This window comes from Ignicoccus islandicus DSM 13165, from assembly GCF_001481685.1.
Lineage (GTDB): Archaea > Thermoproteota > Thermoprotei_A > Sulfolobales > Ignicoccaceae > Ignicoccus > Ignicoccus islandicus.
The window spans coordinates 803079-1033764 of the sequence record NZ_CP006867.1; the positions used below are offsets into that span (position 1 = coordinate 803079).

The 230686-nt window shown below is 47.1% G+C and carries 245 protein-coding genes, 8 tRNA genes, 1 other RNA gene, 2 pseudogenes and 5 CRISPR repeat arrays (2 of these 261 only partly in view); of the genes and pseudogenes, 121 read left to right on the plus strand and 135 right to left on the minus strand.

The features are described from left to right. The 7 genes from EYM_RS04490 to EYM_RS04520 form a co-directional block, all read right to left on the minus strand. Positions 1 to 535, minus strand: partial view of a hypothetical protein gene (locus EYM_RS04490; protein WP_075049868.1) — the 5' portion only. The gene continues 644 nt to the left of window position 1, outside the view; 535 of the gene's 1179 nt are visible here — the first part of the coding sequence; the start codon lies at positions 533 to 535; its stop codon lies beyond the left edge, outside the window. Positions 536 to 846: 311 nt separating this feature from the next. Then, positions 847 to 2838: a 3-hydroxyacyl-CoA dehydrogenase/enoyl-CoA hydratase family protein gene (locus EYM_RS04495; protein WP_075049869.1), complete on the minus strand. Its 1992-nt coding sequence runs from the start codon at positions 2836 to 2838 to the stop codon at positions 847 to 849. Positions 2839 to 2882: 44 nt separating this feature from the next. Then, positions 2883 to 3692 (minus strand): AEC family transporter, encoded by an 810-nt coding sequence (locus EYM_RS04500; RefSeq protein ID WP_075049870.1) that lies wholly within the window; start codon positions 3690 to 3692, stop codon positions 2883 to 2885. Between the two features lie 65 nt (positions 3693 to 3757). Next, complete coding sequence (locus tag EYM_RS04505; RefSeq protein ID WP_075049871.1) at positions 3758 to 4390, minus strand: phosphate signaling complex PhoU family protein; 633 nt, start codon at positions 4388 to 4390, stop codon at positions 3758 to 3760. Between the two features lie 47 nt (positions 4391 to 4437). Beyond that, positions 4438 to 5535 carry a peptide chain release factor aRF-1 gene (gene prf1, locus EYM_RS04510; protein WP_075049872.1) on the minus strand — a complete coding sequence of 366 codons (1098 nt, stop codon included), beginning with the start codon at positions 5533 to 5535 and terminating at the stop codon, positions 4438 to 4440. A gap of 644 nt (positions 5536 to 6179) precedes the next feature. Next, positions 6180 to 6999: direct repeats of the CRISPR family, unit length 26 nt; unit sequence GTAGAGATCCAATAGGGAATAGAAAG. A gap of 156 nt (positions 7000 to 7155) precedes the next feature. Beyond that, on the minus strand, positions 7156 to 7752 hold the full coding sequence (gene psmB, locus EYM_RS04515) for an archaeal proteasome endopeptidase complex subunit beta (protein WP_075049873.1): 597 nt from the start codon (positions 7750 to 7752) through the stop codon (positions 7156 to 7158). Next, the gene (locus EYM_RS04520) at positions 7749 to 8222 is read right to left on the minus strand and encodes a hydrogenase maturation nickel metallochaperone HypA/HybF (protein WP_075049874.1); all 474 of its coding nucleotides are present in this window, start codon (positions 8220 to 8222) and stop codon (positions 7749 to 7751) included. The genes psmB and EYM_RS04520 overlap by 4 nt, the downstream gene beginning before the upstream one ends. 18 nt (positions 8223 to 8240) lie before the next feature. Here EYM_RS04520 and EYM_RS04525 point away from each other — a divergent pair, with 18 nt between their 5' ends. Together EYM_RS04525 and EYM_RS04530 are read left to right on the plus strand one after the other, a co-directional pair. After that, positions 8241 to 8789, plus strand: a complete 549-nt coding sequence (locus EYM_RS04525) for a PNPOx family protein (protein ID WP_157058765.1) — start codon at positions 8241 to 8243, stop codon at positions 8787 to 8789. A 44-nt stretch (positions 8790 to 8833) separates the two neighbouring features. Next, a complete protein-coding gene (locus EYM_RS04530) occupies positions 8834 to 9931 on the plus strand; it encodes an MFS transporter (RefSeq protein ID WP_075049876.1) in 1098 nt (365 codons plus the stop codon). Positions 9932 to 9933: 2 nt separating this feature from the next. On the opposite strand, the gene ilvC is transcribed toward EYM_RS04530, so the two are convergent. Then, positions 9934 to 10926, minus strand: coding sequence for a ketol-acid reductoisomerase (gene ilvC / locus EYM_RS04535; RefSeq protein ID WP_075049877.1), 993 nt, complete (start codon positions 10924 to 10926; stop codon positions 9934 to 9936). A 121-nt stretch (positions 10927 to 11047) separates the two neighbouring features. Between ilvC and thsB the strand changes: the two genes are divergently transcribed. From thsB to EYM_RS04560, 5 genes are all read left to right on the plus strand, one after another. Then, the gene (gene thsB, locus EYM_RS04540) at positions 11048 to 12667 is read left to right on the plus strand and encodes a thermosome subunit beta (RefSeq protein WP_075049878.1); all 1620 of its coding nucleotides are present in this window, start codon (positions 11048 to 11050) and stop codon (positions 12665 to 12667) included. Between the two features lie 378 nt (positions 12668 to 13045). Then, positions 13046 to 14161, plus strand: a complete 1116-nt coding sequence (locus EYM_RS04545; RefSeq protein ID WP_075049879.1) for an NAD(P)/FAD-dependent oxidoreductase — start codon at positions 13046 to 13048, stop codon at positions 14159 to 14161. 44 nt (positions 14162 to 14205) lie between these two features. After that, positions 14206 to 14847: a hypothetical protein gene (locus EYM_RS04550; protein WP_075049880.1), complete on the plus strand. Its 642-nt coding sequence runs from the start codon at positions 14206 to 14208 to the stop codon at positions 14845 to 14847. A gap of 66 nt (positions 14848 to 14913) precedes the next feature. Next, entirely contained in the window at positions 14914 to 16809 is a 1896-nt protein-coding gene (gene gatE, locus EYM_RS04555) for a Glu-tRNA(Gln) amidotransferase subunit GatE (protein ID WP_075049881.1), read from the plus strand. After that, positions 16806 to 16994: a hypothetical protein gene (locus EYM_RS04560; protein WP_075049882.1), complete on the plus strand. Its 189-nt coding sequence runs from the start codon at positions 16806 to 16808 to the stop codon at positions 16992 to 16994. The genes gatE and EYM_RS04560 overlap by 4 nt, the downstream gene beginning before the upstream one ends. On the opposite strand, the gene carB is transcribed toward EYM_RS04560, so the two are convergent. The 3 genes from carB to EYM_RS04575 all read right to left on the minus strand — a co-directional run bounded on the left by carB (position 16963) and on the right by EYM_RS04575 (position 21454). Continuing rightward, on the minus strand, positions 16963 to 20115 hold the full coding sequence (gene carB / locus EYM_RS04565) for a carbamoyl-phosphate synthase (glutamine-hydrolyzing) large subunit (protein WP_083495049.1): 3153 nt from the start codon (positions 20113 to 20115) through the stop codon (positions 16963 to 16965). The two genes, EYM_RS04560 and carB, sit on opposite strands and share 32 nt — an antisense overlap. Beyond that, on the minus strand, positions 20112 to 21236 hold the full coding sequence (carA, locus tag EYM_RS04570) for a glutamine-hydrolyzing carbamoyl-phosphate synthase small subunit (RefSeq protein ID WP_075050623.1): 1125 nt from the start codon (positions 21234 to 21236) through the stop codon (positions 20112 to 20114). Before carA ends, carB begins: the two co-directional genes overlap by 4 nt. 144 nt (positions 21237 to 21380) lie before the next feature. Then, positions 21381 to 21454 (minus strand) — tRNA-Ile (locus EYM_RS04575). A gap of 35 nt (positions 21455 to 21489) precedes the next feature. Between EYM_RS04575 and EYM_RS04580 the strand changes: the two genes are divergently transcribed. Together EYM_RS04580 and EYM_RS04585 are read left to right on the plus strand one after the other, a co-directional pair. After that, entirely contained in the window at positions 21490 to 21999 is a 510-nt protein-coding gene (locus EYM_RS04580) for a hypothetical protein (RefSeq protein WP_157058766.1), read from the plus strand. Next, entirely contained in the window at positions 21971 to 22780 is an 810-nt protein-coding gene (locus EYM_RS04585) for a DUF1464 family protein (protein WP_075049884.1), read from the plus strand. Before EYM_RS04580 ends, EYM_RS04585 begins: the two co-directional genes overlap by 29 nt. Here the strand turns inward: EYM_RS04585 and argF are convergent. The 4 genes from argF to EYM_RS04605 all read right to left on the minus strand — a co-directional run bounded on the left by argF (position 22761) and on the right by EYM_RS04605 (position 28971). Further along, positions 22761 to 23696 (minus strand): ornithine carbamoyltransferase, encoded by a 936-nt coding sequence (argF, locus tag EYM_RS04590; protein WP_075049885.1) that lies wholly within the window; start codon positions 23694 to 23696, stop codon positions 22761 to 22763. The two genes, EYM_RS04585 and argF, sit on opposite strands and share 20 nt — an antisense overlap. A gap of 57 nt (positions 23697 to 23753) precedes the next feature. Next, positions 23754 to 26219 carry a phosphoenolpyruvate synthase gene (gene ppsA, locus EYM_RS04595; RefSeq protein ID WP_075049886.1) on the minus strand — a complete coding sequence of 822 codons (2466 nt, stop codon included), beginning with the start codon at positions 26217 to 26219 and terminating at the stop codon, positions 23754 to 23756. A gap of 75 nt (positions 26220 to 26294) precedes the next feature. Next, positions 26295 to 27428 (minus strand): MFS transporter, encoded by a 1134-nt coding sequence (locus EYM_RS04600; protein WP_075049887.1) that lies wholly within the window; start codon positions 27426 to 27428, stop codon positions 26295 to 26297. 112 nt (positions 27429 to 27540) lie between these two features. Then, positions 27541 to 28971 carry a class I adenylate-forming enzyme family protein gene (locus EYM_RS04605; RefSeq protein ID WP_083495051.1) on the minus strand — a complete coding sequence of 477 codons (1431 nt, stop codon included), beginning with the start codon at positions 28969 to 28971 and terminating at the stop codon, positions 27541 to 27543. A gap of 309 nt (positions 28972 to 29280) precedes the next feature. On the opposite strand from EYM_RS04605, the gene EYM_RS04610 reads away from it, so the two are divergent. Together EYM_RS04610 and EYM_RS04615 are read left to right on the plus strand one after the other, a co-directional pair. Beyond that, a complete protein-coding gene (locus tag EYM_RS04610) occupies positions 29281 to 30534 on the plus strand; it encodes a DNA methyltransferase (protein ID WP_217221068.1) in 1254 nt (417 codons plus the stop codon). Positions 30535 to 30560: 26 nt separating this feature from the next. Next, the gene (locus tag EYM_RS04615; RefSeq protein ID WP_075049890.1) at positions 30561 to 31901 is read left to right on the plus strand and encodes a hypothetical protein; all 1341 of its coding nucleotides are present in this window, start codon (positions 30561 to 30563) and stop codon (positions 31899 to 31901) included. 1408 nt (positions 31902 to 33309) lie between these two features. Here EYM_RS04615 and EYM_RS04620 read toward each other — a convergent pair. Continuing rightward, positions 33310 to 33546 carry a hypothetical protein gene (locus EYM_RS04620; protein ID WP_157058767.1) on the minus strand — a complete coding sequence of 79 codons (237 nt, stop codon included), beginning with the start codon at positions 33544 to 33546 and terminating at the stop codon, positions 33310 to 33312. Positions 33547 to 34089: 543 nt separating this feature from the next. After that, positions 34090 to 34166 (minus strand) — tRNA-Thr (locus tag EYM_RS04625). Between the two features lie 158 nt (positions 34167 to 34324). On the opposite strand from EYM_RS04625, the gene EYM_RS04630 reads away from it, so the two are divergent. The 7 genes from EYM_RS04630 (at position 34325) to EYM_RS04660 (ending at position 40879) form a co-directional block, all read left to right on the plus strand. After that, positions 34325 to 35434, plus strand: coding sequence for an MFS transporter (locus EYM_RS04630; protein WP_075049892.1), 1110 nt, complete (start codon positions 34325 to 34327; stop codon positions 35432 to 35434). 17 nt (positions 35435 to 35451) lie between these two features. Next, positions 35452 to 37419, plus strand: a complete 1968-nt coding sequence (locus EYM_RS04635; protein ID WP_075049893.1) for a V-type ATPase 116kDa subunit family protein — start codon at positions 35452 to 35454, stop codon at positions 37417 to 37419. Between the two features lie 89 nt (positions 37420 to 37508). Beyond that, the gene (locus EYM_RS04640) at positions 37509 to 38642 is read left to right on the plus strand and encodes a 2-oxoacid:acceptor oxidoreductase subunit alpha (protein WP_236943404.1); all 1134 of its coding nucleotides are present in this window, start codon (positions 37509 to 37511) and stop codon (positions 38640 to 38642) included. After that, the gene (locus tag EYM_RS04645) at positions 38639 to 39499 is read left to right on the plus strand and encodes a thiamine pyrophosphate-dependent enzyme (RefSeq protein WP_075049894.1); all 861 of its coding nucleotides are present in this window, start codon (positions 38639 to 38641) and stop codon (positions 39497 to 39499) included. The genes EYM_RS04640 and EYM_RS04645 overlap by 4 nt, the downstream gene beginning before the upstream one ends. After that, positions 39496 to 40026, plus strand: coding sequence for a 2-oxoacid:acceptor oxidoreductase family protein (locus EYM_RS04650; protein ID WP_075049895.1), 531 nt, complete (start codon positions 39496 to 39498; stop codon positions 40024 to 40026). The genes EYM_RS04645 and EYM_RS04650 overlap by 4 nt, the downstream gene beginning before the upstream one ends. Continuing rightward, positions 40027 to 40275, plus strand: coding sequence for a 4Fe-4S binding protein (locus EYM_RS04655; RefSeq protein ID WP_075049896.1), 249 nt, complete (start codon positions 40027 to 40029; stop codon positions 40273 to 40275). 43 nt (positions 40276 to 40318) lie between these two features. Further along, on the plus strand, positions 40319 to 40879 hold the full coding sequence (locus tag EYM_RS04660) for a hypothetical protein (RefSeq protein WP_075049897.1): 561 nt from the start codon (positions 40319 to 40321) through the stop codon (positions 40877 to 40879). On the opposite strand, the gene EYM_RS04665 is transcribed toward EYM_RS04660, so the two are convergent. Then, positions 40864 to 41448 (minus strand): restriction endonuclease, encoded by a 585-nt coding sequence (locus EYM_RS04665; RefSeq protein ID WP_075049898.1) that lies wholly within the window; start codon positions 41446 to 41448, stop codon positions 40864 to 40866. The two genes, EYM_RS04660 and EYM_RS04665, sit on opposite strands and share 16 nt — an antisense overlap. A 146-nt stretch (positions 41449 to 41594) precedes the next feature. Between EYM_RS04665 and EYM_RS04670 the strand changes: the two genes are divergently transcribed. Genes EYM_RS04670 through EYM_RS04680 form a run of 3 tightly spaced genes read left to right on the plus strand, consistent with a single transcriptional unit; the run spans position 41595 to position 45065 of the window. After that, positions 41595 to 42767 carry an ABC transporter permease gene (locus EYM_RS04670; RefSeq protein WP_083495054.1) on the plus strand — a complete coding sequence of 391 codons (1173 nt, stop codon included), beginning with the start codon at positions 41595 to 41597 and terminating at the stop codon, positions 42765 to 42767. Next, on the plus strand, positions 42764 to 44107 hold the full coding sequence (locus tag EYM_RS04675; RefSeq protein WP_075049899.1) for an ABC transporter permease: 1344 nt from the start codon (positions 42764 to 42766) through the stop codon (positions 44105 to 44107). Before EYM_RS04670 ends, EYM_RS04675 begins: the two co-directional genes overlap by 4 nt. 16 nt (positions 44108 to 44123) lie before the next feature. Beyond that, positions 44124 to 45065, plus strand: a complete 942-nt coding sequence (locus tag EYM_RS04680) for an ABC transporter ATP-binding protein (protein WP_075049900.1) — start codon at positions 44124 to 44126, stop codon at positions 45063 to 45065. Positions 45066 to 45099: 34 nt separating this feature from the next. Here the strand turns inward: EYM_RS04680 and EYM_RS04685 are convergent, their stop codons facing one another. The 4 genes from EYM_RS04685 to EYM_RS04700 are packed head-to-tail and all read right to left on the minus strand — an operon-like array spanning position 45100 to position 48712. Then, positions 45100 to 45831 (minus strand): TatD family hydrolase, encoded by a 732-nt coding sequence (locus tag EYM_RS04685; protein ID WP_075049901.1) that lies wholly within the window; start codon positions 45829 to 45831, stop codon positions 45100 to 45102. A 46-nt stretch (positions 45832 to 45877) separates the two neighbouring features. After that, positions 45878 to 46921 (minus strand): pelota family protein, encoded by a 1044-nt coding sequence (locus EYM_RS04690; protein ID WP_075049902.1) that lies wholly within the window; start codon positions 46919 to 46921, stop codon positions 45878 to 45880. 38 nt (positions 46922 to 46959) lie between these two features. Beyond that, positions 46960 to 48312, minus strand: coding sequence for a TldD/PmbA family protein (locus tag EYM_RS04695; RefSeq protein WP_075049903.1), 1353 nt, complete (start codon positions 48310 to 48312; stop codon positions 46960 to 46962). Further along, entirely contained in the window at positions 48275 to 48712 is a 438-nt protein-coding gene (locus tag EYM_RS04700; RefSeq protein ID WP_075049904.1) for a hypothetical protein, read from the minus strand. Before EYM_RS04700 ends, EYM_RS04695 begins: the two co-directional genes overlap by 38 nt. Positions 48713 to 48815: 103 nt before the next feature. Between EYM_RS04700 and EYM_RS04705 the strand changes: the two genes are divergently transcribed. Both EYM_RS04705 and EYM_RS04710 read left to right on the plus strand, forming a co-directional pair. Further along, positions 48816 to 49163 (plus strand): thioredoxin domain-containing protein, encoded by a 348-nt coding sequence (locus EYM_RS04705; RefSeq protein WP_075049905.1) that lies wholly within the window; start codon positions 48816 to 48818, stop codon positions 49161 to 49163. A 25-nt stretch (positions 49164 to 49188) separates the two neighbouring features. Beyond that, the gene (locus EYM_RS04710; protein WP_075049906.1) at positions 49189 to 50139 is read left to right on the plus strand and encodes a DsbA family protein; all 951 of its coding nucleotides are present in this window, start codon (positions 49189 to 49191) and stop codon (positions 50137 to 50139) included. Here EYM_RS04710 and EYM_RS04715 read toward each other — a convergent pair. The 6 genes from EYM_RS04715 to ccsA all read right to left on the minus strand — a co-directional run bounded on the left by EYM_RS04715 (position 50128) and on the right by ccsA (position 59517). Next, positions 50128 to 51714, minus strand: coding sequence for a CTP synthase (locus tag EYM_RS04715; protein WP_075049907.1), 1587 nt, complete (start codon positions 51712 to 51714; stop codon positions 50128 to 50130). The genes EYM_RS04710 and EYM_RS04715 overlap by 12 nt on opposite strands. A gap of 191 nt (positions 51715 to 51905) precedes the next feature. Then, positions 51906 to 52619: an isopentenyl phosphate kinase gene (locus tag EYM_RS04720; RefSeq protein WP_075049908.1), complete on the minus strand. Its 714-nt coding sequence runs from the start codon at positions 52617 to 52619 to the stop codon at positions 51906 to 51908. A gap of 234 nt (positions 52620 to 52853) precedes the next feature. Further along, a complete protein-coding gene (locus tag EYM_RS04725) occupies positions 52854 to 53792 on the minus strand; it encodes a beta-ribofuranosylaminobenzene 5'-phosphate synthase family protein (protein ID WP_168050212.1) in 939 nt (312 codons plus the stop codon). A gap of 41 nt (positions 53793 to 53833) precedes the next feature. Then, positions 53834 to 54757, minus strand: a complete 924-nt coding sequence (locus EYM_RS04730; protein ID WP_075049909.1) for a substrate-binding domain-containing protein — start codon at positions 54755 to 54757, stop codon at positions 53834 to 53836. Positions 54758 to 54786: 29 nt separating this feature from the next. Next, positions 54787 to 56487, minus strand: coding sequence for a threonyl-tRNA synthetase editing domain-containing protein (locus EYM_RS04735; protein WP_075049910.1), 1701 nt, complete (start codon positions 56485 to 56487; stop codon positions 54787 to 54789). Between the two features lie 48 nt (positions 56488 to 56535). Next, complete coding sequence (ccsA, locus tag EYM_RS04740) at positions 56536 to 59517, minus strand: cytochrome c biogenesis protein CcsA (protein ID WP_075049911.1); 2982 nt, start codon at positions 59515 to 59517, stop codon at positions 56536 to 56538. A gap of 180 nt (positions 59518 to 59697) precedes the next feature. On the opposite strand from ccsA, the gene EYM_RS04745 reads away from it, so the two are divergent. The 5 genes from EYM_RS04745 (at position 59698) to EYM_RS04765 (ending at position 62532) form a co-directional block, all read left to right on the plus strand. Continuing rightward, complete coding sequence (locus EYM_RS04745; protein WP_236943405.1) at positions 59698 to 60423, plus strand: 5-formyltetrahydrofolate cyclo-ligase; 726 nt, start codon at positions 59698 to 59700, stop codon at positions 60421 to 60423. 27 nt (positions 60424 to 60450) lie between these two features. Continuing rightward, positions 60451 to 61059 (plus strand): ZPR1 zinc finger domain-containing protein, encoded by a 609-nt coding sequence (locus tag EYM_RS04750; protein WP_083495061.1) that lies wholly within the window; start codon positions 60451 to 60453, stop codon positions 61057 to 61059. After that, a complete protein-coding gene (locus EYM_RS04755; RefSeq protein WP_075049913.1) occupies positions 61056 to 61286 on the plus strand; it encodes a FeoA family protein in 231 nt (76 codons plus the stop codon). Before EYM_RS04750 ends, EYM_RS04755 begins: the two co-directional genes overlap by 4 nt. A 17-nt stretch (positions 61287 to 61303) precedes the next feature. Beyond that, entirely contained in the window at positions 61304 to 61588 is a 285-nt protein-coding gene (locus EYM_RS04760) for a hypothetical protein (protein WP_075049914.1), read from the plus strand. Between the two features lie 74 nt (positions 61589 to 61662). Continuing rightward, positions 61663 to 62532 (plus strand): phospholipase C/P1 nuclease family protein, encoded by an 870-nt coding sequence (locus tag EYM_RS04765; RefSeq protein ID WP_075049915.1) that lies wholly within the window; start codon positions 61663 to 61665, stop codon positions 62530 to 62532. Between the two features lie 166 nt (positions 62533 to 62698). Here EYM_RS04765 and EYM_RS04770 read toward each other — a convergent pair whose 3' ends face one another. Then, complete coding sequence (locus EYM_RS04770; RefSeq protein ID WP_157058768.1) at positions 62699 to 63304, minus strand: hypothetical protein; 606 nt, start codon at positions 63302 to 63304, stop codon at positions 62699 to 62701. Between the two features lie 129 nt (positions 63305 to 63433). Here EYM_RS04770 and EYM_RS04775 point away from each other — a divergent pair, with 129 nt between their 5' ends. Both EYM_RS04775 and EYM_RS04780 read left to right on the plus strand, forming a co-directional pair. Further along, the gene (locus EYM_RS04775; RefSeq protein WP_075049917.1) at positions 63434 to 64675 is read left to right on the plus strand and encodes an NADP-dependent isocitrate dehydrogenase; all 1242 of its coding nucleotides are present in this window, start codon (positions 63434 to 63436) and stop codon (positions 64673 to 64675) included. Next, entirely contained in the window at positions 64672 to 64965 is a 294-nt protein-coding gene (locus EYM_RS04780; RefSeq protein WP_075049918.1) for a hypothetical protein, read from the plus strand. The genes EYM_RS04775 and EYM_RS04780 overlap by 4 nt, the downstream gene beginning before the upstream one ends. On the opposite strand, the gene EYM_RS04785 is transcribed toward EYM_RS04780, so the two are convergent. The 9 genes from EYM_RS04785 to EYM_RS04825 all read right to left on the minus strand — a co-directional run bounded on the left by EYM_RS04785 (position 64937) and on the right by EYM_RS04825 (position 72482). Beyond that, a complete protein-coding gene (locus EYM_RS04785) occupies positions 64937 to 65590 on the minus strand; it encodes an ERCC4 domain-containing protein (RefSeq protein ID WP_075049919.1) in 654 nt (217 codons plus the stop codon). The genes EYM_RS04780 and EYM_RS04785 overlap by 29 nt on opposite strands. After that, complete coding sequence (locus EYM_RS04790) at positions 65583 to 66533, minus strand: DHH family phosphoesterase (RefSeq protein WP_217221069.1); 951 nt, start codon at positions 66531 to 66533, stop codon at positions 65583 to 65585. The genes EYM_RS04785 and EYM_RS04790 overlap by 8 nt, the downstream gene beginning before the upstream one ends. Then, a complete protein-coding gene (locus EYM_RS04795; RefSeq protein WP_075049921.1) occupies positions 66481 to 66765 on the minus strand; it encodes a hypothetical protein in 285 nt (94 codons plus the stop codon). Before EYM_RS04795 ends, EYM_RS04790 begins: the two co-directional genes overlap by 53 nt. Further along, complete coding sequence (locus EYM_RS04800) at positions 66752 to 67114, minus strand: prefoldin subunit beta (RefSeq protein ID WP_075049922.1); 363 nt, start codon at positions 67112 to 67114, stop codon at positions 66752 to 66754. The genes EYM_RS04795 and EYM_RS04800 overlap by 14 nt, the downstream gene beginning before the upstream one ends. Next, positions 67111 to 67347: a KEOPS complex subunit Pcc1 gene (locus EYM_RS04805; protein ID WP_075049923.1), complete on the minus strand. Its 237-nt coding sequence runs from the start codon at positions 67345 to 67347 to the stop codon at positions 67111 to 67113. Before EYM_RS04805 ends, EYM_RS04800 begins: the two co-directional genes overlap by 4 nt. After that, complete coding sequence (locus EYM_RS04810; RefSeq protein WP_075049924.1) at positions 67316 to 67870, minus strand: Brix domain-containing protein; 555 nt, start codon at positions 67868 to 67870, stop codon at positions 67316 to 67318. Before EYM_RS04810 ends, EYM_RS04805 begins: the two co-directional genes overlap by 32 nt. 561 nt (positions 67871 to 68431) lie before the next feature. Then, positions 68432 to 69310: direct repeats of the CRISPR family, unit length 26 nt; unit sequence GTAGAGATCCAAGAGGGAGTGGAAAG. 274 nt (positions 69311 to 69584) lie between these two features. Continuing rightward, a complete protein-coding gene (hjc, locus tag EYM_RS04815; protein ID WP_075049925.1) occupies positions 69585 to 70043 on the minus strand; it encodes a Holliday junction resolvase Hjc in 459 nt (152 codons plus the stop codon). 57 nt (positions 70044 to 70100) lie between these two features. Then, on the minus strand, positions 70101 to 70769 hold the full coding sequence (locus tag EYM_RS04820; RefSeq protein WP_157058769.1) for an MBL fold metallo-hydrolase: 669 nt from the start codon (positions 70767 to 70769) through the stop codon (positions 70101 to 70103). A 42-nt stretch (positions 70770 to 70811) separates the two neighbouring features. After that, complete coding sequence (locus EYM_RS04825) at positions 70812 to 72482, minus strand: HD domain-containing protein (protein ID WP_075049926.1); 1671 nt, start codon at positions 72480 to 72482, stop codon at positions 70812 to 70814. Positions 72483 to 72577: 95 nt separating this feature from the next. Between EYM_RS04825 and EYM_RS04830 the strand changes: the two genes are divergently transcribed. Then, complete coding sequence (locus EYM_RS04830; protein WP_075049927.1) at positions 72578 to 73528, plus strand: MBL fold metallo-hydrolase; 951 nt, start codon at positions 72578 to 72580, stop codon at positions 73526 to 73528. On the opposite strand, the gene EYM_RS04835 is transcribed toward EYM_RS04830, so the two are convergent. From EYM_RS04835 to EYM_RS04855, 5 genes are read right to left on the minus strand one after another with little or no spacing between them, the layout of a single operon-like run. After that, positions 73510 to 74367, minus strand: coding sequence for a hypothetical protein (locus EYM_RS04835; protein WP_075049928.1), 858 nt, complete (start codon positions 74365 to 74367; stop codon positions 73510 to 73512). The genes EYM_RS04830 and EYM_RS04835 overlap by 19 nt on opposite strands. A 42-nt stretch (positions 74368 to 74409) precedes the next feature. Then, positions 74410 to 75003, minus strand: coding sequence for an adenine nucleotide alpha hydrolase family protein (locus EYM_RS04840; protein ID WP_075049929.1), 594 nt, complete (start codon positions 75001 to 75003; stop codon positions 74410 to 74412). Positions 75004 to 75014: 11 nt separating this feature from the next. After that, the gene (locus EYM_RS04845) at positions 75015 to 75458 is read right to left on the minus strand and encodes a universal stress protein (RefSeq protein ID WP_075049930.1); all 444 of its coding nucleotides are present in this window, start codon (positions 75456 to 75458) and stop codon (positions 75015 to 75017) included. A 2-nt stretch (positions 75459 to 75460) separates the two neighbouring features. Beyond that, positions 75461 to 75661 carry a hypothetical protein gene (locus EYM_RS04850; protein WP_075049931.1) on the minus strand — a complete coding sequence of 67 codons (201 nt, stop codon included), beginning with the start codon at positions 75659 to 75661 and terminating at the stop codon, positions 75461 to 75463. A gap of 1 nt (position 75662) precedes the next feature. Beyond that, on the minus strand, positions 75663 to 76175 hold the full coding sequence (locus tag EYM_RS04855; protein WP_075049932.1) for a PIN domain-containing protein: 513 nt from the start codon (positions 76173 to 76175) through the stop codon (positions 75663 to 75665). 48 nt (positions 76176 to 76223) lie between these two features. On the opposite strand from EYM_RS04855, the gene EYM_RS04860 reads away from it, so the two are divergent. After that, complete coding sequence (locus tag EYM_RS04860) at positions 76224 to 76838, plus strand: hypothetical protein (RefSeq protein WP_157058770.1); 615 nt, start codon at positions 76224 to 76226, stop codon at positions 76836 to 76838. On the opposite strand, the gene EYM_RS04865 is transcribed toward EYM_RS04860, so the two are convergent. The 3 genes from EYM_RS04865 to EYM_RS04875 all read right to left on the minus strand — a co-directional run bounded on the left by EYM_RS04865 (position 76786) and on the right by EYM_RS04875 (position 79175). Then, the gene (locus tag EYM_RS04865) at positions 76786 to 77502 is read right to left on the minus strand and encodes a radical SAM protein (RefSeq protein WP_075049934.1); all 717 of its coding nucleotides are present in this window, start codon (positions 77500 to 77502) and stop codon (positions 76786 to 76788) included. The genes EYM_RS04860 and EYM_RS04865 overlap by 53 nt on opposite strands. Positions 77503 to 77509: 7 nt before the next feature. After that, positions 77510 to 77887 (minus strand): hypothetical protein, encoded by a 378-nt coding sequence (locus EYM_RS04870; protein ID WP_075049935.1) that lies wholly within the window; start codon positions 77885 to 77887, stop codon positions 77510 to 77512. 61 nt (positions 77888 to 77948) lie between these two features. After that, entirely contained in the window at positions 77949 to 79175 is a 1227-nt protein-coding gene (locus EYM_RS04875; RefSeq protein WP_075049936.1) for an MFS transporter, read from the minus strand. 33 nt (positions 79176 to 79208) lie between these two features. Between EYM_RS04875 and cas4 (EYM_RS04880) the strand changes: the two genes are divergently transcribed. Then, on the plus strand, positions 79209 to 79799 hold the full coding sequence (gene cas4 / locus EYM_RS04880; RefSeq protein ID WP_075049937.1) for a CRISPR-associated protein Cas4: 591 nt from the start codon (positions 79209 to 79211) through the stop codon (positions 79797 to 79799). Here the strand turns inward: cas4 (EYM_RS04880) and EYM_RS04885 are convergent. Continuing rightward, a complete protein-coding gene (locus EYM_RS04885) occupies positions 79786 to 80178 on the minus strand; it encodes a hypothetical protein (RefSeq protein WP_075049938.1) in 393 nt (130 codons plus the stop codon). The genes cas4 (EYM_RS04880) and EYM_RS04885 overlap by 14 nt on opposite strands. Positions 80179 to 80439: 261 nt before the next feature. Between EYM_RS04885 and EYM_RS04890 the strand changes: the two genes are divergently transcribed. Continuing rightward, on the plus strand, positions 80440 to 80721 hold the full coding sequence (locus tag EYM_RS04890; protein ID WP_075049939.1) for a hypothetical protein: 282 nt from the start codon (positions 80440 to 80442) through the stop codon (positions 80719 to 80721). An 82-nt stretch (positions 80722 to 80803) separates the two neighbouring features. Continuing rightward, complete coding sequence (locus EYM_RS04895) at positions 80804 to 81319, plus strand: helix-turn-helix transcriptional regulator (protein WP_075049940.1); 516 nt, start codon at positions 80804 to 80806, stop codon at positions 81317 to 81319. On the opposite strand, the gene EYM_RS04900 is transcribed toward EYM_RS04895, so the two are convergent. After that, complete coding sequence (locus tag EYM_RS04900) at positions 81258 to 81947, minus strand: Rpo12/RPC10 RNA polymerase subunit family protein (protein WP_075049941.1); 690 nt, start codon at positions 81945 to 81947, stop codon at positions 81258 to 81260. The genes EYM_RS04895 and EYM_RS04900 overlap by 62 nt on opposite strands. A 51-nt stretch (positions 81948 to 81998) precedes the next feature. Between EYM_RS04900 and rrp4 the strand changes: the two genes are divergently transcribed. The 4 genes from rrp4 (at position 81999) to EYM_RS04920 (ending at position 84680) form a co-directional block, all read left to right on the plus strand. Then, positions 81999 to 82712, plus strand: coding sequence for an exosome complex RNA-binding protein Rrp4 (gene rrp4, locus EYM_RS04905; RefSeq protein WP_075049942.1), 714 nt, complete (start codon positions 81999 to 82001; stop codon positions 82710 to 82712). Beyond that, complete coding sequence (gene rrp41, locus EYM_RS04910) at positions 82709 to 83437, plus strand: exosome complex exonuclease Rrp41 (protein WP_075049943.1); 729 nt, start codon at positions 82709 to 82711, stop codon at positions 83435 to 83437. The genes rrp4 and rrp41 overlap by 4 nt, the downstream gene beginning before the upstream one ends. Then, the gene (gene rrp42 / locus EYM_RS04915) at positions 83437 to 84276 is read left to right on the plus strand and encodes an exosome complex protein Rrp42 (RefSeq protein ID WP_075049944.1); all 840 of its coding nucleotides are present in this window, start codon (positions 83437 to 83439) and stop codon (positions 84274 to 84276) included. The genes rrp41 and rrp42 overlap by 1 nt, the downstream gene beginning before the upstream one ends. A gap of 128 nt (positions 84277 to 84404) precedes the next feature. Continuing rightward, entirely contained in the window at positions 84405 to 84680 is a 276-nt protein-coding gene (locus tag EYM_RS04920; protein WP_075049945.1) for a hypothetical protein, read from the plus strand. A 2-nt stretch (positions 84681 to 84682) separates the two neighbouring features. On the opposite strand, the gene EYM_RS04925 is transcribed toward EYM_RS04920, so the two are convergent. From EYM_RS04925 to EYM_RS04940, 4 genes are read right to left on the minus strand one after another with little or no spacing between them, the layout of a single operon-like run. Beyond that, complete coding sequence (locus EYM_RS04925; RefSeq protein ID WP_075049946.1) at positions 84683 to 85456, minus strand: Rossmann-like domain-containing protein; 774 nt, start codon at positions 85454 to 85456, stop codon at positions 84683 to 84685. A gap of 43 nt (positions 85457 to 85499) precedes the next feature. After that, complete coding sequence (locus tag EYM_RS04930; RefSeq protein ID WP_075049947.1) at positions 85500 to 85826, minus strand: hypothetical protein; 327 nt, start codon at positions 85824 to 85826, stop codon at positions 85500 to 85502. A 4-nt stretch (positions 85827 to 85830) separates the two neighbouring features. After that, entirely contained in the window at positions 85831 to 87111 is a 1281-nt protein-coding gene (locus tag EYM_RS04935; protein ID WP_075049948.1) for a transglutaminase-like domain-containing protein, read from the minus strand. A gap of 46 nt (positions 87112 to 87157) precedes the next feature. Beyond that, the gene (locus EYM_RS04940; protein WP_075049949.1) at positions 87158 to 87484 is read right to left on the minus strand and encodes a hypothetical protein; all 327 of its coding nucleotides are present in this window, start codon (positions 87482 to 87484) and stop codon (positions 87158 to 87160) included. 84 nt (positions 87485 to 87568) lie between these two features. On the opposite strand from EYM_RS04940, the gene EYM_RS04945 reads away from it, so the two are divergent. Further along, positions 87569 to 87874: a V-type ATP synthase subunit F gene (locus tag EYM_RS04945; protein WP_157058771.1), complete on the plus strand. Its 306-nt coding sequence runs from the start codon at positions 87569 to 87571 to the stop codon at positions 87872 to 87874. A 41-nt stretch (positions 87875 to 87915) separates the two neighbouring features. Continuing rightward, positions 87916 to 88551, plus strand: coding sequence for a V-type ATP synthase subunit E (locus tag EYM_RS04950; protein WP_075049951.1), 636 nt, complete (start codon positions 87916 to 87918; stop codon positions 88549 to 88551). Here the strand turns inward: EYM_RS04950 and EYM_RS07825 are convergent. The 7 genes and pseudogenes from EYM_RS07825 to EYM_RS04985 all read right to left on the minus strand — a co-directional run bounded on the left by EYM_RS07825 (position 88548) and on the right by EYM_RS04985 (position 95729). After that, on the minus strand, positions 88548 to 89357 hold the full coding sequence (locus tag EYM_RS07825) for a class I SAM-dependent methyltransferase (RefSeq protein WP_075049952.1): 810 nt from the start codon (positions 89355 to 89357) through the stop codon (positions 88548 to 88550). The genes EYM_RS04950 and EYM_RS07825 overlap by 4 nt on opposite strands. After that, positions 89354 to 89896: pseudogene (gene folE, locus EYM_RS04960) on the minus strand (GTP cyclohydrolase I); the annotation flags it as partial. The pseudogene folE and the gene EYM_RS07825, both read right to left, overlap by 4 nt. 66 nt (positions 89897 to 89962) lie before the next feature. Next, the gene (locus EYM_RS04965; RefSeq protein ID WP_075049954.1) at positions 89963 to 91117 is read right to left on the minus strand and encodes a phosphoadenosine phosphosulfate reductase family protein; all 1155 of its coding nucleotides are present in this window, start codon (positions 91115 to 91117) and stop codon (positions 89963 to 89965) included. 37 nt (positions 91118 to 91154) lie between these two features. Further along, positions 91155 to 92840, minus strand: coding sequence for an FAD-dependent oxidoreductase (locus tag EYM_RS04970; RefSeq protein WP_075049955.1), 1686 nt, complete (start codon positions 92838 to 92840; stop codon positions 91155 to 91157). A 36-nt stretch (positions 92841 to 92876) separates the two neighbouring features. Further along, positions 92877 to 93473: a hypothetical protein gene (locus EYM_RS04975; RefSeq protein ID WP_075049956.1), complete on the minus strand. Its 597-nt coding sequence runs from the start codon at positions 93471 to 93473 to the stop codon at positions 92877 to 92879. A 72-nt stretch (positions 93474 to 93545) separates the two neighbouring features. Then, positions 93546 to 94466: an AAA family ATPase gene (locus EYM_RS04980; protein ID WP_075049957.1), complete on the minus strand. Its 921-nt coding sequence runs from the start codon at positions 94464 to 94466 to the stop codon at positions 93546 to 93548. A 147-nt stretch (positions 94467 to 94613) separates the two neighbouring features. Further along, positions 94614 to 95729 carry a tetratricopeptide repeat protein gene (locus EYM_RS04985; protein ID WP_075049958.1) on the minus strand — a complete coding sequence of 372 codons (1116 nt, stop codon included), beginning with the start codon at positions 95727 to 95729 and terminating at the stop codon, positions 94614 to 94616. A 97-nt stretch (positions 95730 to 95826) separates the two neighbouring features. Next, a CRISPR array of direct repeats spans positions 95827 to 96781; the repeat unit is 26 nt; unit sequence CTTTCTATTCCCTATTGGGACTCTAC. Between the two features lie 746 nt (positions 96782 to 97527). On the opposite strand from EYM_RS04985, the gene cas4a reads away from it, so the two are divergent. Genes cas4a through cas4 (EYM_RS05005) form a run of 4 tightly spaced genes read left to right on the plus strand, consistent with a single transcriptional unit; the run spans position 97528 to position 99845 of the window. Next, positions 97528 to 98190 (plus strand): type I-A CRISPR-associated protein Cas4/Csa1, encoded by a 663-nt coding sequence (gene cas4a, locus EYM_RS04990; protein ID WP_083495153.1) that lies wholly within the window; start codon positions 97528 to 97530, stop codon positions 98188 to 98190. Beyond that, positions 98187 to 99095 carry a CRISPR-associated endonuclease Cas1 gene (gene cas1 / locus EYM_RS04995; protein WP_075049960.1) on the plus strand — a complete coding sequence of 303 codons (909 nt, stop codon included), beginning with the start codon at positions 98187 to 98189 and terminating at the stop codon, positions 99093 to 99095. Before cas4a ends, cas1 begins: the two co-directional genes overlap by 4 nt. Next, a complete protein-coding gene (gene cas2 / locus EYM_RS05000; protein ID WP_075050630.1) occupies positions 99095 to 99343 on the plus strand; it encodes a CRISPR-associated endonuclease Cas2 in 249 nt (82 codons plus the stop codon). The genes cas1 and cas2 overlap by 1 nt, the downstream gene beginning before the upstream one ends. Beyond that, positions 99324 to 99845, plus strand: coding sequence for a CRISPR-associated protein Cas4 (gene cas4 / locus EYM_RS05005; protein ID WP_075049961.1), 522 nt, complete (start codon positions 99324 to 99326; stop codon positions 99843 to 99845). The genes cas2 and cas4 (EYM_RS05005) overlap by 20 nt, the downstream gene beginning before the upstream one ends. Here the strand turns inward: cas4 (EYM_RS05005) and EYM_RS05010 are convergent. Continuing rightward, entirely contained in the window at positions 99819 to 100400 is a 582-nt protein-coding gene (locus EYM_RS05010) for a hypothetical protein (protein WP_075049962.1), read from the minus strand. The two genes, cas4 (EYM_RS05005) and EYM_RS05010, sit on opposite strands and share 27 nt — an antisense overlap. Before the next feature lie 127 nt (positions 100401 to 100527). On the opposite strand from EYM_RS05010, the gene EYM_RS05015 reads away from it, so the two are divergent. Next, entirely contained in the window at positions 100528 to 100845 is a 318-nt protein-coding gene (locus EYM_RS05015) for a 50S ribosomal protein L21e (RefSeq protein WP_075049963.1), read from the plus strand. Here EYM_RS05015 and EYM_RS05020 read toward each other — a convergent pair. The 5 genes from EYM_RS05020 to EYM_RS05040 all read right to left on the minus strand — a co-directional run bounded on the left by EYM_RS05020 (position 100817) and on the right by EYM_RS05040 (position 104410). After that, positions 100817 to 101890, minus strand: coding sequence for an NAD(P)/FAD-dependent oxidoreductase (locus EYM_RS05020; protein WP_075049964.1), 1074 nt, complete (start codon positions 101888 to 101890; stop codon positions 100817 to 100819). The genes EYM_RS05015 and EYM_RS05020 overlap by 29 nt on opposite strands. A gap of 32 nt (positions 101891 to 101922) precedes the next feature. Beyond that, positions 101923 to 102306 carry a hypothetical protein gene (locus EYM_RS05025; protein WP_157058772.1) on the minus strand — a complete coding sequence of 128 codons (384 nt, stop codon included), beginning with the start codon at positions 102304 to 102306 and terminating at the stop codon, positions 101923 to 101925. Continuing rightward, positions 102270 to 103292: an RNA ligase gene (locus EYM_RS05030; RefSeq protein WP_075049966.1), complete on the minus strand. Its 1023-nt coding sequence runs from the start codon at positions 103290 to 103292 to the stop codon at positions 102270 to 102272. Before EYM_RS05030 ends, EYM_RS05025 begins: the two co-directional genes overlap by 37 nt. Before the next feature lie 75 nt (positions 103293 to 103367). Beyond that, positions 103368 to 103817 (minus strand): hypothetical protein, encoded by a 450-nt coding sequence (locus tag EYM_RS05035; RefSeq protein WP_075049967.1) that lies wholly within the window; start codon positions 103815 to 103817, stop codon positions 103368 to 103370. Between the two features lie 5 nt (positions 103818 to 103822). Beyond that, a complete protein-coding gene (locus EYM_RS05040) occupies positions 103823 to 104410 on the minus strand; it encodes a hypothetical protein (protein WP_075049968.1) in 588 nt (195 codons plus the stop codon). Between the two features lie 122 nt (positions 104411 to 104532). Here EYM_RS05040 and EYM_RS05045 point away from each other — a divergent pair, with 122 nt between their 5' ends. Continuing rightward, the gene (locus EYM_RS05045) at positions 104533 to 108360 is read left to right on the plus strand and encodes a hypothetical protein (protein ID WP_075049969.1); all 3828 of its coding nucleotides are present in this window, start codon (positions 104533 to 104535) and stop codon (positions 108358 to 108360) included. Between the two features lie 6 nt (positions 108361 to 108366). On the opposite strand, the gene EYM_RS05050 is transcribed toward EYM_RS05045, so the two are convergent. Next, positions 108367 to 109182, minus strand: coding sequence for a polyprenyl synthetase family protein (locus EYM_RS05050; protein ID WP_075049970.1), 816 nt, complete (start codon positions 109180 to 109182; stop codon positions 108367 to 108369). A gap of 111 nt (positions 109183 to 109293) precedes the next feature. On the opposite strand from EYM_RS05050, the gene EYM_RS05055 reads away from it, so the two are divergent. From EYM_RS05055 to EYM_RS05065, 3 genes are read left to right on the plus strand one after another with little or no spacing between them, the layout of a single operon-like run. After that, positions 109294 to 110418 carry a hypothetical protein gene (locus tag EYM_RS05055; RefSeq protein WP_075049971.1) on the plus strand — a complete coding sequence of 375 codons (1125 nt, stop codon included), beginning with the start codon at positions 109294 to 109296 and terminating at the stop codon, positions 110416 to 110418. Positions 110419 to 110452: 34 nt separating this feature from the next. Next, complete coding sequence (locus tag EYM_RS05060; RefSeq protein ID WP_075049972.1) at positions 110453 to 110908, plus strand: Lrp/AsnC family transcriptional regulator; 456 nt, start codon at positions 110453 to 110455, stop codon at positions 110906 to 110908. A 24-nt stretch (positions 110909 to 110932) separates the two neighbouring features. Next, complete coding sequence (locus EYM_RS05065) at positions 110933 to 112024, plus strand: LVIVD repeat-containing protein (protein WP_075049973.1); 1092 nt, start codon at positions 110933 to 110935, stop codon at positions 112022 to 112024. Between the two features lie 70 nt (positions 112025 to 112094). Here EYM_RS05065 and pyrE read toward each other — a convergent pair whose 3' ends face one another. Beyond that, positions 112095 to 112793, minus strand: a complete 699-nt coding sequence (gene pyrE, locus EYM_RS05070; protein WP_157058773.1) for an orotate phosphoribosyltransferase — start codon at positions 112791 to 112793, stop codon at positions 112095 to 112097. Between the two features lie 25 nt (positions 112794 to 112818). Here pyrE and EYM_RS05075 point away from each other — a divergent pair, with 25 nt between their 5' ends. Together EYM_RS05075 and EYM_RS05080 are read left to right on the plus strand one after the other, a co-directional pair. Further along, entirely contained in the window at positions 112819 to 114825 is a 2007-nt protein-coding gene (locus tag EYM_RS05075) for a DUF460 domain-containing protein (protein WP_168050216.1), read from the plus strand. Positions 114826 to 114873: 48 nt separating this feature from the next. Next, positions 114874 to 115707 (plus strand): NAD+ synthase, encoded by an 834-nt coding sequence (locus EYM_RS05080; protein WP_075049975.1) that lies wholly within the window; start codon positions 114874 to 114876, stop codon positions 115705 to 115707. Between the two features lie 5 nt (positions 115708 to 115712). Here the strand turns inward: EYM_RS05080 and EYM_RS05085 are convergent. Both EYM_RS05085 and purD read right to left on the minus strand, forming a co-directional pair. Next, positions 115713 to 115800 (minus strand) — tRNA-Ser (locus EYM_RS05085). 38 nt (positions 115801 to 115838) lie between these two features. Beyond that, positions 115839 to 117233, minus strand: a complete 1395-nt coding sequence (purD, locus tag EYM_RS05090) for a phosphoribosylamine--glycine ligase (protein ID WP_075049976.1) — start codon at positions 117231 to 117233, stop codon at positions 115839 to 115841. Between the two features lie 63 nt (positions 117234 to 117296). Between purD and EYM_RS05095 the strand changes: the two genes are divergently transcribed. Beyond that, complete coding sequence (locus EYM_RS05095) at positions 117297 to 117836, plus strand: hypothetical protein (RefSeq protein ID WP_075049977.1); 540 nt, start codon at positions 117297 to 117299, stop codon at positions 117834 to 117836. Here EYM_RS05095 and EYM_RS05100 read toward each other — a convergent pair. Next, positions 117826 to 118560: an ABC transporter ATP-binding protein gene (locus tag EYM_RS05100; RefSeq protein ID WP_075049978.1), complete on the minus strand. Its 735-nt coding sequence runs from the start codon at positions 118558 to 118560 to the stop codon at positions 117826 to 117828. The genes EYM_RS05095 and EYM_RS05100 overlap by 11 nt on opposite strands. Then, positions 118553 to 120337 (minus strand): molybdenum cofactor synthesis domain-containing protein, encoded by a 1785-nt coding sequence (locus EYM_RS05105; protein ID WP_157058774.1) that lies wholly within the window; start codon positions 120335 to 120337, stop codon positions 118553 to 118555. Before EYM_RS05105 ends, EYM_RS05100 begins: the two co-directional genes overlap by 8 nt. A gap of 83 nt (positions 120338 to 120420) precedes the next feature. On the opposite strand from EYM_RS05105, the gene EYM_RS05110 reads away from it, so the two are divergent. The 3 genes from EYM_RS05110 to EYM_RS05120 are packed head-to-tail and all read left to right on the plus strand — an operon-like array spanning position 120421 to position 123696. Continuing rightward, positions 120421 to 120696: a hypothetical protein gene (locus EYM_RS05110; protein WP_075049980.1), complete on the plus strand. Its 276-nt coding sequence runs from the start codon at positions 120421 to 120423 to the stop codon at positions 120694 to 120696. Positions 120697 to 120743: 47 nt separating this feature from the next. Continuing rightward, positions 120744 to 121853 carry a DUF2059 domain-containing protein gene (locus EYM_RS05115; protein ID WP_075049981.1) on the plus strand — a complete coding sequence of 370 codons (1110 nt, stop codon included), beginning with the start codon at positions 120744 to 120746 and terminating at the stop codon, positions 121851 to 121853. 34 nt (positions 121854 to 121887) lie between these two features. Then, the gene (locus tag EYM_RS05120) at positions 121888 to 123696 is read left to right on the plus strand and encodes a metallophosphoesterase family protein (RefSeq protein WP_075049982.1); all 1809 of its coding nucleotides are present in this window, start codon (positions 121888 to 121890) and stop codon (positions 123694 to 123696) included. A 250-nt stretch (positions 123697 to 123946) separates the two neighbouring features. Here the strand turns inward: EYM_RS05120 and EYM_RS05125 are convergent, their stop codons facing one another. Further along, the gene (locus EYM_RS05125; RefSeq protein WP_157058775.1) at positions 123947 to 125647 is read right to left on the minus strand and encodes a S8 family peptidase; all 1701 of its coding nucleotides are present in this window, start codon (positions 125645 to 125647) and stop codon (positions 123947 to 123949) included. Positions 125648 to 125852: 205 nt separating this feature from the next. Here EYM_RS05125 and EYM_RS05130 point away from each other — a divergent pair, with 205 nt between their 5' ends. The 5 genes from EYM_RS05130 (at position 125853) to rnhB (ending at position 130618) form a co-directional block, all read left to right on the plus strand. Then, positions 125853 to 127229: an ABC transporter substrate-binding protein gene (locus tag EYM_RS05130; RefSeq protein WP_236943406.1), complete on the plus strand. Its 1377-nt coding sequence runs from the start codon at positions 125853 to 125855 to the stop codon at positions 127227 to 127229. A gap of 6 nt (positions 127230 to 127235) precedes the next feature. Further along, entirely contained in the window at positions 127236 to 128993 is a 1758-nt protein-coding gene (locus EYM_RS05135; protein ID WP_075049984.1) for an ABC transporter permease, read from the plus strand. Positions 128994 to 129032: 39 nt separating this feature from the next. Continuing rightward, positions 129033 to 129108, plus strand: a tRNA-Ala gene (locus EYM_RS05140). Between the two features lie 43 nt (positions 129109 to 129151). Then, positions 129152 to 129802: a metallophosphoesterase family protein gene (locus EYM_RS05145; protein ID WP_075049985.1), complete on the plus strand. Its 651-nt coding sequence runs from the start codon at positions 129152 to 129154 to the stop codon at positions 129800 to 129802. Between the two features lie 183 nt (positions 129803 to 129985). Beyond that, positions 129986 to 130618 carry a ribonuclease HII gene (gene rnhB / locus EYM_RS05150; RefSeq protein WP_075050633.1) on the plus strand — a complete coding sequence of 211 codons (633 nt, stop codon included), beginning with the start codon at positions 129986 to 129988 and terminating at the stop codon, positions 130616 to 130618. Here the strand turns inward: rnhB and hisS are convergent. From hisS to EYM_RS05170, 4 genes are read right to left on the minus strand one after another with little or no spacing between them, the layout of a single operon-like run. After that, a complete protein-coding gene (gene hisS / locus EYM_RS05155; protein WP_075049986.1) occupies positions 130564 to 131841 on the minus strand; it encodes a histidine--tRNA ligase in 1278 nt (425 codons plus the stop codon). The two genes, rnhB and hisS, sit on opposite strands and share 55 nt — an antisense overlap. Before the next feature lie 2 nt (positions 131842 to 131843). Next, the gene (locus EYM_RS05160) at positions 131844 to 132275 is read right to left on the minus strand and encodes a hypothetical protein (RefSeq protein ID WP_075049987.1); all 432 of its coding nucleotides are present in this window, start codon (positions 132273 to 132275) and stop codon (positions 131844 to 131846) included. Between the two features lie 7 nt (positions 132276 to 132282). Continuing rightward, entirely contained in the window at positions 132283 to 132609 is a 327-nt protein-coding gene (locus EYM_RS05165) for a hypothetical protein (protein WP_157058776.1), read from the minus strand. Between the two features lie 31 nt (positions 132610 to 132640). Further along, the gene (locus tag EYM_RS05170) at positions 132641 to 132931 is read right to left on the minus strand and encodes a hypothetical protein (RefSeq protein WP_075049989.1); all 291 of its coding nucleotides are present in this window, start codon (positions 132929 to 132931) and stop codon (positions 132641 to 132643) included. Positions 132932 to 133161: 230 nt separating this feature from the next. Here EYM_RS05170 and EYM_RS05175 point away from each other — a divergent pair, with 230 nt between their 5' ends. Beyond that, positions 133162 to 133800, plus strand: coding sequence for a protein-L-isoaspartate(D-aspartate) O-methyltransferase (locus EYM_RS05175; protein WP_075049990.1), 639 nt, complete (start codon positions 133162 to 133164; stop codon positions 133798 to 133800). Here EYM_RS05175 and EYM_RS05180 read toward each other — a convergent pair. Genes EYM_RS05180 through EYM_RS05190 form a run of 3 tightly spaced genes read right to left on the minus strand, consistent with a single transcriptional unit; the run spans position 133763 to position 135948 of the window. Further along, positions 133763 to 135115, minus strand: a complete 1353-nt coding sequence (locus tag EYM_RS05180; protein ID WP_157058777.1) for an amidase family protein — start codon at positions 135113 to 135115, stop codon at positions 133763 to 133765. The two genes, EYM_RS05175 and EYM_RS05180, sit on opposite strands and share 38 nt — an antisense overlap. Beyond that, positions 135112 to 135504, minus strand: coding sequence for a fluoride efflux transporter CrcB (gene crcB, locus EYM_RS05185; RefSeq protein WP_075049991.1), 393 nt, complete (start codon positions 135502 to 135504; stop codon positions 135112 to 135114). Before crcB ends, EYM_RS05180 begins: the two co-directional genes overlap by 4 nt. Positions 135505 to 135510: 6 nt before the next feature. Then, a complete protein-coding gene (locus EYM_RS05190; RefSeq protein WP_075049992.1) occupies positions 135511 to 135948 on the minus strand; it encodes a gamma-glutamylcyclotransferase family protein in 438 nt (145 codons plus the stop codon). A 587-nt stretch (positions 135949 to 136535) separates the two neighbouring features. Further along, a CRISPR array of direct repeats spans positions 136536 to 137821; the repeat unit is 26 nt; unit sequence GTAGAGATCCAATAGGGAATAGAAAG. A 269-nt stretch (positions 137822 to 138090) separates the two neighbouring features. Here EYM_RS05190 and EYM_RS05195 point away from each other — a divergent pair. From EYM_RS05195 to EYM_RS05210, 4 genes are all read left to right on the plus strand, one after another. Continuing rightward, positions 138091 to 138186, plus strand: coding sequence for an antitoxin family protein (locus tag EYM_RS05195; protein ID WP_075049993.1), 96 nt, complete (start codon positions 138091 to 138093; stop codon positions 138184 to 138186). Between the two features lie 645 nt (positions 138187 to 138831). Next, the gene (locus EYM_RS05200; protein WP_174500660.1) at positions 138832 to 139119 is read left to right on the plus strand and encodes a UPF0175 family protein; all 288 of its coding nucleotides are present in this window, start codon (positions 138832 to 138834) and stop codon (positions 139117 to 139119) included. Then, positions 139088 to 139609, plus strand: a complete 522-nt coding sequence (locus tag EYM_RS05205; protein ID WP_075049995.1) for a PIN domain-containing protein — start codon at positions 139088 to 139090, stop codon at positions 139607 to 139609. The genes EYM_RS05200 and EYM_RS05205 overlap by 32 nt, the downstream gene beginning before the upstream one ends. Before the next feature lie 466 nt (positions 139610 to 140075). Continuing rightward, positions 140076 to 140393 carry a hypothetical protein gene (locus tag EYM_RS05210; RefSeq protein ID WP_075049996.1) on the plus strand — a complete coding sequence of 106 codons (318 nt, stop codon included), beginning with the start codon at positions 140076 to 140078 and terminating at the stop codon, positions 140391 to 140393. Positions 140394 to 140469: 76 nt separating this feature from the next. Here EYM_RS05210 and EYM_RS05215 read toward each other — a convergent pair. Then, positions 140470 to 140546: transfer RNA gene (locus EYM_RS05215), tRNA-Arg, on the minus strand. A 100-nt stretch (positions 140547 to 140646) separates the two neighbouring features. On the opposite strand from EYM_RS05215, the gene EYM_RS05220 reads away from it, so the two are divergent. Both EYM_RS05220 and EYM_RS05225 read left to right on the plus strand, forming a co-directional pair. Further along, positions 140647 to 141849 (plus strand): NAD(P)/FAD-dependent oxidoreductase, encoded by a 1203-nt coding sequence (locus tag EYM_RS05220; protein WP_075049997.1) that lies wholly within the window; start codon positions 140647 to 140649, stop codon positions 141847 to 141849. 10 nt (positions 141850 to 141859) lie between these two features. Continuing rightward, positions 141860 to 142315: a helical membrane plugin domain-containing protein gene (locus EYM_RS05225; RefSeq protein WP_075049998.1), complete on the plus strand. Its 456-nt coding sequence runs from the start codon at positions 141860 to 141862 to the stop codon at positions 142313 to 142315. On the opposite strand, the gene EYM_RS05230 is transcribed toward EYM_RS05225, so the two are convergent. The 6 genes and pseudogenes from EYM_RS05230 to EYM_RS05255 all read right to left on the minus strand — a co-directional run bounded on the left by EYM_RS05230 (position 142304) and on the right by EYM_RS05255 (position 146085). Next, positions 142304 to 143095, minus strand: coding sequence for an A24 family peptidase C-terminal domain-containing protein (locus EYM_RS05230; RefSeq protein WP_075049999.1), 792 nt, complete (start codon positions 143093 to 143095; stop codon positions 142304 to 142306). The two genes, EYM_RS05225 and EYM_RS05230, sit on opposite strands and share 12 nt — an antisense overlap. A 39-nt stretch (positions 143096 to 143134) precedes the next feature. Further along, complete coding sequence (locus EYM_RS05235; RefSeq protein WP_075050000.1) at positions 143135 to 143959, minus strand: S-methyl-5'-thioadenosine phosphorylase; 825 nt, start codon at positions 143957 to 143959, stop codon at positions 143135 to 143137. Positions 143960 to 144032: 73 nt separating this feature from the next. Beyond that, complete coding sequence (locus EYM_RS05240) at positions 144033 to 144458, minus strand: hypothetical protein (protein WP_075050001.1); 426 nt, start codon at positions 144456 to 144458, stop codon at positions 144033 to 144035. Positions 144459 to 144614: 156 nt separating this feature from the next. Continuing rightward, positions 144615 to 144961 (minus strand): annotated as a pseudogene (locus EYM_RS07960) (PaREP1 family protein). A 476-nt stretch (positions 144962 to 145437) separates the two neighbouring features. Further along, positions 145438 to 145514 (minus strand) — tRNA-Val (locus EYM_RS05250). Positions 145515 to 145551: 37 nt separating this feature from the next. Further along, on the minus strand, positions 145552 to 146085 hold the full coding sequence (locus tag EYM_RS05255; protein ID WP_075050002.1) for a hypothetical protein: 534 nt from the start codon (positions 146083 to 146085) through the stop codon (positions 145552 to 145554). A gap of 26 nt (positions 146086 to 146111) precedes the next feature. Here EYM_RS05255 and EYM_RS05260 point away from each other — a divergent pair, with 26 nt between their 5' ends. Further along, a complete protein-coding gene (locus EYM_RS05260; RefSeq protein WP_075050003.1) occupies positions 146112 to 146753 on the plus strand; it encodes a hypothetical protein in 642 nt (213 codons plus the stop codon). Here EYM_RS05260 and EYM_RS05265 read toward each other — a convergent pair. Genes EYM_RS05265 through EYM_RS05275 form a run of 3 tightly spaced genes read right to left on the minus strand, consistent with a single transcriptional unit; the run spans position 146732 to position 149110 of the window. After that, positions 146732 to 147610 carry a hypothetical protein gene (locus EYM_RS05265; RefSeq protein WP_075050004.1) on the minus strand — a complete coding sequence of 293 codons (879 nt, stop codon included), beginning with the start codon at positions 147608 to 147610 and terminating at the stop codon, positions 146732 to 146734. The two genes, EYM_RS05260 and EYM_RS05265, sit on opposite strands and share 22 nt — an antisense overlap. Further along, positions 147579 to 148172 (minus strand): class II aldolase/adducin family protein, encoded by a 594-nt coding sequence (locus EYM_RS05270; RefSeq protein WP_075050005.1) that lies wholly within the window; start codon positions 148170 to 148172, stop codon positions 147579 to 147581. The genes EYM_RS05265 and EYM_RS05270 overlap by 32 nt, the downstream gene beginning before the upstream one ends. Next, a complete protein-coding gene (locus tag EYM_RS05275; RefSeq protein WP_075050006.1) occupies positions 148169 to 149110 on the minus strand; it encodes a D-2-hydroxyacid dehydrogenase in 942 nt (313 codons plus the stop codon). The genes EYM_RS05270 and EYM_RS05275 overlap by 4 nt, the downstream gene beginning before the upstream one ends. A 103-nt stretch (positions 149111 to 149213) precedes the next feature. On the opposite strand from EYM_RS05275, the gene cas6 reads away from it, so the two are divergent. Beyond that, positions 149214 to 150011, plus strand: coding sequence for a CRISPR system precrRNA processing endoribonuclease RAMP protein Cas6 (gene cas6 / locus EYM_RS05280; protein ID WP_075050007.1), 798 nt, complete (start codon positions 149214 to 149216; stop codon positions 150009 to 150011). Between the two features lie 6 nt (positions 150012 to 150017). On the opposite strand, the gene hisB is transcribed toward cas6, so the two are convergent. The 5 genes from hisB to EYM_RS05305 all read right to left on the minus strand — a co-directional run bounded on the left by hisB (position 150018) and on the right by EYM_RS05305 (position 153812). After that, positions 150018 to 150572 (minus strand): hypothetical protein, encoded by a 555-nt coding sequence (hisB, locus tag EYM_RS05285; protein WP_075050008.1) that lies wholly within the window; start codon positions 150570 to 150572, stop codon positions 150018 to 150020. Positions 150573 to 150640: 68 nt separating this feature from the next. Then, positions 150641 to 151909 carry an anthranilate synthase component I family protein gene (locus EYM_RS05290; RefSeq protein WP_075050009.1) on the minus strand — a complete coding sequence of 423 codons (1269 nt, stop codon included), beginning with the start codon at positions 151907 to 151909 and terminating at the stop codon, positions 150641 to 150643. 46 nt (positions 151910 to 151955) lie between these two features. Beyond that, positions 151956 to 152246: a hypothetical protein gene (locus EYM_RS05295; RefSeq protein ID WP_083495075.1), complete on the minus strand. Its 291-nt coding sequence runs from the start codon at positions 152244 to 152246 to the stop codon at positions 151956 to 151958. 12 nt (positions 152247 to 152258) lie between these two features. Next, positions 152259 to 153362, minus strand: a complete 1104-nt coding sequence (locus EYM_RS05300) for a DUF1512 domain-containing protein (protein WP_075050010.1) — start codon at positions 153360 to 153362, stop codon at positions 152259 to 152261. Positions 153363 to 153416: 54 nt separating this feature from the next. Then, positions 153417 to 153812, minus strand: coding sequence for a Trm112 family protein (locus tag EYM_RS05305; protein ID WP_075050011.1), 396 nt, complete (start codon positions 153810 to 153812; stop codon positions 153417 to 153419). Positions 153813 to 153855: 43 nt separating this feature from the next. Between EYM_RS05305 and EYM_RS05310 the strand changes: the two genes are divergently transcribed. Continuing rightward, a complete protein-coding gene (locus EYM_RS05310; RefSeq protein WP_075050012.1) occupies positions 153856 to 154893 on the plus strand; it encodes a methylenetetrahydrofolate reductase C-terminal domain-containing protein in 1038 nt (345 codons plus the stop codon). Here EYM_RS05310 and EYM_RS05315 read toward each other — a convergent pair. Continuing rightward, complete coding sequence (locus tag EYM_RS05315; protein WP_075050013.1) at positions 154876 to 156087, minus strand: glycosyltransferase family 2 protein; 1212 nt, start codon at positions 156085 to 156087, stop codon at positions 154876 to 154878. The two genes, EYM_RS05310 and EYM_RS05315, sit on opposite strands and share 18 nt — an antisense overlap. Positions 156088 to 156176: 89 nt before the next feature. On the opposite strand from EYM_RS05315, the gene EYM_RS05320 reads away from it, so the two are divergent. After that, positions 156177 to 156428, plus strand: a complete 252-nt coding sequence (locus EYM_RS05320; RefSeq protein ID WP_075050014.1) for a hypothetical protein — start codon at positions 156177 to 156179, stop codon at positions 156426 to 156428. Here the strand turns inward: EYM_RS05320 and EYM_RS05325 are convergent. From EYM_RS05325 to EYM_RS05340, 4 genes are all read right to left on the minus strand, one after another. Continuing rightward, positions 156358 to 157965, minus strand: a complete 1608-nt coding sequence (locus EYM_RS05325) for a molybdopterin-binding protein (protein WP_075050015.1) — start codon at positions 157963 to 157965, stop codon at positions 156358 to 156360. The genes EYM_RS05320 and EYM_RS05325 overlap by 71 nt on opposite strands. Positions 157966 to 157970: 5 nt before the next feature. Continuing rightward, positions 157971 to 158771 (minus strand): sulfide-dependent adenosine diphosphate thiazole synthase, encoded by an 801-nt coding sequence (locus EYM_RS05330; RefSeq protein ID WP_075050016.1) that lies wholly within the window; start codon positions 158769 to 158771, stop codon positions 157971 to 157973. 270 nt (positions 158772 to 159041) lie between these two features. Continuing rightward, positions 159042 to 159749: a fibrillarin-like rRNA/tRNA 2'-O-methyltransferase gene (locus EYM_RS05335; RefSeq protein ID WP_075050017.1), complete on the minus strand. Its 708-nt coding sequence runs from the start codon at positions 159747 to 159749 to the stop codon at positions 159042 to 159044. Positions 159750 to 159821: 72 nt separating this feature from the next. Continuing rightward, complete coding sequence (locus EYM_RS05340; RefSeq protein ID WP_075050018.1) at positions 159822 to 161075, minus strand: hypothetical protein; 1254 nt, start codon at positions 161073 to 161075, stop codon at positions 159822 to 159824. A 106-nt stretch (positions 161076 to 161181) separates the two neighbouring features. On the opposite strand from EYM_RS05340, the gene EYM_RS05345 reads away from it, so the two are divergent. Then, entirely contained in the window at positions 161182 to 161889 is a 708-nt protein-coding gene (locus EYM_RS05345) for a hypothetical protein (protein ID WP_075050019.1), read from the plus strand. Between the two features lie 55 nt (positions 161890 to 161944). Beyond that, positions 161945 to 162721 carry a GTPase gene (locus EYM_RS05350; RefSeq protein WP_075050020.1) on the plus strand — a complete coding sequence of 259 codons (777 nt, stop codon included), beginning with the start codon at positions 161945 to 161947 and terminating at the stop codon, positions 162719 to 162721. Positions 162722 to 162914: 193 nt separating this feature from the next. Here the strand turns inward: EYM_RS05350 and EYM_RS05355 are convergent, their stop codons facing one another. The 5 genes from EYM_RS05355 to lysS all read right to left on the minus strand — a co-directional run bounded on the left by EYM_RS05355 (position 162915) and on the right by lysS (position 168042). Continuing rightward, complete coding sequence (locus EYM_RS05355) at positions 162915 to 163880, minus strand: cytochrome b/b6 domain-containing protein (RefSeq protein ID WP_075050021.1); 966 nt, start codon at positions 163878 to 163880, stop codon at positions 162915 to 162917. A gap of 23 nt (positions 163881 to 163903) precedes the next feature. After that, positions 163904 to 165073, minus strand: a complete 1170-nt coding sequence (locus EYM_RS05360; RefSeq protein ID WP_075050022.1) for a C-GCAxxG-C-C family protein — start codon at positions 165071 to 165073, stop codon at positions 163904 to 163906. A 121-nt stretch (positions 165074 to 165194) separates the two neighbouring features. After that, entirely contained in the window at positions 165195 to 166151 is a 957-nt protein-coding gene (locus EYM_RS05365) for a deoxyhypusine synthase (protein WP_075050023.1), read from the minus strand. A 109-nt stretch (positions 166152 to 166260) separates the two neighbouring features. Then, positions 166261 to 166581, minus strand: a complete 321-nt coding sequence (rpl12p, locus tag EYM_RS05370; protein ID WP_075049421.1) for a 50S ribosomal protein P1 — start codon at positions 166579 to 166581, stop codon at positions 166261 to 166263. A 51-nt stretch (positions 166582 to 166632) separates the two neighbouring features. Continuing rightward, positions 166633 to 168042, minus strand: coding sequence for a homocitrate synthase (lysS, locus tag EYM_RS05375; protein WP_075050636.1), 1410 nt, complete (start codon positions 168040 to 168042; stop codon positions 166633 to 166635). A 171-nt stretch (positions 168043 to 168213) separates the two neighbouring features. Here lysS and EYM_RS05380 point away from each other — a divergent pair, with 171 nt between their 5' ends. From EYM_RS05380 to EYM_RS05390, 3 genes are all read left to right on the plus strand, one after another. Continuing rightward, complete coding sequence (locus tag EYM_RS05380) at positions 168214 to 168909, plus strand: hypothetical protein (RefSeq protein WP_075050024.1); 696 nt, start codon at positions 168214 to 168216, stop codon at positions 168907 to 168909. Positions 168910 to 168960: 51 nt separating this feature from the next. Then, the gene (locus tag EYM_RS05385; protein ID WP_075050025.1) at positions 168961 to 171414 is read left to right on the plus strand and encodes a hypothetical protein; all 2454 of its coding nucleotides are present in this window, start codon (positions 168961 to 168963) and stop codon (positions 171412 to 171414) included. 66 nt (positions 171415 to 171480) lie between these two features. Beyond that, a complete protein-coding gene (locus tag EYM_RS05390) occupies positions 171481 to 172194 on the plus strand; it encodes an HAD-IIA family hydrolase (RefSeq protein WP_168050218.1) in 714 nt (237 codons plus the stop codon). A 69-nt stretch (positions 172195 to 172263) separates the two neighbouring features. Here the strand turns inward: EYM_RS05390 and thiC are convergent, their stop codons facing one another. The 3 genes from thiC to EYM_RS05405 all read right to left on the minus strand — a co-directional run bounded on the left by thiC (position 172264) and on the right by EYM_RS05405 (position 174582). Further along, positions 172264 to 173595 (minus strand): phosphomethylpyrimidine synthase ThiC, encoded by a 1332-nt coding sequence (thiC, locus tag EYM_RS05395; protein ID WP_075050026.1) that lies wholly within the window; start codon positions 173593 to 173595, stop codon positions 172264 to 172266. A gap of 102 nt (positions 173596 to 173697) precedes the next feature. Further along, positions 173698 to 174216: a hypothetical protein gene (locus EYM_RS05400; RefSeq protein WP_075050027.1), complete on the minus strand. Its 519-nt coding sequence runs from the start codon at positions 174214 to 174216 to the stop codon at positions 173698 to 173700. Between the two features lie 75 nt (positions 174217 to 174291). Next, positions 174292 to 174582, minus strand: coding sequence for a hypothetical protein (locus EYM_RS05405; RefSeq protein WP_075050028.1), 291 nt, complete (start codon positions 174580 to 174582; stop codon positions 174292 to 174294). Between the two features lie 76 nt (positions 174583 to 174658). On the opposite strand from EYM_RS05405, the gene EYM_RS05410 reads away from it, so the two are divergent. Beyond that, a complete protein-coding gene (locus EYM_RS05410; RefSeq protein ID WP_075050029.1) occupies positions 174659 to 178825 on the plus strand; it encodes a hypothetical protein in 4167 nt (1388 codons plus the stop codon). On the opposite strand, the gene EYM_RS05415 is transcribed toward EYM_RS05410, so the two are convergent. The 4 genes from EYM_RS05415 to EYM_RS05430 are packed head-to-tail and all read right to left on the minus strand — an operon-like array spanning position 178808 to position 180457. Continuing rightward, positions 178808 to 179320, minus strand: coding sequence for a GTP-dependent dephospho-CoA kinase family protein (locus EYM_RS05415; protein ID WP_168050220.1), 513 nt, complete (start codon positions 179318 to 179320; stop codon positions 178808 to 178810). The two genes, EYM_RS05410 and EYM_RS05415, sit on opposite strands and share 18 nt — an antisense overlap. Next, entirely contained in the window at positions 179317 to 179526 is a 210-nt protein-coding gene (gene spt4 / locus EYM_RS05420) for a transcription elongation factor subunit Spt4 (protein WP_083495078.1), read from the minus strand. Before spt4 ends, EYM_RS05415 begins: the two co-directional genes overlap by 4 nt. Beyond that, on the minus strand, positions 179523 to 180056 hold the full coding sequence (locus EYM_RS05425) for a DNA-directed RNA polymerase (RefSeq protein ID WP_075050030.1): 534 nt from the start codon (positions 180054 to 180056) through the stop codon (positions 179523 to 179525). Before EYM_RS05425 ends, spt4 begins: the two co-directional genes overlap by 4 nt. 44 nt (positions 180057 to 180100) lie before the next feature. Continuing rightward, positions 180101 to 180457: a hypothetical protein gene (locus EYM_RS05430; RefSeq protein WP_075050031.1), complete on the minus strand. Its 357-nt coding sequence runs from the start codon at positions 180455 to 180457 to the stop codon at positions 180101 to 180103. Between the two features lie 82 nt (positions 180458 to 180539). Between EYM_RS05430 and EYM_RS05435 the strand changes: the two genes are divergently transcribed. The 4 genes from EYM_RS05435 to EYM_RS05450 all read left to right on the plus strand — a co-directional run bounded on the left by EYM_RS05435 (position 180540) and on the right by EYM_RS05450 (position 183194). Further along, the gene (locus EYM_RS05435) at positions 180540 to 181415 is read left to right on the plus strand and encodes a WD40 repeat domain-containing protein (protein ID WP_075050032.1); all 876 of its coding nucleotides are present in this window, start codon (positions 180540 to 180542) and stop codon (positions 181413 to 181415) included. A 36-nt stretch (positions 181416 to 181451) separates the two neighbouring features. After that, positions 181452 to 181778 carry a hypothetical protein gene (locus EYM_RS05440; RefSeq protein WP_075050033.1) on the plus strand — a complete coding sequence of 109 codons (327 nt, stop codon included), beginning with the start codon at positions 181452 to 181454 and terminating at the stop codon, positions 181776 to 181778. Between the two features lie 143 nt (positions 181779 to 181921). Next, positions 181922 to 182323 carry a hypothetical protein gene (locus EYM_RS05445; RefSeq protein WP_075050034.1) on the plus strand — a complete coding sequence of 134 codons (402 nt, stop codon included), beginning with the start codon at positions 181922 to 181924 and terminating at the stop codon, positions 182321 to 182323. Positions 182324 to 182684: 361 nt separating this feature from the next. Continuing rightward, positions 182685 to 183194, plus strand: coding sequence for a molybdopterin-guanine dinucleotide biosynthesis protein B (locus EYM_RS05450; protein ID WP_075050035.1), 510 nt, complete (start codon positions 182685 to 182687; stop codon positions 183192 to 183194). Here the strand turns inward: EYM_RS05450 and EYM_RS05455 are convergent. After that, positions 183189 to 183584 (minus strand): metal-dependent hydrolase, encoded by a 396-nt coding sequence (locus EYM_RS05455; RefSeq protein ID WP_075050036.1) that lies wholly within the window; start codon positions 183582 to 183584, stop codon positions 183189 to 183191. The two genes, EYM_RS05450 and EYM_RS05455, sit on opposite strands and share 6 nt — an antisense overlap. 86 nt (positions 183585 to 183670) lie before the next feature. On the opposite strand from EYM_RS05455, the gene EYM_RS05460 reads away from it, so the two are divergent. Further along, entirely contained in the window at positions 183671 to 184588 is a 918-nt protein-coding gene (locus EYM_RS05460) for a class I SAM-dependent methyltransferase (protein ID WP_075050037.1), read from the plus strand. A 49-nt stretch (positions 184589 to 184637) separates the two neighbouring features. Beyond that, a complete protein-coding gene (locus EYM_RS05465; RefSeq protein ID WP_075050038.1) occupies positions 184638 to 185189 on the plus strand; it encodes a cysteine hydrolase family protein in 552 nt (183 codons plus the stop codon). Here the strand turns inward: EYM_RS05465 and EYM_RS05470 are convergent. Continuing rightward, positions 185167 to 185718, minus strand: coding sequence for a hypothetical protein (locus EYM_RS05470; protein ID WP_075050039.1), 552 nt, complete (start codon positions 185716 to 185718; stop codon positions 185167 to 185169). The genes EYM_RS05465 and EYM_RS05470 overlap by 23 nt on opposite strands. A 69-nt stretch (positions 185719 to 185787) precedes the next feature. Between EYM_RS05470 and EYM_RS05475 the strand changes: the two genes are divergently transcribed. Beyond that, positions 185788 to 186558, plus strand: coding sequence for a mechanosensitive ion channel family protein (locus EYM_RS05475; protein ID WP_075050040.1), 771 nt, complete (start codon positions 185788 to 185790; stop codon positions 186556 to 186558). On the opposite strand, the gene EYM_RS05480 is transcribed toward EYM_RS05475, so the two are convergent. From EYM_RS05480 to EYM_RS05510, 7 genes are all read right to left on the minus strand, one after another. Further along, positions 186539 to 187228 carry a DUF432 domain-containing protein gene (locus EYM_RS05480; protein ID WP_075050041.1) on the minus strand — a complete coding sequence of 230 codons (690 nt, stop codon included), beginning with the start codon at positions 187226 to 187228 and terminating at the stop codon, positions 186539 to 186541. The two genes, EYM_RS05475 and EYM_RS05480, sit on opposite strands and share 20 nt — an antisense overlap. Continuing rightward, positions 187225 to 188394 (minus strand): amidohydrolase family protein, encoded by a 1170-nt coding sequence (locus tag EYM_RS05485; RefSeq protein WP_075050042.1) that lies wholly within the window; start codon positions 188392 to 188394, stop codon positions 187225 to 187227. The genes EYM_RS05480 and EYM_RS05485 overlap by 4 nt, the downstream gene beginning before the upstream one ends. Further along, positions 188391 to 189254 (minus strand): alcohol dehydrogenase catalytic domain-containing protein, encoded by an 864-nt coding sequence (locus EYM_RS05490; protein ID WP_075050043.1) that lies wholly within the window; start codon positions 189252 to 189254, stop codon positions 188391 to 188393. Before EYM_RS05490 ends, EYM_RS05485 begins: the two co-directional genes overlap by 4 nt. Then, complete coding sequence (locus EYM_RS05495) at positions 189251 to 189775, minus strand: 3-isopropylmalate dehydratase small subunit (RefSeq protein WP_075050044.1); 525 nt, start codon at positions 189773 to 189775, stop codon at positions 189251 to 189253. The genes EYM_RS05490 and EYM_RS05495 overlap by 4 nt, the downstream gene beginning before the upstream one ends. Before the next feature lie 51 nt (positions 189776 to 189826). Beyond that, on the minus strand, positions 189827 to 190129 hold the full coding sequence (locus tag EYM_RS05500) for a hypothetical protein (protein WP_075050045.1): 303 nt from the start codon (positions 190127 to 190129) through the stop codon (positions 189827 to 189829). A gap of 11 nt (positions 190130 to 190140) precedes the next feature. Further along, on the minus strand, positions 190141 to 190857 hold the full coding sequence (locus tag EYM_RS05505) for a proteasome assembly chaperone family protein (RefSeq protein WP_075050046.1): 717 nt from the start codon (positions 190855 to 190857) through the stop codon (positions 190141 to 190143). Between the two features lie 72 nt (positions 190858 to 190929). Further along, positions 190930 to 191304 (minus strand): hypothetical protein, encoded by a 375-nt coding sequence (locus tag EYM_RS05510; RefSeq protein ID WP_075050047.1) that lies wholly within the window; start codon positions 191302 to 191304, stop codon positions 190930 to 190932. A gap of 96 nt (positions 191305 to 191400) precedes the next feature. Between EYM_RS05510 and EYM_RS05515 the strand changes: the two genes are divergently transcribed. Beyond that, complete coding sequence (locus EYM_RS05515; protein WP_075050048.1) at positions 191401 to 191664, plus strand: TIGR00304 family membrane protein; 264 nt, start codon at positions 191401 to 191403, stop codon at positions 191662 to 191664. Here the strand turns inward: EYM_RS05515 and EYM_RS05520 are convergent. After that, on the minus strand, positions 191629 to 192732 hold the full coding sequence (locus EYM_RS05520; protein ID WP_075050049.1) for a pyridoxal phosphate-dependent aminotransferase: 1104 nt from the start codon (positions 192730 to 192732) through the stop codon (positions 191629 to 191631). The two genes, EYM_RS05515 and EYM_RS05520, sit on opposite strands and share 36 nt — an antisense overlap. Before the next feature lie 204 nt (positions 192733 to 192936). Here EYM_RS05520 and EYM_RS05525 point away from each other — a divergent pair, with 204 nt between their 5' ends. The 5 genes from EYM_RS05525 (at position 192937) to EYM_RS05545 (ending at position 196350) form a co-directional block, all read left to right on the plus strand. Further along, on the plus strand, positions 192937 to 193365 hold the full coding sequence (locus tag EYM_RS05525) for a hypothetical protein (RefSeq protein WP_075050050.1): 429 nt from the start codon (positions 192937 to 192939) through the stop codon (positions 193363 to 193365). Positions 193366 to 193425: 60 nt separating this feature from the next. After that, a tRNA-Gln gene (locus tag EYM_RS05530) sits at positions 193426 to 193501 on the plus strand. A gap of 332 nt (positions 193502 to 193833) precedes the next feature. Then, positions 193834 to 195489, plus strand: a complete 1656-nt coding sequence (locus EYM_RS05535; RefSeq protein WP_075050051.1) for a multiheme c-type cytochrome — start codon at positions 193834 to 193836, stop codon at positions 195487 to 195489. A gap of 73 nt (positions 195490 to 195562) precedes the next feature. Further along, the gene (locus EYM_RS05540; RefSeq protein ID WP_075050052.1) at positions 195563 to 195985 is read left to right on the plus strand and encodes a hypothetical protein; all 423 of its coding nucleotides are present in this window, start codon (positions 195563 to 195565) and stop codon (positions 195983 to 195985) included. A 65-nt stretch (positions 195986 to 196050) separates the two neighbouring features. Further along, the gene (locus tag EYM_RS05545; RefSeq protein WP_075050053.1) at positions 196051 to 196350 is read left to right on the plus strand and encodes a DUF424 domain-containing protein; all 300 of its coding nucleotides are present in this window, start codon (positions 196051 to 196053) and stop codon (positions 196348 to 196350) included. A gap of 5 nt (positions 196351 to 196355) precedes the next feature. Here EYM_RS05545 and rnpB read toward each other — a convergent pair. Further along, an RNA gene (rnpB, locus tag EYM_RS05550) (RNase P RNA component) lies at positions 196356 to 196672 on the minus strand. 61 nt (positions 196673 to 196733) lie between these two features. Beyond that, positions 196734 to 197072, minus strand: coding sequence for a hypothetical protein (locus tag EYM_RS05555; RefSeq protein ID WP_157058781.1), 339 nt, complete (start codon positions 197070 to 197072; stop codon positions 196734 to 196736). 62 nt (positions 197073 to 197134) lie between these two features. Between EYM_RS05555 and EYM_RS05560 the strand changes: the two genes are divergently transcribed. Beyond that, positions 197135 to 197698, plus strand: a complete 564-nt coding sequence (locus EYM_RS05560) for a YkgJ family cysteine cluster protein (protein WP_075050055.1) — start codon at positions 197135 to 197137, stop codon at positions 197696 to 197698. On the opposite strand, the gene EYM_RS05565 is transcribed toward EYM_RS05560, so the two are convergent. Continuing rightward, positions 197695 to 198273, minus strand: coding sequence for a metallophosphoesterase family protein (locus tag EYM_RS05565; RefSeq protein WP_075050056.1), 579 nt, complete (start codon positions 198271 to 198273; stop codon positions 197695 to 197697). The two genes, EYM_RS05560 and EYM_RS05565, sit on opposite strands and share 4 nt — an antisense overlap. 49 nt (positions 198274 to 198322) lie before the next feature. Here EYM_RS05565 and EYM_RS05570 point away from each other — a divergent pair, with 49 nt between their 5' ends. Then, positions 198323 to 199543, plus strand: a complete 1221-nt coding sequence (locus EYM_RS05570; RefSeq protein ID WP_075050057.1) for a TIGR04053 family radical SAM/SPASM domain-containing protein — start codon at positions 198323 to 198325, stop codon at positions 199541 to 199543. Here the strand turns inward: EYM_RS05570 and EYM_RS05575 are convergent. Continuing rightward, positions 199530 to 200801, minus strand: a complete 1272-nt coding sequence (locus tag EYM_RS05575) for an ArsB/NhaD family transporter (protein ID WP_075050058.1) — start codon at positions 200799 to 200801, stop codon at positions 199530 to 199532. The genes EYM_RS05570 and EYM_RS05575 overlap by 14 nt on opposite strands. Before the next feature lie 154 nt (positions 200802 to 200955). Between EYM_RS05575 and EYM_RS05580 the strand changes: the two genes are divergently transcribed. After that, a complete protein-coding gene (locus tag EYM_RS05580; protein ID WP_075050059.1) occupies positions 200956 to 201261 on the plus strand; it encodes a hypothetical protein in 306 nt (101 codons plus the stop codon). Here the strand turns inward: EYM_RS05580 and aroC are convergent. Continuing rightward, positions 201242 to 202417, minus strand: coding sequence for a chorismate synthase (aroC, locus tag EYM_RS05585; RefSeq protein ID WP_075050060.1), 1176 nt, complete (start codon positions 202415 to 202417; stop codon positions 201242 to 201244). The genes EYM_RS05580 and aroC overlap by 20 nt on opposite strands. Positions 202418 to 202705: 288 nt before the next feature. Here aroC and EYM_RS05590 point away from each other — a divergent pair, with 288 nt between their 5' ends. Then, positions 202706 to 204046, plus strand: coding sequence for a hypothetical protein (locus EYM_RS05590; RefSeq protein ID WP_075050061.1), 1341 nt, complete (start codon positions 202706 to 202708; stop codon positions 204044 to 204046). Further along, positions 204043 to 204633, plus strand: a complete 591-nt coding sequence (locus EYM_RS05595) for a hypothetical protein (protein WP_075050062.1) — start codon at positions 204043 to 204045, stop codon at positions 204631 to 204633. Before EYM_RS05590 ends, EYM_RS05595 begins: the two co-directional genes overlap by 4 nt. Before the next feature lie 56 nt (positions 204634 to 204689). Here the strand turns inward: EYM_RS05595 and EYM_RS05600 are convergent, their stop codons facing one another. The 4 genes from EYM_RS05600 to EYM_RS05615 all read right to left on the minus strand — a co-directional run bounded on the left by EYM_RS05600 (position 204690) and on the right by EYM_RS05615 (position 208334). Then, positions 204690 to 205748, minus strand: a complete 1059-nt coding sequence (locus tag EYM_RS05600) for an NMD3-related protein (protein ID WP_075050063.1) — start codon at positions 205746 to 205748, stop codon at positions 204690 to 204692. 41 nt (positions 205749 to 205789) lie between these two features. Then, positions 205790 to 206611, minus strand: a complete 822-nt coding sequence (locus tag EYM_RS05605; RefSeq protein ID WP_075050064.1) for a putative CRISPR-associated protein — start codon at positions 206609 to 206611, stop codon at positions 205790 to 205792. 82 nt (positions 206612 to 206693) lie between these two features. Beyond that, on the minus strand, positions 206694 to 208031 hold the full coding sequence (locus tag EYM_RS05610) for a digeranylgeranylglycerophospholipid reductase (protein ID WP_168050222.1): 1338 nt from the start codon (positions 208029 to 208031) through the stop codon (positions 206694 to 206696). Between the two features lie 90 nt (positions 208032 to 208121). Next, complete coding sequence (locus EYM_RS05615; RefSeq protein ID WP_075050066.1) at positions 208122 to 208334, minus strand: hypothetical protein; 213 nt, start codon at positions 208332 to 208334, stop codon at positions 208122 to 208124. A gap of 68 nt (positions 208335 to 208402) precedes the next feature. Between EYM_RS05615 and EYM_RS05620 the strand changes: the two genes are divergently transcribed. The 6 genes from EYM_RS05620 (at position 208403) to EYM_RS05645 (ending at position 211592) form a co-directional block, all read left to right on the plus strand. Continuing rightward, positions 208403 to 208480, plus strand: a tRNA-Asp gene (locus tag EYM_RS05620). A gap of 103 nt (positions 208481 to 208583) precedes the next feature. Further along, positions 208584 to 209147, plus strand: coding sequence for a hypothetical protein (locus EYM_RS05625; protein ID WP_157058782.1), 564 nt, complete (start codon positions 208584 to 208586; stop codon positions 209145 to 209147). A gap of 23 nt (positions 209148 to 209170) precedes the next feature. Then, positions 209171 to 209821 carry a 3,4-dihydroxy-2-butanone-4-phosphate synthase gene (locus EYM_RS05630; protein WP_075050068.1) on the plus strand — a complete coding sequence of 217 codons (651 nt, stop codon included), beginning with the start codon at positions 209171 to 209173 and terminating at the stop codon, positions 209819 to 209821. Between the two features lie 51 nt (positions 209822 to 209872). Continuing rightward, positions 209873 to 210385 carry a hypothetical protein gene (locus EYM_RS05635; RefSeq protein ID WP_075050069.1) on the plus strand — a complete coding sequence of 171 codons (513 nt, stop codon included), beginning with the start codon at positions 209873 to 209875 and terminating at the stop codon, positions 210383 to 210385. Between the two features lie 100 nt (positions 210386 to 210485). Further along, positions 210486 to 210896 carry an AbrB/MazE/SpoVT family DNA-binding domain-containing protein gene (locus EYM_RS05640; RefSeq protein ID WP_075050070.1) on the plus strand — a complete coding sequence of 137 codons (411 nt, stop codon included), beginning with the start codon at positions 210486 to 210488 and terminating at the stop codon, positions 210894 to 210896. Positions 210897 to 210908: 12 nt separating this feature from the next. Further along, entirely contained in the window at positions 210909 to 211592 is a 684-nt protein-coding gene (locus EYM_RS05645; protein ID WP_075050071.1) for a DUF357 domain-containing protein, read from the plus strand. Between the two features lie 95 nt (positions 211593 to 211687). Here EYM_RS05645 and EYM_RS05650 read toward each other — a convergent pair whose 3' ends face one another. Beyond that, on the minus strand, positions 211688 to 212101 hold the full coding sequence (locus EYM_RS05650) for a hypothetical protein (RefSeq protein WP_075050072.1): 414 nt from the start codon (positions 212099 to 212101) through the stop codon (positions 211688 to 211690). Positions 212102 to 212221: 120 nt separating this feature from the next. Between EYM_RS05650 and EYM_RS05655 the strand changes: the two genes are divergently transcribed. Further along, a complete protein-coding gene (locus tag EYM_RS05655; RefSeq protein WP_075050073.1) occupies positions 212222 to 214846 on the plus strand; it encodes an MMPL family transporter in 2625 nt (874 codons plus the stop codon). Then, positions 214843 to 215850 carry a methyltransferase gene (locus EYM_RS05660; protein ID WP_075050074.1) on the plus strand — a complete coding sequence of 336 codons (1008 nt, stop codon included), beginning with the start codon at positions 214843 to 214845 and terminating at the stop codon, positions 215848 to 215850. The genes EYM_RS05655 and EYM_RS05660 overlap by 4 nt, the downstream gene beginning before the upstream one ends. On the opposite strand, the gene psmA is transcribed toward EYM_RS05660, so the two are convergent. Then, positions 215831 to 216544 (minus strand): archaeal proteasome endopeptidase complex subunit alpha, encoded by a 714-nt coding sequence (gene psmA / locus EYM_RS05665; RefSeq protein ID WP_075050640.1) that lies wholly within the window; start codon positions 216542 to 216544, stop codon positions 215831 to 215833. The two genes, EYM_RS05660 and psmA, sit on opposite strands and share 20 nt — an antisense overlap. A gap of 104 nt (positions 216545 to 216648) precedes the next feature. Here psmA and EYM_RS05670 point away from each other — a divergent pair, with 104 nt between their 5' ends. From EYM_RS05670 to rfbB, 3 genes are read left to right on the plus strand one after another with little or no spacing between them, the layout of a single operon-like run. After that, positions 216649 to 217185, plus strand: a complete 537-nt coding sequence (locus tag EYM_RS05670) for a phosphatase PAP2 family protein (protein ID WP_157058783.1) — start codon at positions 216649 to 216651, stop codon at positions 217183 to 217185. Continuing rightward, positions 217163 to 217780, plus strand: a complete 618-nt coding sequence (locus EYM_RS05675) for an L-threonylcarbamoyladenylate synthase (protein WP_075050076.1) — start codon at positions 217163 to 217165, stop codon at positions 217778 to 217780. Before EYM_RS05670 ends, EYM_RS05675 begins: the two co-directional genes overlap by 23 nt. Positions 217781 to 217829: 49 nt before the next feature. After that, positions 217830 to 218792 carry a dTDP-glucose 4,6-dehydratase gene (gene rfbB / locus EYM_RS05680; protein ID WP_075050077.1) on the plus strand — a complete coding sequence of 321 codons (963 nt, stop codon included), beginning with the start codon at positions 217830 to 217832 and terminating at the stop codon, positions 218790 to 218792. On the opposite strand, the gene EYM_RS05685 is transcribed toward rfbB, so the two are convergent. Both EYM_RS05685 and EYM_RS05690 read right to left on the minus strand, forming a co-directional pair. Further along, positions 218772 to 219245, minus strand: coding sequence for a hypothetical protein (locus EYM_RS05685; RefSeq protein WP_075050078.1), 474 nt, complete (start codon positions 219243 to 219245; stop codon positions 218772 to 218774). The two genes, rfbB and EYM_RS05685, sit on opposite strands and share 21 nt — an antisense overlap. Then, positions 219242 to 220051 carry a menaquinone biosynthesis family protein gene (locus EYM_RS05690; protein ID WP_236943452.1) on the minus strand — a complete coding sequence of 270 codons (810 nt, stop codon included), beginning with the start codon at positions 220049 to 220051 and terminating at the stop codon, positions 219242 to 219244. The genes EYM_RS05685 and EYM_RS05690 overlap by 4 nt, the downstream gene beginning before the upstream one ends. 84 nt (positions 220052 to 220135) lie before the next feature. Between EYM_RS05690 and EYM_RS05695 the strand changes: the two genes are divergently transcribed. The 14 genes from EYM_RS05695 (at position 220136) to amrB (ending at position 230341) form a co-directional block, all read left to right on the plus strand. Next, the gene (locus tag EYM_RS05695) at positions 220136 to 221470 is read left to right on the plus strand and encodes a signal recognition particle protein Srp54 (protein ID WP_075050080.1); all 1335 of its coding nucleotides are present in this window, start codon (positions 220136 to 220138) and stop codon (positions 221468 to 221470) included. Positions 221471 to 222132: 662 nt separating this feature from the next. Continuing rightward, positions 222133 to 222354, plus strand: a complete 222-nt coding sequence (locus EYM_RS05700) for an antitoxin family protein (protein ID WP_075050081.1) — start codon at positions 222133 to 222135, stop codon at positions 222352 to 222354. Next, positions 222344 to 222790, plus strand: coding sequence for a type II toxin-antitoxin system VapC family toxin (locus EYM_RS05705; RefSeq protein ID WP_168050233.1), 447 nt, complete (start codon positions 222344 to 222346; stop codon positions 222788 to 222790). The genes EYM_RS05700 and EYM_RS05705 overlap by 11 nt, the downstream gene beginning before the upstream one ends. Before the next feature lie 357 nt (positions 222791 to 223147). Then, on the plus strand, positions 223148 to 223351 hold the full coding sequence (locus EYM_RS05710; protein ID WP_075050083.1) for an antitoxin family protein: 204 nt from the start codon (positions 223148 to 223150) through the stop codon (positions 223349 to 223351). Next, the gene (locus EYM_RS05715) at positions 223333 to 223566 is read left to right on the plus strand and encodes a hypothetical protein (RefSeq protein ID WP_075050084.1); all 234 of its coding nucleotides are present in this window, start codon (positions 223333 to 223335) and stop codon (positions 223564 to 223566) included. The genes EYM_RS05710 and EYM_RS05715 overlap by 19 nt, the downstream gene beginning before the upstream one ends. Before the next feature lie 25 nt (positions 223567 to 223591). After that, on the plus strand, positions 223592 to 223810 hold the full coding sequence (locus tag EYM_RS07995) for a PIN domain-containing protein (protein WP_420806576.1): 219 nt from the start codon (positions 223592 to 223594) through the stop codon (positions 223808 to 223810). A 302-nt stretch (positions 223811 to 224112) separates the two neighbouring features. Beyond that, positions 224113 to 224313, plus strand: coding sequence for an antitoxin family protein (locus tag EYM_RS05725; RefSeq protein ID WP_075050085.1), 201 nt, complete (start codon positions 224113 to 224115; stop codon positions 224311 to 224313). Beyond that, entirely contained in the window at positions 224310 to 224762 is a 453-nt protein-coding gene (locus EYM_RS05730) for a PIN domain-containing protein (protein ID WP_075050086.1), read from the plus strand. The genes EYM_RS05725 and EYM_RS05730 overlap by 4 nt, the downstream gene beginning before the upstream one ends. A 937-nt stretch (positions 224763 to 225699) precedes the next feature. Continuing rightward, entirely contained in the window at positions 225700 to 225912 is a 213-nt protein-coding gene (locus EYM_RS05735; protein ID WP_075050087.1) for an antitoxin family protein, read from the plus strand. After that, positions 225909 to 226358, plus strand: coding sequence for a PIN domain-containing protein (locus EYM_RS05740; RefSeq protein WP_157058784.1), 450 nt, complete (start codon positions 225909 to 225911; stop codon positions 226356 to 226358). Before EYM_RS05735 ends, EYM_RS05740 begins: the two co-directional genes overlap by 4 nt. Before the next feature lie 383 nt (positions 226359 to 226741). Beyond that, positions 226742 to 227353: direct repeats of the CRISPR family, unit length 26 nt; unit sequence CTTTCTATTCCCTATTGGGACTCTAC. Between the two features lie 537 nt (positions 227354 to 227890). Next, positions 227891 to 228451, plus strand: a complete 561-nt coding sequence (locus EYM_RS05750) for a hypothetical protein (RefSeq protein ID WP_075050088.1) — start codon at positions 227891 to 227893, stop codon at positions 228449 to 228451. Between the two features lie 397 nt (positions 228452 to 228848). Next, the gene (locus tag EYM_RS05755; RefSeq protein ID WP_075050089.1) at positions 228849 to 229160 is read left to right on the plus strand and encodes a hypothetical protein; all 312 of its coding nucleotides are present in this window, start codon (positions 228849 to 228851) and stop codon (positions 229158 to 229160) included. Between the two features lie 4 nt (positions 229161 to 229164). Then, entirely contained in the window at positions 229165 to 229386 is a 222-nt protein-coding gene (locus EYM_RS05760) for a helix-turn-helix transcriptional regulator (RefSeq protein ID WP_075050090.1), read from the plus strand. A gap of 157 nt (positions 229387 to 229543) precedes the next feature. Next, positions 229544 to 230341, plus strand: a complete 798-nt coding sequence (gene amrB / locus EYM_RS05765; RefSeq protein WP_420806577.1) for an AmmeMemoRadiSam system protein B — start codon at positions 229544 to 229546, stop codon at positions 230339 to 230341. Here the strand turns inward: amrB and EYM_RS05770 are convergent. Then, a protein-coding gene (locus EYM_RS05770; protein ID WP_075050092.1) for a DUF885 domain-containing protein crosses the window boundary here: on the minus strand, positions 230319 to 230686 show its 3' end. It continues 1093 nt past the right edge of the window; 368 of the gene's 1461 nt are visible here — the last part of the coding sequence; its start codon lies off the right edge, out of view; it ends in the stop codon at positions 230319 to 230321. The two genes, amrB and EYM_RS05770, sit on opposite strands and share 23 nt — an antisense overlap.

The following is a 230686-nucleotide window of genomic DNA, read 5'->3' on the forward strand; positions in this document are numbered from 1 at the left end:
TTAAGTAGAAAACGACCTTGTTCTCAGCTATCCCTTCTAGGCGGAAAACCTCTATAGGGGAAGGTATCTCGGTTGCATATATCTGATTGAGCGTGTTGGTGAAGTGAATCTCAGAGACCTCGTCTAACTCAACTAACGCTTGCGTAAAGTAGTTTTCGGGAGAGCCTTCAATCGTTTCTTTGATAAGGTCAAGGTGAGGTACTTTTTCTATTACTTCGGTTATTATTTTACTCACGTTTTTGAATAGCTTTTTTAACTTCTTGATCTCGCGTCTATTGCCCTTCCTCCGGGGACCGAGGTCCTCAAGGTACGGGCTATCGCTCTCAATTTCGCTACTCCCCATTATATCGCCTAGAATGGTAGTATCTAGATTGTCTAGAACGAACTTAATTTCGGGGTCATTATTTAGACTGGAATGAAAGTAGTTTACGAGTGCTATATTTACATGAGAAATTGTGATGGGGATGAAGTGAAGTGGTTTAGTTTCTTGACGAGGACTAGTAACGACCTCTCTGTCCCGATCATAAACGTACAACTCAAATCAACCAACCTATCAGTATTACCTAATGTCTATTTCATTATAGCGTTAGGATGCTAAATGTTTGGAAAGATAGTCTTTTCAATGCGCTCTTCTCTACCTATACCTCGGTCATTTCTATTGTGATATAATATTAAAGTTAAACGTCATTTCCTACTGAGGGCATTCAACTCCGAGTTCTCCATTCATATAACAATTCACAGAAATAGAGAAAAAGGTGCAAGAAAAGTTAGAATTTCTAACACATCATAATTAACTTGCATCAGTTATTACTCGGTAATCAAGACCGATTAAGGAGAGAAACGAAATCACTCGCCCTTGAAGTTCGGCTTCCGCTTCTCCAAGAAGGCCGTTATTCCCTCCCTAGCGTCTTGTGTCGAGAGGACCCTAGCGAACGCCTCCGCTTCCAGCTTCAAACCTTCTTTCAAGGGAACTTCCAGCGACGCTCTAACTGCTTCCTTAGCAGCGGCTAGCGCTATTGGGGGTTTAGAGGCTAGCTTGCTGGCAACGAGCCTTATTTCCGCATCGGCTACCCTTTTAGGTACTACCCAGTTAACTAAACCCCATTCCTTAGCAGTCCTAGCGTCTATCATGTCTCCTAGTAGTATCATTTCCATAGCCCTTCCCAGTCCTACGTACCTAGGCAACCTCTGGGTGCCGCCACCGCCGGGGATTATTCCCACGTTTATCTCCGGTTGGCCTAGCAACGCGTCTTCCGTTGCCAACCTCAAGTCGGCCATCATCGCTACCTCGAGACCTCCGCCTAACGCGTAACCTCTTATGAAAGCAATTACCGGTTTAGAGCAGTTCTCAACGCTTTCTCCTAATTGGATGAAGGGCCCAGCGACCTCAATTGGAGCTCTCTTAGGCTCCACCTTGCTCATGTAAGTTAAATCGAATCCAGCGCTAAACACGTCTTCTCCAGTAAGTATAACTACCTTAACCTTCTCGTCGTTGCAAGCTTCCTCCATTGCCTCCTTCGCTTTTAAGAGTAATTGAGGCGTTAACGCGTTTCTCTGTTTGGGTCTATTAAAGACTATCCATAAAGTTTCCCCTTCCCTTCTTACCTTTATCTCGCCTCTGTCCTCTTCCTTTAGTTCATATTTATAGAATCCTTCCCCGCTCTTCACTCCTAACTTGTTCTCCTTAACCATTCTAACTAAGAGGTTATTGGGTTTGTAATCGTCTGCAAGAGACGTTTTCTCTTGAAGAGATTGAAGGACGTTATCTAATCCTAGGAAGTCGCCTAGCTTCAATATTCCCATAGGTAGATTTAGACCGAGAACGGTGGCCTGATCCACGTCCTCTACGCCAGCTACCTCGTTCTCAACTAACCATACGCCCTCGTTAATCGCGCTATCTATCAGGTAGACGTAATCTACGCCCTCTGCGGCTGAAGCTGGAATTGAAGGCTTCTTGTACTTGCCGGGAGCGGGATACTTATAGAATCCTTCCCCGCTCTTCACTCCTAACTTGTTCTCCTTAACCATCTGCTCGAACTTAGGGCATATTGTTAAGTTCATACCCCTTTCCTTCATTGCTTTCATTAAGTGATAGAGTACGTCTAACCCAACGTAATCCGCTAATTCGAAGGCTCCCATAGGGAAGTTCAGCTTATACCTAAAGGCCGCGTCTACTTGCTCCATAGTATAGAGGCCCCTCTCGACGGCCCAACAGCCTTCGTTTAGGAAGCGGGCCATTACTCTGTTAACTATGAAACCGGGTACGTCCTTCTTAACTACTATTGGTACCTTCCCCATTTTCTTGGCTAGCTCCACTATTACGTTCACGGTCTCGTCGCTCGTTTTCTCGCCTTTTATCACTTCTACGAGTTTCAGTATTACTGGAGGGTTGAAGAAGTGCATTCCAGCTACCTTCTCCGGTCTCTGGGTGGCCTTAGCTATCTCCGTAATTGGAATAGAAGAAGTGTTCGATGTTAATATTGCGTGCTTAGGGGCGTATTTATCTATGGTTCTAAAGATTGATTGCTTTAATTCGAGTATCTCGGGCACGGCCTCTATCATGAAATCGATGTCCTTAGCCGCCTTAGCGTAGCTCTCCTCGTCTTCCGGGTTAGCTACCATAGTTTCGATTCTACTCAATACTACCTCTGGGCTCTCCTTCAATTTGCCCTTAGCTTGGAGCTTTTCCAAGCTCTCCCTTATTCTACTGAGGGCCCTCTCTAGGAATTCCTCCTTTATATCTATCAACCTTACGTTAAAGCCGCTCATTGCAGCTACTTGAGCTATACCGTGACCCATTACGCCCGCTCCAACTACCAATATCCTCTTGACTTCCATTGGATCGTACCCGTTTTCCAGAGATGTATAGGGAGTATATATCACTATTTATGAAAGAGGACGGAAAGTATTGCGAAGGGGAATATCCATAGCACGGTCAAAGTAATTACTGCTTGAGTAGTTAACGTGACGTCGTAACCATATACCATCGCTAGAGCTATGTTCATAAAGGCGGGAGGCATTGAGGACTCTATTAGAAGCGTCAAGTCCTTGCTCATCAAGAAAATCGGTAAGGTTAGGAGCGGTAAAGCCACGTGTTTCAGAAGCCCTATTAGCATTACGTCTTTGCTCAATCTCACTACTTCGCGATTGAAGTTCAAGCCCAGGAGCAAAAGCCCCAGTTTAGAGAGCTCTGCTCCAATCCTCTTCGTCCACTCTATTGATTCCAGCGATATATTGGAGGTAGATAATAGAAGGCCTAAGAGGAACGTTACAGTAAACGGTTGTATCCTAGCCTTGCCTTCTTTACAAGATATTATAGCTGCTAACGTGTAGTGAATGAAAGTAGTTACCATTGCGTAAACTAACGCGCTATCAACGGAACCTCCTAACGCTAAAGTAGCGGGTATTCCGAGAAATATCGTGTTGCCGAAAGCGGAAGTAATTGCGAAAGCCCCCCTCTTTGGGCAGTCGTCCCTGAAGAGGACAATTGGTATGAAAGCTACTAAAAGGGCAAGGCTAGGAGCCAGCACTGAGTGAAGTTGAGCCTTCAGCTCAACTCCGGCCCAAAACCCTAGGATCGGTGCATCTATATAAACTAGAAAGATGGATAAGTGTTTTGAATACTTCCTAAATCTAGTAGCTCCTAGGGGAAATCCTAGAGCTATTAATGCTAGCGACCAAACGTCTACCACTACTTTCCGACCGATGATGTGAGTTTCAAGGGCTGATAAATGATGTGCCCGCGCAGGGCTGAAGGTCACTCTGGCATTTTCCCCTCTACTACGAATATTGTTAAGGCCGCTATGTGGGAGGCGTGATCGGCCAATCTCTCTAAGAACTTTATCGAAAGCGCTTCCACTACAGCGCAAGGAACGCTCTGCTCGTTCTTCATTATATCAATTAAGTTCGAGTGGTACTTCTCGTCGACGTCATCGTCCTTACTTATAACCTTGAAAGCCAATATTGTGTTCAATTCCTTAAAGGACCTCAAAGCATCGTTTATCATGGACTCTACGAGAGGCCTCAATTCATCGAACCTCTTGGTCTCACATTCTATTCCCATTTTCTCAGCTCGACTGAAGGCGGCTAACGCATCGTAAGCGTACCTGCCGAGTCTCAGCAGATCGTATCCGAGTTCCATGTAAGCCTTAACCTTCCTCAGGTCTGAAGCTATTGGTTGGAATCGAGCAATGGTTTCTAAGGCTAGTTCGTCGATTTCGTCGTTGAGTCTCCTAAGCTCTTGCACGTATTCTTTAACCTTAGTCCTCTTCTCTTCCTTCTCTTTCTCCTTTATGGCTTGAAGCGATAGTTCCACAGTTTTCTTCGTTAATTCCATTGCTTCGTTTACGCACTCATCGAGCCTTTTAAGAGCGATTTCTATTAACCTCAACTTCGAGCCCGTGAGGATATTCTTCCCTCAAGTAAATTAAAGTGGACTCACTTGAACCTCTTTATCCCCGCTATACCGAACGTCTTCTTAAACCATTCCGCTTCGGGAACTCCCTCTGGTATTGGGATAACCTTCGTCCCGTACATCTCAGCCTCTTCCTTTATCTTCTCAAGCTCGGGGTGATCTTCGGGAATCAAGATAGACTTGAGCGCGCCCATTCTAAGCGCTTCCATGACCTCTTCCTTACCGTAAACGGCGTAACCAGTGTCCTTCGCTAAGTGTCTCTTGAACTCTTCCATAGCGTTCAACGCTTCGGCGTACTTCTGGCCTTGGATTTCGTTGTACCCCCTTTGAACGAGTTCGTAGAAACCGTGCTCGTCAACGTCTGCTACGTCGTAAAGGCCTAGCACTTTCTGCTTTATCCTGTAGTCTAAGCCGCCCGCCTCTAAGAAATCTTGTTTAGAGAAAGCCGGACCTCCGATCAAGACTCCTTTAAGTCTACCTTGCTCTAAGTAAGGTAGAAGAACTTCGCTTGCCACCTCGCCCGCGTGTTTATAGAAGGCTTCCGCGGCTTGCTCTATTAATCTATCGAATCTTCTCTGGGACTGACCACCTCTGTGGTGCTTACTAGGTATGAACCCCGTCGCCTCCCTTAAAATCTCAATGTTAGAACCCTTTAGCAAACCAACTAACATCTTACCTCTCTCGACCAATATTAAACCGTAAACTTCCGGTTCCTCGACCATATCCTTTAGGAATTCCGTATGGAAACTCTTGTCAGTTCTGTAGAAGAACACTGGTACCTTATCTGGAGGCGAGAAGGCGTAGCATTCCAGTTTCTCGGTGTCCGGATTAACGCCGCAGAATATAACTAGGCCATTAGGTGGTACCTTATCGAACCTTTTTAGCCTATCCATCGCTGCGGTGAGCGCTGCCTTAACGGCTTCTCTAGTCTTCTTCAATTTAACGTTGTCCGCAACGCTCATCTCCTTTCTGAGAAGCTCCATTACGTCACCTACGGGTCTCCCGGGCGGTATGTATAGCGAGAGTAGCGTGGTTGCCGGCGCGCTCCATTTCTCCAATTCCTTCAACAATTCCTTCAACTGCTTTCGCGAGATCTGCCATTCGGACGTCGCTTCACTCATTTCTTCATCACCACCTCTATCTCTCGGGTTTGCCTTATCAAAAATGGGGCAAGAACTTAAAAATTATACATCATTGAGAATGTTCAATAACATCCATTGTATATTTAGTATTTCACTTCCGATGTACTATTCAATAAGGATCTAAATTATACTTTAGCTATTCACCATCCCATGGTGAATCCCCATCTCCACCTCTTGTCCAAATTAAATTTTCCATTCATTCATAATCAATTTACTCACTTCCTCAACCTTAACCATTTGAATTCAGAAACAATGGTCCTTTTAAGCACCTTCAGTTTCTACCGGACTTCCTAATGCTCAATTCCATTTCAACTTAATCATTCAACATCGTATTTGCAAAAGCAAACAAGATTTACCAATCCAGAGCTCAAGTCATCAGTACACGGTCCTTTCAAGATCGATCTTTACAATGAGAAGTTGCATTGAGGGGTTAATAAGCGATCATGGGAACTTCGATGATCATGGGGATTTCTACTCAAGCCTTCCTTATACAAGCATATGCATGCATATATTGGACAACAAAATGGGTTGATATTCGAAGAGGAAAGGTATGGTTGTGGAAAGATAGATGAAGGGAAAGGGTTAAAAGGTAAGAAAGAAGTTGCTTAAATAGGAGGGCAACGGTAGAGATCCAATAGGGAATAGAAAGAGTATTTTTATTAGTTTCCTAGCTTTGGCTGTCCTTATTAGCGTAGAGATCCAATAGGGAATAGAAAGATTCTCTTCCCTAGGTCGCTTGGTCTCTTGGTGGTCGTTTCGAGTAGAGATCCAATAGGGAATAGAAAGTAGAAAAGAGACCGAAAGAGATCATCCGGCCTCCAGATTTTTGTAGAGATCCAATAGGGAATAGAAAGCAACGATTTCAAAGACTGTGAACTCGATATCGATAAGAGGTAGAGATCCAATAGGGAATAGAAAGTGAACTTTCCACAAATAAGAGAGCGTTAAGCTTAAAAGTAGAGATCCAATAGGGAATAGAAAGTCCCCATTGGGGGAGGAGTACTCGGCGTAGATCGTGTACCCGTAGAGATCCAATAGGGAATAGAAAGACAAATGTCCCAGTCTATTAAAAAATCTTTCTCCTCCCCATTGTAGAGATCCAATAGGGAATAGAAAGAGAACTATATTGAGAGCTAGGGGGATTGAAAATGGTAGGCAGTAGAGATCCAATAGGGAATAGAAAGCTTACCGAGCAGATCTTGTACTATGCTGTATACTCCGTAGAGATCCAATAGGGAATAGAAAGTTGCAGTCAATTGTGCAAAGGTTTTGATACTGTTCGTCAGGTAGAGATCCAATAGGGAATAGAAAGTCTTCACCGTCGAACTGCTCCCCGAGGTACTCGAGTACCTGTAGAGATCCAATAGGGAATAGAAATTCCTTAGCGTATTATTTTCATTATGGCGAACAGGATGAAGTATAGTCCCAAGATGGAATAGAAAGGTGGAAAGATATAGTATAGTTCGTATCGTCCTTTGATGGTAGAAATCTGCGAGAAATAAAATAGTATAAGGATAAGTGAAACGCGTTCTCCTCGGTAATTACTAATATTATGAGAAAAGTCTGTGAACTTTGATCCTTCAGATCGAAAATCTGAACTTAGAAGGTTACAGTTTCCATAATGGGTTCTTCTCCTTTCTTGATGATCAATACGTCGACTCCGTCTCCCGATAAGCTATCTCTTGAAGAGGCAACCCGTATTGAGTCTATAGCTAAGTTCTTGGCGTCTTGAACGCTCATGTCCTCTCTGTATTCGCGCTCTAGGAGGGCTATCGCTAAAGGCGCACCGCTACCTGCAGCCGCGTACTTCTCTTCTACTACCGAACCCACTGGATCTAATACGAAAATATGTGGGCCGGACGAATCTATTCCTCCAAAGACGGTTTCCGTGAGTAGTGGGAACATCTTATAAGAATACAAGAGTACTCCCAGAAACCTCGCTGCTGATCGAACCTTCATTTCCTTCCTTACGTTTAATTCGTATCTCTTGACCTCTAACTCTACAATTCTGCTTATCGTTTGCATGTCCGCGTACAGCCCCGCGCAAGCCATGCCCATCCTATTCCCTATCTTGAATACTTTTTTCATAGATTTACTCATGACGAAACCTCCGTAACTCATCCTCTTTTCTGCCGCCAGCACGACGGCGTCGCTTAACTTAATGCCAACCGCGGTAGCGCCTACGTATCCGCTCACTTCGCATCTCCGCGGTAATTCGTAGGGGTGGATCCTTTTAGGTTAGCCTTTTCCTCTCCGGCGTTCTCAATCTCAATCGAAACGATCTGAAACTCCTCTCCCTTCACGATTTCGACGTCAGACGATCCGCATCTAGGGCACTTCAAAATTTCGCTTATCAAGTGTGGATATAGGTGAAGGATCGGTAGGTTGACTTCCAAGTCTGGATATACGTCCCTGAAACTCCACTGGGCCCCGCAATTCCTACACTTGAACTCGGATTTCACCAACTCTACCTCTAGCTGGGCTCCCTCCAAAGGGGTTCCTATGCTATATATTTCCATTGCGTTCTTCAAGGCTTCTATGTCAATTAGGCTCAGTTCGCCTATTCTCATCTTAATTTTCTTTACCCTTACGTTTTCCAAATTCTTATTCTTTAGGAAATCCAGTACGGAGCTTATGATCATCTGAGCGTAACTACCTTCGTGCATAACATGTTATCCCTACCATTGGACGCGGCGAGAGTTATTGAGCTTCTTCATAATACGTATAACGAAGTAATCGCCGTAACGCCTACCGGCTACTCTTGTTTAGGAGTATATCCTCGAGAGGGGGCCTCGCTGGAATTCAGGGCGTTCAAAGGCAAGTTTCAGGAAAGCTTGAGGAACGTAAACGAAATAAACGTATTTTCGTCGTTTAAGCCAATCGATTACGTGGAGGCCGCGCTAACTAAGGACTTGGAGCTAATTGAAACGCCTTTAGGGCTCGGTCCTAAGCACTGGTACTTAGCTATCAAGTGCGAAGTTAGCGAACTAGGAGGCTCGGATCCAGTTATATATGAATGCGTACCTAGAGAAGCCTTCTATAGACCGGCGCCTCCGCCCAGTCGTTCCTTCTTCTACGTTCTCGAAGCAGCCGTTTACGCTTCGAGGTGGTTCCTAAAACCCGAATACGTGGACAAAGCCGTTGAATTGCTCCTAGAAGGCTACAGGCTCGGTGACGAGTTAGACAGAGCAGCAGTTGGAAAGGTTCTAAGGTACCTTATGGAAAGAGTGTAGTCTATAATCATTAGTCGCGCTCAGATAAGAGGGGTCTCGGTATATTGGATAATAAGTTTCTGACACTCATCGTAATTGCGTTCTTAGGTACAACTATTTCAAGGACCTTGAGAATGGGTACAGCGTTCTTGACGATATCGGAAGGTTTCAGCTTCCTTTCTTTGCTCGCCGCCACGTTTGCAATAGGCAGGATACTGTCCTCGTACCTAAGCGGAATAAGTACCGAGAAGTACGGCTCTAAGGTCGCTTCTCTTGGGATAAGCGTGATTGCACTAACCGGATTGGGATACGCCGTCCTCCCAGCGGTGACGTATTTACCGCTACGAATACTGCACGGCTTGGCCTCTGGTATAGCGTGGCCCTCCCTGCAAACGCTAGTAATGAGCAGCGTTGGTGAGGAAAAGAGAGGTAGAGCCTCCTCGCTATACTTCATTGCTACCAATTCAGCGTGGATATTGGCGTTTCTAATTGGTAGCATTATAGATAGGAACGCCATGGTAGTTTCGTCAGCCTTATTGATTCTAATAGCTCTAGTAATGTTAAAGTTAGACGTGCGAGTGGGAGTTAAAGCGAAAAAAGGCAAAGGCAAAGGGAAGAAGAGGTTCGTACCTCCTAATGAGGCAATAGCGTTAGGCGGACTCGCAGTAGGCTTCATGACTCTATTAGTGAACACGGAAGTCGCGATCGCCGTTCTAGGCTTAGAATTCGAAAAGACCGTCATCGGGATCGTTCTGGCGGTAGCGGCTCTCATAGGAGCGGTCGTTAGCTATTTAGTTAATAGGAAGTTAATAGACTACTTGGAAACGCACTTATCCTTGCTACTACCCTCTGTTGCGACCCCCGTTGCCTCAACTTTGATTTACGTTTCCCCCATGACCTCGTCCGTAGGCGTCCTAGTTACGAAGGCGGCTGTCTCGTGGTGGAGATCAACCCTCTTAGGCCTTTCCAGAGCTCAAGAAACGGGGAAGAGGGTCGGGCTTTTCAACTCAAGTGCCGACGCGGGCAGAATCATAGGAGCGTTCATAGCTTCCCAAGGAGCAGCGATGCTACCCATACTCTCAGCGCTTTCGTTCGTTCTAGGACTAGCCTCGTGGACGCTCTCTTTGAAAAGTAGGGGAGAAGTTAGCGAAGATAAAAAGTAGTTTCACTCTTCCTCTAATCCCATCATTTTCCTAAGTTCCCTTCCGACCTTCTCGGCAGGGTGTTCCTTAACTTTCTCCATGAGCTCCGTTAATTTCTTGGATCCGCTCTTGTATTCCTCGACCCATTCCTTCGCGAATTCGCCATTGAGAACCCTTTCTGAAGCCTTCTTCATGTTCTCCTTGACGTGTTCGTCTATTACCCTAGGACCTACAGTTAAGCCTCCGTACTTGGCGGTGTCGCTAACCCTCTTTAGCATTCCGTAGAAGCCGTACTGCCATATTAAGTCCATTATCAATTTCGCTTCGTTTATTGCCTCGAAGTAAGCTATTTCCGGTTGGTAACCGAGTTCTACCAAGTTCTCGAAGCCCTTTAGCAAGAGCTCCATTAAACCGCCTACCAGTACGGTTTGCTCTCCTATGAGATCGGTCTCGGTCTCCTCCTTAAACGTGGTCTTTATCACTCCGGCTCTGGTGCAGCCTATGGCTTTCGCAATTGCTAGTACCAAATCCCAAGCCTTTCCAGTAGCGTCTTGGTGAACCGCCACTAGAGCTGGAACGCCCCTTCCTTGTAAGTAAGCTTCCCTCACTTTGGGACCTGGGCTCTTGGGAGCCACCATTACAACGTCTACGTTCTTAGGAGGTTTAATTAGGCCGTAGTGGATGTTGAAACCGTGAGCGAATACTAAAGCGTTCCCCTCTTCCAAGTTGGGTTCAATGTATTTCTCGTATACTTCGGGTTGAGCCATGTCGGGAATTAGCATTACTATTACGTCCGCCTTCTTAGCTGCCTCTGGAATGGGAAGTGGTTCGAAGCCGTCTGCCTTCGCTTGATCCCAGCTCTTCCCGTTGGGTCTCAGACCTACTATTACGTCCACGCCGCTGTCTCTCATATTTAGTGCCCAAGCCCTACCTTGAGATCCGTAACCTATCACAGCGACTTTCCTTCCCTTTAGAGGCTCTAAGCTAACGTCTTCGTCTTTCCATATTTGGGCCATCGCGTGCACCTCGCGTTGGGTTTTAGGACAGAAGGAAATTTATTTATAGTTGATCTTTAGCGAACCTTAGAGAAAACTTATATAGAACCGGTGAATACCACATCCATGGTGGGTGAACGCGATGGCGGCGAGACCTATCGAGAGCATGGGTGTCCCGGTAGTAATACTAAAGGAAGGTTCCAGCAGAACTTACGGTAGGGAAGCTCTAAGGAGCAACATGATGGCTGCTAGAGCCGTTGCAGAGGTGTTGAGGACCACCTTTGGACCTAAGGGCATGGACAAGATGCTGGTAGACAGCTTGGGCGACATCACCATAACCAATGACGGTGCAACCATCCTGGACAAGATGGACCTACAGCACCCCGCAGCTAAGCTACTAGTCCAAATCTCCAAGGGTCAAGACGAGGAGGTAGGCGACGGTACCAAGAGGGCCGTCATCTTCGCTGGAGAACTCCTAAAGCAGGCTGAGGACCTCCTAAACAAGGACGTCCATCCGACCATAATTATTCAAGGTTACAAGAAGGCCCTAGAGAGGGCGCTCGAGAAAATAAACGAGGTCGCAGAGGCTATTGATCCAACTGATAAGGAGAAGTTGAAGAGGATAGCCCTTACCAGCCTGGCTAGCAAGGGCGTACAAGAGGCCCGCGAATACTTCGCCGAAATAGCAGTAGAGGCAGTGGATACTATCAAGGAGAAGAGAGGCGACAAGTGGTACGTTGACTTAGATTACGTACAAATAGTAAAGAAGCACGGAGGCAGCCTGAAGGACACTAAGTTAGTGAAGGGCGTAATCCTCGACAAGGAAGTAGTACACCCCGGTATGCCCAAGAGAGTAGAGAACGCGAAGATAGCCGTACTCGACACGCCGTTAGAAATCGAGAAGCCTGAACTAGACGCAGAGATAAGGATAACTAGCCCAGAGCAGCTCAAGCTCCTATTAGAAGAGAAGGAAGAGATACTGAGGAAGAAGGTCGAGAAGCTCAAAGAGGTCGGCGCTAACGTAGTGATAACTCAGAAGGGTATCGACGAAGTTGCTCAGTACTACCTCGCGAAGAACGGCATCCTAGCCGTAAGGAGGGTAAAGAGGAGCGACCTAGAGAAGGTAGCGAGAGCCACCGGAGCGAGGATAATCAGCAACATCGAAGACCTAACTCCCGAAGACCTAGGTGAGGCCCAGTTAGTCGAAGAGAGGAAGGTAGGAGACGACAAGATGGTATTCATCGAAGGCGCCAAGAACCCAAGAGCAGTATCCATACTCGTGAGGGGAGGCTTCGAGAGGATAGTCGATGAAGCTGAGAGGAGCCTAAGAGACGCCCTAAGCGCTGTCGCCGACGCTGTGAAGGCAGGAAAGATAGTAGGCGCGGGCGGAGCCCCTGAAGTGGAACTGGCGCTAGACTTGAGAGAGTTCGCCAGGAAGGTTGGAGGCAAGGAGCAGCTAGCCGTTGAGGCCTTCGCCAGAGCTCTCGAAGGAGTGGTTATGGCGCTCGTCGAGAACGCCGGTCTCGACCCAGTAGAGAAGCTAATGCAACTAAGAGCCAAGCACAGCAACGGTTGCAAGCACTGCGGCGTCGACGTATACACTGGCGAGATCGTAGACATGGTCGAGAAAGGTAACTTCGAGGCAGTAGCAGTTCCAGCTAACGCCATCAAGAGCGGAACTGAGGCGGCAACTCTGATACTCAGGATCGACGACATCGTCGTAGCTGGAAAGAAGGAAGAAGAAAAGGAGAAGAAGCCCTAACTTTAAAGCCTAAACGTTTTCTTTAGATCGGACTAAATCTAACGTTTCGTTCTTTTGATTCTCCTCTGTTCCATCCTTATCGAAGTTCGCGTTTCAGTTTAATGGAGTTCCCCATCCGTTCTAGAACTGTTTTTAGAGTTTTAGTGCAACGTTTAACGCTTTAGTTTATTGAACAACGGTAATAGACAATAGTCTGAGTTCACCCTTATGAGATTTGCGTGCAATCTAGGTCCAAGTATCTGCGATAGCGTAACGAATTCTAATTCCAATTAGCGTAGACGCGATCAAATCTAACTCGGTTTTAAAAATTCCTATAAGAAGAAAAACGTCCTAACATAATTGCCCAGACCGAGCATTTAGTAAACGGTGAAAATTTCGATGAAGGAAAAGATCTTGATACTAGGCGGTGGCGTTGCCGGCCTTACTTTCGCCAAGGAACTCGCTGCTAGGGGAATCGAAAGTACTGTAATAAGCCTTCACGACTATTACATCAGCGGTCCCTCCAGGCCTCTAGTGCTTAGCGGCGAACAACAAGTGGACAGGATAACTAGGGGATACAACTTCCTTCCCAAGGAAGTGAAGGTCAAGTACGGAAGAGTTGTTAGGGTCGATTTGGATAATAACAAGGTAGTTCTAGCACACGGAACCTCTGAAAAGGAAGTGGAATACGAATACCTAGCTATAGCATTAGGCACCCGCTACGCTTACGATGCTATCAAGATTGAAGACCACGTCTTCAACGTGTACGACTTAGGTAAGCTGTTCGACTTGAAGAACTTGATATGGAACGCTACTGAAGGCACCATCGTAGTTAACGCTCCTAAGATGCCTTACCGCTGTGCGCCCGCGCCCGGCGAGACGGTAATGACTATCGATATGGTACTGAGGCACAGAGGCGTTAGGGACAAGTTTAAGCTGATATTCGTTGACGCTAACGAGAAGCCTCAGCCAGCGGTAATAGCTGACGTATGGCTAAGCTTGTTCGAGAAGGCACAGATCGAAGTTCACCTAGGAAAGGAGATTACCGAAGTTACTAAGGAAGGCGTAGTGCTAAGCGATGGAACTGAAATTAAGGCCGACTACAAGGTAATACTACCGCCTAACAAACCAGCGCTCTTCGAGAATTGGCTAGAAGTAAGAGGTCCGAAGGACCTAAGGTTGAAGGACTACGACAACGTCTTTGCTATAGGTGAGGTAGCCAAGTTACCCTTCCCCAAGAACGCTGAAGTCACTATGATAAGCGCTAGGAACGCCGCCATAAAGCTCATGGAGATGCTCGGAGTAGGCGGTGGGAATTACATTGACTACAAGTTCTCAGGATGGGCCTACGCCGGTAACTTGAGCGGTGAGTTGAAGACTCTGAGCGTACAGTTCAGCTTGGACTTCAGCTCTGGAAAGCCTGTAGGTAGCAAGGACCCAGAGCCTAAGTACGAATACACCCAAAGGAAGGACGCATGGGAACAAGGATTACTGAAGCAATTATTCGGGTACTAATTTTTTGATCTCCCTTATTTCTTCGCTTTCGGTGTTGTAAATTTATGAAAGAGATATTGTACGACACTTACCAACAGAAGCCCGTTGTTAGGAACGCCAAGTCACGTCCTCACCTCGTCTATCGGGAATGCGAGAGCGGTTTGGAATTGAAAGTGGTTGTACGGGACGAGGACGTAGAAAAAGTATTAGATGCGTTAAAGGGGAACTTGCCTGACGAGGTCCTCAACGCCCTTGGGATAGAGGCCACCGGAGAGGACTTGGAGGAGCTGTGTTCCGAGTTGATGAGCTTGGGCTACTCATGTATTCTGGAGAGCTTTGAGGAGAACGGGGAGTATTGCGAGAGATTAGAGGTCGACTTAATTCCTCAACAAGATTACGTTTTAGTGGAAGTAAGCGGCAAGAAAGTCAAGACGAAACCGTACGAGGATGTGATAGGGTTCGTGGAACTCGAGGTTCGTAGAGGAGCGGTAGTATCTCTGCGAGCCGCGGTAGAAGAGAAGGCGGTGAAGGAGGTAGTGCAATCTCGAGATCCAATGAGGAAGATCTTAGAACTCTATGGATTAGACGTGGATCTTAAGAACTTCGACGTAATTTCTCTTCTATCTTTAATCGAATCGAAATACGACTACTACTCTATAGATATAGAAAGGGATGGGGACGACTACAGGGTATATATAATACTTTAGCGAATCAGTGGGCGTGAAACTCATTTTTAAGATGAGAGTCGGTTCCATTCCGGGGAACTTCGCAAGTTGAATTATAAGGATCTGGGTCTTAAAGTAGGTCTCGAATTACACCAACAATTGAAGACCGAGAGGAAACTGTTCTGCCACTGCAAACCGGAACTCGTTGAAGAAGACGAGGAAGATGTGTTCGAGAGGAGACTGAGACCCGTTAGGAGCGAATTGGGCGAAGTGGACATAGCGGCCCTTTTCGAGTGGAGGAAGGGAAGAACCTACGTCTACCACGCTCCCCGCTCTGCTTCTTGTTTAGTTGAAGCTGACGAGGAACCACCTCACGACGTGGACACTGATAGCATTGTAATTGCCCTAGCCATGGCTAGGGCCTTCGGCTCACACGTCGTAGACGAAGTACACGTTATGAGGAAGATGGTTATCGACGGATCCAATACCTCGGGCTTCCAGAGGACTATGCTAGTCGCCTTGGGCGGTAAGGTTAAGATAGGAGAGAAGGAGATAGGTATACAGACCATATGCGTAGAGGAGGACGCAGCTAGGAAAATAAAGGAGGAAGGAAGGTTCATACACTACAAATTGGATAGGCTTGGGATACCTCTAATAGAAATAGCTACAGCACCGGACATTGAGACCCCGCAAGAAGCTAAGACTGTAGCTTTGAGAATAGGCCAAATGTTGAGGCTCACTGGGAGAGTGAAGAGGGGCCTTGGAACTATAAGGCAAGACTTGAACGTTTCGATAAAGGGAGGAGCCAAGACTGAAATTAAGGGCGTTCAGAAACTCGAAATAATAGATAAAGTAATTGAGTACGAAGTGATGCGTCAATTGAGACTGCTTGAAATAAGGGATGAATTAATTAAGAGAGGTGTAACGAAGGAGGAAGTATTGTCTCAAAAGGAAAAGGACGTAACGCATATTGCGATGAGATCTCAAAGCAAGCTGGTTAGAAAGGCGTTAGATGGGGGAGCGGGAGCTTGGGCAATAAGGTTACCTAAGTTCGCTGGACTCCTAGGGAAGGAAGTTCAGCCCAACAGGAGGTTCGGAACAGAATTAGCTGATTACGCTAAGTTCTGGGCAGGCGTTGGCGGTATCATACACAGCGACGAGTTGCCGAAGTACGGGATAACTATTGAAGAAGTGAAAGCGATCAAGGAGGAGCTCGGCTGTTCCGAAGAGGACGCTTTCGTAATTGTCTTAGCGACCTCCGATCAAGCTAGACTGGCTCTAGAGGCCGTGAAGGAAAGAGCCGCTAAGGCAATAGAAGGCGTTCCCGAAGAGACGCGCGCAGCTAATCCAGATGGTACCACCCGATTCCTAAGACCTAGACCCGGTGCAGCTAGGATGTATCCCGAGACCGACGTACCTCCCGTAACGATAACAGAGGAAATGTTAGCGAAAGCCGAGAAGCTAAAGCCTAAGAATCCAGTGGAACTTTTGATGGAGCTCACCTCAAAGTACGGCCTATCCAAGGACATGGCCGAAAAGGCAATCTCTAGCGTTAGGTTCGATCTAACGTATAGGCTCATAAAGAAGTACCACGGCAAGCTCCCCTCTTCAATTATTGTGAGGACGGTCGTTGATACATTGAAGGAGCTAGAGAGGGAGGGAATAGAAACAGATAAAATAAGAGATGAGCAGATAGAGGAGGTATTGGATGAGGTCAGTAAAGGTACCATAGCTAAGGAAGTGATACCGGACGTCCTCAGGGAAGTGAGCAAGGGTAAGAGCGTTAAGGATGCTATAAAGGACTTAGGTCTTACGGAGAAGGTAGACGTGGAAGGAATAGTCAGGGAAGTCGTCCAGAGCTTGAGAGAGGAAATAATGAAGAGAGGTCCCGATAGGAGCTTCGGTCTCGTCATGGGTCGCGTAATGGAGAAAGTAAGAGGCAAGGTCGATGGTAAAGTAGTCGCTCAAGCGGTTAGGAAGGCATTGGAGGAACTCGGGAAATGAGCGCTGACCCATTGAGGGTCACTGTGGCCGCTATCCTAATGCTTATTGCAATAGGTATATTGTTTCAAACGGCTACATTCGTCTCATCTATTATAGGCCTTAAGGGCGTGGCTAAGTGGATATTGATTTTGGTTGACGTCCTAACTTGCCTCGTTATGGCCTTCTGGGTTCTGAACGTTTACTAAAGAGGGTTTCCGAGTACTCCAAGACCTCAACGCTCTCTATATCCCTCACGGTCTTCATTGCTTTAGCTATCTCCATGCCGAGCGATGAATTGAGAATTAATGGAACGTTTAGGTCTACGGCGGATCTCCTAATTTCGTAATCTAAGTTCTTATTAGAACCACTTGTTACTACGAGACCGATTTCATTGCTTTGCATTAATCTGAGTATCTCGCTTTTGCTTAGGGCAGTGAACCCCTCTAAAGGCGCTCTATCGTAGGTTATTACTTCATAGCCCAATTCATCGAAGATCTTGGCGGCTTGTATCGCGTGTTCGAGGTCCCTCTTGAAGTAATTCTCTAAAGTATAGACTAATACTTTGGAGTTGGGCTTCGGTAGCTTATTTGGAGTGGCTGAGAGCCACGAAAGCAGCAACGCCTTCTCATAGGTTTGATGGAAAGCGGCCACTTCACCCGTGCTCCTCATTTCAGGTCCTAGTTCCGGGTACGCACCCTTTATCTGGGTCCAACTGAACTGGGGCGACTTAACGCCCCACGCTCGAGCAGACGGCTCGATTACGCCTTCGGAACTCTCTATTCCCAGCGCGCCCCTCAACACTGCTCTAGCAGAATATTCCATTAAGTTAATTCCCCTGGCCTTGCTCGTAAAGGGCATGCTCCTGCTAGCTCTAAGGTTAAGTTCAATTACGTAAGGCTTGTTGTTATATATCAGGAACTGAAGGTTATAGGGTCCGATTATTTCAAGTTCGTTCACTAACGTGTATGCTATTTCCTTCATCTTAGATACTACGTCTAGGTTCAATAGAGGAGGTGTGACCATAGTGGAATCTCCGGAATGAACGCCAGCTGGTTCTATGTGACTCAAAGGTATTGCTATGGTGTTCTTAGAGTCACCGACTCCATCCAGTTCCGCCTCTATGGAATCTGCGAGGAACTTGGAAACCACTACTGGATATTCGGGAGAGACCTTACTAGATAGTTTCAGGAAATCCTCTAGTTGTTCCCAATTCCACACTACTTTCATGGCGTAGCCACTTATCACGTAACTTGGCCTCAAGATCACCGGAAAGCCTACTTCTTCCACGAACCTCTTCACTTCCTCAATGCTGCTCGCGCTAATCCATGGCGGTTGAGGAATGCCCAGCTTGTCCAAGAGCTCGCTGAACTTGTTCCTGTCCTCGGCAATGTCTACGCTAGTTCCGCTGGTTCCCAGTAACGGTATTCCTAAGTCTTGTAGCTTTTTGTAAAGTTTGTTAGTGAGTTGGCCGCCGGCGAAGGCGGCGACCCCCCACGGCCTTTCCTTCTTCACTATCTTGTAAACGCTCTCTACAGATATTTCGTCGAAGTACAATTTTTCGTTTTCGTCCCAATCGGTCGAGACCGTCTCGGGATTGTAGTTCACTACAATTACCTCTTCGGAACCCATCTCCTTTAAGCTCTTAGCCAAGTTTACTACAGCCCAGTCGAATTCCACTGAAACTCCTATCCTGAACACGCCAGCGCCGAGCACTACTGTCTTCAGCCTCTTATTCTCGAAACTCACATCGTCTTCCATGCCATCGTACGTTAAATATAGGTAATTCGTTATCGCAGGCCACTCAGCGGCTAAGGTGTCTATCCTCTTAACCCATGGTAAGGCACCGTTCCTTACGTCTACTCCTAATTTATTATCAGAGAAACCTAGTTTCTTCAAGCGCTCGTAGTTCCGCTCTTTCTCTTCAGCCCTAACTACTTCCTCGATCCAGTATAGGAAGTACTTATCTACTCCATAGGCCTCGTGAATTTCGTCTAAGGTTGCCCCTTCCTTTAGAGCCTTTACAGCGTAGAAAGGCCAGTAGGGCTCCCTCCTTCTGAGCTTCTCAAGGGCTTCCTCTTTACTGAGCTTCTCTATTTCTTCGCTTAAATCGGTCAATCCATCGCTTCCTATGTCTAACATTCTCAATGCCTTCTGGAAAGCTTCAGCGACGTTTCTTCCAACTGCCATTACTTCACCTATGCTCTTCATTTCGCTATCGAGCGTCTTGATAGCGCCATCGAACTTCTCTAAGTCCCATCTCGGTACCTTTAGTACCACGTAGTCTAGGCTAGGTTCGAAACACGCGCACGTGACTCCGGTTACTTTGTTTAATATTTCCCAGAGCTCGTATCCCAACGCTAACTTCGCTGCTATGTAGGCGAGCGGGTAACCAGTTGCCTTACTAGCTAGGGCACTGCTTCTACTCATCCTAGGGTTAGTTTCTATTACGTAATGAACCTCGCTCCTAGGATCGAGCGCTAATTGAACGTTACCCTCCCCTACGAGCTCTACGGCCTCAGCCACTCGAAAGGAAGTATCTCTCAGTAACTGATATTCTCTATTAGTTAGGGTTTGACAAGGCGCTATTACTATCGAATCGCCCGTATGGACGCCCATGGGATCCAAGTTCTCCAAGCAAGCTATTGCGGCCACGTTGCCTTTGCTATCTCTTACAACCTCGTATTCGATCTCCTTCCAATGATGGAGATATTTCTCTATTAATACTCTGCCTACCTCGCTCTGAGCTAGGGCCCTCTTCACCCATTTCCTTAGTTCCCCTTCATTCCATGCGATGAAACTGCCCTTTCCACCTAAGGTGAACGCTATTCTTACTATAACTGGGTAACCTATTTCCTTAGCAGCTTCAATAGCTTCCTCAACTGAAGAAACGCCCTTACTAGGAGGCATTGGAATGCCCTTGCTATTCATGAGTTCTTTAAAGAGGGTCTTGTCCGTCGCATTTACTATGCCCCTAATCGGGGTACCCAGTACCTTTATCCCGTACTTTTGGAACACGCCTTTCTTCCATAACCTGACTCCGAGCGTTAAGGCAGTCTGCCCACCGAATCCTATCATTACCCCATCTGGTCTCTCCTTTTCGATTACTTTCTCTAAGAACTCCTCAGTTAATGGGTAGAAGTATATCCTGTCTGCCAGTTTGTAAGTCGTTTGAACCGTTGCCACGTTTGGGTTAACTAGAACTGATTGGATGCCCTCTTCCTTTAGAGCCTTAAGCGCTTGACTGCCACTGTAATCGAACTCAGCGGCCTCACCTATTTTTATTGCTCCCGAACCTATGACGAGTACCTTCTTTAAGTCCACCTTCACTCCACCATCCCTACGTTTTTCGCGAACAAATCGAAGATCCATCTCGTATCATGAGGCCCCGGGGAAGACTCGGGGTGGAACTGAACGCTCAGTATCTTGCGATCCTTGCTCCTAACCCCCTCTAACGTACCGTCGTCGGGGTTGAAGAACCAAGGTTCGAGCTTGGTCCTGTTTAAAGTTTTGGGATCAACGGCGAACCCGTGATTCTCGCTTACAATGAAACACTTCTCGCCGTCCTTAACAGGCTTGTTAACTCCTCTGTGTCCGTACTTCATTTTGTAAATCTTCGATCCGAAGTACATGTTCAGTAACTGGTGACCTAGGCAAATTGCTAGTATTGGGAGTCCGTACTCTATTACGGCCTCGATCTTCTTCTCGAATCCGTATTTCTCGTAGATCAGCGTAGGATTCCCCGGTCCGTTTCCGAAGACCACCCCGCTCGCTTGGCCGAGGAACTTATCCAAGTCCTCGTTACATGGGACCCTAGTTACCGTTAGACCCCTCTCGACCAACTCCCTAATTATGCCGTACTTTATTCCGCAATCGATTACGATGACGTTCTTCCTTCCGTTCCCGTAGACGAGCTCTTTCTTAGGAACGACGCTCTCTACGAAGTCCCTCTGATCGTATCTAGGTACTTGCGCGAGCCTCTCCTTCGCTGCTTCCCTCTCTGTATCTGTTGTTATAGCTCCCATCATTACGCCGTTCTCTCTGAGCTTCTTAACTACCATTCTGGTATCGATTCCCCAAATCCCCACTTTTCCTTCCCTTTCGAACCACTTCTCCAAGCTTTCTACCGAGGCCCAGTGATTTGGCTTAGTTAACCACGATATAACGAAACCCTCTACCTTAATTCCATCGGACTCGTAATGAAGGGGTAAACCGGAGGGTTCGTGGATTATTTTAGGTGAAGGCACGCCGTAGTTACCTACCATCGGGTGGGTGAAAACTAATATTTGTCCCTTGTAGGAAGGGTCCGTTAGCGATTCAGGGTAGCCGTTCATTGTTGTAGTGAAGACTACCTCGCCAAAGGAAGTCTGGGGCTTTCCGAATAGACAGCCTTCCAGTTCGGTGCCATCCTCCAATATTAGGTAACCTTTCTCATATTCTTCGCAGTCCACTAAAACCCACGTAAAGGATCCTTGAACAGTATTTATAATTTTTTGGAGAGTCTTTAATTTCCTTAGACGAAACAAGATGGGGTTCCCTAGTCTAAGTAGATTGAGAATGGGGAGACGAGAAGAGGTTGTTGAGAGGCGTTGTAATGGGCCCGGGGGGATTCGAACCCCCGACCACCCGGTTATCAGCCGGGCGCTCTGCCGGGCTGAGCTACGGGCCCTCCGATGAACACTCGCATAAGCGAGTTTTTAAATTTTGAATAGCTACTTTTATACAGCGATGACGTTCGCAGGGTTGGCTGATTTAGTGATGAAGAAGAGCCGATCCGAGCACTCCCTTAAGGTTATCTTAGAGAAATCGCGAAGCAAGAGCGGTAAGCACGCGTTCGTTAGACTCGCTGCAAGAGTTAACTTAGACACCAATGAGGTAATTGAAGTAATTCAACCCACTGGCTCGTCTCCGCCTAAAACTTACTCCGAGGGCATTTCGAAAGAGGTAAATTTGAAGTATGGGAACAAGGAGGCCCTAGTGATCGTGAGCATGGTAAAGGTGCCTCACCCGAACCCAAAGAGGCGCGTTAAGGGTACAGTGGAAGTTTACTCGAATGGCGAATTGGTCTATAAGGCCAAGTACGTGAAAGGTATATTAAGAGGATCGGCGGGAGACCCGAAGTACTTCCCGGCAGTAAAGGTCGTTTTTGAGAAATTGCAGATACCCGTGAAGAGGGAAAACCCTAATGCGCACGTCCCTGGTAGGGGGAATTGACGTCGGTACTAGGAGAATAAGAGCTGTAGCCTTCGATTGCAGCACTAGGAAAGTCTTAGCGCGCGAGGCTAAGGGGAAGGAAGAAGTACTCGAACTAATCCGTTTCTTGAAGGGTATAGGTGTTGAAAAGTTATGCGTTGCGGGGGGCCTTCAGTGGAGGGAGCTAAACGGCATTGAAATTTATAGAGATCCAGTTTCCCTTCTAGGATCGGAAAGAGATATTGGGACTCACGGGTTCAGGAAGCTCATATCAAGTTCTATTTTCAAAGAAGTAGTTATACTGCCTTCCGGAGGGGCTAGCGGCGAAGTACCGATATGGAACCTCTTCAACGCCGTTGATAGCGGCACTCCGGATAAGGTGGCTAAATGTAACTACTTGATTAACTCAGAGGGCCTCAGTGACTTTACTTTGATAGATGACGGTTGCTTCACCTCGATATTGAAGGTAAACGATAAAGCAATCACCTTCGTTCTCGGCTCCACTAGGGGGGTCCCCGGGCGATGCACTCCCGGATGCATCGATTCGGAGATATTCATTGCCTTTAAGTGGCCTCAAAGGAAGAAGGACTTACTTGAATGCGGAGCTCCCCGAGAAGTGGTGGAAGGTTGGATAAGGTTCTTGAAACCAGTTCTGGGTGATACGATAATATATTCTAGCGAGCTAGACGAGTGGTCGGCCGCTATAGGTAGTGCCCTTTGGTGCTGCGGGACGAAACCTAAGAACTTCTTCAGTGATACGCCGAGATACTTCTGTGATACTCTCAAGGCACTAATGCGCTGAGCACGGCCCTCTGAGCGTGCAACTTGTTTTCCGCTTGATCCCATACTATACTAACATCGCTTTCAATTACTTCCTCCGTAACCTCCTCTCCCCTAACTGCAGGCAAGCAGTGCATGAAGAGGAAATCCTTACCGATGCATTTGGTTAGCTCCTTGTTAACTTGATACGGCGCTAAGTCCCTCTTCCTTTTATCGGCTTCGCTTTCGAATCCCATGCTAACCCAAACGTCCGTATATATGACGTCCGCTCCAGCCACGCCCTTGCAAGGATCGTAAACTATTTCCATGCTCCCTCCGCTCCTCCTGGCCCTTTCCATCGCCTCAAACAATACCTCATCCAATGGCTCGTATCCAGGTGCTGTAACGACCCTTACGTTCGCGCCTAAACTGGTGAGCGCCAAGATCAAGCTGTGGGCCACGTTATCTCTTCCGTCACCAATAAAGACCACCCTGACTCCTTCCACCTTACCCAGCTTCTCGTAGATAGTCATGGCATCAGCTAAGGCTTGAGTAGGGTGGAACTTATCGCTTAGAGCGTTCACGACTACTCCATCGAAATATTTGGAAAGTTCGATTAGGGTTTCGTGCTTTAGGACCCTGGCAGCTATTGCGTCTACATACTGAGATAGAGCTCTAGCGGTGTCCTTAACGGGTTCACCCCTACCTAAATGGCTGTTCTCTTTTGAGATAAATATGGGATGCATACCCAATTGCTTGGCAGCTACTTCGAAAGCGACTCTAGTCCTCGTGCTAGGCTTTTCGAAGATTAACGCTAGGTATCTATTCTCTAAGTATCCCCAGTACCTCTTGCCTAAGAGGTATTCCTCTTTCATTGATAGAGATAAACTTAGAAGGTACCTAATTTCCCATGGTTCGAAGTCCATTAGAGAAAGTAAGTTCCTTCCCTTTAGCTTCATATTTCCTTTCCAAGGTAAGTATAGATTGTAAAAACTTAATGCGTTTCTATGGAAACGTCATTCCTTACCTAACTTCTCTTCGAGCTTGGCTAACCTCTGGAGCATTACCTTCCTTTCAACGCTAGCTACCATGTACCTAGTTCTGATTACTGCGTCTGGGTTTACGCTTATGCTATCTATTCCAGCCTTTACTAGGAACTCCACTAGTTCAGGATATACGCTAGGTCCTTGACCGCATATGCTGACGGTCCTTCCGTACTTATGAGCCGTCTTTATCAAGGTTTCGATTGCTTTGAGCACTGCCGGGTCTCTCTCATCGAAGTAACCCATTCTAGCCAATAGGTCGCTGTCCCTGTCAGCGCCTAGCACTAGCTGAGTTAGGTCGTTGCTACCTATACTGAAGCCGTCAACGAGCTTCGAGAACTCGTCCGCTAGCAACACCACGCTGGGAACTTCAGCCATTATCCATACCTTGAAGTCCCTGTTCCTTTGAAGTCCCTCGCTTTCCATTATCTTTAGGACCTTCTCTACTTCCCACGTGGTCCTTACGAAGGGTAACATTACCCATACGTTCTTGAGTCCGAATTCTTCCCTTACCTTCTTTATGGCCCTAAGCTCTAGTCTGAAGGCCGGTTCGTACGTAGGACTTATGTACCTCGATACGCCTCTCCAGCCTAACATCGGGTTCCTCTCTTCGGGCTCGAACTCCTCGCCGCCCTTGAGTCCTCTGTACTCGTTGCTCTTGAAGTCGCTAAACCTCACTACTACTGGTCTCGGATATATTGCGGAGGCGACTTTAGCTATCCCGTCCGCAAGTTTGTTGATGAAGTACGTCTCCTTACCCTCCTTTATTAGGTAAAGCGGGTGATAGCCTATCCAGTCAGTAATAATGAATTCTATTCTCATTAGCCCAATTCCGTCAAACGGTAGGTCCTTATACCTATCTATGGCGTTAGGCTCGCCCAAGTTCATGTAGATCTTCGTACCGGTTGCTGGGAAGAGGTATCTGAGCTCTTCGGAAGGTATTCCTATACCAGTGCCACCGGTAACTTCTTCTTTCTTCTCCTCTCCTATTCTCACTTTACCCTTGTAAACTACGCCTCTGTATCCGTCAACTGTAACCGTCATACCGCTCTTGATTTTCTTGGTGGCCTCTTTGGTACCGACTACGGCAGGAATTCCTAGTTCCCTAGACACTATTGCAGCGTGGGAGGTCATACCTCCTTCATCCGTAACTATTGCAGCGGCCTTTCTCATTAGAGGGACCCAATCCGGATCGGTCATCTTAGTTACTAGAACGTCCCCCTCATTGAACTTGTCGGCGTCCTTCTTAGGGTCACTTAAAACCTTCGCAACGCCTATTCCAATGCCGGGCGAAGCGGGGAGACCTCTAACTAATACCTCGGCCTCCACGTGCTCCACCTCTTCCTCTTCCGAAGGCCTTACCTTTACCTCTTCCCTAGCGCTCCAGACAGTCTCTGGTCTCGCTTGAAGTAAGAACACGTTCTTGGGGAATTCCATGTCAGCGTCGAGAGCCCATTCGATGTCCATGGGCCTCTTGTAGTGATCCTCTACTTTGATGCCCATTTGCGCCAATGCGAAGATTTCCCTATCTTCCAAAGAGGGCTTCTCAGCGAGCTCCGGAGGCAAGGGTTCCTCATAGGTACCTCCTTTTTCCCAATCGAACCTAATTGCTATTTCCTTCTTGGAAATATGCTTCTCTATAATTGCTTCCTTTAGGACGTTCTCGTCCACTTGAGTGGGGTCCACGTCTAGGTATTTCCTTACTACTTCCTTATTTACAACGAAGGTATCCGGCGTAACCTTACCGCCAACTACGGCCTCGCCTAGGCCCCAAGCGCTTTCTATTACTATCTTGCTTCTATCACCGTTCCTCACGTCTAGGGTGAACATTACACCAGCGCTCCTAGCGTTCACCATCTTTTGGACTACAGTGGCCATAGCAACGTTCTCGTGAGGTATCCCTTTGCTTATCCTGTAGGCTATCGCTCTTGCATTAAATAGAGAAGCCCAACACTTCTTAACGTGTTCCACAACCGAGTCTTCACCAACAACGTTGAGGTAAGTGTCTTGTTGTCCAGCAAATGACGCGTCGGGCAGGTCTTCAGCGGTTGCGGAAGATCTCACCGCTACCCTCAAGTTATTTACGTCCACTCCCACCTTCGCTGCGAGTTCTCTGTAGGCGTTCCTTATCGCTTCCTCTATGTCTTTGGGCATGGGCGTTTCCAATATCAATTTCTTTATCTCTTCCGCCTTTGCCTCTAGTTCCTTAACGTTACTGGCGTCTATGTCCTTCAACATATCGTTTATCTTGTCCAGTAATCCAGTTTCCTTAATGAACCTCCTATAAGCAGTAGAAGAGACTACGAAACCTGGAGGAACTGGTATACCCGCCCTAACTAGCTCACCTAGGTTCGCTCCCTTTCCTCCAGCTAGGTTGATGTCTTCCTTCCCTATTTCTTCGAACCACAATATTACCTTGTTCAACTTATCTTGAGACATAAGGAGGCCCCAAGGGGCGTATCTGTAAGTTGAGCTATAAGGTTTATGCATGCCAATACAACATATACCATATGTTCAGCTATTCCTCAAATGTACCATACTCTTCCACAGTGAGTATGATGAGAGCACGTTCATAAGGGCAGAGAAAGCGAACACCCAACCTCCTCCAAGACCTATTCCCTCGAGGTAAGTATATAGGAATGACCCTACTAGGGGCCCTATCGCGTTGCCTAGACCGAACATCGTTTGCCTGAAACCGAAGTGCTTCACGGAGGCCCCCATTTCGCCTTGAGCTGCTTTGGATATCGATACCGAAGTTGAAGCGCCTAACCTACTGAGCATCAACAAGAGCACCAGTGCAACGTAATCCCTAGTGAAGCCTATCAGGGAGGTGCTTATTGCTTGTATGAACTTAAGTTGAGAACTGAGGAGGAGCTTCTTCTCAATGCTTAAGAAGTCGGTCTTCCTGGCTATTAGGTATGAGACGAATAGAACCGTGTAACCCGGAATTGCCATTGCAATTGAATACATTTTGGGAGATGCCGTAACGTATTGGATAATGTAAGTAGGTAAGACGGAAACCCTCATTCCGAGGGCTATACCGCTGAAGAGGGCACTTAGGTAGAGGTATTTCATGGCGCTCGAAGTCGAACCCCTACCTTTATAGACGTTTAAATTGACGAGCAGAGGTAAGCTAGCAAGCGCTATCAGAGCTGAAACGCCGAATGGGATCCTAACGCTAGCTGGATGCGTTGGTAATATTAGGAACCCTCCCATTAAGTTTCCGGTAGAGAACCCCAAGTTCGAAAACAAGTTCAGTAAAGCTAAGTTCGAGGACTTCCTATCACTTTTCGCTATACTGTACTCTATGTGGGGCCAGATGAGCCCTAGCGAGGAACCTTGGAGTATCCTAAAGATTAGTAACTGGGGAACGCTCGTTGAGAACGCCATGCCAATTAGCGATATCAATAACGTTAGAGACGCTATAGATGGCCTCGAGAGGTGCGAAAGGGAAGAAGCAACCGTTCTACTAAGCATGAATGCAGTCGATAGAGCCCCTAAGTCAATAGCGACCAATTGCGCGGGCAACGTTTTGGAAGGGGCTAGGATTCCCTTTAGGTATAACAACATGTAGGGCAAACTAACTGAGACGACGGACGAGCTTAGCGATAGCGCGAACGCTAATGCTATTCCCTTCCATTGGTTCATCAGTCATCAATTGCGCTGGTATACCTCACAGTTAATTAGATGCGATAGTGCGATTAGAGCGAGGTTTTGAAAAGAAGGTCTTCGATAATCTAGTTATTGAGTAAAAGAGGAGTTAGGTGAAGACCACTTTCCTAACTTTCTTGTATGCAGCTACTTTGCTGTTTACGAAGTTCATTATCTCTTCTTCGCTCACCTTACCTTTGCATTCTTCCTTTAGTTTGACCTTCGCAACCGGTATTTGGCCGACGTCGCCGGCCGGTTCTCCCTCTACCGTGACTTCCTCTACACACGGGTGTTTCTGGAGTATTAACTCTAGATCCCTAGGGAATATGGGATAACCTTTGTATTTCAACATCCTCTTTCTAACTCCTTTGAAGTAATAGAATCCTTCCGAGTCTCTCGAGAGTATATCTCCGGTCCTCAACCACTTCTTTCCATCTACCACAACGAAGGCCTTCTCGTTCTCTTGAGGATCGGGATAACCCTTCATTACTTGCGGTCCTCTCACTAATAACTCTCCTTGATCCTCAACTTTCTGCAACGTATCCGGATCTACTAGCAACGCCTCTACGCCGGGCAAGGGGAACCCCAAGCTCCCAATCTTGTGCTTCTGCGGAGTGGTGGCGAATATCTGAGGAGCTTCGGTCATTCCATATACTTGAAGGAGAGGCTTCCCAGTAAGCTCCTCCCACTTCTGCTGGTCTTGGGGCGGTAGGTAAGCGCCGCCGCTCATTGACCACTTAAGGCTCCTACCAAGCTCCTTCACGAAACCTTCGTCTTCCTTCATCAACGTTTGGAATACCAAAGGTACAGCTACTACGTACGTGGACGGGAACTTCCTCGATAACTCCTTTATCTTGTCAATGTTAAATCTCTTTAATAGAATTGCTGTTCCGCCGCTCACGAGCGCGGTCATTAAGGCTGCGTCCAAACCCAGTACGTGGGTCAATGGAATAGTAACTAGGCTCACGTCGCTCCCTTCAATCCCCTCAGCTTGAACTAAGGGCATTATCGCGCCAGTGAACGACCTATGGGTGTGTATTACTTGCATGGTCCTTCCAGCTATTCCAGCATAATAGAATATTCTCGCATCGTCCTCGTAATTCACTTCTACTTCGTGTGAACCGGAAGCGTTCTTGAGGTCCTCTTCGTTCACCACTGGGTAATTACTAAGCGTGGCTCCTTCTCTTTCTATAACTTCCTTATCGGCAATTACTACCTTCGGTTTCGAGTCCTCGAGTTGCATCTCCAGGTCTTCCTTCTGCGTTAAAGCGTCTACTATGACTACTCTAGCCCCAGCGTAGAGGCTACCCAGCAAAGCGGTTACGAATTCGGGTCGGTTAAACATTATTAGGAAGGTAGTATCTCCCTTGTTCACTCCGTTTTCCTTCAATAAGGACGCAACCGCCTTACTTTTGTCTATTAGCTCCTTATACGTCATTTGAGTACCATCTTCGTACACCAGCGCTACTTTTTCTGGTTCGGCGTTGGCAGCTTTTTCTATTAATTTATGAACAGGTAATCCGGGGTCCTTGTATTCCATGGCTCTTCGAGCATTCTGAGACATATGCGATATATATCTTCGTATAGCGTCGCGTTCGTATTGCCTTTCCTCTCGCACGAAAAGAGGAATGCCTCGAGGATATCAAATGGTGAGCACTTTGATATCAAGTCTGTTAAGGAATGGTAGTAGCGGTTTGGAGCGCCGCCGGGATTCGAACCCGGGACCTCCGCCTTACCAGGGCGAAGTCATAGCTAATAGGATCCTTACCTTTTACTTGCTAGGTTGTTTGTTGACGCAATCTGATTATTTTACTAAAGCTGTTATATTTTGGTAACGAAGGTGTTCACAGTGGCACTTGAAGTGTCGTTTAGACAGTTGGTGAAAAGCGTCCCGTCTACCACATATGCCACACACGGTCTTTACATGCATCCTGCTAAATTCATCCCACACGTCGTTAGATTCGCGCTAGAGAAATATTCCAAAGAGGGCGATACTGTTTTCGATCCCTTCGCCGGACACGGGACGGTTGGTATTGAAGCGAAGATTCTGAACAGAAACGCAGTTCTCTGGGATCTAAACCCTATGTCTAGGGTTTTAGCTCTAGCATCAATGTATGACGGCGAGCTTAGGAAGAGCGATTTCATCTTAAAGGACGATTCTGGTTGCGAATTTGTTCCTAGTTGGAGCAACATTGATTATTGGTATCCTGAGGAATTCTTAAACTATTTGAGTAAACTGTGGGGCTTTTGGCACTATAATATATACGAAAGATACAAAGATAGGAACCTTGAGGCTAAGGCCTTCGTTCTGTCTATACCTCTCTTCAAAATTACGAGGTACTTCAGTTGGGCTGATGAAAAAATCGCTAAAACATATCGATCAAAGTATGCTAAAAGGAAAGTTGAAAGCTTATTGAAAGGAAATTGGAAAGCCGTGCTCTGGAATATGTACTGGAAAAACGTTAATGTGGTAATTAGGAAAGTATCCGAGTTCAAAAGGTATCGCCCGCATAAGATCGATGTGGTAATTAAGACCAGTTGGAAGAATAACGACAAACTTGCAATATTTGATAGTATTGTAAACAAGGTGGATAGGCACATTGACTTACTAATAACTTCACCACCTTATCTGCAAGCACAAGAGTACATTAGGAGTTTTAAGCTCGAACTCGCCTGGCTCGGATACAATGATAGGGATCTCAGAGAGTTATCGTCCAGGGAAATACCGTATAACAATCCTCCAGAGACAAATATCCGAAGCAACACTTACTGGAGCGTGAGAGAAATAATAGAGGGTTATAATAATAAGAAGTTATTGAAACTCTACGACGCATACTTCAAGTCCATCTTGGGCTTCTTTGAGAGAAACCAGGACGTGGTCGATACTATGGCAATATTCGTTGGGCCGGTAAAGGTTAGGACTTTGCGCGTTCCAATTGATGAGATAATCCGGGAGCATATGGAGGCTCACGGATGGAGACATGTAGCCACATATATTGATACAATAAAGTCGAGAAGGTTGTTTGAATCCAGAATTAACCCCGCTACTGGTATACTGGACGAGAGGACGCCTACCGAGCATTTATTGGTTATTACCAAATAAAGGAAGGTATGAAGAGGGTTAGTATAATGTCTAGGCCATTGCTGTTGCTTTATATAACTCCCCAAAACTTGTTCAAGACGAACAAGATATTAGAGATGCAATGGTCTGCAACTAAAACACTAACTCCATGTATAATGAAAATATTATATGAAGGAGACATTGATAAACGCCTTCATATATTCGATGAAATATTTACTGGACTCAAGAATCTAGAAGACATAGATGAGAATGATGTGTTAGGTAGAGTATCTATTTCTTGGTATTATATCACAAAGCTCCTTCATCAGTCAATAGGACCTAGACTCGGGAAATTTACAGAGAAGATAATCCAACATTGGATCAATACTAATGGTATCTTTGAGGTATTAGGCACTGACGTCCCTTTGGGATCAATTCTTCGTGAATACTTCAAAGTAAGATATAATTCTCGGAAAAAGATTGATTTTGTAATTCGTAGGAGATCTAATATGAGCTATAAGAAGGAATGGAACTTCATAGAATTAAGAACTAGTGAGCATACTGGGGGGAGAACAGCTCAGTTATCCTTATTGGATAAGTTCAATGATCTACTACGCCTTTTAGAGATAGATGGGTACTATACCAAGATAATCAATGTTGCCGAGTCGATCTATATGGATATTGCAATATTATTTTCGGAGCAACATGAACTTTTAAATAATTATAACTTTAGTAAGGGACGCCTAAGTTCTCTGATAAGTTACATTGTACAAGAGGATCAAATTTTGGGAAAAGTTGAAAAGCTTCTTAACAAAGGATTCGAGCTATTTGACAAATATTGTAAGGAACATGTAGATCGCGAATCCTTACAAACGGTACTTAATAAGGAGAGAGGATTCTGCTTAAAAGACGGCAAGATCAGTATCATTTTTAGAATACTGTTTGGAGACGAGTTTTTTAGATATTATACTGGCAAAACCATAAATCAACTTCTTAGTGAGGATCGGAATATAGCTGACGATCTTTGGTTCTATTTTGGCATTGTTCTAAACGAGTTAAAAGTCGCCAAAGTGTTTGGTAGAACAAATGTAAGGCTTATTTACGATATAATAAAAGAAAATGATATGGCTAAATCATTTAAAGACATTTATAATATTTGTACGGGCAAGCATAGTTCTCAATGTTCATTAGAGAAATATGTTCGTGAGGTAAATGATATTGTGCAACAGCTTGCGATTGGCCTATTGAATCACCTAGAACAAAAGAATCTTCCTCTAAGATTACTTGAGACGAACGATCATGTGAAAAATTGGATATATTTGAAAAGATTAGTCTATGCATCTCTCTCGTTGTATTTAACAAGGGATTTAGTGGGCGATACACACTTCAAACAATGTAAATGGAGTTAATACATGACTAATAAAAATAGGGATTCTATGATTATAAAGATTTCTATTTTAGTAGACATAAATTTAGTAGGGGTAGAAAGTTGGGTCTTTGTATTGAGATGAAGAGGTAAGTGTGTCCATTCATCTGGTGTTTAGACGCTATAATATATAAGAATACATAAGACACTCACACTACCAAGATAGTTAGTTTGTTTAGTACCATTGAGAATGTTTTTGCTGACTTCTATCCAAGCTTGTACTTGTATTATCTTGGAGAAGATACAAGACCTTTAGAATACGAGTTACATCCTAGTACTAAGCTTCTTGTTAGGAGAATTCTTGAGACTTATAGAATAACTCAAGTTAAGTGGGAAAATATTACTGGAGTACATTGGTTTTGGAGTTTGAATACTCTCCGCTTGGGGAGCCGATTGTGTCAGTAAGCATATTCGTATACAATGGTCCATTTGAAGGTGCTGATATAGAGGTTAACGTCCTACTATGGATTTATGATAATCAAGTTATCGAATCTCTCGAATCATCTTTAGTATCATTTTGGGTTATCCAACTTTAGATATGCTTTTGAGAAAAGTGGAGAGATATAAATAGATCTAAGATAAGGGTTTCTTGATTGAAAAGCCATTAGCAATTATCCAGAAGCTTTATCCGATATTTTGCGACTAGCCAAGATGGCTTGACTCCCTAATAAACAAAAATACTTTCTTATATTAGATACGATTAGTAGCCCGAAACCTCTGATAGGCGAATTTCACAGTTATACGATCATTATAGTCCTTATAGGAAAGATATTTTGGTGAACATGATTGTTGGAGAAAAAGGATATGAGGTTTATCTTCGGCCAAAGGGATAAAAGAAGTTGCGGAGATAATTATGGGAAATAGTGTTATATTGAAACCTTTAAAGGGTGATAATACATTGGAGGATGCATTTAACTCGATGGTTGAGGACATATTGTGGCCTTATGTAATGAAAGCTTTAAAGAATACTCGTACTCTGATAAGAGCTACTACAGAGCACTTCTTTGTCGAGTAGATGAATAAATTGGTCTCATCTAGGAAATAGATATACAAGTTTGGAACCATGCATTTTACTTCAACCTTCATCTTGCCTAAGTCGTTAACAAGCTGACACCAAGGATCACCTTTGAGTTTTCTATGTTTTTATTCCTCTTTTCCTCTTACACTTCTTTGCTTTCGATTTTGAGATTACAATAAAAATAGGCATATATCTTTCAATGTACCTCATAGAACTTTATCGCAAAAATCATTTAGTTGTAGCAATGATGCCGAGAGGTTTGATGGTCTTATTTCTACTACGATCCACTAATAGGACTTCCGGTGTCAGACACGATCAAGATAATTTATGTCATTACCCCCTTTCATATCGGAGCCTAGCGCCAGCGTAGAGGCTACCGAGTAAGGCGGTTACGAACTCGGGTCTGCTGAACAATTATTAGAAACGTGGTGTCCCCTTTATTTACCCATTTCTCTCTAAGTAACAAGACCGCTGCCTTACTCTTCTCAATTAGCTCCTTATACGTCATCTGAGTACCGTCTTCGTACACCAGCGCTACTTTTTCTGGTTGGGCGTTGGCAGCTTTTTCTATTAATTTATGAACAGGTAATCCGGGGTCCTTGTATTCCATGGCTCTTCGAGCATTCTGAGACATATGCGATATATATTTTCACGTAGCTCAGCTCCCCATTACCTTACCCCACTCGATTCCAAGGACTCAAAGGTTCCCAAACCGCTTTGCTTTCAAAACACTGAAAGTTCGAAGGCGTCCTCGGAAGAAACACTCGAATCTAGCTTAAAGGGTCTTTGAGCCTCGCGAATACCGTCGGTCAGGAAACCTTTTTATTAGGACGTGATGATGGAGGGCTTAATTAGACCGTCTTGGATGTTAAGAACCGTTAACGGAACGACTCGAGGGTGAATGGTAACCGAGGTCATTACTAAAGAGGTAGGGTGGCAGGAGAATCAGAAGAGAGAGCATATTTCATTAATTAACACGTTGGGGTCCCATTATCTCCCGCTGCCTTCGTGAGTAGCTTTGAGGTCTTACGTGTATCTTTGAGTTTTCGGCTTCCCTTGACCTCGAAATTTGAACTTCTAGCGAAGTAATTCGCTACCCTTGCCGAGCTTATTTTCGGATAGATAAAGCCGGAGGTGGGGGAGCTTGTTTAGGTGGAGCCGCCGCCGGGATTCGAACCCGGGACCTCCGCCTTACCAGGGCGGCGCTCCACCAGGCTGAGCTACGGCGGCGCGCTCAAGGAATTCGACCCCACGTCCATTTAAAAACGTTTTGATTGCGTGTGAAGTAGGTGATGAGGAACCGTGTTTCAGCCGAACGGTGAAGAAGTCGGTCGTGCACCGAGCTTTCAAAATAACCTCTCCAGGTTGTGTGACGGGACGTAAAGACCATGAGGAAAGGTTTGTTGGTAGTAACCTTCTTAGGCGTAGTAGCCGGCATGACCCTCAGAACTGCCAGTGCCTTCAAAGAGGTTCAAAGCGGTTGGACCTTCATGGCGAGCTTAGCGATAGGATTTTCCGTAGGTAGAGCATTAGTTTCTTTCGTATCTAGTAAGGCCGCTAATAAGTATGGAAGTAAAGTAACCGCGTTGGGATTCCTCGCCCTAGCTTTCATTGGCCTAGCCTATGCCTTAGGTCCGGTCGAACTCTATCCATTACTTAGGGTACTTCACGGATTCTCCTCGGGCATAACTTGGCCGTCTATGCAATCCGTAGTTATGGGTACAGCTAGTAAAGAGGAGCGCGCCAAGGTTTCCTCGCTGTACTTCTTCATTGGTACTATAGGTATGAGCTTCGCCTATCTAATAGGAGGTGTCCTTAGTAGGGAATCGCTCCTAGTCTTTCCGTTAATACTTATAGGTCTATCAATATATCTATTTAGGGAATCTATAAAAATAGAATTATCTAAGATCAAATCGGAAAAAGGCCTATTCAACCCACCTTCTTCGACGCTTTTCCTTATGGCAATGGCAACGGGTATGCTCAACTTGTTGGTCAATAGCGAAGTAACCATCTCCCTACTTTACTTAATGTTCGGCAAGATCATGGCTGGAATCTTCTTGTCGTTGGCTTCCGCCATAGGTAGCGTTGTAAGTTACTTCCTAGGACGTAAGATGTTGGATCTCAAGCAATCCCCAGCTTCAATTGTAGTACCGGCCACTGCATCAATAGCTTCTTCCCAACCTCTATTAATAGTCCATGACCCATACGCGAAAGTTGCGTCGATAGCCCTTACTCAAGGAACGATAACTTGGTGGAGGGGCTTACTCGTGGCAGCCGCGAGGAGCGGTGACGTCGGCGCTAGGATAGGCCTAGTTAACATGGGAAGGGACTTGGGCAACGTAATTGCTGGCTTAATAGTAAGCGCGATCGGTCAGCCAGGCTTCGCGTTCGCTCTAGGCGTTAGCTACGTAGTTACGACCCTTTCAATGGTTCCCCTACTTTCCTTAAAACGGTCCAACAATTCTCGATCAAGTTATATAAATCTGCAAGATGCATGAGATCTGGAGAGTGTACCATGGGACTAAAGGCAGCGCTTTTTCCAGACAGAATGTATAAAGTGCGAGCAATGGTCATTAAAGAGAAAGCTGACAAGCTAGTTGAACTGCTAGGCGAACTCCAAAGCTTCGAACCCGCCGAACCCAAGGTACCTTTCGGCAGACCCATTGAATGGGCGCGCCACGATTTGCTCGTAATCTTGGACCATTTGAACAAGTTCGAGCAATACCTAGAGTACTTCGAACTCAGCATCTTCCCCGAACCCGAGCAAGTATACAAGTTCAAGAGCTGGAAGGAGGCTTCCGAGGAAGCTATTAGAAAGGCTAAGGAAGTGGAAAAGGAGTTCGAAGAGAGATTAAGTAAGATTAAAGAAATAGAAGGCAAGATCTTCGAACTCAGCGCGCTCCTAAGCAAGCCCCAGTTGGTACCGGGCGAGGCCGTGAAGAAGTTAAAGGAAATAGTAGGCGATATGGTAGTTGAGAGACTCCCCGCGGAATTACAGACGGACTTAGTGGTCCTAGACGCTACTGCCAAGGAACTCTTGAAATTAACAGAGGAATTCGTGAGGAAGCTCGCTCTCAAGCTAATGAAGGTGCTCGAAGAGGAGAAGAGAGGGATTTTCGAAGAAGCCAGGCTTTGGGCTTTGGACAACGAAGGCAAGATCGCCGATACCTACGCTCTGTTGAAAACCGTTGAATCCTCATTAAAGGTGCTATCTAAAGCTAGAGAAACGGAGTACGTTATCTATATAGAGGGATACGTTCCCGAAAGTAAAGTAGCTAGGACCTTGAGGAGAATCGAGGAGCTAATAGGCGAGGGAGGCTTCGCATTAGTACACCAAGTCGACCTAGACGAAGAAACCCCTCCGACTTACGTCAACATCGAGAACGATAAAGTTGAAACTGCACTAAAGGTAGGTAACATATACGGTGCCCCCCATCCCAATGAGTTCGTACCAGCTGTAATAATGGCCTTTACTTTGCCGTTCATTTACATGTTCATGTTCCCGGACTGGGGTCACGCGTTAGTTTTGTACCTCTTCGGCTGGGGCCTGATTAATAGGAGAGAATGGGCTCTAGCGGTCTTTAAGCCCTTCGGCTTGAGGAGATTTACCGAAGGCACTGATTTCCTAGGTAAACTAATGATCATACTCGGAAGCGCGTCTATAATTACTGGTTGGCTTGCCGGCGAGTTCTTCGGGCCTCTAATAGGAGAGAGCCCCATAGATCCAGCTATATGGCTCTGGAAGGGATTAGGTCTACACTCCCCACCGCTCACTTTCGAGATACACTACTTGGGCGACACCGTACTCAAGTACGTACTGCTGAGCATAACTATTGGTTACTTCCATCTACTAATAGGTCACCTAATAGGAATAATCAACGAACTTAGGTTCGGTAGAAAGTGGAAGGCGTACCATTACGTACTACCGTTCATGATAATGTACTTGGCAGCTGGAGCCCCCTTCGTTGCTGGCTTCTTCGCCAGCGGACTCGGTAGCGACATCGAGCAAATGATGTACTTAAGCGGTAAGTTCTTCAGCGAATGGATGTTTGACATGAAGGCAGGGACCATAGGGCCTCTGCTAGTAGTCTTCATCCTTGCTCTACTATGGAGAGGATACGGTATTCACTTAGAGCTCGTTCACGAGCACGGAAAGAGCGAAGCGTCGATACTCGGTATGGAGCTGTTCGATAACTTCCTGCTAGTAATCAGTAACACAGTGTCTTACCTCAGGATTATGGCGCTCGCACTGGCGCACTGGGGTCTAGTCTTCGCCTTCCAAGTAATCGGTGAGATAGGAGGTCCAGTGCTCCTAGCAATACTATACGTGCTCGCTAACATACTAGTAATAATGTTAGAAGGCCTGATAAGCTTCATCCACGACATAAGGCTTCACTTCTACGAATGGTTCACTAAGTTCTATAATGACAGAGGGAGGATGTTCGAACCAGTTAAACAAGTAGCTAGAGTAAGAATAGAGTAATTTTTTTCCACACATTTAACTATACTGCTTTATGTAACAAATACAAATATATACTCGATATTCTCCCTCATTTCGCTGGGTTTAGTAGGTTGGTAATCAAGCCTGGGAAATACTTCGAAAGCGGTGCTTGGGCGGCCGCAATGGGCGCCTTAGTAGCGGGCGCCAACTTCTTTGCTTACTATCCAATAGAACCGGCGACTGACATTGCGGAGGAAATGGTCAAGCTCGGACCAAGGAACGGTATGGTTATCTTTGAAGCGGAGGACGAAATTTCGGCCTTAGGTGCTGCGATAGGCGCTTCTTGGGCTGGAGCGAAGGCTTTCACCTCAACCAGCGGACCCGGTTTCAGTTTGATGCAAGAGCACATTTCCTATGCTGCAATGACCGAGACTCCAGTTGTTCTAATTAATGGAATGAGAGAGGGCCCTAGCACTGGTCAAGCGACTAAAGCTGCACAGCAAGACGTCATGCAGGCTAAGTGGGGAGGACACGGAGACTACGAGGTAATCGTTTACGCTCCTTACAACGTCCAAGAGATGTTCGATTTCACGATAAAGGCCTTCAACCAAGCGGAAAGGTGGAGAGTACCTGCAATGGTAATGGCGGACAAGATGACAGTTCTCCTTATGGAAGAAATTACCATACCGAGGGAGGTCGAAATAGTTAATAGAAAGAGGCCTAAGGTCCCTCCGGAACAGTTCGAACCCTTTAGACCGGAAGAGGACCTCGTCCCGCCAATGCCCGTCTTTGGCGAAGGCTATAGAGTTCACGTAACTGGCGTCACCCATAACGAAAAGGGCCTTCCAGTAAGCGACGATCCTTGGGTTCACCACGAACTAGTTAAGAGGCTCTGCGATAAGATAAGGAAGAACAGGGATCAGATAGTTGAATACGAACTAGTAGGTTCGAACGTACCCGAAGTACTCATAGTAGCCTATGGATTCCCCGCTAGGGCCGCTAAGGAAGCGGTGAACATCCTCCTAGATAGAGGAATACCTGCTGCCCTATTCAGACCTAAGACGCTATGGCCGTTCCCAGACAAGGAGTTAAAGTCGGTAGCCAGCAAGGCGAGGAAGGTAATAGTTGTAGAATGGAACTACGGGCAAATGTTAAACGAAGTTTTGAAGGTTGTACCTGAAGAGAAGGTAAGTTTCGTTTATAGGATTGGTGAAATACCCATACCTCCTCAAGATATCCTTCGCGAAGGAGGTGTTTACATATGAGCCTTGAAGAAGCTAGGAGGAAGTTAACTCAAATGCCCCAAATGGAGCTCGCCAGGGCAGAGGCCTTACCTCACACCCTCTGTCCCGGGTGTGGAATAGGGACTATATTGAACACGTTCATTAGAGCCATGGACGAACTAGCGAAAGAGGGTAAACTAGATCCAAACAAGCTAGTCGTAGTATCCGGAATAGGGTGCTCTGGCAGAATAAGTGGCTTCATTAAGGCGGATTCAATGCACACCACCCATGGAAGGCCAATTGCTTTCGCAACCGGTATCAAGCTACAGAACCCCGAACTCAACGTATGGGTATTCGGAGGCGACGCTGATCTATTCCAAATAGGACTCAATCATACCTTACAAGCTGCTAGGAGGAACATTGACTTGAAGGTAGTAATGGTTAACAACTTCAACATAGCTATGACTGGAGGCGTGCCTACAGTAACTACTCCCCCCAAGGCTAGAACGAAGTACAGTCCCAGGGGATGGTTCGAGAGATCCTTCAACGTACCAAAGTTAATGGCGGCAGCGGGAGCGACTTACATTGCTAGATGGACTACTGCCCACGTCTTTCAGCTCAAGAACGCCTTCAAGAAAATGGCTCTTAGGAAGGGCTTTAGCTTCCTAGAAGTGGTCTCACAGTGCCCTGTATTGTTCGGAAGATATAATGAGTTCAGAGATCCTTGGACTATGTTAGAGTACTTCATGAAGAATAGCAAGATAGTTAAAGGCGAAGAGTTCCTAGAGGAAGCATCGATAGAGCTAGGTAAGCCGATTTTAGTAGGTGAGTTCTTGGAGAGGGAGGCTCCCGAGTACACTGAGTTACTATATGCGGGTGAGGGGGTGGTAAGGAAATGACGGTAGTTGATGTTAGAATTACTGGAATAGGCGGTCAAGGTATATTAACAATGGCGAAAATACTAGGATCTGCCCTAGTTAGAGAAGGAAAGTACGCTACCTTAATACAGAACTTCGACACTTTCATTTCCGGCGGCGAAAGCACGGCCGACATGAGAATCAGCGACTATCCCATAGAATATCCAGTCTTCGAGAAGGCCGACATAACTGTATTCATGGCCAAGAAGACCTACCCCAGATACATTAGGAAGGTCAAGGACGGTGGAATAGTAGTATTGAACTCAGACGTTATCGACGAGGAACCCATAGGGAACTTCCAAGTAGTAAAAGTCCCAGCGTCTAGCATTGCTAGGCGTCTCGGAAACGTCAGGGCCTCAAACATGGTTATGTTGGGGGCATTGGTCTCGAAGCTATCTCTCGTTAATCCCGAAATAGTAAAAGAATTAATTAAAGAGAAGTTCGGTCAGAAAGCTGAGCTTAATTTAAAGGCCTTTGAAGAAGGAATGAAAATAGGGAGGATGATATAAATGGTGAAGTGGAGGATTGAAATCATAGAGGATTTCTGCAAAGGTTGCGAAATATGCGTCAACATATGTCCCGTGACCAACCTATACAAGAGCGGCAAAGTGGACAAACCAGTACTGCGAATGAGCGATAGGTTCGGATATCAAGGATACCCAGTAGTAGAAGTCGTGGACCCTACGAAGTGCACTGGATGCCACCTTTGCGATTACTCGTGTCCAGACCTAGCTATTCACGTAATAAAAGAAGAGTAAAACCTTATTTGTTTTCACTTTCCCCTCACCAGGGAGTTTGGAGATGGATGTTTGGAAGGCATTAGAAAATGCCAACGCATCCGTTCAAAGGAAAATAAATAGGTTAGAGAGAGCGAGGGACAACGTTCCGCTCGAAGGCGCCAGAGGTATAGCTGTTGCCAACATCTTAACTAATATGATTTCAATTCTCGAAGAAGTTAACAAGTTGATCGCGTGTTTCCAGAACTTGAAGGACACTTCCGTTGTTAAGGGCAATAAAGTTAAACTAGTAAACAACACTTACTGGAAGTTCTATACTGATGGCGATAAATTGATTGTAACTAGACACGACCCCTCAATAACCGTAGTGATAGGCGACGAGAACGTTAGGATTTCTCTCAAAAGCAAAGACGAGAAGGGCGCGAGCGCAGTTTTCAGCGACGGTAGCTTCTCGATTAGGAAAGATAAGTTGACTATCGAAGGCAACTATACTAATTACGAATACCTACTAGAGAAGGACTATTACATTAACTACGCCTTGAGACCGATAAGTAAGGCAATTAAGAGGAGAGTGCCGCACGTACTAACTCAGTTGAAGATGTTAGGAATTCAATGTCCAAGCTGAACGTAATCGTAATCGTAAATTACTTCGTCCATCTTTTGAACGAAATCCCTTATGTATCTTATAGGAACTATAATGGAATCGGAAATCAATGGTCGCCCCTTCAATGTAACCACTATCGGTATCCCTATCTTCCCGTACTTCCTCAAGTAATCCGAAGCCTCAATTACCTTCAGCCTGTGCTCCCTGGCAACTTTCTTTATCGCTTGAATAGAGCCCTTGTTCCATGCCTTACATTCAATAACGAATACCTTCCTCCCATCGTACGCTATTACGTCAAATTCCATTAATCTCTCTAAGGTTCTAAATCGAACAGAGTGTCGAGTTTGGAAACCGGCCTCACTAAATATCTTCATAACGTACCTCTCGAAGGAGCGCCAACTTAAGTACCTAGCTACCTCGCCTTCGCTCAAGTAACCCCATATAACCGCCCATAGAGCTAGGTCCTCCTTCGAATCTACACAGACCTCGTTTCCTTTAGTGTAAATGAATTCGGAGAGAAGGAGTTCCGGGCGTTTCGCTTTCACGCAACCGTTCTTCAGTAGATTTACTATAAGGTCCCTTACATCCACTGCGCTCCACCGAAGTTCCCTTCCCCAGTTCCTTCAAGATCTTTACTAGACTCGCCTAGAGACAGCAATCTTCGTAAGAGATCTTAATCTTACCGAATCAGTATTAACCAAAGTCAAGCACAGTACTGCGGGCGTGGGCAAGAGTAATGACGATTGAGGATCGAGTAAGGAACATTATTAGTTACGCGCTCTTCGGGGCAACTCTGATCCTTTCAACATACAATTTATACTATTCATTACCTCTATGGGTTCTATTAGTAATTTACGGTTTCAAAACTAATAGGAGCTTGACTACCTTTCTTCTAACTAGAGTAATAGATGCCCTAATAGTCCTTCTAGCGGTCCTCGTGATTACAGTAGCAATGTTCAGTGGAACAATCGCCGAAATAAAGAAGGAAATGATAATTGATAACATAAAGAGAAGTGTAATGTCGAACCCGCAACTCGTCCAGAAATTAGGGGAGCACGTAAAGGAATACATCCAAGAGACTGCTGAGAAGATAATAAAGGCTCAAGGACTGGATAGGCCGTGGTACGAGAACCTCCCGGCCTACCTTTCCGGCGTAGTGACCCTCGATTTGAAGAGTCAGATACTCACCTCCAATAGCGGTTCCAGGGTAGTTAGGGACATAATTATGGAGAGGTTGCCGAAAACAGTCTTACTCTTCACAACTTCAACAATAGTAACGATCGTAATAGGCATAGTGGTTGGCATGATTGCAGCCAAGAAGAGGGGAAGCTTGCTAGATAAGCTCGTAACGGTGTTTGCCATGATTACCGCGAGCTTCCCGATGTGGTGGGTTGGTATGATAATGATCCAAGTGTTCGCTTACGCCTTAAACGTCTTTCCTTCGGGAGGAATGCACACCATACCGCCGCCTAGCGGAATAGATTACTACTTAGACCTCCTATGGCACATGGCCCTTCCCCTCATGACTATAGTGCTCGTCTCGTTCGGCGGTTGGGCATACGTTACTAGGAACATACTCTTGGGAACCTTAAAAGAGGACTTCGTGCTAGCAGCTAAGGCACGTGGATTGTTAGAAAGAACGGTACTGATTAGGCACGTTTTGAGACCCTCCCTACCACCGATTGTAACTATAATGGCCCTCAGCTTACTAGCCTCCCTTACTGGCGCGATAATCACTGAAATAGTCTTCAATTGGCCCGGAATGGGAATGCTATTCTGGGAGGCAATAGAAACCCTTGACGTTCCCGTAATACTCGGGTTAACCTACGTTTCTACATTGCTTTTCGTCGTAACGATGTTGATCTTGGACATCGTTTACGCTATACTCGATCCTAGGGTAAGGAGGTGAGTGGTACTTTGATTCGAGAAGTTCTGTCCCAACGAGCTGGTCTGCTTGGAGTAGTGCTCCTCTTGATCTTGGTTACCGCGTCAGTAATTACACCCACTATTTACGGAGAGTACTACTCTTTATGGAAGGACACGGACTATTGGGCGATATATCCCAAGGCAGTCCCCCCATCGTGGATCAACTACTTCTCTTCACAGAAATTACCCGAAACGGAGGTAATAGGACCTAGTAACGTAACTTCGAGTAAGGTATACGGGGTAGCGAAGAAGGTAACTTTAGTATTCTCAATTGACTATCATTACGACGTTCCCCCGCAAGACCTCCTCCTAAAGCTCAATTCGAGCTACCAATCACCTCCCGCTGTAGTCTTGATCGTTAAAAGGCCCGATGGCACTGCTATTAAATTACTTCAAACTTCCGCGTCCCAGCTCCAAGAGATAATCTCTATAAATACACTCGATCTCGTCAAGAACAGCTTGTACTCGTGGCTCCTCGAGAAAGGCGCTAACGTTACGTCTCCTAGCGCAATAATTCCTTCTGAGGTCATATTCAAGGAACTGGATGGAAATAGGGTCCTGAAAGGTAAGTATGAATTCGTCATTGAAGCAATTGGAATCGGGAACTTTACTTTAGATTGCGAAATGATACTTGAAGGCAAGGTTTACGGTCTACTTGGAACCGATGTGTTCGGCAGGGACCTTTTCATTTACTTAGCGCTGGGACTGCCATATGGAATGCTAGTAGGCATCCTTTCCAGCTTAATAGCGTCTCTAATAGGAACAATTTACGGACTCGTAAGCGGATACTTCGGTGGAATTACTGACAAGGTTATGCAAAGAGTACTGGAAACTTGGTACTCCATACCCGCGTTACCGCTACTTATAATGGCTGCAATAGTGTTCAAACCTTCGATATGGTTAATCATAGTATTCATTTCGATATTCGCGTGGATGGGAGTAGCTAAGGTAATTAGATCAATGACTCTCCAAGTGAAGAACAGCACCTTCGTAATTGCTGCCAGAGCATCTGGTGCTACTAATAAATGGATAATGTTCAAGCACATACTACCCCAACTACTCCCCTACACCATGGCTCAAGTCGCGCTAGGAGTTCCGGGAGCTATAATAACTGAGCTCTCTCTAGACTTCCTAGGCTTAGGTGACCCTAACGTACCTACTTGGGGTTGGATTCTCCATGATGCGAACGTTTACGGAGCGGCCGTTAATGGATACTGGTGGTGGATCGCGCCCCCAGGTCTAATGGCGGCCATACTCGGCCTAACTTTCGCCCTCATAGGATATGCCATGGACGTGGTACTCAATCCCAGGTTAAGGGAGTGATTGGAGGTGAGAGAGCGTGATAGAGGTAAACGATCTCAAAGTATACTATTATAGCTATAGAGGGGTCGTTAAGGCAGTAGACGGGGTGTCCTTCCAATTAAGAGAAGGAAGGAGCTTAGGCATTGCGGGAGAAAGCGGCTGTGGGAAATCCACCACTGCCATGGCATTAATGAGGCTAATAGAGCCCCCTGGCAAGATAGTTAACGGTAGCATTAAGATAGACGACGCGGACATACTGCAATTAGACGAGAAGACTCTTAGGAAGGAAATCAGGTGGAAGAAAATAAGTATGGTATTCCAGGGAGCCATGAACTCCTTAACGCCAGTATATACTGTCTTCCAACACTTCGTCGAAACTGCCAAAGCACACGGCTATCAAGCCGGAAAGGAGGAGTTACGCGAAAAAGCAATAGAACTTCTCAAGAAGGTCGGTCTAAAAGAGGACGTTCTATATAGGTATCCTCACGAACTTTCGGGAGGACAGAAGCAAAGGGTAGTAATTGCATTAGCGTTACTTCTGAACCCTAAGTACTTGATTGCAGACGAACCTACTACTGCATTGGACGTAGTGGTTCAAGCCCAAATACTAAACGAACTGAAGAAGCTTCAAGAGAGCGGTATAAGCGTCATACTGATCACGCACGACCTCGGAGTCCTAAGCGAACTCAGTGACGACGTAATGGTGATGTACGCTGGTAAAGTAGTTGAGTACGGTCCCATAGAAAAGGTCCTAGGTAACCCGTTACACCCCTATACTAAACTTCTATTAGACGCAACTCCCAAGCTCCGCGGAGGGGAACTGAAATGGATACCGGGAAGTCCTCCAAACTTGATCGATCCCCCTCGAGGATGTAGGTTCGGACCGAGGTGTCCGTACCGCTTCGATAAGTGCGATACAGAGCCCGAGCTGATAGAAGTCGAACACAACCACTGGGTGGCGTGCCACCTTTACCGATGAGGTTCTGGTCCGGGTCCCGATTCGTGAGGAAAGTCTATGGCCCCCCTATCCGAGGGTATTTCCCCAACCATCTAACTAGATTAAGGAATACCGCGTTCTTCACGTCCTCCTCACTTACGCCCTTATCGGAAGATATTATTCCGATTAGTTTCCTCACCCGACTCGGTCTCAAAACCACTCCCCTGTAATTGTAGGGTCCGTCGCTCTCAGTCAAGATTGCTTTCAAAGGCGTAGCTTGAAGGACCTTCAAGTGCTTTCTCTGAATATCAATAGCGGCGTTTATTCCTATGAAGTATCCTTGACCAACTATTTCCTCTAGCAAGTCTAAGGGGCCGTTGTACCAATGAAAGTAAGCCCTCTTAATATCGTACTTAATTAAGAGATCGAATACTTCCCTCCATGCGTCTAGGGCGTGCAAATTGAGCGGTACGTCGTATTCCCTCGACATTCTCAAGAACGCTTCGAAGAACCTCCTCGCTTTTTCCTTGTTTCGCACGTACCTGTTATCTAACCCCACTTCCCCTAAGCAATCAGCATTTTCGATTAGGGACTCTATTTCAATTAGGTCCTTCTCCGAAGCCTCTTCTACGCTCCACGGATGGACCCCTATGCACTTAATAGCATTCATTTCCAAGGTCTTCTTCGAAGATTCCAGATCATCGGATACAGCCACTATGACGTCTACTTCATTAGACATAGATGGGTCCTCGTGTAAGTGGACGTGAGCGTCTACCAGCGGCGCCCCAGCTCCCTTCCAGTTCAACATTTAGCTCAAGCCCCGATTAACTCGGAAGGGAGGTATTTTCACTCGATTAGAAGGCTTCGAACCTCAGCAAACCAACCACGTCTCCGAACGCCCTCAACCTCTCGCCAGCCTCAGTATCTCTGGGAACTATTATCACTTCAGCTCTCGTCTTCTCCGCGTTTTCTATGGTTTGGATCGCTTTCTCTCTTATCTCGTCGTTCTCATGATGAAGTAATCGATCGGATATGACTAGCTTCTCGATAGCACCCATTACGGAGGCGTTGAGGCAATCCTCTAGGCCGTAGCATACGTCCCTCCTATCCTTCGCTATTCTTTTGATCGCTTCTTCAATTACTTCGAGCGCCTTAACGCTTTCCAAGTCCTTTATTACATCGCCTAACGACCCCTTCTTAATAGCCTCTAGAACTCCTACCCTATCGCCGCTCGAAACGGTATCTACCTTTACGTTTAGACCCATTGCCCTTAACTCGTCTGCAACCCTTTCCTTAAAGAAGCCTGGACCAACAACGACTACGTTCTGAATACCTCTCTTGTTTAGCTCTTCCAGTACCTTCTTGGCTAGTTCCTTTACGTTTGCCTTTACTATAGCTTCTCTGTTCTCGTCTAGCTTACCGGGTATCTGCATAGAACCCTCTAGGACCCATTCGATGCCTTGCCCCCTCACTATTGCTAGCGCGTAGTCGTCCGTATCAACGCTTAAGACAGCTACCTTCGGTTTCTTCATTGACGCTGCTTTCACTTTCCTTACGATGTCTTCGGACCCGTTTTCCCTTATTATTGTAAGTTCCTTTCCAGGATAAGCCCTTATTGCGTGTGAAGAACCCTTCAATCCGAACCTATCTGGTCCCTCTACTACAGTCCCCCTAATTCTCAATACTTGGGCGAACGGTTGGAATTCTATATCGCTTACCTTAATGGTGAGGGTCATCGGAATTTTCTCTTTAGAACCACCTTTAGCTATGCTTCTAACAGTCTTCGCTCTGACGAGGTCGCCTTTCCTTAAGATGGTGTATAACGTCCAGAGGTCCTCCTCGTCCTCCACCCTCAGTTTCACTTCTCCTTTACTCGGATTGACCTCCAGTAGTTTCAATTTCCACCCAACCGAGTTAACGTTCAACAAGGTTTAAATCAAATAGGAGATAAGTTTAGCGTAGTTAGGGTCGGCCCACCTCCCACGCTCACTGGGACCCCTTGACCCCATTTACCGCAAGTGCCTGGCCTCAGATCCATTTCCTTCCCAACGGCCTTAACCTCTTTTAGCATCACTAGAACGTTCCCGGCTATGCCCATCGGCTTCAGGGGATACTTCTCTTCACCGTTCTCTACGTACCACGCCTCTTGGCTCATGAAGAAGAACGTACCGTCGTTCTCGGCGTTACCTCCCGAGGTATCGTATATTACGACTCCCCTTCTCAGCTCTCTCATCAGCTCGTCCTTACTCCAATCTCCCGGCTTTACGTAGGTTACTCTCATCCTAGGAATTACTCTATGAAGTGGACTCTCGTGCCTGCCGTTGCCGGTGAGCGGTAAGTTCAGTTCGGCTGCATACGCTCTATCGGTTAAGAAACCGTTCACTACCCCGTTCTTAACTATTTCCACGTCCACGGGTTTCACGCCTTCGTCGTCGTAGAATATCGATCCCCATTCGATACCGCTTCCGGGCGAATCAATTACAGTAACGTACTCCGGCGCTATTTTCTCACCTTTCTTGAGCGGCGAACCGGCTTTGACGTGATCGGCCTCTGACATGTGGCCCAGCGCCTCGTGAACCATAACTCCTATTGCCGGAGGTAGGAGGAGCACCTCCCATCTTCCCGGCTCTATTCCCTTGCCCCGAAGTTGATTCTCCGCTTTTCGGACGGCCTTCTTGACTACGGAGACGGGGTCCGTCACGTATCCCTCTCTCGAACCTTCGCTCCAGTAACCGCTTCCCCTCTGCCCCCCTTCTTCCAAAGTTACCATTGAAGAGTGAATTGAGTAACTTAATCTCTGAATTATTTCGCTCCCTTCGCTAGAGGAATAGAGTTTGTAACCGTATACTTCTCGGTATGCAGCAATAACGGAGCCCTTGGCCAGTTTAACCATCTCCTTGACGTCCCTTACTTTCCTTTCAAGCTCCACGTCCCAAGGAGGAACCTTGAGTTTTTGCGATACTCTATCCACGATCGGCTTAGTTTCTGCAAGCGGTCTTTCACCTAGAACTTTGTAAGACTTAATGGCTACCTCTAAGGAATCCAACGCCTTCCTTGGATCGTTAGTGTAAGCTAGACCGCTTCCGTTAACCCTAATTCCTAGGGTCCATTTAGAGTTCTTATTTAGGGTTAATTCTTCTCTAGAAGAGCTTATAGTGAGGGAAACCAGAGAGGTTACGAAAACTTCCGTCTTTACCCCTCTCTTCCACCCCTCTTCTATGACCTTTCTCGCTACTTCTAACGTTTCCCCTTCACTGGGCAGGGTTGTAGGTAAGTTCCAACTCACCATCTTTCTTCACCACTACCACTGTCCCCTCTACTTCCTTGTAGTTACATTTCCTGCAATACCATTCGTACGTCACGCGGAACCCTTCCCTCATGCCTTCCGTGATCAATCTCAACTCAAGGGGAGCTTTCTTACACCTCTTACACAGCCTGCTCCCCCATTCAATGACCAAACCCACGTCCGAATCCACAACGACGTTCCCGCTCTTACCTTCGAACTCCTTCTCCTTATGTAATTCAATTATGAGAAAACCTCTGGGCTTCAGTGAGTATTCCTTCGAAACGTCTTGATCCTCCAATCTTACCCTTATCTTCGCTGGGGTCTCATTGGGGTTAGTTATTATTATGTAATACTCACTGCCATCGAAGTACCCCAGTACCTTCTTCGACGTCCACGAGGTCAACTCTATCTTCCTCGAAGCCCAATGGAAAGTTCTTCATTTAAACCTATCACCTATGCGAAAGCTCTTCAGATCCCTTTGCGAAACCCTCCTCCGGAGCTGGAAATTGATAGTAAAGAGCGAGAAGGAGTACGAAGAGCTCAAATCGAAAGGAGTTACTGCTTTCGTTTTCACGGTGGACTGGATAGAAGAAAGCAAGAGGTTGTACGAGAAGCTCGTTCAAGGCTTAACCCACATAAATTGTAAGGTCGTAGAAGTAGACGTGAGTTTAACTCCATCGATAATGGAGAAGGAAAACGTTGTCCATATTCCAACGGTTATAGTATACATTGATGGAAAGGAAGTAATACGCCAAGAAGGCAGCACGGGCAACGCCTTCGTTGACATGGATCACTTGAGGAGGGCCCTCAAAGAGTCAATGAAGAAGAGAGGCATACCTTTAAGGGAGACGTGACGGAATAGCGGGGTGCGAAAAAGCCTTGAAGAAGGCGTTACTGGTTTCCATCTCTTTGTTCTTTTTAAGTTATGCTGCTTGCTTAAACGTTACCCATAATGCCGTCATACTCGTTGACGATAACGTTCTCAAGATCTACCCTAAGTTGCAAGCTGGTCAAGTTCTGAAGAACGACGTCTTGGTTGAAAGAGTTGAAAAATACCTACCGGGATACGAAGGCTGGCTACCCTCGGCGCTCGTTAAAGTAAGTGAAGATAAGATCCCCTTGTGTAAGATGAACAACTTTAAGGTGTACCGAAATTGCACTGGTGTGCCTTACTGCTTAGTTCCAATAAACCAAGTGCCGATATTCGTTTACCACGGTAACTTTACTGAGAAGTTGAACGAGGTATTCTCCGGAGAAATAAGAGGTATGGGTAACCCTAACTCCAGGTTATGGGTAATAGAGCTCCTCGATCCCTTCTGTCCTTACTGCGCTCTGTTCTATACTCAAGGAGGAGGTAAGTACCTAGAGGAACTAGTTAAGTCCAATAAGGTATATTTCGTTGTAGTAATGGTTGCCTTCCATAATAACGCCAAGGGCTACGTACAGAGCTTGGAGCTCGCTTACGTGCAACAAGGTTACGCTAACTCAAACCAAACTGATAGGTTCTTCGAGTTGGAAAAGGAGATCGTGTCCAACTTAAGGGACCTAGTTGAAGGAAAACTCGAGTTAGTAAACGTTTTAGACGTAATGAAGGGCCCTATGAGTTTAACTAAGGAGTCTCAAAGGAAACTCAACGAAGTACTTCAAGAACTGGAGAGATGGAATAGAGAGCAACTCACCAAAGCGAGCCAAATATTTCCAGCAATAGCTACTCCGGCGACGATATTCCTTGACAAGGACACGGGCAAGGCAGTAGCTATAATGGGAGCCCAGAGCAAGGAGGGAATAATCAACGTGCTGAAGGCCTTGGGATTGCCCTTACCTCAGTAATTTTTCCAGATAGTAATAGTATATGGGTGAAGGTTCTAAGGGTCTACTCTTGTATTCGGGATGGTACTGAACTCCTATGAAGAGCTGGTTCTCTAGCTCTATTCCCTCAGGTATAACCATGTTTTCGTCCCAAGCGGAGACCTTCAAGCCAACTGCCTCAAGCTTGTCTATGTACTCGGGGTTCAAGTCGTACCTATGCCTATGTCTTTCGTAAACCTCATCCCTTCCATATGCTTCCCATAACTTAGTACCCTTTACTAGCTTGACCTTCCTCGCTCCTAGCCTAAGCGTTCCTCCGAGGTACTTTAGATACCTTTGATCCTCAAGGAGCTTAACTACTAAGTGAGGCGCATCGGGATCTATTTCTTCGCTATGAGCCCCTTCCAAGCCAGCTAAGTTTCGAGCCACTTCCACGGCCATCATTTGCATTCCGAAACATATTCCCAGAACTCCCTTACCTCGTTCCCTCAATTCCTTTATCATTGCTATTTTCCCTTCAGCTCCCCTTGCCCCGAAGCCTGGTAACACAATGCCCCCGACGACCTCTTCAGCTATTTCGCTGGCGTTCAACTTGCCTTTCTCTACTTTTTCCGAATCGACCCATACTAACTTCGGTCTAATGCCTATGTAGGCTGAAGCGTGATTCAAGGCCTCTATTATACTGATGTAACTATCCTTAAGCTTAACGTACTTGCCTATCATAGCAATGGGAGGTCCTTCCTCGGCGTTCCTAAGTTTTGAGACGAACTCTTCCCATTTGCTTAGATCGGGGTTCTTGTAGGGTAACTCTAATATTTTGGTTAAGTACTTGTCGTATCCTTGCTCCTTAAGTATTAAGGGCACTTCGTAAATCAAGCCCACGTCGTGGTCGGAGAACACGGCTTCGCGCGGAACGTTGGAGTAGAGCGCTATCTTGTTCGCCGCTTCAGGCTCAAGGGGCTTCTCTGATCTGGCTATTATTACGTGAGGCTGTATACCTATCCTCCTGAGTTCTTGAACCGAGTGCTGTAACGGTTTGGTTTTCTGCTCTCCCGTAGTCTTTAGGACCGGAACTAGCGCAACGTGGACGAACGCTACCTTGCCGTAATTCTCTATCCACATCTCCCTCGCTGCTTCTAGGAAAGGCAAGCTCTCGATGTCTCCAACGGTACCTCCTATCTCTATTACTGCAATATCGTAGTCTCTACTGACCTCCCTTATTCTGTTCTTTATCTCGTTAGTTACGTGGGGAATAATTTGAACGGTTTGGCCTAAGTACTCCCCTCTCCTTTCCTTCTCAATAACTGATAGGTATATCTTACCCGTAGTTACGTTGTTGTTCTTGCTTAGGTTTTGATTTAAGAAGCGCTCGTAGTGACCGAGGTCTAAGTCCGTTTCGCCCCCATCCTCTGTAACGAACACCTCTCCGTGGGCGAACGGATTCATCGTGCTTGCGTCTACATTAACGTAAGGATCTATCTTAATTGCAGTAACGCTGTAGCCCATACTCTTAAATAGGAGCGCCGTAGAGGCCGTAACGATTCCTTTGCCTAGGCTAGAGAGAACCCCTCCGGTTACGAACACATAGTTCGTCAACGTTACTCACCTTCCTACGATAGCTTACTTATATGTGATTTAAAGAAGGCTCTTCGCTGATTGCAATGGAGAGGGGTTATGGAAGACGGTAAGTGGTTAGCGAGTTTACTCATGTGGATATACTATCTCTCTATGTGGATAATAGTCATTTACTTAATCTATAGGGTCTACGTTTGGGCCACACAAGTCATTTAGCAAGGACATACCAACGTTCCGACGTCTTCGCCGTACAGAGCTTTTTCAACGTTCTCGGGAACTAATCCATTAAATATCCTCGCACAGATCGTTGGCGGTAATTTGTTTATTTCCTCTAATTTCTTCTTCATACCTCCAGTTACGTCAATGGAATCGCTCTCCTTCGCCGAAACTTCGCAAGCCTTAACGTACTTCAGAGGCTTGCCTTGGGGCCACTCGTCGTATACCCCGTCTACGTCAGTGGCGAAGAGTAGGTAGTCAGCCCTGAGTTCCCGCGCTAGAGCTACAGCTATTTCGTCTCCCGAGAGGACCCTTCCGGGATACACTACGTTTCCTTGGAGTATCGGTATCCATCCGAGGCGGAGGGAGTCTAATATGGGTCTCACGAAGGGCCCCGAAGAACACCATATGGAACTCGAGGAGTGAACGACGAAGTTTTCACCGAGCTCTCTTGCTACCCTTAAGCTCATCTCCAACATTAAGTTAACCACGTCCCAACCTTCCCTCCTTAAGTCGCTCCCTTTCTCAAGTATTTCCTTGACTTTAGGGTGCCCGAAGCTACCTCCTCCGTGAATTACTACCAAGGAATTGCCCTTGCGAACGAATTCTCTCAAAATCGGTCCTAGCTTCCTTAAGTAGTCCGCCCTGAGGGAGTAAGGTTCGTTTTTATTCGAGATAACGCTTCCTCCTATTTTAAGTACAACTAGCAAGGGAATTCCTTACCTAGAGTTACGAGCGATTCTCGACTATAAATTGCAACGATTACTCCTCTTATTTATTCCGCATAACTGGAGTGCCTTCTAGATTGATCGCAGTTTCGACGTTCTACTATTAGCGCGTTGAAACGAAGGAGAACGCCAATGACGAGTTGAGGTCAAATCAAAGCGTATAATCTAAGAGCAAGAACGTTACTGTAAGGTGGGCGTTATTATTCTAGACCAGATCTAAGCTTCGCTTAAGCTCTTCACTGACGCTCCGGAGTTATCGAATGGAGTTACGAGAAGGTTGAAACCATTAAGTTCGATTTCAGATACTTTCTTCCTCACGTTCTCTCTCCTAGTAACTGAGTATATTGCTTGACCCATGCTGCTCAGTCCGCAGTTTCCGAAGACTCTCCTCATTTCGGTACAAGCTTCTTTAACCTCACTCGGCTGCAGTTCCCATTCTATTCTCTTGAACCCAACTTCTTGTATTGAGTTGATGCCTTTGGAGAACCTCTCCAAGTTCCTTTCCACAACGCCACCCATAATCAACATATATGCAATTCTGATTGCCTTCGAACTTTCTTCCTCACGTATAGGCGTCCTCTCTTCAAATTCAGTCACTTCCCTTACCTCATCGTAAATCCCCTTCCGCTTATCGGGATAAGCTATCACTGCTATCCATTCCTCTGGAAGTTCCAAGCGAAGGTACGGTGGAGGCGAAGCTCTCGATGCTCCAGAAGGCGAAGGTTTCTCTTTTACCTCTATTGAATGACCGAAGTCGGCAACGAACCCACCTTCCTCGAAGACGGCCACCCCTATGCCGCTGGTCCCGCCTCTACCCGTTAGTATAGCCAATTCCCTCGAGGAACAATTAATTCCATTTAATGAGCAGAGGGCTTTAGCGGAACTTAAGAGCAGTTGAGTAGTGGAACCGAAGCCCATGTGAGCCGGGGGAGTAGATCGTATCTCTAGTTCGCCCTTTAGGTTCAGTCCCTTCAACCTTTCGTAAACTTCGTTGGCCCTGGGACCAATAACTTTGAAGTCCTCAGAGGGTCTCCCAACGACGACCGTTCGGGGTAGTTTGATGGCGAACCCTATTCCCCCATCTAGATACCCTAGGTTCCCAGTTAGGTCCAACAAGGAAACGTGTATTCGAGAAGGCGATGAGATCGCAATCAAATTAGTGAAACCCTTTAGATGGGGGTACCGAAAAGCTATTTTCACTTAGTCTTGAACTGCGCAGGCGGAACGAATATCATTTGATCTAGGAACCTTTGTCCGTTCGATTGAAATACCTTCTTACCTTCGCTACTTAGAACGAACGAGAAGAACTCCAGGGCCTTATCCGGGTGGGGCGCACAGATAGGTATCGTCACGCCGTAAACTATAGCTTTCGCTTCAACCACTTTCTCTTTCGGAGTTGAAGCCATTAGGACTACCTTTACTCTCTTATAGTTTTCGTTATCTTTCGCCAAATTACAGCAATCTGGGAGCGGGAAGTACTTCAACCCGTGCTGAACGGCCACGCTCTCGTATTCGAAAGCGACGTCTATGACTCCGACTTTTAATAGAGAAATGAGGTCGACGCTCTTGTCCCTTATAACGAAGTTGCCGGAGCTCCTTATCGAAGGATATACGTATATTGTAACGTCCCCGTTGCTTTTCTTAATTGAAACTCCGCTCAAACCACTTATTAAATCGAGAGCTCTTTGGTCAACGAATGATGCCAAGGCTAGAGCCATTAAGCTCCTATATCCTGCGGGATCCAAGTTCGGGTTGGAAATACCTATCTTAAGCTTACTTAATGCCCCTATCCAGTCCTTCTTAAGCGCCTCCCCCACCGAGTCCTTGGTGTACGCAATTACCATTCTATTTGTCGCGAATCCTACTACCCATTGATAGGGCATGAACTTAGGAACGATGCTGTAATCAGCAACGAACAATAAGTCTGGACACCTATGAAGATCTACTATTTTCCTAACGGCCTCTACGGATCCACTGAACTCGAAGAGTACTTTCTCTCCTGTTAGTTTCTGGTAAATTAACGCCGTTTCCCTTAGCGGAACGGAGAGGGACCCAGCTGAGTAAACGGTTAGCGCGTAAGCAGCGCATAAAGTTAATAAGAGGGTCGCGATCCACTTCACGATTTTCCCCTTCCGAGCTAAGAGAGAGATCATTTATTGCTAACGTCGGAAGGCAAGGCGATCTTCGCTCTTCGGGAGTAGTAGAGCGGGAGCGTCTGAGGCAATTGGCCGTATTCGCCCAATTCCTCCTTAATTACTTCAATCAATTCCTTAACGCTCATGTCTATTCTATTGTTGTCGATTCGCCTCAACACAACTACGGTATTGGTTTCCTTCTCCCTCTTCCCCACTAATACTAGATACGGTATCCACTCCTTTCCCGCGTCCCGGATCTTCGTTCCCATGCTAACGTTCCTATCGTCTATATCGACCCTTATTCCGGCCCTCTTTAGCTCGTCAACGACGGATAGAACGTAGGGCAATACCGACCTCTCTTCCGGTATTACCCTCACTTGAATGGGGGTTAGCCACATAGGTAACATGGGAGGCTTCCCCTCTTTGTAATCCTTAGCCGCCTTGTCCAGGATCATGTAGATGTATCTTTCAATTGATCCCAAGGGTGAAGCCTTAACGACGTACTTGTCGCCTTCTATAATTAGCTTTAAGCTACCGATCTCGACGGGCTTTCCGCAATTGGAAACGAGGAGGTACTCGACGTCTATTAAGGCGTTCGAGTCCTCTATTATTCTAACTATTCCATCCTTGTTATCCCTACCCACCATGTTCTTTATTAAATCGAACCATTCGTCTTTTACGTCATTCCTCAAGTTATACATAACAACGTACTTCTGACCTATCTTCTCGGCTTCATTATGCGTTAAGTCATGCATCATTAGTAAGAACTTCTCCGCGTTAAGTCTATCGTTAAAGAAGGCCGATATTACTGGTAAATGGAAAGAGTTCACCCTCTTACAAGGTTCGCAGTTACCGGATTTCCTATAAATAGTTAGTATCTCGAAGATCGCTATATCTGATTCGTCTACGCTAATCGCTTGCTCTTCGTCCGAACTCCTCAAGCAGAAGCCTTCACATACTATTGGACTGAACTCGCATTCCTCTTCTACGTCCGTGTCTTTCATAAAGTAAATTGGTATTAGTTCGTTAACGTTCAAGGCTAAAGTGCTTGCATATATTAGGACCGCATTGAACATGAAGTACGCTAAGGGTAAGTAGGCGGGAAAGCACTTATCGCCTATCTTCTTAACTACAAATCCGAACTTAGAGCAATACTTGCAAGCCAGATCTTCTTCGCACTTCCAGTCGCCTTTTTCAATAGATTCCCATACGATCCTTATTTCTTCGTTTAATTCATTAGCTTTAGGTTTGGTGAGCTCTCCATTGATCGTTATTACGTAGGAATCCAATACCTTTGGCTTGTACTCGGGCGGCGAGTACCTCTTGGAAAGCTCGGCTAGCGGATGACCCTTGCACTTAATTTGAAAGCTCTTGTACCATCCAAAGGGCGCCCTGTGGACCTTAACGCCTTTCTCTTTCAACATTTCTTCGAGCTTAAGTAGGACCTTAATGGCTTCCCCGGGCTTTGCGAGGGTCGAGGATAAGTGCGCGTAAGGATATAATACTACTTCATTTACCTTTAGCCTATTCAACTGTTCTACTATGTCCTTAACGACGTCATCTAATACCTTCGAGTCGTTAGGTTCAACTGTAGCGAACACTACTAGCGCGTTAGAAGTAGAGTAGCTCTTCTGACTAACGTTCTCAGCGCTCTTTATGGCCTTCTTCTTAGCTTCGTAGGAGAAATCATCTACGTGAAGCATGAGAATTTTCAATTAATTGCCCCTATTATTGAATTAAAAATGTTTTAAATAGATTATTTATTAATGTTTGGCCTTAGCGATAACTACCTCCCTCTTCTCGCTTACTTGCGTCTTAGATACAAGCCTTTGAGAATAGTAATAGTATATTGCTCCTAATAGCGCTCCTAAACTCATTAGGCCAGGTCCGCTCCACACGAATATCATTCCCGGTATTACCTTTGCTTGCACGTAGAGTCCTTGAGTAGATATCAGGCTCTTGTAATTCTTCGCCATATTGTATAACTCTACGGTCGCGACTTCCAAGAAGGTAGCCAACTGGTCCCTGGGAACTTGGTTTACGAAGTTTACGTTATAGCCGGCAGCGAAGAGCGCAGTTAAAGCCAGTTTCTGTCCCTCATCGTAGTTCTTTGAGTTGAGTAACTTGTTGAGGTACCATAATAGCATGTCGTGATACGATATGCCGGTTATTGCGTGAGACGACTTGACGGGCGGGTTAAGTACTACGTAAAGATCGCTTAGGCCGTAGCTAGGGTGAACCACCTTCGGAACCAGGCCGTGAATTCCTTGTATTTCTCCGTACGCCTCGTACCTTATCTTTTCATTGAATTCGTAGGTAGTGTTGTCTGGATTTAGCACCTTGAACTTTAGAGTCAGGTCAGCGGTTTCTGGTACGAACTTGGGTGCGTTAACGTAACCTGCGCAGTCGGGGTTCAAGCACTTCGTTCCGGGCGGAGGCGTTATCACCTTCAACACGTTCTTGGGATCCGATAGGAACTCTCCCATTTCAGTACCCATTAAGCTTTGAACGGTAGGGTCGCTGAGGGCATGTAGGTACGCGGTAATTGAGATCGGTAGGGAACCGGTCGAGGGATAAGTTCCGTTGCCCAGCGCTACCTCTCCATCGAACATGACGAACGCTTGAGGTATTACTGTCAGAGTTTCGTTCGCAATGGGCGCGGAAGCCGGATATATGGTAAAGTTGGAGAACGTGATTGCAATCTTTTCTTCCTCAAGCTCTATCGAGTAAGGTCTATCTAACCTAACTAACAACGCTTGGTGAGGCGTGAGCGGCATCGGCTTATTGATTACGAGGCCTTCCGCTAAGGTGGTAAACGCGTAGCCGAAGGTTCCGTCCCTCTTTTGCCATACGTAGAGCGCTATGGTTAGGTTCTGAGCGCTTAGCTTCAGCGGGCGCTTCAGATTGAGTTCGATAGCATTGGAGGTTACGTTGAATACCCTTATTTCCGCCGATTCGAAGGACGCGTTGTTTCTCGTTCCTAATTTGTAAACTTGCATTGCCTCATTGCTTACCATTGGGTTGGCGTGGAACATCTTGTTTACCACGTACCTATACAAGTCGTTCGTTTGGAGTAGTTGCTCCCCCTTCTTCACCTCTTGGAGAAATTCTGATAGGTCGTTGGCTATTGTCTTTATCGCTAACCACGCGTAGAAGTAAACGCTCGACTTCTGGACGTATCTATCGAATATATCAACGAACGATTTGCTTAGGTTATAGTCGTAGGATTCCAATACCAACTTCATGTTATTCGGTAGCGCCTCCGCCTTGTTCGGTGGGAGATCGAAATGGTAGAAGTAGTCGTTATTGAAGGCGTAGGTGCCCGACATTAGAACTCCTAAGGCCGTTAGTGCCATTCCCAAGTGAATTAGTCCTATTTCCACGTCCCTAATTTTCTTATATTTCGTAAAGATGTAGTAGAGGGAACTAGCTATAGCGATAGCCGCTAAGGGAATGCCGAACGCCATCATTGCATTGGTGGTAACGGGCGATAGGTGAGCCAACGTTATGGAGCCCCTTAGGGCAGCTAACCCGGTAGAGGTACCCAAGAGCAACGCGCTTGCTATAACTAAGAGAACCGGTTTCCAGCCTAACTCGCTCAAGGTAACCATAGGGAGGGAGATCAATAGCAGCGCGAGTACCGGGTAAAGCACGGGGTGGAAGTACTCTATTCCAGCGCTCATTTGCGGGATGGACGCTTCCTTACCCATTGCTACCATTATTGAAGGTACGAACAGGGTTCCGTAGACGAAGAAGGCGGCTATTAGAAGACCTAATGACGCTAGGCCCATTCCAATTACGAAGGGAGTTTTCTTCGCGATCGCTGATCTAATTTGGGTCAAGTACTTGTCCCAATCGGAAAGCCTCTTAATGAACCACATTAGGTAGGCTATAGACAAGACTAAGAGCGAGACGCTGCCTAGGTTAGCTCCAGCGAAGCTGTGCAATGGGCTGAGACCCGTTCTAGTTACGAACATTGCTAGGAAGACTGAGGAAGGTATTAGGGGAGCGTACGCTTCGGCGAACGCTGGTAATATTGGGGCCACGTGAGGTAGTACTGTAGCAGCGAGCCACACTACGAGCTCGCTCGTTTCTACGGGATCCCACGCCCAGTAGCCTCCCCAACCGAAGGTCTCATAGCTCCAGAACGCACCTAGAGCTATTCCTAGGGTCAGTAGCGCCCATCCAACGTTGAAGGATACTTTAGCTCTCTTTATACCCAAGGCGAGAGCTATGGCTGATATTGCCAATATACCGTAACCGCTGAACGTGGATACTGGGTGAGGATACAACCAAGGACTCTTTAATAGAGGATTCAGACCGGCACCGGTTATTGGATTGCCCGGTATTAGCGTGAACGCATCGTTCATGTAGGCAGCGAAGAGTCCGACCAAGACCACTGGTATAGATAGCAAGTAGAACTTCGCGTCGTCGCTTCTAATGAAGTATAAGGTGAGTCCAGCAATGAAGGCGAAGAGGAATAAGCTCCCGCCTCCTCCCGACCACGATGTAGCCAGCCTCATCCATAGGGGCATACCGACGCTGGAGTTCCAATAGACCTCGTGGAGGCTGAAGTCCAGCGTAAGGAAGGGTATTAGGTACAGTAGCCACGAAACGGTTAGCGCTATTGTTGAGTACTTCAAGTATTTCGCTAGTTCGTTTTTCTTTCCATTAAACGCGTAGTAGGCCGTCAGTATATAGAGCGCGGCAGCGATAAGAGGAGGAAATCCCGTCCAATGTAGCATTTCCTTCAGAACACCTAAGCCACTCAACATAGCATTTACTATAAAATCTCATGCGAACAATCGAATTAGGTTTAAGTATTACACTAATTATTCCCTGAACCTCAAGCTTATAGGTATCTAAGAATCACGCAAAGCGGATATTCGTACCTTTTCATATATGCCTCTCCGGGTTACACTAACTTGAACAAAGAGCAAATTAGGAGAATGGTTTGGGAGAAGATAAAACCCTATGCGCTACCGCCCTTTCCAGTAGAGGGAAGGATACCTAACTTCAAAGGAGCAAAGGAGGCCGCTGAGAGGCTGACTTCCATTCCGGAATGGAGAAACGCTTCGTTAGTGAAATCCAATCCAGACAGTCCTCAGAGATGGGTTCGCTTGGCTGCGCTTAGGGAAGGAAAGCTCCTCCTGATGGCAACGCCTCGCCTAAGGGAGGGGTTTCTCTTATTGGACCCGAATTCCGTTCCGCCTTCGAAATACTCCGAAGCTTCTACTATACGGGGAGCGTTCAAGTGGGGAAGGAAGCTTAGAACGGTAGACGAGCTATTGAACTCCGTAAGCAAGGTGGACTTCGTTATTGAGGGTTCAGTAGCGATCGATCTAGATGGTAGGAGGATAGGGAAGGGAGCTGGGTACGGCGACTTGGAGTTCGGTATATTAACCGAGCTAGGCCTTATGGACGTAAAAGTACCAATAGCTACTACCGTTCACGACGTCCAAGTTCTCGAGGGACCCTTACCGCAAGACCCTTGGGACGTCCCATTGAGCTTCGCTTTCACGCCTACCAAGTCGCTTAAGTTCGAACCGTTGAACAGGCCTAAGGGGATATTATGGCAATACTTAAGTGAAGAGAAAGTGCGTGAGATTCCAATCCTTCGCGAGCTCAAGCGCTCTATTCAAAAGCAATAGTATAAACCGTGAAATGGTGGTTAAAAATTGGAAGAACTGAAGAAAGAGAACTACAAGCTCTTAAGAGAGGAAGTAATTAAGTGTCCCGTTTGCGGAGAAGAGAAGATGAAGGTTAGCATATATAGTTACGATATGCCAATGATAGGTCCAGTAATAATAGTTACGGGTAAATGCGCTAGCTGTGGATATAAGTTCGTTGACATTAAGACGTTGGAAAGGAAAGGCAACCAGAGGATAGAATTTAAAGTAGAGAACGAAAAAGACTTGAACACGTTGGTACTCAGGTCCTCGACCGCTACCTTGGAAATACCGGAACTTCAAGCGGAAATTTCGCCGGGACCTATTTCCCAAGGCTTCCTAACGACTGTTGAGGGGGTTCTACATAGGTTCAAAGACATTATAGAATTCCTCTGTAAAGACGCGACAGATGAGAAAGAGAAGAAGGAGTGCGAGGAGAGGTTGAAACGCTTAGGTGAGATGTTAGAAGGTAAGAGGGAGTTTACAATAATAATTAAAGATCCCGAAGGGTACAGCAAGATAGCGAGCGAAAAGGCAAAAGAGGAGATAAAGAGGGACGATGACGGAATAGCTCCCTTAGAGAGCGGTGATCGGACGGCACGAGGTGGAGTCCAATGAGGAGCACGCTAGATGCTGTTCCAGAAGGTAAGACCGTTAGGGTCGTTGAAATCTACGCGGGCCCGGGAGCGACCGTTAGGTTGAGGGAGCTCGGAATAAAGGAGGGTAGCTTAGTGAAGGTCGTAAAGAACAGTGGAATAGGTCCAATAGTTATAGAAACTAGCGAGGGGCGGTTCGCTCTAGGAAGGGGTATGGCGAGTAGAGTTATTGTAGAGGAAGCGTTCTAATAAGCGAGGTGACGCGGTTGATCAGAATAAAGCTCGTGGGGGCCTCCCTCTCTATAATCTCATTAGTTGCCATTGCTTTAACTACATACTCCCTCTTCGCTCCCCTAGACGTTTCAATTCAGATAATCAAAATTACCAATTGGTTAGTAGTTGTGGCTCTTTCAATTATCTTAGGTTGGATTGGAGTAATAATGCTCAGGGCGGAGGAGCCGAAAAGCGCGGAAGAGCTCAGGGAGGAACTGAGAAAGGAAATAGAAGAGATGAAGAAAGACATTGAAAGGGCCATGAAGGAACAAGCTTAGTTCGTTCCATCGAACGCTTTCGTTTCATACTTACCATAAAACGTTACGCTTCCGATCGAATTCTTGGAAGAGTGATGAAGTGGAGCGATCACAGGAGAGTCACTGAGTACGTGCTTCAAGCAATACCGCTCAGCTTCGGAGAAAAGGAAAAGATCGTTGAGTCGAACGTAATGACCGATAAATATCCGGATTTCGTAGATGGAAGAAGGGTAGCGCACCACTCGGAAGAAGGTTTAAAGGTAGGGTTAGCGTACCTAAAGGAAGCTAAGAACAAATATGACAGAAAAGAAAGTTACGAAATAGAACTGGGTAGGGCTTTACATTATCTGCAAGATTACTGCGTAGAGAATGATATAAAGGAACTCGAATTCCACGACCTAAAGGTAAGAAGTAAGGCCCACGATAGCATGGAAGAGTTCGTAAAAAGGATTCGAGACGAAACGGTTCGAAAGTACGCCTTTTCAGCAGCAGTCGAAACCAAGGACAAGAACCCTACTCTAGAGGAACTATATAGGATCGCATTAGCAAAAGGAATGAAAAGGGATCCCAGCAAGGTATTGAAGTGTGCCGTATGTCTGAGCGCTCTTGCTCTAAGGTACTTAACTTCTAGTCCTAAACAGGAACCTGAGAGCTCGGACGGGAGTAGTTCTAAAGGGAACGGGAGTAGAGGAAGGGAACGCGGAGTAATGTTCAAATTATTGTATTATACGGCCAAGCTCGTTCTGTTCGGCGTAAAGTTGGCCATTGTATTACCACTAATCGCTATCTTTACAATATTCCTAATAGGCTTGATACCATTATGTTTCATCCCCATTCTAGATCTCATCGTTATACCCCTTTGCGAGGTCTTCGGAGGGGCAATCATAGGGGGATTAAAGTGGACGTTCGGTATTAAAAGCTCGCAAGAAGTAAAGGTAGAGAACTTAGGGGTATGTAAAGACTAGGAGCGAGGAAGGTCGTAAACGAGTCCCAGCTGAAGGTAATAGTGACAACATGGGCATACATATATAATTGGCGAAATGCTAACTATAATTGGAGCGACACGGCAATCGACAATAACCCGGGTGAGGTTCCCCCGATGATCCGGGTGAGGATGAGATGCCGTAAGGACTACCTCTCTTCACATCTCCTCAATACTTTCTTAAGCTCAACCGCTCTCCGATTCCCCGAGTAAAGCTCATCCAATCTCCTGACGAAGTTCGCTACGTGATCTGCTATAGATAGGAGTCTCCGATAGTTCGGATCCCTAATTCCTCCTTCTCGATGAATTCTTTCAATGCAAGTGACTTGTTGAAAGCGTTCTTCAATAAATTCGTAAGCGTGATCGTCAACCAGTAGCACTTTGCTTCTCTCTAGGAGGTTCTTGCATCTATTTACTAGTCGGTCGAGGTCGGTATCATAGTCGACAACGTAAAATTGTACACCGCGCTTCTTCATTTCCTCTAACGTCCTCGGCAACTTCTTCAACGCGGTCAATCTCTCCTTCTTCGCTTTCTCTCTCGAATGTCCAAGGTTTTCGAGCTTCTTCAAATCGTTACTGTAAACTGCAACCATTCCGTAAACCGTCCGTAGAACGCTTTTCCCCTTGGACTTCCTTTTAAGGACCTTTGGATCTGATTTGGTATAATCTATAGCTACCACCAAATCCAAGCATCCGTCCTCGGGAACCAAGGTCAAGTGCCTCTGGATACATTCTACGATTGTAAGTAAAAGCATTTACACAATAGTCCATTAAACCTCATTTCCAATGATGCGCTACTCCAGTTCCGCGGTATCTCGTATCGATAGGAGCGAAGAAAGCCTACATTAACTATAGCTCAAAATCGAAGGAGGAGGACTGAGAACGTGTTCCAGAAGATCAAGCCACCGGAAGGAGGGGAGTTCATAAAAGTCGAGGGAGGCAAGCTAGTAGTACCGCCTAACCCGATCGTACCTTACATAGAGGGAGACGGAATAGGCCCCGAAGTGGTCAACGCCGCTCGGAAGATGGTAGACGCTGCGGTTGAAACCAGCTACAAGGGCGAGAGGAAGATAGTATGGTGGAAGGTCTACGCTGGAATAGAAGCTGAGCCCATTTACGGCACCTTGCTACCCGAGGACACCCTTAACGCCATAAAGACGGCTAGAGTCGCCCTCAAAGGTCCCATGACCACCCCAATAGGTTCCGGTTGGAGGAGCGTCAACGTAGCTCTGAGACAGTTACTCGACTTGTACGCTAACATAAGGCCAGTCAAGTACATCAAGGGCATACCGGCTCCTCACAAATACGCCGACAAGGTAGACATTATAATATTCAGGGAGAACACTGAAGACGTTTACGCTGGAATAGAGTGGAAGTACGATAGCCCGGAGGCCGCGAAGATAAGGGAATTCTTGAAGAAGGAATTCAACATACAATTAAGGGAAGACAGTGGAATAGGACTCAAACCGATATCTAGATTCGCTACTCGGAGAATAATGAGGGCCGCCTTGAACTGGGCCATAGAATACAACCGGAAGAGGGTTACCGTTATGCATAAAGGCAACATAATGAAGTACACCGAAGGATACTTCAAGATATGGGCGTTCGAGCTGGCGAAGGAGGAGTTCGGAGATAAGGTAGTGTTTGAAGAGGAGCTACAAGGAGGAGAGGTACCCGAAGGGAAAATATTGGTGAACGATAGGATAGCCGACAACATGTTCAACCAAATAATAACCAGGCCTTGGGACTACGACGTAATAGTCACGCCCAACCTCAACGGCGATTACCTAAGCGACGCGGCAGCTGCTCTCGTAGGCGGCCTCGGAATAGCCCCTGGCGCTAACGTAGGCGACAACATAGGTATGTTCGAACCTATCCACGGTTCGGCTCCTAAGTACGCTGGTAAGAACGTAGCTAATCCAACCGCTACTGCTCTAAGCGCTGCAATAATGCTAGACTACATAGGTTGGCACGAAGCGGCAGATCTATTAAGAAAGGGTATAGAAGAAACCATTGCTAGCCACAAGGTAACTCAAGACATCGCTAGGCATTTAGGAATAGAACCACTCAGCACTACTGAATTCACCGAGGAAGTAATAAAGAACATAAAGAGGCTGGGAACTTGAAAGAGCTTCACTTGGCCTTCCTAATTTACGCTACCCAAATGGCTCCTAAAACCCAACTTGACGAGGTCCTGGCAGAGACCTTGGGCGTATTGATGGAAAACGAGGAGGATTTCGTTCACGCAGTTAAGTTGACTAAAATACTCGCATTGGATTTGCAAATACTCGCGAAAGCGGCAGTAAAGGCCTTCGGCGAAAAGGCTTTAGAGTTCAAGGAAGTAATTGAGAAGGAGTTCAAGCAAGGAGAGCAATGGGAAAGATACGTTAAGAGGTTTTCCTCCAAGGCGAGGTGAGTATTTTCACTATTTCCTTTGCCTTGCTCTCGCTTATTCCCTCAACCCTAGCCAGCTCGACCTCGCTCGCGTTGTAAACAGCTCTTACGCTTCCGAACCTAGATAAGAGCCTTTCCGCCAGGGCCGGTCCTATTCCGGGAAGACATTGGACCAAGAACCTCTGCCAGTCCTCTAGCTTATTGAGCGGAGGTTTACCTTGGACCTTAACTGGCACTCTCCTCTTGTTACCCTCTTGCTCTCTACGTGTGAGGAAAGCTATTACCCTAGCTGCGTCCTCTACGGTCGGAGCGTAGAGCACCCCTATTTGAAAATCGTATTGAAGAGAAGCTATTGCTGAGGGAACGCCGTGACCCGCCTTAGAGAACTTGAGCGCCCTCCAATCACCTTCTATTAGAAAGAATGGTCTTTCGAACGCCTCCTTCAACCTCTTAGCTTGGTCAAACAACCTTCCGTCCTTCAAGCTATTAATTAAGTCCCTAACGGTCTTCCTTTCTATTGCTACCTTCTCAGATATCACGTAATCGGCAACGGGCAGCTGCTCCCACGTTATTACTATTCCATTTTTCAAAAGCAACTTGGGGAGCTCACTATTCTTTTCCCTTATGTCGACGTAGATTCTAAGCAAGGGTCCTCGCAATCCGCCTACTAGTCCTACCTAATAGTTTATTGATGAGTTCCTCTAAGCCAATTACCTTCGGTATTACGGCTCCGGCCGCGCCCTTATGACCGCCTCCCCTCCCACCTAATTCCTCAGCGATGGAAGAGAGGAGCTCCGAGACGTCGAAGCCCTTCTTCAATATCCTCGGAGAGCACCTAGCGTATATCCTGTACTCGTCCTTCTCCTCCCTAATCACGTATACGACGTCCAGGCCCAGCTGAACTAAGGTCCTCGCCGCGTCCCCCTCGTTAGCCCCTACGTAAGTAGCGCCTATCACGTAATCCTTAACCTTCCTATGAACCAACCTCTCGCAAGCCTTAATCCTACTAATCCTTTTCGAAAGGTCCAGCTCCTCTTGGCTCTCTAGCAACTTAAACGCCGTTTCCAAGGACCCGGCTTGGGAGAGCCACTCCATTACGCTAAACGTTGAGCTCTTAGCTAACTTGAAGGCCTTGCTATCGTAAATTATTCCAGCCATTAACGCTTCGGCAACGTTCCTAGGTAGGTTAATTCCCTTGAGTTTGAGCACCTTCGCTATTACCTCCGATGTGGATGAGGCATCGGGATCTACTAGGAAGGGCTCTATGTCCCCGGTTACGTGGTGATCTATCCTATACGCTTCCTTCCCTTCTAGGATTACGTTCGGTAATTGCGAGAGGGAGGCAGTATCTAAGATAACTAGGACCTCTTCGCGCGGGACCTCCTCCTTGAATTCCAGTCCAACGTGTTCCGCTAATCTCTTTCCCAGAGAGGAGAGTCCCCCGGGGGCATAGAACTCTGGGTCCCCTATTAACGAAAACGGGGAAGCTGCGCCTACTGCATCTGGATCGGCGTGCCTGTGAACCACTACCGCGTACCTACTCCCCTTTAGTCTCTCCAGCAGTTTCACTCCTTTGCAGTAGTCTATCAAGCTCTCTTTCACCTTCGTCCAAGGCCTCTTCGACCAATCGATCGTAGTCTATTCTCAGTTTGGCTCCGCTAACGCCTAGATCCATTTCCACGTTCTTGCCTTCTTCGCCTATCTCAATTGAAATGGTGAGGTCCAAGTCTTCTATTCTCGTTTTACCCTCTTTTTCTATTCTCTCTTCCACCTTTTGGGAGGCCTTCAGCAAGGCCTCTACTAACTTCTCAACCTCCTCCAATTGCACCTGCACCCATTACTTTATTCAATTCCTCCTTAAGCCTTTGAATTTCCTTCCTTATCATCTCCTCTTGCTTCTTGAGGCTTGCCAACTTTATTTCGAGCAACTCTATCTTATTTTCAACGTCCTTTATTGCCTCTTGTTTGGTTGTCTTGACTAAGACGTGGCCTATGTTCCTAAATATTTCCGCGTCGTCCGGAAGCTTCTCAAGTTCTGATTTGACCCTCTTCAGCTCGTTGAGCTCAGCTTGGTAGAGGGTTAACTGCTGTACTACGTTCTCGTATAGCGCTTGTTGTTGTTGAAGTTGCGCTAGTAAGTTCTGGGCCTTGGGAGGTAAGTTCACGCTCATGGCCTATCCTCCACGGCCTTAAGGGCTTCGGAGGCACTATATATCCAGTACATAAACGAGTTAGCAGCAGCCCTAAGAGCGCTCACGTCCTTGGCCTTGATTACTATTCTCTTATCATTTGCCTCTAACTGAACTCTCGAACTTGTGGGGGGATGGGTTACCTCTGGCAGCAAGGCGGTGAACACTGCTTCGTCGCACACTTCAATCTCTACTTCGCCTATCCACTCTCGCAATCCTAATCACCGGACCGACTTTCAGGTTAGAACCGGAAGGCCGGAATATAACTTCGAACCCCCTTTCGTCCCTCTCAACGCTCGCTACTAAGTCCTCATCGCCTTCGCATTCGCCTAGGCCTAAGAGGTCCCTTAGGTTTCCTATGATTTCCTTCGTCTCTTCGTCTATAGCGTTTTCATCTATGCAAACTTTCTTAACATTGTAAACCCTCCTACCCGTTTCCGAGCTCAGGCTCAAACCCCTCAGAACTATTGTTCCTAATGGAACTAGTTCTACTCCATCTACCGAGTAGACCTCTATTGAGTGGGGGTTCCCGTTTTTCTCTTTTACGATAATTACCCTCTCCGCTCCTAAGTCAGATGCTATAGAGCCGAGGAGCTCTAGCGCCGCTTTCCCTCTGCTCACTCTTTCCGAGTTCGGCAAGACGCTAGCCAGATCCTTCAAGAAAGTGCGCGTCCTCTGAGAGGGTTTGTGTGAGGTCGTTAGCAAGTACCTAACTCGTTGCTCCAATTCGCGTCCCATTTCGCATCCCTTCAGTACGGTAATTAACAGCAATGAGGAGATCTTTCTATAAAAATAGATATCTGTTTTATGATTTATTCACCATCCCATGGTGAATACCCATCTCCACCCCTTGTCCAAATTCACATTTCCATTTACTCACAATCAATTCCATCATTTCCTCAACCTTAATCATTTACGAAAAGAAACAATGGTCTCCTTAAGCACCTTCAGTTTCTACCGGACTTCCCAATTGTTAATTCCATTTTAACCCAATCAATTATCATTGTATTTGCAAAAACAAACAAGATTTACCACTCTTGAGCTCAGACCATCAGTACAAGGCCCTTTCAAGATCGATCTTTACAATGAGAAGGAGCTTAGATGGGTTAATAAGCGATCATGGGAACTTTAATGATCATGGGGATTTCTACTCAAGCCTACCTTATATAAGCATATGCATGTATATATTGGACAACTACTTGAATTCAAGTTCTGAGAGGAAAGGTATGGTTGAGGAAAGGCAGATGAAGGGAAAGGGTTAAAAGATGGAGAATTAGTTGTTTAAATAGGAGGGCAACGGTAGAGATCCAAGAGGGAGTGGAAAGCTAATCTTATTAGAGACGCGATTTCTTCGAATTCCCCGTAGAGATCCAAGAGGGAGTGGAAAGAAGATTTATGCGAATTCATAGCCTAATTCTTTTAAGAAGTAGAGATCCAAGAGGGAGTGGAAAGCAACCTCGATTTATTTTTTACGTTTTCTACGTTCTTTTATGTAGAGATCCAAGAGGGAGTGGAAAGTTCTCTTTCTTCTTTTCCTTTAGCTCTTCAATTAGCAGTAGAGATCCAAGAGGGAGTGGAAAGCTTCTTCATTTCTTCCTCCTTTTCTTTCAAGCCACGTAGCAGTAGAGATCCAAGAGGGAGTGGAAAGCAAACTCTCCCCGAATTCTTGCGCTTCGGTTGGGGTTCCCATGTAGAGATCCAAGAGGGAGTGGAAAGATATGATAGCATATTACTCCATCTTCTTAGCTTCAAGAAGATAAGTAGAGATCCAAGAGGGAGTGGAAAGTCCGAGGAAATAGGCTCGAGCCTTTTTATGTTTTGTCTGTAGAGATCCAAGAGGGAGTGGAAAGTGTTATAAAACTCATTAGACCTCTCTATTTCGAGGATGTAATGTAGAGATCCAAGAGGGAGTGGAAAGCCCTCTCTAGGTCCCTCCTCCCTCTGAAGGGATCGATTATCCTGTAGAGATCCAAGAGGGAGTGGAAAGCCGGTGTCAAGACGCGTGACGACTATGTTCATAACGTGTAGAGATCCAAGAGGGAGTGGAAAGTCTTCTTTCTCGTTCCGTGCGAACCCTCTAAGTACAGTAGAGATCCAAGATGGAGTGGAAAGAATCAGTAACACTTATAATACTACGTCTGGTAGTATTGTAGTAGAGACCCAATAGGGAATAGAAAGTAGTCTCATTCCACTTCCCGGACTTGGGAAGCATTCCGTTACTGTAGAATCCCAATAGGGAATAGAAAGTTATCGTATTCGATCCTTATAGTTAGCTTAACTTCATCCGGGTAGAGTCCAAATAGGGAATAGAAAGATAATATGTTATAACTATAAAGTATTCTCTTAAGAGGCCTCTAGCAAAAGTCTCGAGGCGAAATTGAAGCGGAAATGAATAGAAGGTATGGGCCTCGAATGCGTAGGAACTGTGAGGGGTCGGGGCCGGTCCACTTCTTCACCCATCTAGGCTCAAGAGGCGCCGCTCCTCATCCCCAGTAACGAAGTTCGTTAAAGGTACCGTTCTAGCCGCTTCCGATAGCCTATCGAACTCGTCCAGCGTGAGGCCTCCTTGGGGTACTAACTTGAAGCTCCTTTGGGCCCTCTCGAGGTCTTCGGCCCTAAAGAACCTCCACCCCCTCCCATCGAGTACTTTCACAGCTATCCAAGGTTCTGCCCCGCCCCTAATTTTCCATACCATTAACGTTTCGACTTGCTTTGGAGGCAAATATATCGTTCTCTCTTCACTGGAAGTCTTTACCTCTATAGCCGCTGCGTATCCCTTCTTCAAGGCGACCAAGTCGGGATACGGGTACCTCTTCACCTTGGCCCCGCTCGCGGGAGCCCTAATCACGACCCATCCACGTTTATAGAGAAGTTGAGCTAGTTGCCTTTCGTAATTGGTGCGGGACCTCAACTCTTCCTCCGAAAAGAGGTATAGTAGAGAGGTAATATCGGTTAAATAAGGAGGAAGCTACCACGCTTCCCTTTCGGGAACGATTACCTCTATTCCCAAGGGCTCGACGAGTTCCTTGAACTTCAGCGCGTCCTTAACGCTCCCGACTATAGTTCCCCAATGCATTGGCACAGCGAGCTTCACGCCTTTCATGGACTTAACCGCCTCAGCTGCCTCTTCGGGGGTCATCACGTATGTCCCTGATACAGGAAGCAGCGCTACTTCCGCCTCCAAGCCTCTCATTTCCGGTACGAAATCGGTGTCTCCCGCGTGGTATAGGCGGAACCCCACGTCTATCACGTAACCCACTCTACCGTCTTCCTTTGGATGGAAGACAACTCCCGGAGCGCGGAACTTGTTCACGTTGTAAGCCGGTACGGTTTCGAAGGGTATTGGCTCGTTATACCTCTCGCCGGGCTTAACGAAAATCTTTTCGTTATCGAACGACCTTAGGCAGTCCCTAGCGATTTCGGGAGCTATTACGATAGTTCTGTCATCAATTACTTTCCTTATGTCGCTGGGAGAACAGTGATCGAAGTGTTCGTGCGTAATGAAAAGTACACTTGCCTTATCGTTGCTCTTAACAGATATCTTATAGGGATCTATGGCTATTACGTCGTTCGCTGTTACTATCTTGAACCCGTCGTGGCCGAGCCAACTAAGTTTAACGCCTTTCCAAGATATCAAAGGGGCCGTCCCGAGTAGAAGGGCGCTTCATGAGATATTAGGTTAAGCGCTCGGTAGCGATTCGAGCTTCACAGCTAGCCGAGCGGCCGTTCCGGAAGCCCCATCCAAGTACTTCTCCACTTCAAGCTCCTTTCCAAAGCCCTTTTCGTAAGCTTCGCTTAGGCCCTTTAAGAGGTCCGAAACGTCCCCCTTCTTCAAGTACCACCTCTTGAACTCCAGTTCTCCCCGTGCCTCTGGGAAGACTAGGATTAGTTTGGTGAAGTTCTTTCCCATGAGCTCTTTGGCTACCACCGATGCAGGGCATTCCTCTAGTAGGCAAACTTCCGTAGGCTTGGACCTCTTGGCGACCAATACGCCTCCAGTGTAGCCCTTGTACCTACTGAAGTACAAGATGACCGCGGAGTGGTAATACTGGCTCAAGAGGGTTAGGAAGGCTTCGCGTCCTTCCTTATCGTCTTCGCTGTAGTACTTGTTCACCAGTTTCTGGGAGAGTTCGTCCGAAGCCAGTAAGTAGGTCCACCTTCTCCTCGATAGTATCGACTTCGCGAGGAGGTACAAGGTAACGAGGTCGTCATCCAGTTTGATCCTTCCATTCCGTACCCTTTTCTCTATTTCGGATGGAATCTTCCTCAGCATTTGGTAGAAGGTCGAATCAGTAACCAAGTTCATTATTTCAGTTAACTTGGCCCCCTGCTCTTTCCCTAAGTCATTGCTCGGGGAAGCGCCCTTGTGGTAGGCCATCCTAATTACTTCTATTTCGTACAGAAGATCCCTCCAGTCCTCCCTCTTTAATATCAAGTTGAGTATCCTTACGGCCATTGCGCTGTAGAGCATTGAAATTGTATGTAAGTAAACGTCCTTATACATGAAAACCCTTCCGAGGAGCATGGATTCTATAACGCTTATTCCCTTATCTAAAATGCCGACCTTGAGGAGGTCCTTGTTCTCCTTGTCTGGTACGAGAACGATCACCTTATACAATCTATTTAAATCGTAGGATCCCAAGGACACTCCAGCTGAGTACGCGTCGCGGAGAACGAAATCGCCCCTGTCTACGTCTATCTCGGAACTGATGAGCTGAGCTATTATTAACTTGGCGTTGTTCCGGGGGTTCAAGTTGCTGAGCAGGTTCATTCTGGCTCCGCTGAAGTAAGCGGCTTGGAGCACTTCCTTTACAGTTTCTAAATCGACCCTTCTCCCTTTGTACCTCACTTCGCTACCGCTCTGAATCAACTCCTCGACTATAGCTATGCCCCGTAATTCGTGGTCTGTAAAGAGAGGTATTGCGCCGGCTTCCTTTAGGTACGTTAGGTCGCTCTTGGTGACCTTTTCGGATACGTGGGAGAGCAGCATGTGACCTATGTCGTGGAGGAGCGCGGCCACTACTGCCTCCGGAAGGAGGTTCTCCAGTTCCTTCATTACCTCCTCGTAAGCGGGCTTCAAGTGCTTCGTCAAATGGATCAGTTCCTTGGTGTTTTCAATAACGTGCGTTATCATGTTCTTCATTACTGCAGCTGCTCCCAGCGAGTGCTCGAACCTAGTGTGGGTAGCGCTAGGGTAAACGAGGTAAGCTAATCCCAGTTGCTTCACGTCCCTCAGTCTCTGAAAGAGCTCCGTGTCTATCAGAGTTTCGAATAAGTCCTTTGGGAGTTCCACGAACCCGTGGATAGGGTCCCTAACGGCTCTCAGTTCGACTCCTTTCTCGTCCCCCAAAACTGCTTTACCGATACCAATTGATGAGACGAGTAGATATTAGGTTAAAGGTTTAAGTCCTCCGCTCGGTAGAGTGAGGCTCGCGTGACGCGGCCTTGATACCCGTAACCCCGCAAGATCACGAGAAGGTGAACTTAGGTGAGAGCGAGGTACTGAAACTGAGGGCGGATCCCGAAGGAGTTCAAGAGAACTACATATTCGCTTACTTGATAGTTGGAAGGGAAGGGAGGGTACTAATAGAAACGGGACCTAGGAAGGCCCTCCCTACGCTCAAGGAATCCTTGCGCGAGAAGGGCTTCAAGTTAAGCGAGTTGGACGCTGTGTTCGTTACCCACATCCACTTGGATCACGCGGGGGCGCTAGGGGAAGTTGTGAGGGAATGCAACTGTAAGGCCTACGTTCACCCTAGGGGGCTACCGCACCTAGTAGACCCGAGCAGGCTCAACGAAGCGGCTAAGAACACCTTAGGCGACTTCGTGTTCAACGCTTACGGGGAAGCCTTCCCTCTGGACCCGGATAAGGGAGTGGCGACTGAAGACGGGAGGACGTACGAAATCAAGGACCTCAAGATAGAAGTAGTGTTCACGCCTGGTCACGCGCCCCACCATCAAGTGGTAATTCACGAGGGCGTGCTCTTCCCCGGTGACTTATTAGGTGAAGTGACCGTCTGGACCGGGGCATACACCCCTACTACCCCTCATAGAACCATTCCGCCCATGATAATTGATTCCATATGGAAGATATCCGATAGGCAGTTCGTAGCGGCCGCTTACACTCATAGGGGAATTGTGATGGGCGAAGATGAAGTGAGGAACCAAATGATGGGCGAAGTGGAGCAAATAAGGACGTGGTTGAACACTATTTTCGTTCGAAGGAGTAAGTGTAGGGAGGACATTGAGTGCTACAAGAAGTACTTGATCGAGGCCGATCCGCTCTTCAAGAAGTTGGTGGAAGAGGGGGAGTTGGAAAAGAGTAAGTTGCTGCAGAACTCCATTAGGATGAGCATAGAGGGTTTAATGAAGTACGTTCAAGCAGTTTTCACGTAATCAAACATACCTATCCTCAACCTCACTTTCACAGCACCCTTCCAGTTCAGTCTGTCCTTTATAATCTTTGCTATTTCCTCTGCAATTTTGTAGCCGCTAAACAGTCCTACCTTGCTGTCCGGGGACCTCTCCGCTACTATTAAAGCGTTGATCATATTTTCAGCTACATTAATTGTAATTAAATTGTCCTTCATAACCAGTCCAGAGGACGTTAAGACGGTTTTTATCAAGTTATCTATCACGGTATCTACTACAACGTAGAGGGTCTGGCCTTCTAAGCTGACCACCGCGACCAGCGGTTCTATGAAACCTATCTCTTGCATCTTCTCAATTAGGTTCATGTAAAGTATTTTAGAGACACCAACGACGCTCACGCTTAGCTTCTCAACTTTACCCATTCTCACCTTTAACGTCCATAAGTTCAGGTCTGGATCCCTTTCGTAAGTAACGTCCAGTATTCTGAAGGGCAACTTCTTGCTTTCGTCTCCTAGTTCCCATTTAACGAATTCCACTAACTGCTTGAGCTTCCTCTCAGTTATGGATTCCTCAATTATTTCCTCAGCCAGTTGCCCTTCGCTCGAAGCTCCCTCTTCCTTTACCTCCTCGCGCACCTCCTCTATGGTAGGTTGAGGAGCTGATTTAGCTATCTTAAACATCAATGGAAGAGGGATAAACACCAAGAAGAGCTGATCGTCAGGAATGCTGTCTAAAGTGTGTTCGTCCACAACGACTACTATTGGGTCGTCCGTTTCCAAGGAGACCACCTTGGCAACCTTGTATAATCTGACGAAGTCCTTCAACTCGTGTCCTCTTAATATTATGAAGCCCGTTTTTGCCATTGTTCATCACCTTTAACGATGGGTCCGCACGCTCGTGTTACTTCATCCCATGGAGGTTATCTCTCGCGCCTTCTTCATCCCTAGATACACTGAATAGCTTAAATTCTCATAAACTATTTCGTCAAGCAAAACTTCGACTTCCCTTTTCATTTGAGTAACGACCCTAGGGGGCTTCCAAGGACACTTAAACGAGCTAACCTTCCTTGCGAGAACAGATAAATCGTCGCTCAAGTGTTCCTCTTCATCCTCTTTATCGGATCCTCCGAGGGGTCTGTAAAGGGTAACTCCCTTCGATAGGTAGCTGGCGTTCCTAAGCGTTTGGGACGCCACTTGACCTATGCTATCCCCTATTACAATTTCCTCGTCTATCTGTGCAGCCCTTAAAATCATTGCTCTCTTACATGCTAGGCAGAGATAGGAAGAGAGGCGGGCCTTAGATAAGGCCTCCAATACCTTCCTTAAGTAAGGCCTGTGATCGAAGAGGTGTACCTCAAACGAAGGATTCAGTCTGAAGAGTTCCATTAAGGCCAGCTTGGAGGCCCTAGGATCTACTATGAAATGGGCAACCTTGTTTACGTTTAATAACTTGGACAGAACGAAACTATCTATACCGCCAGAAAAGAGTAAAATCGTCATTTAGGGTACCGTTAGAGTTTAGATGCCGCCGCTACTTGAGGTTTGACCACCAATATGTTCTTCTTACACGTGATAACTAGTTTCGTCGAAACGCTTCCAAGTAGGTAGCCCGAGACGTTACCTAAGCCCCTGCTTCCAACTACCACGAGATCGACGTTCTCTTCTTCAGCCATTTTGGTTATTTCATCCACGGGGGAACCCTCTCTAACTACGAACTTCCCTTTGATGCCTTCCTTTTCGAAGGTCTCATTTACCAATTTCTCTAGTTTTATGGCTCTGTCCTTAAGCGGTCCCAGTATTACGTCCTTATGCGGTATATCCGGAATGGACCTCGTGTCTATAACGTGTATTACTATTACTTCCGAGCCGTACTTCTTAGCTAGGTCTATGGCCGTTTCGAATGCCTTTTGGCTTACTTCAGAACTATCGTGACCTACTAGTATCTTCTTGAACAACTTCACCCACCTAGCAACAACATTCTGACTACCTTCTTGCTCCTTTCGGTTAATTTAATTAGAGGGAGGATAACCTCCTTCGCTATCTCTACTTGTTCTTCGTATTCCTCTTTCTTTGCCTTTAGCGTGTTCTTGGTTACGAATTCCTTTAACTTTTCGTCTAGTAGGAAGCCGAGAGATTCCTCTTCCCTTACCTTGGTCATGTTACAACACCTCCTCTTTAATTATTTGGGAGAGCCTCTTAGGTGTAACTATTTGGATTTCCCTTAGACCCCTGTTAACGTTCACCCTATTGACGGCGCTCTCAACGCTCTTGCTCGCCATCCTCCTGCTGTCCCAAGAGACCACGTAGTCGGCCTCTGCCAACGTTGCAGACGCTAATACGAGTAAGTTAGCGAAGTACTTCTCAGATAGAACTCTCTCGTCCAAGTAAACGTTAGCTAGCTCTAACACCTTTTCGTGATTGTCTTCAACGACCTTCACCCTGTATTTCCACATGGTATCTAGGACGTGCCTTAACCTGAACCAACCCATGTCGCCTAGGTACAGCAATTGCTCCAGTTCCAGTAGTATGGGCGTTCCTACTATTACCGTCCAGTCGGCTTGCTCTAAGAGCTTTAGGAACTCGACAGTTTCGTCGTGTAACTTATCTTCCAAGGCGGCAGCTGCTAGTAGAACGTTTCCGTCGAGATAGACCTTCTTCTCGATTTTAGCCAAACGCCTCCACCACACGTGGTTTCAATTGAGGGATATATTAGAGTGGGCATGTCCCTTAGAGTGTCCTTAATATTCGCCTTCGCCAAAGGCGTTCCGGGTACTACATTGATACACATAGAGCTCCTCGAAGACGGCAGCGGGTTAACGAAAAGCGACTTGAAAGGAACGGTCTTCCCGAAGAGGAAGACGGACGAAGGCTACGTGCTCCATCCAATAGAAATAGCGTACTTATTGTTTACTGGAAAGGGCATTGCATTTTATAAAGAGAAGGAACTGAGCTTCATTGATTACATTGGTTGGGTACTAAGGAAGTTAGAGGGTTGTAATTGCCCACTAGAGAGGACGTTCTGGTCCATGTTTACTGTATATTATGACTTGAGGAAGAGAAATAGGAAGGTGCTAGTTGAGGTTAGGAGGGATGGGACCTTAATTGAAGTCAGGAGAGACAAGTGGTGGACTGAATACTTAGTATTGGAGGAAGGGATCGTTATAACGGTGAACGATTTGCTAGAGTGGGTAGAGGAGGTCAGGGCGAACGATCTAAGGGGCGTTGTAGCTGTAGTAGATAGGAACGGTAGCGTAACTTACTACGAGGCTTCGAAGGTATACCTCAAGGGACCCGATAGACCTTCGGTAATAGATTTGCTTTCCTCAATCTCTTAGCTACACTAGGGTAAAGCGTCAAGACTTCGGGTTCGACTTCGACCAAAGCCGGGTGTATTTCAGCTAACCTCTCGATGAACTCTTTGGGATCACCGTAACCGAGAACAACGGCCGCCCTTAGTCTAGGAGGTTCGAGACCATATCTAACTAACGACTCGAAGGCCCTAACTACGTAATCGAAGGCCTCTTCCCTAGCCCCCGTTACCTTGGAAAACGTCTTCGGGTCTGGTGCTTTCACCGATATCCTCACGAGGAGGTTGTCGAAGGACGCTAGGCGTTTGGCCAAGTCTTCATCGTATCCTATTAGTATACCATTAGTTTCTAGCACGAACAAGTATTTCCTTGTTACGAGACGTATTACCTCTATTAAGTGTTCTTTACAAAGGGTTGGTTCCCCTCCAGTCAGCCTAACTATATAGTAGCCTCGAGATTTCGCTATTCGATCTAGTTTCTCAGCCACTTCTTCAGGACTGTAGAACTCACCTATATCAGTTCTAACGCTGCCCTTGCTCCAACAGAAGACGCATCTGAGGTTGCATCCCACCACGTCAGCAGCAGCGCTCCCGCCGTAGAAGCGACCGCCCCTAAATCGGTAATACTTCCTCTTTTCTCCTTTGCAAACTTCCTTTTCGACTGCCTCAGTTAACTGGATGGGATCGAACATCGCTTCATCAATCCTGACTGACGAAAAGGGAGGCGGGCCTCTCCCTAATCTCTATTTTCAAGAACCTCCTCACGTTCACGTCGTTACTTTCCATTGCCTTTATAACTCCGTCTTCCAGTTTCCTTATCTTGTCGGCGCTCAGCTCGCCCGCTATATCTATGTCCGTCAGTATTACTCCTCTGGGCGTTCTAAAGCTCCTCACGGAAACTAACTGATTATCAGTAATTTCGCTTATAGCAGCCATTACGTCTCTCCAGAACCCCGAAGGGAACCACCTACCGAACAACCTTATTCTAGTTACTTTGGTGATGCCGTATCGTTGTTCGCCTTGGAGTTGACCTTCCTCAGGAACGCTCCTACCTTGATACGTTGGAGTAGCCGCCAACGTCGTTATCCCTTCATTGATATCGCCGAACTTGGGGTATATATACTTGGCAACTTCGCTCTCATTGCCTTACGTCGCTCTTGACCTCCTCCACGTTTACTCTACTCAGAGCAGCGATACCGCTCAAGCCAACTAGACCAGCTAGAACGAACGTGTATCCTCCATCGAGCCCTTGCGCTTCTAGGAACCTGTATATGAAGGCGCCTAACGAGGGACCTATTATCATTCCTAGGTTAAAGAATGCTTGTTGCATTCCGAAGACCTTCGCGGTAATTTCCTTGGGTATAACGTCGCTTAACAAGCTCCTTAGAAGGGGTAATAGAACGTTGGAAAAGACGTTTATTATTGATAGTACGATAAAGGCTATTGGGAAAGACTTAGAGAACGGGAGCAGCATGAAGCTCACTTTGTGAAGCGTACCGCTAATTATTAAGAGCTCGAACTTCTTCTCTATATCAAGTGCGTTGATCTTTTTCATGAACGGCATCGTAACAATTATTGAGACTAAACCGGACCCGGCCAGTAACGCAGAGAGCATGGCGGGGATCGAGGTCACGTATTGCATAATGTAAACAATCGAGACGCTCATTAACATTCCTGCCGCGACTCCGTTTATGAATCCATTGAAAAAGAAGACGTAAACTGCGTTTAGAACCTTAGATTTGAGCTCCTTTATCTTCATGTTACTCTTGTTCCTCAGCTCAGGAATAGAGTAAACGGTAGCCAATCCCAATAGGGCGCCGATAGGCAATAGGAGGAAAGGTATTCTGATACCCAATTCCAAGGGTACGTGAGCTGAAAGCTGTAATATCGAACCCCCTAAAGCGGGGCCTATTACGAATCCTATGTTCATCGCCATTACATATAACATTAAAGCCTTCGTTTTCTCTGAAGGTACTGACAAAACTATAATCGATTCTGCAACGGGCCATACCAAGGCGGAAGCGAAGCCTTGGAGGGCCCTCGCAATTAATACTTCCATGAAGTCCTTGGAGATAAGAAGCTCGAGGCCAGTCAAGAAATAGAGAATTAAGCCTATAAGTATGGAGCGCTTGTACCCTATTCTCTCTGCTATATAACCGGAGGCGAAGGCCACGCCTACTCTAGTTATCATGAAGGCCGAGGTAAGTACGCCTACCTCTACCGCGACCTTCTGCGCAGGTAATAGTTCCTCTAATAGTGAAGGTAGCGATCCCTTGAAATATAGGAGTAAGTAAGGTATCGCGACGTTCGTCGCAGCGAAGGTGGCGCTTATTATGAACGAAAGCGCAACCAGTCTCGTCCACACTTTAATGACCCGAGGGCTTAGAGGGTGGTCGGATTGAAGAAGGGTGCAGTAAGGGGAAACGCTCTTAGGGTAAGGCCATCTGACCTGAGAACTATGGCTTTCTGCCCACGGCTCTTGTTCTTCGAAGTTCACGTGCCCCGGGAAAGGGGGATTGCGGAGCTATTGAGGCTCTACGCCGGCAAAGTGTGGCACTTCCTAATAGAGCTCTTCTCAGAAGGTGAGGACGAGGTTGCAGCGGAAGGGGCCTTCGGTGGGGCCCTTTTGAAGGGAAGGGCTGACTTAGTTAGGGACGATGCAATAGTAGAGATCAAGAGCGGGAGGGGACCTAGGGAAGGCGTGTGGTACGGAGACTTCCTCCAAGCCTCGGCTTACGCGTTCGTCTTGGGTAAAAGGAAGATAGTTATCAAGTATAGAGATAAGGAGGTCGAGATGGCTTTGAAAGAAAACCATGAAATTGAATTGGTTGAAGCAATCAAGTTGTTGAAAATGATAATTGAAGGGTACTTACCTCCCCCTAAAAGGAATAGTTGGTGCTCCAAATGTCCATATAGAGAATTCTGTGACGCCCTGGGCGAGGAAGGCGACGATTGGTTCCCTAAATTGCCTTGGGTTAAGACTTCATGAGGTTCGACCACTTCTGGTAGAACTCCCTTATTCTCTTCCTCGTCTCTTCCTTTAATTGGGGCGGACCGCTCAATCGTAGGGAGCTACCGGCGACGTTTAAGTGTACGTCGTAGAGCACGTAGAGCCAATCTACCATTGTTAGACCATATATCACCAACATGTTAGCCCTGTCATCGTAAGCCACCATTGCCGCTACGGTACCGCTCTTCCTAGCTAACTTCTTGAACACGTCCAAGTCCTCTATTAAAGCCGAGGCGGCAGTTCCGTGATGAGGTATGTCTAGGTGATCAGTAACTACAATGGTAACTCCTTCGGAACGCAGCTCCTCCAAAGCCTTATCGAATTCATCCAATGCCCTTATTGCTTTCGATCTTAACATTCTCTTACTCACCCGCATTTAAACGCTACGTAACTGATTCAAAGTCTTTGGGTTAATTTTCCTAACTTCGGAGCGGGATCAGTGAGAGGAAGACTACGTCATTCAGAACTTCCGCGAAGGGCGTGTTCATCATTTCCTCGGCTCCCGTGGACTCCTCATTCGAAAATCGGGCCCCATAGGGTTCCTCATCGCATGCGTAAGATCACAGCATAATGTTATTTAAATACTTTTCAGTAAGATCTAGCTACATGGTGAAGAGGTATGAAGAGAATTAGGATAAGGTTTACTAAAGCTAAGTGGCCCGCTAAGGCCCTAGCTCAAGTCCTAAGCGCAATCGCGGAAGAGTATCCTGACAACGAGGTATTGCTAGTTAAGGCCGGTCAAAACGTTCCAATATTAGACATAAACATATACGTGGAGGAGGAAGACGAAGAAAAGCTCAAGGAGCTAGAAAAGAAGATATTGAGTATCCTTGCTGAGAACGACATTAGCCACGTGGTTTACAAGGGAGTTAAAGTGTTTGATGTAGAAAGCAATTCCTAGCTTCCTGTACTGAAAGTATCGAGAATCACTCGCAGTACTTAAATACGATAAGAGCCTTATGATAGACTTGGGACACGGGGAAATGGCCGGTTCGAGTAACCAAATAACGTTGAGTGAGAACGAAAAGAAGGCTTTGAAGCTAATAATTGAGGCTGGCGAAGAAGGCCTCCTCCAGCAAGACCTGTGGAAGATGCTGGGCATCGATAGTAGGGACGGATCTAGAATAGCGCTGAGGTTAGCTAAGAAGAAGCTAATCTATAGGGAGCTAGTAACCATAAAGGGTAGGAAGACCTATCGTCTAACGGCTTTAGTCGATAAGATACCAGAGGAAGAGGAGGAAAAGAAAGAGGAAAAGAGCGAAACCAAGTACGTTAGAAGGCCTCCGAGGCCCGTTAGGTTAAACGTAAAAGTTAGCATGAAGCTCGTTTCCACTGTTCCATGCGCTACGTGTCCTAACCTACAGAGGTGTGCAAAGGGACAGTTTTACGATCCAACTAAGTGTAAGAAGCTCAACCAATGGCTACAGAGATTAGCTGTTAAATTACAACAAAAGAAGTCTGCCAAGCAAGAATCTCGTGCAGTCGAGGCGACGGCTTAGGTAACTCAGCAACTTTGTATTTAATTCTGTAACCACATTTCCTACACTGAGGTCCATCCCAAGCAATAAGTCTCCCCATTTCCCTTATTGCGTTAGGCGTCTTGCATCTCGGACACCTGGTATCCTCCCTCAACGGTTGATCGTGATTATATACGTAATAGTATCCCTGCCTCTCGTAGAGCTCCTCGTATATTTCGTACTTGAACGTATGTATTGGAACTTCCTTAGGAACCCTTTCAGCTTCTTGGAAGGAGTTCACTGCAACTTCAAGCCATTCCCTCTTTGGGACGTCTTTTAACGGAGATGCTAGGAAGAGGTTTGCTTCCTCAGGGAGATTTAATGGTTCAACGTACCTTACGCTTACGTAATAACCTTCTTCGATGAGCTTCTCGGCTGCTTCTGTTGGAAGGGGGCCGTCGAAGACGATGTGCCTAACTTTGTAACTATCGGCCTTATGCATTATTTCTTCTAAGTAGTATTCCTTTCCATAAGTACCTTGCAACTCCGGAACTGTTGCGGGAGGGTTCCATTGAAGGACTACGTGCAAGGCTATTGAACCGGGTAGGTAGTGATATATATACAGTCTCTCTACGTACGTTAGTTCGCCTAACGCTATCCTTAACTTCATGGAGATCCCAGTTTAAAACTCTTCGAATACACTTATGAGCAGGGAAGCTCAGTGAGCGACGAGCAGCGTCTAGTAGTACCTGGCGAGCTAATAGCGAAGAAGACCGAGAAGCTGAAGATAAATCCTAGAAGCTACATGTATATACACATAGTAGGCGATAAGATATACGCGGCCGTTCCAGCTGTGGTTATATTAAGAGAGGACGAGCTGAACGTTATACCCCTAGAGAGCACGTACGTGCCCAAACAGGGCGATTTAGTAATAGGCCTCGTTCGAACGTACATGATATCCCACTGGGAACTGGACATAAACTCCCCCTATCCGGGGATATTGCACGCTAGCAACGTCCTCGGAAGGCCCTTCATACCGGGTAAAGATGAGCTAAAGGACTACTTAGATATTGGAGATTACGTATTAGCGAAGGTGGAGAGCTTCAATAGACTCAAGGACCCCGTTCTAACCGTTAGAGGAGACAAGAAGCTAGGCAGAATAACTCGCGGTAAGATAATAGAAATAGAGCCATCGAGGATTCCTAAGGTAGTTGGGAGAAAGGGGAGCATGTTAAACATCATAAAGGGCGATACCGGTTGCGAAGTGGAAGTCGCTGCCAATGGGAGGATTTGGGTAAGTTGTCCGAACGAGGAGTTAGAGGACATAGTGACGTTAGCCATTAAGCTAATAGAAAAAGAAGCCTTCACTGCTAAGCTCGCAGAGAAGGTTAGAGTTCTAATCGCTGACGAAAAGCATGAGAGGGGATTAATTTGAGCGGTGGAAAGGCACCGTTTCCCTTATTCAAAGACGGTAAGAGGCATGACGGAAGGGGTCCGCTAGACCTAAGACCGATTGAAATGAAAGTAGGAATTCTCCACAACGCCAACGGCTCGGCTTGGGTCAAGTTCGGAGGAACTGAAGTAATTGCAGCAGCTTACGGACCGAGGGAACCGCCCAAGTTCATGAGCTTGCCCGATAGGGCCTTGCTAAGGTGTAGATACCACATGGCGCCCTTCAGTACAGACGAAAGAAAGAGTCCAGCTCCTTCAAGGAGGGAAGTGGAGCTCTCGAAGGTAATTAGAGAGGCGCTCGAACCAATAGTCTTGACCCAGCTCTTCCCTAGAACCGTAATAGACGTGTTCGTAGAGGTAATTCGAGCAGATGGCGGTACCAGAACTGCTGCAATTACGGCAGCTTCCCTAGCTTTGGCAGACGCCGGAATACCCATGAAGGACCTAGTTGCGGGCGTCGCAGTAGGCAAGGTCGATGGTCACTTGGTATTGGACATTGATCAAATAGAAGACAACTACGGTGAGGCGGACATGCCGGTGGCTGGCGCTGTCAGCTTGAACAAGGTCGTGTTACTCCAACTAAACGGAAAGTTATCACCGAAGGAGTTCGATGAAGCGATGAAAATGGCTTGGATTGGGATTAAGAAAATTTATGAAATGGAGAAGAACGCGTTAAAGGAAAGCATTAAGAAGGAGGTGGTGTTCTAATGTCAATAACCCCCTTTAACGTGCCTATAATACCAAGGCTTAAGAGGGAAACTTTTCTTTCCTTATTAAAGAAAGGCGTTAGGTTGGATAAGAGGAGGTTAAATCAGTTCAGGCCTATCACTATAGAGTACGGAGTAGCCACTAAGGCCCACGGGAGCGCGTTAGTAAGTATAGGCAATACCAAGGTACTAGTAGGCGTTAAGATCGAACCGGGTAGACCCTTCCCAGACTTACCGGAGGAAGGGGTATTGAACGTAAACGCCGAGCTCGTGCCCTTGGCATCGCCGGAGTTCGAACCAGGACCTCCAGACGAGAACGCTATAGAATTAGCTAGGGTAGTGGATAGAGCCCTAAGGGAAACCCCCGTCCTAGACACCTCCCAGCTAGTTCTAATACCAGGAGAAAAGGTTTGGGTAGTATGGGTCGACATATACGTCCTCGATCACGATGGTAACCTCTTCGATGCGGCTATGTTAGCTTCCATGGCAGCGTTGTTGAACGCGAAGATACCTGAGCACGAGGTTAAGGAGGACGGAACCGTCGAAATAACCGGTCCACCCACCTATCCATTACCAATAATCAACAAGGTAGTTAGCGTTACCTTAGGCGTAATAGACGACTCCTTTATAGTAGACCCTAACTTAGAAGAGGAAAACATAATTGATGGAAAGGTGTTCTTTGCGTTCGATGAGGCCGGTAACGTAGTTGGAATACAAAAGAGCGGTCCAGCGTGGATAGATTTCAAGAAGGTTCAAGTTGGCTTTAACATAGCTAGGAGTCTCTACCAACACCCTCTGAAAATACTACTATCTAGCTTAGAAGGTCCCAAGACGCAATAAAAAATGTTTTTGAAGGGAGCGTTGCTTCAAAACGGACTTCTAGTGAGCGCAGCTCGAGCGTTTATCCCTATCTAGAAATACTATACATATAAGGGATAAGTGCGTAGCTCTATTGAGGAATGAGTTAAGTGAGGAAATTCAGTATAGTTTTCTCCCTCATACTCCTATCAGCTTCGGTCTTCGCGGCTGACATGAATAAGCCTGAATACGTAACTGACGTCCAGCTAGCCAAGTTCTTCGCAGCTTATTCCCTTATAGGAGGAGTACTCACTTCGGTGTCGCTTCTAGTTGCTGGCCAACCTCTAATTGGAATAGGATTTCTAATTGGGAGCTTAATTGCTGCGGCAATAACCTACTTCCTAGCGCTGTTCTTACTGAAGTTGGTAAAATCAATTGAGATTTAAATTTAGACTTTAACGAACCATTTTTTGACTAAACCGCTTTCGATTAACCTCTTGTAACCGTACCCCAACTTCAACATCGTTAGAACCTTCCCCCTATTTTCCGGAGGCACGTAAGTGCCAGCAACGTGAGTTGCACCGAGCAAGCTTGCGAAGTACGGATGAACGGTGGCAGTCGGTCCTATCAACAGCTTCGCTCTCGACTTCACTTTCTCGAAAACTATTGATAGCCTGGGATCCAGCAAGGAGGAACCGGTCGCTATTATCGCGTCCGCATCGTCTTCCAAGAAGACGTAGTTCCCTGGGTAACTTTCAATGCCGCTTCTCTTAGCTTCGCAACGGTAGACGTGATTGTCCTCGTACAGTACTACTTGAGCGCCCTCCTTCTTAAGCTCCTCTATTACGTTCTTCATGTATCCTATTGCTATAACCTTCATGCCTCTTTGAAGGCCGATCATTTCAGATACCTTCGGCGATGGCGTTTCAACCTCTCCACCTTCTTCTATCCACTTTTGAGTAAGCGCTGAGAGAGCGGACAGCGCTAGGGAAGTTTCTGCTATCCCCTTCCACGCAAGCTTAAAGAGATCTCTTACCATCAACCCCTCTAGTTCTATTATCTCTGGAGGTTCTGTATCGGGGCAATAAGCGAAGCCTATGGAGTCCATTACCTTGGCGTAACTCATCCTCTTAGAGATCCCTAGGTCCTCTATTCGAGAAGTGGAGTACTTGCTCAGAGCGCTCTTCAGCGTTGCTATTAGCGCATTCGATAACAAGTTCATATTATCTCCTAACGATACGCTAGTTCAGCTAATGAAATAAAGGTTAGGGATGTTCGCGCTCACCTTTCAATAGCTTGTAGGCCCTGGAGGCCTCTACAGCAGCTGCGCCCCAGACCCCGAACTTGAGGTACTCCTTCGCGTTCCTTAACAAGAACCTACCAACCAAACCCCTCAAGCCTCTCTTTTCCATCGAATCTACCTCCCTAACCATGGCTTCAACTAAGGTCGCCTCCCTTCCCCCGTAGTATACTTTCCAAGTTAGGAACTCCAGGTCCGGGTAGACTTCGGTAGTTATTTGAAAGGTGGTCAAGACTATTATAACAGCAGTGAGTACTAGTAGGAAAGCTATCGCCAGTTGGAGGAAGTACATGGGATCACCTCCTCAAACACCACTTCAGAGCCTTCCAAATTCCCTTCCTAATCCACTTACCTTCCCTCAAGTACTTCAGCTGCGCTTCCTTCAGTTCTTCTATTCCAGTAATCTCAGCTACCTCTCTCAGAGTTAACCCTCTCTTGCCTATCTTCCTCTCAACGCATTTCCTAAACGCAACTGGCCATCTGAATATCCAGTCCGCAATGAAGTCCCTAAGGGTCATGTAAGTAACCGCTAGCCCTCCAGCCGCTATCAGTACGTTCGTGAAAGCTCCACTCAAGTTCCAATTGACCTCTCCTGGACCCTTACTACCTAGAGGCGTTCTCACTTGAGTTCCTTGAGATGGAGGTTGAACGCCCCCAGTAGGGGCAATGACTTGAGGGGAACCGAGCTCGATCGCTTGAGGGGGCGAAGGGTCCCATGGTACCCATCCGTACCCAGGTACCCACACTTCAACCCAGAGGTGAGTGGGAGTCACGAACGTCCTAACGTTACCGTTGATGTAGCTAACTGCGTATCCGTAAACCACCCTAGCCTTTATTCCCATGTCGTTCAAAAGTACCGCTGCCGCCGAGGCGAAGTGAACGCACATCCCCACTTTGGACTGAAATAGGAACCAGTCTACCGGGTCTCCTCCCGGGGCACCGGAATAGTATAGAGAGTACTGATAGTCTCCTCGCAACCAGTTCGTTAAGTAGTTCAATAAGGCCCTTAAAGGTCTGTACCTAAACTTCTCTAAGAGCTCGTTAGCTAAATTGATCACCCTGGGAGTGGACCATTGCGCTTTCTCTCCTAAAATAGAGTTAACCGTTACTGAGAGGGCTGGAAATTCCTCATAGGGATAAGGGTCCGAGTAGACCACTTTCACTTTCAATCTCATTGCGGAAGTGGTCACCGTATCTCCGGAAAGCCTTCCGTTAACTACGGAAGGAGCCCAACCGGGCGCGGGTTGAGGGACGGGAAACGCCGGGTAAAGGAACACGGAGAACGGCGTAATGGCTACGGTGAACTCTTCGCCTCCTTGCCTTAGGGCATCGAAAGAACCTCCCGTCCTGACCCACTTTCCGTCCTGATATTTGTCGAAGGAGGCGACGCGGAGGTACTTCGCGTGCGGTGGCGATACTACCGCGAGCACAGTTGAGTGGGACCTAGCGTCCCACGAGAACGGTATCTCCAATACGTTTCCGCTAGCTATCGCACCGGAGCTTACCGGTTTCACGAAAGCCGTTCCCAAGTACGCCAGCGTCATTGAAACCAACAGAGCTACCACTAGCTTTATCAATGCCTAAGGCCCTCTCCGACCTCCCTCTATGAAGCGTTACAAAAGCTTAAGGCACTTCACTGGAGAAGTCGAACGGCTTCTTAGATCTCTTAAAGAGCTTATAGTACTCGCCGTCCTTTTCGACGTGGTAGCCCTTCACTTCCGCGACTTCCTCGTCTACTTCTCCCTTCAACGTTATGTCTACCTCGAACCTGCCGTCCAATACCCTCCACCTTATTACGTGTTCTCCCTTGCTAGCAACTATACTGAAGCCTATCTTTTCCTCGCCTACCAAGTTCCTGACTACTGCCTTCCTCAAAGAGGTTTGGTAGTCCTTAGATTCGAGCATTCTCTTCACTTTTAAGGCCTCTCTTTCCATCTCCTCTTCCTTCAAAGGCCCCTCCCCTAGTTAGCGCTTTCTAGAGCGGAAGGAATTATATTTTGAATATCGCTTAGTCCTTAGGGTAGTTGAGTTTTGATGGAAGGGAAAGTTTACGTCATAACTGACGAGACCACGTGTGCCCTCTTCAGGCTCATGGGGGCGGCCGTGGTCAAGAGCAACGATCCAGACGAAACTTTGAGGAAGCTTAAGGAGCTCTTGGGAAGGGAGGACGCAGCCGTAGTGCTAGTTTCCTACGACGTTGCCTACGGAAAGGAAGACGAAATTAGGGAAATAGCCTCTAAGGTCCCGAGACCAGTAATATCTCTTATTCCGGGCAGGAAGTTCAAGCCACCGAAGCTGGATCCCAACGAGGTATTAATGAAGGCGTTAGGTTTCGGATGAGTTTAAACCCCATGCAATAGATAGATTGTGGGTGAGGAAAGATGGCAGAGAAGCTCAAGTTCATTGGGAGCGTTGAAAACGTAACCGAAAAAGTAAGGGCGGACGCTTACAGCAAAATAGACGCCACAGTTGATGCTGCGCTCAAGGAGGCAAAGGAGCTTCTATCTAAGAAGCTAGATGAGGTATACGCCCCGTTAGAGGTCGAAATAGAGGGTCTATTAAATAGAGCCAGCCAGAGGCTCGAAGCTGAGAAAGCCTCCTTGGAAATGGAATTGAGGAAGAGGATAGAGGAGCTCAAGAAGCAGTACCTAAACGAAGTTATAGAGAAGGCGTGGGAGGTCGTTCTGAAGGAGGCGCGAGAAGGTAGCGAGAGATACGTGAAGACCTTAGAGAGGGCTCTGATTAACATGTCGAAGGAGGCCGGGGACGACGAAGTGGAGGTATACGCCTTGAAGAAGGACTTGGAGACCGTTAAGAGAATTATCGAAGAGAAGGGGTTGACCAACCTGAGCGTTGGTAAGAGCGCAGAGGAGGCCGGCCTAAGGATGAGCGGTGGAGTGATAGGCAAGTCCAAGAAGGGTTCGATATGGTACAACTACTCCTTAGAGAGGCTCTTCTCGGAGGTCGTGGAGGAACTTAAGCCCAAGGTTATAGAAATAATCTCCGAAGGTATCTAAGTTTTTATCGCAATTACTCCTAGGGCCTCCTTGTACCTCCTGACCTTAAAGCCGACCTCGGTCAACCTCTTCGCCACTCCCCTAGCTAAGTCTACCCCTCTACTTCTACCGAAGTTACCGGTGTAATGGAAGAGTACGCCGCCTTCCTTCATGACCCTATAGAGTTGCGCGTAGAACTTCCGCGAATACAGTTCGCCAGCCATGGTTATCACTGGCGGGTCGTGAATTACCCTATCGAAGCTTTCGTCCTCGAACTCATTAATTAATTCGAACGCGTCTCCTTTCAGTACCGTTGCTCCTTCCAATTCCTTGGACCAAGGGTTCCATTGAGCCAACTCAATAACTTCCTCGTTCAACTCAATAGTCACCACTTCCGCGCCCCTTAGTAGGGAGGCTATGGCGGTATACCCCAGCCCCATACACGTGTCCAAGACCTTCATTCCAGGCCTTATTTTCAATGGGGCGACTTTGAGGAGAGTATCTCTCCAAGGATCAACGTTCTTCACTTGGTGCATGTGGATCCCATCTATCTCTAATGTTGGGTGACCGGGTTTCTCTAAAGGCTTGAGCTTGAAGTAATGCGTGGTTCTAATTTCGAGTGGAACGAGGCCTTCTTCAGTTACAGCGTAGAGCTTGCCCTCCTTTAGGTCGCTTAGCCGAAACCTCGTTCCGTTAACTTCTACGTTCTCGCCCCTTACCTCAACGCTGACCTTAGTCCCGTTCTCGTCTATGCTCCCGCTACCCAGACTTTCTATCCATTCCTTGCTTACTACGGGATATCCCTTCCATCTAAAGCGAACTTTCAACCCATCGCTAGCCTCCACGCCCTCTGAAGGAGTAGTTGATCCTTCTCTAAAGTTCCCCTAACGGCCTCAGTAACCATTTCTACGTCAGGATCTTCCACCCCCCTCGTGGCCACGCAGCTGTGTTTAGCTTTCACTAAGACGTAAACGCCCCTAGCTCCGGCCTCCATTATTTTATCCGCTACCTTAGCTGTAAACCTCTCTTGGAGCATTGGTCTCTTCGCGAGCCATTTCACCATCCTAGGTATCTTGCTTAGACCTATCACCTTGTCCCTTTGGGGGTGGTAAACAACAGTTACTTTACCTATTATTGGTAGTAGGTGATGTTCACACAGAGAACTAAACGAAATGTCCTTGACAACTATTAAGTCGTTATCGCCGAGCTCGTATTCCGAGTCGAACACCTTCAATTCCGGCTCGGGTTCCTTCAATCCCCTCAAGAACTCCTCGAAAGCCCTAGCGTACCTTTCGGGAGTTTCCCTTAAGCCGGGGCGCTCAACGTCTTCACCGTATTTCCTCAAGACTTCCCTTATGGCCCTCTCAAGTTCCTCCGTCTTCCTTCACCGCGTTGCATGAGTCAGAAGAGATTTAAAGGGGAAGCGAAGGGGCTAGTCAACGCCTAGATCCCTAGCCTTCGCGAAGCCTTCGGACGCCCTCTCGTATACCTTCTCCATGAATGACTTCAGTAGCCGCGTCCCGCTTTCAGGATCCATTACTTTGGGAACTGGGATCTCCTCGACCCATAAGCTCTTGTACATTCGGTTCACATTCTCTGAGGATAGTTCGTCCCCCTCCAAGCCTTTCTTCATCTTGTATAACTTTTTCCCTAATATCGGACTAAACCTCCAATAATGTCCCTCTAGGAACTCTTCCCACGTTATTCCGTAGTCGTGCTTCTTGAAAGAAGCCCTCATTGCTTCTTCTATTAAGCCCGGGTCCTTCACCAACTTCCAGTCTTCTTCCGTGAATTCGTGCAGGGCCCTATATGGACAGAAGGCACACGCCACTCTAGGTAGTCCCATTAAGTAATCCGGATGTACGGCGTTTGCGTCCCTAACTGCTTTGACTACATCTATTAGAGTTAGGGCATAGATGGGCCTCACCCTAATTCCATCGAATAGCTTGCCTCCCTTCAATCTCTTGAACCTCTTCAAGGACTCGGTCATCCTTTCCCCGTCTGCTCTGGCCCAGTCCTTGTGTTCCTTCAATACCTTCTTTATTGGCCTCACCTTCATTGTAGTGCACCATCTATTTCCTCGGAAGGGCATCCCTTGCTTGAGCATGTGTCTCATTACTTCCTCTTCGGGGGCTAGGATCTCCAGCTTAGCACCTAACTTATTACTGACCCTCTCTACGAAGTCAATGTTCCTTTCAGGTTCTAGGAAGGTCACGTGGGAGTATAATAAGAGAACGTCCGCACCAGCATCTATTAACGCCTTCGCCGCAGCGATGCTGTCCTTACCCCCAGAGAAGTTCAAGACCACCTTCAATCCTTGGGGTATCTGTTTGCCCAGCCAGTCTACGTATTCCTCCCAGTTCCACGCTATAGAAACGTAAGGCCAAGGGATGTCCTCGAAGAAGCGCGGGAAGTTCAGCTTCTCGCCGTTCGCTTCTAAGACGGGCCACTTAATCAAATCGGTAACGTCAACAGCCCTTTCGTTAGTTATCCATAGGTAGTATTTCCCGTTTAAGAACGTGAAGTCCGTTGAGGAGTTCAACCAGCCCAGTATTCGCCCCTTATCTATGTAAGGATACCTTTCCACTATTCCTCCTTCGATAGTTTCAAAAGCGGAAAGTAAATTAGTACTTGCGTTCCTCTGGGGGCCACCTAGTTATCACTACCGGTTCCTTTTCCATTACCCATTCGCCTCTCCAACTCATTACAGTGTGGTAGAGCCATTCGGAGTCGTTCCTCTTCGGATAGTCCGTCCTAAAGTGGGCGCCCCTGCTTTCCCTTCTCCATAATGCAGCAGTAGCTACTGCGTAGGCGTTGAAGACCATGTTTATGGTTTCGTGCACTGCTACCAGTTCGTAAGCTCCCGGTCCCTTCTCGCCCTTTACGTACTTGGAAAGCCTCAGTAGCTCAGCAATTTCCTTCAAAGCTTCCTTCAACCCTTCCTCGTTCCTCTCTATTCCTACCTTCTCCCACATTACCTCACCGAGCCTCTTCCTTATCTCACCGAAGGGGAGCCCGCTCTCAATTGTGGTTGGTGCCCACAACCTCGCCTCGGCTTCCCTCAATGCCTCCTTCGGGGGTTCGGGATAGCTCCTACTCAGAGCGTAAGACGCAGCTGCCATCCCGGCCCTCCTACCGAAAACTAGGGTCTCCAGGAGCGAGTTGGATCCCAACCTATTAGCTCCGTGAACGCTAACGCAAGCGGCTTCCCCTGCTGCGAACAGACCCTTAACGTTAGTAGCCCCATCTAGGTCAGTTTTCACACCGCCCATCGTGTAGTGGGCGGCGGGCCTAACTGGAATTGGCTCCTTAACGGGATCTACCTTGGCGAACTTTATGGAGACTTCCCTTACTAGGGGCAACCTCTCCTTTATCTTCTCTTCACCTAAATGGGTTAAGTCCAGCAGCACGTAACCGCCTTCGAACCCCCTACCTTCCCTTATCTCGTTTACTATTGCCCTAGCCACTAAGTCCCTCGGAGCTAGCTCCATCCTGTCGGGGGCGTATCTCTTCATGAAACGTTCGCCTTCCTTGTTTATCAAGTATCCCCCTTCGCCCCTCGCTGCCTCTGTAATTAGAATGTTAGTTGGATAAAGGGCGGTTGGATGGAACTGTATGAACTCCATGTCGGCCAGTTTCGCTCCAGCCCTAGCGGCTATCGCGTAACCATCGCCCGAATTGAGGTAGCTGTTCGTTGAGAACTTGTACATGAGTCCCCCTCCGCCAGTAGCGAGCACCACGCTCTTACTCTTTATAAAGATATCTTCGCCGCTTTTCACGTCGAAGCCGTAAACCCCGTAAACCCTTTCCCCATCGCTAACGACGTCGGTGACGTAGAACTCGTAGAGCATTTCCACTCCTTCCGCCAATGCTCTCTCGAAAGCGGTGTGGAGCAAACACATACCGGTTTTGTCCGCAGCGAACCTCGTTCTCGGGTAAGTGTGGCCACCGAAAGGCCTCCTCGCTATCTTCCCATCCGGGTCCCTGGAAAACAAGCACCCCCATTTCTCCATCTCAATTATGGCCCTTTCAGCGTCCTTCGTCATTAGTTCCACGGCGTCTTGATCTGCCAACCAATCCGAGCCCTTTACGGTATCGTAGGCGTGTTGGAGAGGCGAATCGTTCGGATCCGAAGCTCCTTCTATATATGCAGCGATCCCTCCCTCTGCGGCTGAGGAATGGCTTCGGAGGGGGTGGGATTTAGCAACTAATAGAACTGAGGCTCCGAGCCTCTTGGCCTCGATCGCCGCTCTCAGCCCGGCTAGCCCACCCCCAACAACGAGAACGTCAAAAGGACCTATCTGTTCCAAGACGCATTCTCCGAAAGATAGTTGCTTGAGGACTTATCACGCTTTCGCGGAGTTCGCTAGGAGCTTCCTTAAGGCGTCCAAGGCGTCCTCACAGAGCTTAGTTGCCAAGTACTTGATTGCTTTCTCTATTGCTTCCTTCCTAACGTTAATACCTTTGCCTTCCAAGCATCTAATGACTTCCCCTATTTCCGAGTCTACTCTGAGGCTCTCCGGTTTGCTCTTAAATGAAAAAGCGCTTTCTCGTTCGAGTCTCTTGTAGTACTCGCACACATTATATATTAGCCAGAATCGGGGCGCCCAGCTCCTTGGCCTAAAGCACTCGTTCTTATATTTAGATACAAGTTCGTTTAAGTCGAAGTCGCAAGAAACGCCCCTTTCTTTCGCCAGTTCAGCTACAGCTTCCGAAATCGCGTAATCTATGCATTCCCCTAAAGCGCTCCTCAATCCTACTCTCTTCGGTAGACCGGACTCTAGTTCCTTCAAGTCGGACGAGTCCAAGAATCCCTTTTTCAATACCAGCTTCCTAAGTAGATTTAGAATCAGTAGTACGCTGTTATCGGATATTCTGGCGCTGATCGTCACCGTCTTCTTGGACGCCCTTTCGTTCGGAAGTAGACGCTCTCTCCTGGACATCAATATACCTCAAGTTCTTTCTTAGGAAGAGATGTGATTAAGCTCTTGCGTCTGGATTTGTATATGGTTCGATTACGCGGGACCTATGTAATTACAAGTAGGCCCCTTCTCTTCACTTAAGAATCTATCCACTAGCGTGTAGAGGAATCGAGCGCTCTTGGAAGCGCCCTTGTAGGGGCTGACCGAAACGCTCAGAACGTTCCTTAGCCTACCTATACCCGCATCGTAAAACGTTGCGTCGAAGGGAATCACCACCAAGTTTTCAGCCCTTACCTTTTCACACACTGGTTTAAACACGCTCCTAGCCCAAGTGATTGAGTCTTTCGTAGGCTTCACCATGTTTACAACCAAGGCCCCTATCCTCATTCCCTCGAGCTTAGGGAATATCAACTTAGAGGACAAGAGTTCGGCGCTCCATGGGGAGGAGTCGACCACGATAACCAAGTTTCCCGAAGTAACTCTCAACATATTTATTGATAGCGTTAGTTGACCGAGAGCGACCCAAGTGATCGCGGGGTAGTCGTTAATCACGTAGTCATACCTCGTTCTCAAGAACTTTATTAGCTCTCTGCATCTCCTTATGTACTCCTCAGGTTTCTCATACATTAAGCTGAAATATTCGTCAACTGTTCCATTGTCAATGTCCTCGTAGCTTAGGGCGGGAAATACGTCTACCTTAGAACTGGGTGAGATGTTTACGCTGTATAACGCTAGGTTCCTTAAGGCTCTATCGAAATCCTTCGAACTAACTACTTTCACGAGAGTGTGCCCGGAAGGAGGTAACCTCTGATACGCCCTTTGCGTCATTCTAGGGTTAACTACGTCCCAATCTATCAGAACGACCCTTTTCTCGGTTATAAAGGATATGAGACTACCCATTTCTATGGCCATGGTGGTCCTTCCAGCACCCCCCTTTGTGGACCCGAAGCCGATAACGTGAGGGTCGCCGATCGGCTCCTCCAACCACGTCTTTTTCTTGAATATCGGTAGCACTGCTGTAACCCCTTATTCTTTTGGGCCTATGAATAGTGCGTCCGAATAGAGATAAAACTCTCATCTTTTACTATCTAGTCACCTCCTTAGAATATTTTACAGTGTCAAAAACCTTAGCTGGATCATTTGAAAAGCCACGCCTTTCACCTAAGCTCGTTTTATAACTGATAGAATCAAGGAGATGGACATCAAGGTTACTCCGAGTAGAAGTAACGCTTTCACCGGTTTCTCGTTTTTAGTACCGGCTAAGAGATGAAATCCGCTTAGAACAATTATGACTGAGCTGATTAAGAAAGCATTCGAAATCAATACGGTTGCAATGTCTAGAGAATTAGCTATTGTGAAAATGTTGGCTAGAACTACGCTGATCAATGTGGCGAACAATCCCAGTAATTCAGCTTGCTTGATCCTTTCCGATTCCATCTGCTCTTTCAATTCCTCACGGAACTCGTCGACCTTCCTCTCAATTTCGTGAATGTACTTCCTCAGGTTCTCCTCAAACTCTATCTTAGTTAAGAGGCGTACGTAGTCATTGATTCTAAGGACGTAGTCTGACTTCCTAGGATCCTCTAGGTCTATTGCGCGTAACAACATCCGCTTAGCTCTTTTAAAATCTCCTTGGAGAGCCAAGAACCTTCCGTAGGTCGCGTAGAACTTCGGGTAATTATAGATGAGTATCTTATGGAGGGCTTCGCGCGCTTCCTCGATGTAGTTCTCGTCCAACTTCTCCCCTTTCTCAAGTAATATTACTACGGTTTCCGCGAAGTTATGGAGTATTCCGGCGTGGTTCGGAACCCTCTTTGCTAGTAGATAGCTTATCCGGAGGGCTTCCCGAAGTTCGTTCTCATCATCGGAAGCTTTTAGCGTCATTACTTTCAAGTGCTGGAAAAACGGGTGCTCTGAGAACTCGCCTTCAAACTCTTTCGTTATTTTCGATAAATAACTTATGTTCTTAAGTCTCCGATGATAGATATGTAGTAACGTAAGCAGTTTCAGACGCGAATCAGGACTTAGAACCTCCTTAGCTTCGGGAGAACGGAGTATTTTCTCGATTGTCGACACAAACTCCGGATTGCTTTCGAGGTAGTACTCTACTATTTTCGTGAGAATCAATTCGGTTTCCCTAACAAGGAGGTCTCCGAGGCTTTCCAGAAACTCGTTTAACCTTTTAAGAACGTCTAGTTTCGACCCTTCATTGGAATTGAATTCGTTCAATAGGTCTCGCAACTTCGTTATGAACGACGATTCGTCAATTCTCATCATAGGACTATGCCCCTCCATTGTCGCTCACAAGCTCGTCCGCTTTCCATGGGCACTCCTTCCTCTTATTCTTAACTAATTAAAGAAGTTAGTACTAAATCTTCCTATTCCATCTTGGGACTCTACCTCTTGGCCCCTAATAGAGCATACAATTCTCCTGGAGTCCTCTTTCTATTCCCTATTGGGACTCTACCATTAATGGGAAGAAAGACCGCTTGCTCGATTGAGGAATGGACTTTCTATTCCCTATTGGGACTCTACTTGTAAGGTACCACTATTGTTCCTGTTGCCAAGACCCACTCTTTCTATTCCCTATTGGGACTCTACAGAGAAAGAAAATGGGGGAGAGTAAATGGACTAAAGTAGCCTTTCTATTCCCTATTGGGACTCTACTGGTCACGGCAACGGTATAGCCCTCGTAAGCGGAGGCGAGCTTTCTATTCCCTATTGGGACTCTACAAATGGATCGAGAATGATCCAGAAAGGTTCGAGAACTTCTACTCTTTCTATTCCCTATTGGGACTCTACGGGCGTCATAGTCACCACTCCTTCCAGCAATGGGTGAAACTTTCTATTCCCTATTGGGACTCTACCGGGTTCGAATCCCGCCCCCGGCGCCACTCAGGTGATTATAACTTTCTATTCCCTATTGGGACTCTACGCGGGATGGAGTTAAGAGAAAAAATCAAATGGTTTGCATCCTTTCTATTCCCTATTGGGACTCTACTTTGATGCACTTGTTGAAAGGTTTGCAGAACGAGATCTTCAACTTTCTATTCCCTATTGGGACTCTACTAAGCTAAACGCACCGGTACGTTTATGAACGCTCTCTTCAAGCTTTCTATTCCCTATTGGGACTCTACGGAAGATAGGAACTGCCAAACCGAGCTTCGTTGATTCTTCTTTCTATTCCCTATTGGGACTCTACTCGATGCTGAGCATTTAGTCAATTTCGTTGAAAATCTTTCTATTCCCTATTGGGACTCTACTTGATTGATCGAGAATTAATGTAAGAGCGCGATATTGGGGCTTTCTATTCCCTATTGGGACTCTACCGTTGCCCTCCTATTTAAACAACCTCTTTCTTACCTTTTAACCCTTTCCCCTTCATCTGCCTTTCCACATTCATACCTTTCCACTTCGAATATCAACCCATTTGGTTGTCCAATATATGCATGTATGTGCTTGTATAAGGTAAGCTGGAGTAGAAATCCCCATAATCATCGAAGTTCCCATGATCGCTTATTAACCCCTCTAAGCTCCTTCTCATTGTAAAGATCGATCTTGAAAGGACCTTGTACTGATGGTCTGAGCTCAAGAGTGGTAAATTGCCTTTGTTTTTGCAAATACGATGTTGAATGATTGGGTTTAAATTGAATTGAGCATTAGGAAGTCTGGTAGAAACTGAAGGTGCTTAAAGAGACCATTAATTCTTTTCGTAAATGATTAAGGTTGAAGGAATGAGGGAATTAATTGTAAGTAAATGGAAAAACGAATTTGGACAGGAGGCGGAGATGAAGATTCACCATGGGATGGTGAATAGAGTTTTCACCATCCAATGGTGAAATCGTTTGTTCAATCATTTGCATCATTTAGTGTATCGATTTTCCAATTCAGATTAATTAGAATAATCATTTACTAAAACTTGATAATTAAGTATATATCTTAAAGATCCTTATTGAACCTATTCTATTCTCATCTCTATTAATTAGTACGATCTAGAGTAATACCCTATGGTGATGCTTCTCTCGTGCTTCCGCGCTCCGTGTGGGACGAGTTACGGGCCTCCGCCGGAGAGGCGATGGTGACTGTTAGAGGCTGGGATTGGTCGCTCTTGCAAAATAGGGCGCCCGTTAAACCTACAGTTAGCGAAGTTACTTCGCCGTGTCCAACTAAGAGAGATAGTTACCTTAGGAGAGTATTGGGAGCGAGGCCATCGTCACCCTTACTGGAGAAAGGAAAGATGGTTCACGAGGCATTTATGTCTCCATTTAGAGGCGAGGAAAGGGAGTTCAAGGAGGAACTCCTCAAGAAGGTTCACGAAGAAGCGAAGCTCAGGAAGGCCATAGCGGACGAAGAGGGAATACCTTACAAGGTCGAATCGAAATTACCAGGATCCGTAATAGGACTCTCAACTATAGTTAAACCTGACTTCCTAGTAGGCTTCATGCCGGTCGAACTAGTGTACGGATGGAATGGTAACGTAGAGAGGAAGAAGTTGGCTTTGGCAGCTTATGCATTAGTGATAGAGGCTTGGACTGGACTCCCAATCGATGCTGGCGTTGTAATCAACGTTAACGATCAAGGGATCAAGTACGTACTCGTTAGGATAGGTGACTACTACAGAAGGAAGTTCTTAGAAGAGAGGGACTACTTAGCATCGATACTTTCAAGGAAAGAAGATCCCGGAAGGGCCGAGAGCTGTCCCAATTACTGCCCCTTTGCAGAGGTGTGTAAGCAATGAACTTGTTGGTGTTATCCGAACCTGGGAAAGTTGTAAGGAAGGACGGAGGCATAGCCTTCGTAGGATTGGACGGGAAAGTAGAATACCTTGGAAACAACTACGACGTTATAGTGATCGCGAGCTCTAAGATATCCGTTACCTCGGCCGCCATGCGAATTATAGGCAAATGGAACGTAGACTTAATGGTTTTAGATTGGAACGGCGAACCAGTGCTTAGGTCTTCGTCTCCCATACCCAATAAGAGCGCTATGACGAGGCTCAAGCAATACGAAGTTATATTAAAAGGGAACGGCTTGAAATACGCTAAACCGATAATAAAGAGGAAGATAGTTGAACAAGGCAGGACCCTCAGATACGTAGCTAAGAGTAAGAGGTCCAAGTGGTTGATCGATGAGAGTTACATCCTAGAGAAGTACGTTACTGACGTGGATAAGGCTAGGGATGCTGAAGAGCTAAGGTCCCTTGAAGCTCTAGCTGCGAGGCTCTATTGGAGCCTGTTGGCTCAAGTAATAGAAGGATTCGAGGGGAGGGATCACGAAGGTAGGGATGCAATTAACGCGTCCCTGAACTACCTCTACGGGATTCTATATTCGAAGTGCTTCAAAGCCTTAACTATAACCGGTCTAGATCCATACGCCGGCTTATTTCACGCAATAAAGAGCGGTAACAAGTCTTTGGTATACGACTTCAGCGAACAGTTCAAACCAGTCTATGATAAGAGGCTGTTCGGTAAGCTGCGGGAACTCAAACCGAAGTTCGAGGGAGGCACGCTAGCGTATGAGACTAGGAAGAAGATAGGCGAGATCGTCAATGAGTACATGGACAACGAGATACTCACGGAGGCGTGGAACTTGGTAACCTCCATCAGGAACGCCCAACCCTACGTACCGGGGTGGAGAGCTTGATGGTTCTAGTGGCGTACGATATAAGGAACGATTCCTTTAGAACTAAGGCCATGAAGAGGTTACTGGCCATGGGCTTTCAAAGGCTTCAGAAGAGCGTCTACTTCAAGAAGGGAGGAAGAGGCGATGCTCTAGACGCGTTTAGAGCGATAAAGAAATACGTAAAGGATGAAACCGACAAGATCTTCGTAGTAACGTTATCTGATAAGGAATTTAGGGAGGCGCTCGTGCTTGAAGGCGTGGTTGGTTAAGGCTTACCTATTGTGTCCAGCCTTCGCTTACTTCAAGTTCCACTACCCCGAAGCGCCAACCCCTTCTATGGAGGAGGGATCCGAGATAGATCTAGCAGAGATAGTGGAGAGGAACCTGAGAACCGAGTGCCCCGTAAAGTACGAAGTTCCTCTAAATGCGAACGGTCGAAAGGGTATAGTTGATGCTCTCATAGAATGTAGCGATTCCATTGAGGTAGTTGAAGTGAAGCTTAAGCAACAACCGGGCAACTCCCACTTCGCCCAAGCGCTTTTCTATTGCATATTAGCTGAGGAAACGTTAGGAAAGAAATGCGAGAAGGTCTTTCTATGTTATCCGGAGAAGTGTTACGAAAGGAAGGTTACCGAAGCCTCGAAGGAGTACTTAATGCAAATTATCAGTACAATGGAAAAGGACTTGGAAACGCTGCCTAGAGTTAAGAGCAAGGCTTACTGTAAGTATTGCAAGTACTCTAGGTTATGTCCTTGGTCTCCAAGGAACTGATGAGGCTTTATATTGTCCTTTCTTCACCTTGATAAGTAGACCTTGGTCTACGAGCTTATTTAGAACCTTCCACGAAGTTTTCCTACCTAGCCCGTATTCCTCTAAATCTTGAGGACTCACGGAACCCTTAGTTAAAGCCAAGGCTAGCGCTATTGCCTCCTCCCTCTTCAATGGTTGAATGGGAAACTTTATATCCATGCACTTACCCAAGGCCTCGTTAAGCACCTTCACGTAGCATGGTATTGACGAAACAAAGCACGCAAGTATTAACATTAAGCTCAAGCTCCTCATACCGGAACCGAAACATATCACGTCGTTTTCAGACAATTTCAATATTACCTCAAATATTCCATTGTAATCGCAAGGGTTTAACCTTACGATTTCGAACGAAATGTTCTTCTCCTTGAGGTACTCTTCGAAGCTCTTGAGAGCCTCTTCTGACCTAGGGTTAGGCGTATCGGGAACGTAAATTACTACCTCTCCAACGTTATCGAGCTGCGAAACGCAAGAGACCGGGAAAGTTATATCGAAGCCGAGAACGACGTGAACCCTCAATAAGGGCACCTTTCAAATATAGAGCGGGTAGCGATCGTCCATAAGCTCTTCGCGCCCCTATTCGGCTGCAATTAAAGCGAAGCGTAGATTTAAACTTCCCCAATAAATCGCCTTGGGGTGAGTTGAAGTGGTAAAGGCCCCAAGGGGTTGGAGGCATAGGACTCGACACGTATTTAAGAAGAGGATAAGGGAGAAAGGCGGCGTACCTCCCCTCAGCTTACTAATGATTGAGTACAAGGAGGGCGATAAAGTAGTAATAAAGGCGAATCCAGCGATATGGGCCGGTATGCCTCATAGGAGGTTCCACGGAAAAGTTGGAGAGGTCGTAGGAAAGAGGGGCAGGTCCTACATCGTAAAGGTAAGGGATGGAAACGTATACAAGACCTTGATCGTGAGGCCCGAACACCTAAGGCCCTTTAAACAGGGACAGGAGGCTTCATCTTAGCTGCTTTAGCCATTCGCAGCATCCATTTCTCTAATATTTCCTTCGCTATCGGGGCCAGCCTGCCCGGTATAACTACCTTGTTGAGAACGCTTATCCCATCGGTCGGACCGAGAGTAATGAAGCAGAACGGCCTTTCGGAAGTTAGGAAGGGTACGTAAGGATCCCTCTTCTTACCAATGGCGTGAAGCACTGCATACCAACCTTGCCTCATGGCTTCCTCCGCCATCTTGAGAGCCTTGGAATTAGCTGCATCGCCGGCAACGTAGGTCCTCTTGCAACCCTTGGCGCGTTGGAACTCATCTACGACGAAGAAGTCCCTCTTCGCCCTTTCGGCGCAGTTTACCTTTACTTTCGGTCCCTTCACTCCGGCAGCCCAGATAACCAAGTCAGCTTCTATTTCGTTCCCGGAAGATGTAATTACCTTTCCGTTCTTAACCTCCGACACCAACGAGTTCAAGTGAACCTCTATTCCATATTTCCGAAGTTTATTCATTATTACCGGTTTTATTTTCTCACAAGGTAGAGTTGGGGAAATCACGGGCGCTGCTTCAATGGCCTTCAACCGATAGGAGGCCTTACCGCTCGCGTTCATCCAACGGAGTTCCCCTAGCGTCTCCAAGCCAACTAGGCCCGTCCCGACTACGGCAATGGTAGCGTCGTTCCCCAACTCGTCTAACTTCCTCTTAACTTCAACTGCGTGATTAATTCTATATAAAGGATATACGCCCTCCACTGGAACCCAAGGTTCGGAACCTGGAGCAAGCACTGCGAAATCCCCCTCGTACTCCCTTCCATTCTCTGTGACAACTTTCACTCCGTTCTCGGTTTCCTCGACCTCTGTTACCAAGTCCTCTACGAACTCCCACCTGAAGTTGGGCTCAACCGTTAGATCCTCCGCTCTCTTTCTACCGCTGAGTATCTTTGTTAATGAGGGTAGGTACTCGAACTTCCTTGGACCTATTTGGATTACTTCCAAACCGTTGACTTCGGCTGCCCTAGAAGCAGAAAGCGCTCCGAAACCGTTGCCTACAACTATAACCCTCAATTCAAATTACCAGTCACGGCTCAGTTCGAAGGTTATTTCCATTTAACGCTTACTAGGATTCCCCTCTTAGCCTTCAGTCGAGCGCCTATCCTCACTACAGCCTTCCCTACGCAGAAGGCATCGTCTCCTTCAGGCACCTCAATTAAGCAACCTTTCTTGAGGGCCGGGCAATAACACAACTCGTTCCCAATTAGGACCTGATTAACGTACGCGAACACTCTGCCTTTAAGTACCTCTTCAGCTTCCCTTGGGGTCAGGTTAGTGGTACATATAGACAGTCCCTTAAGCAACTTAACGCACCATACCGTTTGATCGAAGTACATTAGAACGTCCATGACCTCCTCGCTGGCCCGGAACTCCTTTCCGGGTTTCGAAGTAACTATTGCAATAGATCTCGGCAACCTCCCCTTAAGCAAATTACCACCGCCTCTTCTATTGCTCGAGTTGGATCTATTTGTAGCCACTCCTTAACGACCTCGTCTTCGAACGCCCCTCTTAGAACTGCTTTCGTTAGCTCGTCTAGTTTTCGCTGAACCATTAGAGCCCTCTCCCTTACTTCATCGCTTAGATAGGGCAATACATCGTCCAACTTGTTCATTAAAATTATTCTCGCTAATCCCTCGTACCCCAAGTTTATCAACTTCATTAGCTTGACGTAGTTAGTTGACTTAATCTTGAACATTTTCGGCTTCACTTTACCTATTTCGTACCAAAGGACGGCTCCCTCGACATTAATTCTCTCTATAGTATCTTTCAGTTCGTCTAGATCGGATACGCGGAACTCCCTAGGTCCCTCGAGGGGATAGAGCGCTAAGGTCTTCATATCCCTCCTGGCTAAAGGGACCAATTTCCATTCCATATCCCTTCGCAGATGTTCCTCTTCCCCCATCCAAGCGCTCCCAGAACCGGGGCCTATAAGTTCGTATACATACGTATACCCCTTTAGGTCCGTTTCAGATAGCATCTCCTTAGCAACCCTAGCGAAAGGCGAATCGATCCAAAGCCTCTTCCTAGTTGCCGCGAAAACCTCGCCTTCGTATTCGAAGGCCGATATCATCGTTCCGTCCAGCTTCTCGAAGACTTTGAGGGGCTTTCCGGAAGGCCTCTCGTACTCACCTACGTTGTAGAATTTGTGGAACGGATAGGCAATCAGTCTCGGGCCTTCCTTGCTCCACTCTATAACTGTTCCCCGAGCGTCAACTAGTAAGGGTATGGGTGGGGGAGGTCTTCTATATGAATATACGCAGAGCCTCTTTCCGTTTACTTCGTAGCACCTTACGCTCAGGGAGGATATGAGTTTCCTTACTTGCAGTTCGTCCCCTTGAGCGCCTAGAACTTCCTCGTAGTTCGGTTCCTCACCAAGCCATAGGGCTAATAGAGCCTCGTAAAGCGCGTTGCTCATTGTCCTTTTGCCTAATCTTTCGGCGGAGTTAAAAGATATAGCAGAACGAAACGCAAAAACTCGTAGTAACGCGATCTAAGTGCTGCAATCGAGGCAAATATTCGTTACTCCAACGAACCTTACTTCTAGGTCTCTGAGAGGTTTGCTTGTAAAGATACAAACCAGTGATCTGCCTTGTGGAAGGAGCTTTCTCTCTTGGTATAACCTCACCAAGCTCCCATCCAGCTTGGAGTTAAGCCTCACGCCTTCCACGTTACCGGCAGAGCTACTGTATACTATTGTTACTATTACGTACTTGTCGTTTGAATTGCCGAAAGTTATCAGCTCATTATTATCGACGACCTTCGTTGATCGTAGAGACTCCAGTATTTCGTTGCAAGTAGCTATAGGGTCATTAGAATACATCAAGTTCGTAGATAGTTCGGCTACTACTGAGGGCGCGGAGGCCTTCACTTCCGGCCTCAACGACGCAGCCAGTATTGCGATTGCAATCGAAACTATGCCCATTAACACGAGAGTTTCCAAAGTTCCTAAGCCCCTACGCATGATCTCACCGCCCACGCGGAAACTTCGCTTCCCGATGAGTCCTCGAATTGAACGTTATCCACGTAACACAAGGCTATCTTCTCCAAACCCGTGGGAAGCTTCACGTGAAAGTACGCGAAACCCGTGAAGGTGGGATTGGAGCAACTCGCCTTAGGTATTAAGGTCGAAACTGATGGGATGAATACGAACACTTTGGCGTCGTTTATAATGGTTGGTTTAAAGGTTCCGGGAACTACGTAGAACAGCGGTTTCCCGTTACATTCGAGCTCTATAGTAGCGTACCCAGTGAACTCTATTCTAGGTAAGTTAGAGTAACAATAGGTTGCGTAAGATAGCGAAGTGCCGTTATTTAGGTCGTATACCTTTAAGTTGTTTGGATCGAAAGCGAAGAGATAGTTCCCTAGGCAATCGAGCGTGTACGAGCTCGCTTTTCTAACCATTTCAGCTACGTCCAATTGAGACCTAGATGAAGCCGTTTGCTTGTTCCAAGTAACTATTATCCCGGTCGCTAGACCAATTACTACCGCTGCCAGTAACGCTACGGCCAAGAGTTCCGAGGAACCTTTTTTCACTCTCACCATCCATCAAAGCATTGCGTTACAAACGGTTTATTGATGTCGTTCGCGTTCTGAAACGCGAACGTCCGGCCTCACCTTATATTTCATTTCTTCGTTCACATCGATGGCGTTTAATAATGAAGCTAATGAAGGGTGGAATAGAGAACGTAATAACGTTAACGATACTCGTGATATTGTTAGTCTCAGCTATAATGATATTAGTTAGCGCCCTAGCTAGGCAAACGTCGCTACTTCAGACTCAAATAGAGAAAGCGTCCGAAGAGAAATTGAGCATTGCGTTGGCAACGAAAATAGGAGGTTGTGCGAGCAAGGTCTTCGACGTGGAAAATGGGGAGTGGGCCGTTATAATAAAGACGAACTCAACCGTGCCTTTCTGTAATTACGTAAGAGCCGTTCAAATAATAGGTACCCTGAACGGCGTTAAGAAGAGCTATCTAATAACGCTGAACCAAACAACCAAGGCGTGGGAGAGCCCTCAAACTTTAGCTACCTATCCCTCTTCTTGTGGAACGCCCATCAGCGTTCCTTATAGTCTCGATGGGTCCACTACCCCTCAAGGAACCTTCAGCAACGTAGTCCTCGAAGTCATAGGAATACCGAAGGAATTCAAGCTTCAGTCCGTTCAGATACTAATAAGCGACGTTGGTTGGAGGGAGCTCCAGAGCTGTATAGTCGGTATCGGTGGTGGAGTAACGTATCAAGTGACTCAAACCACCACAATATACAGCGTAGGTCCAGTTACTATAGTTGCGAGCGCGAACTTCAATCCCATGAAGTACCTATGTCCGCCGCCGAAGACCGTAGTTGGGGACGACAACGCTTACGAAATAGCTGTTATCTTGAATCCGCAAATGAACGGTACTAGGAACGACGTCCCGACTAGTTACTTAGTAGACCTCAAGAGCTTAATTGAAAGGGCGGCCCCGCCTAGTTCGCCCTTGAAGGTAAACGAAGACTACGTTTACATAAGGAACGTGACCGTCCTCGGCTTAAGGTCCACTCCAGGTTTAGGTCCCTATAGCTTAACAACGACTGGACCTCTACCTTGGAGCTTTACTGCATTGAACTATACCTCCGACGTTCCGCTGTATAAGAGCTCTGGGGTTCTAACCATAGGCTTTAACGCAACGACCCCAATGACCCCAACTAGCTTAACTCAATACAGCGCAGTCGTTTGCTTGTACCTAGGAATAAAGGGGCAAGTTCCAGCAGAAGCGACGGGAGTACTGGGCGACGTTAATAACGACGGTTACACCGATTGGAAAGAGATCAAAATACCTGGAGTTAGCAACGACCAATACAAGTGCTTCACCGGGACGGACTTCCACTACTGTTACATACCATCTATCTATGGTTACTATAATAGAACTCTAACCGATAAGTACGGGATTACGCTATCGGGACTTCAAGAGCCAGTAGATTCAACTCTCAGAGTTCCGAAAGTGATAATAAAGAATCCGAACGCCAAATCGCTCTTCGACTACGTAGTTAGAATAAAGCTCCCAACGGAACTAGTCGGGAAGAACCTAACAGTACTCGATATGAATGGAGGGAAGCTCAGTTTCTGTTACGAAACTTCATTGGGCGACTGTTCGACCAATGCTGCTGAAGGAGATGGTTATATATGGGTAAGAGTTCCCTACATACCGGCTGGAGATAAGGCAGTCCTTCAGTTAGTTGAAGGCAAGAACGGAGCTAGGAATCCGCTAGAGGTATTCCCAGTATACGTAAGTTTCAGGAACGCTACCATGGACATAGACGAGTACAAGTACATCTGGTACTTCCCGGGCAACGCGTGGACCTTCGTAGCGGCAGTTTTCGATGATGCGAATGGATATACGAACTTCGTCAATAGCGATTCTGACTTCACTATAGTAGCGGACGTGCGTTGGGATGCAGCGCCTAACCCAGACGTAGACGATAGGGTCGTCTACGGAACAGATGAATACTCTTCTAGGTTCATATACAACGTCTATCCAATTGCTTACAGCTACGACCCCAACACTGGAAACGGATGGGTCTTGGCCCTCTACAAGGGCCTGCCATTCATAAACGTTTATCGTAACGGAAACGCCGACATCATTGAGACCGCTCCGGAAGCGCTCATACCGGGAATAAAGTATAGAATAGTTGCTGGCGTTGATTTAACTAACGGAAAGGCTTACGTTAGCGTGTTCCCGCTAGAGGAGGAGAGGGGCGAGAGACCACAAATAACTTCCTTGACCAATGAACCTAAGAGGTTCGAAATACCCAACCAAGTTGGCCACAACGTTATAGTAATATCCGATGCGGACTATGCTACTCGGTCTTCCTTCTGGTCAACTAGCAACTACGCGTACAGCTTCTCGGGAATGATATATAACGTAACCTTGTTCGATGACTACCTAGATTCCAACGTGGCCGTTAGCTGCTACTTGGACTACAACGAAACGCTATGTCCTAAGATGGTATTTTACCTAAATGGATCAGATAGCGATGGACTTTATGCCAACCTCAATGGCATCAATCTCAAGGCAAGGATATTTACGTTAAACGCTGACAATAGAAGGTTTAGCGTGAACGAGGTTACTGCTACTCCGTATCCCTTGGGCGGTGAGATCGATATGACCGTCTACATAGGAGGCGACAAAACGCATCCAGTGAAAGTAGTAATGTATGGAACGCCAATGAATAACTTCTACGACCCTAACGCTGTAATAGACTTAGAGAACGTCGTCAAGAACTTACCTTCCATGTTCACAGGGGAATCATTTGTGATGAACACTACTGCCTTAGGTCTAGATACTGCATGGAACGTTATGCTCAACATGCCAGCTCCCGAATCGACGAAGTACGAGGTCGTTGTTGGAGTTAACGGTGGAAGCTACTCAGACTATAATTCTCTATATGGCTGGAACATAATTTACCCGCTAATCCCAGCCGTTGTTGCAGACGATACGGCTTGGTTGAAGTGGATGTTCTACGAAGACCCAGTAGATGGATATAGAATATCGTTCGTGAGGAACTCACCGAACTACGACGCATGGAGGATATACTTCCACTCGTTCGGAACTACTGTGGCAACCAAGCTTAGCGATCCCAACAAGCTATACTATACCGTTCTGAAATACGACATGAGTCGTCCGAGCGTCACTATAAAGATGTACGAGGGGGGACCTCTGGGCACGATATTCTACTATTCTCTCAGTGATTTAAGTCAAACCAACCTTGCAATATACTACGAGCAATTGAGACCGAAGTACATCAAGTACATAGGCATGGGTTACATTTACAGCAACGACGCCTTAGTTAGTGAAGACGAGAGGATTTACTACTACATGTTCATGAGACCCTTAGCTGAACTAGAGCCCAGCGTTGAAGTTGAAATGCCGGACTTGAGCTCCCCTTACGTGGACTTGCCTATAGTCTACTATAGAGATGAAAGCTTCAACGTGAACGGAAACAATACGGAAGCCACAATAACGTACGACTTGCTGGGTAACGAGACGGACCTAAGTCCATATGGCTACGTCTACCTATCAAACGCCAATCTGGGACCTTTCACTGAACTTAACGACTTCACGTCTAATGCCGTTGTAGCGCCATTGTGGAGCGATAGGTCGTACGACTTCAATGTTACGTACGTGAAGCTAGGCTTAAGTACTCCAGAGAACTGGACCGCGGTAGTTTGGTACTTAGGCTTAGGCAACGTCTCTGTAGCGATTAACGATTACGGCGACTTCGCGTTCGATTACCACGGCGAAATAGCTCTACCGAACGCTTACGCAATAGGTCTGAACAACCCAGCTACTGAGGAGACCTTGCTAATTATAGCAAAGGACGGAAACGGGGAATATAACGGATTACTGGGAAGCTTAACCGAACTAAGCAACGTATCGATAGTCGGAATTAATAAGAGGAACTGGTACGTGCTAATAAGCGGGCCTTACTGCATCAAGTGTTAAATTGATTCATTTTTCCAGAAGTAACGCTATACTTAACCTCGGGAACTCGTCTAGGGGTTTGCCCATAATTCTCCCGAGCTCTTCAGCCCTGTCTACGAACTCCCATATCTTCTTCCTTACGCCCTCTAGACCGAATTTCTTGACTATTTCCTTAAAGACTGTCCCCGAAAAACCTACGTCCTTGTCCATGTCTCCGAGATCGTCAGCCATTTGATACGCTATTCCCAAATACATACCGTAGTTCCAAGAGACGTCAATTAGGTCTTCCCTACCGGCCGCTAAGGCGCCTAAGTACGTAGACAACGCGAAGAGGGAGGCGGTTTTAGCTTCAACTACCTTCAAGTAATCGCTCCAAACGTCGGATCTGGAAGGAGGTCCGTAAACGTCCCATATTTCGCCTTTCGAGATAAGCTTCCATACCTCAACGACCTTGGTTATTGCCTTAATGCCATACGTTTTTATTAACAGAATTGCGTGTGGTATTAGTAAATTGCTAACCATTACCGTGTTCCTCACCCCGTAAGCGATCCATGCGCTTGGCTTACCTCTCCTAACTTCGTCTTCATCTATTATGTCGTCTATTGACAAGGAGGCCGCGTGGACCATCTCCAAAGCCAGAGCTGCCGGAAGGGCGTCTCTAACGGTACCACCGAGAGCGGTTGCAACCATTATAGCTAAGGACCCCCTTAGCCTCTTTCCATCCATTAGAATGTACTTCCCTACTTCTATAGCCTTTCCCTCGTAGTCACTTTCGATCAACTCCTCTAGCTTCTTGTCTATTAATTCTCTCCATTGTATTAGCAGCTGTTTCACGTCGCTCACAGAATTATACCCACTGCCATTCTGCGAAAGGGTTATCAAAAGTTATCCGTTATCGAATGGACAACGTACTTGAACTTCCTTCACCGCAATAACTAAACGGTATCTGGAGTAATGTTGGAAGTAAGCGTTAGCTCCGCCGAGGCAATAAGTGGGATCCCCAAGTTTACGTCGGAGTCCAAGTTATGCGACGAAGTGATGATAGCTTACGTAGTTACTGGGGGAACCGAACGCTACCTGTTAGAGCTTTACGAAGCCTGTAAACCCAAGTTCCTTTTATTGGGAGCCTTTCCTAAAAGGAACTCCTTAGCAGCTGCGCTGGAAGCCTTGGAGGGTCTACCAAAGGGCGGACTTTACGTAATTAGAGACGAACGAGACTTCCTCAAGCTAAGAGCTATTGCCAACAGGGCCTCTAAACTGGCGAATTCCAAGGCTTTGTTAATAGGCGGCGTGGCGCCTTGGTTGGTGGAAGTTCCGCAAAGGGAGACGCTCCGAGGAGTCCTCGGCCTCGAGGTAATTGACGTTGGGTGGGAAGAAGTGGAAACAGCGTACGAGAGTTCGAGCGTTAACGAAGAGGAAGTCAAGTCACTCGTTTCCGGTGCATCCAAAGTTGAAGTGAACATTGAAGCTCTCGAGAGGGCACTGAGGCTTAAGGAGGCATTGAGGAAGCTATTGGAAACCTACGGAGCCAGATCGTTAGCAATCAATTGCTTTGAATTAATAAAGAGAATGAATGTGACGCCTTGTTTGGCCTTATCGCTCCTCGCATCTGCTGGCACCCCCTCAGCGTGCGAAGGGGACTTGCTATCGTTAACTTCTCAGTGGATGAGTTACGTCGCCTACGGCGTTGTAGGAGGCGTGTTTAACGTAGTGGAAATATTGGATCGGAAGGTTGCGTTAGCTCACTGCACTGCACCTATAACGATGTTGGATGAGTACGATTTAGTAACGCACTACGAGACCTCCGTTCCAGTAGCTATAAGGGGCAGGATCTCACCGGGTAGGGACTTGATAGCGCTTAGAGTAAATAGAGAGTTGAAAGATCCTATAATATGGAAGGGAAAGAGCGTTGAAGGTCCTGAATTGAACGCATGTAGGACTCAAGTATGGATGGAGGTCGAAAACCTCTATGGTCTAAAGGGCAACCATCGAGTAGCGTTCCCCGCTTCCAGTTTAGCTGAGCTCTATTCCACGCTATGGGCGTTCGGAATAAGAACGAGGGAACCTCTTCCAACTTAAAAGGAGTTCTTCGGCGTTGGGACTATGAAGCAAAATGAGCCCAAAGGAACTAGACGAGCTAGATTACAAGATCCTCTCGGAACTCATGAAGGACGCTAGGAAGAGCGTTAGGGAAATAGCCAAGGCCGTTAATTCCTCTCCAGCCACCGTCCATTCCAGGCTACAGAAGCTCATAAAAAAAGGCGTTATAAGAGGCTTCATACCGCTGGTGGATAGCTCGAAGGTAGGGTATCCGGTAACGGCAATAATAATGGTTAGCGCCAAGGGCGAGATGTTAAGGAAGTTGGAAGAGGAACTCAGGAGCATTAAGAACGTTATTGCAATATATGACATTACCGGAGATTACGACCTAATGATAATAGCTAAGTTCAGGGACATGGAAGGCTTGGACGTTTTCGTTAAAGACCTCCTCGCTCGGGAGGAAGTAGTCAAGACATTAACCCACATTGCTTTCAACGTAGTGAAGGAGGACTTGCGATTACCATTATAGAAAAGTTGAAAAACGTCTTCTAATATGAGATCAGTAGCCATGAAAAGAACATCGATCTTGATTACCCTGAGCTTAGTTCTATTAAATGCAATTGAATTAAAAGTGCTCTGGGAGTTCCATGGAATTAATGGGACTATTGAAGACTTAAAGTTCTCGACCAATGGTGTATTAGGAGTAGCGTCGTGGGACGGATGCGCCTATTTGATTAGTAGGGAAGGTATTTTATTGAACAAAACATGCGGATCTAGAGAAGTTTTAGGTGTAGATTACTTAAGTGGAATTTTCGGTTTCGTTAATCGTAGTGGCGAAGTTTACTTAATTTACGAAAACGGGACCCTATTGAAGTCCTTCGAATCTGACTTCGACCGCGGTCAAGACATAGGACTAATCTCCAATGGGTTCCTGATTTGTCGAGGCTACTGTACGCTTTACGATTTAAATGGTAGGAAGAAGTGGGATACGTTCGTTGGAAGGCAGATCGTTCTAAGAGGTCGCTTGGTAATAGGCGGGCGATGCGTTTTAAGAGGTGGTGTGGAAGACTTAGTAATTGGTAAAGGCTACGCATTCGCGGCCAACACTTACTCGGGAAGACTTCAGATAATTAGAATGGAAGATGGGGAAATAGTTAATACACTCTACTTCCCTTCTTGGGTGCAAGGAGTTGGAATTTGTGGCAGTTACTTAGCAGTTATCGTGAACACTAAACTATACCTTTACGATGTGAGCGATCCGTCGAATCCTAAGATGGTGTGGAACGTTACTGGGGTTAACGTGTCTTGCAACGAGCACTCTCCGGAATTCTCAATGAACTGTAAGTATATAGCTATACCTGATGAAGGAAACGGTCAATTGAAAATATATGAAGTGGAGACGGGGCGACTGGTTTACTTCAAAAACGTACCTGGAATATGGTCTGTAGCTTGGTGGAGGGATAGAATAGCCGTTGGGTTGTATAACGGGACCTTAATAATGTATAGAGTTACTGATGAGCTCTTGGATAGCCCAGAAGCTGAAGTGGAACCGATACTTTTGAAATTGAACGAACCAATAATCTCCTTGCTAGGAACGCTCTCGCTTAACTTCTTCAAGAGGGTAACTTCGAGAAGGCCTCGGTAGGGTAACCGCGAGGTCATCGGAGACCTCGCACACCCCGAAAATTCCTCATCGCTCAGCTACCCCGGAGCGTTCACCTCACGCCTCGGCGAGCATGACTCTCTTCATTGCTTCCTAATACGTCGCTGAGCCTCAACACGCTAATGAATTCGATCCCCCGGGAAGTTATTTCCTTCTCCGCGCCCTCTTCCCGATCTAGTAAGGTCGCAGCTAGGATCGGCTTTGCACCTATTTCCTCCAACGCTTCAATCGACTTCAATATGCTTGAGCCGGTGGTGGAGACGTCGTCAATTACTACGATCTTCGCGCCTTCATCGATGCCCTCGACGAGCCTCTTTTGGCCGTACTCCTTCCTCTTAGGCCTCACGTATCCCATGGGCCAACCCAAGGTGAAGGACAAGTGCGCGGCCAGAGGTATTCCTCCCGTAGCTATTCCGGCTAAAGTAGCGTACTTAACCTTGCTCTTTATCTCTGCTGCCATTAATAATGCGGCTATTCTGGCCAGCTTGGGAAAGCTCCAAAGCCTCCTCATATCAACGTATATGTTACTCCTCTTTTTAGAGGATAGAATGAAGTTCCCTTTCTTGACCAGTCCGTATTCCCTTATTTTCCTAGCCAAGTACTTCTTGAAGAAGCAACAACCCATATTTAATACGATCATCGGCTCGTTTATCGCTTCGACCATTGCCTCTGCGTCTATTGTAGCACCAGTCCAAGGGATACCACTTAGGGTAGCTATCCCGTAAGCCTCCATGTACTTCTCCAGACGCAAAGCTCTAAGACCGGATGAAGGTTCAATGAAATACTTAAAACCTTATGTTGCGAATGTCCCAACGAAATTGAACGCTTGCGAAGGGTTGAAGGTATTGGATTGTCCGGTTATGGGTATAGATTTGGAACCGGGCTCGCCGCCCGGGCTCAACGGCTCGTTCGCGGTAACGTTGGTAGATTGCAACGGCGAGGTAGTGCTCTCGAAGAGGTCCGTACCCCTCAGGAAACTGCTGAGGTACGCGTGGGAGTACAAACCTAAGGTCCTAGCATTGGATAACGTAATGGAATTAGGTTCAAATAAGTCCGAGCTCTATAAGGTACTTAATTTGCTCCCAGTAGAGACGGAGGTAGTTCAGGTAACGAAGACGCAAGACGGAGGTTTCATCGATCTAAAGAAGCTCGCGGAAGCCATGAACTTCAACGTACCGCAGAGGAAGCTCGACCCTTCAGAGACGTCTTACCTCCTCGCCCTCTTAGCCATGAAGGGGCTTGGAGCGAAAGTTAGGTCCTTCGAGAACAAGACTAAGGTAATTGTTACAAAGAAGAGAACTCCGAGGGCCGGAGGAAGCAGTATGAACAGGTTCCTAAGAGCGGTTAGAAATGCCGTTGAGGAGACCATAAGGGAAATAAGGGCGTCCTTAGAGGAAGCCGGTCTCGATTACGATTTGTTCGTAGACAAGAGCGATGGGGCCATAAAGAGAGCGGTTTTCACCGTTTACGCACCTAGGGAGAGAATTAGGGGAGTAGTGAAGCCCTTCGAAACGGACGCAGTAAGGGTTTCAGTTAAGCCCGTTTTATCGAGAGAGATAAACTTCGCCTTTTCCGAAGAGAAGTACTTGATCGTAGGTTACGATCCGGGTATAAAGAGCGGATTGGCTGTCTTGGACTTGAACGGCGAGCCGATACTAATCACTTCATCAAGCGAACTCGATAGGGAGTACGTGATTTCGATACTTATGAGTTTGGGAACGCCAATTATGGTTGCTTCAGATACGAACCCCCCTCCCCATAGCGTAAAGAAGCTCGCCTCCAAGCTCAACGCAGTCTTGTTCGTACCTAGAACGAGCATGAGCGTGTCGGAGAAAGAGCAATTAGCTAAGGAGATCGAGAGGAAGTACGCCGTAAAGGTAGAGGACTCGCATCAGCGCGACGCCTTGGCCTCTGCATACAAGGCGTACCTATCCATAAAGGACAAACTTAATGAATTGGATTCATACTTAGACAAAATAGAACTAGAGGTGAACAAGGAGAAGGTTAAAGCACTAGTTGTAAAGGGAAGATCGTTGGCTGAAGTGCTCGAGGAAGAACTCCAAAAGCTCTTGGACGAAGGTAATCAATTGATCCAGGAGGTTCAAGAAAGGAAACAAACGCCCACCGAGGCTAAAGACGATTTGAAGACCAAGTTCTTGGAGGCCGAAGTAAGCTATTTGAGAAGTAAGTTAACCGAGCTCGACGAAGAGTTAAAGAGAAAGGAACTAGAATTGGACTTACTCAAGAAGAGCTCGAGCGACTACTACGAACTCCAACTTCGATCGCTTAAGGAGACTTTGAGTTCATTGAATAAGAGACTAGAAGAGTATAAATTGAGAACGAGCGAGCTCGAGGCGAAAATGGAAGCGGTTGAAAGAAGCTTAAAGAACTTGGAAGACGGCTTATTAACTGTAGGACTGAAGATAGGTAAGCTTAAGTTCAATACAGAACTTAAGGACTTAATGGAGATGGGAGTGGAAGATTATAAAGTATTGGAGGCAGACGAAATTGAGGACGTAAACGATGAGGTAATAGAATACATATTGAGTTCGGGAAAGATCTTAGTAGCTAGGAGCGTTAGTGAGAAAACGGAAATGGAATTGAGGAAGAGGGGGCTGCCAGTTCTCAAGGAGGAACCCGTTCTGAGCTTGAAGAAGGTCTCGCTCTACCCAAGCGACCTAACCGAGAAGTGGAGAGAAAAGATGGAGGAGTTATCGGAAGAAATGGACGAAGAGGACTTGGAGGAACTGATAATGAGTTATCGGAGCGCTAGGTGGTCCTAGGTATAAATTTCATATATTGTCTATACATTTCGACTTCCGGCGACGTTCATGCTTCCAGATCTCGACGTTCGTCAAGCAGAAGTTAGGATAACTTCATTTATTAGAGATCAGTTCGCGAAGGCTAACAAGGAAACGGCCGTCGTTGGAGTGAGCGGAGGAGTTGACTCAGCTACAGTCCTTGCCCTCACAGTTAAGGCCCTCGGTCCCGAGAGGGTTCACGCAATGATATTGCCTTCTTCAGCGACTCCCCCTAAGGACGTAGAAGACGCTAAGGAATTGGTTGCGAGCTTCGGGGTCAAGTCTTGGGAATTAATTGTAATAGACCCAATACTCGATTCTTTTGAGAGAACCTTAGGGAGAATGAGCAAGGTCGCGAAAGGTAACACAATGGCCAGAATAAGGATGGCTTCGCTATATGTGCGAGCCTACGAGCTTAAGGGACTAGTGGTTGGAACGGGCGATAAGAGCGAGTTGTTGCTAGGCTACTTCACCAAGTACGGAGACGGAGGCGTAGACCTCCTTCCAATAGGGGACCTATACAAGACTTGGGTTAGGCAATTGGCCCTCCACTTAGGCGTACCTGAGGAAATAGCTATGAAACCCTCCTCGCCTAGGTTGTGGCCAGGCCACTTAGCCGAGGAGGAAATAGGATTAAGCTACAGGAAGGTTGATGAAATACTTTACTCCCTCGTAGACCTTGGAATGACGCCAGATGAAATACTAGAGAAGAAGGTAGCCAGCCTAGAAGAACTAGAGAAAGTTATCGGTATGATGAAGACCAATATGCACAAGCTGTTACCTCCTCCTATACCGAAGGTGAGCAAGGTAACCGTCTACGAAGCGCTGGAAAGGTTGAGTAAGGTAGTTAACAATTTCCCTTAAACGAGTGGCGCCGGGGGCGGGATTCGAACCCGCGCGGGGAGAACCCCCAGTGGGTCTCAAGCCCACCCCCTTAGGCCGCTCGGGCACCCCGGCACCAATGAGAGCCCATTTGAATCTCTAAAAAGTTTACCTCAAGCGTTCCTAAGCCCGTATACCTCTCTCATGAGCTGCGCTACTTCAGTTCTCTTCTTCAAATACCATTCGTTGCCTATATCGGGTCTCCAGACGCTCTTCCAATTAAGGAACTTAACTCCGGCCGCGCACTGATTAGCTATTTCGGCCGCCTTCGTAATTTCCTCTGCTTCGGCGTATACTTCGACTGCCCTAGAACCAGTGGTAATCAACTTACCGTCCTTCACGTCCACTGCTCCATAATATATCTTGGAGCCTTTACATTCGCCAACTATAACTTCCTTATCTTTGGCCAAGTCCCTTCTCTCGGGGTAACCCATGGGAGCTACGCACTTCACTACGCTAGCGACCTCCCTAGCGCTTAAATTGGCCTTCAAGTTACCTTGAGCTGCCGAGAACATGGCCTCCAAGACGTTTCCATCGGTAACGTTCATAACGTTGACAGCTTCTGGGTCACCTAACCTTGAGTAGAACTCTATTACCACAGGGCCCTTAGACGTTAACATCATTTGCGCCGAAATCGCGCCTACGTACTTCTCTCCAGTTTCCTTGGCTATTGCCGAAACCACTTGTTCCAATACCTCTACAGCGAAGTTATACTCCTCTTCGGTTATGAAAGGTAAGAGCTTGCCTGGTCCTTGAACCGTTCCCATACCTCCCGTCTCGGGCCCTATATCGAATTCGAATAAGTGAGGGTTATCTTGAACAGCGGGTAACGGAACTACCTTCTCACCATCAGTAAAGGCTTGAACGGTGTACTCAACCCCATCGACCCTTTCTTCGATTAGCAACTTCTCTTGTATGTCGGTATACTTCGCCATGACTTCTTCAAGTATCCTCTTAGCGTGTATTTCCTTCACTCTCTTTTTCTCTTCCGAGAGGTAAGCTTGCATGTCGGAAATTACCTTAACTCCCTTACCCCCGGCCTGTCTCGCTGGTTTTATTGCAACGTTACCGGCCCTCTCCAAGAACTCGAGCGCCTCGCTCCAGCTCTCGAAATACCAGAACTCCAAGTTGCCCTTTATTCCGTATTTCTTCATTAAGCTCCTAGCAAATACCTTACTCTTCTCTATCTCCGCGGCCTTCGAGGTCGCTCCGAAGACCGTGAACCCGTTCCCTTTCAGCTTATCTACGACGCCTCTGAATTGGGGTTCCTCAGGTCCTATTACTATTAAATCGGGTTTCAGTTTCCTCGCGGCCTCTAGTACTTGCTCGGGATCGGTAGGGGAGCCTTTGAAGTACTCTCCACCGCTATCCTTAGTAAGCGCTAGCAAGCCCGGGTTCAAATTGCTAGAAATAAAGGAAAGGGACGCGCCTTCTCTAACGAGCCTTTCCCCTATAGCGTGTTCCCTCGAACCTCCTCCTACGAGTAGGACCTTCTCTCCGCCACTCACGCTTATATCTCCCGACCCATACTAATGAGCGGACCTAAAGTAATCTTCCCGGGTGATAATGTCGTGCTTCTTCCCACTAGTATGAGGGAGAAATACCGAATAAAGTTCGAGAACAACACGTGTGAGGTCGATGGTAGGACCTTCAGTAGCGAGCACGTGGTATTGAGCTCACCCTTTAAGGTTAAAATATCTATGAATGAAGAAACAGTTAAGATGGAAGCCGAGTACTCGAAGATGCCTAGAATAAGTAACTACGGAAACTACTTGTACATCTCTACGTCTCCCGATAGCAACGTGCCGACTTACGAGAGCTTCGAGGGAGTAGTTCAAGAGAGCGGCAAGGACCTACTCAAGGGCGAAGGCGAGCTCGGAATTAGGGCCTCCTGGAACAAACACTACGTTCGATTGGAGATATTCGATAGAAACGAGGGATCCATGGTTAGGGTGTTCGGTAGCGAACTAGAGCTAGAAGGCAACGCTATAGACTTAGTCAACTTGTTGGGAGGCAGGTTCCAGTCGTTCTTCGTCAAGACCTCTCCCAACAGCGTTACTGAAGTCAAAAAGGAAGGAGAGAAAGTAGTAGTAAAGGTTTCTAAGAAGTAAGTTCTTCAATATTGAAGAACGGCTTTCGACCTCCTTCTTCCACGCTCTCTATCTTCCCATCCCTTACCCTAACTACCGCGTGTGCATACAAGGTCTGCTCAGGATTATGGGTTACTATAACTACGGTCTTGTCCATTTCCACGTTCAAACTCAAGAGCATTTCCATTACTCCCTTGGCGGTCTTCGTATCTAAGTTACCGGTAGGTTCGTCAGCCAGTATGATCTCGGGATCGTTAGCGAGGGCCCTAGCTATTGCTACCCTCTGCTGCTCTCCTCCGCTCAGCTCCCTAGGCCTCTTATTGGCCTTCTCCCTCAATCCTACGAGCGTGAGCAGTCTCAATGCCCTCCTCTTCCTCACGCTCGATGGCACCCCCTTAGCTATCATTGGAAGCTCCACGTTCTCCAAAGCGCTTAACCTAGGTATCAGGAAGAAGTGTTGGAACACGAACCCTATTAGATCCCTTCTGAGCCGCGCCCTTTCCCTTTCCGAGAGTTGCGAAACGTCGCGACCAGCGATGAATACCTTGCCCTTCGTAGGGGTATCCAATGCCCCCATTAGGTGTAGTAACGTGCTCTTACCGGAACCGGAGGGGCCTAGTATAGTTAGGAAGCTCCCCTTGGGCACTTTCAGCGTAACGCCTCTCAGAGCAGGGTATTCAACCTTTCCAATGACGTAAACCTTCCATACGTTGTCCAAAGTTATTATTGGTTCGAAGTCACCCAAAAGGTTCTACCTCGTAACCGGCCTCTTCAGCGCTCCTCAGTATCGCTTCCGCTAACTTGTCTTGACCCTCCTTCCAGCCTAGCTTAAGCTCCGCAACGCCAATTCTCTTGTAAGGTAACCCGTAAGCTTCGGCAGAAGCTCGGGTTGTGAAACCAAATTCTGCCATTCCCTCCTTTATTGCATAGCATATCGCTTGCGGGGTAGGGTAGCTTCCTACGTGAAGTAACTCCTTCCTAGCCCTTGCCGGCGTTAAGCCCTTGGACTTCAAATACTCCAAATAGAATTGATAAAGGAAGGAATTCGAGTGGGGTACTGCTATTCTCTTTCCCTCGTTTCCAACCGTAACCACTTCGATCCTTATGGTCGCCTTACCGGAGGCCTTAGGCGAAAGCCACACTGCCTTCAATTCGGTCTTTGAGGCCAACTCTCCACCGAACGAACCTATCGGGAGGAACTTAACTGGCTCCTTAAAGCTCCTCAATGCCTCGTCTACGAAGACATCGACATCCCCTATGAAGGCATACGAATAGGAAGGATCTCCAAACAAGTAGACCTCTACTTCCTCTCCTACTTCAACCGGAGCTCTCCTAGTCTCTGGAATGACTATGTAACCATCGGACTTGGAGTAGCTTACCATAGCGTGATCGCTAATTGAAGACGGAAACGCCCAATATCCATTACCTTCGAGAAGCGTTACTGGTACGTGAGTCCTCCTACCTCTCGCGGGGGTGAAGGTCGAACCGCTAGTCGCTTTCACTTTCCTGGGCGAGGTACTCTTGGCCCTAACCATGAGCTTCAAGTAGGGTAACACTATCTTTTCTAAGTTGAAGTAAGCCGAGTCCGGATGACCCGCTAGGCCGAAGACGGGCTTTCCTTTCACAGCGCCGAGCATCACGGGTTTTCCGGGTTTGAAGGCTAAACCGTGAACTATCACTTCACCTAGCTCCCCTACGATCCTGTACACTAAGTCTTCCGGCCCAGCCGATGTGGAACCGCTGGTAACCACCACGTCTGCTATCTCGACTGCCTTTTCCAAAGCCCTCTTCATCTTTTCGTAGTCGTCCGGTATAACGCCTAGGGGGATGGGTTCGAACCCTTCCTCTTTGAGCCTAGTAGTTAGCGAATAGGTGTTCACGTCGTAAACTTTGCCGGGAGGTAACTCCTTACCCGGTTCCACGAGCTCGTTTCCCGTTGAAATGACCGCAACTTTTACTGTTCTGACCTTTACCTTTCCCCGACCGATCGATGCGAGTCCGGCGATTACTCTCGAAGTAATCCTTTCGCCTTCAGTAAAGACGAGTTCGTTCGGGTACACGTCCGTTCCTGGCCATAGTACGTTCTCTCCCGGCACTACTGACCTGAAGACGAGTATCTCGTTTCCCTCTTCTTTCACGTATTCGATCGGAACTACTGCATCCGCTCCCGGTGGGAGCATGGAACCGGTATCTACTTCAACTGCCTCGCCTGGCGCTATTTCTATTCTGGCTTCCTCACCTACCTTAACCCTTCCCTTGACCTTTAGCCTAACTGGGTTGTCTTCGCTCGCCCCCCAAGTGCTAACGGAGTTTACTGCGTACCCGTCAACGCTCGTTCTAGGAAATGGGGGTATACTTAAGTTAGAAACAACGTCTTCCGCTAAGTACAGCCCCAACGAATCTAATAGGTCTACTTCGAACGGCTCCGGTGATTTCGGTGGGACCTTTTCTAGCAATTTGTTGAAGGCAACGTCTACGTTCTCTAACTTCTTAAAAACCTTCCTCTTCCTCTCAGTAGGCATGCGCGAAGCGCCGAACTTTGGGAGCGCATAGCTATTTTTAAATCCGACAAGGGGTTTACTCTTTGTAGCGGGGTCGAGGAACCTTGAGTACACTTACCTTTTGTCCCAGATGCAAGAGCCTGATGATAGTTACTAAGAAGGACGGAAAGACTATACTTAAGTGTCCCAAGTGCGGATACGAAATAGAGCCTAAGAGCAAGGGCAGGATAGTAATGAACGTAGAAAAGGACAAGCACGTTCAAACCACTTCCAAAGTGGTCGAAGTAAAGGAGAGAGGCAAGGCATTGACTGAAGAGGAAAAGGAGATGTTACAAGATTACTATAGAGACATCTTCTTAGAGAATTTCTCGGGAGAGTAAACCTTATTTTAGCCCTGTTTCGATTCTCCCCATGAAGGTGGATTGTTTTGAAGAAAACTCTCGCCCTAGGTCTGCTTTTAGTAGCTCTTTCCTTCGCTGCTCGACCAGCGTCTCCCGTCCTCCTCGCTGACTTGTCTCACGGCGAAAACGCTCACGGTCTATGCGCTTTCATGAAGACTATGCCCGAAACCCACTGGATAGTGCTAGTACCGCAAGAGGACTACCAATTGCCGCCTTGTAGCATCGTTCCCGAGGTAATAGTAGGCAACTTCGCTTCTAAGGAAGTAGTAGAGGCCTTAAAGAAGGTAGACGGCGTAATAATAGGCCAACCAACCAAGACCTTCTCTGAGGATGAACTTAAGGCAATAGCAGATTGGTTCAAAGGTGGTCAGAAGCTCCTATGGTGTGCTGGCGATAGCGATTACCCAGCCCAAGGCGGCGTAATGGAAATAGCCCAACACGCTTGCAACGACGTCTTTGAGGCAATAGGCTCGAAGTTGAGGTTGGACTACGTAAGCGTTGAGGACACAGTCAGCAACGCCGGAAGGCCGTACAGGGTAATAGGAATAGTTAACCCATCCGGTGCTTACGATTCCTACTTAGTAGGTTTAGGAGCTCACAAGGTCCTCTTCCACGGTCCCGGCGCTGTCGCTTGGGTCGATGAGAACGAAACTTGGCACAAGCTAACCGATGAGTTACCTAACGACGTTGTCGTACTAGTAACTACTACTGAGAACGGCAGAATCGTTGAGCATCAACCTACCAAGCCCGGCGCTCCAGGCGACTTCGGTCAAGCTCACACTGTAGGCGAAACTGGTAAGTTCGTCTTAATGGCCGCTCAAGTGATGGGCGACAAGGCTCCGTACAGCGTGGTAATAGCTAGCGGTGAAAGCCCCTACGGAGGATACCAGCCAATGGTAAGCTTCCGCTATCACGGACTAGCATTAGACGGTCCAAGGTTCGTAAGGAACGTATTCCTATGGGGCTTAGACTACAAGGCCGAGCTAGGAAGCATGCTAGACCTCTCTAACTTAACGGTAAACAACGTAGCCTCTAAGGTAAACCAGCAGTTAAGCGCTTACAACACCATGATTCAAGCATCGATAGCCTTAGCCGTACTAGCTATAGCCTTAGCAGTAATTCTACACTTCATATAAACCCCCATTTTTCTACTTTCACGGTAAAGGCGGATTGAAGAGAAGCATCCTAGTCGTTTCCCTTCTCGCGTACTTCCTCCTCGCTTCTTGTAAGATAAGCGACCCAACGTGGGCCGTTCCAGCAATAACCGATCCGAACGGTCACTTCACGGCGTCGATCACTGGGAAGGTACTTTCCGCATACCTAGTAAATAGCGATGGCAACTACGTGTTAACCGTTTCCAGCCAAAGCCAAGGAAGCGTCGAATTCGGGCTAACTAACGTTCCCGAAGGCCTGTACGACTTAGTGGTTGAAACCGAAGAGGGAACTTGTTACCAGCCCAATGCAGTATGGGTAACGAAGGAGTTGAAGGAAGTCACCTTGATGCACGTGACTGACACCCACATAGGCGTGTTTACCGATAGACCGGCGAGGGAATACCTAATGGCTTCAGTAATAATAGCGAACAGCGATCCTAACGTCAATTTAGTAGTTAACACTGGTGACATAGCGGATACATCGATGCCATACCAATACCAAATAAACAAGGAAGTGTTCTCGTTACTAACTAAGCCTCTCCTAGTAGTTCCCGGAAACCACGACGCACTCGGAATGAGGGACTTCTACTCGGAAATAGTTGGGCCTAGGAAGTGGTATAGGGAATTCGATGAGTTCTTGTTCCTCGCAGTAGACTCTGGAGCAGATGGTTACATCTCCCTAGATCAAGCGAAGTGGGCTTACTCGATCCTAACGACCAGTAAGGCCAAGAACAAAGTAGTGATGTTCCATCACCCACTGTTCGCTTACGTATACGATCCGAAACCTCACTCCTTCACGGCAAACAGTTGGGAAGAGCTCTACGATTTGCTCTTGTCGAAGCCCCCTAACTCGCGGTTCCCTTACATCTATACTAGCTGGCTTCAAAATGAAGACGCCCTAAAGACCTTTATAAAAGGAATATACGAAGGCGAAACTACATTAACTTTGAGTGGCCACATACACGTGGATAGCTACGCGGAGGTCAAAACTACTTACGGCAAAGCTTACTTCATAACCACTACTACTCAAGGCGGTCCAGTTAGGGAAGGCGACTATCACGGCTTCAGAATAATTCGCGTAAAGGATCGTCACGTAGAGGCGTACGGTTTCGGTAAGCCATGGGAAAGGAACGCCAGCTACAGCCTAGAAGGAGTGTACTCCCACTACAAGTTCTCTGATGACGTCTCCGCAGTTACCTTCAAGCTGGTTGACCCTAGGCTAGAGAAATTATTACCTCAGTTAATCCTCGCCGTTCCGAGCAAGGGAGAAGGCTACGGTATCTACGCTCCCGGCGCGATAGCCACTTGGAAGGAATGCACGCCCGGCGGATGTACGTACTACGCTAAGTTCCCTGCACCGAAGCTAAACCAAGTCTACGTAATGGCCGTTTACAAGGAGGACGACGCTGAAGCACCGGTAATTAAAGTAAAGACTCCTACCTCGATTTCCCCTTACAAGCCGTTCCAGTTACGTTTCGAAGTAACTGATAGTGGATGGGGTGTTGCGGAGGTTAAGGTCAAGCTTAGCGGCGTAGCCCAAGGCGAGTACGTTCTCTACAGCCAGACTAAGAAGTACAAACTGAATTTAATGCCGATACGCAAGAACGGCATCCTAAACGTAACCATAAGTGCTATGGACTTCAAGGGACACTTGACTCAAAAGAGCTTCCAAGTAAAAGTAGGCGAAGTAACCCAAGTGGCGACAACAACTACCACGACGTCAACTATAACTAAAGAAGTACCTTCCGCACAAACTCAAGTTCCCGTACCTCTAGTAGCGGCAGCAATACTCCTAGTAATCATTGCAGCCTTTCTACTTATATAGATCAACTTTTTTAACGTTTAGTTTCTCCTTGTAGATCATCTCCCCATAAAAATTGTAAACTGCTCGACCGCTTACATATTCTACGTAAGGATACGTAGTTCTACACTAAATTATCATTCTAGGTGTTACCGCTTTAACTACTACTCGAGCTACGAAACCCCTTTACGAACGGTAAAGTCGCGTGAATAAGGAAAACGAAAACAATTCTAAGTGATTCAATTGACCGATATTAAAAATTTATTTAAAATGCTCAATTTACCGAACTCTTACCCTTCCTCAATCTCCTCACTACTTTAACGAACAATGGTGAACCTAGCCATATGGCCGGTATTTCCATGTCAGAGGCATCTGGCGTGAGCGTGACAGTTACTGTTTCAGTCGTGATTGCAGCGTCTTGAGCTTCATTAGCTGCTCCGATGTAGTCACCGAGGGCAGGGTAACCGTAACCCGAGTACTTATCGAAGCCTCTCAAACCAACGTCTCTAGCGTGCTTCTTGATGTCGTCTAGAGTGAAGTTCAGCGCGTATAAGTATGCAATAGCGCCCGCAACTTCCGGGGCAGCGTAGCTGGTTCCACTGCTAAACGCTAGTACGAACTTTTCCGAGTTCTCAGACTCAACGTAACCGTAAACCGGTTCTCCGCTAATTGAGCCTCCTAGGTAAGACGAAGCCGTGTATATGCCGAGTACCAAGCCCCCGGGAGCGGCGAACGTTGCAGGATCGTAATTCGAGAAAGATGCTAGACCATTGGTTACTTCAAACGCGCTGACCGGAATTACGCCTTCGCATTGAGCTGGCCATTCGTACTCATCGTGTACCCCGTTGTACGCCTTAATGTCGCGTCCTTCGTTTCCCGCAGCTACAACGACCGTTAAACCGTTCCTCACCATGGGATCAATAATGCTTCTACAAGAGTTTTCCAAATCGTCTCTGCTATTGCGCCATCGGCCTAAACTCATGTTGACTACCTTAGCCTTTCCTTCCCTTGCCAATTGTACCGCAACTCTAGAAGCCTCTTCCAACGTATAGTCATCGAAGGCGCCTCCATGGAGGAATGAATTATCTAGGTAAACTTTACCACCTTCCGTTCGGCTTGCGTTATTTAGATACTCGTCTAGCGTTGAATATACCCCATCTATCCATATTTCGAGAAAATCTGCCTTTATTGGGATGATTCGTACCTTGACGCCTATGGACGGGGGCGCGATCCCCGTAAATACTTTAGATACTAACTCCGTACCGCTTATTTGACCTATATAGGGAGCTCCCTCGAAGAGGTATTTGTAAACTCCTTCGAACTCCCCTACTATTTGGGAAGCAACGAAGGTCCCGTGACCTACTTGATCGCTTACGTTCATTGCTTGTAGGTATATAGCGGTAACGTTGGAGGACTGGAATTTCTTGAGGCAATATTTAAAGGTCACGGTAGTGGGTAACTGGTAATACGTACCTAGGTCCGTCTGGATATAGGTTTCGTTACTAAACCTAACTTGGCCGCTATCGTCGCATACACCATTTGAGATTAGGTGGTCAATGAAGGTAGTTAACGCTACCCCGTTCTCGTAATCTATAGCGCTCCTAATCGGTTCCGGTAGGTTCCTCGCGATTCCGGTATCTATTACAATAACGCCGATTTCCCTACTGCTTTCCGGTCCTGCTTCCAATAAGCTAGTTACGTTCATGTGGTCCTCATCTAGTTGCCACGGCGTTTCGCTATCGCTTATCGGACCTTCGCTAACGTAAGGCAACGCTTCTTTAATATCGTTCTCTTCTGGCAGTACTATAGAGAGGCTGTAAACGCGTATAACCTCTGGAACGCAGTTGCTTTCGCTAGCCTTGGCTATTACGTCTAACTGAGCTTCGGGAACGACTCTCATTTCTTTATTGCATATAACTATTGCCTTGTTCGCTAAGTCGCCTCCGGTATATACGATCTTATATGAATTAACCACGCTTAGTAAAGCTATTAGAACTAACCGAGAGTATCGCAACTCTCTTCAATGACACTCACTTCTTTCGTTCATTATTGACGCTCTCAGTCTCTATTAAGCATTATTGCTCTATTATCTGAACGTCCGAACGAATTTCTCAAATCAACTTGCGTATTAAGCGTAGTTTATTACCACTGTGTGAATTCGTAATTCACGGGCAAGACCCTTGTTAAAGAAATCCTTGTCGTTAGTTCTCTTAATTATGGTCTCGGCTTCCGTTTTCGCTCAATGTTCTAAAAGCGTTACGTTAGTAGTTCTCTCGAGGCATCCAACGGAGATACTAGAAGCGGCTAGGGACGCGTTCCTTAACTCGAAGTACGCTAAGGAATTCTGTATATCCAACATAAAGTTCGTGCAATTACCGCCTGGATGGTGGCCTTACTACATCAAGTCCCATCCGGTTGACGTGGCTTGGGGAGGAGGTCCAACGCAATTCGACACTCTCTTCAAGGCCAACTTGCTCAAACCAATCGAGACTGCCCTAGCGCTCCAAGCCGCTTCGCAAGTTCCGGACACCCTAGCCGGTGTTCCATTAAAAAGAATTAAGGATGGGAAGATCTATTGGGTAGCTGCAGCTATCTCTAGCTTCGGCTTTACTATAAACACCGAGGTTGCCGAACAACTCGGCTACGATTGGACCAAGCTCAAATCTTGGAGGGACCTAGGCTCAGACGAACTCGGTCTCCTAATGCTCCAAGTAGGAGTTCCCGTTTCGGGTATAGCGGACCCAACAATGAGCACTAGCAACACTAGAATGTACGAAATAATTCTGCAAGCTTACGGATGGGACGAAGGTTGGAAACTACTCACGCTAATGGCAGCTAACTCGAAGGTTTACTCCGGCAGCAGTGCTGTTAGGGACGCAGTTATGAACGGGGAGATAATGGTTGGTATAACCATAGACTTCTACGGCTACACTGCCCACAAGCAGAACCCGGCTTGCGTTTACGTCGCCCCACCGGGCGAGACCATTGTGAACGGTGACCCAATAGCAATCACCGTATCCACGAAGAACCCCAAGGCGGCCGAGGCCTTCTTAGCGTGGGTGCTTACGGACGGTCAAGCAATATGGCTCTCGCCGGACATAAACAGGTTGCCAGCTAACCCCAACGTGTTCAATACTCCGCTAGGAAAGAGCAGGCAAGACCTTTACCAAGCCTATCAAATGATAACTAAATCTAAGTCAATGAACTTCAACGATACTCTAGCTCTCCAGTACGAAGACGCAATGAGGATGTACTTCAAGGCCACGTTAGTAGACTTACACGACCTCTTACAGAGGGCTTGGACTGAATTATTGAACGCGTACTACGTCGAGCACAGAATATCTCAAGCGGAATTCCAGAGGCTAAAGGACGAGCTAACCTCCTTCCCAACCTTCAAGGACCCATTAACTGGCAAGACTGAGACCTTCACAATTGATTACGCTATTAAAGTTAACAGCTACCTAATGAACCATCCCGAAGACATGGATAAGTTCATGAACGCTTGGAGGGAGGGAGCAAGGGTAAAATACTTAGGCGTGATTTCCTCCATCGGTTAATGCTAATTGAAGGGAAGTAGGCTACTAACGGCCCTCCTTTTAGTTACGCTCGCTTATTTGACCTTTTCGTTCTTAGCGCCTCTGCTGTCAGTTCTTTCGTCAGCATTTAGTTTCGATTGGAGCATTTTGAGCAATCGCTTCTACGTAAACCTAAACCCTATAGGCAATCCCATCGACGTTAGGACGTTTGGGAAGAGGACTTTCATTGTAATAAAGGGCGTGGACATGGGAATAATACTTAACAGCTTGATCAACGCTGCGATTGTAACTTTCTTCGCCACCTTAATAGGAACCTCCCTCGCGCTACTGATTGGTCTCTACAATTTTAGAGGCAAGAGGTTGTTCTCAACGCTAGTCTGGATACCGCTCTTAGTAGCTCCCTTCGTTAACGCTTACGTGACTAAGCTCCTCTACGGATTCAATATTCAAGGCAACACCTTAAGCTACTTGTTGAAGACCCTCGGGTTCAACGTGACGATAGGCTTCACTGGCCTAGGGGGGATAGCCCTAGCGCAGACCCTGGCGTTCTTCCCAATAGTGTACGTTAACGTTCTAGCGGTGATAAACAGCATAGACGGTAGCCTAATAGAACAAGGTTTCAGCTTAGGAGCTAAGGGCTTTACCTTAATTAGGAAAGTGATACTGCCTTTGGCCACCCCCGGTATACTAGCGGGAGCAGTGCTCGTATACATATTAAGCCTAGAGGACGTTGGAGCCCCAATAGTCTTCAACTTCAAAAACGTGATGTCTTACCAAGTGTACGAGTTCTTCCAAGAGTACGCAGCGATAGGTGGAACTTCCGCCTCGGCCTTGGCGTTTTTAATGCTAGTGTTTGCGATAACTCCCGTACTCTTAATTAGAAGGTACTTGAGCTTGAGATACTACGCCAAGATCTCCAAGGGCGCTTCGAGACCGTTTAAAAAGATGGAACTAGGTTTAAAGGGATACGTTGCCGCCTACCTCTTAATATTACCCATACTGATAGCCGCCGTAGCGCCCCAAATAGGAATATTCGTGCTCGCGTTCTCTGAGAAGTGGGTAGGTGCCCTCCCTAAGGGCTTCACCTTACACAACTTCGAGTTATTGTTCTCGAAGGAAGGCGTCTTCAGAGGTATAGTGAACAGCGTCACCTACTTGGCGTTCTCTCTACCCATACTAGCGTTCTTTGGGTTCGCTTCAGCTTACTTGACTGCTAGGGTTAAAGGCATGGAATTACTCGATCTGCTGGCTACAGCTCCCTTGGCCGTTCCGGGCTTGGTAATGGCCTTCGGATACTTCACGTTCCTTCACTCGGTAGCTCCGGGAACAGTGCTCGATCCAATAACCTTCCCAGCGTTAACGCTAGTAATAGCGTACGCGACTAGGAAGATGCCGTTTACAGTTAGATCCGTATTTACCGCGCTCTTGCAAACGCCCAAGCAATTAGAGGAAGTGGCCGAGTCATTGGGGGCCAGTAAAACAATAGTTTTGAGGGAAGTAGTGTTGCCCCTAGTAAAGAGAGGCTTGATATCTGGGTTAATGCTCTCATCAATCTATATATTGAGTGAAGTCAGCGTTAGCGTTACCATTGGAGCGCTGGGTGGAGACATAGTGGATCCGAATCACGCTGGACCCATAACCTTCGTGATAATGAGACTAATTCAATCACCTAGCTTCGTTGGAGCGCAACCTCAAGCGGTAGCGGCTAGCATGGCAGTTATATTAATGGTAATAGAGGCGATAGTCTTCGCTTTAATAAGGAAGTTGCACGTATTAGCCTATTGAAGTTAAACTTATTAGTAAAAAATCTCGAGACCCGATACGGGGCCCGTAGCTCAGCTGGAAGAGCGCCGCCCTCGCAAGGCGGAGGTCCCGGGTTCAAATCCCGGCGGGTCCACCAACACTCAAATTCCCTTCACTGCTCCACTCCCCGGTTCTCCGGAATGATTGCCCTAGTTAGCGACGTTCATTGCAACGAATCGGTGCTCAAAGTAGCTAAGCTTTCAAAGGTCATAGTGAGCAGTGGCGATTGGGACTTCTGTCCATCCGATTTCTTCCGTAAGGTATCCGAGGCGTTCGATGCCGTTTACACTATCCACGGTAACAACGACGATATCGATAAATTAGAGAAATATTTTTACCTCATAAGAGATGGAGAGGTAGTAAACGTAAGGGGTATAAAGGTAGGTGGCGTTAACGGAATAATCAGTCCCAAGGGGACCCCCAACAAGAAGGGCGTGCCCAGAAAGAAACCGGAGGAGTTCTTGAAATGGGCTCTAGCGATAAAGGGGAAAGTAGACCTATACCTAACGCACGAAGTCCCCTTCCTTCCATCCTTTTTCGGTAGAATATGGAAAAACGAGGCTACTTTGAGCGCACTGAGGGCTCTCGTTGAAGTGAGGCCCAAGGTAGCCTTAATAGGTCACTTACACGCATTCAAGTGTAAAATCGGAAACTACGGGGAGACGAGGCTAGTGCACGTAGATACGTCTGTTGGTGGTTTCGCCTTACTTCGAGACATCAAGGAAATTGAGTGTGGGGAGGGGGTCGAGCCGGGAAGCGGTGGGCCAGAGCCCCGCATCCTTGGCCGCTAGACGACCCGGCTCCGAAGAAGCTTCGGAGAAGCGTTAATAAATTAGGTGCCTAGGGGCGCCAGGGACTCTCATCGACCGCTTCCTTCGGCGGACTTCGGAGCCCCTGGAGGGCCTCAGTACTCGATAGTCCCGTGAGAAGTATATTTGTTTGGACCTTCAGTAGGAAGCATCGGAACGAGGGACTTGATCGTCATTGGAATAGACGAGGCCGGAAGGGGGCCGGTAGTAGGCAATATGTTCGTTGTAGCAGTGGCCTTAAGGGAGGAAGACATAGGGAAGCTGGAGTCGCTTGGGATAAGGGACAGTAAGAAACTAACTCCAAATAAGAGGGCCCTTTTGAGAGGGGTCGTAGAGAGGGTCGCCTTGGCTTACTCAATAGTGGAAGTATCCGTGGAGTCTATAAACGAGGGTAACTTGAACGAGCTCACTATTAAAGCCATGAAAGAGGCCTTAGCTAACGTATTAAGGGAAATAGGGAAGGTAGACTTAGTTATAGCGGACGTGGTAGGTAACGGGAAGAGGCAGTTGGAGGAACTGAGGGAGTTAGCGGATAGGGTAGTAGTGGAGAAGGGAGCGGACAGCAAGTATCCAGCCGTTTCGGCTGCCAGTATCTTAGCTAAAGAGAAGAGAGAGGAGCACGTAAGGGCGCTAAGGGCGCTTTACGGGGACTTCGGGTCGGGCTACCCATCGGATCCTAAAACGAGGAAGTGGTTAGCATTGAACTTGGAAGCGCCGATAGTGAGGAGGAAGTGGAAAACAGTTCAGAGGGTTGCTAGTAAGCAATCCAGCAAGCCATCTAAAGGACACTTGCTTTGACGCCTAGTTTCCATGTTCTTAATCGTTACCATTCCCTCTTCGTAGTCCTTCTTACCTATTATTACGACCCACTTGAAGTCCTTCTCAGAAACGTATGAAAGCGCCTTTTTCAGGGACTTGAAGTCGTCTAGAAGGGTTGAGTGAAGGCCCAAGCGCGCCAATTTCCTCTGAACTTCCAAAGCAGTCTTGGCGACCTCGGGCGCCAGTGGGATTACAGCAACTTCCCTCTTCCACTTAACGTCCTTTCCATATTTCTCTAAAGCTAGTGCTGTCCTATCCAAGCCTATGGCAAACCCCGTCGCTGGGAGCCTCTCGCCTCCGTATATTTCGCTTAAGGCGTCGTATCTACCACCGCCCGCTACCGAAACTGGGAAGTCCTCTACTTTCACCTCGTAAATTAAGCCGGTATAGTAAGCCAAGCCCCTCGCGAAACCTACCTTGAAGACGCACTTCTTTAAAACGTCGTCTGGCAAGTAGCTCGCTACTTCCTCCAAGTCCTTGGCCTCGCTTACGCCGTACTCCTTAGCGACCTCCAGTCCCTCCCTTATCGCTTCAACTCCTCCCTCGATCCCTATGAGGGTTTCTATTACTTCTATGGCCCTTTCGGGCTCCTTCGCCTTCTCCCTTAAGAAATCTTCGAGCTCCCTCAAAAGCCCCTTATCTATTAAGTGCATTGCGTGGTCTTGGTCATCTCCTTCTATGCCCTCTTTCGATAATATTTCCCGAAGCAACTTAACGCTCCCAACGATTACTTTGAAGGGTAGGTCCAACTCACTGTAGAACTCGTAGAGCATTGTGATAAGCTCGGCATCGGCTAAGGGCGATGGGGAACCCAATACCTCGAAGTCGGCCTGATAGAATTCCCTGTACCTTGCGAACTGAGGCTCATCGTACCTAAAGACGTTCACTATAGAAAAAACCTTAATCGGCTTAGGTAAGCCCCTCATTTTATTTAAATAGGCCCTAACTACTGAAGCAGTAGCTTCGGGCCTTAGGGTTACCTCCCTCTTGGCTTTATCCTTAAAAACGAACATCGTCCTCCTTATTTCCTCTCCACTCTTTAATGAGAATAGCTCGAACCTCTCAACTGTTGGCAGGAAGATCCTATCGAAGCCCCATCTTCTCGCCAATTCCTCGCTCTTTTTGGTAACGGTTTCTAGGTACAGGGCTTCGGAACCTATTATGTCTCTGAAACCTCTCAAGGGCTCTACGTTGAGCTTCATCCCTACGCCCAGAGGAGCTTGTATGCGAGCATTATTACGAGTACCACTATCATCACTAATAGAACTTGATTTATGAACAGTAGGTTATTCACGGAATTTTGAAGGTTCGTTAAAACGTCCATCATTTTGCTCATGCTTTCAGTCATCTTAACCATTGTATCGCTTAGGTTGATCATAGCCTTGTTCATGTTCATGATACTTACTTCCATTGTTTTTATGCTACCTATTACGGTCGCGTTAATTGCGTTGATCGCCTCCTGAAGGGCGTTGGTTTTCGCCTCCAAGGCCTTCACCTTCGTGGTCAACTTAAGGGTGGCGTTAGTAAGTAATTTAATTACGTCCATCATCGGAAACATTTCGTTTAAGTTGCCTCCTTGAGGGAGGGATGGGGAAGGGAGCGACGGTGGATTCTGAACGCTCAGAGGAATTTTCAAGACTCAACTACCTAGGAGGTAGTAGCTTCCTATCAAGTTTAATTCTAACGTTCCACGAACCGCTTAGGTCTTGAGAGCACGCTTCCTCGATCTCTTCTAAGTTTAAATCTATTTTTAAAAGGCCCCTTCCGCTAGCGCTAAGTTCCGTGAGAGAACTGTATACCGCTTCCCTTTTCTTGAGCTGTTTGCTCAAGCATTCCAACGCGCCTCGGAGGGATCTCCAAAATCCCTTCCGAGCCTCTTTACATTTATTGGTACTCTCGTCCTCCAAACAATACCTATACCCTATAGGCAGAGAAGCGTAGGCGAACAAGCTTCCTACGTGACTGTTCAAAATATCCGAAGAACCGAGCAACACTGTTCCATCATATTTGCGTCCCTCCTCGTAGCAAATGTGGCCTCCCAAGCATCCCTCTGATGGAGATCTCACTGTCTCTATTTATAGTTGCTAAGAACAGCGTTAGTGCCTTCTTGTAATCGATGTCCTTAAATAGGTCATCTAATTCTTCGGTGAACGCTTTTCGGAGTTCCTCTAATACGTCCTCGTTAACGTTTCTGACTAGCTTGAGGCTCCCGAGCTCGAACGGTCTTCCCTCCCCAAGCGTTTCAAACACCCTATTGAAGGCGTTAACTAAGTTTTCGAGGGAACTCTTCATCCAATTCTCTTACTACTCATTCTTCTAATTCCTTTAGAGCTTCCTCGGCACTAGCGTAGCAGCCGAAAACTTATTGCCTTTATAATGGATCGTTATCATTGAGCAGTACTTCAATCAGGACAACAGTTTACACGAGTTCTCCTCAATTGCTAACGTCTCCTCGATAACCAAAAACGAGTCGTCCCAGCTACCAATAAACCTCTCTTTGACACTAATTAATGGGAAGGGAAATGGACAAGTATCAGCTGATTGAGAAGCTAATTAGAGAAGGTTATATAAGGAGAAAGGAAGTGGCGGAGGCCATGTTGAAGGTACCCAGAGAGGAGTTCGTGCCAGAGGAGCTGAGGCCTTACGCCTACGAAGACAGACCTTTACCTATCGGAAGAGGTCAAACGATTAGCGCACCACACATGGTCGCTTACATGATAGAGGCAGCTGGGGTGAAGAGGGGAGACAAGGTCTTGGAAATAGGCACCGGTTCCGGGTACAACGCTGCAGTACTGGCCGAAATAGTTGGGCCCGAAGGGAAAGTATATACAATTGAGAGAATAAGGGAGTTGGCGGAGAAGGCCAAGGAGCGATTAGAGAAGTTAGGGTACGGTAATAGGGTAAAGGTGTTCGTTGGGGACGGTTCCAAAGGGCTACCTCAATTCGCGCCTTTCGATAAAATAATAGTTACTGCCGCTGCTAAGGAGATTCCAATGGAGTTAGTGGAACAACTGAAGCCCGGAGGAGTAATGGTTATACCAGTAGAGGACTGGGGCGGTCAAGTTTTACTGAGAGTCATCAAAGGGAAGGACGGAAAAGTTATCGTAGAGAGGCTCTTACCAGTTATGTTCGTCCCCTTACTCTCTGGCACAGAGGAGTGAAGCCGCTAATTTTAGAGAACTCCTTGAGAACGCTTAGTATAACTACGTCGTACGCCTTCGGACCCATTACTTGAACGCCCACGCCGTCTTCTATAGGCGCGTTCCCTGCTGGGAGACCGGCCAAGTTGGCTGGAACGGTTAGCAAGTCCATTGCGTAGAGCTCACTAGGTTTCCACTTCTTACCCAATTGAGGCGGCTTCTTAGGCATGGTTGGGGTTAGTATGAGCCTATTGCCCCTCATCGTTTCCATTAATTTCTCGTACACCAGCCTCCGGACTTTCAGCGCTTTCAAGTAAATTTCCTCGCTATAGCCCGCTGAGAGGACTATGGAACCCATGGCTATCCTCCTCTTCACTTCCCAGCCGAAGAACTTACCCCTTACCTCTGCAATGTATTCGTAGAAGTTCTCTACCCTCCTCGGAAGCTCTTCGGGAGGAGGTCCGTACCTAATGCCATCGTACCGGGAGAGGTTACTGGAAGCTTCCGCTAGTGCTATAACGTAATACGCTGGTAGCGCGAACTCGAGAACCTCTATCTTCTCATACTCCACGTTATCCAACTTCTTCGCGAACGCCTCGAAGGAGGCCCTCACGTCATTATCTACGTGTTCCAAGACGTTCTCAGGGACGACGAATGAGACCTCATCGCTCTTCGCGAAGTCGTAGTCTGTAGAGGTTCCGTCCCTCGGATCTTTCCCCGTAATAGTTAGGAATAGCTCTTCCAGTTGATCTACTGAAGGCGCCATAGGCGATATTTGGTCTAGCGAGTCGGCGTATGGAATCAAACCGAACCTAGATACCGCGCCGTAAGTTGGCTTTAAGGAATAAACTCCGCACCAAGCCCCTGGGGCCCTTACGGATCCTCCAGTATCGCTTCCTAGACCCGGTAAACAGTACCTTGCTGCCGACGCACCGGCGCCGGAAGAGGATCCCCCAGGGACCAAGCTCTTATCTAAGGGATTGAGAGTAGGACCGAACGCGCTAGTTTCGCCGGTAGTACCCATTGCGAACTCGTCCATGTTCGTCTTTCCAACAATTACGTAGCCTCTCTCCCTAAGCTTCTCAACAACGGTAGCATCGAACGGGGGGAAGTAGTTGGAGAGCATTTTGGAGCCAGCTGTGGTCCTGATACCCTTTGTGGAAATGTTGTCCTTAATTGTAATCGGCTTAGGCTCAATACCTCTTTCCGAAAGCTCCCTCGCTTCCCTTATTACGTCCTCAGTTCGTCTCAAAGTTATGAACGAGTTAAGATCGTCTTTGGAGAGCTCTTCCATTAGCGCCTCGAAACCGTCCAAATTCATCAATTCGCCCGTCAAGGCATTCCGCCCCGCCCATTCAAAAGCAAGTATGCGAACTGATCGCCCGCTTTAACTAGGGCGATTCCAACGACTATACTAACTGCAGTATATATTGCGGCCATCAACCAGTTTCCATCCATTAATAGGAAATAGTCGTCGGCCACGAAGGTACTGAAGGTGCTCAAGGCCCCGCAAAAACCGGTCGCAACGGCCAGTTTGAACTGATCCGGCAACCCCCTCTGATATTCGAAGAGTCCGAGAACGAATCCGAGAACGAAGCTAGCTATTGCGTTAACTGTGAAGGTAGCCAAGGGGAAATCGAGCGGTTTGGGGAGAAACTTGTAGAAGTAGTACCTAGCTACCGCTCCGAACGCACCCCCCAAGGCAACCCATATCAGCGCTTCCATTGCACATCAACATTCCCATCGAACGACGTCGCCTTTTAGGCTTACTAAAGGCTTGGCCTTCCCTTCAGCTATCAGCTTCTCCAATTCCTCCGGATCTATTACGTAAGCGAACGCTTCTACTACTTTATTCAAGTCTTTCCTCAGTACTTTAAGCTTGGTCCTAATGTATTCACCCTCAGTTACTCCTTCGTACACGTCCAGCTTCTCGAGCCCGCTTTGGGGTATGAGATAGAGTTCTCCTTCAACGTAGTGTTCTCCGCCGTTTACCAAGAGGGCGGGATACCTCTCGTCGTTGACCTTAATTTCGTAGAGGGTATGTCTTTCGGTTGTGACTGCTGTAGCCAAGAAGACTGCACCGGCCTCCACGAGTACGTCGTGCGTTGGACATCCCCTCATTAAGGTCCCGTAGGTAAACAAGAACTCCGTCGGTTCAACGTTGGCCATCTTCCGTTTACCTCAATTAATTTGATAATGGACGAAATTTAGAACTTTCATTTCATTTGTAGTAAAAGTTGATAATTTTCAATTCTTTTATTCATCTATCTCATTCACCATCCCATGGTGAATGCCCATCTCCACCTCTTGTCCAAATTCATTTTTCCATTTACTCACAATTAATTCTCTCATTTCCTCAACCTTAACCATTTGAACTCAGAAACAATGGTCTCCTTAAGCACCTTTAGTTTCTACCAGACTTCCCAATGCTCAATTCCATTTGGATTCAATCAATTAGCATTGTATTTGCAAAACCAAACAAGATTTACCAATCCAGAGTTTAGACCATCAGTACAAGGTCCTTTCAAGATCGATCTTTACAATGAGAAGGAGCTTAGATGGGTTAATAAGCGATCATGAGAACTCCAATGATCATGGGGATTTCTACTCCAGCCTACCTTATACAAGTACATACATGCATATATTGGACAACCAAATGGGTTGATATTCGAAGAGGAAAGGTATGGTTGTGGAAAGGAGAGCTAAGGAAAGGGTTAAAAGATGGAGAATTGGTTTGTTTAAATAGGAGGGCAACGGTAGAGATCCAATAGGGAATAGAAAGCACTACCACTACTACAACCACAACCACTATACAACTACACACAGTAGAGATCCAATAGGGAATAGAAAGTCCGTCCGATAGGATCACTCCTTATCACCTCCTTTTTAAGTAGAGATCCAATAGGGAATAGAAAGATTTCGCTCTCCTCATGTCCTATTACTCATGTACACTTTTAAGTGTAGAGATCCAATAGGGAATAGAAAGCTATTTCATTCTGGAGGAGGCGGTAGCGGTGGCAGTAAGTAGAGATCCAATAGGGAATAGAAAGGAACAACTTCAACGTAAACGTACCGAGTTTCGTTAACTTTGTAGAGATCCAATAGGGAATAGAAAGCCCGCAACCGCTCCTTCCGCTATATCCTCGAGCGTGATTATGTAGAGATCCAATAGGGAATAGAAAGTTCTAGTTCTTCGAGTATCTCAATGAAGTTCTTTAGGCGTAGAGATCCAATAGGGAATAGAAAGGAAGGACAAGATACGAAAGTTCCTAAAGGAGAATGAATATTTTGTAGAGATCCAATAGGGAATAGAAAGCTCGCTCTGATCCGGAAGCTCGTAATACAATAGCACTAGTAGAGATCCAATAGGGAATAGAAAGCCACCTCCGCAACAAGGAGGAGGGGCAAGTCGAACGTGTAGAGATCCAATAGGGAATAGAAAGTCCGCATTGTCTCCATAACCTCGCACAGATCGAATGTGGTCTGTAGAGATCCAATAGGGAATAGAAAGAAGCTCTAGCGAGAATTCTCTTAGACAAGAAAGAATGGGCGTAGAGATCCAATAGGGAATAGAAAGTCTAGACAATAAATATGCTAAGCTCTTCTTATCGAAGAAGTAGAGATCCAATAGGGAATAGAAAGTGCCATCCCGGTCACCGAATATTAGTAGTGTGCACTTGGTAGAGATCCAATAGGGAATAGAAAGATCAAATTCAGCGAGGCTTCTTTAAGCGCATCGATTAGCTCGTAGAGATCCAATAGGGAATAGAAAGCTATCGATGAGGTAAACGAAAAGAAGCGCCTCGGTAATGTTGTAGAGATCCAATAGGGAATAGAAAGCCGTAAATGTCATATTCGTGTATATACTCGAAAACAATTTCGTAGAATCCCAATAGGGAATAGAAAGAAGGTGGGAGTGCAATTCCCCCACCTTTCATAATATTCGAGTAGAATCCCAATATGGAATAGAAAGGGGCCGAGTATTCGTTCAGCGTCGTGTTCGGTCCAGAGCTCTTGTAGAATCCCAATAGGGAATAGAAAGGAGGAAGAGTAGTGGACTTTATTGCTACGTAGGGGACCTCATAGGATGTAGACCCTTGCAAATATCTCTGTAGGAAGGGAGCTTCGCGTAATACCACTTGTACGAGGGACCGGTTGGGATTCTGAACCCGAAAATTCCGCCCCTTGAACTCCGATACCAACAAACGTTGTCTTCAGAGAAAAACTGTTGATGAGAATAACTCTAGTAATTACATAGCCTGGAAAAGAGTAGATGATCCATTAGGCTATACTTGACAAGGGTGCGTAGGATTGTCGAGGACGGTTAAAGCTAGGTATGAAAAGGGCGTTCTGAAGCTACTGGATCCAGTGGAACTCAGAGGAGACGACGAGGTAATAGTAGGCTAGAGACCTCCGAAGATAGGGTTAGGTGGCTTAGGAAGCGCTGTTGAATACTCAGCAAAACAGCAATTAGGAGATAGAGGAGCTACTGCTCGAAGTCGAAGTTCGAGAGGCTATAAAGTATAGCTTGGAAAACACGATAATGAAACTTATTGATACTAACGTCTTTATTTCGATATATCCTTAACTGAAATAACGTAGAGTCACGAGAGAGACTATAAGGTAGTATAACCTTGCGCTGAGCGACTTCGTCGTAGCTCTGACGTACAAGTTCAATTAGCTCAAAGTAGTCCCTTAACTCGTCAATAGGTTATCAAGGTAATTCTAAGTAGAGTGTGAACCAATATGGGCTCCTACAGTAATTTAAAGTTGAAACTTGCTCTTCATAAAGAGAAACTTTACGTAGAGGTATAAGTGGCGCAGCGGCCGGAATTTGAACCCGGGACCACGGGCTCCGAAGGCCAACACTCATAAACAATTGTTCCACTAGTTGATGATAGTTTGAAACAGTACTGATAAGTTTTTACACCAATTATCTAGGTATAGGAGACAGTTAGTCCAAGGACGTGGTTTCGTTAAAGTTGGTCTTGTTGCTGGGGACTGCTAGAATTAATAGCTTTCATGAATACACTGTTTGTAGAGGGAGCTAAAGTGACTAAGGTTGGTATTAAGCGAGTTGTAATTGAGGTTCCAGAGAATCTTAGGATTCCTCCAGGTGAGCTTGAGGAGAGACTTAGGATAGAGTTAGCTCTGAGGCTCTACGAGAAGGGTATAGCCAATCTGGGCCAGGCCCGTAGAATAGCAGGGCTATCGAAGTGGGATTTCCTAGAACTACTAGCCCGGGAGAGAATACCGATACGCTATGGCGAAGAGGAGCTAAGAGAGGATCTGGAGGTCGCCAAGAAACTTGCGGAGAGAGCGAGAAAGCAACGATACTAGAGATTCGAATTTAATTGTTGTCTCTGATTCAAGTGTTATTATTGCACTTGCTAGAATATGCCGCCTAGACCTCCTTGAGAAGCTCTTCGGGAAGATCATCGTACCCGAGGCTGTTTGGAGAGAGGTAACGGTTGAGGGCAAACTTGGCCGCGAGAAGGTGTTGAGGGCAGGGTTTATCCGCGTAAAGGAGGTGCGTGATAGAAGGCTGGCAATGCTTCTCAAAGAGCTTGTTGATGATGGTGAGGCAGAAGCGATAACACTAGCACTAGAGGTTGATGCAGACGTATTGCTCATCGACGACCGTGACGCTAGAAGCCTGGCGAAAGAGCTTGGGCTACAGGTTATGGGCGTGCTGGGCGTACTAGCACTAGCCAAGTATAACGGCATAATCCCAGAGGTGAAACCGATAGTAACCGAACTCGTAGAGAGCGGCTTCTGGGTATCAACGGGAATTCTTGAAGAATTCCTTAGGGAGTTAGGTGAGTACTAAAAACCTTATCTAATCAGCTATCATTAAGATACGTGTACGGGAGGCTGTTACCGCCTCGCAGAACTATGACTGGTCTCACGCTGCTGAGTCCATGACATAGGTAAACTATTCCTTAAAGAACTTAAAGCGCAACTTGGAGGATATGCTAGATAAATTAAGACAAGGAATTAAAAAGGAACCATCAGTAATTCAATCGATATACTCTAGAAGGCGCTGAGACTATAAGGTTTGGAAATCACCATGGTAAGTACCCGTTTCACGAGCACTGGCGTATACTGGTATTAGGAGAGGCATTGTTGAAATAACGTATAGGGAGTTTGATCTCTACGTTTTTCTATCGCTCACGGGAATTAATCGGGAGAAAAACGGACGCTCGATAGAGCAATAGAGAATAAAGGAACGTTAATTTGCAACTCCTAAGAACGCCATTGGAGTTTGAAAGGCGATAGTCCATGAGGCCTCTAAGATGCTTGAGAAAAAGCATCGAGGTCTACTCTACGAGTATCTGCTCGAATCCCTTGCTATGATCCTTGGAGAGCGGTTTAAGGGAGGAATGTTCCGCCCCTCCTATAAAGTGCTTCGCTACGGCCAGATCACTGGTGCCTTGAGAGCCGAGCTAGGGATTCGAGGTATACATGCTGTTGGCATTATCGAAAGGTTTGACGTGGCTTCCTTATCTACTCACCCCAAGGATAAAGTGGCAAGCATCGCAGAACCTCCCTTCTCTACTCAATATCGAGATCGATGTTGCGGCACTTTCCCTAACTGTCCCAAGCCTCCTTAAGGATTTTGGAGTAGTCCCAGAGGTATAAAAACTTACTCGGGACAGAAGAGAAATATTTATATATAGGGTATTTACGTGGCGGCCCCGCCGGGATTTGAACCCGGGACCACGGGCTCCGGAGGCCCGCGCTCCTCCTGGCTGAGCTACGGGGCCGCAATCCTTCCCTATTTGTTTTGGGAGGTTACGGGAATCTAAAATGCTGAGCGTTAGCTCTATCTAACAGTAAAAAGGGCTATTCAGTTGATTAATTCTAGTGAAAGATACTAAGATATTAATGTATGTTCCTATAGCGATAGCAATGAAAAAGGTATTGTTCCTGGGCGCAGGACCATGTACGCTCGTCGCCATTAGGAGGCTTAGAGAAGGTCCTCCTGAAATTCAGGATCAACTAGATATGACTATAATTACTAATGATCAATGGCACTATTTCCCCCCGCTCTTTGCGGACTTGGCCCTGGGCGAGGTAACCGTTGATAAGATTCGCGCTCCGGCCGAGAACATCGCCAAGAGGTACAACGCTAAGTTCGTTCTCGATGAAGTTGTTAAGGTAGATCCGGCAAATAGGCTCGTTATGACTAAAAGCGGTAAGAGCTTCACCTACGATTACTTGTTCCTCTGTATGGGAACTAGGAACGCTCCAGAGGTTATTCCCGGACTGGCGGAGTACGGTTACCACAATTACTCCCTAGAAGGAGCCTTGAAGATGAAGGAGGCCTTAGCGAAGTTCAAGGGAGGTAACATAGTAGTTCTGACTCCCGAAATACCTTATAGGTGTGGGTGCTACCCCTTCGAAGTGGTAGGCAGGCTCAAGTACTTGGCTCAGAGGAAGGGAAGGAACTACAGCGTAACCTTAGTCCACACAATGACGGACGAGCAAATATTCGGTGCCTTTAAGGACGTTGCGAGGCAATTCAAGAGACTCCACGACAGAATGGGGATAAAGTACGTAACTGGTAAGAACGTAGAGAGAATTGAACCGAAGAAAATCATATTCCAGAACGGCGAAACGTTGGGATACGACTTGTTGATCTACGTGCCCCCAGTTAGAGTGCCTAAGGCAGTCGAAGGAGTTGACGAACTGGTTGCGAATCCCAAGGCGTTGAGAACGACCTTCCCGAGCTTCCGTAACCCCCACTACGATGAGATATTCGTTCCAACGGACTCCGCGATGCCTTCAGTAGGCCTACCAATCGCTGGTATTTTCACCCACGCTGCCGCAATAGCCGCTGCAGATGGACTAATTGCGGACCTCACTGGCGTAAAGGCAAGCGTTCCGTTCCCTGAGCAAATAGTGGCCGTAACGGACTTCGGTCCTACCGGCTACTTGGTCAGCTTCGATGTTTACGATAATGGAGATGGAACGGCCAGACAGCAAATGTACGTAAGTGCATCTAATCCCTTCATCAAGTTCATGAAGCTCTCGTTTTACTTAGGTTGGATAGAATCCTTAAAGTGAGGTGATGGAAATGGCGGAAGGTAAGGGTAACCCAATTACCAACTTAGAAGTCGAGAAAGTCGAGGAAGCCACCAAGGCCCTCGAGAGGTTAATAGATGCTCTCGCGAAATTGAAGGAAAACGGCATGCTAGACATGATAATAGCTTTGGCCGATATGTCCGAGGAACTAATGGAATTAGGCTTGAACGATAGGAGATTACATCACGCAATGGCAGCAGCTGACGGGGCTCTAAACGCACTGGAATACGTGGATCCAATAGTATTTAAGGAGAACGTCGAGTACATCAACGAATGCGCAGTAAAGGCCTTGGATAACCCGAAGCTGTTGAAGGAACTGAAGCCTGTTGGGTTGGGAGGTTTGTTGAAAGTAATGAAGGATCCCGACATAGGAATAGGACTCGCATTGATGTTAGCGATAGCGAAGTCCTTAGGAAGGTGCTTGAGGGAAAAGGCTTCACTCAAATAACGCCCTAACCCAATAATCTCCTATTACTAAGGTTGCGAGGAAACCTAAGGTCATGTAGACCAAGAAAGGCGTCGCGTAGGTAACCATTAGGTATTGGTCCTCCCTTATAATTCCTTTTTCAATGCTATTCTTAACTGCTTTCCTGTGGTCCTCCGGTTCCTCGTCTATCGAAACCCTCTTCCTCAATTCCTTTTTAACAATACCATTCTCTATTTCATGTATTAGGTACCAGAAATCAGTTCTGAGGTATTCCTTCGCCTTCATGACCTTGCCGCTAAGCCCGTAATGTAACGTTCCTAAAAGACCTATTTTGTTTTCCTTCAAGAACTTCCTGAACTCCGGATTGAGGAGGTTAGATATCAACCTCACCAATGCAATTAGAATGGCCAGAATCGTTGCGTGGAGTAGGGTTAATATGGGAACTGGAGTTATCGCCCTCAATCCTAGGAACAGTGGGTACCACGGAACAGTTAGGCTTAGGAACAAGTATGCTAGCATGTCAGCGCCGCCCAGCATCGCCATTTTGTAGCTCACGTAGAGGAAGGGAAATATTATAAGCGAGAAAACTAGCTCCAATAGAAGCAATTTGAATAATGCAACCGATAGACCGCTCACGAGATAGAGCTCAATTAGAGTCAGCGCCGCTCCTATAATCCCGGTCAACCACAGCTTGGGCTCTATCTCCCTAGTCTTTAGGTCCGAATAGGCCGCGTAACCCATAACGCCTAATGCTAGAACTAACTTGGAAATTTCTAAACCGAAAATTACGTCCTTGACCAAAGCTTACTCCGGTAAAGGAAATTTGGGGGGAGAGGTAATTTACAGTAAGGCAGTCTCTAAGGAATTGCAACAAGAGCACTCTTCCGGTTCGCTGGGTAACTTGGGAATCATTTCGTATAGGAGCTTCTTGGCGTTCTCTACGTTCCTTTGCATCGTTTCTATTACTTCTTGCGCAGTAACGGGTCTCTCTGCCCATACGTCGTAATCGGTGACCATTGCAATGGTAGCGTAACACATCTGCGCCTCGCAAGCTAAGTTAACTTCGGGTACTAGGGTCATACCGATTACGTCTGCCTTGAAAACGTTCTTCCAAACGAAACTCTCGGCCTTCGTTGAGAACCTAGGTCCCTCTATACATATGTAGGTACCCTTCTCGTGAACCTTTATTCCAAGCTTCTTAGCGCTTTCAATTGCGACCTTCCTTAGGGTATTACAGAAGGGTTCGGCCATACTCACGTGAGCGACCACGGGACCATCGAAGAACGTGTACTCCCTTTTCTTGGTCATGTCTATGAACTGGTCCGGTACCACGAAGTGACCGGGTTCCATTTCCTCTCTCAAACTGCCTACTGCTGAGACACTAATTACGTACTTTACGCCTAAGGACTTCAATGCCCATATGTTGGCCCTGTAGTTGACCTTGTGAGGCGGTATCTTGTGGCCCCTACCGTGCCTAGCCAGGAACGCTACCTTCCTACCTTCTAGCTCCCCTATTATCACGTTATCGCTGGGAAGGCCGTAAGGGGTGTAAACCTTGAGCTCCTTAACGTTCCTAAGTATTTCCGGATCGTATAGACCGGAACCGCCTATTACGGCTATTTCGGCCTTAACTTCCGGTTGAGGAGGGAAAGGATACTTACTCAACGGCCCTCGTCCCGATTAAAAGTTTAGGTGTGTAGGGGAGAATTCTCTAGGCGAGTTCTGTAGTACTCAATTATTACTCTTCTTCCTCCAGTTCCTCGGCCAGTATTCTGTTGAACTCCTCAATTATTGGACCGCTTTCGAGCCAATAGAGCTTGTTGTCTTTGTACCAGAAAGCGGCTGGGTATTCGTCCCTTCCAGATTGCATGTAAACCATTTCAACGTCTCTCCCGCCTATCTTAGTTCTCTCATATCTAGAGAAACCGAACAGCTCGTATAAGTTCTCGACGCTCTCCCTCAACCATTCCATAACGGCCTTGGCCTTCTCCTCGCTATCCAGATCTATTATCCACATCAATGACCCTTCGTCGAACCTCTTCAACGTAACCTTGTTGGGATCTATTGCTGGATTAGAGAACAAGGTCTTAGCAAGGGTAGGGTGGATCACCTCGAATGCCTTGACTGCATCCGAACCCTTCTTTTCAAGAACTACTCTAGCCAAGCGAACTAGCCCCCACAACACTCTATCCTCAACTAATATTTAAGGTACCAACTCCATCACAATTCCCAACTAAAAGCAATGCAGTTTTGTGCCCCGCACGCGATATGGAATTCAATTTCACTAGTAATTTTTTCCGAATAATGAGAACACGGTGTCCTACTTCTCAATTTTAGAGGCTATCCCTTTTACTAGCCTCTCTACGCGCTTCAACGCGGTCTCCACGTCCTCTCGGGCGCACAACCCCTCGTAGAAGCAAACGTGCATGCTTTGTGCCGCATACCAAGAATCGCTTACCCACTCACCGAGCTCCCTCTCAATTCTCCTCTTGTACTCCCAGAATTCTCCGTGGCTCGAAAGCCTCTTGCCGTCCTTCCAATAAGCGTAGGCCTTAACTGCTAGAGCGGCCGCCCCCAGACTTTCTCAGCGGCTTGTCTAACGTTCCCTTTATTTAGTTCGTCTCTAGCTTCTTCGAGAAGCCCCTTCGCAGCCTCAATGTATTCCACTGCCCTATTCCTTGGATCGAGGCCTTGAGAGAGTAGTTCGACCAAGTACTCATTAACGCCGAGCCTTTCGGCCTCTTCCTTAACTCGCTTAGCCAGTCGCCCGCGAACAACTATGGTGGATCGATCCAATTCCTCGTACCTACTTTAATTGCATCGGCATCGGGAGAAATAAGCTTGGTAACCCGAACTATTAGAGATGCGCGAAGAAAAGCGTTGCAATCGGGTTCCTGAGAACTAACGTGCTGAAGATGCTTGCGGCGGACCAGTGAAGGTATCGAAGCCTCCTAAGACCTCTCCTCTTAAACCTCATGCGTGATAGTAAGAATAGATTTCTAATATGGGATATCAGTATTTCAAGCGCTCCGTCTTGCCATTAACTAGAGCTCAGGGCTTGAGGACCCTTTGTTTCAGAAGTGGTCTAATTAATTACGCCGCTAAAAGCTGTCAGTTAGCTTAGAATCAATAGATCAGTGTTTTGGTGGGCCCGCGGGGATTTGAACCCCGGACTACCGCCGTGTCAGGGCGGCGTCCTTCCGGGCTAGACGACGGGCCCTCCGCGTTATGCTCTCCTCGGCTCATGCTTATAAGCTTTATGATTTGAAGAACCTAACTAGACCATAGGCGAAAGCCAGTACGCTCAAGATCGTTAGGATGCCCGTTTGGAATTGAGGGTCGGAGTACCTTTGGGGTAGTAGGGGTTTGTGAGGCGGTCCCATTATTTGAACTACGGCCGATTGGCCTTGAACGACCATTGTAACTAACGGATGTAGAGTGTAGGGTTCGGCCGTTATAGTCCAAGATAGGGTACCAGTGTTATTCGCCTTATCTGCATACATTATCGTCAAGGTATAGGGAGGATCCGGTAGCTCGACTTGAACGAAATCTAAGGTCTTAACGTTGGGCGTTGTGCTCAGTAAAGTTTTAGTTGAATTATTCTTAGAGTAGATTACTTCCAATAACGCTACTGTACAAGGATCCGATAACGACTCAATGAGGAGGCGGTTGTGGTCTATAGCTATTAGTTTGGGCGAAGGAGCGCTCAAGTCGCCAACGCACTCTTGGGGGGCAGCTATCATCGCTGTTGAAACAATTAATAAGGTCAAGAGAAGTTTCTTATCTTTCAAGGCACCTATTCCCAGAGGGTGGATCCGTGAGAAGTTTATTGGTATTGGTAATTGCGTCGTTGCTAGCAGAGGCGTTTAGCTCAACGGTAATTAGCGGCGAAGTTAGAGCCTTGATACCTACGGGAGAGCAGTGGATATGGGTACTTAATAACTCAGTAGTAATTGCGTCTTCGCCTCCGAATCAGCTCAACGGTACTTGGAAGGTCGTATCTATAGAAGCTCCCCCGGGCGTAAATGCGTACGTCTTAGTTAAAGGACCTTGGATATGTAAAATAGAGGCATTGAACTTGCTCGGAACGGAGGTTAAACCAATAGTAATCTCGAACGCGTCCATTCCAAAGATCAGATGCGATACGAGGTACCTCTGGGGAAATCTGAGGGATCTGGTCGGGAAGGGCAATTACTTGGTGGTCTTCATACCTCTTAGCCAAGACCTAATTAGCGCCTTAGGCTCCTTCTCCTCTTCGGTCTGTTTGGACGTGGAATACAACGCGATCCTCGAGAACTCTACAATGGTAGTGAACGTTACCGCGAAGCCCCTGAAACCATGGATTAGAATATGTCCACCATCTAAGTTAGTTGACGTTATAGTAGCTTGGGGCGAGGCGACTCAAGTAGACGTTTACTTTAATGGAAGAAAGGTCTTTCATTTCCCAAATAGTAAGTAACCTCTCTCCTCCCTTACCCCTACCCTAATGACCTTCTCGCCGTTGGGCTTCTCGTACAGCGCCCCCCTTACTCTCACCTTGCCTCCCTTTACGAATACCTTCGCGAAGGCGCTTTCGTAACTTTCTATTAGGTACTTGCCTGCCCAACACCTATGAGGATAGTAAAGACCTCTTTCACAAGGCTCTAATTCAAGCGTTCCTTCGAACCTACCAACGAACTCTGAAACTGAGTTCCCATAACGTTCCAATTCCTCCTTGACGAAAGCGAAGGAAACTTCCTTATTCCTGTAAACGGCTCTCTTCGCCTTAGAGTACAAGGACTTCGCGTCTTCTAATGGAATGCCTAGGCTCTTAGATACCCTCCAGATCCAACCCTTTTCCTCCTCCAATACCTCGCTGCTCTCCAACTCCTCCCATATCCACATAGGATCCCCAACAGGATATATCAAGAAATCTAAGTCGGAATTATCGTGATGGATCGATAGGAGCAAACTGCCGCCCAGACCCAATTGCTTAATTCCAAGATTCGAGTAAGCATCCAACGCGAGCCCTTCCAATTCGTCTTTAGGAGAAGCGATGACCTCTCCCATCCTCTTTAACGGATGGGGCGCCCAGAGCACCTCAGTAGCATCGACGCATGGAACCTCGGAAGAGAAGTTGGGGTCGTAAACGAGATTGCCTTTCCTAACGCTAAGGGGGTCGTAGCTAGGTATCACTCTCTCGAAGCCTCTCCAGAGTCCCCTTCCGGTATAGACGTACTTCAAGTAAGCTATTACGCAACCCGGAGGGTGCTCGTACCCTACTGAAACCCTTACCTCCAGGTTCCTAGTAATAAACGACCTCTTGTCTTCTAACACTTGTTCCGCACCTCGCTGTTTCAACCAAAGCCAAGTACTCCATTGCCTCCACTTTGTTGAGGGCATCGAAGGGATTCCTTCCCCCCGCTATCACTCCATGTCCCTTCATTACTACTACGTCGCTCCCTTCCGAGAACTTCCTCCCTACGGCTTCGGCCAACTCCAAGCTGCCGGCATCAATTCTCTCAACTACACCGACCTTTGAAATAGCGTACCGCGTTTCAACGTACTTGCTGACCAATTCGTTGAATTGATCTTCCGCGTAAACGTCGGCCAGAGCGACAGTTAATGGGTTGTGGGCGTGAACTACTGATTGAAAGTCTGTGTTCAAGTATATTTGAGCGTGCATTCTATACTCAATTGAAGGTTTGGGACCTTCCCACTCGAGGGTCTTCAGATTGACGCGAGTCAAGTCCTTTATCTTATGCTTAGGTACTCCGGAAGGAGTAATTAGGAAGAACTCGCCGCACTTCAAGCTCGCGTTGCCGCTAAGGACAGTAATTAAACCCCTTTGGTACAAGAGCTTCATTACTTCAATGAGCTCCTCGCCTTCACAGTTCAAGTGACTTCACCCCTTTCGATGCCGAGCGCTTGCAATATTCTGTGAGCTATCTCTATGGACGTTCTCCTTTGAGCCTCCTTCGTTTGGGCTCCGATGTGAGCAGTAGCGAAGACGTTCGGGTGACGTATTAGCTTCAAGAGGTACTCGCTCTGAGGAGGCTCCTCCGGATAAACGTCTAGGGCCGCACCACCAACCTTACCGCTCTCCAAAGCCTCCAATAGAGCCTTGTAGTCCATTACCTCGCCCCTGGCCGCATTTATTATTATCACGCCGTCTTTCATCTTCTCAATAACGTCTTTGTTGATTAGGTTCCTAGTTTCGGGCGTCAAGGGTACGTGAAGGGTAACGAAGTCAGCGTCCCTAATTGCTTCTATTAAGTCCTTCGTGAACTTGGCCCCCAGTTCCTCGGCAACGTCGCTCATATCTATGACGTCGTAAGCGATAACGTCCATTCCTAGTTCCCTGGCCTTCTTGGTAACTTCCCTTCCTATCCTGCCGAAGCCTATTACAGCTAGCTTCTTGCCCGCTATTTCAGTTCCCATTACCTTCTCCCATTTCCCTTCCAACAATGCTCTATAGCTGTACATAGCCTTCCTAGCGACTACTATCATCATAGCTATTACGAGTTCCGCAACAGCGTTCTTCAAAGCGTCCGGCGCGTTTACTACTTTGATTCCCTTTTCCCTCGCGGCCTCCAAGTCTATATTATCTAGACCGCTCCCAGCACGTGCTATTACCTTTAACCTATCGGCAGCTTCTATTACTTCCCTCCTAACCTTAGTCCTGCTCCTTACTATCAATACGTCAAAGCCCTTTATTCTCTCTTTTAGAACTTCCGGCCTATAGGCGTCTAGATCTACCACTACCTCGAAGCCGTTTCTCTTGAGGATATTCAAACCCTCTTCGTGAACTTTGTCCGTGACCAGGACCTTGTACATCCGCTTAACACCGGGTCCCTAGTTAATTGGAAGCCCTTTAACAGTTGCAACTAACGCTTTTCTAAGAGCAGATATGGAAACTAAATCGGTGTGGGGAAACCAAGTGGTAATAATACTAAGTGCTGAATTGGAATTAACGAAAACCTTAAAATGGAGAGCATGGAAAGGGACTTTTTCCGGTAAAGTAATTTATGATTCTATTTCACAAGAAAATCCAGTAGCTTCGCTCCGAACGGTCCCTCCCGAGAAAATGAAGCCGGAGTTAAGGGCGGGCGACGTCGTTAAAGTCAGAGCTGTCTTTTGGGGACCGTACGCGGAATCGACTGCTTCCGAGGTATCAATAGGCCTCCTTAACTTAGACTACGCAGTGCCTATCAACGTAAAGATGAGGGAGCTAAGCGTAGATAAGCCGCCTGAGGTAGTCAAGAGCGAGGACCCAAAGGCAATATATTTCACTGCTTTCCACTTCCCTACGTTCTATAAGTTCCACGGTTCATGGGTTTCCCTCCCATCGGTCTTCAGAATGTTGAACTCGCTCTTCAAGAGACTGGGGGAGGAGTTAGGGAGAGATATGGATCAAGAAGCGCTTAAGGAACTCGCATTGAAAATAGAAGCGATAGGGGGTAACCTAAGGATAACTAGGGAGAGGGTTAAGGGCAACTTGGAAGTTCCTACCTTCAACGGCAAAATTAAGTACTATGGTGTATTGAACGAAGGGGAAATTCAGTTGCTACTATGGGCCCTGAAGTACTTGCCCTTGTTCGGCGCGGGAGCATCTCCTGGAATGGGGTTCGGTCACGTTCAATGGGTTGAAGTGAGGGAACCGCCCTTCGAAACGCCAGTGGGGAAGTTTAAGGAAAACATAAGGTATGATTTCGATGATTATCTAATGGAGAAATAGCGGATCCTAACCTAGATCTATTACTCCCTTAGCGCTTACCACGCCCGTTTCCTTGTCGAATAGTTTGGCTATACACAGTGCTAAGGACTTGAATAGAGCCTCGACCTTGTGATGATCGTTGGATCCGCTCAGCAACCTCAAGTGAAGGGTTACGGACGATTCCCTAGCAAGGGTCTCGAAGAAGTGACTTACGTTCTCTAGCGCTAGTCCACCTATCTCTTCCCTCTTGAACTCCATCTCTCCGAAGAATCCACCCCTCCCGGAAACGTCCACGCTGCATAGGGCCAGCGCCTCATCCATAGGAACAATACTCCAAGCGAACCTGTTTTTCAATTCCTTCCTAAATAGTTCCTTTAGGAACCTACCAAAGGTTATGGCAACGTCTTCCACTAGGTGATGATCGTCGAAGCCTTGGAGGTCTCTCGCCTTTACGCAAACGTTCAACTTGGAATGCTTAATGAGGGTCTCGATCATGTGCTTGAAGAACGGAATTTCTATTTCTACGGAAGGTTGATCGCATTCCTTAACCTCTACTTCGGTTTCCCTAGTCGTTCTCTTCAATGTTCGACACCTCCCAGGGCTCAGACAGCCACCGCCTCCTCACCGTTTAGGAGTGGTCGGGATGCTCCTCATTGCCTACTGAACTTCTCGAGGGCCTTATTAAGAGCTCTAAGCTTGTGCTCTGTTTCTTCCCACTCTCGTTCCGGTATTGAATAGTAAACTATTCCAGCGCCGGCTTGTATTCTCAGTCTCCCGTTTCTCGCAAAGTACGACCTTATTGTTATTGCGAACTCGGCGTTCCCGGAGTAATCTACGAAGCCGACCGCCCCAGCATAGGGTCCTCTCCGAAGCTTCTCTAAGTTGCCTATTATTTCCATAGCGGATGGTTTCGGCGCACCGCTAACTGTACCTGCCGGAAAGGTTGCCTTAAGAACGTCTATGGCATCGAAGTTCGGATCGAGTTCACCCTCAACCTTACTGACTAGATGTTGAACGTGACTGTACTTCTCTATGAACATGTATCGGGAGACCTTGACTGAACCGGGCAGCGATACCTTTCCTATGTCGTTGCGAGCTAGGTCAACTAACATTATGTGCTCCGCCCTTTCCTTTTCGTCGCTCAGAAGCTCCTCCTCTAACTTAACGTCTTCCCAAGGGTCCCTCCCCCTAGGCCTAGTTCCAGCAATGGGGAACGTTTCTATCTTGTTCCCCTCGACGCGGTAAAGCAGTTCCGGACTAGAACCTATTACTTCGGCGTCCTCGAACCTCAAGTGGAACATGTAAGGTGAAGGATTCACTTTAGCTAGTTCCATGTATAGAGCTCTCAGGTCGCCCTCGTAATTCATTGTATAGGATTTGGAAAGCACCACTTGGATCGCTTCGCCTTCCTCCTCCTTCCTCCTGGCCTCCTCGACCCACTTTAAGAACTCCGCTTTTTCTACGTCCAGCTTCTTGTTCCACACCTCTAGTCTTCCGACTTCAGCCTTACTTAGCGCGCTTGGGGAAACGTTACACAGGAAAGCGGTTCCTACTACGTGGTTGTAAACAACGAACTTCCTTGGAACCATGAACTGCGCCTTTGGCCATCCCATGTCATTCAATCCCTTATGTCTCACGTCCTCCCAATCCTCAACGGCCTCGTAGCTAACGTACCCGACGGGTCCGCCTCTATATAGTAAATCCCTCTCTACGGGCCTCCCCTTACTGAGTTCCCTTAAAGCTCTGTCAACGTCTTTCCACACTTTCTCCTCTACTTCAGGTTCCCATCCCACAACGCTTATCCTAGCCTTCTCGCTGGGCCCCTCACGGCTCTCTAGTAAGAACGAAGGTCCCTCGATCGAGTTGAACAGTTCCTGAGGACTCGGTATAGAAGAGATAGGTACCTTATCGCATTTCAATCGCGCCTACCGTAACCAATTCAACTAATAGTTGTAATAAAGAATCTTAGAGCTTAAGGATTTTGTTTTCCTCTTCTTCCTCTTCCACGTCCTTGTATATCTTTTCAACCTTCATCAAGGAGCCGCACTTAGGGCATCTGCCTTCGATCATGCCTATGAAGTCGCCTTCCTTCCATTCTCTAACTCTCTCGTATCCGCACTTAGGGCACTTAATTAAGGTCTTGAACTCACCCTTCGATTCCTCGTTTTTCTTCTTTACACTCATCAACATAGATATAGTTAGCGCGAACGTTATAGCGCCTAATAAAATTATTGATACGAGGTCCTCGTAGTTCAACCCGCTCTCACCTCATTGGGCTACCCCGCACGTGTTCCCTATTCCAGCTACCAACACTACGGATTTCTCTGGTAGGCTCTTTACTTTATCTATTACCCTCTTTACGGCCTCGTCTGCTGCCATTGCTATCTTCTTGGTCATGTCAGTTATTGCCTCTTCATTGGACATTTTTATTACTATTGCTTGAAGGGGTATATTATACCGCGTCGCTACCCTCTCTATGGCTATTTTCTCTGGACCTGGATCGCCTATTGCAGCGCCTGCGCCTTCGGCAATCGAACCGCTCTCTTCTCCCTCTAACTTTAGGGCAGCATCGACTGTAATTATCAAATCCACTTGTCCCCTCATTCCCTCGATCACCTTCTTGATGGCTTCTCCCGGGTTCCCAACGGTCGCGCCAGGCCCTTCCGCCTTAACCACAATAACCTTTCTACCTTCTATTTCCACCTCGCCGGCTACGGTGTCCTTGGCAGGATGCCACAACCTCTTTTTCCTCTCTAAGAGCTTGTAGGCAACTAAGGGTCCAACTGAATCGCCTATAGGTCTGCAATGCTTGAACGTTTCCCTCGCCTTATCCAAAGTTTTACTCATCTTCACGATTTGGGGCATTATCATCCAGAGTTGCATTATTAGGAACAAGTTGTTATTCTTTAATGCATACAATAAGTAATGCCTAATTACTTTGTAAATCACGTTTAGGCTATTCGCTATTTCTATGAGAACTAGCGCGTTGTGTTTCACGTGCTTAGGTATTTCCTCTACAGCTCCCTCCTCTAGTTTCCTTTCCCATTCTAATAGACTCGTCCTAAAGATGTGAGCCATCCTCTTGGTGATATCCGTTGGTTCTATGTCTACCGGGTTTATTGTGAAGAACTCCGTTAGCTCGTTAACTATCTCTTCGGCTCTCTTCACGCCTATCTTTTTCAAGAAGTCGATTGTATCTTTCTTGCTTTTGTCGCTCATCTCCTTTATTTCATCCATTTTCGATTTTATGTTTCTAGCCCATATATACATTCTAAACCTTTGATCTGCGCCAGTGAACGCCATTAGCAAGAAGGCCATGAACATTAATTGAGTTATTATGCTCAGTATGTCGGATGGATTGGATCCTGACAACTACCAGACCCACTTTCGTGATGTGTACTCAGTTCATTAAAAATTCGTTACGTTTCAGTCCATCAGACCCCACGGTTTTCCCTTCAATACCTCTTCCGGTAAGACGTCCTTATACTTCTTCAAGAACTTTAAGTCTTCGTCCTTGTTTCTCAACTCGTCTGGAAGCATGTGGGGTATCTCATCTATTATGGGATACCACCTACCGCACTTGGGACACACCAATACTCCAGTAACTATTTCCTTCGTTAGGCATTCGTCGCAAGGAGGCTCCTCTTTAAGTTCTTTTAAGAACTTCCTCTTATATCCACAGTAGAGCTCGCAATAGGGCTTTTCCATATTCGGTTTCTTCCTATCCTTGACCTCTTTCTCCTCTATAACGTATAACTTCAAGGGAAAACCTTCGTCTTTACAATAGGGGCATGCCAAAACGTCTAAAGTCATGTATAACATTGCCTTCGCTCCGAAACACCGTTAAGTAAAGGATTATTTTATTTTGAATACCGGAGTTGTGGGAAAGGAAGTGAGGGAACTCTGCCCTAAGCGCATGCTTAACGGTCCTTGCGGCGGAATTAGAGGCGAATTGTGCGAGGTGGACGATTTCCAGTGCCCGTTTTACAAGGCGTTTGAAAACTTGAGGAGCGCTAATTACTTGAAGCCCTTGCTCGACAAGGGATTTAAGGTAGAATGCGAGCCAGGAGACGTTGAGCTCAGCGGATACGCTAAAATGTTGGAAGAGGGAGGTCCAGTTCTTTCAACTGAGGTCGAACCGTGGAGCTTAAAGGACGTTCAGTTCTTCGAAACGCTGAAGGACAAGTACCACGCTTTCAACGTAACTGACAACCCGTTCGGGAAACCGCACGTAAGCTCCGTCGCAGTCTCCATTGAGCTGAAGAGAAGAGGTATGGAAGTGATTGCTCAATTAACTACTAGGTCTCGTACTAGAGAGGCCTTGGCTAGCGATCTAATGAGTCTAAACGCGTTTGGCGTCACCAACGTGCTGGCTTTGACTGGGGATTGGGCGCCTCACTCGGTGTTCGACTTGGACGCAGTGAGGTTGGTTTGCTTGATATCGTTAATGAACAAGGGGCTCTTGTGGGACGGTAGCGAAATAGAGCCTACCACGCTAGTTCCGGGGGTCGCATCCAACCCGTACTTCAAATACGAAAAGGAGAGGCTCTTGAGAAAGGCCCGCGCCGGGGCAGTTTTCGCTCAAACTCAACCGATCTTCACTAGTGAAATAGTAAGGTCGTTGAAGGAATATCCTGTAACCACTGTTCCCAGCCTCCTAATTTCAACCTCTAGAAAGGTCGTAAGATCACTGAAAGAGAAGGGAGTGAAGGTACCTAAGGAGTACGAAGAAGGCTTGATAAAAAGCAAGGCTGAAGGCAAAGCAGATGAGTTCGTTTTGGAATACAACTTGAAGTTGGCTGAAGAGATACTTTCTAAGGAGCTCAAGGGAATTCACGTTATGGCACCAGGCAGGTGGGACCTATTGGTAAAATTCGGCAACGCTCTAAGAGAACTCCTTTGAATCTTTAATAATGAAAAGTGCGGAAGCGAAGTACTGTAACGCAAGGGGTAGCGAGAACGGATTGAGGAAAGAGAACAACGGGGTTAGCAATAGGAGGTACTCCTCCCTCAGCCTTCCTTTCCCAACCCTTCCCCCCTTGGGCGTAACTTCCCATTTAAACGGCTGATTTAGGAGCGCTCTCAATGAACTCATTATTAGAGATATAGACATAGCTAGCCCCGCTGCAGACGCCCTCGAAAGCGACCTAACGTCGTGGTCAACTCCGTTTGCCTCACACGCCTCCTTGACTAAGAGCGATTGCGCAAGGACGGAGAAGTAATAAACGAATAGGCTTAGCGGGGAGAGACCTAACGGAGACGCGACCAGAGCTAGGAGGGGGAGCCACGTTTGGGCGTACTGGGTAAGGTAAAACGCGAGCTCGATGTCCTTCCAGTCCTTCACCCTAAGCCTCTTTAGAGACCTAATGGCGCCGTAGTTCCATCTGTTCTGTTGCCTCTTGAGGTCGAAGTAACTGGAAGGTACTTCCACGGCCACCTTCCCTTCGTTCAAGTCAGCCGTTACGCCGAGTTTAGATAGCTCAACCCCTAGTGCCAAGTCCTCCGTTATCTCCTCTGGCCATTTGACTTTTTCCAATATCTCGCTCTTGACGCAAACGCCGGATCCCGGTGCCAATACCTTGAGGCCTAGGGCCTTCCTTCCCTTAAGGAGAGTGAGAGAGGCTATATCCGTGACAACCTTGAGGCTCTTGGACCACTTATTTGGAACGGAGTAGTAACCATTCCATAAGGATGCCGAGTACTCCAAGCATCGGGGCTCGAAGCCTTCTAGGGGATGGGAATCTGCATCGAACACCACTACGCAATCTGCCGTGGTATACCTCAAGGCCTCGTTTAAGGCTCGAGCTTTCCCGTTTTCGGCCCCTCCAATGACTTTTACGTCTTTTAAATCGGCGTACTTACTTATTTCATCGGAACCCACTATCAGTATTACTTCCTTAGGGTTAAGGACGTTCTTAATCTTTTCAATGTTTTCAATAACCATTTGTTTGTCCTCTCGCAGAGCTGGGACGTGAACGCTCAAGTTCTCGCATTTTGGACCTTTAGAACTAGCGCTCTTCTTTGATCCGAAAGCGTACATTGCTTGAAGGGCGTGATAGAGGGAGGCTATTAGCAGAAGGACGTCGCTAACGCTCAATTTAGTCTTCCTAAGGGTTACTGCGTTCGGGCATTAAAGGGAAGGCTTTTAGTAAGGCAAAGACCCTAATGTAAAGATATGGTGGGCTCGTGGAGTACCCACCGGCCGCTCTAGCGAGGATCTTACGCAAGAAGTACTACGTAGCCAGGCATGCGGACTGGTTAATAGTTATGGACAAGGATTGTAAGGAATACCTAGCGACGGTTTACGTTTACCCGAGGTACCGCGAAGTAGTAGTTGTCGATAGGGATTCGGTTTACGATGACGTAGTTAAAGCACTGAAGGAGTTAAACCTCGACTTCGAAGTCTCGCGGAGAGAGCCTCAGATCCCTTCCTTTTGAGTTCCACGCATAGCTCTCGAGGCGCGTTCGATTCCATTAAGGACGTACCTACTAGGGCGCCTCGAAAGCCCCATGAGGCAACCTTCATCGCGTCTTCAGGGCTCTTCACGCCCGATTCGGCTAACGGAAAGGCCCTCCTTATTAGAAAGCCCCCATCGTGAAGCCTGTTAATGTCTACCTTCAATGTCTTGAAGTCACGCGAGTTCATTCCGAGCACGTCCACGTAAGGTTTCTTATCATAGATAACTAGGTCCTCTTTGTTACTCACCTCAACCAAGGTCTGAAGGCCTCTGGCCTTAGCTTTTCTAGCTAAATAAGACAATTCGTCCTCCCCCAGAACGTCTACCATTAACAGAACTGCGTCAGCTCCAAACGCGTAAGCTATATCTATCTGAAACGGATCGACTACGAAGTCCTTCATCAGTATTGGTTTATCGGTTATAGAAGAGATTAACCTTAGGTTTTCGTACGATCCCTTGAACCACTTAGGTTCGGTCAGCACTGAGAAGGCACTTGAGCACGGTCTGACCTCGTTAACGTAGTCTATTGGGGCCCACTTGGCCCTAACCCCGCTCGGAGAAGAAGGTTTGAATTCCGTTATTATTGAGAACGCGTCCTTCTCTAAACTCGCTCTGAAGTCAATTACCCCCTTCTTGTCCCTTTTAGGTAACGCTAAGCTCTTCCTCTCAAATTCTATTCTATTTAACGTATAGTTGACTATTTCCTCTATCATCTCGATCTCAAGACGTCTTCGGCTTCTTTTAAGGAATTCGCTCAGTACCTTCTGAGCCTTCTCTTGCGCGTTTTCCTTGGTGGGTCCCGAGGCTAGTACGCACACCCTTACGAAGCTCCTCTCTCCCTCTATACCCGGATGGCTCTTAATGTACACATCGGGATAGACCTCAGCGAACTTCTTCAGTAGGGGAGCTAATTCGGCCTCCCTCACGTCCTCTAAACGCTCGCATACTTCGACCTTCGCATATAAGTTCTCCTTCTGCAATTCTTCGGTTACGAACTCATTTAACATGGCTTCCATTTCCCTGGGTACTCCAGGAAGAGAAAATATTTTGCACCTGTTCAATTTGACGTATATTCCCGGTGCTACGCCTACTTTATTTGGAATCGGTTGGGCCAAGCACGGCAACACGGCCATCTTCCTCCTTACTTCGTCAACTTCCTCTATTTCTTGGCCATAGATCTCTCTCAGCTTGTTCCTTACCATTTCCAATGCCTCTTCGTTCAAGCACAAGGGCGATCCTATCGCGTACGCTATGGCCTCGGCCGTTACGTCGTCGTACGTTGGCCCGAGCCCCCCAGTAGTTATTACGACGCCCGCATCGTAGCAGAGTTCCTTCACTGCTTCGGCTATAGCGTCGATGTCGTCCCTAACCTTCCTAATTTCTACTACGTCAAAGCCTAAGGTCGTTAGTACTCTAGCGATCTTTTGAGAGTTGGTGTCAGTTATTCTGCCTACGAGTACCTCGTTGCCTATTACTAAAATCGCCGCGCTCCATTTCTTAAGGTAAGGGTTCGTCATTTGCTTTACGACACCTCTAAATCCCCGATTATTTTCTCAGCCACCTTCTTTCCTGAAGCTAGCATTCCGCCGAAGACGGGCCCCATTCTGGGAAGCCTATAGAAGCTAGCAACGGACATCCCGGCCGCGTATAATCCTTCAAGCACCTTTCCGGTATACTTAACTACGAGCTTCTCGGCCTCGTCTATCCAAGCTCCGTATTCCCTTCCAACCTCGAAGTTCACGTTCGGGAGCTTCTTAGACGCTATCTTCAGTATCTCTGCGTCGTGTCCGGTAGCGTCAACGACTGCTTTTGCTTTGAAGAATATCGGATCAACGTGGAGACCGGATAGGTAAATAGGCGACCATAGAGCTACTACTCCCTTTACCTTGGTCACACCTTCTTCTATTCTGTATATTAGGTCCTCGACGTGCATTCCGAGAACTATCTTCGCTCCAGCCGAAACGGAGGCGTTGCTTAGCTTCGCTACTAACGCGGCGGCATCGGTTGTGTACAAATTATCATCAACTTTCTTTAAGGGAACACCGAGCTCTTCGGCTATTTCCTTAGGATTGTAGCCCTCTAACTCCACGTCCTCTACCACTACCTTATGGAAGAGGCTTCCTCCTCCAGAGATACCGCCTCCTAAGCTAACCCTCCTTTCTAGTATTAGGACCTTAAGACCGGCTTTCGCAAGGTAATGGGAAGCCGTGAGTCCGGCCGGACCTGCTCCAACTATTACTACGTCAACGCCCTTCGCCATTTGGGATAGTTCCTTTGAGCTTTCCTCTATTATTATTGAGGTGACCTTACCCTCATCTATCATAATAAAGCTACCTAAAGTAATTCACTCTGTGAAAGGTAAATGAAGATTAGTTAGCGCAAAAACACCTATTTGAAGGCGGAATAATTAGAACTACTAACGCTTGCCTTAGAGTTCAACCTTTCGCTCGACGCGATGGAAGGTGTTCCTTCCACAGACCCTACAGTAGTGATAGATCCTTCCCATACTTTCTAAATCGTAGCTACCGAGGAACAACCACATTTGGCCGCATCTCTCACATCTCAGATACCAACTAGTCATTCGAAACCACCCTTACTTCTTATGAAACCTGGCGTAAATCATTGCGTGGTCTTTGTCGAACGGGTCTAAGTGAACGATATCGAGTATTTCGAAACCCCTTTCCTTAAGTGTAAGCAATTCCCTCCTGAACACTTCCTCCGGGCTCTTAGTTACGTCCACGCTCCTAGCCTTTATTGCCATGAGCATGTAACCGCCGTCCTTTAGGAAGAAGTCAGCGTTATCGGCAACTATTTCCGCTTGGTTAGGTTGGGCCACGTCGGCGTAGAGCCCGTCAGTTAGTTCAACTAAGTGCCTATATTCCCTAGGCTTCCTGGCATCTCCCAATATAGGGAAAATGTTCTTTCTTTCTTCAGCTAGCACTACGAACTCTCTCATTACTCTGGGCGCGAATTCTACTCCGTATAGCTTTCCTTCCTCGCCTATTATGTCCGAAATGTGGCTAGGAGTGGTACCCGTAGCAGCACCTAAATAGAGAATCTTATCTCCTCGCTTAATTGGTAATTCCTCGAGACCCTTAGCCAACGCAGCCGCGAGCTTAGACCTAAATATATTCCATTCCCTGTATTCGCCATCTTCCCACTTATAGAGTTTCTCCCCATATACTCTTTTTCCGGGAGTCAAGTTCTTAGTAGCGAGCTTGACGCTGCCGTCCTCTAGTTCTACTATGTAGACGTTAGGGTACTTGGGATGCTCATATATGTTGACTACTTCAATTACCAACTTCCTTTACCCTAAAGGTAGGAGCTAGGAAGGGGTTAAACTATTGAAGTTTGGGGATTGGAGGACAAAAACTCACCATTCTAGGCTCTTGCCCTTCTCCTCACCGCCGCCTCTACCGGTAACTGCCGCTGCGACTGCTATGGCGATAACTAAACCTATAACGAACGCACCTATAGTTACGGTGTAGTCAGTTACGGTCTTAGTAATCGTTTCAGTTACGGTGTTTACAATAGTCTTGTAGAGAGTCTTGGTTAATGTATTAGTTAAGGTTACGTTGTTGGTTATAGTTAAGGTCTCAGTAACCGTCGAAGTGCTGGTAATTAAGCTAGTCACCTTCTCCGTAACGGTATTAACTATCGTTTGGAAAACTAGCTGCGTGGTCGTTAAAGTCGAGAAGACTGTAGTTGTAATGAAGTTGGTGAAGGTTACGTTATTTATTATTAGCTTAGTAGTGGTGTAAGTGAGCGTTTGGGTCAAGGTTTCCGTTCTAGTTACTGTTTCAGTCACGGTGTTAGTTACAGTCGTAGTTAGGTTCAAGGTAGTCGTAACCGTCTCGTATATGAACTCCTTCTTCGGGTACTTAGAAGGTAGCTTACCAGCTAGGTAAAGCAGAACGTTCTCAAACAATTTCTGTGCATTAGGATCAGTACTAATGTCGCTGAGTATGCCTCTCCAGGACATAATTACCATTTCGTCGCTCCACTTGGTTACCCTAATCGCTACGCAGTAAGCCGTCCTCCCTAAGCTTTCGTTTAGAGCTATTACGTCCTTTACGAGCGGGATTAGGCAGCAACCGCCTGGAAGTTGGCTAACGCCTTGGAATATCGGGTGCTTAGGAGAAACTAGTATTGGTTTCTTAGCTTCGCAAGCTCCAAGTTTATAGAATCCGAGCCTGGTGAGCACTATGCTTCCAATGTAGTCTCCCGTATCGGTATCGTTCATGTATGGACTAGCTATTATCGCTACCCTCATTCCGGCCTTAAGCGCAGGAACTATTACTTGATCCACGTACGCAGTAGCTATCTTGTTATCGAGTTCGGGGTTACCCGTCGTGGCGTTTTGATCGAAGACGAGTAGTATTCCGCTATAGGCTTCCGGGTTGGGAGCGCTGGTTAGGCTTAATCCGAACTGTTGAGGCTGGGGCTTAGTTAGTATTTCCGCCCACACGCCTCCCTTGGAGATCAAGTCGTTCACAGTTCCAGCTATAGAGCTCCAAGCGAGGGAAGTATCTATAGGGTTGGAGGATATGATCCTTATATCGACCTTTCCAGCGTACAGCGTGGTTATTAGCAGTAGGCTCAATAGAGGCGTTAAAGACCTCTTCATTGTACCACCGAAGTAATACTAGTTTGGAGAGGTTTTAACGTAGCAAGCGGAAAACAGTTAGTGTGTTTAATATGATTGGTGCGTCTGATCCATTTGGGATGCTTAAATGGAATCAGAATGGCCGTTAAGGGACTACATCTTAATGATAGCAGTGGTAGTGTTACTACTCACTTCCCTTGGAGTATTGAACTTCGCCTTCATTAACTACAGTACGCATTACGAGTGGATGCCTTACGTAGCCGGTCCAATCGTGGGGGCCGTTTACTTAATATCTTTAATTATACCGTTAGTAAGTAGAAGCTATACGCTCTACATGCTAGGCATTTTAGTATTCATGATTCCCACGTTGTTAGCTTACGTGATCACCTACGACGATAGCAGCATCTATGGGTACGAGGACGTGGCTTTCTTGCTCGTTTTGGACTTGCTGTTCGCAATGCTTCTTCATAGAATGGAGGGTACCGATTCATTCACTAGCAGCGTTACCTATTCTATAAGTATTTCCTTAGTTGCCTTGACTTCCCTCATTGCCGTCACTATCAGTTTCAGGAACGGAACGGTGTACCAATTAGACACGCAATCGCTGCTCCTCCTTTCTAGTATAGCCTCGTTCTTATCGGTGATAAGCACATTTACGTTAAAGAAATCGTTCGCCTTGACTTCCCTTCTAATCAATTACTTATTAATACTCATAATAGCAGTTAGCATAAATTTCGTCTATCCAGACGTGACCATATGGATGTTCCTAGCGCCCCTACTGGGCATAAACGCTATCCCCGCGTACTTGATCTACGTCTACGGAGTAGAGAGTTAGCCGGACCTCTCTTTTTATTTCCTTTTTACACCTTCACTAATAGGTGCGTAACGCAATGATAACTGCGAGTTGGGGAAACCTAGCGGCTCTGGTGAGGAGGGCCGACGTAGTAGTTGAAGTCATAGACGCTAGGACACCTAATAACACTAGGAGCAAGAGGCTCGAGAGGTTAGTGGAGACTTTAAATAAACCGATAGTGTTGGCCTTGAATAAGGCGGACTTAGTTCCAAGGGAAATAGCTGAAGAGTGGACTAAGAAGTATAGGGCAGAAGGGTACGAGGCAGTTTACCTAGCAGCTAGGGAACACAAGGGTACGAGGGTATTGAGAAGGGCGATCAACAGGAGCGTGACCGTTAGACCAATAGTGGTAGCTGTCGTAGGGTACCCGAAGACCGGTAAGAGCAGCGTAATAAACGCCTTAAGGGGTAAAGGAGGCGCGTCCACCTCGCCCGTTCCCGGAACTCCAGGTTACACGAAGAAACCCGGTATATATAGAGGACCCGGTCAAATCTACTTCCTCGATACCCCTGGAGTCATCCCTCCGGATGGTTCGCCTTTAGAGAAGGCGATTAGGGGAGCTCCTCCGGAGAAATTGAAGGACCCCGTTAAGGTTGCTGTGGAACTGATAGAGTTCGTGAAGAGGTACGAACCCAAGGCCTTCTTAAAGGCTTATGGGTTCGATGGAGATCCTTACGAGATACTGGAGAAGCTAGCGATTAAGAGGGGTTGGTTCTATAAAGAGGACCACGAGCCCCTAATAGAGCAAGCCGCAAGGGCGATAATAATAGATTACCATAAGGGAAAGATACCGTTCTACGTTCCGCCTTACTAGAGGCTCATGGTCTGGTGTCTTCGATCACTCGAACTCACCAATACCAGCCTTCTTCATCGCCAGTATCCCTTGGAACCTAAGGGGGTTTAAAATTGAGCAATGAAGAGAGAATCCGGGAACGAGGTCATCGCGACCGATGAGATGGCCGCTCTTCTCTGAGTCCGATTCCGTAATTCCGTATGATTAAAAAGAACTAAGCTTCTTCGGATATTTCCCTCAGCCACCTAGGGTGCTCTTCTAGTGCCCTCTTCCTAGGCATTCGACCGGTTAGGAAAGTTAGGTCCAGTGGGAAGATTGAGGGACGGAAGTGGGTGTATGCTATGTGAACCATTAGTATGAACGTTACTGCTAATACTGCTTCCTTTACGTGCATTGTCCATAGTATGCCGCCTAGTACGTGAGGACCCCATAGGAGAATAATGAATCCGGGTATGCCGAGCACCAACATACCCCAGTATATGCCCCAATACTCGAACAATTGTTCCGGATCATATTTGCCGTAAGGCTCCGGCTTCTTACCCATCAGAACTGAAACGACGTTTTTCAGGAACTTGACGCTATAGAATTCAAGTATTGGGAACCTTTCCTTTAAGTTTTCGCCGCGAGCCTTGAGTATTAGCGCTTGGGTAGTGTAGTAAGTGAAGTGGAGAATAGCTAGTATACCCATTGCTATACCGCTGTAAACGTGCGTAACTATTAGCGCAACCTTGTCCCCGATTCCCGCGTTCGCAGCGAAACCAGTTACGGCGCATACGGTAAACGTTATTATCATCCATAGGTGTTGTATCCTTTGCCATTTACTTAGCCTAGGGATCCATACGTCCCTTTTAGCCTCCTCGATTTCGTAATACAACCGCCACTTCCCAGCCATCCTTACTTCTTTGAGGAAATTGACGAGGACCCATAGAGTTCCTACTATAGCTATAACGAGTATCAATAGATCGAAGGCGACTGATATTAAGCTTCTCCACCAGGCAACGTTACCTACATCGAAGCTTCCGAGAACGGCTCCGCGTACTGGCCACTCACTTAATAGAACTTTCAAGGCGTATTCATATACGAAACCCCAAGCGATACCTACAGCTATCGCCGTACCAATGAGGCTACCTATGAGATACCCTATTCTCCCTTCCTCGAAATCATGGGAAGGTGATCCCAATGTTCTCACCTCTATATTTAATATTACTGCCCTTCGCCATGCTCTCTCTCCTCTTTTTCATTTGGTCGACCACCTCCACCCGAGGCTTTCGCTGCTGCGAACCCGGCTATTGCACCAATTGCCGCACTCGCTACGCTTCCGGTCGCTAGTGCCCCTTCCAGTTTCCTCTCGTTTGCAGTTTTCGCTTCGCGAACTGGAAGCGCTTCACTAGGCTCGAAGAAAGTATGAGCGTGAGGTCTCATGTCGCGGTGGCAGCTCTCACAAGCCAAGAAGCCTCTGGTGAACTGACCGTCTTCGTAAAGTTTGCCCTTGAAATGGCAAGTACGACAACTGGCAGTGGTCGCTGACAGTCTCACGTCTCCGCTATATTCAGATTTAACTATCCTGGTCACTTCAGCTACAGCTATGTCAGCTGCCTTAGAAGGGTTACCAACTCTGTTTAAGGCATCGAAATAGTTGTTTAATAACATTACGGCGAACGCGGCAATGTCGCCAGTCAATCTACCGCATCTCTCGCTTCTCTCGGGCGATCCGCTTGCGTATCCCGAAACCTCACACCATTTCCCTACTGAAACGTGGCATAGAGTAGATCCGCTCACGTTCTGAGGCAACCACTTCTTGCTTTTCATTCTCTCGGGTGGTACGTACATCATTCCCTTTACAGCGTATTCGTTACTCTTACGGGTCGGAAGCGGAGTGGTCTCGTAGATCCTCATTAAAGCCTTGCCTAATTTATCCCAAGCCTTATGTTCGCCAACTATCATCTGTATCGCGAAGAGCGAGCCGTTGAGGGCCCCACATAGGGTTCCCCAACCCACGGCGCCTCCGTAACCGTATTGGAATAAGCTGTGGAGGTGTTTCTTGTTCTTAATAGCATCTAAGGCCTTCTCTCTACTCGGTATAGGCAATAACGTCCAAGGATACCCTATCTTCTCGCGCAGTTGTATGGCTATGCTCCAAAAAGCCGCACCGGCACACTCGAATAGGTAATATCCCATATGGCCGAGTTTCCTGGTCTCCTCGGGATCCAACTTAGTGTAGGGCCAAGGTAGTTCGGGAGGCTCAATCGCTTCGGGTTTTTTGGGTTCCGTCTTCGCCTCTTCAGCGCTCGCGACTTGGGGAAAGGCCATGAGAAGCGGCACGGTAGCTGCCGTAGAGACCAGGCGCTTCACGAATTCACGTCTAGAAACCATTACGTAAGGTCCCTCATGAGGTAATATTGCGATTTTTCGAATATATTTCTTTCCTATTATAAGAATATTGTTTACTGCGTACAAGTGGAATTGGTTTAATTCGATAATGAAGAGTTAGATCTTATTTTATTTTCGCGTAAACAGCGGATAAAATTAATGGTAGTAGAACGGTCGCGTCGCCGTATACAACTACGCTCTTCCCGGAAGGCTTCAATTTGCCCCAGCTGATGGCCTCCCTAGGCTGCGCCCCGCTCAAGCTTCCATCGAATTCGAGCGCAGTTGTTAGGTAAACTGCGTAGTCCAGTCCTCCTTTAAATTGGTTCCACCATATAACGTGGTGTTTGCTTATTCCTCCTCCAATTATTAGGGCAGCCGATTTCTCACTATTGAATACCTTCTGCGATAACAACCTTTCGTCTTCCAACAAGTTCAAGTAAATTTTCTTTCCTTCAAGCCTCTTCTTTTCCGAATAAGTAAGGATAGCTGTACCGAAGGCCCCATCTGTTATACCGGGCACAATTATTGGAACGTTCCTCTCATACGCTTTCCTTAATATCGAATTTTCGTCCTCTAACTTACTCCCCGCCTCCATTAAGAGCTTCCACGGAACTATTTCCTCCCACTCCAGCTCATCTAGTAGTTGATGAACGAACTTCTCTACTGGTGGTCCGTAGTTCTCGAAAGGTATAAACACGTTGCCTAATCTGTGTATCTCGAGTTCGGCCAGCATCTTATCGTCGACATTGAAGTATCCCTTATAGTATTCGTGCCCTAGTGCCCTAGCTACGTCGTGATCTAAGGTACCGCAAGTAGTCACGATTACGTCCACTAGACCTTTATCTATGAGTTGAGCTATGACTCCCCTCAAGCCCGTCGCTACCAAGTTGGCCGTAAAGGAAAGGAACCTCAAGTCGGCTTCAGAAAGCCCTTCAGAGAGTATGTCCACTGCCTCCTTTACGTTGACGGCACTGAATCCGTGAATCTTCCCGAACTTCTCTATGAGATCTACTACCGTATCGTTCGGGTCTACCTTAACGTCTTCAATCCGCTCCACTAAGAGGTCCTTCCTATCTACCATTACCCTTCAACCGAGGAAGGAAGAGGAGAGGGTTAACTTAAAACCTCGGCCAAATGCCTTCCGGTCATTAAGAAATCCCTACCGGGAGTACTCCTCATCTAGATGGTCTTTAACCGAAGAGGGCTCCCAAGCCGGCTGAGAGCTCCTCCTCGCTCACTTCCTCCTTCTTCTCTTCCTCTTCCTCCTTCTCTTCCTTCTTCTCCTCAGCAGCCGGAGCAGCTGCCGGGGCGGCTACTGGAGCTGCAGCCACTGGCAAGGCCGCGCTCTTCAATACCTCGTCAATGTTCACTTCCTTCAAGGCGGCTACCAATGCCTTTACCCTGGTCTCGTCCACTTGAACTCCTGCCGCCTCTAGGACCTTCTTTATTGCCTCCTCGGTTATCTCCTTACCGGCGCTATGGAGCAAGAGGGAAGCGTATATGTACTCCATCGTTCCACCGACTGATAAAGGCAGATAGATGGATTAAAATGGGTTCTCCTGTTATTTTTCAATTTTCTTTAGGACGATCTGAGTGTGGGTGCTTTCCACGCCTTTGACGTTCCTTATGGAATCCAATACGCTGTTTAGGAACGCGTGGTCTGGGCTGACGACCTTGACTAGTAGATCGTAGTCGCCAGTTATCTCGGCGACCTCTCTAACGCCCTCTATTGAGCTTAGTTTCCTAGCCACGGAGCTAGTGAACGCATTGGAGTCAACCTTAATCCACACTATAGCCTCGAGGTTCTCGGTAACTCTCGGCTTTAACACCCTTCCGGTAACTTTCTCAGCAATAGTTACGAGGGTATCATCAGTGAGGAACTTGACGTTGCTTCTCTTGATTTCTTCTAATACCTTTAGGAGCTCGTCGTCGCTCAAACGAATGCCTAATTTCTCAAGTTTCGCTTTGACTGCCTTCTTACCAGTGTACTTGTCTATTACGTAGTCCCTACTCCTTCCAATGAGCTCGGGCGGGAAGGCCTCGTAGGTTCTCGGGTCAGCCAGTATACCGGCCACGTGCACTCCGGCCTTGTGAATGAAGGCGTAGTCTCCTATAACTGGAGCATTGTAAGGCACCTCGAGACCGGAGTACCTCTCAACCATTCTAGTTATTTCCATTAACTTACTCAGATTAACTAGGTCTACGTCGAAGTGAACCTTGACAGCTACAGCAAAGGTCTGAAGTGGGACTATTCCGACCCTCTCGCCTAGACCGTTTACGGTAACGTGAACCACAGTGGCGCCTCCCATTACGGCACCGAACGCAGTTGCTACGGCCATACCGAGGTCGTTGTGGACGTGAATGTCGTATTCAACGTTAGGTACCCTTTGTACCATGTGTTCGAAGAACCTCTTAGCGGTCCATGGGGTTAAGACTCCTACAGTATCCGCTAAGCTCACCCTATCAGCTCCAGCGTCCCTAGCGGTCCTAACTACCTCCTCTAGGTACTCCACGTCCGCCCTGGAGGCATCTTCTGCAGTGAACCTTACTTTCACTCCGTAACTCTTGGCGTACTCTACCATTTCGCCTATTATTTGAAGCGCCTCTTCCCTACTCTTCCTGTGTTTCGACTTCAAGTGGATATCGCTAACTCCATAGAATATAGCTATTCTATCAGGTTCGACGTCAGCTGCAACGTCTATGTCGCTCTTAACCGCTCTGCTGTGAGCGACTATCTCGGCCCTTATCTCCCCGTCCCTTTTCATTGCAGCTATCCTACTGACGGCTTCCTTTACGTCTGGAGCTACTGCTGGGTGACCGGCCTCTATCATGTGAACTCCTAGCTCGTCCAGCTTCTTCGCAATGTCTATCTTCTGATCGATTGTGAAGCTTACTCCGGGCGTCTGTTCGCCTTCCCTTAGGGTCGCGTCTAGTAACCTCAATCTAGCGAATTTGTCCCTATACCCTAATATCTCCTCTTGAAACACGGGTCCAGACAATTTCTGCGAACACCGCTCTAGGGGATATTAAGGGATTTATTTGCTAGTCCCTATCCACCTCCAAATGCAATTACGTATCTCGCTTACTCCAATCGAAGGCTAATACTAAATTCGTTGATACTATACGTCTAGTTCGATGGTAAATTGAGGAAGCCGAAGGAGCCCAGCGTCATTGGTTTCATGACCCTAGCGATCATTGGAAGTTCGATAGTATCGGGCTTCAACATCTTCGAGTTCGCTGTAGCAATTGGTTTGCTCGTTCTCCACTTGCTTACCTTCGACGAAGCGTTCGGTGCGATAAGAGCTGGGAGTTTTCCATTGAAATTGATAGCGATCAACGCGTTACCCTATCTCGTACTAGGACTCTGGACCAAGGCTTGGTTCCTGGTTTTCCCGGCATTGTTCTTACTGTCCTATTTACTGTTAGCTTTCAAGAGAGGTAACGACGAGATCACTTACGTCCTAGGTTCATCGATACCCATATTGCCGGCTCTAGTCGTACCCCTAGCCTTGAATAAGTTCAACGACGTAACTGTAATTTACTGGGCGTTGTTAACGCTCTATGCAGTAGCTACAGCCGCTTACGTTGAAACGAAGCTCCCTTGGAGGAACCTTAATAACAAGGTTCCATTGCTCCTATGGTCTCCCAGTTACGTGTTTATCGTTTTCGAACCTTTACTGGCATTAGCGCTGGTAGAACCCACAATTAAGTTCGCGCGAACAGCCATTTCGAACTCGAAAGTCCATCCGAAGGAGCTGAAGAAACTGGGTTGGAGGGAAATGGGAAGGAGCCTCTTGTTCGCGTTCCTTGTAGTATTTCTCTTGAGCAAATATACCTAACTAGATGAAGGATATTACTAGAGGCAGGTTCATCTACGGGGGCACTATATTTTGGGAGGGCTTAGATGTCCTAACGAAATTTGGATTGTTAATGACCAGATTAAGGAGTTCGCGTGTTATTACGAGTGCGAACGGAACAAACCCTGTATCAAGGAAACGGACGTTTACGGAGCTGAAATAATTTCCGTCATGGGTAAGCTATACCGTAAAGGTAATCGAATAGGCGCTCATCGTGGGAGCGGTAGCGGCGTAGTTTACTTGAAGCCCGTTCCCGGAGTTCGGGAAATAAGAGTTGGAACTTCAGTAATAACTGTAAAGAAGTTGCAGTTCAGCTTGAACGTAAAGGAAGCTTACCTACTAGCTCCGACGGACGTTACCTTAAAGTTCGAAGGAGATGAAGGCGAAATAGCGTTCAAGGGCTACCTCTACGGTTACCCTGTTCAAGGCTCCGTCCGGGTGCCTAAGGAGGAAGTCTTAACGGTTTTGCCGCGAAGCGAGGTAGGAGGGTTTTTAGAATTCGAAACGACGCCCATCTACCTGTTCGAGTTCTCGCTGCCTAAGCCTAAGGTACCAGTTAAGGACATGAAAGTATTGGAAGAGCCCTACTTGGGTTCGAGGGTATTAGTGAGCGTGGAAGTTCGCCCTAACTCGGAGTTTCAAGTGGAGGCCTACGGTGATCTGGCCAGGGGCAAGAGCGACAGCAAGGGAAAGGGAGCCGTCACAATAACCGTGAAAGAGAAGATTGGTAAGGGGAGGGTCACTGTAGGGCTATACTCGAAGGAGTTCGATCTACCCCTCCCAAAAGAGCCCTTCAGAATGGACGTAGTTGAAATAGGTAAGCGCAACAGGCTCAACCTCTCGATTACGTCCTCTATAGAGGCGGAAGTAGAGGTCGAGGTAGTCGGCTTAGACGCTCCGTTTAATAAGAAATTGCTTTTAAAGAGAGGCAAGAACCTCTTCAGTCTCGCTCTTCCCAAGCTTAAAGGATTCTCGGAACTGCGAGAGATAACTGTAAGGCTTAAATATGGAACTTACGAGTGTTCTAAGAAGTTATTAGCGAAGATAAGTGGAATGGCTAGAGTCGTGGCCTTCGATGGCAAGCGATTATGGATATACTCCGAAGGGGACCTCGATTACGGTCAAATTAAGTTAATGAAGGGCGTTAACGTAATAAAACCTCCAATTAAGAACTTCGAAGTAAAGGAGAGATACCTAATTAGGGGACCGTTCGATGTAGACGAAGTAGTGGCCGTCTCTAAAGGTAAGTGCGTCCAAGTGATTGGTGATTCTATAGGAACCTTCTGCTTGGATGGAACAGTTAAGTTCGTAAGCGCTAACGGTGAATGGGTACTCTTCTCAGACGGAGCGAGGAGCGTGATTGCGCAGTCCCCAAGAAGTATCGGTAAGGTAATTGAAATAGGTGGGAACGTAGGTGCTTGCGCTAAGGGGATGCCGATAATATGTAATGAAAGCGGTTGCTTCAGGGTTCGTAATGGATCGTTGACTAAGGTCTTCGAAGGAGCCGAGAAGATAGAGGGTCCCTTCTTACTATGGAAAGGTAAGTTGTACGTGATAGAAGGGAACGAAGTTAGGGAAGTGACTGAGGCGGATAACTTCTCTTACTTCGATGGTAAACTGGCTGTCTTAAAGGGAAGCGTAGTTGAGGTCGAAGGGAAGAAGTTCGAATTAGACGCTGACGAAATTTCAATTAGTTACGATTTCTTAATAGCGTTAAAAGGTAGAACAATGAAAGTGTATGACCTAGACGGCAACTTACTTTACGTTCATTCGCAAGAAATTGAGAGTGCCAAGGCTCTCCCCAACGGGGCAGCCCTTTCAAAGGGAGGAGAACTATTGATAGGGGAATTCGTCCCGGACCTCATAGAGGAACCCCTCTTCGTAACTAGTCATACAATAGAGTGGAGTTACGAGGACTTGCACTTCGTTACGCGCAATTACCAATTGTTCGAGGAGGTGGAAGGCTGCGAGGCGCTTAACGAGTACTTGCTCCCCGAGGAGGGGTTCGTTGCGTGTAAGGTAGTTTACTCAGACGAACGCTACAAACCGTACGCATCCCACCTAGAGTCGTTCGAAACGGTTGCCAAGCTCTTCAAGCTTTCCCGTTTGATGAGAAGAGGTGAAAAACTAAGGAACTTGTTCCTGAAGGTATTGGACGAGAGCCTCCCATTAAACGAGATAGAATTGAGGAAACTACTAGAGCGGTTGAGGAACGAGCTCGAAGAAGGAAGGATTGAACTAGAAAGCGTTAGGGAGATCGAGAACGTAATTAGAACTTTCCAAAAACCGCCGGAGGGCTCAGCAGAAGTATTCAGGGAAGTACTTTCTCTCAAAAACGATATGGAATTAGGGAAATTCCTATCAGAAAGGAGCATCTCCGCTTACGATTTAATTAAGGTTCTAAGCGCGGAGGTCAAGTATCCAAGGAAGCTAATAAGGGACGCCATAGAGACAGTGAACGCGATTAAAGCCATTAGGGGCCTATGAAGATACCTCCTCTCAAACGATAAGATGAAGAGCCTCACGGTATCTGAGGCTCCGATGGTGCGTGCAATGCTATGGATAGTCGATCTCGACGGAGTTGTTTGGAGGGGAAAGGAATACATTTGGGAGAACGTTGAGGCCTTAAGGAAACTGGAAGGAGAGAAAGTTTTCCTTACCAATAAGGCCACGTCTAGGTGGGAAATACGAGAAAGGCTCGAGAAAGTAGGGCTAGATGGAGACGTGGTAACTTCCGCCTACGTAGCCGCTTCGTACCTAAAGGAGAACGGTATCCGGAGCGCCTTCGCTTTAGGGCCAATGGGTCTATACGAGGAACTTTCTATTAATGGAATTCACCTAACTGATCAAATAGAGCTAGTTAAGGCCGTTGTAGCCGGTCTCGACCAATTCGTAACGTACGATAAGATAGCGTTGGCTACAGAGGCTATTACGAAGGGTGCCCTCTTCGTTGCTACCAATCGCGATAGAACGTATCCCACCGAGAAGGGGCTGAAACCGGGCGCAGGTAGCGTTGTGGAGGCAATAAGGGTCAGTTCGGGCATCGAGCCTATAGTGGTGGGTAAACCTAGTAAGATAGCCTTTGAGGTAGCTTCCAAGGGAAGGAAAGACGTAGTAGTGATAGGAGACAAATTGGAGACTGACGTGAAAATGGCCTTGGAGAACGGCGCTAAGGCAGTCTTAGTTCTCACCGGCGTAACTAAGGAAGTAAGGGAAGTACCTCCGGGCGTTAAGGTCGTACGGAACTTGAGGGAACTCTTGGAGTAAACGTAAGGGGAGCGCCGGATCGGTAGGGTCACCGCGGGCTCTGCGGCCCCCTCAACCCCCCGATGGCACTCACTTGGACGCAACGGGAATATTTAAGTTCTTCTCTTCTTTACCTCTCCTCCATTTCTCAAGTAGTAGGAATACGCATAGGGATCCGCACATGTTGCAGCTCTTTAGAGGCGTTGGCCCGTATTGGTTCCTTATTTCCTTCGCCCTGTCAGGATCTAAGGACAAGTTTATCATGCACTCCCAATCCAGTGCCGCCCTACATCTACCCATCTCCAAGTCCCTCTTCATCGCCCTTTCCGGATACTTCACGATGTCGGCTGCGTGTGCAGCTATCTTGAAGGCAATGACGCCTTCCCTTACTTGCTCTGGGTTGGGGAGGTTCAAGTGTTCGGCCGGAGTTACGTAACACAAGAAGTCGGCTCCGTTAGCGGCAGCTACGGCACCACCTATTGCTCCAGCAATGTGATCGTAACCGGCTGCTATGTCGGTAACTAAGGGACCTAAGATGTAGTACGGGGCCCCTTCAGTTAACCTCTTAGCGAGCTTAACGTCGGCAATTACCCTGTCAAGTGGAACGTGACCGGGTCCCTCGAGCATTACTTGAACTCCCGCTTCCCTAGCCCTCTTAACCAACCTCGCGTTGTTTATTAATTCACTTATATGGAACTCGTCGTGCGCGTCCTCTAAGGCACCCGGTCTCAAGCTGTCGCCCAAACTTATCACGGCGTCGTATTCCTTGAACATCTCTAGTATGTAATCGAAATTAGAGTAAAGCGGGTTCTCTTTATCGTGCTCGAGCATCCAAGCAGCAATTATCGATCCTCCTCTGCTTACAATTGGTTCCGCTCTGTTACTCCTAACGGCCTTGAGAGCGAGGTCTTTCGTTAAGGCAGCGTGGAGGGTCATGAAATCAACTCCGTCCTTCAAGTGCTTTTCTATCGTGTTAAGAACGTCGTCTTCCGTCATGTTTATTCCAGCTCCCTTCTTGGTGGTAACGTCCATGAAAGCCTGATATATTGGAACGGTGCCCAAGGGTAGTGGCTCGGCCGCCTCCATTATCTTCCTCCTAATTACGTCCAAGTTGCCTCCAGTGGAGAGGTCCATCACGGTGTCCGCTCCATACTTCTTAGCTATTTTAGCTTTCTCTATTTCCATATTCAAGTCTATCAATGTGTTACTAGTTCCTATGTTGGCGTTGACTTTAGTTAACATGCCCTCGCCTACAGCTACTATCTTAACCTTATCGGCCCTTTTAACGTTCCTTAACAGAACGATTCTGCCTGCAGCTATTCCATTCCTTACCTTCTCTACGTCTACGCCCTCCACTTCAGCTATCTTCTTCATTTCATCAGTCACGACGCCCCTTCTAGCAGCTTGTATTATAGTTCCCATAAAGTACGACCTATACCTCATATTCTAAAGAATTTTAATAAGTGATTTGGTTTCGTCTCCGTGATCGCTTTAGAGCGTAAATTTTGACGCCGTACACGAAAATTAAAGACTGGAAAGCTTCTCCTTCTTCATCCATTCGTACTTATCTGAGGTCTCTGAAGGTAATCTCAAGAGCTCTACGTAACCGAACGCGCTCAACGCGACCGCTTCTGATAGGTTAGCGAGGGTTAGCTCGTTCGGATGGAGTAGCATTCCATTTATCTCTATTTTCCTCTTTACAATGACGTAAACCTTGCCGTTCTCGTCCGCTATTACCTCGTCCAAGGCGTCTACGTAATCAGATATTATTCTTAGTATGAGTTCAATTAGGTTGGAGTCAACGCTATCGTTAGGCACCTCCTCACCTATCATTGCTTTATATATCCTGAACTTGAACAAGTTCTTGAACATTCTCTTGTATTCCCTTAACCTCTCTCCGCAGTTTTCTCTATTAGTTGACTCCGAACACATTACCGCGAACTTTCTATATTCCGAAATTAGCTCTTCCCACGTAGTGGCCGATACGTTGAGCAAGTCGTTTGTATCCAATTCCCTTTTAAGGAGGTCGAACAAGCTCTTCAATGCGATCCGATCTCGTAATACGTGCGTATCCTTTAAACCAGTGGAAGCGCGGGAGGGGTTCAGTAGTCTTCAACGTTATCCGCGAGCTATCGAAGTTACGTTCGAAAGCAACTGGTACGTTAGTTTCGGGTATTCGTGGATCTTTGTTATAACGCTGTATATCGCTATAGCCCACAGTATTCCTTCCATAACTAAGGTAGCGTAGAACACGTACTCGTTATTATTGAAGAAAATTAGTACCATTAAGAACGGTAGTGCCATGTAAGTCATTAGTAACAAGTGTAATAAGGTAAAGCTCAAGGTTGAATTCACGAGGAAGCCGGAGAGCGCCGTTATTGTTGCTGAGGTAGCGTTGAGTACAACCATTTCAGCTCCTCTGTCCCCCGCGCGTTACCTAACATAAATACTACTGGTCCATAACCGATTATTAGGTCAAGCGATTATGGAGTGCGGACCTCCAGCAAAGAGATTGCCGAGCATAACTGGTAAGGACACCGAGGCCGTCTTGAAGGAGCTATGGAAGAACGGACTTAACGTGCGGAAGGAAGTAGAAGAGCAAGTGAAAGCGTTCGTAGAAATGGCGAGGAAGAGCAACGAAACGGTCTCAGCGTTCGTTATAGGCGAATGGGGCGAGGGGAAGACCAGCGTCTTCGACGGATACGTGAGGGGCTTGGCCAAGGACTTCTGTCTACTAAGCGTTTCAGCTAGGAGAATAGTTGATTCTGTAAGGAGACTCAGGGCCGGAATGGGGCACTCGTCGGCATTGATCTTCGCCTCAGCGTTGTTGCACTCGATTTCAATGGAAGGAGAGGAGAGGGGAGAGAGCCTAGTAGATCCTTACAAAGGCGAGCCCCTCCACGAGTACTCCAAGAAGGCTTTGGATCAGTTGTTCGGCAAATGTGGTAACAAAAAAGTAATAGTGTTCATAGATGAGTTCGAAGAAATAGTTTCGCCCAAGAACAAGGACGTCGTTAGCGAGGTCCTGAACGGATTGGTCGAACTGATTAATGGCGAGTATGGATACTTGAGCGAGAAGTATCCCGGAAGGCTCCACTTAATGGTAGCTTTAACTCCCTACGCCTACGTCAAGGCCCTAACCTTAGCTAACATAGACGAGAGCCTGAAAGGTAGAACGGAGAGGAGACTGCACTTCAAGATAGAGCTCAGGCCCTTGAGTAGGGTAGAGGCCTTTAACCTAGCTAAGGCTATCTTGAACTTCGCCTTCGGAGAGGACTTCAGTCCATTCCCATACCAATTCCTCAATACTCTCTATACCATAGCGCAAGGCAATCCGGGGGCGTTAACGAGTCTCTTAAGGGTAGTATTGAGCCACTTGAGCGAGGGTAACTGCACTAGGTACACTAAAGACCCATACGAGCTAATAGAGGTGCTCTCTAACACTACCGTCTTCACCTACGTGGGATCGTCTAAAGCAATAGACAAGTTATACTTTGAGAGAATATTAACCTCTATAGCGAGAAATGAGGCGGAACGTAGGGCGGTGGCCACAGTAGCTGCTTACTACTACCCCCTCACTCTAAAGGAGATGAGCGATCTCGGAGGAGTGCCCGTGGAAGTAATTGAGACGTTGGACCAAAGGGCCTCCCTATCCTCAACACCTCTCTTAGAGAAGTTCTGGAGGACCGACGATTACTCCAAGGCCTTTATGGTAATACTTGAGAGCTTGAGAAACGTCTTCACTGAAGGGGACGAGGAGGAGTTTAGGAAGATCATTGAGGAACTAACGTATCCGAAAGGTGAGTCTAACCAATTCTTCCTGGTAATACCTGATGAGAGCAGCGCGGAGATCTTGGAGGACATAATAGGCGAAAGGAGGCTCATAGGGGATATAACCAAACTAGCTTCGTATTTGAAGAAGAAGTTGGAAGAGGCTGGTATTAAACTGGAAGAGAGCTACATGCTCTCGCGTAAACACGCCATAAACTTGTATCCCCCGCCTGCCGTTAGCGCAGCCTTCTTCATAAAAGATCCTCAAATGAGAGCTAAGGCGTGGAAGGATGCCCTCAACGCCGTGAGTAAGGGAGACGTGAACCTAGACAAAGCGTTGGTAGACATGTTGCTAACGGCCTTTCAAGGCAAGCACGTAGGCAAGATGGTTACAGTGAAGGTGCCAACGCCGTCTAAGCAAGTTCCGGTTACCGTTTACCCCAAAGCAGTACTCTTCCGAGATATAGAATTGAGGAAGATAGCGGAGGAGGCTAAGAGGGAAGGTGCCAACGTACTCCTAGTTCTGACTAAGAGCGATATCGCAAACGAGATAGAGGACCTATTGAGCACTTCCGATATAGATTACTTCGTTATAGGCGCTAAGGACGTAAAGGTAATACAGCTAGCTGTTTACTCGATTTACTCTTCTCCTGAAAAGAGGGACGTAATAGATCCCGAGAAGGTTCAAATGTTCTTAAAGAGAATAAGCGAGGAGTTGGGTATAAGGGAAGCGCTCGAGAAGTGGGCCGAGAAGGCGTACAAGGAAGGCATAATAGTTGACGACTTGCCTAGGATATCCGGTGCCTCTGAAGAGAGTATTGCTGAGGCCTACACCTTCTACTTGGCCTATCCATCAAATGAAATGACGACGGAAGAGGTGTTTGAGCACGTAGTGAAGACTGTTAGGAAGTTCATGATATACGGCAGAGGATCCCGTAAAAAGGTTCCCTTCAGTACGGGTATAGACGTGGAAAGTCCCTCCATGTTAAAGAGGTTCGAAGACGATTTAGTTGCAGCAGGCCTGTTAGAGAGAAGGAATGGGAAGCTTAGAATAACCATGAGCAAAGTAGAGAAGAGAATACTAAACGAGGTTAAGAAGAGGGGCAAAGCCCCTTGGAAAGCTATAGAAAAAGAGTTCATATTAGTTGCAAACAACAAGAGGATACTTAGCGATTTCTATTTAAAGATATTGGAAAAGAGGGGATTGGTGAGAGTAGAGAGGAGGGGGAACGAGCCCTATTTAGTGGAGCTCGTGGAACCATCGATAATAGCATCCGAGTTGGACGCTCAAGCGAACAAGCTCGAGGACTTGTGGAACAAGAACGGATACAAGTGGAGCACCTATGCCCACATAGTAGTCTCAAAGAAGAAGGAAGACAACTTAATACTGTTGGAGGAGGTGAAGGACTACGTCGAGAAAGGGGCATTGGAGCTTAGAAGGGAGAGCGACGCCTACGCTATAGCCAGGAGAGCCACGTTCTTACTGAACTTAGGTAAGTACCTGGAGCATCAGCTAGTTCCAGTAACTAGGAAAGCGTATGAGGAAGCCTCCAGGTTGATTGATTCGTACGATAAGAAGATTGACGAATTCAAGACGAAGCTAAGAGCAGTTACCAATAAGACCCTCAGCGTTGCCAAAATACCGACCGTATCTCCCAGCGAGTTCGAAGAGGTAGTGAGGCTTCACGAACTCATGGAGAAAGCTGTGGACATTGATTCAAAACCCTTACCAAAAGACGTGATGAATAGATTAGTGGCGGAAATGAGAGCCAACGGCATCCTCCCAGATCTATTCTACTTCGAGAAATTCTACGATCAGAGGTCTTGGGCACTAGCGGATTTCTTTAACTTAAAATATCACTTAATTAAAGAGAAGACGAACGAGTTAGATCGCTTGCTCAGAACCTACGAGGACTACTTAAGGGAAGCTGAGAAGTACCTTAATAGAATAGAGAACAAGGAAAGGGAAGTAGTTACTAGACTGGAAAGCTTGGCTTCCGGGGGCTTCAATACTAGGCTGAGCTCAATAGCTTATTCGTGGTTGAAGGAACTAATTGTAGGCGAAGGAAGGAACTTCTCGAAGATAGCTCTCTCGTTAAAGGATCTAGTGGAAATGCTAAGTGAAGTAGAGAAGAGCGTCGGCGTGTTCGACGACAACGTCTTAGCTATCCTAAAGATGTTGGATGAGCTTAAGGACGAGGAAGTGCGATTTCACCGCAACTTGGCGTACCTCAAGCTCTGGTATCAATTCCTCTCCTCCTTCTACGATAGGAACGAAGTAGGCAAGGAGCTGGACCTATTGAAGCGCAAGATAAGCGAACTGGAGAGCTCCTACAGGAAGATTTCGGATGACGAAAGGGAGCCCAATAGCTTAGCGGACTTGAGTACGGTATTGAGGGCTCTAAGGAGAAGAATAGCGGAGCTGAATTCCGAAGTTGAGAAGTTGAAGGGAAGCGCTAGGGAACTCCATGAGGCGAAAATGAACGAACTGATTGAGGATTTAAGGAGCGTGAAGAAAACTATAAACCTATTAAAGAAGCTAGATCCGAAGGCAGAAGTACCTAAGGCCATATTGAACGTCGAAATGAAAATAAGGAAGCTCGCTGAGAGCGCTCCAACGTCTATGGACGAGAACGCGACTTATTCCAAGCTAAAAGATCAGATAGAGAAATTGAAGACTTACGTTAAGGTAAACGTAAAGAGCGTGTTGAGCGAGAAGGAGGTATTAGCGCTGGAACTAGTTAGTAGAAAGAAGGAATGGAAACTCAATGAGCTCATAGGGGAACTCGAGGGAGCTGGCGTGAAAGGAGAGGAAGCGCTCAAAATCATTCTATCCCTTCAGAACAAGGGACTGCTCGAGGCCCTAGTGACGGTCAAGTAACTTAAGGAGCTCTTCCTTACCATCGCCTTCCGAGAACTCCAATATAGTTCTGAAGTATCGCTTGGTTTTCTCGTTCGCTTCTAAGTAGACCGCTCCCGCCCCTGGTTGACCGTATATTATTATCGTTCCGTCGCTAGCGAGCATTAAAGCTGGGATAGCTAGTAGGTCCTCTTCGCCCTCTACTAGAACCCATAGGTCCTCCTTCAAAGCCCTTTCAATAGCCTTAGCCGCCTCTACGCACACGAAGCCGGGCGGGTTCCGAACTACTACGAAGCTTCTCAAGAACTTCAAGTTAACCCTTACTTCCCTCCTGGTCTTCCCGTCTACTATCGCTACGAGGGGCTCTATTCCCCTTTCCAAGAGGGTTTTGGTGCTCACGTCCCCCACAGTTACTACCTTTCGTCCATCAATCGCTTCTATTAGGTCATCCGTATTATGGAACAGTATTCCTTGGGGTGCAGCGAGTAAGTACCTTATTTCCTTTGGGAACCTCACTCCGAAGCAGACACTTCCACTGCGTACCTTCCCGGTTTCTTCAAGTACTCCGTCTTTCCTATCAGCTCCGATTCCTCTGAGATTATTATTACTACTCCGTCCCAGTTCTCTGTTATTTCCGTGCTCCCGCAGTACGGACACCTCTCAGTTCCCCTAGGAAGTAAAGCCTTGCAATTCATACACGCAACGAAGGGCTTCCTTCTCAACTTCCGTTACCTCCATCCTCAATCTTACCTAAGTACGGTTGTCTCATAGTAATTCCTATCCTAACTTCGTTAGCGTAGCTCACTTGCACTATCTTACCCCTGACTTTGTCTCCTTTCTTTATTCTAATCTTAGTCCTCTCGCCAACCATGCTTCCAGTTGCTGGATCGTAAATGAACCTATCATCTCCCAGTTGCGACCTATGTGCGAAAGCGTTTATTGGACCGATGTTCACTTCCACACCGGCCTTGGGATTAACGTTATCTACTATTCCCTCTACAACTTCGTGCCTCAAGGGCACGAAGGCTATCAAACTGAACTCTACTTCGTGATAGGTCGCGCCGTCTCCGGGAAGTATGTATCCTTCTTCCTCTATCTTTACGTCCGTAACGGTTAGCACTATTCCGAGTTCCCTATCAACGGTCCCCTCGTAATCTTCCCTTAGGATGTCTAGGGCCACTTTCTTTAGATCCTCACCGAACCTCTCAGGAGGTATCCTAACGACGTCTTTGAACTTGTAGATTCTATACAAGCGCTTTACCCCCTCAACGATCTACCCGTAAAAGTAAAATAATTTCAAGTCTTAGTTAGCTTCTCCTTGAGTTGCAAGGTCGAAAGGAGGGCTACGATCAATATTATTAGCTCCAAGAACAAGTGAGGTACCCATAGTCTCGGTAGCTCGCCATAGGGAGTTATTACGCTCCTGGAAACCCTTCCCGCGTTGAACCAAGCTACGGAGCTCAAGATCAAGTAGCCTTTGGTCTCGTTCTTCCCCAAGCAATATAGCGAGACTGCATATAACGCTAACCAGAAGACGTTTTCGAAAAACAAGAATAGTGGGAATTGCTTAATGACGCCAACGAGGTGCGCTAGATCAATAGCTACGTAGTTAAGCATGAGAAACGCGACTAAGCCTATCAACGCTTTCTTCAAATTAACACCCTAAGGAAAGGCCTCTCCGGGGAAATTACTATACTTTTCTCACTGCTCCGCGCTTCCGTCTCCGGTATTGGAAATGAGAACGCGCGTACTGTTATTGTTCCTAATAGTACCCCTTTACGCGATCTCCCTCAAACCTCTTTGGAGCTTCCAGACGGGGGCGCTCGTTTCGGGAATAGCACCCGGAGAGAAGTACTTGGGCGTGTCCTCATGGGACGGATGCTTGTACTTCCTCGACCTAAGTGGTAAGATGTACGAGAAGATATGCCTCGGAAGCGACGTTGAAGACGTGGATTACCTAAACGGCACTTTCGCCGCAATAACGCTCGAAGGAAAGCTAGTGTTCGTTAACGAGACGACGTTAAAGGTCTATAGGGAATTAAACGCAGGCCCAGAATTCTCTTTTGTGGTAAAGTTGTTGCCTAATGGAACGTTAGTTTGCTTAGAAGGATGCAAGTACTTAGATAAGGAAGGTAACGTTCAATGGGTTTCCCATCTAGGTCACGTCGCTAAGAAGCCCGCGTATGCCTTTGGATACCTCTACGTTCCAACGTGGGACGGTTACCTTTACATAGTAAAGGACGGTAAGGTCCTTAACAAGATTTCGTATTTAGAGAGGGTTTGGGAGGTCAGTTCATGTGGAAAGGAGCTCGCAGTAAGCACCGATAGCGCTGTATACCTTTACAACCTAACCGATCCGATCAAACCTTCGCTTGAATGGAAGGTAGACGGCTTCGAGGAGGCTTGGTCGGTTAGCTTCTCAAAGGATTGCTCTATGCTTGCAATTGCCGATGCGTGCTCTAAATTAGTAACAATAGTTGATTCCAACGGCCAAGTTCTATTAAAGAAGGGCTTCGATGAAGGCGCCTCAACTATATATTTCAAGGGGAACTTGCTGATACTGGGCTCGAGCATAGGAAGGGTCGTAGCCTTCGAGCTCTCTCCTAAATAACCTCCTCCAAGCGTTAATTGACCGCGGGTGATCCTCATGGAAAGTTTATTACCGAAAATAGACGACGTATTGGAGGTTTACTCCTCATTTATTGAGAGGGAAGACGTAGATTCCGCAAATAGGTTCCTAGCGAGCTTGTGTTCCACCATAGCCTTCGCAGTGGCTTCGGGGAAATTAGACGAGGAAAAGGCGAGGAGTTACCTAGAGGAACTTAGGGAAAAGGTAGTTGAAGGACCCGGAATGTTGAACCCATACGTTTTCGGTCTGCTTGGAGACTTAATAGAGGACCCCAAAGACATAAACAGGATAAAGGAGAGGCTAATCCAAATTTGGAGCATGGACGAACTAGGCTTGGAGGACTAGGGGCGCTTTTCCAAAACTCGTTCTGACATCGAACTCGGTTCGAGCGTCCCCAACTTTTTCTTACAGTTATCCATTGAAGAATCATTTTCGACCTCACTATTTAAGCCCCACTGTGCGACTACGATAGCATTGGTACAGATGAGATGCCTTGCCCGTGGTTCAAGGACGGTATGTGCCATAGCCCGAAAATAGGTAAGCCGAGCGCCGCTATAGTTAACAAGAAGTGCACGTCCGATAACTACGAGGAATGCAAGTTCTACGTTCCTCCGGAAGCGACAGATAAGGGCTTGAGCGCGTTCGTATCGGAAGAGAGGAGCGAGGAGAGCTTCGAGGAGAAGTACAAACCTTACAAGTTAATCCACGCGTCCCCCTACAAACCAGAAAGCAAGTGCCCTCACTTCGAGGTCATGAGGGGCACGGACGGTAAGTGGTACGCGCTCTGTAAGGTCATGGACAGACTCTTAACCGTAGTTGAAATGAAGTTGTGTGAACACCATTGGAAGACGTGTCCGTTCTATAAGAACGCAGTTAAGCTCTTGAGTTGAGGAGCCTAGTAGCACCAAGAACCCTTTAGGACGGGGAGGTTCGGGACTGCATCCGTTTCGTTCAGCCCGGGCTGGGTCTCCAGCCCATTACCTAATCCCCATGCGAGGGGACTCGGGGTTACGATGTGATGATTTGCGCGGGAACGAGGCCGGGGAGGACAAACAACAAACAGATGAACGTAGTCTGACATAAATTCTAGAATATTCCTTCGATACTTGGGAATTCCATACGAAGCGGTACTCGCAGTGGCACTCTTCTGTAGTCCCCAGCCTCGCCCTGTACAGACTGGAGCGTTCCTAGCTTGAATTTGTATATTCTCCCTCCCCGCTTTTTAAAAGCGAGGCCTCTGGGGTATACCTAATGGTGGCGGGGCTAGTAGTTCAAGTTGTAGGCTTTAAGAATTCGGGAAAAACTTCTCTGATTGAAGGAATTATAAGGGAGCTGAAAACGTTAGGAATCGAGCCGAAAGTAATTAAAACAACCCATCACTTGCTAGAGGAAACTGACGCTGGAGATACGAGAAGGTTCTTGATAGCGGGGGCTAGGGAAACGGTACTGTTGACCCCAAACGGGATTAGGTATCAGAGCTCTATACCTAGGAAGCTGGAGGAAGTAGTTGAAGAATTGGACGGGTTGGTAATAGTTGAAGGCGGAAGGGAGGTCAAGAGGAGGGAGTGGGTCGGAGTAATTGTAATTAGAAGGGAAGGTGAGTTGAGGGCCCTAATGAGGCCCAGGACGATAGCAATAGTGAAATCGGGGAGAGATTTCAGTAGGGAAGCTAGACACTTGGCCAGAACTATAGCGGCCATGTACAAGGCTCAGCTGTCCCATGCCGCTTTCACCGCTCAACACTCGGCAAACTCCTCATAGCCCTTTGAACTTTGCAAAGAGCAAGGCAGCCGAAAGCGCTACGGCGCCAAGATTTAGGATCGGGGAAGAGCTCTTGAATTTAGCTAGCCTGAACCTCTTGTTGCTGAAAGGGTAGAACGGATAGATGCCGTAAACTGTGAGGGAATCGCCCAATAAGTGAGAAGAATATGCCACTAGAGCGGAGAGGCCGGCGTCGGGACCCATTAGAAAGGCAACGGAAGTTAATATCAACATAGCGAAGACGTTATGTAAGCTCTTCCTGTGCCTCAACTTCAAGTCGAAGTCAGGAAGTTTAGAATAAATTACTGAGGTGAGCGTAACCGATGGAGAAGGGCCTAGTAGGAAAACTGACAGAGAGAAACCTAGAGCTGCGTGAGCGTACCCTAACACTCGTAAGCCCTGGATAGGACTTCCCTTGAGTATCCAATTAAATGCTCTAGATCTCGAACGGATAAACCGCGGAGGGACGAAAGTAAGTGAAGGACAGGTTGCTAAGGAGGTTAGCTAGGGAGCTGCTAGGCGACGACGAGGTTTGGTCTAGGATAGACGTAGTAGGAGACATAGCGTTAATTCACAGGAAATTCAACTACCCTATAGAGAATCTTCGTCTCCTAGCTAATGAGATGCTTAAGAGAATGAAGGGCGTCAAGGCGGTCTTTGCAATAGAACCTGGAACTGAAGGGAAGTATCGGTTAAGGAGACTCATCCATTTAGCTGGAGAGAACAGAACTGCTACAATTTACAAGGAGCACGGTTGCGTTTACAAGGTGGACGTCCAAAAGGCCTTCGTAGTTCCAAGGCTTTCCGGAGAGCACCTTAGGATTGCAGAGCTAGTTCAACCGTGGGAAACCGTATTTAACATGTTTGCCGGGGTAGGTCCCTTTTCTATACTCATTGCTAAGAGAAAGGGGGCGAAGGTATACTCAGTAGACGTTAACCCCCTAGCTTACGAATTAATGGTCGAGAACGTAAAGCTTAACGGCGTAGAGGACAAAGTCATTCCAATTCTGGGAGACTCAGCGGACGTTAGCTACTGGTTAAGGGGAAGCGTTGATAGGGTCCTCATGCCGCTGCCCGAGCTGGCCCCTAGCTACTTGGACTACGCGTTGCTTTCCTTAAGGTATCCGGGTTGGCTCCACTTGTACTTACACGTACTCGTTAGGTGGGGAGAGAGGCCGAAGTTGAGCGCATTGAGAGTCGGTAGGAGGCTCTTAGAAAGCAAGTGTTCCTCCTTTGAGATTAGGGGCGTCAGGTTAGTGAGGACTGTGGGGCCTAGAATAGCCCAAGTAGTTGTAGACGCCCTCTTAAATAAGTGCGAGTTCAAACCAAGGCTGAGGAGCGCTGAAGGCTTCGGACCCCTAAGCCACTTACTTGGAACTCCATGGGATTGGTAAGTCTGGAATTATTTTACGAGCACCTTGAAGTAATGGGAGGGGGACGTCCTTGAAAGCTCTCATAATAGTCGATATGTTAAACGACTTCGTTAGGAAAGACGGCAAGCTCTACGTGGAAGGGGCTGAGGAAATAATAGGAAACATTAAGAGATTGAAGGAGGCGTTCAAGGAAGCTGGCTTGCCAGTAATATATACCAACGATTCCCACCTACCCAACGTCGATAAGGAACTGAAGCTTTGGGGAGAGCACGCAGTGAGGGGAAGCGAGGGAGCTCAAGTGGTCGAGGAGCTCAAACCGGAGGAAGGCGATTACGTAGTAACCAAGAGGAGGTACAGCGCCTTCTTCTCAACTGATTTGGACTTGTTGCTGAGGGAGCTCGGGGTAAGGGAAGTGGTGCTAACTGGAGTAGCCACTAACGTTTGCGTGCTCCATACGGCAGCAGACGCGTTCTTCAGGGGCTACGAGGTAACTGTGGTTAGCGATGGAACTATGAGCGTACCTAAGGAGGATCAAGGCAAGTGGTTGGAGTACATGAAGACGGTCTATGGTGCTAGAATAGCTTCCTCGGAAGAACTAGTTAAGGAGCTTTCCAGAACTTAATAACCTCGTCTATTAGCTTGAAGGAACTGTAAGTTTCCGTAGGTTGCTCCGTAGCAATCTTTACGGCCACGTCCCATAAGGGCCCCTCGCCGAAGGGCTTCGGAACCTCCCTTAATCCTATTGCATAAGAATAGGCTGCCAAGTCGCGTGGGAGTATAACGTAAGCTGGGTTACCGGCCTCCTTAGGATGAAGAAATTCGGAAACTTCGCCCAAGTAGAAGGCCTTTAACAATAAGTACAAAACCTTCTCAGCGGATAAAGGAGTTAAATCTCCCTTACCTTCAACTAATTTGGGTTCGGGACACGAGCGCCTCTTAGCCCTGCTCTTCAGAGAGTTGTAAACCAGTATTGCCTCGCGGAAGTTGTATTCGTTCTTAGTTATCGTGATTTCCTCGCATCTGAGGAGGCCTAGAGAGGAGGCTTCTTTGGCTACTTTCCTTTCCAACCTCTTTATCAAATGCTTCTTGCAGAGGTATTCCCCGGAGGACTTCTGGTAGTAGAAGGCTTCCCTTCCACAGTAACACTTCAAAAACTAAGCCCCTACGCTAGCTAAGGTAAGCGTTATAAAAAGCGAGTTGGATCTGCGAGCGGATAGAAGTTGACTCTATTCGAGGTACTATTTGGAATAGCCCTAATAGTTTCAACGAAGATATACCTAAGCAAGAAAATACTGGAGATCTTAGCTAAGTATTCGCCTTCGGAAGACTTAACCTACATGGGTCAGTGGATTTCAACGCTGTTCCTCTATCTCTTCGGAGCTTTAATGGTAGTGAAGGGCTTCGGGTTCTCAATCAGCGACTTACTGGTTGCCGGTGGATTCATTACCCTAGCTATATCGTTCGCTGCTCAAACCGTTATATCCAACGCGATTTCGGGTATATTCCTTGTAATGGAAAAACCAATAAGAATAGGTGATTTCGTTTACCTCAAGGAAGCTGGAATAAGCGGCGCTGTCAAATCGATTTCAATACTCTCAACCACAATAAGGTTATGGAACGGTGAGCTAGCCAGAGTACCAAATTCGAAGTTCTTCGAAGATGTTATTGTGAATCAGTCCATGCCGATAGTCAGGAGGTTGGAAGTTAAAGTAGGAGTTCCATACGATCTTGAGAAAGTCAAGACTGCCATTGACGTAATAAAGAGAGCAATGAATAACTCGAAGTACGTATTGAAAGTACCGGAACCGGAGGTCTTCGTAGAGGAATTCGGGGACAGCGCCGTGATAATAAGAGTGAACGCGTGGGTCCCATCGAAGAAGTGGTACGAATGCTATAAACAAGTTCGATATACGATATATGAGGAACTGGTCAAGGCCGGAGTAGAGGTGCCCTTCACAACGATAACCGTTATCATAGACCGAAAATCATAACCCACTTGTTAGTTTTCCCGGTAGACGGGCTTTGGATGTAGCCTTCCGGAGGCGAGGCTTGGTCGTTCCTAACTACCGTTGCTGTGTTGCCTTCTACGAAGACGTTTATGGGCGAGACCCAGACCTTGGAAGTTCCGGGAAAGTAGTAGAGCTTGGGTAGGAACGTAGGAAATACTATTCTATTGATGTTAACAGATCTCTCGCTTTCGTTGGCTATTAACACGTTCAATGGAGCTTCCAATAACCAGTTCCACCTGCCTATTCTAACTTCGTGGTATCTACAAAGCAACCCCCTTTCGGGCTTCCCGTAAAGAGCGTAGTTAACGTCAGTAAGTTCTATTATGTCTATCGGGAAGTTCCTAACTCCTTCGGGACCCATATATGGTATGGAAGCTTCGACGTCTATTGGAATTCCAACGTTCACTTGTATAGTTGAGAGGGGGGCTAAGGTTACGTTACGCGAGAATTTCAAGTACAAGTAGAAAGCGAGCTCTCCCCCGTGCAGTATCGGCCTAAGGTATACTTCGGAATAAGGGCTCAATACCATCTCAAGAGACTCAGTATCGTATGTTCTCCTATATATACATAGTGAGGGATTGCACTTGAGCGATACCGTCCACTTGCCTTCCTTTACCTCGTCCTTGTCCCTTATCTTACCGAAGTACCTCAAAGAACCCTCACCTCTAAGTCGTCGGTAACTTCCAGCTCTCCACTTGGCCTCTCTCCGTGTATTTCCCATCCGCTACTCATTAATTTCAATACAGTTTCCAGGTCGTCCACTGGCTTAGGTAGGAGCTTGTAATACTTGAACACCTCCTTGAGCCTCCAAGGACCGACCGGGCTATCGCTTCCATGGTAAACTTTAACGCCCAATTCAATCATGTCCCTAACCCTCATGAATCGCTTCCAATTAGGGCCTAAGATTGACTTGAACTCTTCCACCCCCACGCTCTCCATTATCCCCGGCTGGACGCTCACCTCTATGCCCTCAGAAGCCAAGTACTCGAGTTGGTCATCCCTAGTTATTGCCGCGTGTTCTATCCTCAGGACCCTCTTCGGCTTACCAGCCATTTCGTAGGCCCTTATGACTAAGTCTATTGCTTCATCGCCCATTGCGTGCACTGCTACTCTGAAGCCCTCCTCCTTGCCTCTAATTAGCCATTGACTTAGCTCCCTTTCATCTATTAACTTCCTCCCCTTTCCGTTCATCAATGCCGTCCCGTAGATTAGGACCCCGTCCGCGAACAACTTGATGCCAGGAGAACCCTTGACGAACGCCTCTTTTCTCATATATGGTATTACGTGAACTTTATGGTTCAAGCTCTTCACTAGCTCCCATTCTAGCCATCTAGAGGTCATGGCGTGAATTTGGAGGAAGCCGTTGGAATAGAGGTCGTCTAAAACGGCCTTATACGCACCAACCAATTTGCCGATGGGCGGATCCGGCATTTTCCTCCGAACTAAGAGCATTGCGTCCTCGTACAGCCTTCCCGTGGGAACGCCTTCGACGCACTCTACCCCGCTATAGGAGCAGTCCACTCCAGATATTTCTATTGCCTTACTGTTAACTACTGCCATGTGTCCGTCCCTGGTCGCAATTGAAACTGGCTTATCGCTTACCTCGTCCAGTAGCTCCTTCGTTATTGCCTTCGCTAACTTGTAGTGGAGTAAGCTCCCTATCACCCATCCGCCGTACGTTCCGCCCCTTTCGCTCTCCTCGCGAACCTTACTCAGAACGCATTCTACCGTTGAACACTCCTTCAAATTGAGCTCTAAGAGGGACCTAGCAGTCCAAGAAAGGTGGAAGTGAGTGTCAACGAAGGGTCGAACCCTCAATAGGTCAATCCTCCTGGTACGTCTATTACTGATCGCGAGAACGGGGAGTTAAGCGCTTCGCTTAGGTCCCTTTCCTTCGAAACTAGCGAAGCGAAGACGTTTTGAGGTAAGGAGTTGATGGCCTCTAGACCCTCGCTTAAGCTATCCCTCCCAGCGACTTCTATTTTAACGTGCTTACCCCTGAAGACGTTCTTAGAATAGGCTACTAATGGATGGAGAATTATGGTTCCGCCCTCCTTTATGCACATAGTGGCCGTATCAATGGCCATTTCCTCCAGTACCGAAACTACCACGGCTTCCCATTCTTGGGTACATGCCGACGCCTTCGTGGGGAAGTAATAGGCCGGTACGTTCGGTTCTTGACTCCATGCAAGTATTGGGACTTCCCATCCGCTTAGGTAAGAAACCAGAACGTTGGTTAAGCCGGAGCCTATTAGTAATGCCTTCTTTCCTTCTATTCTCTTTTTGATCCATGAGGCTATTGCGCCCGTTCCAGCTAAGGCTAACTTTAGAGGGTTCCCCGGAGGTAGTACCTCGACGTCTTTTTCCGGAACCACGAAGTATTCGCTCAAGGTCCCATCTAAGTGAACGCCAATTATCGATCCTTCGGAAGTGATTACGGGAGATGAAACTATCGAACCTCGTTCCACGTTCGCGTTTATTCCGGGCTCTTCAACTATACCGTAGCCTTCCATTCCGACGATCCTTCCGGGCTCTACCCATATGAGGCCCCTTACGAGACCTCTCTCCAAGGGACCTACTACGGCTTTCTCTATCTTTACCAATAAGTGACCTTCTGGTATCGGTGGAATGGGTTTCTCCTCAATTTGTAAGTCTCCTTTAAAAACTAGGCTTTTCATTGGGTCTGCACCATTTTCCTCTTCAAATACGGTACGAGACCACCGCTTTCCAATATCTCTAATAGGGAGGGTGGGAGCTTGGGTACCTTGAACTCTTTCTTTAAGTTACCTTGGGGATCGTAAACCCTCACTACGCCGTTCTCTAGATCTACCTCCACTTCGTCTCCTTCTTCCACCGCTTCGCTAATTCCAGGAACTCTAACTGCCGGAAGGCCTTGATTTATGCAGTTCCGATAGAATATTCTAGCGAAGCTCTCAGCTACTACCGCCTTCACGCCGGCTCCCTTTAGCGCAACTACTGCTTGCTCCCTGGAGCTACCCATACCGAAGTTCCTGCCGGCTACGACTATTACGCCCCCTAGCTCCTTACTCTTCTTATAGAAATCTGGCATTATGGGTTCGAAGCAATACTTTCCTAAAGTCTCCGGATCAGTGTATATTAGGTACCTACCGGGTATGATGACGTCAGTGTCTATGTTGTCGCCTACCTTTACAGCTTTAGCTCTAACTACCTTTTCCACTACGAGCACCCCAGAGGTCCACGCGTTGACCTCTAAAAGCGTGTACTGCCTTCACGGTTTCCCTAATTTAGGGAAAACGATGACTATTATCGGTCCTTCGACTCTGTGGACCCTCACCTCGTATTCCTCTTCGGCGTCCTCCGGTATCCTTAGTATCTTGACGTACTCCCTCACCTCGCCTTCTTCCAGCTTTATTGTTTCTCTAAGCTTCACTCGCACTTTTACTACTCGCTTATGAACGCCGACGGTCAGCGTCCTCTCGTCAGCTAACGGTACGTCTATCAATACTTCGTACCTATCGGGGTACTCTACCACGTAGTGTAGGGGCTCGGTCTTACCGTTAGGCGAGATCACGTTCCTTCACCTCAAGCGTAAGTGAGGGGCTGAGCTTCCTTCATTACGGTCATCGCTCTCTTGACATTCTCTTGCAATCGGGCCTTTATCTTCTCCGCGTCTTCCAATAGCTTTTCAACGTTGACCTTTATCCCGTACACTTTCTCCAAGCCTTGTAAGACTACGGCGGCCGCTCCCGGATCTGGGAATTCGGGGAAAGCGTCAGCTAGGAGGGCGACCGTTGGAGGGTTTCTAACCATAGAAGACTTAAGTAAGGCGGCAGTGGGTCCATATAGTATGCCGTCCTTGAGGGGTCTACCCCATTCCCTTAGTTTATCCATTTCCTCAATGTCGGTTTGGGAAACTATCCAACCGGGTCTGGGTTTAACGTTGAGCCTATTCGGGTTCGCAAGTCCGGTTAAGGAAATTATTCGTTCGCACCTTATTCTCGCAGCGTAATCCATTATGGCTTGGGAAAGCGGGAAGACAGATGGCGGTGGTAATGGAATTTCAGGGAATATTAGAGCTACCTCTCCTCCATGGTAAATTCCTATAGGGTAATTGGAAACGCCCTCCTTAACTGTGGTCACTAGCATTTCATCGGGAATGTCTATTCCACCTATTTGTTCGAGACCTAATTCCTCGATTAGGTGCCTGGTAGAAATTATGCCCACGAGGCCGACGTCGTGGAAGCCAACTATTAGGTACTTGGCCTTTACCCTCTTATTTTCATGTACTTCAATTATCACAGTATTTCCCCTCGGGTACGTGGAATCCTCATCACGAATCAGGGGGATCGAGGTACCTCATCAGAAAAAAGCTTACATTTCTTCAACAGTGTAGGAGTAGGCTCCTGGCTTAACTAACTTGTCGAACGATTCTGCTGGAACGTAAACCTGGACTCTCCTGTTCTTAGAATATAACTTTACAACGCCCTTAGTCTCTAAGTCCCTAAGTATTCTCTTGGCTAATCCAATTCCTACTTCCATCTTGTTAGCTAAGACGTATGGAGTTACGTATTGCATCTTCCTAACTATGGCCTCGGCCTTCCTGAGTACGTCCCCCTCAGCGACCACTCTCTGGGTCACGCCTCTAGTGCTCTTCTTCTCTTCTATCATTCTCTTTCTTATATCCTCTAAGAGTTGCTTCATTTGCCTTTTCTCAGCTGCTGAAAGGGGTTTGTTTACCCTACCCATTTCCTTCTAACCCCAGTGAGTTTGATGGGATAGGGGAAAATAAAGACAGTCCGAGAACCTAAAACCCTTGGAAGGACCCTAACGCTAGGGAAGGAAATGGACCTAGGAGTGCCTTTGATAATCTTAGGAATTACCTTGATTGTAATAGGAATAATCGTAAGCGTCTTATCGAAAGCTCAAAACGTCGAGTGGGGAGGCGGAGCCGTCATCTTCATTGGACCCGTTCCAATAGTGATAGGCGGCGGGAAATTGGGATGGCTCGCAATTCTAATAGCCGTCTTACTAGCGTTTGCAATGATTCTAATGACGTTTGTTTACCTTCGCTCAATGCCCCTTGAGCCCCCTCGCCAAACTCCCTAGTACTTCTAAGCCGTACTTAAGCTCAGCCGGTGGCGCAGAGAAGCTTATCCTCAGCGACGTCTTACCGTATTTCTCTGAAAACACCTTACCTGGGATAGAAATTACCCCCTCCTTAGCTGCTTGCAAAGCTAGTTCTTCCGAGTCTACGCCGAAGTCCGGGAACGCGTAGAAAGATCCATCTCCAACTCCTGGAAAGTCCGAAATTCTCTTTAATACACTAATTACTTCCTCCCTCCTCTTTGCGTATTCGCTGACCATGTCGTTTACGTGTCTCTCTATTACGTCGGGCTGCTCTAAGATCCTCTCGAGGGCTATTTGTTCCCATTTGCAAGGGCAGCCGTAGACGTTCGAGGCAACCGAAATGAGCTTCTTTATTACGTCCTCCTTCGCGACTATTGCGCCTAGCCTCCAACCGGGAATGCATAGTATCTTGCTGAAGCTATAGACAAAGGCCCCCGTTTCCCTCCACTTGGGCGTTGATAAGAAGCTCACGTGTTTACCATTGTACACGAACACGTCGTACGGCTCGTCGCTTACTACGTAGCTTTTCCTTTCCCAAGCCCTTTCAACCAAATCGAACATTCCGTCGCCTAGTACCGAACCGGTGGGATTGGAAGGCGAGTTAACGACCGTCAAGCCCTTGCTAGGTACTAAGGCGCTTAAGTCTTCGGGGAAGGAGTAACCGACCCCGCTCCTTACTAATGGAACTTTCCTTACAGGCCTACCTAAGGACTCGACCACTGGTTCGTAGCTGTAATACGTCGGATCAGTTAAAACGACCTCGCCTTTTGAGAAATAGAGCAAGGAGAGGTAAAGGGCGGCTTTACCGGAAGGGGTAACCATTACTTCCCTTTCAGATATTTCAGTGTTATATCTTTCGGAGAACCACTCAGCTAATTTCCTTCTCAGAGAAGGAATGCCTCCGCTAGGGGTATACGTTGGCTTAATTTCGGTTGCTCTAATTAGTTCCTCGACCAATTCCCGGGGAGGGTTCTTATCGGGTTCGCCTAAACCCAAGTTAGCGCGAATTTCGCGAGCCAAGGACTTGGCCTTACTAACGAAGGACAAGGTTGAATCTGCGGAGAGCTCCTCTATCAGAATTTATCCCCTATGAACCTCACCCCCAATCGACTATAATTACGTTTGAGTTTCTCGCTTGCTTGTATACTATCGCTAACTACACATATGGGAATAAACTAGAGTTAATAATATTGGTAATATTAACTTATTACCGATATATGGGTCAATATAGATTGTGTAAGGGGAGTCCCGTTGGGATATAATATCGAGGAATTCATACCAGTGCTCCCTTCTAGGGAGCTGATTTCGGAGTTTATTGAAGAGCTTTATAAGGAGAGCCGTGGAGACTGCGTAACGATACTGGATACTATTTCAAAGTTACTCGAAGGAGAACTCGAAGACTCATTACGCAATTTAAATAAGTATTTCGGAGACGGCGAAATTCACCCCGAAGCTGCTCTTAACATACTGATATTAAAGAGCTTCAAGGACTTCCTACGATTGTACAGCGATCTCATAAGAAGCGCTAAAGACGGTAACCTAGATCCGGAAACCAAATCTGAGGTCGTCAACGTTCTAGAGCCCCTAATCGCGGTGATAAGGCTAGCTGGTAGCTGGAACGCCATTGCTTCCAGAGAGGTTCGAGGAAATCTTCAACGGGAAATTAAAGAACCTTCCTAGAATTGGCGAATGAGAACTATCCTCAAAATATATAAACTGTTTTTTCCCGACACCCTTCGGAGCCGGGTCGTCTAGCGGCCAAGGATGCGGGGCTTTGGCCCCCGTGACCGGGGTTCGAATCCCCGCCCGGCTACCATCCTATCTCCCTCAATTACGTTTCTATACTCAACCATCACACCGTGTAAGTCAACCCTAAGGTATTCGCAAACCTTGAACGCATTGAACATTATCTCAAAAGAACTCCATTTCTAACTAGTAAGTTCTCTATATGGATTAGGTTTTCGGACTGAAGGGTTAATTCAATTAACATATTTTTCAAGCGATTTCAATTATCGATATTCAACTTTTAAGGCGAAAAAATTGGCAGTGGCAAAAACCTTTTCAACAATACTACATTCTGTGAATTGAATCTACCAAGGAATTCTTTTAAACGTTGAATAAGCTGGTGTTAAATGAGGAGTGGTGACGATGAGATCGGCCTTAATGGCCCTGTTCTTCGCGGCCGCCTTACTGGCTATGCCAATGATGGGTCCAATGCATGGCGGAATGAACGAAAACGCTAACACCATTGACCTCATGGCCGCCATAAACAACCTACCTAACGTTAGCCAACAGACCAAGGCTTGTCTCGCTTGCCACGTGCAATACACTCCCGGTATAGTCGCTGACTGGCTCAAGAGCAAAATGGCTCACGTTACCCCAGCTGAAGCTTGGAAGAAGCCAGCCATCAAGAGAGAAGTGAGCACTCCGCTCGATGAGATACCGCCGCAATACAGGAACGTAGTGGTTGGATGTTACGAGTGTCACACAATGAACGCTGACAAGCACCCCGACACCGTTGACCACTTCGGCTTCAAGATACACCCAATAGTAACCCCTAACGACTGTAAGACCTGCCACAAGGTAGAGGTTGAACAGTACAGCCAAAGCAGCAAAGCATGGGCCTACAAGAACTTAATGAAGAATCCGGTCTACAAGGGCCTAGTAGATGCTTCTACTACCTTCATGTGCATGGGTAAGAAGATAGGCGGTGAACAAACCAGCCAAGCTGCTAGCTGTCTGGAGTGCCACGGTACTGTAGTTAAAGTAAAGGGCTTCAAGCAAATAACTTACAAGGGCCTAGTTGTAACCGTACCGGACTACGAGGGTTGGCCTAACCACGGAGTCGGTAGGGTCAACCCGGATGGGAGCAGGGGAGCTTGTACTGCTTGCCACCCCAGGCACAGCTTCGACATAGCTGTAGCTAGGAGCCCCTACACTTGCGGTCAATGCCACCTAGACCCGGACGTACCTGCCTTCAACGTATGGAAGGAGAGCAAGCACGGCAACCTATGGATGGTGCATCACAAGCGCTACAACATGAAGGCTCCCGATTGGAAGCCTGGAGCTGACTTCCAAGCGCCCACGTGTGCAACTTGTCACATGAGCCAGTTAGTAGACCCGATAACTAAGCAAGTGATAGTACCTAGGACTCACAACGTTGACACTAGGCTATGGGTAAGGCTCTTCGGTCTAATTTACGCTCACCCAATGCCCAAGGTTGGAGACCACACCTTACTGAGCGTTGAGGCCGTCCCAGCTAGCACTGCCGAGGCTCTAGCCAAGCAAGGACTAACCATAGCGAAGGCGTTAGTTGGAGTAAAGCTACCAATGCCGATAAGCCTAGCGCCCGATGTAAAGACCGGCAAGTTCGTATACGCAAAGCTACCTAACGGCGAACCCGGCCTAATAAGCCCAGAGGAGCAAGCTAAGAGGAAGGAAACCATGAAGCTAATATGTACTCAATGCCACTCCAAGGATTACGTTGAGAACAAGTTCAAGCTACTAGACGAACAGATCAAGGAGAGCAACTTAGCGACCCTAAAGGCAACCGTGCTACTACTGAAGGCGTGGCAGAGCGGCCTAGCTCACGTGGACCTAAAGGACCCGAAGACCCTCTTCGACGAGTACATTGAGAGGCTGTGGATAGAGAGCTGGCTGTTCTACGGCAACAGCATTAGGTACGGTACTGCGATGAACGGCCAAGACTGGACCACCTTCAAGAGAGGCTGGTACCAGTTAACTAAGGACCTAGAGCAAATGCAAATGTTACTCGAGCTATACAATAAGGCGGCCGCTAAGTAAAAAGATTTTTTTAAGACACTTGCTCATACGCTCATATATCCCGTTACTTCTCCCCTACTTTCGGGAGGCCGGAATGAAACACCTCTTCTATAACACCGTAATTTTCGCGATGATCGTCCTAGGTTCGACGATCCTCTGCAGAGCTTTCGGCCTTCTCGGCTTCCTATGGACGTTCTTCGTAGCTTACAGCCTATACTTCCAACTTAGGAAGGACCTTTGCACCAATTGTCCCTTTTACGGCAAGCCTTGTTTCTCCGGCTGGGGCCTCCTAGCTAGCAAGTTGTTCGAAAGGAATTCCGGTAATTTCGAGAGGGGTAGGAAGCTAGCTGCCATCACTTGGGGTTCCTTCTTACTGCTCCCACCGACGATTTTAATATTGGTAGGGGATTTGTTCACCTTAATTCTATGGCTCCTCGCTAGCTTTTACGTATTTAGCGAATTTTACAACTTCCACAAGACGTGTCCGCTAAGGAGCAAGTGCGAAGGAAAGGGGTAAGCGTTAGTGAGTGTCCGTAATAGCTTATTAGAAGCGTACGTAGGTGAACCTAAAGGGGAGGTCGATTGTTCTGGGTAAAGCTTCACGAAATGGGAGTCTACAAAATGCTGACAGTGGTGGACGAAGAGTTAATGGGCGTTGAAGTGAGGGAGGGTGAGGCAGTTTTAAAAGTAGAGGAGAGCTTCTTCAAAGGCCACTTAACTGACGAGGAAGGCGTAGAGGGTCTCTTATGGAGGGCTTCAATCGTTTACTTCATTGGCGAAAGGGCAGTTGAGCTAGGCCTCAAGAACGGGTTAGTTCACCCTGAAGCGATAAAGAGAATAGGCTCCATACCTCACGCCCAATCGTTCTCGTTAGAAATATGAGGTGCCGAAGGCCGCTATAGCCCACCTTCTGTACTTCGGCGGCATTTGGCTAAGCGGTCCCCGGGTCCCCCTTCCGCGGCGAGGCATCGGGGGACCCCCTTGCTCCCCGGAGGACGGCCGTTTCAGCCCCGCTAGGCCTTCATGGATCCGGATATCCTTCCCGTCGCCGGGAAGGAGTTCTCCATCCTCTCTCTGGCCCGGGGGTCTCGTTTCTGTGCCGGAGCCCGGGCTCTCAACCCGGTCCCTCGCGGGACTCCGGTGCCGCGGGGAGGGTGGAGCTTCCTCAGGGCCTTCGCGGCCCCGTGGCCGCCAGCGGCCTTCGGCCAGTAAACTTTAGGAACGTGAGGGAAATTAATTTGGAGGCTCGCTCACGTTAGCACAAGTCATCCCTCTCGCGAGGTCTCTGACACACCGCCCCGCTCATTGCGCCTCTTCCATTCCTCTATCATCTCCTTCACTTCCTTTAAGGCGTCTTCGTATTCTAACTGAAACTCTTCCGCAGGCTTAGGGAGCTTGGCAGTAAGGGCTACGAATCCCAGAGCTAAACCAAAAGCTATCCAAGGCAACGATATTAGCGTTACCAAAACCTTCAAGCCCGTTCCGAATAGTAAGTAAGATACTAACGAGCCTATGGCTAGCATTGAATACAATAAAGAGATTAGCCCTATTGCAATTAACTTAGCCGATCTCCTGTAGGGCCTCTCTATCAAGTCTAGCTCCATCAATACAACGGGCCCAACTTAATATTACCTTTAAGTCTACGAAGGCAGGCGAACGGATCTTGATGACCGTTGACGGGTACGTGAAGCTGAGGACTAACTCGAAGTTCAGGTTTAAGTGTACTAGGAAGGCGAACTGCTGTAGAGGCGGACCCAACGTATCGCTAACGGTTTTCGACGTAATAAGGATAGCCAAGTACTTAGGCAAGCACTGGAGCGAAATAATACCGACATACGTGAAGGTGATAATAGCCGACGTCGTTCCCTTCTTAGCCTTAAGGGGAATAAGGAACGAGTGCGTATTCCTAAGGAAGGGGGAGAACGGTTACGAATGCGAAATATATCCCGTTAGACCCATGAGGTGCAGGCTATACCCATTGATTCCCTCTGCCCCAGGTTCCGATGTGGTCTACTTAGATCCCAAGTGTCCGGGAGTGGGCAGCGGCCCGGAGAGGGAGGTCCCTAAGGAGACCTTAGAAAAGTACTACGAGGAGGTGAGGATACATTATAAACTAATAATGGAAAAAATCTTGGAGAAAGGGTTGGAACCAAGGGAGGCGTTAGAAGAGGTATTGGACGAGCTCTGGGAAGAAGTGAAGGTAGAAGCTCCAGAGGGATTGCCTCCCTAGATCCCTAAAGCGTTCTTAAAGATAATTCTAAGCTTCTCCCCATCTATTATTGCGTACCAGCCTTCCTCTAGGCTACCCGAATTAATTACGATCGTTCTCCCCAATTTGTCCCATCCCCTAGCTTCGTGTACGTGACCGCAGTGAACGACCAGAGGTTCCTTCTCCTCTACGAGTTTCCTAACGCTATTTGACCCGATGTGGTTACCGGTCCAAGCCAGATCTACTACGCCCTTGGGCGGGTAATGCGTTAGGAGCACATCGAACTCCTCTCCAATTAGCTTCTTCAGTGAAGTTCTAGGGTCTTGACCTGAGACGCCAGCGAACTTAAGTCCTCTGAACGTTACTACCTTGTTCTCAACGCTCATGCCAGTGTCTTCCAAGTAATCAGCTATCTGGGGATCGTCCGAGTTGCCGGTTACTGCCAATACCTTAGCCTTAGCCTTGCTCAATTTCTCAGCTGTACTTAAGCATTCGAAGTCTCCGGTTGCTACTACTAAATCGTACTCTTCATCCTCCAGTACTTTCTCTAAGAGTTCATCGTAACAGTGCACGTCGCTTACGTGTAATACCTTCAAGAGTCACCTCCCATGTTGCCCTGCTATCGAAGTAAAAGTTTCTTAGGTAATGCGTGACGGTTCTCTAAGGTGCTGTACCTTAAGAGGCGGTTGGGACTTCAATCAAAAGCCCCTCCTAGTTTTCTGGGAGACAACTAAGGCTTGCAAGCTAGTTTGCAAGCACTGTAGGGCTGAGGCAATAGAGAAACCTTTGCCGGACGAGCTAACCACCGAGGAAGGCAAGAGGTTCATAGATCAAATAACTGAGTTCGGTAGCCCATACCCGCACTTGATAATGACTGGCGGAGACGTCCTCATGAGGAAGGATTTCTGGGAGCTAGCTCAATACAGTATATCCAAGGGAATTAGAACTCTAGTTGCGCCTAGCGTAACGCCGTTATTGACAGAAGAGAAAATCAAGAGGATGAAGGAAATTGGAATAATTGGTATGAGTTTGAGCTTGGATGGAGCTAGACCGGAAGTTCACGACGAAATTAGGGGAATACCGGGAATATTCAATAGAACCGTTGAGGTAATGAAGTTCGTTAAGAGTATTGGTATGTTCTTGCAAATAAATACTGTTGTTATGAAGCCTACCATCAACGACTTGCCCGACGTTTTCAAGCTAATATACGACGTCGGAGTGGACGCTTGGGAAGTGTTCTTCCTAATACCGACCGGAAGGGCCGGAGAGGAATTAGATTTAACGCCGGAAGAGTATTGGGACGTAGTTAACTTCCTTTACGACGCATCAAAGTACGGAAAGGTAACTATAAGGACGACTGAAGCGCCGTTCTACAGAGTGGTCTACCGTCTCAGGGTGGTAATGGACGAAATGGGGAAAGACGTGAGCGAAATCGGGGTTGGCGAGTTGTACTATAAATTGAGAAGCAGGTTAGAAGAGGTCATGGGTCCGATCCCCAAGGAGCCTCCTAAGCAAAAGAGGGCGCCTTCCGCATACACTAGGGACGGCTACGGAATAATTTTCGTTGCTTACAACGGCGACGTCTATCCTTCCGGGTTCCTACCCTACAAGGTGGGCAACGTTAGGGAAAGGAGCTTGAAAGACATATACCTCAATAGTGACGCACTGAAGAGAATAAGGGATTGGAGGAACTTCAAGTCTCCTTGCGGAACTTGCGAGTTCGGTTTCATGTGCGGTGGAAGTAGGGCTAGAGCCTACGCGTACCAGAAGGATCCATTCGGTAGCGATCCGGCGTGTCTATACCCGAAAATAAGGGAGAAGTTGAACTCAATCATAGAAACGGCGTTGCAATTCAGCTCCAAATGAGATAGTAAATTAAGACCGCTGGCCCGAGGGCGAAGATCGTATAGAACAAGCCTAACTTCACGAACCTTCTAAATGGAACTCTGTACCCAGCTTCCGCCAGTAATTGAACTGCCGCTACGTTAGTAGACGTGCCAAAGTAGGTCACGTTTCCTCCAAGGGTCGCTCCTAAGAGGAGCGCAAGTAATAGCTTGAACCAGTATATGTGACAGTGATCGCTCAAGCTCTCGATTACCGGGAACATTGCTAATAGGTAAGGAACGTTATCCATCACGCTCGAAATTATTACCGATACGATTATTATGGATGAGGTTATAACGAAGTAATCGCAACCCAAGCACTCCTTAAGGACGTTTGCGACTACCTTCATCACTCCGCTGTCTTCGAGCGCGCCCACTAGAACGAACAGGCCAGCTAAGAACAAGAGGAGCTTCCACTCAACGCTTTGCAACGAGAACTTGAGATCCTCTAGGCTCCTCCTATAAAGCAGTATTATCGCTACCGCTACCAGAGCCGCTGGCGCTAGTCCTATCCCCAACACTTTCCTTATTGATAGCAAGAATATTTTCACGCCTAGCGCTGTGAGGGATACCTTCGCCAAATCGCTATCCGTTACACCCTTGAGCTTCCTTAACGCGCTTTCGAAGTCCACCGTATCTTTCAAGAAGGCGTAAGAGAACGATAACGTCGAGACAATTAGGCCTACTAAAACCATCCAGAATATAGAAGGCTTCCCGTCCTTTACTATGAAGTCTATGAAGTCTAAATTGAAGTAGCTCGCAGCTAGAGCGCTTTGGGGATCCCCTACTAGCAAAGCAGCACCGCCCAAGTTGGAAGCGAAGGCCACTACTAGCAGTAGAGGAACGGCGTCTATTTCGGAATACCTGGCGATCGAGAAGACTACTGGAGCCAACATTATGAGGGTGGTAACGTTTTCTATAAAAAGCGATATCACTCCAGAGGTTAGGCCTAAGAGGGCGCCCAGCTTCCTTAAATCGCCCTTACTAACCTCTAGGGCTCTCTTGGCAACCTCTTCAGTAATTCCGGACTTACTTAAGTAAGCCGAAACTACGCACGCTCCCCCAATGAGTCCCAGTACGTCCAGATTGAGGTAGTCGATGACGCTGTTCAAGTTAACTAAGCCTAACGCTATTGCAATGGCGGCTGATGCCAGGGAAACCAAGTACCTCTTCTCTTCTCTCGTAAGAACGAGTATTGCTATTGTAGTTACGAACAAGGCCGAGGCGATTACTTCCCTCAATACAACCTTCCCGTCCTCTCTCGCTGAAAGGACTTAATCAGTGAAGTTTCGTCGCGTTTGCACTTCTAATTAACTTAATGCATTGGACTCGCGTTCTCCATTTATTACCTATTTTTAAGTAAGTTTTAATCTACGTATCAACGGAAGATGAAGTATGGGGAAATGCCCTTATGCGAAGCCTTCGTTCTTGGGCGTTAGGTGCGAAGTGATAAGCAATGTGGTGAACCCAGCGAAACATAACTGCCTAAACGATAAGTACGTTGAGTGCGAGATATTCAAGAAAAGGGACGAGTTCTTGGGGGAGCGACAAGGAAAGGGGACTCGAGGAGGCAAGCCGGATTGCAGGAGATGCTTGTTCTATTCCGAGCTCACTGGTAGGTGCGTGAAGTTGGGCGTGAAGGTTGAGGACCCAACCAAACCACCTTGTAAGGGGAAGGAGTTCAAGGAAGCGACTCAATGAATTCCTTCGCGTCTCTAGGTAAGTAGTCTGAGTATAGCTCCCAAGTCCTCTGGCAGTTGTAGTTCCATTCTATTCTATTGGGATGTATGTACCCGGCCCTTATTGCGTGATCAACCAAAGTTACAGCGACCATCGCCTCTGTGACGGCAACTGCCCTTAGCACTATAGCTGGGTCGTGTCTTCCGGGAACCTTCAGTTCCTCTTCCTCCAACGTATTTACGTTAACAGTCTTTACGGGAATCATTATAGACGAGGTGGGCTTGAAGGCAACTTTAACCCTAACGTCTCCACCGACGCTTATTCCGCCTAACACCCCACCGGACCTTTGGCCTTCAGTAACTATATCGCCTTCAGAGGTAACGAACGGGTCCCTTGCCTCGCTTCCCCTCAGCTTCGCTAACTGAAAACCTTCGCCTAGTTCGAATCCTACTGCGGCCGGTATGGAAAGCAAAGCCTTAGCTAGATCCGCCTTCAGCTTATCGAACACGGGTTCGCCCAAGCCCGGAGGTACCCTCCAAGCGACTACCTCGACCACTCCTCCAACGGAGTCCCTTTCCTCCAATGCCTTCCTAATTACTTCTTCGGCCTTATCGTCGCCTTCAATTACCCTAAACGGGGATAACCTGGCTCTAAGCCCCTCTTCTACGTCCCTAGCCCTCGGGAATTCCCTTCCACCTAGCTCTATCACGTTCCCCGTAACGACTACCCCCAAGCAAGAGAGGAGTTTCTTCGCTATTGCTCCGCCTATCACTCTACCAAGGGTTTCCCTTCCGGAGGCCCTTCCCCCTCCTCTGTAATCCCAGTTCTCGTAACCGTATTTCTTGATGTAGGTTAAATCGGCGTGCCCAGGCCTAGGGGTTTCCTTAATGGTCTCGTAGTAGTCAGATACGACGTCCTTGTTGAAAACTACGACTGAAATAGGGGTACCGGTGGTCCTTCCATTGAAGACCCCGCTCAAGATCTGGGGGAGGTCCGGTTCCCTTCTAGGCGTAGTATACTTCCTTCCGGGTCTCCTTAGAACCATTTCTACTAATAGATCCTTCTCATTAAGGGGTAGGCCAGCTGGGCACCCATCTATAACGGCGCCTAGCGCTTTCCCGTGGCTCTCTCCCCACGTGGTTAAAACGAATGCCTTACCGAACGAATTACCGGCCACTTCGCTTGTCCTTAACTCCGTTATCGAAAATGGATTAAAAATTACCTTCCACTGAGTATGGCCTCAGTTAAGTAGAAGTCCATTTCCTCCATCTCGTTTTCCTTAAGGAACTCCTCATACTTCTGTACAGATACAGCTATCACTTCTTACACCCAATATAATTAGGGCCTAGGGGTTAAAGGGTGTGTGTCTGAAACACCTTTGTACTATAGTCGAAATGTATCATTCGAGAATCCGCTCTTCCACTAAATTACCCTTTATCTGTCCGAAATCTTAGAGTGAAGTGAAATGTTGGGAAGCCTTCCGGCCCTAGAGGCCTCTAGAAGCAAGGAGTTCATTAGCCAATGGATTCTCCTAAACCAAGTTCCAATAAGAAACATACCCCTAATAGTCCACTCTAGGCCAGGGTTCTCAATGAACAAGTTAATAGAATGGGCTTTCCACGAGACCATTGAAGGAGTTAAGAAGTGGTACGAAGCCGGAGGAGGCATTGCCACTTCCTACGACAAGTTGCTGAATCACTTGGAAACAGTCGAAGGTCGGAGCTTACATAAATTGGTGAAATACGATAAGGTCACCAAGCTTACTAACGAACTACGTCGGGTTGACGAGCCCTTATTACTAACCGTAACTCCCAGTTTCCTAGCTAAGGAGGACCTCTGGAAAATAGTAGAAACAATGGAGGAATCCGTCTTCCCATTGCTACACGTATACAACTTCCTAGACCTCAGCGATCCGAGGCTGATCGAACTCTATGAGTTAATATTGCAAGGAGACGTTAGCGTCAACGTACCAGTAATTTTCTCGCAGCAACTGGTCCCCGGCATAAGTAAGAGGTTCATGACCTTAGGGATGATTGGAGGAGCCGTAATCCAGTCCTTGTTACCTAAAGTGAACGAGTGGGAAGAATACTTGAAATTCAAGTATGAAGGAAAGTACGACAAGTCTACCGTAGAGTTCTTGAAGCTGTTCTCGCCAAGCTACAACATTGGTGAACCTTTCAAATACGTACTTGTCAACTTAAACAAAGAGAACTTCGGTATAGAGGACCCGTTCATTGCAGAGGAGCTTCAAGTTCACGAAAGAGAGGGTAAGTTAATAGAAGCGGCGCCTTCCCTAGGTTTCGGTAACGAAGTAATTCCCCTACCGGACGTTTGGGAGAGGGTCGTAACGCTACCTTGGCAGTTGAGCGGTTTAGCGGAAGAGGTGGCCCTACATCTGCTAGGCTCCTATCCGCTAGTTAGAACGCTTGCTAGAACCAGGAAGAGGGCTGCCTATATATCTTCGATACTCAAGGGCTTATACGAGAGGAGCTTCAACGCTCAACTCCAAACTATAAGGGGCATGATATCATTTATAAAAAGAGATTTGCTCAATGCCATTGAAGATACGGTAATAGCCTCAGCCCTCATAATAAGGGCTATGGACGTACTCTACGACTACGCTGAGAAATATGAGGGCATAGAGAATTGCGGTGAGCCTTGCGAAGCTATAAAGGCGTATTGCGAGTTGTACGAACAGTTCAGAGACGCGGAAGGGTTAGAGCCCGTAATAGAAGAGCTTGAAGAGGTGATAGTGGAGCTTACCGGAATGGGAGTAGAGAAGGCATGCGAAAGGAAAGCTTTATGAAAAGGAAACGTGCCCAGAGCTTAATGCAATTAATGGACATTGGTCTGAATACACCAATTTTCGTTGTTGTTACTCAGTCGAACTTAAGGGGACTGGAGCACTTCAAGAAGCAATGCGCAATACGGTTCGACGAACTAGCTTGCGAGCTACCCGAAGTAGACGCTTTAGTGGTACCGGGACCGCCCCCGCTCATAGCTCACTCTTCGCCATGCATTGCCAAGGAACTTCTCAGAGAGTTGGCTGAAAGGGGTTGCCCCTTCGAGGCCCAAGTTACGGACGTCACGATAAAGGATAGCGTTGGAGCGGGCGCTTCCATAAAGTTCGACGGAAAGGTAATGGCTGAAGTAGCTATTGGCGGGAGCGTTAGGGACGTAACTAGGAGGGGCAAGATAGACGCGAGGGCCTACTTAGAAGGTAATGCCATGAAGGTAATTGGCTCCTTGGGAGGCTTACTCGCCTATTGCACGTTCGAGAGCTTACTCGCACTAAGGAGAATGCCGGATGGAGTGCTGGAATGGAGCTGCCACGAAGGTAAATACGGCGTGAGGGGCGATCACGTGATCTTCTGGGAGTACCATCCCTTGTGAGCCCTCGGCCTGGCCGATACGATCCTCATTGAGCGCCTCAGCCCCCGAGGTCGTCTTCACCGGGCCCTCTTGGGTAACACGTAAATTACTCCCTTGTAGTTTATCACGTAAACCTCGTCGCCCACGGTCAAACCTATCGGACCTTCAGCTATTAAGTCTCTATCGTGTAACTTTATCGTCAAGGGATCTAGTCCAGTTACTTTAGCGGTCTCCAAGTTCTTCTCGTGAGGGTATACTATTCTCCCATTCTTTCTCATGGCCCACCAATGATCCACGTCTATAGATATTTCCTTGTTTTGATGAAGTAGGTGAACTCTGAATTTACCCTTTCCGATCGAAGTCAGAATGGCCGGTTCCTTATCCACTAAGAGACCATCGCCCGGTTCGATTGCAGGTAACCTAACGCTTAACGTGAGCCTCTTCCTAACCCTCCCATCTCTCTTCATGCCTACTACGCTGTAGCTTTCAATTACCTTAGCGCCCAAGTTGAACCTCATCAACCTGGCAGTTTTCCTAGCCACCTCTTTACTAGCTAAGAGTACGTCCAGACCCTCCTTCTTGTCCACTAAGTCTACTACGTCTTCACCGTTATTAACCTTTGAGAAGAACTCTCCCGCGGTCCTCAACTCGTCATTGGTTACGTAGCCCCTCTCGGACCTTATTTGCAACGTAGCTTCGTAGTCGCCTCCGCTCTTCATTAGGCACTTTGGACAAACCCTCTTCTCTACGTTAAGGGGGACGGTGACGGTTTGCCTTACCTTCTTCCCGACTACATCAAGTTCGACTGTTACGTCCGCTACGTACTTACCTCCTCGCGCTTTTCTAACGCTTAGGTCCACAACCTCGACTTCGCGTGCCGGTTCAACTGGCGCTATCGATTGCTCAATCACCCTCTCAGCTAACCACCTTATGGTTTCATCGGGATCGTCGCTTCCTGGGTACCACGAGGACCCAATGAGGTAAGAACCGCATACCGGACATACTATTATCTTCTGGTTAGCCTTTACCGAAACGAGCGTTTTCTCTTTAAGTAGACAATTCAAGCACAGCCCGTTTATTATCGGATTGTCCTCGCTCTCAATCGCCCCGCATCTATAGCAAAACCTCTTTAACAATTCATTACCCTTATTAAGGAGGCGTGCCTAAGGGATAAAAGTTAAGTAATTAGTTTGCATCTCTTTAAATACTCTTCAAGAGACTCGCAAGGCATTAGGTAGGTTCTACCTAGGATACAATTTTCTATTTCGTTAACGAAGACTTCGTATAGTTCGCCGAGCGCTCTTTGGTAATAGCTCTTGTAAGGCTCTTTGGAAAGCCTTTCCTTGAAGTTAACGCTACTAACTACTAAGTTCAATAAAGGCAAGAGCACTACGTCCTTCAATCCCTCGTGAACGTAGTATATGCTTTCAATGTTAGATAGAGCCATTAATATAGCTGTAGTGTAAGCGACCTCGGGCTTGAAGCCTCCAGTTAAGTTGGCCAAAACCCTCCATCCCCTTTCACATAACCTCAAGGCGCAACAAACTAGATTGAGCAAGCCTACGTAGAAGCTAGCGGGAGAGAAGCTCGAGCCGAGGTTTCCTAACGCTTTAACAACGTAGGTGCTTACCTTTGGCTTCAAGTAGTACCCATCTACGTCTATCCCCCTCTCCAAGACCTCTCTCAGTACGTAACACGAAGCCGCTCCCGTAGGGGTTTCAGAGCAAATTAGCGATACCTCGTCTAAGACGGGTTCCTTGCCGTTATTGATGTAAATCGACCTCATGAACTTTATTAAGGAGTTCAGTTCAGCGGACATAATTTCTGGATGTTCCCTAACTACTTCAACTAAGTCGTCTAGCTTAGCGTTAACCTTTTCACCGCACTTAACCTTGTTTGAGGCCAGCCTCTCCAGGTCCTCGTTCACGATCTCTTTCAACCGATCCTGAAGCTGGGCAGCGATGCCCCTACCTATGCTTCCCATAACCGAGTTAGTCAAAACGCTACTTCCTACCGTTATTATGTGACGAACGGGCTTCTCACTCATATTGCATCGAAAATTTCATTGGGAAACGTAGTAATTACTTTTTTGATAGAACGTTCTTATATTCATTAAATAACTCGTTAACGCGCTTCCTCCATTCGTCGAATTCGCTCGGGTTCTTGGGATAGTTCAAATACAGTTCCTTAACCTCCTTCATGTAGTCGGCCACCGTCTTCAGTTTCGATAGTAACGAGGGCTTCCCTAGGGCCTTGATTACCCTCATTAATTTATCAGTACTGCTTATCTTCAGATCGCCTTCTAATGACGCTTTCAATAAGTCCTCTTCCTTTATTATTTTGTTCCTCATTCCGTAATTTATCTCCTCATCGCTTAAGGACTGTAAGAATATTCTGAAGACGTCCAGCGCCGCTTGCTTAGCGCCGTATGCTTCCATGAAGTCAACGTTGTATTGCCACAAGTTCTCTATGGTGGGCTCTTCCTCTAAGGCCTTCACAGCGTTCTTAGCTAGCAGGTAGGCGCCGAGCATTCCGGAACCTATGCCCCCGCCGTGTATAGGGTTAACTTGGTACGCTGCGTCGCCCGCAGCGGCGAATCCGTCTGCAACCATTGTATCTAGGGGCCTCCTGGTTGGTACTACGCCCCCACCGGCGTGTAGGACCTCGCCCCCAATTCTATTAGCTAAGTACTTGTTAAAGTACCACATAGGATCCTTGTGTCCCACTCCGCCTTGAACTCCCAGACCCACGTTAACCTTCATTTTACCGGGATAGGGGAAGAGCCACCAGTATCCTCCCGGGGCTTTCTCTTGTGAAACGTAAATTCTAATGTACTCCTCGTCTTCTATTGCGTAGTTGATCTTCCTTATTTCCCTATAAGCTATAGCAGTGTCCTTGAAGTCGAGCTCTTCAGCTACGGGCCACGATTTCGGCAAGGCCCTTCTAATTATTGAAACTACGCCTGAAGCGTCTACAACCAATCTACTCTCTATAGATTCTACCTTATCGCCCCTCCTAACCGTTATTCCTTTAACCTTCCCGTCCTTCACGATAGGACCTAAGGCCCTAGTTGAGAAAGAGAACTCCGCCCCCGCCTCTCTAGCTAAAGAGTAAAGCCACTTGCCGAATCCCCTCCTGTTTAACATGAACCCTTCTCCGGGCACGGTCCAAACAGTTTTTTCGTCAGGAGAATATATTTTGGCTCCAACTATCCTACCCTCAATGGCGTACTCAGGAGGTTCGCTTAAGGGTATTTTGCCTCCGAAATATTCTTTACTAATAGCATCTCCACAGACTTTGTTACCTATATCGTCCTCGGACCTTAGGTCTACTACCAATACCTTGTAACCTTTCTCTGCAATAAATTTAGCGGCAGTTAGGCCGGTCGTACCGGCTCCAACTATAACTACATCGTACACTGTCGCCTTACCCATAGCTAGTTCTCAATAGGCCGATATTTAACGAAGTGGTAATCCATTGAGAACTTAAGAGAGGAGGCGAAGGTACCCTCATTTCAATTTCGAACAATTAAGCGAAAGGTTCCCATATATCTCTAGAACTTCGTTTAAGAGACTCTGAAAGCCTTTCCCGAATTTCCCGGGAAGCTTACCTTCTTTCAACTCCCTCTTGTATTTATGTAATTCGCCTTCGCTTATTTTATAGACCTTCGTAATAGCCTTCTCTATTTCATCATATAAGATCAATAGTTGATTTTCGTTCAATTAACAAGTTCTTATGCGACTATTCAGTTAAATTTATAATCACTATCCCGAAGAGTGGCGTGGAAGGAGCCGCGGTAGTATAGCCAGGCCTAGTATGCGGGCCTGTCGAGCCCGTGACCCGGGTTCAAATCCCGGCCGCGGCGCCACTTCTCCCTCATAATATTTCTCACCTCTTCCCAAGTACTCAATTAACTCAATTCCACGAGAAAACTTTATCTCCTATCTTGCAATAGAGCTGCATGTAAGAGAATGCGTTTAAGAGAGGCGTTATTGCTGATTATGCTCCTCCAAAGTCCCTTCGCACTGAAATTTACCGTTACAATTGAGAATAACGGTCTATTGTGGAACGAAGAGTGGGGCTACGAAATATACCTTACAATTGATGGGAAATCGGTTTTCTCCACTTCCTACTCCGTAAATTGCGGATGGGGTTCTAATTGCTTCGTAACTCACACGTTCCCGGACGCTTCTTGCGGCATCTCCGGTCAACTAGTCGTAACGGAGACTAACTACTTCTATGGAACTATTGTTGGAGACGTGTTGAACTTTGAGTACTCAGTTACTACCCTAGGAGTGAATCGATACCAGTACATGGGTGAATCGCTTGTACTCGGTCGAATAGGTTTCGTCATAGAAAATTATGCCTCTGAACCTTGCGTAAAGACGAGTCCAATAACAACGCCGCTAGGCGAAGGAGCTATTAGAAACGTTCCCGTGAACATCTTACTAGGCCTAGGCGTAATACCAATTCTCACTAAGTTAAAGGAAGTAAAGAGGAAACGAGGCCTGCCAAACACAAAAGCCGTTAAGTAGTCTTCCCTTAAGGGAATTTCACAATGGATTTAAGGGAGCACTTGCTTTCCGGTAAACCAATCATGATATACGACTCGGAGAGTAGGGAGAACGAGGTAGACTTAGTCTTCTATTCGGGAGCGGTGAGTAGGAGTAGCATATACGCTCTCAGGTCTTTAGCTGGCGGCCTCATATGCTTCTCAATGCCCTTGGAAATAGGTTCCCAATTAGGTTTAGACTACATGCATAATTACTTGAAGGAACTCGGTTTCGCGAGCCTCGTGAGGCCTCAATCGTACGGGGACTACCCCGCCTTTTCGATTTCTGTAAACCATCAAAGCGTTGGAACGGGAATAAGCGATGAAGACAGAGCCAAGACCGTTAGGGAATTGTTCGAAGTAGTGAAACTCGCTCTCGAAGACCCCTCTGAGGCTAGAAAGAAGTTTCTAAACGAATTCCAAGCGCCCGGTCACGTGCCCATACTCCTTGCCAGGAACTTAGACGAGAGGCAAGGTCATACGGAGTTGAGCACGAGGTTGTTCCAGAGCTTGGGCTTAGTACCTTCGGCAGTGTTCGCTGAAGTCCTAGACTACGGCCACTCGATGAGATTGGACAAGGCGAGGGAAATATCTAAGACGTTGGGCATACCCTTACTCTCTTCTAATGAAATAATCGAGATGGTAAGGGGTAGATGAAATATTATTTAGATACTCGTGAATAGGTAATATTCGAGGTGTGAGAATACGATGAACTCAAGGAAAGGTTTCGTGGACCTAACGTTGGTCGGTATAGCGCTCGCCGCACTGCTATTGCTAGTAGGCGTCTACTACTTCTTCATTGCTCCTAAGGCCCCCACTTCCGTGGAGGCGAAGGCTAAGGCGTATAAGGCCATCGAAGTACAGCTCAGGCCTATTAAAACAGTTATATGTGTAGATAAGAAGGAAGAGGCAATTTTCGAACTAAGTCTAGTCAATCCAATTACTAATCCAAAAGCCTACGTTCAGTTGGTCATTAGCGCACCACCGGGCGTAACGGTTTACGCCGGTCAAGGAGTTAAGGGAGGCTCCGGACTGGTAACGACCAATACCGTGTTGGAACCGGGCGACGCAGCAACTATGAGAATAAGGGTAATAGGAGTTGAGCAAGGTAAGAAGATACTTAGCGGTACCGTATACTATTGGTTCGAAGGCGAAGATAAGAAGGACGCTAAGAGAATAGACCTTGACTTCCCAGTAGACTTCGTGATCTGTGGTAAGTAGTTTCATTTTTTTGCTCAATAACAACGTTTTTTATTTTAATGCGACGTAGTACATTACTTTCTTAAAAATGATCCCACGTGAACCCCACGGGGGTTTAGTTTTGAGGATAATCGAGATCCTTAAGGTCGATGGGAAAGGTAGGGTCACCATTCCGAGGACCGTTAGGGACGCGTTAAATATAATAGAAGGCGGTTACGTGATAATGATAGCCGACTTGAACAAGAACGAGATCCTTCTAACCCCAACTAGCGGGAGCGGGGGAAAGTTGCTGGAAATTAGAATACTGTTTAACGACGAGAGAGGTAAGTTAGCGGAAATATCTGAGGCGTTGGCCGAAATGAACGTCGACCAAATTACTACCAATTGCAGGACAATGAGGAAGGGCGAAGTGGCGGAATGTACGATAGTTGTAGAGGCGTCAAATGAAATGGATGAGAGCGAAATAGAGAGGAAGATATCCGGAATAAAGGGAGTTAAGGAAGTATTAGTTGTTCCCATTCAAGGGCACTAGCGGTAAAGGGATTTGAGCTGCGAAAGAGCGAGAAAGTACCTAGAGGGACTACGCGGAGCCCTGAAGAGCTTGAATTTTTCCGATGACGTGGAAAAAGTAGTTGATCTAGCTAGGAGATACGTGGACGATACCGAGTACTACGTAAACAAAGGCGACTGCGAAACGGCCTTGGTAACCGCTTCCTACGCCGAAGGCTTGCTCGATGCCTTGAGGCTAATAGGAAAGGCGAATTTCCAATGGAAGAGAGAGGAAAGACCCAAGGTACTGGTTGGAGGTACCTTCGACCTACTCCATCCAGGACACGTGGAGCTCTTAAAGGAAGCTTCCAAGTACGGAGACGTAATTGCCGTGGTTGCAAGGGACGAGAACGTTAGAAAGATAAGGGGAAGGGATCCAGTTCTACCCCAAGAGCAAAGGGCGTACATGCTTTCATCCATAAAGTACGTCAAAGAAGCAATGGTAGGTGAGGAAGATCCCCTCGAGAGCATATTGAAGGTTAAACCCGATATAGTGTTCTTGGGTCCAGATCAATTCTGGAAAGAGGAAGAGTTGAAGAGAAGACTGAGGGAAAGGGGCTTAGAGGTTGAGGTAATTAGAATGAAGGAGAAGAAGTGCATACCGAGAGGCATTTGCTCGTCGAGGAAAATAGTGGAAAGGGTATTGGAATTGTTCTGTGGGAAGAAGAGCCGGGAGTGACCCGCCCCGCGCCCATCGGTCCCCGAGACGGCGGGGCTTCTATGCGCGGGACCGGGGTTCGCGGTTCCTTCTTCGCTAAAGGATTATAAAAACTTTTACCATCCGAGCACTCCGCCTATGTCAGCGCTCTCCTCAGCTTGGGAGGAACATTGAACGGCCAGCGCTCCTATTTTGTCGGCCAACCAAGACCTAACGTTATCCAACTTACCTTCTTCAACGACGTACATGTCCGAAAGCTGCGCGTCCTTGCACTTCCCGAAGAACCTGGCTTCTATCATGTTACCCCTCTTTCCGAAGGTGACCTCGGCTTCTATCTCGTAAGTTCCCGGAACTACCTTCCTGACCTCGCCTCCGGACCTTATCTCACCTTCTTCAACAGAGAACTTGGCCGAAATGGTAAGGGAGCCCTCGCCTTCTTGGACTTTAACGTCTACTTCCTTTAGAGCCCCTCCTAGGTAGTTTTCCAAGCCCTTCTTCACTTGCTTCTCCGCTGATCTCGCGCTTATCAAAGCCCTTTCCCAGTTCTGAGATCGCTCGGAGGGGTTATAACGTGGAGTTCTCGAAGGGTGAGCTGCCACTCCCTTACTTACTTAAAAAGATAACGTTACATTGCCACACCCGGTGGAACGGTGAAGAAAGTACTCGCTTGGGTAGCGATAGCGATAATTGCCGCGCTCTTCGCAGCCAAGCTCGATAGCGTTCTAGTCTATTCGGAGACAGCGATGCTGCCTCCGCAAGCCGAATCCTATAAGGTAAAGGAGGCCGTGAACCGTTACTTCCCGGACTTAAGTAATAGAACGATACTAATGGTTTCGTTAAAGTACAACGTAACGGATCAAAGAGTTGCGGATTGGTACCACCAATGGAAGAACGAAACGGGTCTGGACGCTAGCAGTTACATAGATCTAGTAGAGAAGTTTCGCGACGCCCTAAAGGGGGTGTACAACGGCCTTGGGAAGATGGTAAAGGGCGTTTCGAAGGGCTTCGCGGGTTACTGGATGGTAACCGATTTGGTTCACTTCACAATGGTAATGAATGGCCTCTACGACCTAAGCGAAGAAGAAGCTATAGAGATGTATAAGCAAGTGACCCTCGGAACGCCTTTAGAGAAGTATTCCGATATTGCTAAGACGCTATATGAAACCGTGAAATCGAAGAAACTGGACCCCAACAGCTTGGACGAGTCGCAATTAGCCCTAATAGCTAAACACAAGTTACTGGAAGGGTTAAGCAACGACTATGCTAGGAGCTACACGCTCTGCTTAGGATGTAAGGTCATTCAAAAGGTCAAGGGACTCCAGCTCTGGCTCAACTACGGATTCGATCCCGATTCTCTAAAGAATGAAATAGACAAGTATGTAAACGAAACGGTACCTGAAGCAGTTAAATGCTTCGCTTCTCAAAAGCTCAAGGACTTACCTCAAGACGTAGCGGTGGAACTGCTACTAGCTGCATGGGAAGGTAGAAGCGTTAATTTGGACCAGATGGTTAACAGGGCAATTGAAGAGAAGTTCGGTGACATGATACATTACTTAATGGTTTCAAAGGATTGGAAAACGATGCTAATTACCATAAAGAACGCCAGCTACGAGCAAGCCATCGAAGCCAAGAGGAAGGCCTTGAAGAGCGAAGTCGTTACCGAGGCCTACTTGATGGGAGGGGAAGTACTGAATAGGGAAATGAAGGAAGCCAACTTAGAGGACGCCGAGAGGGTTCAGGAGCTAAGCCACGTTGCGGTCTTGTTAGTGCTCTTCGCTATAACTAGGTCCGTAGTAGCTTCCGTAATACCGTTCATTGTAGTAGGAATAGGTATAGTAACTGGAATGGCGTTAGCCTACTTCCTCGGACAATTGTTCCCCATCTACCAAATGGCGAAGACGCTGATGATAACTACGGGACTCGGTCTGGGTATGGACTATAGCATATTCATCCTCTCTAGGTTCAAGGAAGAATTGAGGCAAGGCGTGGAGGTTCACGAAGCCGCTAAGATCGCTGCCAAGAGGGCTGGTCACGCTGTAGGCATCTCAGCCCTAGCAGCTTCCATGGGGTTCGCGTCCCTCGCCTTGTCCGGAACCTTGATGTTAAACAGCATGGGTCTAACTATACCATTGGTAGTCATAGCTACTGCGATTGCTTCAATGACCATGCTACCGGAGCTCTTAGCTCTATTAGGTAAGAAGACTTGGTTCTGGTGGCCTATAGGGCTCAAGGAAGAAAAGAGGAAGGTAGGCGAAACCCCAGTTGTACCTAGGAAGGGAATAGTATTTATTGCGTTCGTAGTAGTATTAGTGATAACGATCTTCAGCTTATACTTCTACGTGAACTACAAAGGCAGTAGCGACAGCAGGCTATTCATACCCAGCGGAACCGAGGCTTACGAGGCCCTCCAAAAGTTCTCCGAGAAGTTCCCCGGAGGGGCTTGGGGTCCGATCCAGATATACGTGGAAAGATATAACGGATTCGCGTGGAAGCTCGTTAAAGAGCAATTGTTGAAGATGAACGGCGTAGTAGCCGTAATGGATCCCAACGAGAACTTCGGTACCTTAAAGGATGGCAAGGGAGTTGGACTCGTAATACTCAAATACGAGCCCTTCTCAGAGGAAGCTTTAGACATGGTGCCGAAAATAAGGAACTTAGTTCACTCGAAGCTCAATGGAATGGTTGGGGGAATGCCCGCTGAGCTATACGATACGAAAACCTTAGTGACCGCGAGCTTCTGGCAAAGGGTAACGCCCTTCGCCATCATCGCTACGATGGCTGTTCTCGCGCTTGCCGTCAGGAAGGTAGATCCAGTAATTTCCGCTGGCTTCGGGTTAATTGCAGCCATCTCTTGGGCAGTCACGCTATCTCACTACCTCTCGGTGGCCCTTTGGGGCTATCCCTTATACTGGATTACCCCAATGGTCGCCTTGATAGCGACGCTAGGAATTGGTACCGATTACAACGTGTTCTTCATAACAAGGATAATAGAGGAAATAGAGAAGAAGAGGGACTACCTAGGAGGCGTATGGAGGCCCCTGAAACTAGTGGGTCCCATAATATTCGGATTAGCGTCTATAATGGCGTCAGCGTACTTCGGAATGTTAGTGGCTAGGTCCATAGGATTGAAGCAAATGGGTCTGGCACTAGGCTTCTCGGCCCTGTTCGCCGCACTGAACGCCATACTACTGAACCCGATAGTCCTAACGGTCATATCAAGTTTCAAGGGATCGTTAAAGAGGGCCGGGAAGGAGTCGGAAGAGGTAATAGAATGATTGCGATGGCTACCACCAATCCAGGCTTAGAGGACGTAGCTGAATGGGAAGTTGCTTCTTGGGGAGCTAAACCCATCTCCCGAGAGGAAGGGAGGACGTTTTTCGAGTGGGATGGTTCTCTCGATGAATTAGTTTGGAAAATCGAGAGAAGCAATACCCTCCACAAAGTGGTCGTAATTTTCTATAGGGGATCTCTCGAAGGAATCGATCTCAGTTGGGTTCCGAAGTACGTGAGCCCTGGAGTGAAGTTCGCGGTCAGGGCTCAGAGGATAGGCGAAGGCATCCACTCAATGGAACTAGCTAAATTGGTTGGCGAGAAGGTTATTGAAGAAGTAGAGAAATTTTATGGAGAGAAACCGGAGGTCGACTTGGACTACCCCTCAGTAGTTGTTTACGCTGAGAGTAGGTTCGGTGAAATAATAATAGGGCTTCAAGTTAGCGGCGAGGAATCGCTTCACAGAAGATACTATAGGATATATGAACACATGGCGTCCTTAAAACCTACCATAGCTTATTCAATGCTAAAGTTGGCGGGAGCCGAAGAGGCTGAAGTACTAGTAGATCCAATGTGCGGATCCGGCACTATAGCTATAGAAGCAACGAAGTTCCTAATACCTAAGATATATTGTTTCGATATTAAGAAGAAGTACGTAGAGATAGCTAAAGCTAACGCGAAAGCGGCAATGGTTGAGGATTTGATAGAATTCGATGCATGGGACGCCACCAAGCTCCACGAAAGAGTTACAGACGTGGACTTGATAGCCGTTAATCCGCCTTACGGCATAAGAATGGGGAGCCCTAGGAAAGTATTGAAGTTATATGAGGATTTCTCCCGTTCCTCCTATCAGGCCTTGGGACGAAACGGGAAGTTAGTTATGATAACTCCCTTAAAGGAGGCGAAGGAAATATTCATCAGGAACGGATTCGAACTAATGAGTAAAAGAAGCGTGTACCACGGTGACTTATGGACTGAGCTGATGCTATTTAGGAAGAGGACTTCTTAGCCTCGCTTATTAGTTCGGCTATTTCGTCTTTGGTTAACTTCCTCATGACCTTCTCGTCCGTCCTTATTATTCCGATCTCGTATATCTCTGGCTTGGGTATTTCCTCGCTGACCTCCATTAGGGCCTTCAACGCAAGTATAATGGCTTCCCTTAGACTCATGTCGTACTTATACCTCCCTTCTATGTAGTCTTGTATCGAAGCGTACTCTTGGCCTATAGCTACTGCGTAATAGCTCATGTACTGACCGCTTGGCTCCGTCATAATTACTTGAGGTCCGAACTCATCTATACCAGCGAGTATTAAGGCAACACCGAAAGGCCTCACTCCCGCGTGTTGCGTATAAGCTTGCTTCACGTCGCTGATGGCTTTAGCTACTACCTCCACCGTGGGAGGTTCGTCGTAGAGGAACCTGTGCCTGAGGGCGACCTCCTTGGCTAGGTCTATTAACAGCCTACCGTCAGCGGCCAATCCGGCGAAGCTCGCCATTATATGTTCGTCTATCTTGAATATCTTCTCGACCCTATCGTACTCAACTAGTGCCCTCACCTTCTTCTTTTCAACAGCTATTAGAACGCCCTCCTTACATTTCATTCCTATTGTGCTCCAACCCCTCTTTACGGACTCGAAGGCGTACTCCACTTGGTATAGCTTACCGTCCGGCGAGAAGACGGTAATAGCTCTATCGTAGCCCATTTGCTGGGGGCCTAGTCCGAAGACCACTTTTCAAGCACCGGAAACCTTACGTTGAAGGGCAATTTAGAGTTTCCCCCTTAACGCTTCGAGGGACGAGGAGGTTGTTGAACTGGAAATTGGCATTGGCTATTGCATTGATATTCGCTCTGGCTCCGTTTAGCTCTTCCATCCCATGTTTCGATGTTGGAGCCAAGGGGTTAGCTAAGCTGATTTCTATTACGCAAAGCCTGCCTTTCTTCGTCGTGTGGACTGCCCTCATAGCTTACAAGAGGAAGTCCGAATGGAAGGAGGTGGTCCTAGAGGCGATCGCACTTAATTTGGCTGTGTTCGCCTTGAAGGAGTGCTTAATGAGGCCGAGGCCTCCGGGAAGCACTTCGTTCAGCTACGGCTACCCTTCCGGGCACTCAGCTAGGGCAATGTGGGTAGCGCTCCACCTATCGGAGCTGTACCCCTCGCTCAGGCCAGCGCTTTTCGCTTACGCAATTGCCGTAGGGTGGTCGAGAGTAGAGCTTTGCGAGCACTTCCCCTTAGACGTCCTCGGGGGCTACTTAGTAGCATATTCGATAAGGAAAGCATTCCCACTATTAAGGTCGAGGCTCGTTGTAAACGGGGTAAGGAATGAAAATAATACGAATAGGTAACTTCTCCATAGATGAGGCATTGAAGGAGGCTAAGAGAGTTTTGGAAAAGGGAGGCTTAGTGATAGTCCCTACCGAAACCGTCTATGGAATAGCCTCTAAATTAGAGCACGCTCGAAGAATATACAAGGCGAAGAAGAGGCCTAGGGACAAGCCCTTGCCGGTCCAAACGACCCTCTGTGACATTGAGAAGGTCGCTCAAATGAACGAGAAAGCCAGGCTTCTAGCTAAGAAGTTCTGGCCCGGACCACTAACTATCGTTATGAAGGCCAAGCCCACCGTCCCAGAGGTAGTGACCGCCGGGACCGGTAAGGTCGGAGTTAGGGTACCGGCACACCCCTTTACGCTGAGGTTACTTGAAATGGTAGGCCCGTTAGCGGTAACTTCGGCCAACTTGAGTGGAATGAAGAGCCCTAAGAGCCTAGAGGAGGTTACAGTTGAAGCTGACTTAGCAATAGACGCTGGTCCCGTTAGTGGAACGCCTAGCACCGTAGTTGACGTTACGGGGCCCCAGTTGAAGATACTCAGAGAAGGGCCTATAAAGAGAAAAGACATAGAGAGAGTGATATATGGTGAGAACAAGGACTTCCTCTTCTGAAACAAAGTTAATTCCTCTTCGCTCCCATTAGGCTAAATGGGTAAAGGTAGTGAGGATCCTCGTCACGGGCGGAGCCGGCTTCATGGGATCAACGTTAGTGAGACACCTCCTCGAAAAGGGCTTCGAAGTGCACGTTCTAGACGCTCTAACTTACGCCGGTAGAATAGAGAATTTAATAGAAGTAATGAACGAGATTCAGTTCCACTTAGTGGACTTGAGGGACTTCGAAGCCCTCTACGATACTCTGAAGAGCATCGAACCGGATCTAATTTTCCACTTAGCTGCCGAGACCCACGTGGACAGAGGAATAAGGAATCCCTATCCGTTCTTGGAAAGCAACGTCAGAGGTACTCTCCACCTATTGGAGGTAATAAGGAGGCTCGACCTAAAGGCTACCCTAACTAGTACGGACGAGGTCTACGGAGACTTGTGGGGCAAGCCTCCTTGCAACGAAGAGTGTCCCCTAAGACCGTCTAACCCCTACTCGGCTTCCAAGGCCGCTGCAGACATGTTCGCCCTTTCATACATAAGGACGTATGGAGTGGAAGTGAACATAGTTAGGCCAGCCAACAACTACGGCCCTAGGCAGTACCCAGAGAAACTTATACCTAGAACCATCCTAAGGATAATGAGCGGCAAGAGGCCGCTAATACACGGAACGGGAAAGCAAATTAGGTCTTGGCTATACGTAGAGGACTTCGCCGAAGGTATAACTACAGTTGGCTTGAAGGGAAAGAAAGGAGAAATATATAACTTACCGGGCGAAAGGGAACTAAGCGTTATAGAGGTAGTTAAGACCATATTGAGGATAATGGGGAAGGACGAGGACTGGATAGAGTTCACTGAAGACAGGCCCGGCCAAGACATGAGGTACGCCATGGTTGGGGAAAAGGTCAAGGCACTCGGCTGGGAGCCGAAGGTTACGTTTGAAGAAGGGATAAAGAGGACGGTAGATTGGTACTTGAACAACAAGTGGTGGTGGGAACCGCTTTTAAGCATTGAGAAAATTTGAGATCACTTCGAACAGCTCGCCGCACTCAACGGGCAAGTGACCCTTAACTCCGACCTCCTCATCGCTCCCTACTGCTTTAACAATGGCTTTCGCCATTTCAATTGCGTTGTTCAAAACTTCCACTGCATTAAAGCCCCTAGGGGGGTTGAATGTTAAGGTTAACCATTCCTCGTCCTCGTGGGCGCTCATTAATGCGGGCAAGGCGCGTTCTAGGGCCCTCCTATCGACCTTCCATTGATCCTTCTTCAAGTGGACTCTAATGGCCAACGGCACTACGAAGTCTTCGACGTCGTTATAGTAAAGCCTGAGGGCCACGTAAGGCCTCTCGGAAAGCACCACATCGAAGCAATAAAGTCCTTCGGAGGCGCTCTGTTGAGTTGCATCTAGGGCGTAAACGCCCCCCACTCCTAGCTCCTCGAACGCCTCGTATAGTTCCTTCAGCGGTATTTTCATCTAACCACCCTGAACTCGGGGAGAGAGGGTATCAATCCCTTCTCGTGTGCCCTCTTATAGAGTTCCCTTAACGCCTCCTCGCCTTCCTCGCCCATATCTATAGTATACTCGTTAACGTACATTCGAACGAACCTCTCAACTAGGTCTTCGCTTAACCCCCTAGCGAAGGGAAGCGCGTACTCCAAGGCCTCCTTGGGGTGGTTTAAGGAATACTCAACCGCTTCCCTCCATATCTTAGCCCAGTCGCTGGAAATTTCCCTCTTGGCTACGTCCAATCCCAAGGGGGTCGGTAAGCCGGTCTCCTCGTACCACGCCTCTCCTAAGTCTATGACCTTCTTCAAGCCCAATTCCGAGTAAGTTATTTGACCTTCATGTATTAGAACCCCAGCGTCTACCTCCCCTTCCAAAACGCTCTTAGGAATCTCATCGAACTTGATCACTACGTACTCGACTTCAGGTAAGTAGAGCCTAGAGAGCAATGCGGCCGTTGTGTACTTACCGGGTATGGCCACTCTCTTGCCCTTTAGGTCCTCCAAGTGGAGTTCCTCTCTGGCAACCACAACTGGGCCGTACCCCTTGCCCATGCTCGCTCCCGAGGCCAACACGTCGTATTTATCTGATACGTACGCGTAAGCGTGGGCGGAGACTGCCGTTACGTCCACTTCCCCTTTAAAGGCTAAGGCGTTAAGGGTCTCGATGTCCTCAACTACTTCCTCTACTTCGTAACCCCTTAAGTCAATTAATTTCTTCTTTATAGGGTAGAACATGAAGGCGTCGTCCGGATCAGGGCTGTGGCCTACTTTCACTTTCAACGTGCTTTACCTCACGTTTGCAAGCGACTGACTTAATTAATTAAACACAATACCGAACTACGCAGTAGGTAACGGAAGTTGCTAGATGGGGTTAGGGAAGCGGTTAGGAAGTTCCTGAAGTCCTCCGCAGACTACGAGACAGCTGTTAACGCTTTCATTAAGGAATTACAAAAGACCTTGATAAAGTCTGACGTGAACGTTAGGCTAGTCCTCCAGTTAACGAAGAAGATAAAGGAGAGGGCACTAAAGGAGAAACCCCCGCCGGGGGCCTCCAAGAGGGATTGGTTCATAAAGATAGTCTACGAGGAGCTATCCAACCTCTTCGGCGGCGACGTAGAGCCCGAAGTGAAGCCGAAGAAAGTGCCGTGGGTAGTAATGTTGGTTGGAGTCCAAGGGAGCGGCAAGACGACCACTGCAGGGAAGCTCGCCCGCTTTTACAAGGTGAGAGGTTACAAGGTGGCTCTCATTGCCGCAGATACCTACAGGCCCGGAGCGAGGGACCAGTTAAGGCAATTAGCTGAGAGGGCCGGGGTGCTCTTTTACACGGAAGACGTCGACGACGCCGTTCAAATAGCCAAGAGGGGCGTCGAGTGGGCTAAGGGAAAAGGCGCGGAAGTGATAATAGTCGATACCGCGGGAAGGCACAAGAACGAAATTGATCTACTTAATGAGATGGAGAACATAGCTAAGGAAATATCTCCGGACGAGGTCATGTTGGTAATTGATGCAGGAATAGGCCAACAAGCGAAGGCGTTAGCAGAGAGCTTCCACAAGAGAACTCCAATAGGCAGCATCGTGGTTACGAAGCTCGACGGTACCGCTAAGGGCGGTGGAGCGCTTTCAGCAGTAGCCGTTACCGGTGCAACGATAAAGTTCATTGGAACTGGTGAGAAACTGGACGAACTAGAAGTCTTCAAGCCGAAGAAGTTCGTTGCGAGAATACTCGGACTAGGCGATCTAGAGGGACTGCTTGAGAGGCTAAAGGAAGTAGAGGAGTCAGGAAAGCTAGAAGAGATAAGTCAAAAGATAATTGAAAAAGGTGACCTAACTCTCGAGGACCTATACTATCAGATAGTATCAATGAAGAAGATGGGTTCTCTGAAGAAACTACTGCAGATGTTGCCCGGAGTTGGGTTGATGGGTGGCAACGACTTACTTAAGCAAGTAGACGACAAAGTTCTGGATAAGTGGTTAGCCATAATGAACTCAATGACCATAGAGGAACTGAGGAAGCCAAACATAATAAACAGATCTAGAATGAGGAGAATAGCGATCGGGTCCGGTACTTCAGTTAAAGACGTAGAAGAGTTACTTAAACATTACAACATGTCGAAGAAGATGATCAAGCAACTGAAGAGGAAGAAGGGCATGCTGGCTAAGTTAATGAAACAGATGGAAGGCGCAGGTTTCTAAGAACTACGCTTTATCTCGTTTCATTTCATCTCGCACTTCGTTTTCCTCAAGCGTTACCTCAAACCTCTTTATCGTTAGAACTTTCGCGCCTTTACTCCTCAACTCTACTCTCTAATTTTAGAAATGGTTTTGCTGTGATGAACGGAAGCGCCTATCTATAAGCGTTCCTTGTTCCTAATTGGATCTTTAAAAGCCGTACTTAGGAAGAGAACGCACGTGAATTTGGTAAGAGAGTTACCCCTTCTCACTGGTCGTATGGTCGGTTGACGCAATGCTACGTAGCCACCACTAAGTGTTATCTATGTAGTCGTAGTTATTAAGACAATGTCGCGAAGTATTGTTAACTTCAGAGGCGATGCCGAAGTTCTACTATACATCTAACAACTTCGGTACACCTTAAACGATACTTAAAAGCAGTCAATTAACCTCGGTCAGCGAAAGAACCTATTGTAATGGCAGTCCTACCGTGACTTCGAAGCACTGGATCGAGGACTCCGAAGGCTCGGGACATAAAAACTGTGTTCCCGGGGAAAATCATGAATTGGAAACGGTCTTCGCAAATTCTCATCACCGCGGATATCAATGCGGATAATCTGGAAACACCGGCTTCTAGGGGAAAGACTAATTGTCCCGATGCACTTAATGTATGAGTGGGGCTAGAATTGTCCAAGGTTATAAGAGTAAGATACGAGGGTGGCGTTCTGAAGCCGCTTGAACCTCTAGGGTTTAGTGAGGGCGAGGAACTTATCGTGGAAGTGAAGAGGCAAGTAGCTGGGAAAGGTATAGAACAGTTCTTTGGAGTGGTTAAGACTAAGAAAAGGAGGACTCTCATCGGGGAGGAGGATTACTATGAACACGTCTCAGAGAGGGGTGGTGTTCCTTGATAGTAGCATTATCATTCGCTACTTCCTAGGAGATAGCAAGGCCAAAGAGGTTCTAGAAGATGACTCTAAATTCGCTATAAACTCTATAGTTTATAGCGAGGTAGCTTTTAACCTCTTAAAACTTCTATACGTAGATAAATATAGTAGATACCAGTTTTATGACATGAAGTCGGCAATATCTAGCCGCGATAGTGACCTCCTAAGAGGATACAGGATACTCTACTCGTTCATAGACGAGCTTCTAGGCGAGGAGAGGCTAGTATTCCTCCCAATAACTTTAGAGGTAATAGAAGAGGCAACTAGGATAGCCACAGAATACGGCTTACTACCAAACGACTCACTCATAGCAGCAACATGTAAGCATTATGAAATAAACGCCATAGCCACTTTCGATGAGGACTTCAGGCGAATCCCATGGCTAAAAGTAATTCCATAACTCATCGATGGATTACCAAATAGGATAATCCTCTAAGAAGCATGAACCAACCTAGATTCCTGCCATGATTTAGAGTTGCAGCACAGCTTCTCAGAAAGAAGATTCTTATTCATGTAGTATTTGGTTTATATGTGTAGTACTTATGTAACGGGACAGCCGGGATTTGAACCCGGGACCACGGGCTCCGAAGGCCGGAGATATATAAGCAGCGTTTCCAATGGAAACCATTGAATGGAAGCAAACTTCACAATCAGTTATCGTTAGATGATGTCATAGGTGATAACGTGGAAACAGGTTGTAGGGCTGAGGTAAATGGCTAATTGTCCCCGATGCACTAGTATAAGTGGGAGCTAGATATTGTCTAAAGTCGTAAGGGTAAGATATGAGAAGGGAGTACTCAAGCCGCTGGATAGGATTGAGTTTCGGGAGGGAGAGGAGTTACGGGTTGTGATACTTCCTAGGGAGTTCCCTGAGCTTCTAAGAGAAGTTGAGGTAGAGGCTAAGGAAGACATCGATAAAGTGCTCAGGGAGGCCCGTGAGAGATGGAGACAGTGGTATTAGATAGCAGCGTCATCGTTAAGGCTATCGTAAAGCCTGGGCACTGGCTTCCAATCGAGGTGTATCGTAGAGAAGCTGAGACGCATAAGAAAGCCAGAAAAGTAATTGAACTCCTAAAACAAAGAAATCGCACGGTCGTTTTCCCATTTCCCGTTCTAGTCGAAGTTGCCGCTGTGATATCTAGGCTTGTAAGTAGAGAGTTGGCTGAGAACAATTGAATCACTCCGTACCACTACGAACTACATAGTCGTTGACGAGAAAGATATACGAGAGGAAGCAATCAAGGTTGCCATCGAAACAGGTAGCTCGGGCTTTGACGCATATGTTTTGGCGACTGCGTTAAAGTATAATGCTGTACTTATAACAGACGATGAGCCAATGAGCATACATGCCAAGAAAGAAAAACTGGAATACATCCTTCTACGGAGTGTATCATTAAGTGAGCTCGAGGATTTAATCTAGAATTTCTTGTTATACCTTGAGAACATTTACAGGCTCATTCGAATACTTAACTCTTAGTCTTAGAATTTTTTGAAAACAAGATGAACACGTATGTGGCACCCGCCGGGATTTGGAACCGGGACTACGGGCTTCATAGGCTTGGGGCTTATAAACCATGTTTCCAAGAGAAACCATGAATTAGAAACGCCCTTCACAAATGGTTACCGCTAGAGGTATCAGAGCGAATAATCTGGAAACACGCTGTAGGGTTGGGGTAAAGCGCTAATTGCCCTGATGCACCTAATGTATAAGTGGGGCTAGAATTGTCCAAGGTTATAAGAGTAAGATACGAGAAGGGCGTGCTAAAGCCTCTAGAGCCAGTAGAACTTAGAGAAGGTGAAGAGATAGTCGTCTTTATACGTAAGCGTAGGGTTGGCGAGGTTCTTAAGAAGTATGCTGGAATGTTTGGTAGGGCTGACATAGAGGAGCTAAGGAAGTACGAGGAGGAGGCCCAGGCACAGTGAGCAAGGTGTTCATTGACACCAATATATTTTACAACATATTATTTGAGACCGGTCTCACTCAGATAGCTCGAAAGTTACTAGAAGATTATGAAGAAAACATGTTCTACACAAGTATAACTGTGGTGAACGAGCTACTCTACATATCCACAAGAAAGCACTACCAAACCACTGGAGAGATTAGCGGACCTTATAGCCTAAGAAGGCTAATAGCGAGCAAAGGGTATCCCAAGCTTATCGTCGACGGTATACGTAAACTATTAAGAGACCTTGAAGTGGAAGTACTAATAGAAACCGTAGGTTATCAGGATATGATAGAAACAGCGAGTAGCCTAAATCTCCTGCCGAGCGACACCATCATAGCACTGACATGCAGACACTACGGCATTGATACTATCCTAACCTTTGACGAGGACTTCAAGCGTGTTCCATGGCTCAAGGTTATTCCCTAAATATGAGCCAGACCTACTCTGATTCAATGTGCGTTGTTTGGTGAAACCCAGCTCTTTCAAGCTTAAGTTCTTGTACTATATGAGTTCTCTACTAATGTTATTTCTCTCAATACTTGTTTTAATAGCCCCTATAGGCGCTGTAGTTTCAATGGCTAGCAATGAAAAGGTTTACCCGGTTATTCCAATAGTGTTTGTAAGTCTATTTATATTCTCCATGTTAGGGTTTTATGCGAGTTGATTCCCCTTACTTAGAAGGTTACACAGCCATACTATTGTGGTGACAAGGTGGTACGACCCCACAATACCTAGAGAATATAGGACTCAAAATGAGGCGCGTGTCATGGTTCTTCGAAAGGAGCAGATATTATGAAGCAACAATTAGTGGCAAAACATTAATAACAATCTCTGTAAATCTGCACATACCTAGAATATTTAGGGAAAAGGAGAATTACCTACGGTAAAAGTAGCCATTTACTTAATACCAAAGGATATGGGCGAAGCAGAGAAAACCCGGCTCGAGAAGGCTATACAAAAAGCTATGGATAAGAATAAGCCTATCATCCATTGATGAGCCATAGACGTTGTTTCGTGTAGAGAATACGCAACTTGCTCATCGTTAACTAGCGGAGACACGTTATCGCATTGCATGGGTTTATCCTTTGACAACCTTGTAGTCTCATTATATCTAGACTAAGACGGAAAAGTAGCACGAAAGAACGCACATAGAAATAAGTACTTTTGAGTAGCAGGACCACCGGGATTTGAACCCGACCCCGACTCACCAGTGCCCTATAAACAAGGTTTCCCGAAGAAACCATTGCCTGGAAACATCCTTCACAAACGATTATCGAGTAATGCTATCAAGATAGTCTGGAAACGTTTTATTCTGCGAAGGGTATATTGGGGTTTGACTCTATAAGTGTATTTGGGGTTGAATTTGTCTTCCAAGGTTAGGGTTGTGCGTGCACGATATGAGAATGGAGTGCTAAAGCCTCTAGAGCCAGTAGAGCTTAAGGATGGAGAGGAGGTTCTGGTTAGGGTGGAAAGGCTCGAGAGTAGGGAGAATATTGTAGAGAAGTTCTATGGAAGACGCGGTCCAGCCCCGAAAGAGCTACTGGACGAGTTTATGCTTGAGGCTGAGGCTCAGTGATACTGCTGGACACTAATGCTATAGTATACTACTTACACCGCGTTGAGCCATACGCGTCGAGAGTGAAGCGGATCCTAGCAAGTAGGGAGGACTTAGCTTTAACTCTCAGGATAGTTGACGAGGTAATCTTTACCCTTATAAGGCTTGAGGCTTTGAGGAAGCTCGAAATAAGGAGACTGGACCAGCTACGGGATTACATTAGGAAGCATGGCCTAGAAGAGTTCGATGACGCTATAAACGATGCTGATGAGATGATAAATAGCCTCGGAATTCTGGTCCTAGAAGACAAAGGTAGTCTTAGAGAACTCCTGGAGGTAATGAGGAAATATAGCCTACTCCCAGGAGATGCCTTGATTGCAGTAACCGCTAAGCATTATGGTATAGATACTATTCTAACGTTCGACGAAGACTTCAAGCGAGTTCCGTGGCTCAAGGTAATCCCTTAGCATACTAGGATTACCAACTACGATATCCTTGGTGAAGGAGGAGCAATCATAGTTTTAGCATACTGAATTGTAACTTCACTCTTTGCAAGGAGAAATTTTATAATAGTGATGGTATATAGGTGGCGAGCCCATCGAAATTTGAACCCGGGACCACGGGCTCCGAAGGCCCGCGCTCCTCCTGGCTGAGCTACGGGGCCAGTTTCTACAGAGACGAGTTGGAAATTTAAAGTGAACTTCGAGTTGGCTTCGATTCGGAACCAATTTTATCCATTCGTTTTCGCGCGCTTGAATGAACTTTTTTATTCATTTTTGAAGGAAAGAGTTTTTCTATCATGGATCTCTACTAAACACATAGCCACCCAGTACGGCGAAGTTTTGGAGGGCTTTCTATTCCCTATTGGGATTCTACTGGTCTATCTAGTTGAGAAGGATTTCATAAACGATATTCAGACTTTCTATTCCCTATTGGGACTCTACTCATCACGTCAAATGGTTTCGGAAAGCGTAGTGCTACTTTCTATTCCCTATTGGGACTCTACATTACAACAACTAGCGGGGGTCTTCAGTTCTGGATGTCTTTCTATTCCCTATTGGGACTCTACCGAACTTGACGTGGTCTCGAAGGCCGTAGAAGAAGTGACTTTCTATTCCCTATTGGGACTCTACGGATCGAAGCGAAGGTCGTCGGTCATCCGAGCTTTGCGATCTTTCTATTCCCTATTGGGACTCTACAGAATCTAGTGTTGATCGAAGTGAAGAGATCGGGAAGGGGACTTTCTATTCCCTATTGGGACTCTACATTGACAGGTACGTTAGGTGCGGGAGGTATCGATGTTTGAATCTTTCTATTCCCTATTGGGACTCTACCCTGAGGCGCCCCCTCCCGTCAGGGAGGGGGATATAAAAACTTTCTATTCCCTATTGGGACTCTACATAAAAGCACTAGAAGAAGCGAGTGAGTTAGAGCTACTTTCTATTCCCTATTGGGACTCTACCGTTGCCCTCCTATTTAAACAATCAATTCCCCATCTTTTAACCCTTTCCCCTCATTTGCCTTTCCTCAACCACACCTTTCCTCTCAGAACTTAAACTCAAGTAGTTGTCCAATATATGTATACATATGCTTGTATAAGGTAGGCTGGAGTAGAAATCCTCATGATCATCGGAGTTCTCATGATCGCTTATTAACCCCTCAATGCAACTTCTCATTGTAAAGATCGATCTTGAAAGGACCTCGTACTGATGGTCCGAACTCCAGAGTTGTAAATTGCATTTGTTTTTACAAATACAATGTTGAATGATTAGGTTTAAATAGAATTAACAATTAGGAAGGCTGGTAGAAACTGAAGGTGCTTAAGGAGACCATTAATTTTGAATTCGAATGGTTAAGGTTGAAGAAATGAGTGAATTAATTGTTAGTAAATGGAAAATAGAATTTGGACAAGAGGTGGAGATGGGTATTCACCATTGGATGGTGAATAGCTAAAGTTAATTATTACGCAATTGCGCCCTTGCACCAAGGTAGCTAGGGAATGGTGAAACCCTTCGAAGTAGAAGCTAGGTTTCTAGTAGATGAGAGGTTCCTTGAGAAACTTCTCTCTATGGGATTCAAGGTAATAAGGGAATACGCATTTACTGACTACTTCTACGAGCCACCGAGCGGTTGGAAGGGTAACAAAGCATTGAGAATAAGGGATTGGGGAAACAGTTGCGAAGTGCTTTTCGATTCAATCGACGTGATTGAGACGAACGGCATAAAGGTAAAGAGGAGCAAATTCAAGGAAGGTAAAGTGAAACTATACGAAGGTTCGAGAAAAGAATGTGAGAAGCTGCTAGAGGAGATGGAATTCCAACGTAAATTTGTTATTGAAAAAGAGAGGGGTTACTTGCTTAATAACGGAAGGTATACCGTTGCATTGGAAAGAATTCTCGGCAAATGGGTTTTAGAGGTAGAAGTGAATGGAGAGGATTTGGAAAAGGCCGTATCCGAAATGAAGAGAATAATGAGGGAACTGGGTTTGGAAAGGCCCGTAGCCACTACTACGCGGGAGCTGGTGAAGATATTGGAAAGCGAAGGACGACCTCTACGGTAACCGCTTCCTAAATTTAACCGTTACTTAAGCCCAAAAGGCGCTTGAATCCCTCAACCAGCTCTCCGACGCTCGCCCTATCTTTGGGATTTAGCTCGTGCCCCTTCTTTAAAATACGGACGAGGAATCTCATGACATATGAACTAGACTGTGGGAAATCATCCTATTTTAGGAGCATATTGGTTTACGATTTTGAACAATAGTTAGGATAAAAGGCACTCACCTCGTAACAACACGTTACGAAGAGCGTTCCGGAGGTTTCGCTTCTCTTCGCCCCTTCACTGGTTAGGCCTCATGGGGAATCTGAGTTGCTTTAACTTCTTGGACTGGGGAAACCATTGAAAATGTGTAAAGTTTTATTAACATGTAAAGCAAACTTTACATCGGTGGGAGGGTGAGGTTGAAAGTAATCCCTCTCTTAATAGTGCTTGGAATACCTTTAGCCTTGTTCGTAAGGTACTCGTTGCTCGTATACGTACCGCTGGTCTTCGCCATAGCTCGAGCCTACGATAGGTCCATGGACGAGAGGGACCTAGAGGTTAGGAAGATGGCCTCCATAGCGACTCTGAAGGCCACTATAACGTTACTATCGTTGACCTTCATTGCGTCAACGGTATTCGGACACTTTAAGGAGCTCCTAGCAGTGGCCTTCCTCTCCTCTATACTCGGTTACTGGGCCTTCGTTAACTACTACTATTCGAAAATGGGGTAAAGAGATGGAATGCGTCGAAGTTAAACTGAGGGAGCTCCGAACGGAGAGGGGTATAAGCCAAGAATCCTTAGCGAAGGCGGTAGGCGTTAGCAGACAAACGATAATAGCTATTGAGAAGGGTAGGTACCTACCTTCCCTAACGCTCGCATTGAAAATAGCCAAGTTCTTTAACGTAAACGTAGAGAGCGTCTTCAGGCTTAGGGAGGAGTGCTATCCAAAGAGATGAGGACTCGGGCACGACCGATTAGATGAGGAGGGTCTTGAGTGCTGATCCAACCTCCCCATTTTTCACTCGCTTCTCGAACTCAATTTCGGTGGATGCTTTGTTAGTCAGACCTCCGGCAGTAGCTGGTACTTTCTATCCCTCGGACGTTGACGAACTAATGAGGTTAATAGAATGGAGCTTCACCCATCCCCTAGGTCCGGGAGAGGTTCCCCAAGTTTCGGAAGTTAGGAGGAAGGAGAGCGTAGGCTTCATGGTACCTCACGCAGGCTACATATATTCCGGCCCGGTGGCGGCTTGGGCTTACTACTACCTCGCTAAGGAAGGTCCTCCTGAGACCGTAATAATAGTTGGTCCCAACCACACGGGTCTAGGAAGCCCTATCTCTATCATGCCCCCCAGCATATGGGAGACTCCCTTAGGACACGTCCACGTCGACGCGGAAGCCGTTGAAGAGATAGTAAGGGAAAGCGGAATAGTTGACGTCGATCACACCGCTCACATCTACGAGCACAGCTTAGAGGTTCAACTACCCTTCCTCCAATACCTCTTCGGAAACAAGTTCAAGATAGTTCCAATAGTTATGGCGCTCCAAAGCCCAGAAGCTGCCAAAGCCTTGGCCAAGGGAATATATAATGCTATGGAAAAATTGGGGAAGGACTACGTGTTCTTAGCCTCTAGCGACTTGAACCACTACGAACCCCACGAGGTAACTGTAAAGAAAGACATGATGGCAATAGAGAGAATATTAAAGCTCGATACGGAGGGCCTCTACAAGACGCTCATAGAGAACGACATTAGTATGTGCGGTCCCGGACCAGTTATGACCCTCATGGAGCTATCGAAGCTATACGGTACTAAGGAAGCAGTCTTGCTGAAACACGCCACCAGTGGGGATACGAGCGGCGATTACTCTCAGGTTGTCGGTTACGCTTCTATAAGGTTCCCTCTACCTTAGAAACGACCACTTTTTCTAACACGTCCACGGGTAGAGCTCCTTCGGATAGCAACTTTTCGTGGAAGTCATAGAGGTTAAACTTGGAACCCATGTATTCCTTCACTTTCTCCCTAATCTCCAGTATTCTCATTTTTCCATAGGCGTATGAGAGCTGGTAACCCGGCGTCAAGGTATATCTAAGCACCTCTGCCTTGGCCGATCCTTCGTCCATCCCGACTACTTCAACGAGCTCCTTCACGGCCTCATCGAAGCCCATTTTACCCGTACTCAAACCTATGTCCAAGTAAACCCTTACCCATCTCCACAAGGCGTCCTTGAGTACCTCCCACTTGTATCGAGGATGGT

Bases quoted from the DNA above. Each gene is read 5' to 3' on its own strand.
- EYM_RS05170 (WP_075049989.1), bottom strand. From the start codon at position 132,931: ATGAAGAGTTCCCTCGAAAACTTAGTTAACGCCTTCAATAGGGTGTTT.
- EYM_RS05440 (WP_075050033.1), top strand. From the start codon at position 181,452: ATGGAAAGTTTATTACCGAAAATAGACGACGTATTGGAGGTTTACTCC.
- EYM_RS05345 (WP_075050019.1), top strand. From the start codon at position 161,182: ATGGAATCAGAATGGCCGTTAAGGGACTACATCTTAATGATAGCAGTG.
- EYM_RS04835 (WP_075049928.1), bottom strand. From the start codon at position 74,367: ATGGCAAAAACGGGCTTCATAATATTAAGAGGACACGAGTTGAAGGAC.
- EYM_RS04985 (WP_075049958.1), bottom strand. From the start codon at position 95,729: ATGATGAGAATTGACGAATCGTCGTTCATAACGAAGTTGCGAGACCTA.
- cas1 (WP_075049960.1), top strand. From the start codon at position 98,187: ATGAACTTGTTGGTGTTATCCGAACCTGGGAAAGTTGTAAGGAAGGAC.
- EYM_RS04655 (WP_075049896.1), top strand. From the start codon at position 40,027: ATGGTGAAGTGGAGGATTGAAATCATAGAGGATTTCTGCAAAGGTTGC.
- EYM_RS05635 (WP_075050069.1), top strand. From the start codon at position 209,873: ATGAACTCAAGGAAAGGTTTCGTGGACCTAACGTTGGTCGGTATAGCG.
- ilvC (WP_075049877.1), bottom strand. From the start codon at position 10,926: ATGGCCCAAATATGGAAAGACGAAGACGTTAGCTTAGAGCCTCTAAAG.
- EYM_RS04770 (WP_157058768.1), bottom strand. From the start codon at position 63,304: ATGCTTTTACTTACAATCGTAGAATGTATCCAGAGGCACTTGACCTTG.
- EYM_RS05410 (WP_075050029.1), top strand. From the start codon at position 174,659: ATGGAGTGCGGACCTCCAGCAAAGAGATTGCCGAGCATAACTGGTAAG.
- EYM_RS04890 (WP_075049939.1), top strand. From the start codon at position 80,440: ATGAAGAGAATTAGGATAAGGTTTACTAAAGCTAAGTGGCCCGCTAAG.
- EYM_RS04600 (WP_075049887.1), bottom strand. From the start codon at position 27,428: ATGAACCAATGGAAGGGAATAGCATTAGCGTTCGCGCTATCGCTAAGC.
- argF (WP_075049885.1), bottom strand. From the start codon at position 23,696: ATGAAGCTAAAGGGAAGGAACTTACTTTCTCTAATGGACTTCGAACCA.
- EYM_RS05075 (WP_168050216.1), top strand. From the start codon at position 112,819: ATGAAATACTTAAAACCTTATGTTGCGAATGTCCCAACGAAATTGAAC.
- EYM_RS05595 (WP_075050062.1), top strand. From the start codon at position 204,043: ATGAAAAGGAAACGTGCCCAGAGCTTAATGCAATTAATGGACATTGGT.
- EYM_RS05445 (WP_075050034.1), top strand. From the start codon at position 181,922: ATGCCTTGCCCGTGGTTCAAGGACGGTATGTGCCATAGCCCGAAAATA.
- psmA (WP_075050640.1), bottom strand. From the start codon at position 216,544: ATGGGCTACGATAGAGCTATTACCGTCTTCTCGCCGGACGGTAAGCTA.
- EYM_RS05350 (WP_075050020.1), top strand. From the start codon at position 161,945: ATGATAACTGCGAGTTGGGGAAACCTAGCGGCTCTGGTGAGGAGGGCC.
- EYM_RS04765 (WP_075049915.1), top strand. From the start codon at position 61,663: ATGAAGTGGAGCGATCACAGGAGAGTCACTGAGTACGTGCTTCAAGCA.
- EYM_RS05145 (WP_075049985.1), top strand. From the start codon at position 129,152: ATGATTGCCCTAGTTAGCGACGTTCATTGCAACGAATCGGTGCTCAAA.
- EYM_RS05435 (WP_075050032.1), top strand. From the start codon at position 180,540: ATGAGAACGCGCGTACTGTTATTGTTCCTAATAGTACCCCTTTACGCG.
- amrB (WP_420806577.1), top strand. From the start codon at position 229,544: ATGAGGTTAATAGAATGGAGCTTCACCCATCCCCTAGGTCCGGGAGAG.
- EYM_RS04495 (WP_075049869.1), bottom strand. From the start codon at position 2,838: ATGGAAGTCAAGAGGATATTGGTAGTTGGAGCGGGCGTAATGGGTCAC.
- EYM_RS04865 (WP_075049934.1), bottom strand. From the start codon at position 77,502: ATGTTCGATCCCATCCAGTTAACTGAGGCAGTCGAAAAGGAAGTTTGC.
- EYM_RS04605 (WP_083495051.1), bottom strand. From the start codon at position 28,971: ATGGAATACAAGGACCCCGGATTACCTGTTCATAAATTAATAGAAAAA.
- EYM_RS05490 (WP_075050043.1), bottom strand. From the start codon at position 189,254: ATGAAAAGCCTAGTTTTTAAAGGAGACTTACAAATTGAGGAGAAACCC.
- EYM_RS04945 (WP_157058771.1), top strand. From the start codon at position 87,569: ATGGAAGGGAAAGTTTACGTCATAACTGACGAGACCACGTGTGCCCTC.
- EYM_RS04635 (WP_075049893.1), top strand. From the start codon at position 35,452: ATGGGACTAAAGGCAGCGCTTTTTCCAGACAGAATGTATAAAGTGCGA.
- EYM_RS05325 (WP_075050015.1), bottom strand. From the start codon at position 157,965: ATGACGAACCCTTACCTTAAGAAATGGAGCGCGGCGATTTTAGTAATA.
- EYM_RS04520 (WP_075049874.1), bottom strand. From the start codon at position 8,222: ATGCACGAAGGTAGTTACGCTCAGATGATCATAAGCTCCGTACTGGAT.
- EYM_RS05305 (WP_075050011.1), bottom strand. From the start codon at position 153,812: ATGTTATACATGACTTTAGACGTTTTGGCATGCCCCTATTGTAAAGAC.
- EYM_RS04585 (WP_075049884.1), top strand. From the start codon at position 21,971: ATGCGCACGTCCCTGGTAGGGGGAATTGACGTCGGTACTAGGAGAATA.
- EYM_RS04975 (WP_075049956.1), bottom strand. From the start codon at position 93,473: ATGTCCAGGAGAGAGCGTCTACTTCCGAACGAAAGGGCGTCCAAGAAG.
- EYM_RS04695 (WP_075049903.1), bottom strand. From the start codon at position 48,312: ATGGTGAGTTGGAACTTACCTACAACCCTGCCCAGTGAAGGGGAAACG.
- EYM_RS05225 (WP_075049998.1), top strand. From the start codon at position 141,860: ATGGCGGAAGGTAAGGGTAACCCAATTACCAACTTAGAAGTCGAGAAA.
- EYM_RS04660 (WP_075049897.1), top strand. From the start codon at position 40,319: ATGGATGTTTGGAAGGCATTAGAAAATGCCAACGCATCCGTTCAAAGG.
- EYM_RS05060 (WP_075049972.1), top strand. From the start codon at position 110,453: ATGAGCCCAAAGGAACTAGACGAGCTAGATTACAAGATCCTCTCGGAA.
- EYM_RS04925 (WP_075049946.1), bottom strand. From the start codon at position 85,456: ATGAACTTGTTATCGAATGCGCTAATAGCAACGCTGAAGAGCGCTCTG.
- EYM_RS04810 (WP_075049924.1), bottom strand. From the start codon at position 67,870: ATGGGACGCGAATTGGAGCAACGAGTTAGGTACTTGCTAACGACCTCA.
- EYM_RS04670 (WP_083495054.1), top strand. From the start codon at position 41,595: ATGACGATTGAGGATCGAGTAAGGAACATTATTAGTTACGCGCTCTTC.
- thsB (WP_075049878.1), top strand. From the start codon at position 11,048: ATGGCGGCGAGACCTATCGAGAGCATGGGTGTCCCGGTAGTAATACTA.
- EYM_RS05750 (WP_075050088.1), top strand. From the start codon at position 227,891: ATGGTGAAACCCTTCGAAGTAGAAGCTAGGTTTCTAGTAGATGAGAGG.
- EYM_RS05365 (WP_075050023.1), bottom strand. From the start codon at position 166,151: ATGGTAGATAGGAAGGACCTCTTAGTGGAGCGGATTGAAGACGTTAAG.
- EYM_RS05685 (WP_075050078.1), bottom strand. From the start codon at position 219,245: ATGAAAATACCGCTGAAGGAACTATACGAGGCGTTCGAGGAGCTAGGA.
- EYM_RS04800 (WP_075049922.1), bottom strand. From the start codon at position 67,114: ATGAGCGTGAACTTACCTCCCAAGGCCCAGAACTTACTAGCGCAACTT.
- EYM_RS05175 (WP_075049990.1), top strand. From the start codon at position 133,162: ATGGACAAGTATCAGCTGATTGAGAAGCTAATTAGAGAAGGTTATATA.
- EYM_RS04900 (WP_075049941.1), bottom strand. From the start codon at position 81,947: ATGAAGTTAAGGATAGCGTTAGGCGAACTAACGTACGTAGAGAGACTG.
- EYM_RS05580 (WP_075050059.1), top strand. From the start codon at position 200,956: ATGGGGAAATGCCCTTATGCGAAGCCTTCGTTCTTGGGCGTTAGGTGC.
- rrp42 (WP_075049944.1), top strand. From the start codon at position 83,437: ATGTCAATAACCCCCTTTAACGTGCCTATAATACCAAGGCTTAAGAGG.
- EYM_RS05660 (WP_075050074.1), top strand. From the start codon at position 214,843: ATGATTGCGATGGCTACCACCAATCCAGGCTTAGAGGACGTAGCTGAA.
- EYM_RS05450 (WP_075050035.1), top strand. From the start codon at position 182,685: ATGGTGGCGGGGCTAGTAGTTCAAGTTGTAGGCTTTAAGAATTCGGGA.
- EYM_RS05630 (WP_075050068.1), top strand. From the start codon at position 209,171: ATGGATTTAAGGGAGCACTTGCTTTCCGGTAAACCAATCATGATATAC.
- EYM_RS04895 (WP_075049940.1), top strand. From the start codon at position 80,804: ATGGCCGGTTCGAGTAACCAAATAACGTTGAGTGAGAACGAAAAGAAG.
- EYM_RS04930 (WP_075049947.1), bottom strand. From the start codon at position 85,826: ATGTACTTCCTCCAACTGGCGATAGCTTTCCTACTAGTACTCACTGCT.
- EYM_RS05360 (WP_075050022.1), bottom strand. From the start codon at position 165,073: ATGGTTTCTAGACGTGAATTCGTGAAGCGCCTGGTCTCTACGGCAGCT.
- EYM_RS04560 (WP_075049882.1), top strand. From the start codon at position 16,806: ATGAGCGCTGACCCATTGAGGGTCACTGTGGCCGCTATCCTAATGCTT.
- EYM_RS04885 (WP_075049938.1), bottom strand. From the start codon at position 80,178: ATGTTAAGATCGAAAGCAATAAGGGCATTGGATGAATTCGATAAGGCT.
- ccsA (WP_075049911.1), bottom strand. From the start codon at position 59,517: ATGCTACATTGGACGGGATTTCCTCCTCTTATCGCTGCCGCGCTCTAT.
- EYM_RS05760 (WP_075050090.1), top strand. From the start codon at position 229,165: ATGGAATGCGTCGAAGTTAAACTGAGGGAGCTCCGAACGGAGAGGGGT.
- EYM_RS05535 (WP_075050051.1), top strand. From the start codon at position 193,834: ATGAGATCGGCCTTAATGGCCCTGTTCTTCGCGGCCGCCTTACTGGCT.
- EYM_RS04840 (WP_075049929.1), bottom strand. From the start codon at position 75,003: ATGACGATTTTACTCTTTTCTGGCGGTATAGATAGTTTCGTTCTGTCC.
- EYM_RS05065 (WP_075049973.1), top strand. From the start codon at position 110,933: ATGAGATCAGTAGCCATGAAAAGAACATCGATCTTGATTACCCTGAGC.
- cas2 (WP_075050630.1), top strand. From the start codon at position 99,095: ATGGTTCTAGTGGCGTACGATATAAGGAACGATTCCTTTAGAACTAAG.
- EYM_RS04860 (WP_157058770.1), top strand. From the start codon at position 76,224: ATGTCCCTTAGAGTGTCCTTAATATTCGCCTTCGCCAAAGGCGTTCCG.
- EYM_RS04685 (WP_075049901.1), bottom strand. From the start codon at position 45,831: ATGTTGAACTGGAAGGGAGCTGGGGCGCCGCTGGTAGACGCTCACGTC.
- rpl12p (WP_075049421.1), bottom strand. From the start codon at position 166,581: ATGGAGTACATATACGCTTCCCTCTTGCTCCATAGCGCCGGTAAGGAG.
- EYM_RS05330 (WP_075050016.1), bottom strand. From the start codon at position 158,771: ATGATAGATGAGGGTAAGGTCACCTCAATAATAATAGAGGAAAGCTCA.
- EYM_RS05570 (WP_075050057.1), top strand. From the start codon at position 198,323: ATGCGTGACGGTTCTCTAAGGTGCTGTACCTTAAGAGGCGGTTGGGAC.
- EYM_RS04630 (WP_075049892.1), top strand. From the start codon at position 34,325: ATGAGGAAAGGTTTGTTGGTAGTAACCTTCTTAGGCGTAGTAGCCGGC.
- EYM_RS05540 (WP_075050052.1), top strand. From the start codon at position 195,563: ATGAAACACCTCTTCTATAACACCGTAATTTTCGCGATGATCGTCCTA.
- EYM_RS05625 (WP_157058782.1), top strand. From the start codon at position 208,584: ATGCGTTTAAGAGAGGCGTTATTGCTGATTATGCTCCTCCAAAGTCCC.
- EYM_RS04645 (WP_075049894.1), top strand. From the start codon at position 38,639: ATGAGCCTTGAAGAAGCTAGGAGGAAGTTAACTCAAATGCCCCAAATG.
- EYM_RS04755 (WP_075049913.1), top strand. From the start codon at position 61,056: ATGAGGAGCACGCTAGATGCTGTTCCAGAAGGTAAGACCGTTAGGGTC.
- EYM_RS05560 (WP_075050055.1), top strand. From the start codon at position 197,135: ATGACCGTTGACGGGTACGTGAAGCTGAGGACTAACTCGAAGTTCAGG.
- EYM_RS04545 (WP_075049879.1), top strand. From the start codon at position 13,046: ATGAAGGAAAAGATCTTGATACTAGGCGGTGGCGTTGCCGGCCTTACT.
- EYM_RS05210 (WP_075049996.1), top strand. From the start codon at position 140,076: ATGCTTGAGAAAAAGCATCGAGGTCTACTCTACGAGTATCTGCTCGAA.
- EYM_RS05080 (WP_075049975.1), top strand. From the start codon at position 114,874: ATGCTTCCAGATCTCGACGTTCGTCAAGCAGAAGTTAGGATAACTTCA.
- EYM_RS05055 (WP_075049971.1), top strand. From the start codon at position 109,294: ATGTTGGAAGTAAGCGTTAGCTCCGCCGAGGCAATAAGTGGGATCCCC.
- EYM_RS05555 (WP_157058781.1), bottom strand. From the start codon at position 197,072: ATGGAGCTAGACTTGATAGAGAGGCCCTACAGGAGATCGGCTAAGTTA.
- EYM_RS05275 (WP_075050006.1), bottom strand. From the start codon at position 149,110: ATGTACAAGGTCCTGGTCACGGACAAAGTTCACGAAGAGGGTTTGAAT.
- EYM_RS04950 (WP_075049951.1), top strand. From the start codon at position 87,916: ATGGCAGAGAAGCTCAAGTTCATTGGGAGCGTTGAAAACGTAACCGAA.
- thiC (WP_075050026.1), bottom strand. From the start codon at position 173,595: ATGGGAACTATAATACAAGCTGCTAGAAGGGGCGTCGTGACTGATGAA.
- EYM_RS05515 (WP_075050048.1), top strand. From the start codon at position 191,401: ATGGACCTAGGAGTGCCTTTGATAATCTTAGGAATTACCTTGATTGTA.
- ppsA (WP_075049886.1), bottom strand. From the start codon at position 26,219: ATGTCTCAAGATAAGTTGAACAAGGTAATATTGTGGTTCGAAGAAATA.
- EYM_RS05045 (WP_075049969.1), top strand. From the start codon at position 104,533: ATGAAGCTAATGAAGGGTGGAATAGAGAACGTAATAACGTTAACGATA.
- EYM_RS05390 (WP_168050218.1), top strand. From the start codon at position 171,481: ATGCTATGGATAGTCGATCTCGACGGAGTTGTTTGGAGGGGAAAGGAA.
- EYM_RS05340 (WP_075050018.1), bottom strand. From the start codon at position 161,075: ATGAAGAGGTCTTTAACGCCTCTATTGAGCCTACTGCTAATAACCACG.
- EYM_RS05590 (WP_075050061.1), top strand. From the start codon at position 202,706: ATGTTGGGAAGCCTTCCGGCCCTAGAGGCCTCTAGAAGCAAGGAGTTC.
- EYM_RS05715 (WP_075050084.1), top strand. From the start codon at position 223,333: ATGGAGACAGTGGTATTAGATAGCAGCGTCATCGTTAAGGCTATCGTA.
- EYM_RS05190 (WP_075049992.1), bottom strand. From the start codon at position 135,948: ATGGCCAACGTTGAACCGACGGAGTTCTTGTTTACCTACGGGACCTTA.
- EYM_RS05510 (WP_075050047.1), bottom strand. From the start codon at position 191,304: ATGGGTAGGGTAAACAAACCCCTTTCAGCAGCTGAGAAAAGGCAAATG.
- EYM_RS04550 (WP_075049880.1), top strand. From the start codon at position 14,206: ATGAAAGAGATATTGTACGACACTTACCAACAGAAGCCCGTTGTTAGG.
- cas4a (WP_083495153.1), top strand. From the start codon at position 97,528: ATGGTGACTGTTAGAGGCTGGGATTGGTCGCTCTTGCAAAATAGGGCG.
- EYM_RS05030 (WP_075049966.1), bottom strand. From the start codon at position 103,292: ATGAGCAACGCGCTTTACGAGGCTCTATTAGCCCTATGGCTTGGTGAG.
- EYM_RS05405 (WP_075050028.1), bottom strand. From the start codon at position 174,582: ATGGTTGTACTCAACGCTACCTCAGCAACAATAACGGCGCTCTCCGGC.
- crcB (WP_075049991.1), bottom strand. From the start codon at position 135,504: ATGGAAGCGCTGATATGGGTTGCCTTGGGGGGTGCGTTCGGAGCGGTA.
- EYM_RS04615 (WP_075049890.1), top strand. From the start codon at position 30,561: ATGTCTAGGCCATTGCTGTTGCTTTATATAACTCCCCAAAACTTGTTC.
- EYM_RS04650 (WP_075049895.1), top strand. From the start codon at position 39,496: ATGACGGTAGTTGATGTTAGAATTACTGGAATAGGCGGTCAAGGTATA.
- hisS (WP_075049986.1), bottom strand. From the start codon at position 131,841: ATGAAGCTCAACGTAGAGCCCTTGAGAGGTTTCAGAGACATAATAGGT.
- EYM_RS04850 (WP_075049931.1), bottom strand. From the start codon at position 75,661: ATGACCAAGGTAAGGGAAGAGGAATCTCTCGGCTTCCTACTAGACGAA.
- EYM_RS04620 (WP_157058767.1), bottom strand. From the start codon at position 33,546: ATGGAATACAAGGACCCCGGATTACCTGTTCATAAATTAATAGAAAAA.
- prf1 (WP_075049872.1), bottom strand. From the start codon at position 5,535: ATGAGTGAAGCGACGTCCGAATGGCAGATCTCGCGAAAGCAGTTGAAG.
- EYM_RS05675 (WP_075050076.1), top strand. From the start codon at position 217,163: ATGAAAATAATACGAATAGGTAACTTCTCCATAGATGAGGCATTGAAG.
- EYM_RS05105 (WP_157058774.1), bottom strand. From the start codon at position 120,337: ATGCCTACTGAGAGGAAGAGGAAGGTTTTTAAGAAGTTAGAGAACGTA.